The following is a 230,686-nucleotide window of genomic DNA, read 5'->3' on the forward strand; positions in this document are numbered from 1 at the left end:
AGAGGATGGAACCATAGAACTGGCTCATATCCAACGTATACTTTTTTGGAGCATCCCCGTCTTGGGAAAATCCAATGCATAGACACAGCAGAAATACGGGATAAAGTAGGTATCTCATGGAGGGCTAAAGTAGGAAATTAAAAAAGTTCCTTGGCAATGGCCTCCACATTATCTGATTTCCCCATGGAATAGTAGTGCAGTACGGGAACACCATACTCCCTTAGCTCACGTGATTGCTGAATGGCCCACTCCACACCGACTTTTCGCACATCTTGATTGGTCTTGCAGGCTTCCACGGCATCGATAAGGTCTTGCGGAATGTCCACCCGAAATACCTGTGGCAACAATTGCAAATGGTTTTTTACAGCAATCGGTTTTATGCCCGGAATGATCGGCACATTGATGCCCATGGCGCGTGCTGCCTCCACAAACGCGAAGAATTTTTGGTTGTCGAAGAACATCTGGGTCACCACATAATCCGCTCCCAAATCCACTTTTTCCTTCAATCGTTTCAAATCGGACTGGAGGGACGGTGCTTCCATATGCTTTTCTGGATAACCGGCCACACCGATACAGAAACTGCTCAGATCACTCGCTTCAATGGTGTCATGCAGGTAATTCCCTTCGTTGATATCCTGGATCTGTTTGACCAACTCGGTCGCATATTGGTGTCCACCTTTGGTGGGGGTAAAATATTTCTCCTCTTTACGGGCGTCGCCACGAAGTGCCATCACGTTCTCTATCTCCAAATATTGGCAGTCCACCAAAAGGTACTCGGTCTCTTCTTTGGTGAACCCGCCGCACAGCACGTGTGGCACGGTATCCACATTGTATTTATGTTTGAGGGATGCACAGATACCCAAAGTTCCGGGACGGGTACGGGTCAGTTTTTTGTCCAGCAATCCATCTTTTTCCTTGTAGATGTATTCTTCCCGGGAAGTGGTCACATCAATGAACGGAGGTTTGAACTCCATCAAGGGATCTATGTTTTTGTAGAGTTCTTGGATGCTTTTCCCCTTCACGGGCGGCACAATCTCAAAACTAAAAAGGGTCTGCCCGTTGGCCTTTTTTATGTGGTCGGTAATTTTCATCGGTCTTAATCAACTATGTTGGGGGCCAGCCATTTTTGGGCTTCCTCCAGTTTTATGCTTTTTCGTTCCGCAAAATCCTTGACTTGGTCCTGTTCTATTTTGCCCAATCCAAAATATTTGGCCTGCGGATGTGCAAAATAATAACCACTGACACTGGCTGCTGGCCACATCGCCAAACTATCGGTCAATTTTACGCCTATTTTTTCTTCCACGTCCAATACTTCCCAAATGGTCAGTTTTTCCAAGTGGTCGGGGCAGGCGGGATAGCCTGGTGCCGGACGGATTCCTTCATATTTTTCTTCGATAAGGGCATTGTTGTCCAAAGTTTCGGCGGCAGCGTAGCCCCAAAACTTGGTCCTGACCTCCTTGTGAAGGTATTCGGCCAGAGCTTCAGCAAACCTGTCCGCAAGGGCCTTGATCATGATGGAATTGTAATCATCATGCTTTTTCTCAAATGCTGTTGCCAACTCCTGTGTCCCAAACCCTGCACTGACACAGAAACAGCCTATATGATCCTGTATTCCCGTTTCCTTCGGGGCGATAAAGTCCGCTAAAGCAATGTTGGGAACCCCTTCCCTTTTTTTCAGTTGTTGACGGAGCGTCCTGAAAACAGCTGTTTTAGTATCTTCTGTCATTTCGTGCGTAGTCGAGAAATCTAAAGAAGACTCCTTCTGCCTACCACCTCTCGACTGCGCTCGAGGTGACAAGTGCACTTCAATATCATCGTCATCGATCTGATTGGCTGGAAACAGTCCAAAAATGGCCTTTGCCTTAAGCAGTTTTTCATCCAAAACCTTCTGCAAAAGTTCTTGGGCATCTTTAAAAAGTTCCGTGGCCTGATTGCCCACCACCTCATCCTTTAGGATGGCAGGATATTTTCCATGCAAATCCCAACTTCTGAAGAACGGGGTCCAATCGATGAAATCCACCAACAGTTTCAAATCCACATCCTCCATGATCTGTATGCCCAATTGTTCTGGCACTTTGATGTCGGATGGGTTCCATTCAATCCGCAGTTTGTTCTGCCGCGCTTCTTCCAAAGTCAAGTATTCCTTCTGTCTGGACCTGCTCAGAAATTTGTCCCTGAAACTTTCATAATCCAGTTTGATGGCCTTTTTGTACCCATCCGATGTACTATCCTGCAACAGGTCGCCCACCACGGTCACAGCTCTTGATGCATCGTTCACATGCACCACGGAATGACTGTACATGGGGTCTATCTTGACCGCCGTATGCGCCTTGCTCGTCGTTGCGCCACCGATCAAAAGGGGCACATTGAAATTCTGACGTTCCATCTCCTTGGCCAAGAACACCATTTCATCCAAGGACGGAGTGATCAGACCACTAAGGCCGATGATGTCCACCTGCTCCTCCTTGGCCTTGTTGATGATCTTTTCAGGGGGCACCATCACCCCTAGGTCCACAATCTTATAATTGTTGCAGGCGAGCACCACACTCACTATGTTTTTTCCAATATCATGGACATCGCCCTTCACCGTGGCCATCAAAATTTTTCCTGCCGGCTTGGCATTTTCGTCTTTGGATGCTTCAATAAAAGGCGTTAGGTAGGCCACTGCTTTTTTCATGACCCTTGCTGATTTCACCACTTGGGGCAGAAACATTTTTCCGCTCCCGAACAGGTCGCCCACCACATTCATTCCGGTCATCAAATTGCCCTCGATCACTTCCAAAGGTTTGGTGGCTTGTTGGCGGGCCTCTTCCACATCTTCAACGATATATTGGTCTATACCCTTCACCAAAGCTCTTGTGATTCGGTCTTGAAGGGGTTCTTGCCTCCATGACAGGTCCACTTTGCTCTCCTTTGCGGTACCTACAACGGTCTCAGCAAATTCCAGCAATCGCTCCGTGGCATCGTCCCTTCTGTCGAGCAATACATCTTCCACATGCTCCAACAAATCCTTGGGAATATCATCGTACACCTCCAACATGGTGGGGTTCACGATGCCTATGTTCATCCCTGCCTTGATGGCGTGGTACAAAAAGGCCGAATTGATGGCCTCCCGAACTGGGTCGTTCCCTCGAAAAGAAAAGGAAACATTGCTGACCCCGCCACTCACACTGCAATGGGGAAGGTTATTCTTCACCCAACGGGTCGCCTCAATGAAGTCAAGGGCATTGCGCCTATGTTCCTCCATTCCTGTGGCCACTGGAAAAATATTCAGGTCGAAGATGATGTCCTCTGGGGCAAATTTCACTTCGTTGACCAAAATATCATAGGACCGTTTGGCAATTTCCTTACGGCGTTCCAAGGTATCGGCCTGGCCCACTTCATCAAAGGCCATCACGATCACGGCAGCACCATATCGCTTGATGAGCTTTGCATGGTGCACAAACTCTTCTTTACCTTCTTTCAGGCTGATGGAATTCACCACGCATTTGCCCTGTACCACTTGCAGTCCCGCCTCGATGATCTCCCATTTGGAGCTATCGATCATGATGGGCACACGGGCAATATCGGGTTCGGAAACGATCAGGTTCAAGAACCTGACCATAGCTTCTTTTCCATCGATCAGTCCATCATCCATGTTCACGTCGATGATCTGGGCGCCTCCTTCCACTTGATCTCGTGCAACGTCAAGCGCCTCATCGAACTTTTCTTCTTTGATCAGCCTCAAAAACCGTTTGGAACCGGCCACATTGGTACGCTCCCCCACATTGATGAAATTGCTCTCGGGAGTGATCACCAAGGGTTCCAGACCAGATAGTTTCAAAGCTCTTGTTTCAGCCATGCCTTGGTTTTACTTGATTCTTATGTATTTCTCCACGATATGCCTTTTGATACCTGCCTCGGGCACATCCTCCACACCTGATTGGATGAGGGTATCCCCCTTGATCTCCACATCAAAAGTAAATTCATGTCCACGCAATTCCTTCACGCCGATGTAGTCCAGTTTTTCGGTGTACACACTCTCTTTCAGCGTATAGGTACCAGCACCTCCGTAAAAGCCCTCGGCGGTATCTTTCTTTTGGTTGAAAAAGGCAAAATGGTCCTCGTTCAATATCTTCATGAACTCAGTATTGGACAAGTCTTTCACTTCAACGGTATCCGCCGTCCTGGTTTCGCCATAGACCAAAAGCCAACTGCCCATGATTTCATTTTTGGTCTCAACGACTGCGGTTTCGTTCTCTTTGGGCTTTTCCTTCTCCCCACAGGAAATAAAAGAGACCATGGCAATGATCAAAGCGGATATACTAAATGGTTTTTTCATAGGTGGTTTCCAATTTTCTAGGTGTGTATTCTTTAACAACATCTGCAATGGCCCTGATATGCTCCGGTGTGGTTCCGCAGCAACCGCCCACAATGTTCACCAGCCCCTTTTCCACATATTCCTTGATCTGGGCGGCCATCTGTTCCGGGGTTTCATCATACTCTCCAAAAGCGTTGGGCAGTCCTGCATTGGGGTGGGCCGAGGTGGCAAATCCAGATTTGGCCGAAATCACTTCCAAATGGGGCACCAACTGTTTGGCACCAAGCGCACAGTTGAAACCAACGGACAAGATTGGAATGTGTGAAATTGAGATCAAGAAGGCTTCCGCCGTCTGTCCGGACAAGGTCCTTCCCGAAGCATCGGTGATGGTACCACTGACCATGACAGGCACTTCTATATTGCGCTCGTCCTTCACTTCCTCTATGGCAAAAAGGGCCGCTTTGGCATTCAACGTATCAAAAATGGTCTCTACCAATAAAATATCGGCTCCACCGTCCAAGAGTGCCTCTACTTGCTGCTTGTACGCTTTTCTAAGCTCATCAAAGGAAACGGCCCGGAACCCTGGGTCGTTCACATCGGGCGACATGCTTGCCGTTTTATTGGTGGGTCCGATGCTTCCTGCCACAAACCGTGGTTTGCTAGGGTCTTTTTTTGTAAATTCTTCTGCTACTTGCTTTGCAATCCTTGCGGATTCATAGTTTAGTTCATACACCAATTCTTCCATACCGTAATCAGCCATGGCGATGGTGGTCCCCGAAAATGTATTGGTTTCCAAAATATCCGCACCAGCTTCCAGATAGGCCCGGTGCACATCGGCAATGGCCTGCGGCTGGGTCAAGGATAGAAGGTCGTTGTTGCCCTGCAGGTCGGTTGGCCAATCTTTGAAACGCTCTCCCCTAAAATCTTCTTCCTTGAATTTGTAGCGCTGTAACATGGTGCCCATGGCCCCGTCCAACACCAAAATCCGTTTCTTTAAAATATCTTCAATTTTTTCCATAGTACAATTTCCTTTCAAAAAAAAGGGATATGTCGAAATCAAGAAATGCTCGGAAAATACTGCGAAGTATTCTTTACGTTATCCTTCCCCAGTGGCAGGATCATGCGCCGTACCTTCCCGATCACGGTTCAGGACAAGGGTAGAATGTAGCACCTTCTCGAAGTCGAGGGTTGCTAAGGCTTCGCAGGGTCCAATCCCTCCACCTTTCTTGATAACACTTTCAAATTATTAATGAACTGAACCGCAAAGAAACGGCACTCGGTAGTGAAAAGCAAAAAAAGCCCTTGAATTTTTAGAAAACCGGGCATAAAAAAACGGGTTGATCGCTCAACCCGTTTTAAACCATCCTTTTTCAGGTTTTAAATCATCATTCCGCCTGAAACCTCGATGCGCTGCGCATTGACCCATTTAGCATCTTCCGTACACAAAAAGGCCACTACACCTCCAATGTCACTGGGGATACCCACTCGGCCCAGAGCTGTAAAATTGGCAATTGCCGCTCTTTTGTCCTCGTCATTTTTGTTGGTGCCACCGCCAAAATCGGTTTCAATGGCCCCTGGTGCCACCACGTTCGACCGTATTTTTCGTACTCCCAATTCCTTGGCTTGATAACGGGTAAGTGCTTCCATTGCCGCTTTCAGGGAACCATAGACTGAATATCCCGGAAAGGAAAATCTGGCCAATCCGCTCGAAACATTGACGATCCCGCCTCCATCCGCCATGAGGGGCAACAATTTTTGGGTGAGAAAAAATGCTCCTTTGAAATGGATGTCCACCAAGGTATCGAACTGCTCTTCGGTGGTTTCCGTGATCGGGGCATTGATCCCGATTCCTGCATTATTGATCAAAAAATCGATGCTGTCCGCCCCGAAATGGGAGCCGACCACTTTTTTGACATCGTTCACAAAGGCATCAAAACTGTTTGTATCGGCCACATCCAATTGAAGTGCATAGGCTTTTTGCCCCAAGTTTTCAATTTCCTTCACCGTATTATCGCCCTCTTCCTTATTACTCCGGTAGGTCAATACCACGTCCAATCCTTTTTTGGCCAAGTTGATGGCCATATCTTCACCGAGGCCTCTACTGCCCCCGGTCACCAGTGCTATTTTACTTTTTGCCATTTTTATTTTGATTTTTGATTCGGGTACAAAGTTCCGAAACAAGGCACCCCAATGGATTGCGAGCATCAATCCATTTTTTGCAAAAATCAAATGGCGATACTGCCTCTGTATTTCAATGGGGAGGTATGTGCAAACTTTTTGAAGAAATTGGAAAAATGGGCCACTTCCTCAAATCCCAAACTGAACGCAATTTCGGAAATGTTCCAATCCGTGTTGTTGAGCAAGATCTTGGCCTCTTCAAAAATGCGTGCATGGATGATGGCCGTTGTAGTGCTTCCCGTAGTTTCCTTGAGCACTTTGTTCAGATGGTTGGCGTGCACGGCCAATCGCTCCGCAAAGTCGTTGGGCGTTCTCAGCAACAGTTGTTGTGATGGTGTATTGATGGGAAACTGACGTTCCAAGAGTTCCACAAAAAAGTCAGTAATTCGGGTCGCTGCATTTTTTCCATTGTCCACAGGTTGAACCGGTTGCAGCTTTTGCCCCATGTGCAAAAGTTCCAAAACATAGGCACGGATCAAATCAAATTTAAAGGGATATTCCGAGGACAGCTCCCTGTCTATCTTTTGGAAAAGTTGTTCCAGTTCGGCATATTCCTCATCGGCAATAGTGAAGATGGGAAAACCGCCGGGTTGAAAAAGGGGCAATTTTTCCAAGATGATCCCGCTTTTATCTTTAGATAAAAAGTTCTCGGTGAACACACAGAAATAGCCTGATTGGTTTTCATCCTGGGGCACGTAGTGATATGGGATGCGAGGGGATGCGAATAAAAGAGCCTTGTCCGCAATGTCGATGACCTTATCGGCATATTCGGCACGGTTCTTTCCGTTGATCAAACTGATCTTGAAATAGGAACGCCGATCGTACCGCATTTCCCCTTCATTGAGCTTGGTACGGTATTCATCGATCTTGAACACATTGAAATGACCAATGTCCTTCCCAATCGTGTCAGGAATGGGCAATCGCATTTTCCCGTAGAAATCCCGTAAGGTGAACAACTCTTCCATCAAATTGTAAAATTCAAATATAGTGCAAAAACAAAAACACCCTCCGAAATTGCTTTTGGAGGGTGTTTTCATATAAACTATACTCAAAAATGGATGCTCGATCCAATAAGTCTTTAGTTCAATGTCCAAATATCATTTAGGTACCCCATGTCCGTATTTAACCCCAGCATTACATATATCTTGTCTAAGAATACCACTATAGAATTATCCTGTCTGTTCGGGAACCCTGTTTCTTGGTATTCTTGTTCCCAATCCTTACCATTGGTACTACTCCAGACAACTGCAGAACTATCAGAAGTGGCTCCTTCAACCATTAAAATCATTTTCTCTTCAATCGATACCAAAGAATATTCCTTGTTATTTGATTGAAATGGTGCATTTTCCAATTCCAACGCCCAATCAATCCCATCTATGCTACTAAACACTTTGTCCTGGACAACCACCCACATTTTGTCATTAAACACAACTGCTTCCTGCTCTATCGACACGGAAAACCCAATATCATCAGTAACTAAACTCCAGTTAACTCCATCATCACTGCTCCAAACATTTTGATTGAAAAATTCATTCTGTCCTCCTGTAATCAACCAAAGTTTATCATTGTACAGCAAAATTTTATGACCCCAATCTGCTGGAAATTCAGCATTTTCTTTCTCCATGAGCCAATTTTTTCCATCTATACTGGACCAAATATCATTGGAAGGGGCTCCATTCCATTTAAAACCTCCTATCAAAAACATCTTGTTGTGAAAAACGACCGCTTGATGAAATGATCGCGGCATAAAACCTGGGGCATCTGTTTCCAAAGTCCAATTTTCACCATCGACACTACTCCAAACATCATCCAAATAATGTAATACCCCGTCAGAATTATAACCATAACCACCAATAGTGAAAAGTTTTCCATTAAATTCTACAACTGTGGCCAAATGACGTGCGCCAAAAGAAGGCGAGGATACAAAAGAACCTACGGGTCTGGTCTTGAAACTATATATTTTACTGGTCGTAGCATTACCATTCCCATCCTCTGCCACCACTTTCCAGAAATAGGTAGCGGCAAATTCCAAATCGTCATCCAAACTATAAGTCAAAGAATTCAGGTTCGTCGCAACCTGTGAAACTGGATTTTCTTCTTGACCAAGGAACAAGGTATAAGTAACCGCCTCATTTTCCGGGTCAATGGCTTCCGTCCATTCGAATGTAGGTTTTAATTCCACTTCATCTTCACCATCTTCTATCGCTAATAAATCGAAAGAGGCTGGGGCAGCATTCTCTGGTTCTTCATTTTCTTCAGGGGTGGTAGGGGTTTCGCCAGTAGGAGATTCTCCCATATCATTGTCACCACTACAAGAAACAGTACTTAAGGATACAAAAACCACTAGTAATAACAGAAAAGCCAAATTATTTCTCCTCATTCTTCCTCTATTTAATGAAGAGCAATATAATACAATTCTTACTGGTTAATAATGTACCTGTTTTAATTGATGCTCTGCACCACTTCTTTCTTGGCCTCTTTTTTGGAACCATCAAATCCTTCCACACCGCCCACTGTAGTGTATTTCATCACGTAGCGTTTGTCCGGATTGATAATCTGATAGGCAAACTGGCACATTACCGCGGCTTCGTGGAAACCGGACAAGATCAATTTCAATTTACCGGGATAAATGTTGACATCCCCTATGGCAAATACGCCTGGAATGTTGGTCTGGTAATCCTTGGCATTGTTCACCTTAATGGCGTTCTTCTCGATTTCCAAGCCCCAATTGCCGATAGGACCCAATTTTGGTGAAAGCCCGAACAACGGAATAAAGAAATCCGTCTCCACGTAGGAGTCTTCCTTGGCTTCATCATTGTACTTGATCACCACGGCCTGAAGTTCGTCCTTTCCATGGATTTCCTGGACTTCGGCTTCGGTGTAGAGTTGGATTTTGCCCAATTTGGCCAGTTCCCTAGCTTTTTCCACAGAATCCAATGCTCCACGGAACTCGTTTCTGCGGTGTACCAGAGAAACTTCGGAAGCCACATCGGCCAAGAAAATGGCCCAATCCAAAGCGGAATCACCTCCTCCGGAAATCACCACTTTTTTATCCCGGAACTGCTCAGGATCCTTGACCATATACTCCACGCCTTTGCTCTCAAAGAGTCCAATATTGGCGATCAACGGCTTTCTGGGTTCAAAAGAGCCCAGTCCACCGGCGATGACCACCACTGGCGCTTGGTGTTGGGTGCCTTTGTTGGTGGTGACGATAAAGGAACCGTCCTCTTGCTTGTCCAAGGTTTCTGCACGTTCGCCCAAGGTAAAACCTGGTTCAAAAGGCCTGATCTGTTCCATCAGGTTGCTCACCAAATCCCCGGCCAAGATTTCCGGAAAGGCCGGAATGTCATAAATCGGTTTTTTGGGATAGATCTCGGCACATTGCCCTCCGGGTTGGGCCAAGGCATCTATCAAATGGCACTTGAGCTTCAACAAGCCTGCCTCAAAAACGGTGAACAATCCTGTGGGTCCCGCTCCAATTATAATGATGTCTGTTTTGATCATAATGTTGACTTTACAATTACACCCCTAAAGTCCCCTCAAGGGGACACTAAAGGATCTATACTCTTTCTAACAATTCTTTTTCCTTGTTTTGATATTCCTTTTGAATGTCCAATATTCTTTGGCGATGGTTCACCACCTCTCCGATGATGATGATCGCTGGGTTGGACAACTGCTGCTCCCTTGCCTTGTTCTCAATGGAAGCAACAGTGCCAATTCCAATCTTTTCATGCTGCGTGGTACCATTTTGGATGATGGCCACCGGAGTTTTTTCTTTTCCTTCCTGTTTGAAGAGTTCCATGATCTCCCCCAACTTTGACATTCCCATCAGAATGATGACCGTTGCGCTCGACTTGGCGGCCAAGGCCACATCATTGGATAGTTTGTGTTCTTTGGTGGTACCGGTGATTACCCAAAAACTCTCGGCCGCACCTCTTTTGGTCACCGGGATGTTTTGGGATGCTGGAACGGATACAGAAGATGAAATCCCAGGAACCACGACCACTTCAAGGCCTAATTCCGCAGCATATTCCATTTCTTCGGCTCCACGGCCAAACACAAACGGGTCGCCCCCTTTCAATCGGACCACATGATGTCCTTGATGGCCTCGTTGCACGATCAGTTCGTTGATTTGTTCCTGTTGGTAGGTGTAGCAGCCTTTGCGTTTGCCCACAAATATCTTTTCGGCTTGGGGTGCATAGTCCAATAATTCTTCGGACACCAAGGCATCATACAACACCACATCTGCGGCCTGCAATGCCTTCACACCCTTTAGGGTGATCAAATCCACATCCCCGGGGCCGGCCCCTACCACTGTCAATTTTCCGTTACGCATGTTCCAACTCCAATTTTCTATACGCTTCCAATCGTTCCAATACGGTCTTCGCATCTTCCAAATAGCTTTTTGCAAATGCTTCGGAAGGCTCATTTTGGTTGAGCTGAAGAGCAATTTTTTCAAATCCTCCCTCAAACGCTATTTTTCCTGCGGCCACATATAGCTCATCAAAATCCTTGATGATGCTTGCATGGGTATTCACTTTTTGTTTTTCCGCAGTAAGCAGAGCTTTGGCAGAGTTCACCATCGACTGGTACGAATAGTAAATACTCGCCGCCCATTTTCCTTGTTGGATAGCCTCTTCAGCATTTTCTATCTTCTCTTGGCTTTCCAAGAAAAGGGTGGCCACCAAATCCACAATGACCCCGGCACATTCCCCAACTCCGATTTCCTGTACGTATTTTTCCTCATTGCCCCAATCGATAAAATCTTCTTGGGTCAGGTTGTCCACATCGGTCAATGGTTTCAAGAAATCGTAGAAATAATGCTGTCCTTTCTCTTCATAATACTCGGTGAAGTTGGCACCGTTTCCATTGGCCTCAAAATCATCCAAGATCAAACGAAGTGCCTCTGGCCCTCTTTTGCTTGGGATTTTGGCCACCTTATCGGCAAACTTTCCGTTACCGTTGCCCAAATTGCCACCGCCCAACAAGACCTGAAGGGCCGGGGCCACCAATTTGTCCTTGGTACGGATGGACATTCCCTGGAACCCAATGTGGGCCATGTTGTGCTGTCCACACGCGTTCATACACCCACTGATCTTGATCACCACATCTGCATTGTTGATGTATTGCGGGTATTCGACCTTGATCACTCTTTCCAATTCATCGGCAATACCAGTGCTACTGGCGATACCCAAATTACAGGTATCGGTACCGGGACAGGCGGTGATGTCCAAAGCCTTGTTGTAACCTGCTTCGGCAAAGCCCAATTTCTTTAATTCTTGGTAGAAGAAAGGAACCAATTCCTCCTTCACGAAGGGGATCAAAATATTCTGTCGCAAGGAGAGACGAAGCTCACCTGCTGCATAGTCCTGCACCAAACGGGCCAGTTCCCTTGCCTTATCGGTATAAAAATCGCCCAACAATACCTTGATGCCGATGGCCACATAGCCTTCTTGTTTTTGGGGTACCAAGTTGGTGGATTTCCATTGTTCAAATGCTTTTGTATCCTCAATTTCAACCTTGGGGGTTTCCACTACTGCCACTTCTAACTTCGGATAACTTTCAAAATCGATGGGATAGGATTGAATTGGAATGGCGGTCTGTTCTTCTTCCAACAATTGTTTGAAGCCATCCAAACCAATATCCTTCAACAAAAATTTCATACGTGCCTTGGCCCTGCTCTTGCGCTCGCCGTAGCGGTCGAACACGCGAACCACGCCTTCCATCATCGGGATGATCTTATCCGTGGGCAAAAAGCTGTAGAGTTCATCGGCATGGCGGGGTTGCGAACCCAATCCACCGGCCAACATCACCTTGAACCCTCTTACTCCATTCTCCATTTTGGCGATAAAACCCAAATCGTGCATATAGGACAACCCGGTATCGGCATCACTGGCAGAGAAGGAAACCTTGAACTTTCGTCCCATCTCCTGACCGATGGGATTTCTTAAAAAGTATTCGAACAAAGCTTGGGCGTAGGGCGATACATCGAATGGCTCATCCACATCGATACCTGCCGTTTCGCTGGCCGTTACGTTACGAACGGTATTCCCACATGCCTCGCGGATGGTCACTTCATCTTTTTCCAACTCGGCCCACAATTCCGGTGTCCGCTCAAGGTCCACATAGTGGATCTGGATGTCCTGACGGGTGGTGATGTGCAGACGACCTCGGGAATATTCGTCGGAAACGTCGGCAATGCGCAACAACTGCTTGGAGGTCACCTTGCCATAGGGGAGCTTGATTCGGATCATCTGTACCCCGGGCTGGCGTTGACCATAAATGCCACGTGCCAAGCGAAGGCTCCTGAATTTTTCCTCATCCATTTCACCTCCTCTGAACTGGTGGATTTTTTTCTCCAATTCGATGATGTCCTTTTCGACTACCGGGTTCTCTATTTCTGTTCTAAAACTTTGCATTATCCTATTTTTCCTATCTCTTTTATAGGTTATTAATAAAAATCACCCCTGCTTTTTCGCAATTCACAAAAATATTATTCTATGAAACCTACTCCTGCTGTATGATTGGTCCTACTGTCGATAATAATGAAGGACCCATTGGTACGGTGCTCCTTGAAACGATCATAAAAAATCGGCTTGTTCAACTTCAGGCGCACTTTGGCAATATCGTTCATATTGAGTGAGGACACATTTTCCTCAATACCCGAATAATCTGGGTGGATCTTGTGCTCAATGGCATCGACCTTGGCCAATGCTTTGTTTACACCATGTTGCAGCACATATTTCCCGCCGATGGTCAATTGATTGGAATCCATCCAAGAAACAGTTGCCGTCAATTGCTTGTCGATTATAGGAAGGTCCCCTACTTTCACCAACATATCGCCACGGCTCACATTCACCTCATCTTCCAACGTGATGGTCACTGAAGATCGACGTGGGGCCGTTTGATACTCTTTGTTGTAAAAATAAATGGCCTTGATCTTGGATCGGGTCATGGACGGCAAAACCACCACTTCATCGCCCACACTCAATTCACCTCCGTAGACTTTACCTGCAAATCCACGGAAATCGTGGAATTCCTCGGTTTTAGGCCTAATCACATATTGAACAGGAAAACGAGGTGTACCCACATTGTAGATATCCTGAAGATCCAATTCTTCCAAATGCTCCAACAGGGTCTGGCCTTTGTACCAATCCATGTTTTGGGAACGGTTCACCACGTTGTCGCCCTTCAGCGCACTCACTGGAATAAAGGTGATTTTTTGATCTTGGTAATCCCTTTTGCCCATCAATTCCTCAAAATCGGCCTTGATATCGTTATAGGCATCTTCGGAAAAACCGACAAGATCCATTTTATTGATGGCCACAATCACGTCTTTGACACGCAATAGGTTATTGATGAAAAAGTGCCTGTTGGTCTGCTCGATGACCCCTTTTCGGGCATCGATCAAAATGATGGCCGCCTGTGAGGTGGACGCACCGGTAACCATGTTACGGGTATATTCCACATGCCCAGGGGTGTCGGCAATGATGTAGCTTTTGGTTGCCGTGGAGAAATAGATGTGGGCCACATCGATGGTGATGCCCTGCTCTCTTTCCGCTACCAAACCATCGGTCGCCAGTGAAAAATCGAGATAATCGTACCCCTTTTGTTTGCTGGTCCGCTCGATGGCCTCCAATTTATCGTCGGTCAGGGATTTGGTGTCGTACAACAATCTTCCGATCAAGGTACTTTTGCCATCATCCACACTTCCTGCTGTTGCTATCTTTAAAACTTCCATTGTCTCTTCTTAAAAGTATCCTTGTTGTTTGCGTTTTTCCATGGCCGCCTCGGAACGTTTGTCATCGATTCGCGCACCTCTTTCCGAAATTTTTGATTCCCTGATCTCCGAAACCACTTTGTCGATGGTATCCGCATGGGATTCCACGGCTGCAGTGCAGCTCATATCACCCACGGTACGGAAACGCACGATTCTTTCCTCCACTTTCTCATCCTCAGCCCTGAAAACCACACCATCTTCTGCGGACCAGATCAGTCCGTCACGAAGGAACGTGTTTCTTTTGTGGGCAAAATAAATGGATGGAATTTCAATATTTTCCTTTTGGATATAGCTCCAGACATCCAATTCGGTCCAGTTGCTGATCGGGAACACCCGCACGTTCTGGCCCATTTCAATCTGTCCGTTCAACATATCGAACAATTCGGGACGTTGGTTCTTTTCATCCCATTGTCCAAAATCGTCACGAACGGAAAATATTCGCTCTTTAGCCCTTGCCTTTTCTTCATCACGTCTGGCACCACCGATACAGGCATCGAACTTGAACTCTTCAATGGCATCCAACAAAGTTGTGGTCTGCAACATGTTCCTACTGGCATATTTTCCAGTTTCTTCCACCACTTTTCCTTGGTCGATGGAATCCTGCACGTTCCGCACAATGAGTTCCACGCCCAATTCTTCCACCAGTTTATCCCTGAACTCTATGGTCTCCGGGAAGTTGTGGCCGGTATCGATATGCATCAATGGAAAGGGAATCTTTGCGGGCCAGAATGCCTTTTGGGCCAAACGGACCAACGTGATGGAATCCTTTCCTCCAGAAAACAACAGCACGGGTTTTTCAAACTGTGCGGCCACTTCCCTTATAATATATATGGCCTCATGCTCCAATGCATTGGCATTGGGCCTGTCGGCACTGTTGATTGTTTTCGGTTTTTTGATTTCTTCTGCGAGTGTACTCAAAGCTCTGTTTGTTTTTTAAGCGTTGGGGAATTAGGTATGCAAACCACATTCGCGGTTGGCCAATACTTTTGTGGGATCAAAATATTTGTGCTCGTTGGGCAGGCCGTGTTCCTTAAGGTAGGCATCCAATTGCACATCACTCCAATGATAGAAAGGGCTCACCTTCAGCACACCGTCCTTGCTCATGCTCAACACATCCAACGAATCCCTAAGGGCGGTCTGTCCTTTTCTAAGATTGGTGAACCAAACATCCGGTTTGTGCTCATCCATAGCTCTTCGGAACGGCTCCAATTTGACCTGCTCGGTAAATTCTTGGTGACGTGGATCATCTATTTGCGGAATCCCCATGACAGCATCACGGTGAGAGCTGGTCTGTTTGGGCACATACAATTTGATGTTCAGTCCCAAACGGGCAATCAATTCTTCGGCATGCTTGTAAGTCTGTGGCGTGTTGTAGCCTGTATCGCACCAAATGACCGGAGTGTTCCTGTCCACTTCGGTGACAGCATGCAGAATGGCCACTTCATAAGGTCGAAAATTGGTGGTCACAACCGATTTCTTTCCATGCTTAATGGCCCAAGAAATGATTTCTTCCGGCGGGATGCCTTTGAACTGGCGGTTCAGATTCTGTATTTCATCTTGCGTCAATGCCATATCCGTTCTATTTATTTACCCCATTTGATGGAGTTCCAAATTCTTTCGTGAAAAAAATAAAGCACCATTTTGGTGACCAATTCCACCAAACCAATTGAAAATGCCAAGCGAAGGGTTCCTGTAACGATCCATGATATGATGATGGTATCGATGGTTCCCACAATTCTCCAACTAACCGATTTTGCTATGCTCCGCTTCGGGCTTTCAGAGCTTTTATCCTTGGTATAGGTGCCTTGCTCTCCGTTACTTTTTACTATCAACTGGTCTGTGATCATCAGTATTATTATTTTCCTATCGACTTACTAGGAAATTCAAAAATAGAATTAAATTTCAAAACCACATGCAAAAGCCTTCTTAAATTTACTTTTATCCTATGGTTTTAGTAGATTATCGAAAATCAAAGTGGATTTTTAGAATATTCTCATCCTATCTTTTAAAAAAAGAAAAGAAATCTAGAGTATGTCGGCCAAGGTATTGTTCCTATAGACATCAAGGGCGCTGTCCCTGATCTGGAGCATCAGTTTGTGTACGGAACAGGTGGCCTCATCGGGACAATCGTCGCATTTTTCGTAGAAATTGAGGCTGACACAGGGCACCATGGCAATGGGTCCTTCCAATACACGCATCACGGTGGTCATCGGTATGTCCTCAGGATCTTTGATCAGATAGTACCCCCCGCCCTTTCCTTTTTTGGAGCCCAAAAAACCGTTCCTTCTCAAAGTGAGCAGGATACTTTCCAAAAATTTCTGGGAAATGTTCTCGTGCTTGGCAATCTCGGCAATCTGGACGGGCTCCTTACCTTTCGCCCTTGCGAGATAGGTAAGCGCCTTTAAACCGTATTTTGTCTTCTTGGAGAGCATCGCACGAATATAGCGAAAATTAGCAATCGCCTTTTAAAATATTCCCGGAATGCCCTATTCCAACGCTTGTTCTATATCCGCAATGATATCGTCTATGTGTTCCAACCCAACGGAGACCCGTACCATGCCATCTGAAATCCCGACCGATTCCCTATCTTCTTTGGAAAGTTTGCTGTGCGTAGTGGATGCCGGATGGGTGACGATGCTCCGTGAATCGCCCAAATTGGCAGAAAGGGAGAGCAATTCAATGCTATCAAAGAATTTTCTACCTGCATCCAACCCTCCTTTTACTTCAAAAGCCACTACACAACCACCCGCCTTCATCTGTTTTTTAGCAATTTCATACTGCGGATGCGACTTCAGAAAAGGATATTTCACCCAATCAATCTTCGGATGGTTTTCCAAAAAAGTGGCCAATTTCAAGGCATTTTCGCAATGTCTATCTACCCTGATCGCCAAGGTTTCCAGACTTCTAGAGAGCACCCAAGCATTGAAAGGGGACAACGCAGGACCTGTGATACGTGAAAAACGGTACACCTTGTCCATCAATTCTCCGCTACCCACTGTAATGCCTGCCAAAACCCTGCCCTGACCGTCCATCAACTTGGTCCCTGAATGAATTACCAGGTTAGCTCCGAACTTTATGGGCTGCTGCAGATAAGGCGTCGCAAAACAATTGTCAACAATAAAAATAAGTCCATATTTTTTGGCAATTTGACCCAACACTTCCAAATCCAGCACATCCACTCCCGGGTTGGTGGGCGATTCTGCATATAGAATCTTGGTATTGGGTTTGATCAACCCTTCAATGGACGAAAGATCGGTGGCATCAAAATAACTGGTGGTGATGTTCCATTTGGGAAAAAACTGGGTGAAGAGCGTGTGTGTGGAACCAAAAATACTCTTGGACGAGACCACGTGGTCACCTGAGTTCAACAAAGCAGCCAAGGTAGAGTACACGGCCGCCATGCCAGAGGCGAAGGCAAAACCGTTCTCCGCACCTTCCATTTTGCACACCTTGTCTATAAACTCCGAGGAATTGGGGTTGGAATATCTGGAATAGATGTTCCTGTCCTTCTCCTCGGCAAAGGAAGCGCGCATGTCCTCCGCATCCTCGAACACAAAACTGGAGGTCATGTAAATAGGACTGGAGTGTTCCAAATTCTGGCTACGCTCCATTTGTGTCCGTATCGCTTCTGTCTCGAATTTTTTACTGTTCTTTCTCATAATACACCCCTTAGGTCCCCTCAGGAGACAATTTAGTTTTTTAAATTTTCTCAGCTATTCTCAATATATCGCCAAAAACACCTCTGGCCGTGACCGCGGCACCTGCTCCGGCTCCTTGGATCACCAATGGGTTTTCGCCATAGGACTCCGTGTAAATCTCGATGATGGAATCGGAACCCTTCACCTGCCCCAACGCACTTTGCTTGGGCACGGAAACCAATTTCACCTCCAAAATTCCCTTGTCCTGTTGAAGGTCGCCATGCAAATCCCCCACATATCTGAGAACATGGCCTGCTTCTTGCTTGTTTTTTATTTCCTCGAACACCTTGTCCATCTCCCCGATCCGATCAACGAACCCATCAAAATCCAAGGTCTGCAATTCCTTTGGAATCAGGTTCTGCACTTCAATATCGGAAAATTCATTTTGAAGGTCCAACTCCCTTGCCAAGATCAAGAGCTTTCTACCCACATCGTTCCCGGAAAGGTCTTCCCTCGGATCAGGTTCTGTGTACCCACTTTTCATAGCCTCCTTCACGATGGCCGAAAACGAGGCCTCCTTTTCCGAAAAAGTGTTGAAAATATAGCTCAACGACCCAGAGAACACCCCTTTGATCCGGGTAATGTTCTCCCCCGAAAGGTGCAATAGCCTAATGGTGTCTATCAATGGGAGACCTGCCCCCACATTGGTCTCATACAGGTATTGCTTCTGGTTTTGGTCCAAGGATTTCCGGATGGACTTGTATTTCTCAAAACTCAGCGTATTGGCAATCTTGTTGGAAGAGACCAGGTCAAACCCTTTTCTGATGAACGGTTCGTAGTGCTCCACAAAAACACTGCTGGCCGTATTGTCCACCGCAATGAGGTTTTCCAAATGGTGTTGCTTGGCAAAGGCAGCAATATCCTCCACTTGGTAGGGCCTTCCTTCCTTCTCCAATCGCTTTTTCCAATCGGAACCAATTCCTGAAGCATCCAACAACACTTTTTTGGAATTGGCGACCGCAAACACACGAAGGCCAATTCCTTTCCTTGATTCTATGTTCTTTTCAGAGTCCAAGATCTGATCGATCAAGGTACCCCCGACATTACCATGTCCAAAAATGGCCAGGTTGATTCGCTTTGCGATGCCAAAAATCTGTCCGTGCACCACATTGACCGCCTTATGAAGGTCCGACTTTTTCACGACCAAGCTCACGTTCTTTCCCGTCACCGTGTTATTGAACAACAGGGGAATCACTTGGTTTTTGGCCAAGGCATTGAAAGGCCTGTGGAAACTGCTCAGGTCCATCCCCACAATGGAAATGACAGAAACATCTTTGACCACGGAAATTTGGTTGATGTCCTGTGATGAATAATCGGTTTCAAATTCCTGGTCCAGTACTTTTTTTGCCTTTTCCGCTTTGGATGCATCCACCACAAGGCCAATCCCCCTTTCGGACGATCCTTGCGAAATGATGCCCACACTGATGCCATTTTGGCCCAAGGCGCGGAAAATACGCATATCCACACCCACTTTGCCCAACAACCCCCTACCCTCTAGGTTGATGAGGGCCATGTGGTCCAGCACGGACAGGGATTTGATGCCTCCGTTCCCCGTCTTCGGTCCAATGAGCGTCCCTTCATTTTCATCATTGAAGGTATTGCAGATTCGAAGTGGGATGTTTTTTTCGATAAGAGGTATGATGGTCTTCGCATGCAGGATATTGGCCCCAAAATTGGCCAGCTCGTTGGCTTCCTCATAGGAAATCACATCGATCAAGCGGGCATCCTTTACCAAATCGGGATTGGCCGTAAAGATACCATCCACATGGGTGTAGTTGACCAGTTCCCCGGCATCCAGAAAGTTGGCCAGCAATGCCGCGGAATAATTGCTGCCGTTTCTACCCAAAGTCGTCGTGGATCCATCCCCGTTAGACCCAATAAATCCTGTGACCACGGCTATGGTATCGGTATCCAATTTGTGGAAATACCGTATCACATTTTCCTTGGAGGTCCGTTGGTCCACCTCTGCATTGCTAAAGGTGTCGTCGGTCTTGATCAATTTTCGGGAGTCCAACAGTTGTGCATTCAGCCCTTGGGCATTCAGCAAAGTGGTCACTACCTTGGCAGAGATCAGCTCGCCGTAGGACAACACCTCATCCTTGGTCTTGAGGCTATAATCCCCAGTCAGGGAAACCCCATTGAGTATTTTTTGGATGGTCTTTAGCTCTTCTTCGATATCGACCCCTGCAAAATCATTTTTTTGATAGGCCGCAAAATGGTCGAGGTCCTGTTGAAAATCCTTCCCTTTTGCCGCTTTGTCCAACAAGTCTTCCAACTCATCGGTGGCCTTACCACGGGCTGACACCACCACGGCAAAATGCTCTTTGTTCTCCGCCCTTTTGGCAATCACCTTCAGCACTCTTTCGATACCCTCGCCGTTGGCCAAGGACTTCCCACCGAACTTCAACACCTTGATGCGTTCTGTCTTTCCATTTTTCTGAAAAACGGTCTCCAACAGCTTTTCCAATTGTTCAAATTCCATCAAAAAGGCATCATGGCCGTGGAGCGACTGTACTTCACCATAGGTGACATTGGTGTTGGCCTGGGCCAATCGTTTAAAAGTCTCCCTATTTTCCTCTGCCGTAAAGAACAGATCGGAATTGACCCCAATGATGTGGATCTTCATGTCGCTTTCCTGCAATGCCTTGAAGGCATCATCCCCGCTACGGGTGATGTCGATGGTCTTCAGCAATTGGTTCATCAACTTGTAGGCGGACAACTGGAAACGTTCCTGCAACTTTTTCCCGTGGTGCATCAACCAGCTCTCCACATTGAAAACCTGAAGCTCTTCGTTCGTGCTCCGTTTGAACCGCTCCTTGAAGGATTCGGGCGTGCGGTAGCAGAGCATGGCATGCATACGGGCATCGTGCACCGGTTGTTTGGAATTCACGAGGAACTGCTCTTGAATCTGGCAATTGGCTATCAACCAATCCGTTGATTTCCAGTCAGATGCCACAGGAACCAAATGTTCTGTAATGTTGGGGTTGAATGCGGCCATTTCCCAGGCGATACCACCGCCCAAAGAACCTCCTATGATGGCGTACAGTTTTTCGATCTTCAATTGTTCCAGTCCCAAAAGAAACAGTCGGGCAATATCGCCCGCCACAAAATCCTTGTAGTTCTCGATGACAAAACCATCATACCCATTGCCCGGAATGTTGAAGGCCAAAATGGTATATTTTTCGGTATTGATGCATTTCCCTTCCCCGATCAGATCGGACCACCAGCCATTCTCCCCGGCAACATCGGAATTTCCCGTGAGGGCATGGTTCACCATCACCACCGGGGCCGAGTGCAGGGGCTGCCCGAACAATTGATAGGACAATTGTAGGTCCTGTACTTTGCCACTCTGGGTAGAAAATTGATCGATTTTCAAATACTGTAACATGAATGTGTACTGTGATTTATTCTTCTGTGTGTAAAAACAATTATTTTCCTATCCCAACAAATGCGTTTTCCAAATCGGCCTTCAGGTCGGATAGATCTTCCAAACCAACAGACAGTCGGATCAAGTCCTTGGTCACACCTGTTGATTCCTGTTGCGCATCGTCCAATTGTTGGTGCGTGGTACTTGCCGGATGTATGATGAGCGATTTGGTGTCCCCAATATTGGCCAAAAGAGAGAAAATCTTAGTTTCATCCGCTATTTTCTTGGCCGATTCAAATCCGCCCTTCACCCCAAAGGTAACAATACCACTTTGGCCATTTGGCAGGTACTCATCTGCCAGGGCCTTGTATTTGCTGGATTCCAGTCCAGGATAGTTCACCCAAGTGACCTCGTCCCTACTTTCCAACCATTTGGCCAGGGCCAAAGCATTTTCACTGTGCTTTTTCATCCGTATCTCCAAAGTTTCCAATCCTTGGATGATCTGGAATGCATTATAGGGACTCAAACAGGCCCCATGGTCACGTAATCCCTCGATCCGCACTTTGGCAATGAACGCCGCAGGGCCCAAGGCTTCGTGATAGACCAATCCATGGTAACCTTGCGAAGGTTCTGTAAATTCAGGGAATTTTCCATTGGCCCAGTCAAATGTCCCGGCATCAATGATCACCCCTCCCATGGTGGTCCCGTTCCCGTTGATGTACTTTGTCAAGGAATGCACTACAATATTGGCGCCGTGCGCAATGGGGTTCAACAGTGCCGGTGAGGCCACTGTATTGTCCACGATGAGCGGTACCTTGGCTGCTTTGGCTTCCTTGGAAATGGCTTTCAGGTCCAGTACGTCCAACTTGGGATTTCCCAAGGATTCCACAAAGAAGGCCTTGGTATTGCCTTGGACCGCTTTTCCAAAATTGGCAGGATCCGAAGGATCCACAAAGGTGGTAGTAATGCCCAGACGCGGCAAGGTGACATTGAAGAGGTTATAGGTTCCCCCATACAGGCTATTGGATGATACGATATGGTCCCCGGCCTTCAACAAGACCAACAAAGCGGTGTTAATGGCGGCCGTTCCCGAGGAGGTCACTACAGAGGCAATCCCTCCTTCCAATGTGGCCAACCGCTGTTCCAAGATATCGTTGGTCGGGTTGTTGAGCCTGGTATAGATGTAACCCGGCTCACTCAAGGAGAAAAGATTGGCGGCGTGGTCCGAATCCCTGAACACATAGGACGTGGTTTGGTAGATCGGCACAGCCTGCGTTCCTCCATTCGCGGCCACATCATGGCCAGCATGCAATGCATTTGTTGAAAATTTTTGATCACTCATGACTTTTGTTTTTTAAAAATTTTAAAATCGATAAAATAAAAAGTCAAACTCCCATGGTACATACTACATGGAAAAATCAAAAAGTTATAAGAAAGTGAAATCGAAAAGTCGATTGTCGTTATCTATTCCCATCGGGATAGAATGTAGCACCTTCTTGACATTGTGAGCCAAGGGTTGCTAAGGCTTCAAAGGGTCTATTCCCTCCACCTTTCTTGATAACTAATCAATACGTGTTTGAACTTCGTTGGGCAAATATACTGATGGAAAGATGGAATTTCCTAATCTTTCGGAAAAATTTCACCAAAACGTAGCCTGACTTCTATTTCAATACCGTGAACTCAATGTTCGAATCCGTGAAAACGGTATGGGTCTGTGTCTTGAAGTCCGATTCATCAGCCTTGAAGATATTCTCCACATAAGTTTGTGGGTTTAAATCGATGAGCGGGAACCAGGTACTTTGTACCTGTACCTGCAATTTGTGTCCCTTTTTGAAGGTGTGGAACACATCCTGCAACTTAATGTTCACATCCGTTTTTTGGTTGGGTGTAAACGGTTCGGGCTCGGAAAAACTGTTTCGGAACCGACCTCGCATCACCTCGCTCCTCACCATCAAATGGTAATTGCTCATCTTGAGATGGTTCTGCATTTCTTCATTGGTCTCGGCATCCGCTGGGTGCACGTCGATGATCTTTACGATCCAATCCGCGGCACTACCTGTTGTGGCCACTTTCAAATGGGCCAGGATATCCCCCGCCAAGGTGAGATCATCTTCCAGGACATCGGTTTCAAAAACGAGTACATCGGAACGTCTGGCCGCAAAGCGTTGGTCGTCCGTCATGTATTTTCGCGGAGTGAACACGGTCTTGATATCCTCGGAATAGGGCACTGGTTTTTTGATGTCACTGATGAACTGGATACCCGTTGTTCCATTTTGTGACTCGGTCAGCTCTTGGTCCTCGGAAAGGTACATGGTCTGCTTAGAGGCATTTTCTGGTGGCCAAGTATCATAGGTCTTCCATTCTTTTTTGCCCGTATCGAAAACATAAGCTTCGGGCAATCCTGAATTGGGACTTCCGTCTCCTTTTAAAAAGTGATTGAAGAATTTGGTTTCAATGTCTTTCTGGAAAAACAATGAAATGGAATCGCCAAAATAATAATTGCCCACTACGTTCCTGTCCACGCTTCGGGCCCAACCTCCGTGATCCCATGGACCAAAGACCATGGTATTGTAGTTGCCTTCATTGTATTTTTCAATGTTCTTGTAGGTCTCCAAGGGACCATACAGGTCTTCTGCATCGAACCAACCGCCCACAATCATGGTGGCCACACTGCTCTTCACATTTTTCAAATGTTGGATGAGGCCTTTGGACTGCCACATTTCATCATAATTGGGATGCTCCTTGAGCTCGTTCCAGAAATAATCATCGGTGACACCTTCGGGACGCATGGTGGGGGTGTCCGCTGTTTCGTATTCAAAAAAGTAGTCCAAGTTCTTCAATGGCCCTGCATCCAAGAAGAACTGGTATTGATCTTCCGTGGGAAGCTCGGGCAAGGTGTACCAAGCGGTATCAATGGGCTGGTCGCCATTGGGCCTGGGCGTCCCGAACAGGGAAGTGGCCCTGAAATAACTCAACAAATAGGCTCCATTATGGTGGAAATCATCAAAAAAGAAATCCCCGATACAGGCTTGGGGCGATGCTGCCTTCAGTGCGGGATGCGCATCCACTGTGGCATAGGTGGCGTAATACCCGGGATACGAAATACCCCATACACCGACATTACCATTGTTGTTCTCCACATTGTTGACCAACCATTCAATGGTGTCGTAGGTATCGGAGCTTTCGTCCACTTGGTCATTGGAGGTCTTGTTGGGAATATAGGCCCTCATGTTCTCATAGTGCCCTTCGCTGAGCCAACGCCCACGGACATCTTGGTACACGATGATGTTCCCTTCCTTCATCAAATGCTCATTGGGCCCGATCTTGGTCCTGAAATTTCCCTCCCCATAGGGCTGCGAACTGTATGGGGTCCGCTGCATGATAATGGGATACTTTTTGGAGGTGTCCTTTGGGGAATATATGGTGGTGTGCAGTTTTATCCCGTCCCGCATTTCAATGTCCACCTCTTTCTTGGTGTAATGGTCGGCCACATAGGTATCGACCGGTTTTTCTTCGGTCTTGACCGTCGTTTTTTTGCAGCTGACCGCCACAAATAGGAAACAGATACTCAGAAACAGGATTCTAACCGAACTTTTCATGCTTTTTAAATTTTGAATCCCTAAATCTACTAAAGTTCCCCAAAGTGTGCCAATAAAAAAGGAGCCCTTCCAAAAGAACTCCTTTCCATTTTTATGTGAATGAATATTGGGTTATAGGCCAAAAGCTGCTTTCACCTTGTCCACCATGTCCAGTTTTTCCCAAGTGAAGAGTTCCACTTCCTTTTCGATCCTTCCGTTGTAGGGAGACTCGAACACCTTGGTCAAGGTTTGGGGTTCTTTGCCCAAATGTCCGTACGCAGCGGTTTCCAGATAGATGGGATTGCGGAGTTTTAGGCGTTCCTCAATGGCAAAAGGCCTCATATCGAATAGCTCCGCGGCCTTCTTGGCAATCTCGCCATCACTTAGCTTTACGTTGGATGAACCATAGGTTTCCACAAAAATAGAGGTCGGTTCCACCACCCCGATAGCATAACTGACCTGTACCAAAATTTCATCGGCCACCCCGGCGGCGACCAAATTCTTTGCCATGTGGCGTGCGGCATAAGCGGCGCTTCGGTCCACTTTGCTCGGGTCTTTGCCACTAAAGGCGCCTCCCCCGTGGGCTCCCTTGCCGCCGTAGGTATCCACAATGATCTTCCTACCGGTCAATCCGGTATCGCCATGTGGTCCACCGATCACAAATTTTCCAGTTGGGTTGATGTGGTATTTGATCTTGTCATTGAAAAGTTTCTGGATATCCTCCGGCAACAACTTTTTCACTTCAGGGATAAGAATATTGATGATATCTTCCTTGATCTGGGCCAACATCATCTCATCCGAAGCAAACTCATCGTGCTGGGTAGAGACCACTATGGTATCGATGCGCTGTGGCACGTTGTCATCGGAATATTCAATGGTCACTTGGGACTTGGCGTCGGGACGCAGATAACTGATCCGTTGACCCTCCCTTCGCAAATCGGCAAGCACCTGCAAGATCTTATGTGAAATATCCAACGCCAAAGGCATGTAATTCGCCGTCTCCTTGGTGGCATAGCCGAACATCATCCCTTGGTCTCCCGCACCTTGCTCCTCTTTGCTGCCACGATCCACCCCTTGGTTGATGTCCTGTGACTGTTCGTGGATCAGAGAGATCACCCCACAGGAATCGCCACTGAACTTGTATTCGCCCTTGGTATAGCCAATATTGTTGATGACCTCCCTGGCAATGCTCTGCAGGTCCACATAGGTATGGCTCTTCACCTCGCCGGCCAAGACCACCTGACCCGTGGTCACCAAGGTCTCGCAGGCCACTTTGCTCTCGGGGTCAAAGGCCAAAAAATTATCCAATAGGGCATCACTGATCTGGTCCGCGATCTTATCCGGATGTCCTTCACTAACAGATTCTGATGTAAACAAATATGGCATTGTTCTTATTTAATGGAAGTATTCTGACAGATGCCCAGCAAAGAAGTTCGTAACCCTTGAAGAGTGGTGTCGGGCATTGCCCAACACGAACTGCTTTAGCATTTTTCTTGTGCCAAACCATTTTGGCCACGGAGGTTGCAATCAGTCAAATCTTTCCTCGTTCTGATGGGCAAAAGTACGTATTTGAATGATATTTCAAAACTTTGTTCCCTGAGGTTTGCCCGCTTTTCCATTTCGTCCAGTTTTTTTTCTTGAAGTGGATATACTTTGTATATTGCGCCGATTAGATTTCCCTAGTCCTCGAACACCAACATCATAAACACCAACATCTTATGCACATTGCTGTAGCAGGAAACATTGGCGCCGGAAAGACCACCCTGACCAACTTGCTTGCAAAACACTACAAGTGGGATGCCCATTTTGAGGATGTGGTGGACAATCCCTATCTGGATGATTTCTATACCCAGATGGAACGTTGGAGCTTCAACTTACAGATCTACTTCCTGAACAGCCGCTACCGACAGATCTTGAAGATCAGGGAAAGCGGGAAAGATGTGATCCAGGACCGGACCATTTATGAGGATGCCCATATTTTTGCACCCAACCTCCACGCCATGGGCCTGATGACCAACCGTGATTTTGAGAATTACAGGAGTCTTTTTGAGCTGATGGAAAGTTTGGTGGAGCCGCCGGACCTATTGATCTATCTCCGCAGCTCCATCCCCAATTTGGTGAACCAGATCCATAAACGGGGGCGGGACTATGAAAATTCCATTTCCATTGATTACCTCAGCCGGCTGAACGAACGCTACGAGGCCTGGGCCAATACCTATGCCAAAGGTAAATTGCTCATTTTTGATGTGGACGACCTGGATTTTGTATCCGATCCCGAAGACTTGGGCAAAGTCATCAACAGAATTGATGCGGAGATCCATGGGTTGTTCGACTCCAACAGCTAAGTCCAGTGTCAAGTTAAAAAAAGTTTGTCCATTCCCTCACCCAAACGACCAGTTCCCTCATTTCTTTTTTTAATAGGTTGATTTTCAAAGTAGTTTAGACCAACTGTTAACTACGCCCTTTGGGCCAAAAACTTGAAAATCATGGAACCGAAAAAGAACCGAAAACTGGACCCCAACCGAAACAGCCTGCTCTATTTTTTTGTGGGAATGACAATGATGCTGCTTATGGCCTTTTTGGCCTTAGAGTGGAAGACCTTTTATTCCAGTGACGAATGGGACAGAGCCACCCTGAAGATCCAAGACGATTTGATCGAGGAAGTACCCATCACCATGCAAAAATTGCCTGACCCGCCCAAACCGAAAATCATTACTCCTCCTAAAATTGAAATAGCGGATGATGATGAGAAAATCGAAGAAACTGTAATTGAGGCAGTAGACCCCAATCAAGATACCGAAATCGCTGAAATCGAAGACATTGAAGTAGCGGAAGAGGAAATTAATGAAGAAATTCCAATAGTTTTGGTCGAAAAAGCCCCTGTTTTTCCTGGATGCGAAAACGAAACGACCGAAGAAGACAAACGGCAGTGTTTTCAGGAAATGATGCAAAGACATATTCGGAAGAATTTTCATTATCCAGAAAATGCACTTGAGTTAGGATTAGAAGGCAAAATTGCAGTAATGTTTACCATAGAGAAAGACGGCAGTATCGGGAATGTTCGTTTACGTGGACCACATAAAAGTTTGGAAGCGGAAGCGGCCCGGATCATTTCCAAATTGCCAAGCATGACACCAGGTAAACAAAGGGGCACTGCCGTCAAAGTTTCTTATGCCATTCCCATCACTTTTAGATTGAATTAATCGTTGTGTATTTTGACCAGAGTTTGTCAGTTCGAGTGATTTTTCAAAAGAAAAATGTATCGAGAACCAGAATTTCACGTTCAAAACCTTCAAAATACACAACGGGTTAAGCTAATTACGTTCAAGGTCACATCCTTTAAACCGACCTCCATAAAAAAACCACGCCAAGGCGTGGTTTTTTCAGCTTTAAGGTAAAGCAAGCGCTAATTCTTTGCCTTAGCACTGTTTTTATAGGCTTCCACCAATTTTTCTACTTCTTCCTTGGTGTCGGCGACAAATTCTTTGGTCTCTTCCACCAACTCACCATCGACCTCAGTGCTTGAGGTAACAACAGCTTTGTAGGCTCCTTCGGCGGTATTGCTCATTTCGATACGAATCTGCTTTTCAATGGTTCTGGATTCTTTCATACCATCCTCAGTAATCGTAATGGTAGTTCCATCTTCCTTGGTCATGCTGACACCATCTGCAGGGGATAGGCTCACCAAACTTGGGGCGATTACCAGTGCCACAACGGACATCAATTTCAACAAGATGTTCAATGATGGTCCTGAGGTGTCCTTGAACGGATCTCCAACAGTATCGCCGACCACTGCTGCCTTGTGGGCATCAGTTCCTTTTCGTCCATCTGCTTCAATCATTTTCTTTGCGTTGTCCCAGGCTCCCCCTGCATTGGATTGGAATATCGCCATCAATACCCCGCAAGTGGTCACACCGGCCAAGAGGCCCCCAAGCATTTCGGCCCGTCCTATAAAACCAACGGCCACGGGTACGGCAATCGCCAATAATCCGGGCAACACCATCTCTTTGATAGAGGCTTTTGTGGAAATGGCCACACATTTCTGATAATCGGCATGTCCATCCGCCGCATCAAAAATAGCTCTGTCCTCGGTAGTCGCTTTGGACATATCAGAATCATACTTCCGCATTACGGCCAAAGCAGCGTTGAGCTGTGGGATATCCTTAAACTGGCGACGGACTTCTTCGATCATGGCCATCGCAGCCCGCCCTACTGCCTTCATGGAAAGGGCAGAAAATACGAAGGGTAGCATTCCCCCAATCAAAAGCCCGGCCATCACCTTCGGTTTTGAAACATCAATGGATGTAACATTCGCAACCTGCATAAATGCGGCAAACAGTGCCAAAGCGGTCAAAGCGGCCGATGCAATGGCGAAACCTTTACCAATAGCAGCCGTAGTGTTCCCAACAGCGTCCAATTTATCGGTCCGTTCACGGACTTCATGTGGCAGTTCTGCCATTTCAGCGATTCCCCCGGCATTATCGGATATCGGTCCGTATGCATCAACGGCCAATTGGATACCAGTGTTCGCCAACATACCCACGGCAGCGATTGCAATTCCATAAAGGCCCGCAAAATGGTGCGAAACCAAAATGGCGATCGCTATCAATACAATTGGTATCATCGTCGACATCATACCTACTCCAAGGCCTGCAATGATATTTGTTGCGGCACCCGTTTCAGATTGGCGCACGATCGAGCTCACTGGCTTGGTTCCAGTACCTGTATAATATTCTGTTATCTTGCCAACACCCAAACCGGCAATAAGTCCTGCTATGGTGGCCCAAAAAATTCCCATGGCCCCATATGGTAAACCTTCAACAGATTCCGGGATCATGGCATTTATTATAAAATAGGAGGCTATCACCATCAAAATGGCCGAACCAAACTCACCAATGTTCAACGCTGTCTGAGGATTTCCCCCATCTTTTACTTTCACAAAGAAGGTTCCAATGATCGACATCACTATACCCACGGCAGCCAATACCAATGGAAGGTAAACCGCACCCAATCCTTCAAAATCTGGAGTAATGATAAACGCTCCCAACACCATGGTACCAATGATAGACCCTACATACGATTCGAACAGATCCGCTCCCATCCCGGCAACATCACCTACGTTATCACCCACATTATCCGCAATGGTAGCAGGGTTCAAAGGATGGTCTTCGGGTATTCCTGCTTCCACTTTTCCGACGAGATCCGCCCCTACATCGGCAGCTTTGGTATAAATACCGCCTCCAACACGGGCAAACAAGGCTATCGAGGATGCTCCCATGGAAAATCCTGTAAGTACGTTCAAGACCATCGACAAGTTATCTGCGCCTGGCCATATTTCCTGATACATCCAGAATAAGGTACTCAATCCCAGAACACCAAGACCTACAACTCCAAGGCCCATAACGGCCCCTCCGGCAAAGGCGACTTCCAAGGCCTTGCCCAAAGATGTCCTTGCTGCATTTGTGGTCCTGACATTGGCCTTTGTGGCCACTCTCATCCCAATGAACCCTGCCAAGGCGGAACAGATGGCTCCTGCAATAAAGGAAACAGCCACCATACCATTGGAGCCGACCTCATTGCTCCCTTTGAAGAACAACAGGACAGCAACGGCCAAAACGAAAATGCTGAGTATTTTATATTCTGCCTTTAAGAACGACATTGCCCCATCCGCAATGTTCTTGGCAATCCGTGCCATTTTTTCGTTACCGACCTCTTGTTTGGAAATCCATACGTTCTTAATGAAAACGTACAACAGGCCCAGGATACCAAAAACGGGCAGAAATTTTACGATCAAATCCATAATTTGAGTTGTTTAAGAAATTTTTAACGGCTGCTAAAGTAGTAAAATACGAAGTAATAAAAAAAATACGCCATTGTTTATAAATGGCGTATTTTTTTATAGCTATTATTACCTATATGGTATAGGTGCGTTTCTTTTTGTGCTCACTGTCATCATAGCGTTTCACACATTCGTGGTAAATCTGGATGGCCTCTTCCACACCACCCCAACCTCCGGTGTCCACTTTCTTTTTTTCAAGGTCCTTGTACACTTGGAAAAAGTGCTCTATTTCCTTCAACCTGTGCGGGTTCAGTTCACTGATGTCGTCCCTCTTGCTCCAGATGGGATCGGACACGGGTACACATATCAATTTTTCATCGGGTCCTTTTTCATCGGTCATGTGAAAGACTCCAACAGGCTTCACCTCCATCACTACCATCGGATAGGTAGGCTCCGTTCCCAATACGAGTACGTCCAATGGATCTTGGTCCAAGGCCAAGGTCTCCGGCACAAAACCATAATCGCCAGGATACATCATAGAAGAAAAGAGGGTACGGTCGAACCGTATTTTATGTAACGTAAAGTCGTATTCGTATTTGTTTCGGCTACCCTTTGGAATTTCGATGAGTACATCAAAGGTGACTGTTTGCTTTTTGGACATTCTTGAAGTTTTAATTTGATGCAAAAATAACCAGTATGGCTGGAATAGGGCAAATAAATTGCTGTATTCACATCAATTAAAAGTTAAATCCGAAAGTTCCCGTGATTCCGAAGCGGCGGGCATCGGGATTGTCCAAATAATTGCCCCTGAAATTAAAGTCGATCCGCAATATCTTGAAAATGTTCCCCACCCCGACGGAGTATTCCCAATAGATCTGGTCTTCCGGGGCCATCAAGGGGATGTTGGCGGGTGCGCTCAGCGCAATGTTCTCATCGGACAATTGCCCCCAAGCTCCCCTCAGCCCTACTATTTCACGTAGGTTGAGTTTGCGCAACATGGGAATCCGAGAAAATAGGCGTCCATTGAAGTTGTGTTCCAAGTGCACGGTCGCATAGGTATCGGTCACAAACTCATAAAAATCGAGGTTGGGAAACACGTTGTACAGCGAGAAAAGGGTCTGGTTACCGGGAATGACGCTCAATAGACTCAAAGGCACCTCACCAAAGGTCTTGCCCAGTTCCACACTGCTCGTCAATCGGCCCAATCCCCCTATCTGCCAGGGCTGTCTGTACGAAAACTGCAATCGTTCGTAATCGAAATCACTTTCCAGAAAACCGCTTATACCTTTGGTATAGTTGAGTACCAGGGTGCTGTAATTATCGTTGATATTGGCCCTCTCCACCCCATAGCCAATGGTCCGTTTGCCCGGCGTATAGATCAGCGTGGTGGTCAGGTCCATCTGTTTCACTTCGGAAGATACGCCCGTGGGGGAACTGGGATCCACATAATCCAGATTGAAGGCTTCGGGCAATGCGGAACTCAGTGTACGGAACGAGCTGCCCACACTGATCCGAAAATTTTTCACAGGCTCCATCTCCACATTGAAGGTGGACAGGTTGATGTTGGTGAGCCTATTGTTGGAACCGACCGTGACCAAGGAAGACGAGGCAATGCTCCTCCCCAGGACGTCATTGGTACTGGTGAGACTGAGGCCCAACTGCTCTATGTCCCTTCGGTTTCCGCCGGAAATCATGAGCCTGCTCTTTCGGTCCAGCAGAAACTTGCCCGAAAAGCCGTGTTTGAACTTCTTATCGTCAAAACCGTAGGCCATGTAGCCTTCCAGACGCCAAGTGTCATTTTGGCCAAAATAGGTCCGTGCACCGCCCCGCAAACGGATTCCTTCGGCATCGTTATAGCCAAAAGTGCTGTAGATGTCCCCTATGTCGATGTTCCATTTATCGATTTCGACATAGCCCGAACCCAAGATGCTGACAATATCGTAATAGGTCCTGAACTTGGGCACGGTCTTCAGGGTGTCCAGCAACTTGAAAATCCCGGACTCGTCATCGTTCAGGTTTTCCAAGCGGGCATTTTTCCAGAACACACTGTCCTGCGAGAACACCCTTGGGTCATAGGGGTCGGAGACCGCCTTGTAAAATTCCTCTGGGCGGTTGGTGTTGAAATTATAATTGTCATAGACCGTGGTCCGTTTGCCATACACTCCTTTTGATGTTTCCTTTTTGGAAAAACTGAAATCGCTCAGCATATAGTCCCGCTTGAGCAAAAAGACCGAATCGCTCACCACATTGAATTCCTGTTCAATATAGATTTCCTTCACCCAATTGATGTTGGCACTTTTCGTGACCTGCATGTTGATCTTCTTGATGGCGAAGGTGGTGTCGTTCACCCAAAAATCCCCTTTGAAGGTAAGTTCGTTCTTCCGTCTGGGGTAATAGATGATGTTGTAGCACCACTTATTGTCGATAAAAGTACTGTCCGAAAGCACATAATTATAAGTGTCAATCCCTGTTTTGGAGAGGGGACTGGTGAAACTCTTATCGAAAAATTTCAGGTAGTTGTCATAAATGTCATAGTCCGAATACAGGTCCTCCACAAAAGCGGTGATGGCCTGGTTGCCACTGAACCCGGAACTCTTGTTGCCCAGAACGTCTTCTTTTTCCTTTTCGAGGGTGTTGTCGCCATACACTTTTGAGAAGGTTTCGTTCAAAAAGATGGGGAGGTAGGTTTTCCCCGTGATCCGGGACGTGTCCAAGTCCTCGAACATGAACTCCAATCCCTTGAAGAGTTTACTTTTTATCAGGGCACTGTCGATCGTATTGAGGTCAAACTCCACCTTTTCGTATTTGTCATACTGGTATTGCTTGAACTTCCGAACCCCGTTCACTCGCTTTTTCTCCCATATTTTTCTAAGGATATCTATGGCCGGATTGTTCTTTTTGGATTGTTTTCCGGTATAGACCACCACTTCCTTCAACTGTTCGGCGGATTCCGTCAGCACAATTTCCATCCCATAGTTCACTTTTTGTGTGAGTGGGATTTCCTTGGATTCATACCCTATAAAGGACACCTTGATGGTCTTATAGGTATTGTCCGATTCAAAATAAAAACGGCCATTGTCGTTCGTGATGGTGCCTTCGGATGAGCCCGTGAAGATGATATTGGCAAAGGCAATGGGCATTCCCGATTCATCCTTCACGATTCCCTCGATCTTGGTCTGGGAAAAGGCGGTTAAAAAACTAAGGCAGAAAAAAACAAGGAGATATCTTTTCATGTTCAGATATATGGGACAATTAGGGAGAACCACCAAAGGTTTCCCGTTTTTAATTTCGGTCAAATTTGGTTCAAAAGTAGTTTCCTATCAAAAATTGTTCCCTAAAAAAGCCCCGCCAACTCTGTTGACGGGGCTAATATACCTTACAAATAGGATACTATAGCTTATATAACACTTTCTTAACAGCCTTGATCACATCCTCGTGATTGGGCAACCATTCGGCCAAAAGTACGGGCGAATAAGGTGCTGGCGTGTCTGCAGTGTTTATTTTTACGATAGGTGCATCCATATAATCGAATGCCTTGTCCTGAACATGGTAGATGATTTCAGTGGCCACGTTACCAAATGGCCAGGCTTCTTCCAAGATCACCATCCTGTTGGTTTTCTTCACGGAAGTGATGATGGTATTGATATCCATTGGACGAACGGTACGCAAATCGATGATCTCGCAGCTGATGCCTTCCTTTTCCAATTCTTCGGCGGCCTTGTAGGCCTCCTTGATGATCTTTCCAAAGGAAACAATGGTCACATCCGTTCCTTCCCTTTTGATATCGGCCACACCCAAGGGAATGGTGTACTCTCCCTCTGGAACCTCACCTTTGTCTCCGTACATCTGCTCGGATTCCATAAAGATCACGGGGTCGTCATCACGAATGGCGGATTTCAACAAACCTTTGGCATCGGCTGGGTTGGATGGCACCACTACCTTAAGTCCGGGGCAGTTGGCAAACCAACTTTCAAAAGCCTGGGAGTGCGTAGCGGCCAATTGTCCCGCAGAAGCCGTTGGCCCCCTGAACACAATGGGACAGTTGAACTGACCAGCCGACATTTGGCGGATCTTGGCAGCGTTGTTGATGATCTGGTCAATCCCCACCAAGGAGAAGTTGAAGGTCATGAATTCTATGATGGGTCTGTTCCCGTTCATGGCAGAACCAACACCGATACCGGCAAAACCAAGCTCCGAAATGGGGGTATCCAGCACGCGCTCGGGGCCAAACTCGTCCAACATTCCTTTGGAAGCCTTGTATGCACCGTTATATTCGGCAACTTCCTCGCCCATCAAATAAATGGTGTCGTCCCTTCTCATTTCCTCGCTCATGGCCTCGGCTATGGCTTCCCTGAATTGAATTGTCTTCATTATATCGTACTAATATGATTCGTTGGTATGCTTAAAAATGCAAGCAAAAATAGGAAAAACTAAAAGAACAAAGCTTTGCATGAAACCAAAAAAAGAACAAAATTTATTATGCATGCATAATAAATTTTAGATTTATATGACTATATTTGAAACCATAAACCTTAAGCATATATGAAGATTCTAGTTTGCATCAGTAATGTACCGGATACCACGTCCAAGATAAACTTCACGGAAGGTGATACCAAGTTTGACACAAACGGGGTCCAATTTGTTATCAATCCGAATGATGAGTTTGGTTTGACACGGGCCATGTGGTTCAAGGAGAAGCAGGGTGCCGCTGTCCATGTGGTCACCGTGGGAGGCGCACAAACAGAGCCGACCATACGAAAAGCGTTGGCCATTGGTGCCGATGAGGCCATCCGTGTGAACGCCGAACCCACCGATGGTTTTTTTGTGGCCAAACAGTTGGCCGAAGTGGTCAAAAATGGCGGTTACGACCTGGTCATTGCAGGAAGGGAATCCATTGACTATAACGGGGGCATGGTGCCCGGAATGTTGGCCACCTTGTTGGACATGAACTTCGTGAACACCTGTATCGGGCTGGAAATTGATGGCAACAATGCCACCGCCATGCGCGAAATCGATGGGGGAAAGGAAAAAATAAGCACCACATTGCCCTTGGTCATCGGTGGACAGAAAGGACTTGTCCAAGAAAGTGACCTCCGCATCCCAAACATGCGTGGCATCATGATGGCCCGTCAAAAAGCATTGAATGTAGTGGAACCCGTGGACGCGCCACAACCTACCCAAGACCAAAAATTTGAAAAACCGGCACCAAAAGGTGCGGTCAAGTTGGTCGATGCGGACAATGTGGGCGAATTGGTCAACCTTTTGCACAACGAAGCGAAAGTCATCTAAACCAAAAACGTAAAGCACCAAATACCAAACATTTGGAATTTGGGATTTGAACATTGAAATTTTAGAAAATATGTCAGTTTTAGTATATACCGAATCCCTTAAGGGAAAATTCAAGAAAAACGCCTTTGAAGTGGCTTCCTATGCCCACAAAGTGGCACAAGATCTGGGCACAAGTGTCACAGCGGTCACCTTCAACGCCAATGACGATGCCTCCTTGGGCAATTATGGCGTATCCAAGGTCCTAAAAATAGCAAACGACAAATTGGAGACCTTCAATGCAAAGGCCTATGCCGATGCACTGGCACAAGCTGCCCAGGCCGAAGGTGCCAAGGTCATCATATTGAGTTCCAGTGCCGACAGTAAGTTCTTGGCCCCCATACTCACCACCAAATTGAATGCAGGCTATGTGCCCAACGTAGTCGCCGCACCGGACAGCACTTCCCCTTTCGTGGTCAAAAGGACCGCTTTCAGTAACAAGGGGTTTGCCCACACGGAAATCAGTGCGGATATCAAGGTCATCGGGCTGTCCAGCAATGCCTTTGGCGTTGTGGAAAATGGTGGTTCTGCCACTGTGGACAACTTCAGTCCTTCCTTGAGCGAAGGCGATTTTGCGGTGAAATCCGTGGAAGTGGACAGAGTGGTTGGAAAAGCCACCATTGCGGATGCCGACATCGTGGTATCGGGTGGACGAGGCCTCAAAGGCCCTGAAAATTGGGGAATGATCGAAGAACTCGCAGAAGTTTTGGGTGCCGCAACGGCCTGCTCCAAGCCCGTCTCCGATCTCGGTTGGCGGCCACATGGTGAACACGTGGGCCAGACCGGAAAACCCGTGGCCAGCAATCTTTACATCGCCATCGGCATCTCCGGGGCCATCCAGCACTTGGCCGGGGTAAGTGCCTCCAAGACCAAAGTGGTGATCAACAACGACCCTGAGGCCCCCTTCTTCAAGGCGGCCGATTACGGCATTGTCGGGGACGCCTTCGAGGTAGTGCCCAAGCTCATCGAAAAATTAAAGGAATTTAAAGCCCAAAACGCTTAAATTTTGTTAATTTGCCCATTGCAAGGGGCTGTTCAGATAACTGGCATTGCCGCTTATTTGAACGGCCCTTTGGGGTTTTTAGGAGGAGATTATGAGCTTAGTTCGATTAAAAATAAAGGGAATATCATACAGTCAAACACAAAATGGCGCTTATGCCCTTATTTTAAATGAGGTTGATGGAGATCGAAAACTTCCCATTGTGATAGGGGCATTCGAGGCACAATCCATCGCCATTGCCCTGGAAAAGGAAATCAAACCGCCCAGACCACTCACCCATGACCTGTTCAAAAATTTTGCGGATAGGTTCCAGATCGTGATCAAGCAGGTCATCATCCATAAATTGGTGGACGGTGTCTTCTACTCCAGCATCATATGTGAGCGCGATAATGTGGAAGAGATCATCGATGCAAGGACCAGTGACGCCATTGCCCTTGCCCTTCGTTTTGATGCACCTATCTTCACCTACAAGACCATCTTGGACAAGGCCGGCATCTTCCTAAAGTTCTCATCGAAGGAAGATGAGGAAAAGGATGAGGACGACAGCATCGTGGTGGACGAGATCCTTCAAGAAGGGGAAGCCGTGGAGATTGAATCCGGGGCCGCCTCGCACGGGTACCGCGAAATGTCCCTCGAAGAACTCCACAAAGAACTGGACCAGGCCGTGGCCAATGAGGACTACGAAAAGGCCGCCAAATTAAGGGACGAAATTTCCAAGCGCAAATAAACGTACATGGCGAAAAAGACCAACTGTTTTCTGATACTCCTGCTCCTCTGCTCGGTCACTTTCGGCCAAAATTCCCTCCCCACAGATTCCCTCAATGTCGCCATAGGCACCACCATCGTTGACGACATTTCGGCCCAAAACACTTTGGACATGGTCCCCAACCAGGGATTTTCCCTCAACAGCCTTTGGCGTGGTGCACTGGGCATGGCCGTGTTGATATTGATCTCATTTCTGTTCAGTTCCAATAGAAAAGCCATCAACTGGAAAACGGTGGGCATTGGTTTGGCACTCCAACTTTTGATTGCCATCGGGGTCTTGAAGGTGCCTTTTGTACAATATATTTTTGAAAAAATAGGTGAAGTCTTCGTCAGCATCCTTGAATTTACCAGGGCCGGAAGTCGGTTCCTTTTTGAAGGTCTCGTAGTGGACATGGACACCTTTGGCTACATTTTTGCCTTTCAGGTGCTCCCTACCATTGTGTTCTTCTCCGCCCTCACCTCCGTACTCTTTTATTTGGGTGTCATCCAAAAAGTGGTAAAGGGGATGGCCTGGTTGCTTTCCAAATCCCTTGGTATTTCAGGAGCGGAAAGCCTTTCCGTGGCCGGGAATATTTTCTTGGGACAGACCGAGGCCCCATTGCTGATCAAGGCCTATCTGGAAAAAATGAACAAGTCCGAGATCCTCCTGGTCATGGTCGGGGGAATGGCCACTGTGGCCGGTGCCGTATTGGCCGCCTACATCGGTTTTTTGGGTGGGGACGATCCCGAACTGCGATTGGTCTTTGCCAAGCACCTTTTGGCCGCATCCGTAATGGCCGCACCAGGTGCCATTGTGATCTCAAAAATATTGTATCCGCAGACCGAAACTGTCAACACCGATGTGAAGGTCTCTTCGGAAAAAATCGGCGCCAACATCTTGGACGCCATTGCCAACGGAACAACCGAAGGATTGAAACTGGCCCTGAATGTGGGTGCCATGCTCTTGGTCTTTGTGGCCTTTATCGCCATGATCAATGGTATTCTGGGCTGGGTCGGCGACCTCACCACATTCAACAATTGGATCGCGGCCAATTCCCCCTACGAGAGTTTTTCGCTCGAGGCCATACTCGGTACGGTGTTCGCTCCGCTCATGTGGCTCATCGGCGTGGCGAACGAAGATGTCATGCTCATGGGGCAACTGTTGGGCATCAAACTGGCGGCCAGTGAATTTGTGGGATATATCCAACTGGCGGAACTCAAGAATATGGCCAGTGGCATGCACTTTACCTACAACAAATCGGTCATCATGGCCACCTATATGCTCTGCGGCTTTGCCAACTTCGCTTCCATCGGCATCCAGATCGGCGGGATAGGCTCCTTGGCCCCGGGCCAGCGCAAGACCCTTTCCGAATTTGGGATGAAGGCCGTTCTGGGCGGTTCCTTGGCCTCTTTACTTTCCGCCACCATTGCGGGTATGATTTTGGGGTGATGGAGTGAAAGGTAAATGGTGATTGGGTAAAGGGTAAAAGGGCTTTTCACCAATCATAAAAGTTTAGTATTCAACCTCGGAATTTTTAAACATATCTAATTATGAGAAATTTTCGAGAGTTAAACGTCTGGAAAGATGGTCGAATTTTAGTGAAAGAAATTTACACACTCACTAAGCTCTTACCAGATTCCGAACGATTTGGATTGATATCCCAGGCAAATAGAAGTTCCATTTCCATTCCTGCCAATATTGCGGAAGGTTGCGGCAAATACTCTGAGAAGGATTTTGTTCGATTTCTTCAAATCAGTCTTGGATCAGCCTACGAATTGGAAACCCACTTGATTCTTTGTCAAGATCTGGGCTTTCTTTCCCCTGATGCAGCAGACTGCGTTATAGAAAAGATTCAAAGACTGCAACAGAAAATCGTATCGTTCATCAAACACATTGAATCAAACCAATGACCCTTTACCCTTTCACCATTTACCCTTTTGCCCTTCACCCTCCTCCTTCTTCGTTGATAAAATTTTCATAAGTCTACCCATTGTCTATTGTCCTGTTACCCATAACCATTTACCTTTAACCCACTATGAAACAGTACCACGACCTCCTCAAACACGTATTGGAACACGGCAACCAGAAAGGGGACCGCACAGGCACAGGAACCTTGAGCGTTTTTGGCTATCAGATGCGATTTGACCTTTCCGAAGGGTTTCCCATGGTGACCACGAAGAAACTGCACCTAAAATCCATTGTCCACGAACTGTTGTGGTTTTTGAAGGGCGATACGAACATCCAGTACCTTCAGGAGAACGGGGTGCGCATCTGGAACGAATGGGCCGATGACAACGGCGATCTTGGACCGGTCTATGGCCACCAATGGCGCAACTGGAACAGTGAGGAGATCGACCAGATCAAGGAAGTCATCGAGACCTTGAAGCACAACCCGAACAGCCGCCGTATGCTGGTCTCCGCTTGGAACCCCAGCGTATTGCCGGACACTTCGGTGTCGTTTGCGGAAAATGTGGCCAACGGAAAGGCCGCCCTTCCTCCCTGCCATGCCTTTTTCCAGTTTTATGTGGCCGATGGCAGACTCTCCTGCCAATTGTACCAGCGCAGTGCGGACATCTTTTTGGGCGTTCCCTTCAACATTGCCTCCTACGCCTTGTTCACCTTGATGATGGCCCAAGTATGCGGTTACCAGCCCGGGGAGTTCATCCACACCTTTGGTGATGCGCACATCTACAACAACCACATGGAGCAGGTGGAGCTGCAATTGAGCCGTGACCCCCGCCCCTTGCCCACCATAAAACTGAACCCCGAAGTAAAGGACATCTTTGCCTTTACCTTTGATGATTTTGAGCTCTTGAACTACGACCCACACCCGCATATTAAGGGGGTTGTGGCGGTGTGATTCGTTTTTCTGCTATTTTAGGAGCTATAGATGTGTCTATTTTACAGGACACATACACATGCCATTTGAAATAAGCTCTAATATGAAAAGATTTCCCACAATCATATTGATTTTAGCCTTTTGCAAAATCGGATATTGCCAAAGCAAACAGGTTGTAGGCGAAGTAAGGAACTTTGAAAGCAATGAACCTTTGCCCTATGTCAATGTCGGGATTGCCAATAAAACGGTCGGAACAGTTTCCAATGAAAATGGATTTTTCAAACTTGACTTAAATGAAAGGACCTCTCCAAGAGACACTGTCATTTTCTCATACATAGGTTTTAAAACTGAAAAATACTTGGTCTCGGATTTGAGCAATCAAAAGAGGGCAATTTTATTGCACCCACAGAATACAGCATTGGACGAAGTAATAGTGACTTCAAAAAAAATAGAACTGAAACACAGAAAGATAGGAAGAACATCCAAAGGCCTTGGATTGATGCATTCAAATTTCTACTCTTACCACGAAAAAGATATCGATGATCGTTTGAGCAAAGAAAGAGGAATGAAGTTTAAGATCAGAAAAAACTGCCACATCCAGGATTTGAATTTCAACATTACCTCGAATGACTTCAAATCCCTGAAATTCAGGGTAAATTTCTACAAGATTGAAAATGGGTTTCCAACAGAATTGGTAGTGGAAAAAAATATTGTTTTTGAAATCAAGGACAATTTCTTAGGATGGTTCAAAGTAGATTTGGAACCTTACAGTATCTATCTCAAAGAAGAAGTTGGAGAAATTGCTGTAACCATACAATGGGTCGAAAGTGAAAAAGCAGATACAAAAAGTAAGTACTTTGCCATTTCAACTGCCAGTTCGCCGACCCATACGGCTTATTTTAGGGAAAAAGCCATGGACAGTTGGACCAAAGGAGGGCAAAGTTTAAGTTTCTATCTAAATGCATTGTGTGAATAAAAGACTATTATAAAAACTATCCTTGCTACCACAAGCCTCATGGCCCGTCCCTAATACACCCCTTCAAAACCTTATTGATTCCCCGCAAGGCCACTGCCACATTTTGGATTTCCCTTTGGGAAAAGGCACCTTCTTCCACATAAAAGAGCATTTCCAAGCCCAAATCCAACACATCGGCCAGTTCCGCAGGAGAAGCGTAGGCATCTTCAAACAAGTCCAAAAATATTCTCTCGCTTTTGATCATGGTTCAAATGTAATCAACTGATTGGGGTTAAGCGTCATAACAGATCATGACCTTAAAATCAATTGAATTGTATTGGAAAATAATTTCCCCCGCTAGCACAAGCCTTTTACCTCCTGCAAATCCCAAGACTCCAGAATCTCTACCCCAAGACACCACCCTACTCAAAAAATCAGTACCTTCCCTTTTACAATCCCATCGCTACGAGACGGTTAGCTGTGATTGTATTCAAAAAACACCAACCTCCATTTTATGACACGAAAACATCTTTTGGCCTGCGCCTTTCTGATCAGCTCGTTTTCCCTGTTCGCACAAACCTACATCACCCATGTGACCGTGGCCGATGTGGAAAAACAACGATTGCTGCCCGATCAGACCGTGGTGATCACCGATGGCCTCATCTCCAACATCAAAAAAAGTAGCAGCATCAAAATCCCACAAAATGCGACCGTAATCGACGGACGGGGCAAGTTCCTTTTTCCCGGCCTTGTGGACGCCCATATCCATTTCTCCCAAAATGGGGGACTGTACACCCGCCCGGATGCCATCGACCTGAGAAAATATATGGACTACAACGACGAAATTGCGCTTGCAAAATCCGACATGGAAACCAAATTGAAGCGATACCTCCAAAACGGGATCACCACGGTGGTGGATGTGGGCTCTACGTTCAACCTGCTCGACGCAAGAAATGATTTCAAGGATAATCCCACTACGGCCCAAATTTTCATGACGGGGCCCCTATTGACCACCTATGAGCCGGCAGCTTTGGCTAACCTTGGAAACGATGGGGTTTTTACCTTGACAAAGACCATTGAAGAGGGCGTCAAGGGCGTCCAACAACAATTGCCCCACCAACCGGACTTTATCAAAATATGGTACATCGCCGGGGCGGACGGATTGGGCGTGGAGGAAAGTGCACGCAAAAACCTGCCCATTGTGAAAGCAATCATTGAGGAAGCCCACAAGCACCGTTTGAAGGTGGCAGTCCATGCCACGGAACGGATCACTGCACAATTGGCCGTGGAAAATGGCGCCGATTTCTTGGTCCATAGTGTGGATGACGAGGTGATAACGGACAATTTTGTGGCTTTGTTGAAGAAAAACAATGTGGCCCTCTGCCCTACACTGGTCGTGCCAAGTGGGTACATGGACACCTTTAGCCAAAAACTGGAGCTTGGCACCCACGACCTCCAAAAAGCCGACCCCTACCAATTGGGAACGCTGCTGGACCTGAAACACTTGCCCGAGCCCTCGCTTATCGAGAATTATAAAAAGTATGCAAACGACCCGAAGAACGTTGCCAAACTCAAAAAGAGCGATTCCATTTCCAGGGTCAATCTGAAAAAATTGTGTGATGCGGGCGTTTTGATCGTAACCGGAACGGATGCCGGAAATATTGGCACCCTGCATACTTCGTCCTACCTTCCCGAATTGAAGGCCATGCAGCAGAGCGGTATGAGCAACTGGGACATCATTCAGGCCTCCACTGTAAACGGAGCAAAGCTCTTCGGCAAGGAAAATGAGTTTGGAACAGTGACTACGGGAAAAAAGGCAAATCTTTTGCTCTTGGATGCGAACCCCATTGAAGACCTCGAAAATATCACCCAAATACATACGGTCTTCAACCAAGGAGAGGCTTTCAATCCCAACGAAGTTTTGCAAGATTCCCCGACCGATCTGGCGCAACGACAACTGAACGCCTATAACCTAAGAAACATTGAAGCCTTTTTGGAACCCTATGCCGAGGATGTGGAAGTATATGCCTTTCCAAACCAACTGCTCTATAAAGGAAAAGAAACGATGAGAGGACAGTATGCCCAAATGTTTGAAAACACGCCAGACCTGCATTGTGAACTCAGGGAGCGAATTGTTCAGGGCAATGTGGTGATCGATAAAGAGCGGGTTCAATTTGGCCCGGAAACCGTAGAGGCGGTCGCCATGTACCACGTTGAAAACGGTAAAATCAAAAAAGTGTATTTTATTCAATAAGAAAACAAAGCAAATGAAAACCATCTCCATCACACTTTTTGCCGCCCTATTATTTGCCAGTTGTGGCGAGCAACCCAAAAAAGAAACCGCCGAAAAACCGGAAGAGACCGTGAAAAAAACCGAAGAAACCGCCACCCGTAAGTTGCGCCATGTGGTGCTGTTCAAATTTAAGGAGACCTCCACCGCCGATGATATTGAGCAGGTAAAACAGGCCTTTGATGCCCTACCCTCAAAAATTCCGCTCATCAAGGGGTATGAATGGGGACTGAACAACAGTCCGGAAAACCTGAACAAGGGTTTTACCCATTGCTTTTTCCTCACGTTCCACAGTGAGGCCGACCGCGATGCCTATCTCCCCCATCCCGAGCATAAGGTTTTTGGGGAGATTGCTGGTCCGCACATCGATGATGTCCTTGTGGTGGATTACTGGACCGAATAAATTGTGGGGCAGATTTGATTTTGGGCAATTTTTCAAACTGTCAATGACCCAATGGCGGTTGTGCTTTGTGGCAAAAAGCCATATCTTTTCAAAAAAAGATACATGAGCAAGCCGCAAGCTTTTATTTGGGCAATTTTTGTTGTCCTCATCCTTGGAAATTGCAAGCGACAAGAGGAAAAATCAGAAACAACCAATACCCCAAAGTCGAACATCATTTACATTTTGGCAGATGACCTGGGCTATGGCGACCTTGGCGTGATGGGCCAAACCAGGTTTCCAACCCCGAACATTGACCAATTGGCGGCAGATGGCATGCTCTTTACCCAACACTATTCAGGTTCCACGGTCTGCGCACCGTCCCGTTCCGCACTGCTGACAGGCCAACATACCGGCCACACTTTTATCCGGGGCAACAGGGAGATCCAGCCAGAAGGCCAATACCCTATGGCCGCTTCCGTGACAACGATTGCCGAACTTTTAAAATCGGCAGGATATGTCACAGGGGCCTTTGGAAAATGGGGCTTGGGCTATCCGGCTTCCGAAGGCGACCCCAACAACCAAGGTTTTGATGAATTCTATGGCTACAATTGCCAACGGATGGGCCATAATTACTACCCCTACCACTTATGGGAAAACCAGACCAAAGTGACTTTGGACGGTAATGTCGGCACCCAGACCCAGACCTATGCACCCGATTTGATCCATGAAAAATCGTTGGAATTTATCGAAAAGCACAAGGACACTACTTTCTTTATGTACTATCCGTCCATCATTCCACATGCCGAACTTGCCGCCCCAGAGGAATACATATCAAAATTTAGGGGAAAACTGGAACCCGAAAAAAGTTATGAGGGAATAGATAAGGGAGCGGATTACAAAAAGGGTGGCTACGGTTCCCAAGAGGAGACCCATGCGGCTTTTGCGGCCATGGTGCATTTATTGGACCGGCAAGTGGGCGAGATCAGAAAAAAAGTGGAAGAACTGGGCATTACGGAGAACACCCTCATCATCTTTACTTCGGATAACGGACCCCACCAAGAAGGCGGCGCAGACCCTGATTATTTTAACAGCAATGCAGGGCTTCGAGGACATAAGCGCGACCTGTACGAGGGTGGCATACGCGTGCCCATGATTGCCTATTGGCCCCAAAAGATACGTGCAAATTCCACTTCCGACCATGTTTCGGTCTTTTGGGATTTCCTGCCCACAGCTTGCGACATTGCACAGATTGATATTCCGAAGGGCATCGACGGTATCTCCTACTTACCGGAACTATTGGGCGGAGACCAGAAAAAGCACGACCATCTGTATTGGGAGTTTTTGGAGCAGGGAGGAAAACAAGCGGTTCGGTTCGGGGATTGGAAAGGTGTACGCCTAAACATGGACAACGACCCAGAGGCCGCCATCGAGCTCTATGATCTGAACAATGATTTGGGGGAACAGTACAATGTTGCCTCTGAGCACCCAGAAATAGTGGCGCAAATAGCCACTATCATGGCACAGGAACATTCTCGTTCGCAGGAATTTAGCTTTGGGTACGAAAAGGACCAAGAAACGAACAATCCTTGATCTTTGACCTATCATTCTATTTAAATCTAGGCATGAACCGATTTGAACTGTACCAAAAGATCAAAGAAATACAATCGGCCCCCATTAGGGAAATGGCCTATTATCTGGCAGATGAAAAGCGGATTGCCATCACCTCATTCGGGCTGGCCTGGTCCAAAGCAACCGCGCCTTGGATCTATTTTGATACGGTCTTGGATCTGGAGGGGTTACGATCCCAATTTGGATTGGGCGAAAATATGGAAGTCCATGAGAACCTGGACCCCAAATCCGGACTTGAAAGAGGTTTTGTGGACCGAACGACCGGAGAAGGTCTGATGGGCAAAATTTGACAGCAGAAATTCCCTGATAAAAAAGACCGCCATCAGTCTTGGGGAATCCTGATGGCGGCTTTGATTTTATACTTCCAAAACGGCGTTTTCGGTGCCGGCATACTCGTTCCATTGGAAACGGTCAGCCTCCTCGTCGTTGGTAAAGTTGCCATCTATCAAATATCTGAACTCGTAGCTGTTCTCCATCGGAAGTTCAAAGGTCCCTTTAAAGGTCCCGTTCTTCAACTTCTTCAGTTCGCTCGCAGTGGGATTCCAATTGTTGAAATCGCCGACAACGGCAACGGTCTCTGCCTCATCTGCGGGAACGGTAAAGGTCACCTTGCAGATAGGCTTGCTTTTTAGGTATTGTTTTTTAATCGCCATGGTACCAAATAATTTAATTCCGGTACAAAGCAATACATAAAACTGCTTACTTACAATTAGTTAGCGCCGATTTATCAAATTGATAAAATGTACCTAACCCTAAGGTTACTTTTGGCAAATTAACTCCTGCTTTTTTACCAATTATCGCTTTGACATCCAACGCTTTAGAAGTGTTCCAATTACATCAATTTCCTCTTCCGTATTGTAAAAATGGAAACTGAGCCGTATGCCCCCACCCCGTGGGGAGGCCACGATATTCTCTTCGGTCAACCTGTTGAAGAGCTTTTCATCCCCTTTGATGTTGAAGATGGTGCTGTGCTGTTTTCTTTGGGCAATATGGGGCTCCAAGAGGTCCAGTTCCGAAAAGGTCTGCATTGCTTTTGTGGAAAGTTTTTGCAGTTGCGCCTGTACATTTTCCAGACCGATATCCTCCAAAAAATGGAGCGCAAATTCCAGGCTGCCAAAGTTGAGGGAATCCAAATGCCCCGGCTCCAAAAATTTGCAGAACGAAATGTTGTTACGCTGGGAAAGATCGTTGTTCACGGAACCATTGCCAATGCCTTTCAGGTCAAATTGGTCCTTCACCCCGTCCTTTACCAGGAAAAACCCGTTGCCATAGCCCGCCAAGAGCCATTTGTAGGCACTGGTCCCCAAAATGTCGATACCGGAAGCTTCAAAATCAAACTCTTCCACACCACAATATTGGGTACCATCGGCAATGATCATCACATTGGGAAAATCCTTTTTCAGCTCCTTTAAAAAATCAAGATCGATACGGACACCATTTACCCATTGCACCAAGCTCAGGGCCAGCACATCAATCTTTCCCGATTTGACCTTTTCGCGGATATTATCTTCCATGCCCGCATCGATATCCACATATACCCTTTTAAAATTCCGGGTCTCGAAGGGCCAGTTCACGGATGGATAATCACTTTGGAGCAACAGCACCGTTTTGTCCTTGGGCAGGCCCTCAAGTAAAAGGTTCAACCCCAGACTGAAGTTGGGCACGAGGGCCACATTTTCCGGACTGCAGTGAAAGAACTTACCGACCACTTTTTTGATCTCGGGCATATGGGCAAACCCCTTGTTCTTCATTTTACTCCCACCGATCAGGAAGTCCAGGTCGTGTCCTTGGCGCCATTCCATCAAATCTTCGCTCAACAGGCCTGCTGAGGCAGTATTGGCATAGATACATTGTTTGAGTACGGGGAATTTTTTTCTGAGGTTCTGCATTGCTACTGTTTTGGGTACAATTCCTTTATTCATTTATTTATTATATAAACTGTACCAGTTGTCATGGTAAGTCGCATCAATGTTGGTTTTTGTCCTCTTGAGCGCAGTCGAAAGGCGGACGAAACATCTCGACTGCGCTCGATGTGACATCCGAATAGACCACTGGCACAATTAGACGATACAATTTCCTTTATATTTGTTGTTAAAGATAGCCATTCCATGTTGTCATTCGGAAAAAAGAAGAAACCTGAAATAGATCTGGAACAGCACGAACTTTTGGAGAATGCCCACAAGCGCATCAAACAAAAGAAACGGCTGTTTTCCCACTTTGTGATCTTTGTGATCGGCAGCGTTTTTTTGGTGTTGATCAATAAAATCTTAAAGTATGGGGAGACCTATGATTGGTTCGTATGGGCCATTCTTGTTTGGGCATTCCTTTTCGTCATCCATGCCGTCAATGTATTTGTGACCCACAGGTTCATGGGCCAAGACTGGGAGCGCGCGCAACGGGAAAAACTGGTGGCATTGCAAAAGAAGCGTATCGCCGAGATCCAAAAGGAAATTGAGACTGATTTCCCCCTTTCCAGCATCAATAAAAAAAAAGATCAATGAAGCGATTGATCATCATTGCCGCTGCTGCGGAGAACAACGCTTTGGGCAAGGACAACGACTTGGTGTGGCACCTTCCGGACGATTTTAAGCGGTTCAAGGCCCTGACCACTGGACATCAAATCATCATGGGCAGGAAAACGGTGGAAAGTTTTCCTAAACCGCTTCCCAATCGTGAGCATATCGTAATCACCCGAGACCCTGATTATAGTCCTAAGTTCCCTTGTACGGTGGTACACTCCCTGGAAGAAGCCATTGGATTGGTCAATGAGGGGGAAACGGCGTTCATCATTGGTGGGGGCGAGATCTACAAACAGTCCATGCGGTTGGCCACGGACATGGAACTGACCCGGGTGCACGGTATTTTTGAGGCCGATACTTTTTTTCCAAAGATTGATGAAAGCCAATGGGAACTGGTGAACGAGGAACATCATCCAAAGGATGACAGGCACAAATATGCCTTTACCTATCTTACCTATCGAAGAAAAGGAACATAGGCAATAATATCAGGTTAGGAGTTAAGAGTTCTGAGTTAGGGGTTTCAAGTTTATGACCTTTTTGGCACACTCGCCTGCGTGGGCGGGAATTGCACGAATACACTTGGATTTGATGTTTGAACTTGAGCTTGATGTTTTTGTCAAGTCGGAATCCTGTTTATCAATTTCTTGCCTAACTTTTCAATAATCAAAAATCAAGATGGGAAACTTGGGCATCGGGACAATCAACCAGGCTTTTCAAAACCTCAATGTCCTTATTCGAATAAAAAACAGAGGTCTGGGTATTTCCATCGGTCCGAAGTAGGTCATTTTTTTCCAAGACGGCCTTGGTCTGCCGCGCCACCGCCTCACCCGAATCGATGATGGTGATATTTTCGGGCAACAGTTCCTTCAGTACGGGCAGCAAGTATGGATAATGTGTACAGCCCAACACAAGGCAGTCTATGCGCTGTGCCAACATGGGTTGTAGAATCTCTTCCAATACGGCCTGCATCTCTTTTGATTGGACCTTTCCTGCTTCAATGAGCTCCACCAGCCCCCTGCCCTCTTGTTCCAAAACGGTTATACCCTCGGCGAACAGCTTGGAGGTGTTGTGGAACAGACTGCTGGAAAGGGTTCCCTTGGTGGCAAGCACCCCCACTTTTTTGGTCTTGGTCTGCAGTGCAGCTGGTTTAATGGCGGGTTCTATGCCAATAAAGGGGACATCGTAATTCGCCCTTAAATAGTCTATCGCATTGGTAGTGGCGGTATTGCAGGCCACAACAATGATCTTGCTCCCCCTGCCCAATAAAAACTCGGTATTCTTGATACTGAGCCGAAGAATTTCCTCTTTGGATTTCTCGCCATAAGGAGCATTGGCACTGTCTGCAAGGTATAGGGTATCCTCAGCGGGCAGCATTTTGTGGATTTCCTTCCAAATGGAAGTGCCCCCTACGCCTGAATCGAAGATGCCAATCGGTTTGTCCATACCCAAAAATAAAGACTAAAAAGTTCATGGAACAAAAAAACCGCTCTTCAATATGGAGAGCGGTTTTTTGAATTGTATACGATATTGGCTTAGAAGCCCAATTCTTTCTTTACTTCGGGCAGAAGGTCTTTTCCTTTGGCCACGATAAGGCTCAATCCTGGGCTGGCATCGATCACATAATCGAATCCTTGTGCAGCGGCCACTTTTTCGATGGCTGCTTTGGCCTTGTCGGAAATCGGCGCGAACAGCTCCTGTTGTTTTTTCTGCATTTCCTGCATGGCAGCCTGCTCGGCTTCCTGAATGTTTCTTTCGAACCCTTGAAGCTCTACCGCTCTTTGCTCGTTTTCCTCATTGGTCTTGGAAGTGGCCTCATTTTGGTATTGGGTCAACTTGTTCTGAAGCTCTTTCATGGAGCTTTGTATGTCTGCCCTATAGGTTTCCTGCAATTTCTTCAACTCTGCCTGTGCGGCCTTCATCTCCGGCATATCAGACAATAGTTGCTGTACATTGATATGTGCAACCTTGCTCTGCGCGCTCACAAAACCCGTAGCCGCTACAAACAATACAAGGGCCACAGCAATCCTTTTTACATTTCTCATGGTTCTAGTTACTATTTTGATATTAAATTTAGTGTTTCAATATATGTTATTCTATTGAATCTTTTGGTTGTTCCTGCACTTTTTTCCGTTCGTCCAATTTGGCATCACGTTTGGCCTCGCGCTCTTCCAATAATTTCTTTCTTCGTTCCTCGTAGGCCCTTTTTCGTTCTTCCCTGAGCTTCAATTGTTCAGCTCTCCTATCCTCTATGGCCTTTGCATTGGCTTGCTGTATGGAGTCCGTCCTTTGCTGGCGATCCAACAGGGCCTCGCTTATTTCTTCCTCTTCTTCCGCATCCTCTTCAATGAACCTATCCAATCGGTTCTGTTGTTCTTGCTTTGTGTTGGATGCACTTACTTTTCTGGTACGTGCTATTTCCCTTAAAACCAAGTCGCTGACGTCGTGTCTTTTTTCGGAGTACAACATTACAACATCTGCCGATTTATCAAAAATAAAATCGTATCTTTTATTGGCGCCTATTTTTTGGACTTCGTTGAAAACCTGGTCCTGAATGGGCTGTATCAACAGTTGCTTCTGCATCACCAAATCCCCCTGCGGACCAAAGCGATCCTGTTGATAATCCAGCATCTCCTTTTCCAAGATCTGGATCTCCTCATCCCGTTCGGCGATAAGCTCATCCGTGAGGAGCACTTTTTCTGCCATCAGATCTTTCTTCATCTGCTCAATGGCGCTCTGCTTCAGCTCTATCTCCTGCTTCCATTTTTGCGCCTTGATCTCCAACTGTTGGGTGGCATCCCTATATTCCTCCACATTATCAAGGATATACTCCATATCCACGTATCCTATGCGCACCCCGCGTTGGGAAAACCCATAAAGGGACGTCATAAGGACAACCAATGACAAAAGAACTTTTGTATTCATCTTTACTTCCGCTTTTTACATAGAAAATATCGTGCCAAAATAAACAATCCATTTATAATGAGCCGTTTAATTAATATCAGGACACTATTTTCCCTTGATTAAAACTGCTGCCCGATGATGAAGTGCGTTTGCCAGCCGCTTGGTCCGACCGATCCAGGTCTGGCATCGCTATCGAAGCCATAACCAAAATCGATTCCCAAGAGTCCGAATGCCGGCATAAAAATACGCAGCCCCACTCCGGCAGATCTTTTTAACTCAAACGGATTATAGTCATTAAAATTGTTGAACGAGTTCCCTGCTTCCAAAAATGTAAGCCCATAAATGGATGCGGAGGGTTTCAACGTGAACGGATAACGGAGCTCCAAGGAGAATTTATTGTATATGGTGCCCCCCTCTTGTTCCAAGTTTCCAGTTATGGCATTGTTGATGTATGGGGTGAGGGATTGGTTCTCATAGCCACGCAACTGCACGATATCCCTACCATCCAGGGTGAAGTTTCCAAGACCGTCACCACCCACGTAGAACCGCTCAAAGGGCACATCCCCGATATCGTGGTTATAGGCTCCCAAAAATCCGAACTCGGCATTGGTACGAAGTACCAGTTTGTCCACCAAACGAGTGTACCAATCACCCTTGAACTTGATCTTGTAAAACTCCAACAATTTGAAACGTTCCTCTTCCAATCTTTCCAAATCTCCTCTGAGTTGAGTGTATTCCAATTGTTCTTCCGGTGTAGCATTGTTAGGATTACCAATTTCACTCAACCTAACTGTTGTAGCATCGATGTCCTCCTTGATTTGTTCAAAGTCCTTGGTGCCAAAAAGGGAATAAGGTGGTGTGAATTTGGCCGTAAGCTCAAAGTTGGATCCTGACATTGGGAAAATCCTATTCGGACCTTGAGAGCTCCTGGAAATCCCAATGGTATAGTTAATGGAGTTGGAACTACCATTTCCAAAGTTGAACAGACCACTGTTGTAATCGTTGAAATCGTATCGCTGGTAACTCACTGCATGGGATATGGTAAAGAAGTCATCGGGCCATTGAACCCTTTTGGCCAATCCTGCTGAAACTCCTGTAATGGCAAAACCGCGTGATTTATCCACATCTATCCTGCCCCTGCTGTCATATCCCGTGGCAAATTGCTGTGTCCTTGAGAGGGAAAGGTTGAACCTTACCGGCTTTTTTCCTCCCAACCAAGGTTCGGAGAAGTTCAAGCTATACACCCTAAAGGTCCTACTGGCCTGCAAACGCAGGGCAAAGGTCTGGCCATCCCCCATTGGCACAGGCTTGTATGCCTCGCCGTTGAAAATGTTCTTCAATGAAAAGTTACTGAAGGAAAGTCCAAGGGTACCGATGAAACCTCCGCCGCCAAAACCACCCTGGAGTTCTATTTGACTGGAACCTGCTTCCACGAGACTGTACTGAACGTCCACTGTACCGGCATTGGGGTCTGGATTGATGATGTCCGGTTTTATCTGTTCCGCATCGAAAAATCCAAGTTGGCCCAATTCGCGGATACTCCTTACGATATTGTCCTTACTGTATTTTTGACCTGGCCTTGTCCGCAGTTCCCTAAAGATCACGTGGTCGTTGGTCTTGTCGTTGCCCACAACGGTCACGTGGTCCAAAAAGGTTTCCTTGCCCTCAATGATCCTTATCTCAAAATCGATGGTGTCATTCACCGCGGAAACCTCTACGGGATTGATGCTGGAAAAGAGATATCCGTTGTTCTGGTACTGGTTGGTCAAATCTATGGCATCGGGCTTACTGTCATCGGCAATACGTTCCTTCAACAACACCCCATTATAGGTGTCGCCCTTTTTGATGCCCAAAATTTGGGCCAATTGCCTGTCGGTATAGACCGTGTTACCCACAAAGTCGATGTCCCCGAAATAATATTTATTGCCCTCTTCGAGCTTTATCTTCAGGTCGATGTTGTTCTCATCCACCTTGGTAAAGGTATCCATCAAGATACGGGCATCCCTGTAGCCTCTTTCGGCATAGGTGTCCATCAAATTGGATAGGTCTTCCCTATAATCTTCCTCAATGTATTTTGATTTTTTCCAGAACCTATAGAATTTCTTCTTTTTGGTCTTTTTCAAGGATTTGCGGAGTCTCTTGTCCGAAAGCTGGTCATTGCCCTCAAAAACGATCTTTCTGATCTTGACCTTGTCCCCTTTGTTCAGGTTGATCACCATGTTCTGGACATTGACCCCAGAGGTATCGGCAGCGGTGGCTATGTTCACCTTTGCATTCAGGTACCCTTGTTTTTTGTATTTGTTCTGGAGGTAGTTTTTGGTGTTGGCTATAAGGCTTTCCGTTATCTTTTTGCCCTTTTTGAGGTCGGTATCGTTGATGATGTCCTCGACCTTGCGTTTTTTGACACCATACACAGTGACATTGTTCAAGGTAGGGCGTTCTTGGATATAGAGTTCCAAGAAAATCTTTTCGCCTTCAATTTTGGTGTAGTACATCTCCACATTGCTGAAGAGATCTAGTCCCCACAATTTTTTGATGACCGCACTGATCTCATCCCCGGGCACCGTTATAGGCTGGCCCACACGCAATCCTGTATACGTCTTAACGGTCTGCTCGTTGTAGCTCTGGAGCCCTGTGACCGTCAAATCCCCCAAGATGTATTGTTTCCCGTCCTCAAACGAGGTTTCCTGGGCCAAGGCCTGACCGGAGAAAAATAATAGGGGGAGAAGTAATTTAAGGTATGAATGTATAGAGTTCCTAATACCCTTAATTGAGTTGTTCGCTAGTTTTTCCAAATCGTCGTTCTCTATTTTGGTAACTTAATATTGCCTCTACCAAATGATGCTCTCTAAAATCCGGCCAAAATACATCAATAAAATATAATTCGGCATACGCAATCTGCCAAAGCAGAAAATTGCTTATCCTGCACTCGCCACTGGTGCGGATTAGCAGGTCCACATCCGGCAGGAAGTGCGCGTAAAGATGTGTATTTATAACGGCTTCATCAATATTTTCAGGTGAAATTATATTATTTTTAACTTTGGCCGCAATCTGCTGTACGGCTGTTTTTATCTCTTCCCGAGAGCCATAGCTAAGGGCCAGGGTAACTGTCATCCCTGTATTTTTTGATGTTTTGGAAATGACCTCCTCCAATTCCTTGCGCACTTTCACGGGCAAAGTGTCCATTTTACCGATGGCCTTCAACCGTATATTGTTCTTGTGCAAGGTCTTGAGTTCTTTTTTCAATGCACTCACCAACAGTTTCATCAAGGTATCCACCTCAATCTTTGGCCGATTCCAGTTTTCAGTGGAAAAAGCGTATAGGGTCAGAAAGGGAATCTGGAGCTTGGCACAGCTTTCCACGGTTTGCCTCACGGACTCCACGCCATTCTCATGGCCAAAGACCCTGAGTTTGCCCCGCTGCTTGGCCCAACGACCGTTACCGTCCATGATGATGGCCACGTGTTGGGGAAGTCTGTCCTTGTTTACGTCCTCTAGTGTGTGCATTCTTATTGAAAACAATCCTGGCAGGGCTTGCGTCCAAAGGTATACGTGAGCGTAAAACCTGTAAAGACATACCAGTCATCGCTCAATATGTTCCCGAACCGGAACTGCTCAAAATTGGAACCTTCGGGATTGCTTGCGTCCAAATTGTCCGTAAACGTGTACCTGGCCCCAATTTCGGCGCCGAGGATCAGGAATTGATTTAACCGATACTTTGCCCCAACCGTCATTGGAATTGCAAAACTACCTTCTTTTTGGTTAATATCCTGCACTTGAAGGGCATCAATATAATTAAAATCGTATCTGAAGTAGGTGAGACCCGTGTAAAGGTAAGGTGTGAAGGCCGGTCCGAGCTTGTGCAGATTATATTCCACAAAGTTGATCTCCAGCCCCAAGGAGGCTTCTAGAACGGAATTGTCCACGATATAGGCCCGTTCCTGTCTGGATTCCATGCCGGATTTTGTATCGTCTGCCGTAAAGTCCCCATAGATGACACTGGCGCGCCATGCATACCTTTTACTTTTGTTCCATTTGAAGATACCGCCAAAGGCCGGACCTGAAGGCAATATATAGTTCGTCCTTCCCACATCGCCCACCATATTGGCACCACCGGCAAACACCCCCACCTCATAGGTCTGGGCACTGAGCTTGACCACACAGCATAGAAAAACCGCCAAAACTATCCGCATACTATCCAAAAAATTTCACGTGTTAAGAGTAAAGGAAGGTCAATAAGTACGATGTTTGCATTGTTCTCCTTTGTTAAACAGTTTTTCGCTCCTTTTATTGTTTTTGATGGGTTCAATTGCGCCTATCTTCCCCCCAAAGCAATTTGTTGCGCAATGTTTTCAAGAAGCTTTCCGATTTGTACTCTATCATTTTTATGACAACGTCCGATTTTCTGATCTTGATTTCCTTGCCGTTGGGAATGTCTGCTATTCTGGAATCCAGGGACACCAAATGGGTCTTTTCCCTTCCGGAAACCTTGAGCCTGATCTGGGTATCATCGGAAATGACCAAGGGGCGGGCATTCAGGTTGTGTGGCGCAATCGGTGTAAGCACCAAGGATTTTGCCGTTGGGGCTATCACAGGACCGCCACAGCTCAGGGAGTAGCCCGTAGATCCCGTAGGCGTGGAGACAATCAGTCCATCCGCCCAGTATGAAGTGAGGTATTCATCGTTCAGGTAGGTTTCCACGGTGATCATGGAAGTGGTGTCCTTTCGGCTGACGGTGACTTCGTTCAGTGCAAAGTTGAGTCCGTTGAACTCATCCAGATCGGAGTTCAGTTCCACCTCAACCAAAGCACGTTCCTCTATAGTATAATGCCCGGCCACAAATTCCGTGACAAGTTTACGTACGTTTTCCTTTTTGAAGGTGGACAAAAAGCCCAACCTGCCCGTGTTCACCCCCACAATGGGAATGCCCAGGTCCTTAATATAGGTAACGGCCCGCAACATGGTGCCGTCCCCTCCAAAACTCACGAACATGTCAAAAGTGGAATCCAATCCTTTGGATTGGGAAAAAGTACCTTGGATATGCCCATTGGTGGAACTGGAAATCAATCGGTTGAATTTTTCCTCCACAAATATGCTGGCATTCAACTTTAGGAGCTCATCCAGCAGTTCCTCCACACATCGTTTGTCTTCTTCCAGAAAAGTTTGACCATAGATGGCTACCTTCATGCTAAACGTTAAGATATTTTTCAAGATAGTCCGATCGCTGTTTGAGATCTTCCATAAATTGATCGTCGCTGTTGCCAAATACAATGGTATAGTTGTACCGCCTAAAGGTTTGGGTCACCTCATTGAGGCTCTGCGTTCCTATCTTAAGGGTAATCTGCACCACATCGTTCTCGGAATCCGTGATGAAGGCGCCCAACAACCGGGCATTGTTGCTCTCCACAATCTGGGCAATCTCACTGAAGGAATAGTCCTTGATGCCCGTGGAAACAACCAAAATGGCTCCGGGCTCCCTAAAAAACGGGGTGTCAATGAAAACACTGACAATATCCTCTAGCCGATAATAGCCCAGAATGACCTGGTTCTCGTCCAGAACGGGCAAAATGTTGGACTCGTTCCTGGAGAACATTTCCAGCACATCCAACCAAGCCGTTTCCTTGGTCACAAAGAATCCTTCCACTTCGTACCTGAAATCCTCAATTTTCTTTTCAGGTTCAAAACAGGCAAGGTCGTTTTCGGACAACAGCCCCAAATAAATCCCATTTTCAGTGACGGCCACATGCGAAAAAGTAGTCTCCTCAAAAAACTTGATGACATCCTTCAAGGTCTCCGAAACCTCAAAAACGGGAACATTGGTCACAATTTGGTCTTGTATGTACATGACAGTTCTATTAGGTGCAAAATACTAATTTAAAATGGCAAAAGGCGTGCCTAATCCTTATTTTTGCCTATCTAAAAAAGAACTTTATGACAAAGTTGAGCGTCAACATCAACAAACTGGCAACTTTACGGAATTCCCGCGGCGGCAATGTACCCGACCTGATCACTTCGGCCCAGGACATTGAGGCGTTCGGGGCAGAAGGAATTACCATCCACCCCAGACCGGATGAACGCCACATACGCTACCAAGATGCCAAGGACCTCAAGAAAATCGTCACCACCGAATTCAATATAGAAGGCAATCCTGTGCCCAAGTTCATCGACCTGGTCTTGGAGGTAAAGCCCACCCAGGTCACACTGGTTCCCGATGCGGAAGATGCCATCACTTCCAATGCCGGATGGGACACCCAAAAACACAAGGATTTCTTGGTGGACGTCATTAAAACATTCAAGGAAAATGGCATCCGGACCTCCATTTTTGTGGACCCTGATGTGGAGATGGTGAAGGGAGCCGCCAAAACGGGCACGGACAGAATAGAACTCTATACCGAAAGTTTCGCGCATCAATTCGCCGAAGGCCACAAAGAAAAGAGCATAGCCCCTTTTGCCGAGGCGGCCAAAATGGCACATCAACTCGGATTGGGCATCAATGCAGGACACGACCTCAATCTGGACAACATCAAATTTTTCAAGGAACACATCCCCCATCTTTTGGAAGTTTCCATTGGGCACGCCCTGATCTGCGAATCCATTTATTTGGGCCTTGAAAATGTGATCAATATGTATTTACACCGACTGAAATAATGGAACTTTTACATTCAAAAATATTGGGAGAAGGCAAACCATTTGTGATCCTACATGGTTTCTTGGGCATGTCCGATAACTGGAAGACCCTCGGCGCCCAATATGCCGAAAATGGATATGAGGTGCATTTGCTGGACCAGCGCAACCATGGCAAAAGTTTTCATTCCCCTGATTTTGAATACGAACTGCTTGCCAAGGACGTGCAGGATTATATGGCGCACCACAAAATTGCTCCAGCCATAGTACTAGGCCACTCCATGGGCGGCAAAACGGCAATGCAATTGGCCACCTCCCACCCCGAATTGGTCTCCAAGCTCATCATTGCGGACATTGCGCCCAAGTTCTATCCCCCACATCACCAAGATATTGTTGACGGATTGGCCACATTGGATTTTGACCAAATAACAAGCCGCAGCGAGGCCGATGAGATCCTTTCCAAAAGCATCAGGAATTTTGGAGTGAGGCAGTTCCTCTTGAAAAACCTGTATTGGGTGGAACAGGGAAAATTGGGGTTCCGCTTCAATTTTGGGGTGCTCAGGAACAAAATGGAAGAGATCGGGGACAATATCAGCCCCACGGCCCTCTACGAAGGCCCTACCCTTTTCCTACGGGGAGACCGTTCCGAATACATCCAACCTACTGATCTTCCCGAGATCAAAAAACATTTCCCCAACGCACATATTGAAACCGTGGACAATGCGGGACACTGGCTGCATGCGGAAAACCCCGAACAGTTTTTCGAGAAAAGCCTCCATTTCCTAAATTCCTAAAATTTCACCCTTTTTATTATGCATGCATAATTTTTTTATCCATTTAATTGTCTGTATAACAATTTTGATATAGCTTTGGTTAATTCTGGTTTTATCAGGAACTAACTCTAACAGATTATTCAATATGAAAAAGTTTTATGCCTTACTCCCCTTTTTAGGCCTATTCTTAATTGCATGTGAGGATGATACTACCCCGACCAACCCACCAGGCCCAGATCCTGTGGACTATACCGCAGGAGCAGCAAATTTTTCCAAGTATGTTGCCGTAGGGAATTCCCTGACCGCAGGGTTCTCGGACAACGCCTTATTTAGGGCTGGGCAAGAAGCCTCTTTCCCTAATATGCTGGCCTCCAATTTTGCCCTGGTCGGCGGAGGCGCCTTTGAAATACCCTATATGGCGGACAATTTGGGAGGTGCCACCATAAATGGTCAAACCGATGCAAACATGGACGGCTCTCCCGATATAGGCAACCGACTGATCTTGAGCTTTGCCGCCGGACCCGCTCCCGTCCCCGTAGCAGGCCAAGGAAGCACCGAAATCACTGATAAACTTTCAGGCCCTTTCAACAACATGGGCGTTCCCGGAGCAAAAAGTTATGAGCTGTTGGCACCGGGCTATGGCAGTTTGGCCGGTTTGGCCATAGGAGCAGCCAATCCCTATTTTGTGAGGTTCTCTTCCTCCGAATCGGCCACCGTTATAGGTGATGCAGCTGCACAGAATCCCACTTTCTTTACCTTATGGGTGGGAGCCAATGATATTTTGTTATATGCCACTGGCGGTGGAACCGGGGTCGACCAGACAGGAAATCTGGACCCGAGTACCTATGCAAGAAATGATATCACGGATCCCAATGTTTATGCCAATGTAATGAACGGAATCCTAACGACTATGACGGTCAACGGGGCCAAAGGTGCCATTGCCAATATCCCATATGTCACCGATATCCCTTATTTCACTACGGTACCGCACAATCCCATTCCGTTGGATGCAGCCACCGCAGCCTTTCTGAACAGTGCTTCGGCCTATGGAGCATACAATGCCGGTCTACAACAATTACAGGCAATGGATTTGATAACTGAAGATGAATTGGCAAAAAGAACCATCACCTTTACTGCTGGTGAGGGCAACGCCGTGGTCATCATTGATGAGGACCTTACCGATTTAACGGGTTTCAACCCAGCATTGATCAATATGAGACAAGCTACCGATGCCGATCTTATGGTGCTCACCTCAAGAACGTTCATCGGCACCCTGGCCGATCCCAACAACCCCACGTCCATTAATGGGGTGGCGGTTCCTTTGGCCGACAAATGGGTCTTGACCCCTGAAGAGCAAAAAATGGTCAAGGACGCCACAGATGCCTACAACCAGACCCTTTCCGCTTTGGCGACTTCATACGATTTGGCCTTTGTAGATGCGAACGCCTTGATGAACAACATCAAAACAAACGGTGTCCAATTGGCGGACGGCAGCACTGTAACTGCAGACTTTGCCACTGGTGGAGGGTTCTCATTGGATGGTGTCCACCCGGCCCCTAGAGGTTATGCCATTGTGGCCAATGCCTTCATTGCCGCCATCAACACCAAATATGGTTCTAATTTGCCCGGTGTAAATCCTTTGGATTATACTGGACTATATATTAACTAAGCAACATTTAATTTTACTATCTTAAAGGCACCGTTTTCATCGGTGCTTTTTTTATATCACAAAAACCTAAAACAACCTTATGAAACTCATTTTAAGACTTTTACTGAATGCCTTGGCCGTTGTGATTCTCTCATACATCCTGCCTGGTGTAGGCGTGGACTCCATGTTCACCGCCATCATTGTCGCTGTTGTACTGAGCATCCTGAACTTTTTGGTCAAGCCCATATTGGTCATCCTCACACTTCCAATTACCGTGCTCACGCTCGGACTTTTCCTTTTGGTCATCAATGCCATTATCATACTCCTTGCCGCAAAATTGATTGATGGCTTTCAGGTAGTGAGTTTTTGGTGGGCCATCATCTTCAGCTTGCTGTTGGCTTTTTTACAGGCCATTTTACATTCTATTTTAAAAGAGGACCAGTAGAATTCATTTTGTTTGACATTCAAGCGTTTAAAAAGTTGCTGCCAAACCAAAAATGCATTACTTTTGCCACCCATTTTTGAATAGCAAATTAGGTAGGAGATGAATATTACTAAAGAGCAGATTGACGATCTTAATGCAGTTGTAAAAGTCGCCATAAGCAAAGAAGACTATCAGGACAAGGTAGAAAAAATCCTGAAGGATTACAGAAAACAGGCCAATATCCCTGGTTTCCGAAAAGGTCAGGTTCCCATGGGACTGATCAAAAAACAATATGGCAAGGCCGTTTTGGTGGACGAGGTGAACAAACTGCTCCAAGACAACCTGAACAAATACCTTACCGAGGAAAAATTGGATGTACTGGGCAATCCCCTGCCCAAGCAACAGGAAAACTTCGATTGGGACAAGGACCACCTCGATTTTGAGTTCGAACTCGGATTGGCCCCCAGTTTTGATGTACAGCTCAAGACCAAAAAAGCGGTGACCCAATACAAAATTGTCGCCGACAAGAAAATGATCGAAGAGCAAGTGGAGCGCATCCAGAAACAATATGGAAAACTTGTCTCCAAGAGCGAAGTGGGCAAGAAGGACGAGGTTACCGGTATTTTTGCCAATGAGGCCGAGGACATTGACCACAAGACCACCATCGAGATAGACAAGGTCAAGAGCAAAAAAGCCTTGGATGCCCTTACCGGAAAGAAAGTCGGCGAAGCTGTGACCCTTCCCACCAAGGGACTTTTCAAAGAAGATTATCTTTTGTCCAGTGCCTTGGGCATCAACCGTGACAAAGCGGACAAATTGGACACCAACGTGACCTTCACCATTGAAGAGATCAACGAGCGCGAACCCGCTGCTTTGGACCAAGACCTGTTCGATAAATTGTTCGGAAAGGACAAAGTGACCTCTGAAAAGGAGTTGAAGGACCGCATCAAGGAAGATTCTGAAAAGCAATTTGAGCAACAGTCCGATCAGAAGTTGTTGAACGACATCACTGAAAAACTGATCGACGAGACCAAGTTTGAACTTCCTGCCGAGTTTTTGAAAAAGTGGATCCAGATCAGTGGCGAAAAACCACTTTCCGAAGATGAGGCCAAAGAAGAGTTTGAAAGATCCGAAAAAGGACTTCGGTACCAATTGATTGAAGGCAAGATCATCCAAGAGAACAACCTTCAGGTACAGTTTGACGAGCTCAAGGAATTTGCCAAAGGCTTCATCAAGTCACAAATGGCACAATATGGCCACTTGGATCCCAAGGACGAGGAACTGGAAGGCATTGCCGCCAGGGTATTGGGCAATCAAGACGAGGTCAGAAGGCTTTCAGAGCAGTTGATGAGCCAAAAACTATTGGACCTTTACAAAGAAAAGGCCAACCTCAAGGTAAAGGAAGTCTCTTACGACGACTTTATCAAGGAAGCATATAGCTAGGCTATCGCTAAAAGAAAAATAAGTATCTTTACGGTGCCGAAAAGCAACTTTTTCGGCACCTTTTTTTTAAGATAAATCGAAAGAAATCCTATGGATTACGGAAAAGAATTCAAAAAATACGCCACCCAGCACCATGGCATGAACAGCATGCACTATGACCAGATCATGAGCAGCATGTACCCCATGAACATGACCCCCAACATCATCGAGGAAAGGCAGTTGAACGCCATTGCCATGGACGTTTTCTCCCGTTTGATGATGGACCGCATCATCTTTTTGGGCACCGGGATCAACGATCAGGTAGCCAATATTGTACAGGCACAATTGCTGTTCTTGGAAAGCGCGGATGCTTCCAAGGACATTCAAATATATATCAACTCCCCGGGCGGAAGCGTCTATGCCGGATTGGGCATTTATGACACCATGCAGTTCATCAAGCCCGATGTGGCCACCATTTGTACCGGTATTGCCGCATCCATGGCCGCCGTGCTGCTATGTGCCGGACAGAAAGGCAAAAGGAGCGGACTCACCCACTCAAGGGTAATGATCCACCAGCCGCTTTCCGGGGCACAGGGACAGGCAAGCGACATCGAAATTGCAGCCAAGGAAGTGTTGAAGATCAAGGACGAGTTGTACCAGATCATTGCCAAGCATTCTGGCCAGCCTTTTGATAAGGTGTATGATGACAGCGACCGTGATTATTGGATGAAAGCCGACGAGGCCAAGGAGTACGGAATGATCGACGAAATCTTGGCAAGGGACAAATCCTAACAATTTAGTTTATTAAAAAACAACCACTTAGCGCAAACCAAAACCATTTTTTTTACGTTATTGTAGGTTGAATGCAGAATATTGATGAAGTATGGCAAAGGAAAATCTGGAATGTTCTTTTTGTGGTAGGAAAAAACCGGAAACCAATTTATTGATCGCCGGGCTTGATGCGCACATCTGTGATAGATGTATAGAACAGGCCCACAGCATAGTCGCTGAAGAATCCAAACAATCCAAGAACCAAGACCTCTCTTCCGAACTGGTCCTGAAAAAGCCCATGGAGATCCATGATTTCCTGGACACTTTTGTCATTGGCCAAGAAAGGACCAAGAGGGTAATGTCGGTTGCCGTGTACAACCACTACAAAAGGCTTTTGCAGCCCAAGGGCAAGGACAATGATGTAGAGATCCAAAAGAGCAACATCATCATGGTTGGGCAGACCGGGACCGGAAAGACCCTTATCGCCAAGACCATAGCCCGTATGCTAAATGTGCCTTTGGCCATTGTGGATGCCACCGTGCTCACAGAGGCCGGTTATGTGGGCGAGGATGTGGAAAGTATACTCACCCGTTTGCTACAAGCTGCGGATTATAACTTGGAGAAAGCGGAAAGAGGCATTGTCTTCATCGATGAGATCGACAAGATTGCCCGAAAGAGCGACAACCCTTCCATAACCCGTGATGTTTCAGGTGAAGGAGTGCAGCAAGGACTGTTGAAGCTTCTGGAAGGCACCGTAGTGAACGTTCCACCCAAAGGTGGGCGCAAGCACCCAGACCAAAAGTTCATCGAAGTGAACACAGAGAACATCCTTTTTGTGGCGGGCGGTGCATTTGACGGTATTGAACGCATCATCACCAAACGCCTGAACATGCAGGCCGTTGGTTACAGTGCCTCCAAAGCGGAGGACAAACTGGACAGTGAGAACATCCTACAATACATCATCCCGAAAGACCTGAAGGAATTTGGGCTCATTCCGGAAATCATTGGTAGACTGCCCGTGCTCACCCACATGAACCCTTTGGACGCGAAGACCCTAAGGGCCATTTTGACCGAGCCCAGAAATGCCATCATCAAACAATACGAAAAATTGTTTGCCATGGATGGGATTTCGTTCACCATCACGGAACAAGCACTCGAATATATTGTTGAAAAGGCGGTAGAGTACAAACTTGGGGCCCGTGGACTGCGATCGCTCTGCGAAGCTGTATTCACCGATGCCATGTTCACCCTGCCAAGCAGTGATGAAACCGAGTTCAAGGTCACCAAGGCCTACGCCGAGAAAATGCTCTCATACGAGACCATCAAAAAACTGAAAGTGGTGTCCTAGACCCTAAAGGGTCTAGACCGCTTTCTTGGTAGCCACCACTTGTGTCACTTGTTCCAAAAGGCCCAAGCACACTTCTGAGATGATTTTTTCATCGGTATAAAGACCATGGCCGAAATGGGGAACCACATTGAGTTCCACTCCTATTTCCTGCGCCCATTTCTGATTGGGAATGAACTCATCATATTCCCCATAGATCAAGTTCATCGGCACATTGGGCTTTTGATCTTCCAACCTGATCCGTGTAGCCGATATAGAAGTAAGGGATTTCATGGGCAGACCTCGAAGTGCAGCTTTATAGGCAATGGTACCCCCTGTGCTAAAGGCCAAGTAATGTGCAGGTATGGTTTCTTTTTTCAGCAATTGGGCAACTGCTGTATCAATTCCGCCATCGACAAAGGCCTTGTGGATGTTCTCTTCGGTGTTCAATGGCACATCGATGCCCCCTAGTTGTTGGCAATCGTGAAACACGATGTCGTAATACTGCTGAAGGTATCCAAAATAAGAAGCTATCCATAACCCTTTTTTGGCACCCCACATATCTGAGATGACTACCAGTTTTTCTGTCATTGTTCAATGGTTTAGTGTTTGACAAAATTTTACGGGGGGAATTTCACCATTAAATGCAAAAACTCCACTTTTATTTGTTCAAAAGAAACGTTTCCACGATAAAGGGTTCAAATCTACGAAAACGTTTTCGTTAATCCATCATAACCTTCCACATACTATAAATAATCACTCTATTTCATGTTCATTTGAAGTAGCTCATCAATGTAATTCCTTTCATTCGAGAGCCTTGGAATCTTGTGTTGCCCGCCCAATTTGTTCTTGGATTTCAACCAGTCGTGGAAAAGGTTCTTGCGTGCCACGTGTACTTTGGGCATTTTGAGGGTGATGTTATTGTATCGTTTCGCCTCATAGTCAGAGTTCAGCGATTTGAGTGCATTGTCAAGGGATTCGATAAAATGGGGTACATCCTTCGGTGGTTTTCTGAATTCAATGATCCACTCATGGGCGCCTTTTTCCTTATCGGTCATGAAAATGGGGGCGGCGGTGTAGTCCATGATCTCGGAATCCGTGGTTTGGCATATTTGCCGTAATGCCTCTTCTGCATTTTCGATGATCAGTTCTTCCCCAAAAACATTGATGTGGTGCTTGGTGCGCCCCGTGATCCTGATGCGGTAAGGGTTCTTGCTGGTGAAGCGAACCGTATCACCGATCTTATAGCGCCAAAGTCCCGCATTGGTGGTGATCACCAAAGCATAGTTTACCCCGAGCTGCACTTCCCACAGGGGAATGGCCTTTCCGTTCCCTTCTGCTCCCATCGGGATGAATTCATAAAAGATGCCATAGTCCAACATCAGCAACAGGTCTTCCGAATCATTTTGGTCCTGGATGCCAAAGAATCCTTCGGAGGCATTGTAGGTCTCATAGTAATTGAAGCTTTTGCGGGGCAACAATTTTTTATACTGGTTGCGATAGGGCGTGAAGCTCACCCCTCCATGAAAATAAACCTCCAGGTTTTCCCAGATCTCGAACAAATGGTTCTTACCGGTTTTCTCCAACACTTGGTTGAGCAATACCAACATCCACGAAGGGACGCCTGCCAAACTGGTGACATTTTCCCGAATACTCTCTTCGATAATGGCCTCCAACTTGGACTCCCATTCACTCATCAAAGAGACTTTGTTGCTGGGCGTACTGCTATATTCTGCCCAAAGGGGCATATTGTCTATCAAAATGGCGGAAAGATCTCCGAAAAAGGTCCCGTTGTCCTCGTACAGTTCCTTGCTCCCTCCCAACCTGAGGCTCTTTCCCGTGAACAGTTGGGAATTCTCATTGTTGTTCAAGTATAGGCACAGTAAATCTTTGCTGGACTTGTAATGGCAATCTTCCAAGGCCTCGTTGCTCACCGGGATGAACTTGCTCTTCGCATTGGTGGTGCCACTGCTCTTGGCGAACCATTTGATGGTGGTGGGCCAGAACAGGTTCTGTTCGCCTTTTCGCGTGCGTTCTATCAATGGGGCCACATCCTCATAGCTCACCAAGGGCACCCGGTTGCAAAATTCCTCATATTTGGGTAAATCCTTGAACCCATACTGTTTACCGATCATGGTGTCCTGGGAAAAGTCCACCAATTGCCGCAATACCTCATCTTGGACATCCAAGGGGTACTTCAAAAAAAGCTCTATCTGGTGATAACGCTTTCTCAATAACCAAGAAGCTATGGAATTGAATAATGGTATTGGCATTTTTAGGTATCTTTAACCGAGAATTTAGTAAGGTGTAACCGCTAAAATAGCTTTTCTGGCTTTCATTTTCAAATTAGAAACAAACATTCATTCCACATGCTATACGAAGGAGTTCTACGCAAAATGCAAACCGAAAACGGGAAGCCCATCCAGTACTTTTTGGTCTTCGAGAACGATTTTCTGAACATGAACCAAGCGTTGGGCAAACAGCTCCAAATCGATTTCATCAAGTTCCAATGTCTCAATTGCGGAGAGGACAGGCCCATTTACCGACAGGGGTTCTGCAAATCCTGCTTTTATGAGACCCCACGTGCCGGGGATTGGATCATGAAACCCGAACTGAGCACGGCCCATCTGGACAAGGAAGACCGTGACCTGGAATACGAAAAGAAGATGCAACTGCAGCCACACATTGTATATCTGGCCAATTCCAGTAGCATAAAGGTAGGCGTCACCCGAAAATCGCAGGTGCCCACCCGCTGGATCGATCAAGGGGCGCACGAGGCCATCGAAATTGTGGAAGTGCCCAACCGGTATTTGGCCGGAATCACCGAGGTGGCCCTAAAAGACCATGTGAGCGACAAGACCAGCTGGCAGAAAATGCTCAAAAATGATATTGAGGATGTGGACCTCTTGGAATGGCGCAATAAATTGAAACCCTTTATACCCGACGAAGCTGCCAAATATTTCATCGAGAACAATGGGGAAACCCACCTTGATTTTCCCGTACTGCAATATCCCGAGAAGGTCAAAAGCCTGAACCTGGACAAAACACCCAGTTACACCGGAGTGCTCAAGGGCATCAAAGGGCAGTACCTCATCTTTGAGGACAGCACGGTGTTCAATGTACGGGGCAGTGAGGGATATTATGTGGGAATAAATTTTTAACCAAAACCTAAAGTGGCTTTGATTGTTAGGCACTTATCCAACCTGATCGTAAGATGGCCAAAAAAATAGGACTCCGGGAAGCGATATCCATTGGCATTGGCGGCATGGTCGGCGGTGGTATTTTTGCCGTGTTGGGACTTGCCGTTTCCTTGGCGAAGGGGGGCACACCCTTGGCCTTTCTTTTTGCGGGCATCATCGCCTTGGTGACCTCCTACAGTTATGTGAAGCTCTCTTTGACCTATCCTGATAGAGGTGGGACCGTAAAGTTCATCAATCAAGGTTTTGGCAGAACAATTTTCAGTGGCGGTATCAACAATCTCCTTTGGGTCAGCTATATCATCATGCTTTCCCTATATGCTTCCGCTTTTGGCTCCTATGCACCAAACTTGGTTTCCATTACGGGCGAACCGATGGATTTTCACATTTTTGCCAGTGCGATCATCATATTGGCCTCTGCCATAAACTATTACAGCATCAAGGTGGTCGGTGCCATAGAATCCTACGCGGTGGTGATCAAACTGATCATCCTCATCTCTTTCATTGGAGTGGGCATATACGGGCTGATGGGCAATCCCAATCTAGGGCAATTATCCCCAGAAAATTGGGAAGCCCCCATCAAATTATTGACCGGAGGGATGGTCATTTTTGTGGCCTACGAAGGTTTTGAACTCATTGCCAATGCCGCTCCGGATATGGACGACCCTAAACGGAACATCCCAAGGGCCTATTACATTTCGATCCTATTCGTGATCTTACTGTACCTCATCATTGCAGTCGTGACCGTCGGTTCCCTCCCTTTCAAGGAAATTGCCACTGCGGAGGATTATGTGCTTGCCGAGGCGGCCAAACCCATGCTTGGCAAGGTGGGTTTCACCATCATTACGATTGCGGCACTCATATCCACCTTTTCGGCCATCAACGCATCACTTTATGGAGGAAGTAGGGTAAGCTATGAAATTGCAGAGGATGACGAACTGCCCCACCAACTCACCTATCAACTTTGGAACCAACCCATAGGTCTGTTCATCACCGCCATTCTTACCCTGACACTGACCAATACCCTCCAATTGGAGAGCATATCAACGGCAGGGAGTGTAGGGTTCCTTCTCATTTTTGCCATGGTGAACTATGCCGGCTTCAAGCTCGCCCCACAGACAGGCAGCAATAAAATGGTGCCCTTCTTGGGCTTTCTTTTATGCGGAATGGCCATGATAGTGCTCTTGCAACAGCAGTTCAGTTCAAATAAAATGGGGGTGATTGTGGCCGTATCCATCTTGGTATTTTGCTTTGCCATAGAAGCCGTTTACAAATGGGTCGAACGACAGAACAAATGAAACAGAAGCATGCTCAAATTTTTTAGAAAAATCCGAAGGGGACTGATCGCAGATAAAAAGGTAGGCAATTATATGCTCTATGCCATTGGTGAAATCGTGCTGGTAGTGATCGGCATTCTCATCGCCTTGGCCATCGACAATGCCAACGAGGACAGCATCAAACACAAGAAGCAACAGGTCTATCTCATCGGTCTGAAAAAGGAATTCGAAACGAGCCAAAACAAGCTCAAGACCCTTATTTCTGTCAACAAAAAGAGCTATGAGGATTCCAAGACCATCATCGGTTTCATGCAGGACCCGGACCGCTCTCCCAATGAAGAAGAACTGTCCAACCTGCTCTACAATGCCCTCGCTTTTGATATTTCCTATAACCCCAACAATTCGCTCTTGGAGGAAATGATCAATTCGGGCAGTTTGAAGGACCTGTCCAACCCAGAACTTCGGGTTTTGCTCACCAACTGGATTTCCAATTTGGATGATATTTCCAAACAAGAGGCCATGCTGGACCATGAGAGGGACCAGATCATCAATATGTTCCGAACGAATGAAAACAGCATCAAGACCATTTACGACCTCACTGGGGTTTCCGGCGATTTGGGACTTCCGGTTGCCACGGAACAACTGAGCAACCTCGCCCTATTGCAATCCACCGAATTTGAGAACAATCTGTTGATGTTCATCCTCACCAGCATCACCACGGAAACCATGCACTACGCCCCTTTGATGCAGAGCATGGATGAGATTCTGGCCACCATTGAGGGAGAAATCGAGGAATAAAAAAGGGCGATTCAATCGCCCTTTTCTTTTTTAGTTCACAGTATCCTTTTTCTTTTTGCCCAGCAATCCCCCCAGCACGGATTTTGCGGTATTCTTTACGTCTTCTTCCTTGGTTGTGGTCTTGGTCGTATCGGTAGTGGTGGCCTTTTTGTCACCTCCCAACAGGTTCCCCAAAGCTTCTTTCACCCCGGAGGATTTGGTGGAAGTGGTATCGCCCTCGTTCTTTTTGAACACATCGGACAACAGGTCCTTGGCCTTGTCCTTGCCTTGGTTCACCAATTTTTGTTTTTGGATCTCCACCAATTTTGTGGTCAAGGTCTTGACCCCAGAGGTCAGATCCGTGCTGACCGTTGGATTGGTGAAATTGCCCCCAATATTTGCAGTGACGGGAATGGTCACCTCCCCCAAGCTATTGTCGTTCATTTGGGCAATCAGTTTGTTGACCTCCGTACCCAAGTATTTCGCGGGAACGTCCAAAGTGGCCTTATATTCCAATTGCTTTTCAAAACTATGGCTACCCGCGACATTGATGGCGATGTCCTTATATTTTAAGGTGAACGGTTTTACCTTAACGGTCCCATTATCAAAACTCAGGGCCGTTTTGAGCCCATCCAGATTGATTTCCTTGGTGTTCAAAAAATTCAACTTGCTGTCCAAAGCAGAGACCAAGGGCGCTTTTTCGGTGTCCACCTTAGGTGACAACAGTTCGGCCAAAAGATTTCCGGATATGGTCGCCAAGTTTGGGGTAAAATCATCCTTCAGGTTCCCCGAGATCTTGATATCGGAATTGAGTTTTCCCTGAATGGCACTGGCCAGAGGTGTCAACACCTTGAACAGGTCCAATCCGGCAAAGGATTCCCCTATGTTGAAATTGTTCATGCCCAGATCCACATCAAAAGTGGAATTGGCCCCTTTAGTGGATACCGATCCCGTCAAGCCCAATGTGCCTCCAAAAAGATCAGAGGTAAGGTTTTGTACCGTTGCCGTTTCATCTTTGATCACCAAGGTTCCCTTCACGTTCTTCAACTTCAGGTCATCATACAGCACGGTATTCGCCGCCGCCTCCACGGTACAGTCCAAAAAGGAAGGTATTTTGATGCGTTCCTCGCCCGTCGGTGCGGGTGTACTTTCTTTCTCACCTGTACTGGTTTCCGCTTCGGCCGTTTCTTCCATCATAAAATCGTTCAGGGCAAACTGGTTGGAAGTCAGCTTAAAGTTCCCCTCCACTTTTTCATCATTGAACATAAAGCCCAACAAGTTGGTCAGGGTTCCCGAAGCATTGAAATCGGTGCTTCCCGTTTTACCCTCAAAGGAGTTCAGGGCTACCGTTTGGGGATTGAAGGTCATGGCCGCATTGTTGATGGCCACAGGGTTCTTCAGTTCCTCGGAAGCATATTCAAATCCTGTGAGCTGCATGTTACCACTCATCTTGGTGTTCTGGTACTGTTTTTTCTCCAAGGATTCCATGTCAAATCCAGCGGTCACATCGGCATTCAAAATCCCTTTCAGATTGTAGTCATCGGGAACGGGATAGGCCTGTGAAATATTGGCCAGATTGATTCGTCCGTCCATGTGGGCATCCACTTTGGTGTTGCCCATAAGCTCCCTGATCTTGGCGTTCATGTTGAACTTGTCCTCGTCAATGGTGAAGGACAGCCTGTTGATGTCCACATAAGTGTCTTCCGTGATTCCCGTTTCGTTGTTGATCTCCGTATCGATGAACACATTGCGCACGGCCTTGGGCAGATCGGGATATTTGAAGGACGCATTGTCCGAATTGATGGCAATTTTGAACGTAGGGATGTGCTCGTCATCCACAATGCCCTTGAACTGGCCGTTCACCTCAAAATTGCCCGTGGTCTGCACGGTCTCGATGTTTTTGGAATAGGCTTCGGGGATCACGGCAAGGAAATTCTTGAAATCGGACGACGGCGTCTTGAAAGTGATGTCCACCTCTTGGTTGTCCTCATTGACCTTTACAAAACCATCGAACACCAAGGGCAATTGGTTCACCAACGCCTTGTTCTCCAAAAAGGAATATTTGCTCTCCACCAGGTCGATATCGATCAAGGCATCCAGATTGATCTTGTTCTTGTTCAAATACAGGGTACTGTCCATCTCAAAGGAGACCAAGGCATCGGTCATGGTCTTCAATTGTGATTTTTCGAGGGACAAATCTCCGGTACCGGAGTGGTTCATTTCGGAAATGGCCAAACGCATACCGCTGGAAAGATCGTGGTACACAATCTCGGAATTGGTGATGCTATAGGAATCCATGTTCAGGGTGAAATTGTCACTGGAAGCTTCCTCGGTGGCTTCGGAAGGTGCGCTTTCGTCTTCCTTGGCAATGTCGTAGTTGGCATTTTCGTTTTCATCCACTTTGATGTTCAATTTGGCCTTGTCCACATTGAACTTCTGGATGACGATGGGCTCATCGGCAGATTTGAAGAGTTCCTTGATCGACATTGTAAGCTCTATCTTCCCCGAGGAAAACAGGGTGTCGCCCTCAAACGGGGCCTTGTTCACCAGTGAAATGTTGGTGAGCTCCACATTGGCATTGGGAAAGTTCTTGAGAAGGCTCAAACTGGCATCCTCAAAATCCAAAGTGGCATTGATGCTGTTGTTGACCTTGTCCTTGATGATCTGTTCGATCTTTCCTTGGAGGAACAAAGGAATGGCCACAACAATAGCGATGAGTACAAGTAGGGTTATAACGGTAATCTTTAGGACTTTTTTCTTCATAATAGAATGTTTTACAACAAATTAACGGAGAAGTCCTCAATCCAAGGAAATTTCTTCCCCTATTTTTAAGTTAAATCTTTTCCTCATCAGATATACGAAAAGATAGAGCAAAGGGGTGTCCAAAAGTGCTATAATTATCTTAAAAAGCACTCCGCTGATGACCAGACCATAGAATTTGTCCCAAGGCAAAACACCAAAGATGCACAAAAGTCCCACCACGGTGACCGTATCTATCAATTGGGAAGAGAAGGTGGAAAAATTGTTCCTGAGCCACAACATTCTGCCCTGTGTGACCTTTTTCCAGAAGTGATAGATGCTGATATCGATGTACTGCGCCGCCAGATAGGCCAACATGGAGGCCAGTACGCCCAAGGGAGACAGCCCGAAGACCTTGCTGAAGGTAACATCATCTATGGGAGAAGCTGGAATGGCCTTGGAATAGATGGCCAATAAAATGATGCCCATGGAAAAAAAGGAAGCAAAGATACCCGCCGTTACCACTTGGTTGGCTTTTTTCTTTCCGTAGATCTCAGAAATCAGATCGGTGATCAAAAAAGTGATCGGGTAGGGCAAGATCCCCACCGAAAGCTCGAAAAGTGGTGCCCCAAAAACAGTGACATCGCCAAACGGGGCCCAATGGAAAAACTTTTGGAAAATGAGGTTGGACACCACCAAGGAGGTAATGAACAGTGCCCCCAGATAGAGGTAAATGGAAAACGCAGCTCTTTTGTCCTTTTGGGTCATCCTTATTTAATGTTCAGACGGAACGGCATCTTGGCCTGAATCCCTTCCTGTTTGCCCAATTCCTTGAATTCCTTCAAGAGTTGGTAGGCCTCCGTACCGATCTCTTCCTGGATGATGGACTCCCCTATCTTGGTCTTTACGCCGCCCATATTTTCCATAAACTGTTCAAAGCCTGACTTATATTTTGGATATTTCCGTATGCCATAGGAATCCAATCCCGCCATCTCGGCCGCCGCCGCTATGGCATCGTCCAAATTGCCCAGTTCGTCCACCAAGCCATTCGCCTTGGCATCCACCCCACTCCAGACCCTTCCCTGGGCGAGTGAGTCCACTTGGGCAATGCTCATGTTGCGGCCTTGGGCCACACGCTCCAAAAAGATGCCATACGTTTCCTCGATGCTTTCTTGGATCACATTTCGGAACGAATCGTCCATGGGCTCGAACAGCGAATAATCCACCGAATTTTGGTTGGTGCCCACCTGCTCTGCATTGATGCCCACATTCTTGGCCAGTTCGTTGATGTTGGGAATGGTCCCGAACACCCCGATGGACCCGGTAATGGTCGTAGGTTCGGCAAAGATCTTGTCGCCGCCCACACCAATATAGTATCCCCCCGATGCCGCCACGTTTCCAAAGGAAACGACCAGAGGTTTCTCTTTTTTGGCCAGTTGCATCTCCCTCCAAATGATATCGGAGACCAGGGCACTGCCCCCAGGGGAATCCACACGGAACACGATGGCTTTCACACTTTCGTTCTCCACCGCTTTCTGCAGGGCCTCCACAATCAGTCCTTGACCAATGTAATCTTTTCCGCCCTCCCCGTAGAATATCTCCCCTTGGGCATAGATCACGGCTATTTTGTCCGTTCCTGTCACTATATTTTTCTTGCTTGCCGATTGGGCATAATCCATAAACTTGATGTAGTTGAGCTCTTCATCCTCGTTCACCCCCATTTTTTCCCGAAGGAGATCTTCGTACTCGTCAAAATGCAACACCCCATCCAGTAGTCCTGAGGCCACTGCCAAAGTGGGTGTTCTTCCTCCCAAGGTATCGGCCACGGTGTTAAGATCAGATGGGCTCATCTTTCTGGATACGGAAATGTCGTCCACAATAACGTCCCAAATGGAAGTGATCAATTCCTTGATCTGCGTGCGGTTCTCATCGCTCATGGTATTGGACAAAAAGGGTTCCACTGCGCTTTTGTACTTGCCATGGCGAATGACCTCCATTTTTATCCCTGATTTTTCCTGAAGGTCCTTGAAGTACAACACCTCTGTGGCAAGTCCCTTAAAATCGAGTACGCCTACGGGGTTCATGTACACCTCATCGGCCACACTGGCCAAATAGTAATCCTTCTGGGTATAAATGTCGGAATGGGCGAGCACGAACTTGCCCGACGCCTTAAAATCGAGCAAGGCCTCCCTAATCTCCCGGGTCTGCGCGATGCCCGCTTGCAAAAAACTGGTGGTGATGCTGATTCCCTCGATATGATCATCCGTTTTGGCCACTTCTATGGTGTGCAAAATTTCATCCATGCCCAACTCGGGGCCCCACAATGCCGCAAAGGGGTCTGTCTCGTCCTTGCCTGTATAATCCAGTACAGGGGCCATAAAGCCAAGCTCCAGAACCGAGTTCTTTTTCACTATTATCCCATCATCCGCACTGCCCACCAAGGCCAAAAAGATAAAGAACATGGCCACAATGATTCCAAATGCCACAAGGCTCCCCAAAATCGAGGCCAATAGGTTTCTCAAAAAGTTCATCCAATGAAAATTTAATCTGTTCCAAATATAACCATTGTTGTATTGTTTTGCTTACTTTGTTTCTTCGATTATGGTCAGAAAACAAAAGGCATATCTTTCGCTGGGAAGCAATTTGGGCAATCGCCGGGCAACTCTCCAAAAAGCTATTTTTCGTATCCAACAACGCGCAGGATCCATCTTGGACATTTCTTCGGTATATGAAAATCCGGCCGTAGGTTTTGAGGGGGACGATTTTTTGAACATCTGCATTTCCCTACTGACCCCACTTTCACCTGACGAACTGCTCGATACATTGATGCAGATTGAACGGGATTTCGGCCGTGTGCGCTCGGATACAAAGACTTATGGACCCCGGACCTTGGACATTGACATCATTTATTACGGTAACGAAATTGTCAAAACGGATCGTTTGGCGATCCCCCACCCTCAAATGCAGCATCGGAACTTTGTGTTGAAACCATTGGCCGACATTGCCCCCCAATTGTACCATCCCGTGTTCCAAAAGGACACCCGCAACCTGTTGCAGGAGTGCAAGGACCGTAGCAAGCTCACCAAAACAAAATATCAACTGTTCAAGGACCGTTCGGGGCTGTATTCCCAACTGCAGTTCATTGCCATCGAAGGGAATATCGGTGCGGGCAAGACCACGCTTTCCAAGATGATCGCTGAGGATTTCAATGCCAAATTGGTACTGGAACGCTTTGCGGACAACCCGTTTCTGCCCAAGTTCTATCAGGACAAACCCCGCTACGCATTTCCTTTGGAAATGTCCTTTTTGGCGGACCGCTATCAGCAGTTCATGGACGACACCTCCCAATTTGACCTGTTCAAGAACTTTATGGTCAGTGATTATGACATCTTCAAATCGCTCATCTTTGCCAAGGTGACCCTGCAGCAGGAAGAATTCAACCTGTACCGAAAGCTGTTCAACTTTATGTACAAGGAGGTGAAAAAGCCTGAAATCTACCTTTACCTCTACCAAAATACCGAACGGTTGTTGGCCAACATCAAAAAAAGGGGCAGGGACTATGAGCAGGACATGGACCCGGATTATTTGGAAAAAATCAATCGGGGGTATTTGGATTTCCTCAAGGACCATCCAGAGCAGAACAGCCTCATCATCGACATGGGCGAGCTGGATTTTGTCAACAACCCGACCGATTATCAGTCCATCTTGGAGATGCTCGATGATAACATCCTTTCATCCCAATTTTAGGAGAATTTTTAGAAAATGTTTGGATATAACGATTGGTTTTATTTTCTTAGAGCCCTCTTAATACGGAACTAACTAACTCAAACTTTATATCGGGCCCTGATTTTTCAGGGCTTTTTTCATTTTTGGGCATGCAGTTTGGACCAGAGATCCCACACCACTATCCCTGCACTTACCGAAATATTGAGGGAATGTTTGGTGCCCAACTGCGGAATTTCCAAAACGGCGTCACTGGCCGATACCACTTCTTGCGAAACCCCTTTGACCTCGTTTCCGAAAATCAATGCCACTGTTGTTTTGGGATCAGTTTGAAACGCATTCAACATGATGGCATTTTCCGCCTGCTCCACCGAAATGACTTTAATATGGTTTGATTTGAGTTCCTCCACCAATTCCAGGGTGTCCTTGCGGTATTCCCAATCCACACTCTCGGTGGCGCCAAGGGCCGTTTTGCGGATATCCTTGTGCGGAGGGGTGGCCGTAATGCCACAGAGATAGATCTTTTGCACCAAAAAGGCATCGGCCGTCCGAAACACTGAGCCGATGTTGTTCAAGCTACGTACATTGTCCAGGATGATGATCATGGGCGATTTTTCTGCTTCCTTAAAACCTTCCACATCCAGTCGCTCCAATTCGCTATTTTCTAGTTTTCGATTCATTTTTTTAACCATTGGGGGCAAAATATCAACAAAAATTTTGGGAAGCTGATGAAAACGATATATTCGTCCTCCACCCAATTTTGGGGCAAAAATAAAAGAATAAAATCGCTTTGGCAGCCAATAAGACAAAGAAGGTAACCCCGTTGATGCAACAGTACAACACCATCAAGACCAAACATCCTGATGCGTTGTTGCTCTTCCGTGTGGGCGACTTTTACGAAACTTTTGGTGATGATGCCGTCAAGGCCGCCAAAATCCTGGGCATCATCCTGACCCACAGGAACAATGGTGGCGATAAAACGGAATTGGCCGGGTTTCCCCACCATTCGCTCAACACTTATTTACCAAAGCTCGTAAAGGCCGGGCAACGGGTGGCCATCTGTGACCAGTTGGAAGACCCCAAGATGACCAAGAGCATCGTGAAACGTGGGGTAACGGAATTGGTGACCCCTGGCGTGGCCCTCAACGACGACATTTTGACGGCCAAAAGCAACAACTTTTTATGTGCCGTGCATTTTGGGCGAAACAAATTGGGCATCTCCTTTTTGGACATTTCCACTGGGGAGTTTTTGACTTCAGAAGGTTCCGTGGAGCAAGTGGACAAACTTCTTCAAAACTTTGCGCCCAACGAGGTCCTGGTCTCCAAAAATCATAAAAAGGAATTTGCGGAATACTTTGGCAACCAATACCACAGCTTCTTCACGGAAGATTGGATCTTTCAGGAAGATTACGCCAACGAAAGCCTGAACAACCATTTTGGCACCAAAACCCTAAAGGGTTTCGGCATAGAGCACCTCAACCATGGCATCATTGCCTCGGGGGCCGTGTTGCATTACCTATCGGAAACCCAACATAGCCGATTGCAGCATATCAACCAGATCCAACGCATTGCCGAAGAGGAATATGTGTGGATGGACCGGTTCACCATCAGAAATCTGGAACTCTACCATTCGCCCCATCAAAATGCGGTGACCTTATTGGATATCATCGACAAGACATTATCACCCATGGGTGGACGTTTGCTGAAACGTTGGTTGGCCCTTCCTTTGAAAAATCTGGAGAAAATTAAACAGCGCCATCACGTGGTGGCCCATTTGAAGGAACATGGCGGGCAATTGGAGAAGATGCAACATTGGATCAAACAAATGGGTGATCTGGAGCGTCTCATTTCCAAATTGGCGACCGGAAAAATCAATCCGAAGGAAGTCATCCAACTTAAAAATTCGCTGGAAGCCATTGTGCCCATAAAATTAGCGGCGCAGGACAGCAGCAATCCTTCGCTACAAAACATTGGGGAGCGATTGGATGCCTGCGAATCCCTTCGTGCCAAAATCAAAGAGGTCTTGAACGAGGAAGCTCCCGTGAACATTGCCAAAGGCAACACCATCGCCCAAGGCTATTCCGAGGAATTGGATGAGCTCCGCAACCTCGCTTTTTCTGGGAAAGACTATTTGGACAAAATGTTGGAGCGTGAAACCGAACTTACGGGAATCACCTCGCTCAAAATCGATTCCAACAACGTGTTCGGTTACTATATTGAGGTGCGGAACACCCACAAAGACAAGGTGCCCGAAAGTTGGATCCGCAAACAGACCTTGGTGAATGCGGAACGCTACATCACCGAGGAACTCAAGGAATACGAAGCGAAGATCTTGGGGGCCGAAGAGCGCATTTTGCACTTGGAACAACAATTGTTCGAACGGCTTTTGGTGTGGATGCAGGAATTCATCACCCCGGTGCAGCAAAATGCCCATTTGATCGCGCAGTTGGATTGCCTTTGCGGGTTTGCCCAACTGGCCAGCGAAAATCATTATGTACAGCCTATCATGGACGAGTCCACCCAATTGGACATCACCGAAGGCAGGCACCCCGTCATTGAAAAACAGTTGCCTTTGGGCGAATTGTATGTAACGAATGATGTGCTACTGAACCGTGACGACCAGCAGATCATCATGATCACAGGGCCGAACATGAGTGGTAAATCGGCCTTGTTGCGGCAAACGGCCTTGATAGTGCTCTTGGCGCAAATGGGAAGTTTTGTACCCGCTTCGGAGGCCAAAATTGGTGTCATCGACAAGATTTTTACCCGTGTGGGGGCCAGCGATAACATTTCGATGGGCGAATCGACCTTTATGGTGGAAATGAACGAAACGGCATCCATCCTCAACAACCTTTCCGAGCGAAGTTTGGTGTTATTGGATGAAATCGGTCGCGGTACCAGCACCTATGATGGTATTTCCATTGCTTGGGCCATTTCCGAGTACTTGCACGAGCACCCGGCCAAGGCCAAAACGCTTTTCGCTACGCACTACCACGAACTGAATGAAATGACCACCACCTTTACCCGGATCAAGAACTACAATGTTTCGGTAAAGGAATTGGAGGACAACGTGCTTTTCCTTAGGAAGTTGGTGCTCGGGGGCAGTGAGCACAGCTTTGGGATCCATGTGGCCAAAATGGCGGGCATGCCGCAGCAGGTCATCCAAAAAGCGAACAAAATCCTGAAAAAACTGGAAAAATCACATTCCAGTGAAGAGATGACGGACAAGCTCCAAGCCTCCCAAAATGAGATGCAACTGAGTTTTTTCAACTTGGACGACCCTTTGCTGGAAGAAATCAAGGAAGAGATCTTGCATTTGGACATCGATACCCTTACTCCTGTTGAGGCATTGATGAAATTGAACGAGATCAAAAGACTGTTGGGAAAAAAGAAAAAGGCGACTTCCTGAAAAAATTCTTTCATTTTAAAGGAAATGTTTTAAATTTGCATCCGCGCTTGATAAAAGTGCAGGGTTCTTTAAGATGCGAAAATAGCTCAGTTGGTAGAGCATCACCTTGCCAAGGTGGAGGTCGCGGGTTCGAATCCCGTTTTTCGCTCGATTTCGACTCCGCTCAGTCACCACGGGTGGAGTTTTTTTTTACGTACAAGTCCTGCTCGAGTGGTGGAACCTGCCTACCGGCAGGCAGGTTGGTAGACACAAGCAAGAAACCGGAATATGTTTTATACCTACGCTTTAAGTAGTTTAGAAAGAAACTATATTTATGTCGGAATTACTTCTGATATTGAAAGGAGGGTAAAGGAACACAATTCTGGAAAAAACAAGACCACTAGGCCTTATAGACCTTTTGAGTTGATTTTTGAAAAAGAGTTTCAGACAAGGACTGAGGCCAGAGCTGAAGAGAAAAAATTGAAATCTGGATTTGGGAAAGAGTTCTTAAAGAACTTAATTACAAAATAAAAACAGAAGAATTAAAATACTGCAAATTAAGTCCTGCTCGAGTGGTGGAATTGGTAGACACGCCGGACTTAAAATCCTGTGGGCATTTGCCCGTGCGGGTTCAAGTCCCGCCTCGAGTACAGAAAAACCCTATAAGCACAATGTTTATGGGGTTTTTACATTCCAAATATCCGCTTCCATATCCCCCCAACAACAGCATACCCCCCTTACACCCTGTATAACTGGCCATTAACAACAATAGTTGCCCTGTTTGGGCTTGGTGGCCTAAGTTCGTTGGGATATTAAAACCTCGAACAGCCTCAACGCATGTCCTATACGAAAATCGACCCAACCAAAAGGTTCTTTTCACGCCTGAAATTGTGGATCATCGTTCCCATATCCCTGTTCTTTTTCCTGAACGCGGCCATGGCACCAAAAAAGGAGCTGCCCCTCCCTATGGACAGTGCCCCTTTGCCCTATGTGGACACCGATGGTGATGGGATATCCGACGACATCGACGAGGATGATGACAATGACGGCATTCCGGATCTTTTTGAAGATGGATGCGAAATCAATACCGCCTTCGGGACGCCTCCCGCTACGGTTCCCACCACAAACTATGTGACCTCCATCTACACCAATTACAATGGTTTTTGGTCCTCGTCCGCAGGAAGCATCAACCCACAGTCCTATGACAATGTTTCCACGCTTTTGGCCTTTACGGTAGGAAGCAAGACCTATGCCACCGGCGTGAATTCCACTGCCATGATCGACAGTGACAGCAATGGCCTGTTCGATCTTATGGACACCGACGGTAACGGCACGGGCGATATCAGTGTGGAAGAGACCTCATGGACCGCCCTGAGGCCGGTGACCAAGATCAAATCGGGCATCCGCTTGGAGGGAAGGGCCATTGACGGCAACACAAGCAGTGCGGTGGGCCCCTTACTCACCACGGGCGGGATTCCGTTCAACCCCTACCTCTATGAAGGGGAACGTGGACTGGACATGTCCTACGCGATCGCCAATATTGGCAATGCCTGGTATTTTAGGCTTGGCGGTACCAACACCCCTGCCTATGGCGATGGCCAAGTGGATATCCTATTGACCCAGGGAGCACAGCTGGGAAGCGGTTCCAACTACAACAGACTGCACCTCTTGGACGAAGATGGCAACTATTTGGGAAATGGTGTGGAGATCAATTGGAACACCACGCCCATTGTGGGAAATTCCATAGTGGACCAGTACAATGTGAACGATTCGCCCAACGCGAGCAATTCCAAAAAGAACATCAGGCTGGCCGGGGTGGAACTGGCTGAGTTTGGCCTTACCCCTGCCGAAAGGGCCAGGGCAGTCATATTCAGGTTGGAGATCTCCGCCAATGCGGATCCTATCTTCTTTGTGGTGAACGACAATAGTTTTATCACCACTTGTACCCCGCTTGATACCGACGGGGACGGACTCGCCAACAGCATTGACCTGGACAGTGACAATGATGGAATTCTGGATGCCGTGGAAGCGGGCCACGGTCAAACCCTTGTGGCAGGAAGGGTCCCTGGAGCGGTCGGCACCGACGGTATTCCCAACGCGGTGCAGGCCCCGTCACAATATGACAACGGGACCATCAATTACGAGATCCTGGATTCCAACAACGACAATATTTTGGACTATGTTTCCACGGATAGCGATGCCGATGGCTGTAACGATGTTATGGAAGCCGGTTTCACTGACGGCGACAACGATGGCTTTTTAGGGACATCCCCGGTTTCCATTGATGCTTGGGGCGTGGTCACTGGCCAAGGTGGTTATACCGCTCCACATGACGGGGATGGTAACGGCATCTTTGATTATCGGGAAGCGGGGGATTCTCCGGGAATTCTGGCAGCCCCGTCCAATATGGTCATCTTTGACGGGCAGTCAGGAAACATCGCCATAACCGTGGACGATACGACCAGTTTCCAATGGCAATTGAGCACGGATAACGGCCTCACCTTTTCCGACCTCTCCGATTCCGCCACCTATTCCGGTACGGACACCGCCACTTTGACCATCAACAATGTGGGTATGGAGATGGAGGGATACCGCTATCGGTTGGTCCTGTTCAATGATGCCTACGTATGTGACCCTTCCGCCATTTCGGATGCCATCACCTTGGATGTACGGGTCGCTTCCATGATTACCAATAGAAAGATCACCTTCCGGGTGGACAAGGAAGGTTCTTGATCCCAAACACATAGAATTTTCCAATGCAATTCCGTCAACATTGATTCGATTTGCGTCAGCCTTCCTTTTGAAAAAAAAGTAGTATTGCCATACCCACTTTAGAGGGTGGGACAACTTGTCCGTAATCAAATGACCGTATTTTGGGAAAGCCCCATACATATTCAAAACGATTCAGGTACAGGGATTTTCCCTACCTCATCCTGGACACCTACAAGGCCTGGGGAAAGGTGCAGCCATGGCGACTGAGTGCCGTTGTGGCCTATTATGCCGTGCTGTCCCTGCCCGCTCTCTTGGTGATCATCATCAATTTGGTGGGGGCCATTTGGGGCGTTGACATTGTGCAGGGCAGGTTGACAGACGAATTCACCATTGCCCTAGGGCCCAATGCCGCGCAGACCATCGAGAAAATTGTACAGGACACCCAAAACAAGGACCAGAGTGTAATCTCCACGGTAATCGGTATTGCAACCCTGCTTTTTGGTGCTTCGGGTGTGCTGTACCAGTTAAAAATATCGCTGAACGAAATATGGCGGATAGACCGTCCCACCAATTTCAGCTTTTGGAAATTGGCCTCGGAAAGGGCCCGGAGCTTTGCCTTCATCTTGGTGATCGGTTTTTTGCTGTTGATCAGTTTTATGGTCACCGCGGCCATATCTGCCCTGAACGATTACCTGAGGAGTATCATCACCGATGCCGTGATCTATCTGGCCTATGCCGTGGACATTGTTTCTTCCATTGCCATCATTACGGTGATGTTCGCGTTGATGTTCAAGTTTTTACCGGATGCCCGAATAAAATGGAGAGCGGTGTGGTTCGGGGCATTCATCACCGCAGTAATGTTTGTGATCGGTAAATTTCTGTTGGGTCTCTATTTTGGTGAAGCAAAACCGGGTTCCACCTATGGTGCCGCGGGTACTATTGTGCTCATCCTGTTATGGGTCTCCTATTCCTGTCTCATTCTTTTCTTTGGGGCCCAGTTCACCTATGTCTATGCCAAGACCTATAATATTCTTTTTGTTCCCTACCATCGAATTCGAAAAAGGACAATAAGGTGATCCAAGCATAAAAAAAACCGGGACTTTCATCCCGGCTTGATTGATTGCTATTCCGTTGGCTGTAACCGTTTCAACCGATCGTTGATCAACCTTGTCCACTTTTCCATGGATTGTAGCTCTCCACGCAATTGAAAGCTATGGTCGTTGTTGTACAGTTCCAATTGGATCTCCGAAGTGTCTTTATCGGTCGGGACAAATTCCAGTCCCAAACGTTCCACCACCCTTTCACCGGCAATCTTTCTTCCGATGTTCATGGGTTTACAGGCTGCAACTTCCATTAGGTCCACGGTCCGTTCCTTCGTTTGTTCCTTGATGGCTTGGTGAAAGAACACAAACCGATCTGTCTTGTCCATACCCAGGACATAATTTCCGCAGAACTCGCGTTGTCCAATCTGACAATTGTGCTGTGCGGCCATCGTTTGAAGTGATTTCATCATCTGTTTTTCCCTCTTTTTTCTGCTGCCAATGGTCAGCACAAAGGGGATGGCACATATGGCCACGGTTATGGAACCTATCAAAAGGGTCCCAAAATCTATTTCCATTTTTTTTGATTTTGAATGCTATGTAAAGTGATGTTGGCCTTGCCAATGCAAAAGCCGTGGACCTGAATGGATCCATTTTTAAACCAGGATGTTCAGAAAAACATCACCAAAAATAATGGAAAGGGAAAATGAGGTCGGCCTTTCGGTGCCGTATCAGAAAATTGGCCGAAAAGCGGAGATACTGTCGCCCGGTCGCCCCGAACAGAATTTCATGGGGCCGTTGTACACTGGCATTGCCCGTAAAGAAAATATTGGGACTTGGAGCAGGATAGTCATTGACTTTGTCAAAAGAAGTTTCTGGCTGGGGAACATCGCAGAACAGGGTGGTCTTCGCCACGGAAAAATAGCTGCCCTGCCCGGAATGTCCAGCATCCGGACCAGTAACGATCCTACTGGAAATACCAATCCCAAAAATATAGATGGATGCCAAAAGCAGCATCCCCAATAACCTATACCCTCTTTTCACGAGACAAAGATACTTCAAGATTTGCATTTGCAGTTCGATTCTGTCCGAAAATCCATCCCGCCCAAAACCTCTATCAGGCTGATTGTATGGTAATTCATAAGGGTAAAAGTCGCATAGGTTGATTGAAACCCATCATCCGTCAACTCAAACAGGGCATCCGTCAATTGCGCCATCTTCCAATGCCTTGTACCGTTACCTTTAGTTTGTTGAACTCAAAACTATTAGGTATGAAACTGATCAAACTTTTTGGCATTGCCGTACTTGCACTAGGGGTGACCATGACCTCTTGTTCCATTGAGGATGGGAAAGATGGTATTGACGGTATTGACGGTCGGGATGGCCAAGATGGCCTAAACGGTGCGGACGGACAAGATGGTGCAGATGGTGCAGATGGTGTTAATGGATTGGACGGGGCTCCAGGACAGGATGGAATGGATGGGCTCGGGCTGGAAGAACTGGCCAAATATGGCTTCCTTACACTGCAACTTAGTGGAACAAGACCGGACAACCTCCCTTTTGAGGATTCAGCTAGCTATCGGTTTTCCCCTATCGACCCAGATGATTTTGATATCTATAATATTGTCACCATTACCCAAGTTGGGAACGACACTGAATATTTCTTCAATTTTCGCCGCTTTCTCAGCTCACCCGAGGGTACCTACACCATTAACTATATGGATTGGGAACTTACTGTGGTCAATCTAGGTCAAGAAACGGAAAGTGTAGGAGATGTAGTAATTGCCCTTAAACATGGAGTGATCGGTGATGACTATAAATATTTCATGATCAATGATGAATACGAATCCGGGGGGGCTGGGGTCTCTGAAATGACATTTACCGACTTGACCTTTGACCCCAATGCTGGCAACCACCTTACCTTTTCCTATGCCTTTACCGTGGACGGGGCCAACAACAGCTCCGGAAATGATCTCAGCATATCGGGAATGGTGGACGTCAACCTATTGGAGTTAATACCATAAGGCCTATTACTTCTAACCAACTATTTTAAAAAGGGATACATGATCTGTGTCCCTTTTTTATTGCTGTCATTTCAATATATGCTAAAATAATCTGTCGCAAAAACCATCAAAATATCCGATATTTGAAGGAATGACATTGACTAACTAAAACCTCAGATCCATTATGGGAAAATATGTACTTTCCATTGTTTTTTTATTCCTCACCTCCTTTGGATTGTTCGCCCAAAAAGGCAACATCTCCTCCTTACAAATCAAGGACATCATGCAAGGGGACGATTTTGTTGGCCACAGGCCCTCTAACGCCCATTGGTCCACCGACGGGAAGACCCTTTATTTTGATTGGAACCCCGATGGGGCCATGAGCGATTCCCTTTATGCCTATTCCACAGCATCAAAAAAGATCCAAAAAGTGGATTTTTTGACCGCGGCCGCACTACCCTCTTCCCGCATCACTTACAATGAATCAAAGACTAAAGGCATCTACTCCAAGAACGGTGATATTTTCCTGATGGACCTCGCCACCCATACATCTACCCCAATCACCAAGACCCAAGATCGTGAAGGCGATCCGCATTTCACCCATAAAGGCACCAAAATAGCCTACACCAAAGGTGATGACCTATACGTATGGGATATGGCCACCGGCACCACGGAGCAATTGACCAATTTCGTAAGTTCCAAGAAAAGTGAAACCAAAAGGGATTCCAAGGACGAATGGCTCTATCAGGACCAATTGGAGCTTTTTGATGTGCTCCGGGAGCGAAAGGCCAAAAAGGATGCCGGGGAAAAACTGGAAGAAAAATTAAAAGCATTGGAACCCTTGGAATTGGTGACCAATGGAAAAACGGTCATCGGTCAACAAATAGATCCCTCTGGACGCTACATCACTTATGTCCTTATGGACAGGCCCAAAACCAAGGGCACCATTGTTCCTCACTTTGTTACTGAATCTGGTTATACCGAAGACCAGAACACCCGTTCCAAGGTAGGTGACGAGCCCACCAAGTTCGAGATGTTCGTGTACAATATCGCCCAACGCAAGAGTTACCCTGTGACCTTGGACAACTTGGAAGGATTGGATTATGTGCCCGAGTACACCAAGGATTATCCAGACAAACCGTACAAAAATGAAAATCGCATCGGGTCCATAAGCGGTTCTACATGGAGCAAAGATGGTTCCAAGGCCATATTGGATATTCAGGCCAACGATTATAAGGACCGTTGGATCGTACTACTTGATCCCGAGAAAGGAACTGTGGAGCAAATGGACCGTCAGCACGATGAGGCCTGGATCGCTGGGCCCGGTATCAGTGGATGGGGGGGCGGTTCCCTAGGCTGGATGCCCAATGACAAAGAGTTTTGGTTCATGTCCGAAAAAACGGGATATGCCCATTTGTACACCATGGACATCAATTCCAAAAAAGCAAAGGCCTTGACCTCGGGTGAATTTGAAATCTATGACCCTTTCATCTCCAAGGACGAATCCAGATGGTATTTCACGGCGAACAAAAACCATCCTGGCGACCGCCAATTCTACACCATGCCCCTCAAAGGCGGTAAAATGGAACAGTTGACCAATGAGGTGGGCGGGAACGAAGTCATTCTTTCCCCTGATGAAAAAAACATGGCTATCCTTTATTCCTATTCCAACAAACCGACGGAACTTTTCCTTCAGGAGAATCCAGTAAACGCCAAGCAAAAAACCGAGGCCGTACAGCTTACCCGTTCCAATACCGAGGCCTTTGACGCCTATAATTGGAAAGACCCTGAAATCATCACCTTTGAAGCATCGGACGGTGCAGAGGTCTATGCCAGATTGTATCAGCCCGATCCATCTGTAAAAAACAAAGCGGCCGTGATCTTTGTGCACGGTGCTGGCTACCTACAGAACGCCCACAAGTGGTGGAGTTCCTACTTTAGGGAATACATGTTCCACAATCTTTTGGTGGACAATGGCTATACCGTATTGGACATCGACTATAGGGGAAGTGCCGGATATGGCAGGGATTGGCGTACCGGAATCTATCGCCACATGGGAGGAAAAGATTTGTCGGACCAAGTGGACGGGGCCAAAATGTTGATGGAAAAATATGGCATCGATTCGGACAAGGTCGGTATTTATGGAGGGTCCTACGGAGGTTTCATCACCTTGATGGGCATGTTCAACGCGCCCGAAACGTTCAGTGCCGGAGGGGCCATACGTTCTGTGGGCGACTGGGCCGCATACAACCATGGCTATACTGCCCGCATCCTGAACACGCCTGCCACGGACAGTCTGGCCTATAAACGAAGCTCTCCCATCTATTTTGCGGATGGTCTCCAAGGACAACTCCTCATATTGCATGGCATGGTGGACGACAATGTGCATTTTCAGGACATGGTTCGCCTGTCCCAAAGGCTTATCGAACTCGGTAAGGAAAATTGGGAAATGGCCGTTTATCCCGTGGAGCGCCACGGTTTTGTGGAACCCAGCAGTTGGACGGACGAATATACCCGGATCTTCAACCTGTTCCAAGAAGCCTTGTTGGACAAATAAAATATTGACAAACAACCCATTGTGCATTTTTGACCCAAGAAACCTTGGAAATTCATAATGGGTTGTGCATCACAATGAAAGCCTATAAAATTTCAACAAAAAAACATATCTTCCTGCCCTAAAATTAACAAACGAACAGGATGAGAGCATTGTTGAAAGCACTTGGCCCAGGGCTGCTGTTTGCCAGCATGGCCATAGGAACGTCACATCTGGTACTCTCCACCAAGGCCGGGGCACAATACGGATGGATCATGGTCATCCCCATACTGTTGGCCAATCTGCTCAAATATCCCTTTTTTGAATTTGGCATACGCTACACCACGGTCACGGAAAAAAGCTTGGTAGAGGGTTATCTGAACATGGGCAAGACCTATCTATGGATCTATGCCTTTGTGACCTTGATTTCTACCTTTACCATCCTCGCCGCTCTGTATGTGGTCACCGCAGGGCTTTTCATCAACCTGTTCCAGATCACAGCTTGGGGAGCGGGTACCATTTCCCTGTGCCTGTTTCTGTTCATCAGCCTTCTGCTAATCGTAGGGAAATATCGTTTTTTGGAAACTTCGTTGAAAGCTGTTATTTCCATCCTGTTCATTGCCCTTTTGATCACTACCATATTGGTATTGCAAAAAGGCCCTGTATCCATCGCCGAAGGTTTCCAGCGTCCCAAAATCTTCAATGAAGCGGGGATTCTGTTTCTCATCGGGCTGGTAGGATGGATGCCCACAGCGGTAGAAGCATCAGGATGGGTAAGCCTTTGGGGCATGGAAAACCTAAAGACCATGAAAGAGAAACCGACCTTGAAAATTGCATTGCAGGAATTCAACGTGGGGTATATCTTGACCGCCATCTTGGCCGTATTTTTTCTCATCATCGGTTGGATGACCCTTTACGGAACAGGAACGGAACTCAGTGGAAATGCTGTGACCTTTGCGGACCAATTGGTCAACCTTTTTACGGTGCACATTGGCAATTGGGCCTATTTCTTCATCGCCGTGGCCGCCTTTGCCACCATGTTCAGCACCTGTATGACCGCGCATGATGCCATTTCGAGGGTGAGTGTGGATGTGATGCAAAAACTGTTCCCGGAAAAACATGTTTTCAAGAACACGAATGCCTTTGCCTATACCGTCATCCTTATGATGTTGGTGAACTGGATGGTCATCATGCTGTTCAGTGCCAATATGGCCGATCTGGTCGGGTTGGCCACCTTTGTCTCCTTTGTCCTGGCACCGCTCTTAGGGTGGATGAACCTAAAGACCGTGATGGGCAAGGATGTTCCTTTGGAACATAGGCCCGGTACCGGACTGCGCATCCTCACCTATTGCGGGATGGTCTTCCTTTCGCTCTTTGCGCTATATTATTGCTGGATGTTGTTGGTCTAAGCCTAGTTGAAAAGGACATTGTCGTTGAGCACGACAATCAGCGAACGTTGGTTCTGCTTGTGCAACGCCTCTATGCAGAAGACCCCATTGGTACAATTGTTCATGATCTTGTCTTCCCCATACCCAATGGAATAAAGGATACTAGTGGAAGGCACTCCTTTTTTCACCAAGTATTTTTTTATGGCATCGGAACGATCTTGTGTAAGTCTAAAGTTGGTACTGCTCCCCCCCCTGCTGTCGGTATAGGTCTCTATTCTGAGCTGTGCCGTTGGGAATGCCTTGATGAAGGCCACCACATGGTCCAGTTCCGCTTCAATCTCAGGGGTCAGCTGTGTGGCCGAATTTCCAAAAAAGAACTTATCCATCTTTACGACGGTCTGTCCTTCTTTTTCAGCCACCAAATCATCATAGAGGGACATTCCCACATTATAGGATTTGTTTTCCAACCCATTCAATTCTTCCTCTGAAAACTGCTTTCTGAACTTGGAATAACGCTCTTTTACAGCTTCAAGGACCACCCCATCTTCCCACGGAACCTCCAATCGATAGTTGCCCTCCTCATCCGAATAGGTCTCGGCGAGCATCTCTCCTTCTTTGCTCAATAAACGTATTGCTGCTTTAGCTATGCTGTTCTCATTGTATGGTTTGATGACCTTTCCTTTAAAGACCAAGGTTTTTAGTCCCGGCTTTTCATCCACTTTGAAACCATAGAGGTCATCCTTTCCCTTTCCTCCCGGACGGTTGGACGCAAAATAGCCCAAAAGGCCCTCACCCTCGTTCCTCATCACCAGGCCAAAATCGTCATATTCCGTATTGATCTCCTTGCCCAAATTGATAGGGATGCCCAATTCGCTCCCTTCCCCGATGTTCGATTTATAGATGTCCATGCCGCCGAGACCGTAGAACACATCTGAAGCAAAGTAAAAGCTGTTCTCAAAAATAAAAGGGGCCACTTCATTGCCCGGGGAATTGATCCTGGGACCCAAATTGATGGGAGCGGACATCACCTGCCCACTGTTGGTGTGCACATAATAAATATCGGTGCCACCATATCCATCTTCAAAATCAGCGGCAAAATAGAGCTTACCACTTGTCTCATCGTAGAAGGGATAATAGAAGGACGTGCTCAAATCTTTCAGCAACAACTGGAACTGGCCGTCCATGGTCTGTTTGCCTATGGCAAGGGCATTTTTTCCGTTGGGATCGAAAGCCAATTCCCCATTTTGGGTATTGGAAAGCACATAGAACACACTGTTGAGCTTTTGGGCATAATAAGGCGTTGCCTTATGGTAACTGGACGTTGCGACACCTTTGAAGGGTTGCGCTGCACCGGCCTGTCCATCCAACTGCACGGTGGACTCATAAATATTGAAATACCCCTCATTGCCGGGTGCATACCTCAATCCCTTACCTTCGATACGGCCACTGGAGAACAGCAGTTTGTCCTTATAAAACGTAGGCGCAAAATCGGTCTGGGGACTGTTCACACTTAGGTTGAAAATCTCATAGTCCAGCTCCGTACCGTCCGAAGCCTTTGCCAGCATTTGTTCGTTGAACTCCATATTCTCCATGAGTTCCTTGGGAAACTTTGCTGCCATTGTGGTCAGAAAGGCCTGCTTTCGCTCTGGATCGGCGGTCTTGGAAAGGCTCTGCAACATTCGGTTGTACCGATGACCATCCAATAAGGTATCTTTTTTGAAGAGTTCCAGATAGGCATCAGAGGCCTTTTTGAAATTGTTTGTCTTGAAATAGGCATCGGCCAGGTTCAAGAATTGTTGCTCCGTCAAGCTTCCCTGAGCCAGATCCGCCTCATAGGCAGTCACGGCCTTTTGGTATTCGTATTGAAAAAAGAAAACATCTCCCTTGGATTTTTTCCCTTGGGCAAAACATAGGGCCATTCCCATTAGGGAAATCCACAATGCTGCTTGTATTTTCTTTGCCTTCATCATATCAAAAGAATCTAGGGGAATCTATCTGTTTGCCTTTGTTATTATTATTGTTCTTGTCCCTCGACTTGTTGCCTTTATTGCCTGAACCAAATCCTCCCCTGCCTATGTAAAACTTCAATATGGCCTCATGAGATCCCCCGCTATATTCACCCAGTCCGTTGGTGGCATAATCGTAGGAATAGCCAATGAACATGGCATTGGAAATCTGGAACCCGGCAAGACCACTCACCGCATTGTCAATACGGTACGAGGCCCCGATGGTCAGCGCATCGATAAACTGGAAATTGGCAGAAAGGTTCACCGTCACCGGTGATCCTTCGAGGTAATTCACCAAAAAGGCGGGTTTGAACTTGGTCCGGTCCCCCAATTGGAACACATAGCCCCCAATGGCGTTGAACTGCATATTGTCCTCCACAATGGTGGCCACTTCGTCATTATAAAGTCCATTGGTCAGAAAGTTGGGCACGGATACGCCCAAATACCAATCTTCTTCGTGATACATAAAAAGTCCGGCACCGATAGTGGGATAAAAACTGTTGTAATTCTCCCCCAAAATGGAAGGGTCGGATGGGTCCTCGAACGTTCCCCTGGAATAATCGATGTCCAGCATGGAGCCTCCCGCATTCAGACCAAAAGAAAGTCTGGTCTCGTCCGACAATTGGATCTGATAGGAATAGGCCACATCCAAAAAGGTCTGCCGGGATGGCCCCAGTTCGTCGTTCACAATGTTGATGCCCAGTCCAGTCCTTTCATTTTTGAAAGGGATATTGGCACCGGCACGGATGGTGGTCGGGGCCCCGGGAACATCTACCCATTGCGCCCTGTACAGACCAATGATTTCTGGGCTTTCCACCGTGCCCACATAGGCTGGGTTGAAACTGCCAATGTTGTACATATATTGGGTGTATTGTGGCTCTTTTTGGGCTTGGACAAGGCCAGCTCCAAGTAAAAGCATCCAACAAAGCATCCTATATGTTCGCAAACCTATCTTTTTTGGCATCTTAGTTTTTCCTTACAATTTGAATCCACCCTTTGACCACTTCGGAACCATCGCCTAAATCCAATATATAGAAATAGGTGCCCTTGGGCAAATCTCCATTCTTTCCTGTTCCGTCCCATGAGCTGTCATACCCCTTCATTTGGAAAACGCTGTTCCCGTACCGGTCGAACACTTCAAAGGTATTGTTTGGGTATGCTGTATGATTGACCAAGGTCAAAAGATCGTTCACACCATCGCCATTGGGTGAAAATATGTTGCAAATGGTACCCGGATCTTCACACTGGCTTCGGTTCACCTGCACCGATACCGTTGCCGTGTTGTTGGAAGCCACACCATCATTGGGGAAAGAAGAGACCAGCGTAGCCGTGTTCTGCAAGGTTCCGGCAGCCGTGACCGTCACGGTAATTTCCAGAACAACGATTTCTTCCGGATCCATTTCGTCAATGGTCCACTCCCCCGTAATTTCATCATAAGTCCCTTTGGAAGGTGCGTCTGACACATGGGTAAATCCACTGTCCAGTACATCACTGACCACAATATCCAATACCCTGTCCATAGTGGTATTCTCCACTGTGATGGTAAATGTCACATTCTGATTCAACAGCACCTCATCCCTATTCACTTCCTTGGTAATGGCCAAGTCAATATCCTCGGGGTTACAATCCGGTGTCAAGAATGGATCGCAGGCATCCAAAGGATCTGTAGCATTTTCAGGAACAGCAGTTGTAGTCGGGTCGTCCACAACAAGGACTTCTTCCCCATCGGTAAGGCCATCGCCATCGGTATCCGGGTCATTGGGATCGGTGCCCAAAGCTATTTCTTCACTATCCATCAAACCATCACCGTCGGTATCGACCATACAGTCGCTTACCGATACCGTTAACTGTACCGATTCATTGGTACAAGGAGCCTCGGCACCGCTGGTGGTGTATTCAAAAACATAGTTTCCTACAGGCAATCCGGCAAAATCAACATTATTTTCAGCTGTAATGACCAATGCCCCACTGGATGGATCGGTGATTATGGCCCAAGTTCCTGGATCTGCACCTGTCAAAGTGGTATCCAGGTCCAAAACATTTGGCCCACCATTTCCTTGCACATTACATGCTACGGTATCGGTCGGTGTACCCGCTGAAAGCGAATCGTTTACGGTCGCCACTACTTCCACCCTTTCCGAAACGCAGCCATTGGCCGAAGCGGACACATAAATGGAAGTGGTCTCCGTGATGGATGGGGTCACAAAACTGTTGCCCGTTCCCAAGGATGTACCCCCCGTTGGGGCCGCAAACCAATTATAGGTGATCGTACTGTCGTCCTCCACGGTTGCCGTGGCACTCAAAGTGGCGGTACCTGAAGCACAAACAGCATCTCCCACGGTTTCCTCAATCACCGGGGTGTAATTCCGCACCAAAGTAATCTGCAGAATGGGGCTTGCACAACCATTGGATTCATCATAGAAAAAGCCGTAATACGAACCGGGATCTACAACATTACTGCTGATCAGGTGGGCATCCGTTTCCAAGGGATCGGGGTCCACACTCCAGGTCAAAACAGTCCCGGCCGGTGCTGCCGTACTGGTCAAATAATCGTTTAGGTCCACATTGATGACATCGCAGAACACGGTAGGTTCCGAAGCATCCAAAGGTGGGGCGCTAGGTGCCGTGGGACAAACGTTGGAACAGTCCGTAATGGTGATCTGAAGTACGTTACTGGCGCAGTCGTTGACAGCATCATAGAAAAAGCCGTAGTAGGTCCCTGTTGCACTGACCGTACTGGAACCTAGATAATCTCCCGTTACGGTAGTGTTCGGGTTGGTGCTCCATTGCAGCACAGAGCCCGTTGGCGGTGTATTGGACACATAGTCATCCAAATCCTGGCTAAAACTGTTGCAAAAGGCCGTGGGCAATGAATTGTCCAACGTTGGTGCCATGGTTCCCGAAAAACAGGTCTCCTTGGTCACCGTGTCCGTGGCGGCACTTCCAGTTCCGTTGGTATTGGAAAGGGTAACGGAAAGGGTGATGGTCCCATTGCCCAAGCCACTTAGATTGATTCCCGTGAGTTGCTGATCAACAGAATTTATTGGTCCTGTACCCGATACAGGGACTCCGCCGCCATCACTACTAATGGTGTAATTATAGGTCGCATTGAGCTCAGCATTGGCAAACGTAAAACTGACCGTGTCTTCATTGGTCTGATCAATGGGATCTTGGTCTATTTGCGCCGTATATCCTGTGGGAACGGCTGTATTTTTAGTTGCAAAAGCAAAGGCTGGATTTCCTGTGTTGTTAAAAATATTCGTCAAGGTCACTGTAAGTCTGACCTGACCGTCTGGCAAGCTACTCAAATCTATTCCATTGACAGTTTGGTTAGGTATTATTACCCCACCATTACCAGTTACAGTAGTCGCATAACCATCACCATCACTAGCAAAAGTATAATTATAGGTTGTTAAGATTTGAGCCCCAGAAAATGTAAAACTTATAGCTGTTTGATTGGGAATATTAATAGGATTATCATCAATTGATACACCAAAGGCCGCTGGTATGGCATCATCGTCAGTAAAAGAACTATTCCCCACAGCCGTAGAGATGGCAGCGTTGGGACTGGTGTTACTCAAAGTGACACTAATGGTTTCGTCAGCCTCAACTACTGTATCCCCATTGGTGGTCACATCAACTGTTTGGCTCAGCACTAAAGTTCCGGCAGGAAAGGTCAAGGTGTTGCCAGTACCATCCTCGTTACCACCACTTATCAGATAATCCACCGTAATGTCCGAAGAAGGGTCCGATGCATCTATGCCCACCGTGAACTGTATCGTGCTCACTCCGGGGCCATCACCTTCAGCAACAGGGGCGGGACTGTCTATGCCGATATTGGCCACATCATCATCTACAAAGGAACTGTTGCCCACAGCAGTGGCGATGGTTGCGTTGGGGCTTGGATTACTCAAGGTGATACTGATCGGCTCGTCAGCTTCCAACAAGGTATCCCCGTTGGTGGTCACATCAACTGTTTGGCTCAGTACCGCAGTTCCGGCAGGAAAGGTCAAGGTGTTGCCCGTAGCATCCTCGTTGCCTCCGCTTATCACATAATCCACCGTAATGTCCGCAGAAGGGTCCGATGCATCTATGCTCACCGTGAACTGTATCGTGCTCACTCCGGGGCCATCACCCTCAGCAACAGGGGCGGGACTGTCTATGCCGATATTGGCCACATCATCATCTACAAAGGNGACACCGGGGCCATCACCTTCAGCAACAGGGGCGGGACTGTCTATGCCGATATTGGCCACATCATCATCTACAAAGGAACTGTTGCCCACAGCAGTGGCGACGAGTGCGTTGGGGCTTGGATTACTCAAGGTGACACTGATCGGCTCGTCAGCTTCCAACAAGGTGTCCCCATTGGTGGTAACGTCCACTGTTTGGCTCAGTACCGCCGTTCCGGCAGGAAAGGTCAAGGTGCTGCCCGTACCATCCTCGTTGCCGCCACTTATCAGGTAATCCACCGTAATGTCCGCAGAAGGGTCCGATGCGTCGATGCTCACCGTGAACTGTATCGTGCTGACACCGGGGCCATCACCTTCAGCAACAGGGGCGGGACTGTCTATGTTGATATTGGATTGCCCATACCCAATGCCCATACTACAAAATACTCCTAAAAAGAACAGGAATTTTCGTTGACCCATAAGGGTCAAACATACAGAAGCGGTTTTTTTCAATAAAGACAACATGGCCTATTCAATCCGTTTGGGGTTCGTTCAATTGGCCAAGCAAGTGTAGGTAATTTGGGAGGAGTCAATATTACAAAAAAGGCAAGGAATGCCCCAAGCAATCTGTTTAAATCAATGTTTAATCGGATAAACTGTTTGCTCGATGGATTAAATCACAGCGGAGCTGGTTTCGGCCTCTGGGCTTATCTTTTTCACCAAGCCCTGGAGCACCTTGCCCGGCCCCACTTCCACAAAGGAAGTTGCGCCGTCCTTCACCATTTGCTGTACGCTCTGGGTCCATTTTACGGGGGCTGTGAGTTGCAGGATCAGGTTCTTCTTGATCTCATCGGCATTGGAAACGGCCGTGGTGGTCACGTTCTGATAAATAGGGCAGCTGGGCACGTTGAACTGGGTGGCCTCAATGGCCGCAGCGAGCTCTTCGCGGGCCGGTTCCATCAACGGGGAATGGAACGCACCGCCAACAGGCAACAAAAGGGCCCTTTTTGCCCCGGCTTCCTTCAGTTTTTCACAGGCCACGTTCACGGCATCCACCTCTCCGGAAATGACCAACTGTCCGGGGCAGTTGTAATTGGCGGGAACCACGATACCTTCGACCTCTGCACATATTTTCTCCACAATTTCATCATCCAACCCCAAAACGGCCGCCATGGTACTGGGTTTGATCTCACAGGCCTTCTGCATGGCCAAGGCCCGCTGGGAGACTAATTTCAATCCGTCCTCAAAATTGAGGGTTCCATTGGCCACCAAAGCGGAAAACTCGCCCAAGGAATGTCCGGCCACCATATTCGGTCTGAAATTTTCCCCAAGCACCTTGCCCAAGATCACGGAGTGCAGAAAAATGGCCGGTTGGGTCACTTTGGTCTGCTTCAGGTCTTCGGCCGTGCCCTCGAACATGATATCGGTGATGGAAAAACCAAGGATATCATTGGCCTTTTCAAACAGTTCCTGTGCCAGGGAATGGTTTTCGTAGAGGTCCAGGCCCATACCTGTAAACTGTGCGCCTTGTCCGGGAAAAATATATGCGTTCATAGTGTTCGAGTTTTTTTGAGTGGGACAAAAATAGGGATAATTTGAAGGATTGGACAGTTGGGTTATGGGTTTGTTCGGTTATCGGCAGGAGACTTGGTTATTCTTCCTTAAACCAACTGGCATATTTCACATAGTTGTTGGCGATGCGGTCTATTTCCCCCGAACTGAGCTCGGGACTGATGTCCTTGATCTTTTTGGCGGGCATGCCGGCATAGATGCTGTTGGCCTCTACATGGGTGCCCTTGGTGACCACGGCCCCTGCGGCTATGATGGAATTGCTCTCCACCACACAATCGTCCATGATAATACTGCCCATACCCACCAACACGTTGTCCTTGATGGTACATCCGTGCACGATGGCATTGTGGCCTATGGAGACATTGTTCCCTATGGTCGTTGGGGATTTTTGATAGGTACAGTGGATCACGGCCCCATCCTGCACGTTCACCTTGTTGCCCATTTTGATGAAATGCACATCGCCACGCAGCACGGCATTGAACCAAACACTGCATTGGTCGCCCATGGTGACCTCGCCCACAATGGTGGCATTTTCAGCAATAAAACAATCGTTTCCCATTACCGGGGATATGCCCCTGACGGATTTCAAAATCATAGTTGCTCAGTTTGATCTTACAAAATTACATCACTACGAAGACATCTCGACTGCGCTCGATGTGACAACGACCAAATTTTTTGCTTTTTGCCTGCAATTACTGAAAATACGACAATAGTTCGGCTTTTTTGGAAGCGGAGACGGAGAGTTCCTTGCCATTGGAGAGGGTCACGCTCCCACCCTTTCCTTTTTTGTATTTCACCACTTCGGCCACGTTCACCAGATAGGATTTGTGTATGCGGGCGAAGGGATAGGACTGTAAAGCATCCTCAAAATATTTCAAGGTCTTGCTCACCACTATTTTTTTCCGTTCCAGGTATATTTCAGTATAGTTATCGTCCGCTTTGCAGAAAAAGATATCGCCCACATCCAAGATCTGGAAGCCATCCTGTTGGGGCAAGGTGATTTTCCCTTCCGCCTTTATGGGCTTTGTTTTCAGGACCTGCCCCTCCAATGCGTTTTCCTTTTCCTTGATGGCCCTGACATACTCCACGGCCTTGACCAACTCGTCGATATTGATGGGCTTCATCAAATAATAGGCCGCATGGTGGTTGAGCGCATCCATGGCATATTGGTTGTAAGCCGTTACAAAAATGGTCTCAAAACTGCGTTGGGGAAGTTGGTCCAACAGGTCGAAAGCGTTGCCAAAGGGCATTTCCACATCCAAAAAAACGATATCCGGTGCGTGTTTTTGGATAAGTGCCATGCCTTGCTCTATGTTTCCCGCCTCGCCCAAAAGTTGTACCCCTTCGCAATATTTGCCCAAATAGCTCCGAAGGATCTCACGACTGTTGGCCTCGTCCTCCACTATGATTGCACGCAATTCCATCATTGTTTTTTGAGTTTAAGGGACACTTTGGTCCCGGTTCTGTCCGCATTGAGGTCAGTAATGGAGACGTCCACGCGGTTTTTGTACATATCGTTCAGGATCTGGATGCGCTTTTTGATATTGCCCATCCCCTTCGATTTTTGCTTGCGTTGGTTGTTGGTCTTCAATGCTGCGGACTGGGTACGCCCGATGCCATTGTCCAAGATCACGATCTCCAACATGTTCTCGGTAACCTGGCCCACCTCTATCTTCAAAAAACCTTTCGTTTCCCTATAGCGCAGTCCGTGCCAAATGGCATTTTCTATGTAGGGCTGGAGCAACATGGGCGGAATCTGATAGGCATCGATATCAATTTTTTGGTCTACATTGATCTCATAATCGAACTTGTCCGCAAAGCGGGAGTGTTCCAGTTTCACATAAAGTTCCAACAATTCCAGTTCTTTGGCAAGCGGTATGAAATCTTCTTCCGAGTTTTCCAAGACGCTGCGCATGAGCACGGAAAATTCGCTCAAAAAACGGTTGGCACTGCGTTCGTCGCTCTTGGCGATGAAGTTGTTCACCGAGTTGAGCGCATTGAAAATAAAGTGCGGGTTCATCTGGGTCCGGAGCGATTTGAGTGCCAGCAGGTTGTTGGCCAATTTTTGCTGACGGTTGCTCCTGTAGTACAAAAAAGCGGTGAAAGCCATCAACAATACCCCAAAACCAAGGGAATAGATGATCCATTTCTGTCGTTTGCTGGTCTCCTCGTACAATTGTTGTTCGGTCACGGCCAAGCTGTACTTGCTCTGCGAAAGTTCCCGTTCCTGTTCCAAACTCGAAATACGGCTCTGTGTATTGGCGATTTCCCGGTTGAACCGGGCCGCCCTTGAAATTTCCTGCTCCTTTCTCACGTATAGGCTATCCACTACGGCCACATAATCTTGATAGGATTCCAACGCTTTGGTGAAATCGCCCTTGTTCCGGTACACTTCCGAAAGTTTGCGGGTGGCGTCCTTCTGGATGACCAGGTCATCGTCCTTATCGGCTTCCACGATACTTTTTTCGAGATAGGGAATGGCCTCGTCCAACTTGTCCTGGGCGATATAGGCACTGGCTATCTTATAGTTGATCTTTTGCGAGGTAATGGTATCGGTACCGGACAAACCCTTGTTTTCCCGAGATGCACTGGGGGGAGAAAGTTGTTTGAGTTCGTTCAGGCTTTTCTTCCGCTGCTGGATCTCGTCATTGTATCGGCTCTTTTGATTGTAATAATCAGCTACCCGTTCACTTTCCTGGATCAATCGTTCGGGTGCTACTTTTTTGGACAGGTCCAACGAGTTTCGGTAAAAACCTTCGGCCTCCACCTCTCTATCCTCAATGGCAAAGGCATCTGCCATCTTGGAATTCAGGTCGATGATCTTAGGGGAAATCTGGTTCTTTTCGGCAATCATCAAACCTTGGTTGTAATATCCCTGGGCCTCTTTTATTTTTCCCAGACCCTTACTGGCATCCCCAAGGGCCTCGAAGAGTTCCACACGTTGGTAGGGCACCATATTTTTTTCATCGATCAAGGAGACAAGGGTCTTGATGGCCAGATCGTGTTCCCCGCTCAAGGTGTACGCTTGCCCCAATACCAATTTGGTCCGGTTGGATTCCGTGGCCGAAAGGGCGTCCTTAAAATTGTCGATGGCCAGATCGTATTGCTTGTGGTAGAGGTAGATTTCACCCAAAGTCCTCAGGGATTGGGCGAGTTCCCGTTTGTTGCCCGAAGTACCCAAAGGCTCCATGGACTGGGCCACGAAATCGATACTTTTTTCCAGGCTGTTTTTTTTGTAAAAGTTGGCAGAGTCCAGTAGCCGTTGATGGTCCAGTGCCACATTCCGTGATCTGGCAGATGCACTTTCCTTTTTTCTGGAGCTTGCCCTTCCATAGCCTTCCACCAAAACATCCACATCTTCACCGGAAGTGATCCTATGGCGCACGGTTTCGATCTCCGGGCTTTCAAAAATGAGCATGTCCCCAATGGAAGCCCTGATCTTGAATTCCCCCAAACTATTGGTCCTGGTATATCTCCCCCTGTCCGTGGACACCTCCACCCCAGAAATGGGTGTATAGTTTTCCCTACCCTTGACAGAACCTTTGATCTCCACCTCACCACTGGGCTGCCCTACTTGGGACATGGCGGTCAGGCCGGTCATCAATAAGAGGATGAATATGTATAGCCTTTTGATCATAATTGAAGTAAACTTAGTTCATCCCAAGCGTATTAAAAAATGCATTTTCAGGGAAAAGGGTCCAAATACACCTCGATTTTACCACTTTACAAAGTCATTCGGCCTGTTGGCTCATTCTGAAGGTCAATTGGCTCATTCTCGGTTTTAATTGTAAAAAGATGCCGATACTTTTAGGCCATCATTTAAAAACATTGCATCATGAAACATTTGAATAAAGTATTGGGCACAGCATTCGCCCTTATGGCCACCGGCGCCAGCTATGGCTGCAACCTAAAAGCCCAAGAAAAGGAAAATACGGTATTGGTGACACAATCCATTGTGGAAAAACCAAACAAACATTTTGTAAAGATCGCCCTGTTGCTGGATACGAGTAACAGTATGGACGGACTCATCAACCAGGCGAAAGCACAGTTGTGGGACATCGTGAACGAGTTTACCCATGCCAAATGTGGCAACGATACCCGACCCATGCTCCAAATTGCGCTGTATGAATATGGAAACGACAATCTTTCTTCGCGCGAAGGGTACATCCGTCAGGTATTGGGGTTTTCGGACGATCTGGATGAAATTTCAGAAAAACTCTTCTCCCTGACCACCAATGGTGGTGAGGAATACTGCGGAGAGGTCATCCAAACTTCTCTGAAACAATTGGATTGGGGCAAGAACTCCGATGATCTTAAAATGATCTTTATCGCAGGGAACGAACCCTTCACCCAAGGCAAATTGAACTATAGGGAAGCAGCGGCCAACGCCAAGGAAAAGGATGTGATCGTGAACACCATCTTCTGTGGCAATTTTCAGCAAGGCATCAATACCGAATGGAAAAGCGGCGCCTCTTTGACCGGCGGGGAATATATGGCCATTGACCACAACCAACAGATCGTGCACATCAATACGCCTTATGACGATGTCATCATCAAATTGAATTCCAAATTGAACAACACCTACATCTCCTATGGTTCCCGCGGGTATGAGAAAAAGGCCCTACAGAGCGCACAGGACAGTAATGCGGCCGAACTGGAAGAAGTGGTCGTTGTAAAACGGGCCGTAAGCAAAAGTTCACGGTTGTACAAAAACACAGAGTGGGACCTAGTGGATGCCGTTGAGGACGATGAGGCCGTGCTTACCCGCCTAAAGGAACAGGATTTGCCCAAAGAACTCCAAGGGAAATCCAAAAGTGAGATCAGGGCCTATGTTGACGACAAAAAAGCGGAACGTGAAAAAATCCAAAAGGAAATCCAGGAGTTGAACGCAAAGCGTGAGGCTTACATCGCCCAAAGCCAAGAACAGGAAAAAGGGGAATTGGAAAATGCAATGTTATCGGCCATTAAAAGCCAAGCTTCCAAGAAAAATATGAAGTGGGATTAGATTGCTGAACCACAGAATGAAAATGGTCCATCCTATCGATGGGCCATTTTTAGTTATTGGCAGCGGGACAATAACAATCGTACCGCTTGCCCTGATCGCTCTGTCCAAAATCGTAGCCCAAGGTAATCTGGTGGAACCCGCCGTTATCAAAACGGATATCCCCGGATTGGTAGGAATAGTTATAGGAAAACAGGAACCGGTTCACATTAACGCCGATGATGGGGGTGAACAACTGTAACCGTTGCTCCCCAAAAGTTCCATTGGACTGGAACTGTGCGCCATCGAAGCTTCTGCGGTAGGACAGTCCTGCCCAGACCGTACCGAAGCTCACATCCCTGTACACCTTGGCGTTCAGGTCCACGGTTTTCTCCTTGGTATAATCGGTCATCTGGAATAGAATGGATGGTTCCACCCTTGTACTCCGTCCAAACACATATCCGGCGGAGAGCAGGTACCTTCTAATGTTATCTATTTCAACTGCACTATACAGGTCACGCCCACTGCCCAAAATATTTAAAATGGCGGCGTGCGCGTAAAACTCCAAGTAATTATAGGACGCTCCAAGGTCCACATTGAAATAACTTACCGTGTTCTTTACCCCAGTCACCACGGGATCGGGAATGATGGACCGGAATTCGGTCTCGTCCAAACTGCTCAAGATGACCCCTGCACTCAATCCAAAGGACAATTGGTTCAGGGTCCTGAAATCGCCACCCATCTGCAAATGATGGGCATAGGTTCCCTTAAAACCTGTTTGGGAATGGTATCCGTTGGAGTCGTTGAAAAGAATGGCGCCGATACCGCTGCGCTCCCCTACCCTGGAATTGATATTGAAGGTTTGGAGACTGGGCGCCTCATCCACATTGAACCATTGCTTTCGAGCAGTCAGGCGTATTTTGGTACCCTCCCCTATTCCTGCCATGGACGGATATACCAAGTAATAGTTATCCGCTAGGTAATCAAAATATACCGGGATTCCTTCTTGGGCCTTGGCCATACTGCCAAAAAGAAGGGCTATGATAATCGAGGTTAGGCTGCGTCTCATCTGACGATTGGGGCTAATAGGTGTGATTTATACGTAATCAAACATTTAGATAACGGTCGATAAGATACATTATTATATAATGTTGCAGCACATCCCAACTATTGGTATTTTTGCAGGAAATATTTGCCATGAAAGAATATAACATCACCATTGTTGCCACGAACAATCCAAAGATCATCAAATTGGAGGCCAACCATTTTCTGGTCAAGGGCAACTACGAATATAAAAACATCGACGATGCCAAGAACTCACCGTTGGCCCAACAGCTTTTCTACCTACCGTTCATCAAAACGGTCTATATCGCCAGTAATTTTATAGCCTTGGAACGATTTGACATCGTGGATTGGCAAGATGTAAAGGACGATGTGGCCCAGCAATTGGTGGAATATCTGAATGCCGGGGAACCCATTGTGCATGAAGAACAGGACCAAAAGAAACAACCCGTTTCTGTCTATGCGGAAGTCACGCCAAACCCAGCTGTGATGAAATTTGTGTGCAATAAGCGTATAGTCCCCGCTGTTTTCGAGTTCAAGAACATTGATGAGGCGAAGGACTCCCCATTGGCCAAGGCCCTTTTCCACTTCCCGTTCGTCAAAGAGGTTTTCTTTGATGAAAACTATGTTTCGGTGACGAAATATGAGGTGGCCGATTGGGAGGAGATCAACATGCAGTTGCGTGAGTTTATCAGGGACTTTTTGGGCGATGGAAAAGAGGTTGTGTCCGCAGAGGCCATACAAAAGACCAAGGAAGCTGTAACCGAAAACAACACGCAATCCCAATACGATGACACTTCACAACAAATCATCGACATTTTGGAAGAGTACGTGAAACCTGCAGTGGCCAGTGATGGCGGCAACATCATGTTCCAATCCTATGAGGAGGCCAGCGGCACCGTGAGCGTCATCCTACAGGGAGCGTGTAGTGGCTGTCCTTCATCCACCTTTACCCTGAAGAACGGCATCGAGACCATGCTCAAGAACATGATGGGCGACAAAGTACGGGAAGTAGTGGCGCTGAATGGCTAATTTTAAAGGATTTCCTTGCCCCATTGTGGTCAAAATTCATTAAATTGAAGGAAATTAAAAAACATTGACCATGGCAGTTTTAAAAGTTATTGAAGTATTGGCAAATTCAAATGTAAGTTGGGAAGACGCAACAAAAAATGCATTGGAACAAGCCTCAAAATCCGTAAAGAACATCCGTTCCATTTATGTAAACGAGCAGAGTGCAACTGTGAAAAATGGCAAAATCGATGATTACCGGGTAAATGTCAAAATCACCTTTGAGGTGCAATGATTCCCTTTAGAAAAATGAAATTGCGTCCTTTTAGGACGCTTTTTTTATGTCCAAAAGCCATTTATCACGAACACAGAAATTTTTAACCCTCAAAACGAACAGCGTGGCCAACGAACATACCAATGCCCTTATCCATGAGACCAGCCCCTATCTGTTGCAGCACGCCCACAACCCCGTAAACTGGGAAGCTTGGGGACCCAAAGTCTTGGAACGTGCGCAAAGGGAGGACAAGCTGCTCATAATCAGTATAGGATATGCCGCCTGCCATTGGTGCCATGTGATGGAAAAAGAATGTTTCGAAAATGAAGATGTGGCCCAAGTGATGAACGGGCATTTCATCAACATTAAAATCGATAGGGAGGAACGGCCCGATGTGGACCAGATCTATATGGATGCCATCCAAATGATCTCAGGGCAAGGGGGCTGGCCCCTGAATATCGTTGCCCTGCCCGACGGCAGACCGTTCTGGGGCGGCACCTATCTCCCCAAAGAGGGTTGGACCAATGTGCTGCAACAACTGGCGGGACTGTACAAAAACGATAAGGACAGGGTGGTGCAATACGCTGCCGACCTTGCCAATGGGCTGCACGCCATCAATTTGGTGGAGCCATCAAAAGACACGGAACTGTTCTCTTTGGAGCAATTGGAGGATGCCGTTCAAAACTGGTCGGGCCATTTTGACACTTTTTTGGGCGGACACAAGCGCGCACCCAAGTTCATGATGCCCAACCATTGGGATTTTTTGTTGCATTATGCCACTAACAACAATAAACCCGAACTACTCGAATTTGTGGACACGACCCTGACCCGAATGGCGTATGGCGGGATCTATGACCACGTGGGCGGTGGGTTTTCGCGGTATGCGGTGGACATCAAATGGCACGTGCCCCATTTTGAAAAAATGCTGTACGACAATGGGCAGCTGACCAGCCTCTACGCCAAGGCCTACGCAGCCACCAAAAATGAGACCTACAAAGCCGTGGTCGAGGGAACGATCGCCTTTGTAAAAGAGGAACTGATGGGCGAAAGTGGCGGTTTTTATTCCTCTTTGGATGCTGATAGCCTGGATGGGAACGGGGAACTGGAGGAAGGTGCTTTTTATGTGTGGACCAAAGAGGAACTCATTGGACTTTTGGGAACCGATTTTGACATTTTTCAAGATTACTATAATATCAATTCCTACGGTCTTTGGGAGGAAGAAAACTATGTACTGATCCGGGACAAGTCCGATGTGGAGATTGCCAAAAAGCATGGGATTTCCGTTTCTGACCTGAAAAAGCGAATGAAAAATGCCCTCTCCTTCCTAAAAAAGGAAAGGAACAAACGCCCCAAACCCCGATTGGACGACAAAATCCTAACTTCTTGGAACGGATTGATGCTGAAAGGTTTGGTGGATGCGTTCAGGTATATCGGCCACAAAGCGTATTTGGAACTGGCCCTCCAAAATGCCGAATTCCTTGAGCGGGAAATGATCAAGGAAGATTTTTCCCTGTATCGGAACCACAAGAACGGGAAAAGCACAATCAATGCCTTTTTGGAAGATTATGTGACGGTGATCGAAGCCTTTTTGGCCCTTTACGAGATCACCTTTGATGAGAAATGGCTCAACTTGGGCAAAAAACTACTAGATCATACCCGGTTACATTTTTTTGATGGGGACTCAGGAATGTTCTTTTATACTTCGGACAAGGACCAGTCGCTCATCCGAAGAAGTATCGAGACCAACGACAATGTGATTTCCTCCTCCAACTCCATCATGGCCATCAACCTGTTCAAAATGGACAAGATTTTTCCCGAAGAAGGTTATGGCCATTTGGCCAAACAGATGCTCAAAAACGTGCAGAAAGATTTTTTACGGAGCGCACATGGGTTTTCAAATTGGCTCCATCTGGTGCTCTTTTACCATTTGGATTTTTATGAGATTGCCATAGTGGGCGAAGACTACGAAGCAATGGGGATGGAAATAGGCAAAAGATATGTGCCGAACAGTTTTTTGGCCGGCTGCCCAAAAGAGGGCCGCATCGAGCTATTGAAAAATAGGTATGTGAAGGACAAGACATTGGCCTATGTGTGCATTGAGGGTGCCTGTAAGCTACCAGTCGAAACACTCGAGGATGTATGGAAGGAAGTGCTGCTGCCCCTCGAATAACATTTGTTTACATTTTAATTTTTTTATATCATTCGAACATTCATTTAGAGTAAAACAAAAACAAAAAACCATTATGAAAGAATTGGAAAATTACCAAGAATACGTTGATCAAGCCATGGAATGGGCCTTTGGCATGCTTCCCAATCTGGTACTGGCCATCATCATCTTCTTTGTCGGCCTATGGGTCATCAGGTTCATCAACAAGCTTGTAAAGCGCTTTTTTGACAAGAAAGAATATGATCAAACCTTGGAATCCTTTCTACAAAGTTTTATCAGTATTACCTTGAAGTTCCTTCTTTTTGTGTTGGTGGTGACCCAACTAGGTGTCAAGACCTCATCCCTTGTGGCCATAGTGGGTGCTGCTGGTTTGGCAATAGGCCTGGCTTTGCAGGGATCTCTGGCCAATTTTGCCGGCGGGGTGCTCATCTTGATCTTTAAGCCTTTCAAGGTAGGGGATTTCATATCCGCCCAAGGTATTGATGGGACCGTCAAGGAAATTTCCATTTTCAATACCAAGTTGAGCACTTTTGGCAACCAGATCGCCATCATCCCCAATGGCCAATTGTCCAATGGCAACATCGTGAACTTTAATATGGAAGATACCCGAAGGGACAAGATCGACATTGGTATTGGTTATGGATCCAACATCAAAGAGGCCAAAGATATTTTGCTCAAAATCTGCGCAGACAATCCCAGCATCAATACGGAACCCGCTCCTGAAGTATATGTGGGCGAACTGGCGGATAGTTCGGTGAACCTTACCCTGCGTTTTTGGGCCAACAATGATGTGTTCTGGCCGGCCCACTTTTATGTGATCGAACAGGCCAAGTTGCAGTTTGATGCCGCTGGAATAGAAATCCCTTTCCCACAAAGGGTAATGCACAAGGTAGATTAGGATTTCTTCTTGGTCTGCAGGACAAAGTCCTTTAGGTAGTATGGCTCAAAATAGGCCACATCTTCAAACTGTCCTGCCTGATATTTTTGGTATGCTATAGGTCCCATCTGCTTTGCGGATGGGACTATTTCCCCATCAAAATAAAAGTTGGGATGTTGTATGATCTCTTTGCATTTTTGGGCACCACTGCCTATAACGAACACTCTTCTGTCCGACACAAAATCCGCAAATGAACTCTCCGTGATGATCTCTGCGCGGGTCTCCCTGACTTCTTCAAACTTCTCATCGTACACACAGGAATAGACCTCCATTCGTCTCGCATCGAGAACGGGAATGGCCAATTCCCCTTTTTCCAGTTTCACCTGATGGGCCATGCCCTGCAAAGTAGGTACGGAAATCAGGGGCAGACCCAAGGAGAAACAAAGTCCCTTGGCGGACGACACCCCGATACGGAGTCCCGTGTATGAGCCCGGCCCCTTGCTGATGGCAACGGCATCAAGGTCTGAAAATGACAAAGAAGCCTCTTCCAAGGCTTCTTTGATATATACGTGTAATTGTTCCGAGTGCGAATAGTCCATCGCATTGTTCTCTTTCAGGGAAATGGTTTCATCCCCTTTGGAAATGCTCACGGAGCAATTGGTGGTTGCTGTTTCTAAATTTAGTATTACGGCCATAGCGGCCACAAAGATACTAGTTTAGGGTAATGGGCATACCAAAATAGAACTCCAAAATTTTCAATCGGAAGATGTAGTCGTACTTGGTACGGATCACATCGGCCTGTGCGTTGTCCACCCTGGCCTGTGCCTGACCGAAATCGAAAGCGTTCATCAACCCATTGTCATAACGCTCCTTGGCGTAATCCAGGGCCAAAGTACGGGCCTCCAATGTCTTCAGGGCCGCTTCGTAGGCCTTTTCAAAAGTGCTGACATCCACATAGGCTTGTTGGATGGTGTTTTCAAGGGCCAACTTGTCCTGCTCCAATTGCAACTTTGCCTTTTCCAAGCTGATTGTGGAACGTTTTACATTGTTCTTTGTGGTCCATCCATTAAAAATAGGGATGTTCAATTGGGCTCCATAGCTGATACCATCAAAGATCCACAACTGATCGGTGAAATTTGGGGTATATACCCCTCCGTTCCCATCCGGGATCTGGGTCACATCGGAATATCTTGTGCCATACTGGAAGAAAGCTCCCAGGGTGGGCAGGTAGGCCCCTTTGGCAATCTTGAGGTCTTCCTTCGCCAGTTCCACATTGGATTCCGAGAGTTTGATATCGTTCCTGAAGGTCAATGCCGTATTAAAAATAACCTTTGCGGAATTGTTCAAGATATCGGAAGGCGGAATATCAAACTCTTCCTCTGCGATGTCAAAATTTTCATAATCCGTAATCTGCAATAATTGGGCGAGGTTGACACGGGCAATCAAAACGGTTGCCTCACCATTGACGATCTGTTGCTGTTGGTTGGCGGCCGTGGCCTCGACCTCCAATAGGTCACCTCTCGGCAATACTCCCGATTCCACCAATTCCTTGGTACGTTTCAGATCCTGCTCGGTCACAGCATATTGTGCCCTGAAGGTCTTCAACTGCTCTTTTCCAGAGAGTACCTGCAGATAGGCATTGGCCACGTTCAACCGAATATCGTCCTTTAGATTGTCCAGACGGTACTGGTTGGCAATGGCGTTCATCTTTGCCCGGTTCATTTGGTACACATTTCGAAGTCCATCGAACAAGGTGACACTTGACGTCAAACTTGCATTTACGTTGAACGCCGTACTGTTCGTGGGCAAGTTGTTCGTGGGGTTGATGGAGAAACCGGTGTTACTGGACGCCGATGTAGATCCACTCAAACTTGGAAGAAAATTTCCCAAGGCATCGGACTTGTCGATCTTTGCATTTTCCAGGTCCAGTTCAAACTGTTCTATGGTCAAATTGTGTTCCACTGCATACTCCACGCATTCCTGAAGGGTCCATTTGCGCACTTGGGCACTGGACATAAGAACGGTGAACAACAACAGTAAGGTCGTTATACTTCTTTTCATTCGTTTTTTGATTTTCGTTTGTTCACTATTTTGATGGATGGTCATCAATTAACGTCGTCAGATTTTTTCTCCAACTTGTTCCATACCTTTATCTTGGCATCTTCTTCGATTCCGGACACCACTTCCACATCGATTCCATCACTTACGCCCAATTCAAGCTCTTTGCGTTCAAACTTGTTCTCACCAACCTCAACCTCCACATAGGGTTTTTCGGTATCCTTATCGAATTGCAAAAGGGCCTCTTTGATGGAAAGTACATCTTTTTTCTCTTCGAGGACGATAGAGGCATTGGCACTGTAGCCTGCACGGACATAGGCAGTACTGTCCGGTATTGAAAGATCACCCTCTATCTTGAACTGGACAGCTCCTTCTTCCTCTACGCCTTTTGGCGCGATGAACTTCAATTTGGCATCAAACTTTTGTGATTCCAAAGCTCCCAAACTGATTTCCAAGGGCATTCCCACGCTCAATTTGCCCACTTCGGCCTCGTCCACTTCCCCTTCAAAGATCATTCTGCTCATATCGGCAATGGTGGCAATGGTTGTACCTTCATTGAAATTGTTACTTTGTATCACCTGATCCCCTTCCTTCACCGGGATTTCAAGAATGGTCCCGGATACGGTAGCGGTGATATTGGTATTGGCACTCACAGAGCCTCCTGCAGATCCTTTTCGGATGATCTGGTAATCGGCCTGGGCATTTTTCAGTTCCTGCACGGCTTGATCATAGCTCAACTTCAAGGTGTTGAAATCTTGACTGGAAATCACGCCCTTGTCAAAAAGGGCTTTGTTCCTGTCAAACTCTATCTTGGTGTTGTTCAAAGACAGTTCTGCTGTGCGCACCCTTCCGGCTGCCTGGTTCAACGACTGTTCGTTGGGCACTACCTTGATCACTGCAATAAGATCCCCAGCCTTAACCTGCACCCCTTCTTCCAAAAGAATCCTGTCTATGATCCCTGATATTTGGGGCTTTATGTTGATTTCGTCCTCTGGAATCACCTTACCCGTAACAATCACCTTGTTGATAATGTCCTTACGTTCGGCAGTCTCCGTCTTATAGAGTTCCACAGGTGTACTGTTCTGTTTTAGAAAGTAAACAATGGCGGCCATTATTCCTACGACCACTGCTCCGATCAATGCGTACTTTACATACTTGTTCATTATTGCTTATTTGATTTCGTTATTTATTTGTGTTGATTGTTCTATTCTTCTCTCAATGCTTCTATAGGTCTTATCTTTACGGCCCTGTTGGCAGGCAGGAGCCCTATGAGCACACTAAGGCCGACCATCAGTAAAAATGATATGATGAACTGGGGAATACTGATCATGGGATTCACGAAGGGGAAATCGTCCCCACTGCCCCACATGGAATTCATGATGGACAATATCCCCACGGATATGGCAAATCCTACCAGGCCTGCAAATGCTGTCAATACGATGGCTTCCAATACAATCTGGCGCTTCACTATTTTTGGCGTGGCCCCCAATGCCCTTCTCACCCCTATTTCCTGTGTCCTTTCCTTTACGGTGATCAAAAGGATGTTACTGATGGCTATCACCCCCGCCAAGAGCGTAAAGATGCCCACGAAAAAGGAAAATCCTTGCAGTACCGTGGTAAAGGCACTGATATTGTTGAATATCTCCGACATGTCAAAACTGCCTATGGCACGTTCATCATTCGGATGGATATCGTATTTGGCCTTCAGGATGTCCTTGATCTGCCTTTCCACAACGGCCACTTGGGTGTTGGGTTCCACCGCTATGGCCATCCACCCCATACGATCTCCGGAATTGAATGCTTTCTGAAAGGTGGTAAAGGGTATGAAAACGGCATTTTCCCCATCTATGTTGATGTTGTTGTTGGGTTTGTACATGCCCACCACAGAAAAATAGACGCCGTTGATACGAATATCCTGGCCAATGGCCTTTTCCCCTTTTTCAAAGAGCAGTTTATAGGTCTCCTCCCCTATGACACATACTTTTTTGGAGTGATCGATATCGGTTTGGTTCAAGAACCTGCCCTCTACCAATTTCTTCTTGGTGATATCGTCTATTTCCGGGTAGTCGCCATAGACTGCGGAACCGCTTGTCCTTCCGTTGCGGTACACGGTCACAATATCACTATGGCCTGCCAGTTCAATCCTTGGAGCCAATACCTCGATTTCAGGAATCTGTCTTTTCAATATATCGGCATCCTCAATTTTATAGCGGATCCTCCTTCCCCTCTCAAAACCTTTATAGGGCTCTGAAGTGGATTGTCCCCAAACAAAAAGGCTGTTGGATGCAGTGCCCGCAAAAATCTTGTCAAACCCATTGCTCATTCCATTGGCAGAACCTAATAAAAGGACCAATATGATCATCGCAAAGATAACCCCAAGCATGGTCAAAAAGGTCCTGAACATGTTCTTGCCCAACGTATGAAAAATTTCTATCCACAAATCCCTATCAAATAACCACATAACTATTTATCACTTAGTGCAACAATGGGTTTAACATTTGCGGCCTTCATTGCAGGAATCAAGCCTGCCAATACACCGGCAACGATCAATATGATGGTGGCCGTTACCACTGTAGAAAGATTTACCGAAGGATTGCTGAATGCCGGCGTCTGGAACATGGGACCAACTCCCGCCAAGATTATCCACGCAAAGAACAGTCCCACAAAACCGGAAAGCGAGGTAATGAAGACTGATTCCAGCAAGACCAGATTGATGATTTGGCGAGGTCTGGCACCGAGCGCCTTTCGCACGCCGATTTCCTTGGTCCGCTCCTTGATAGTGAACACCATAATGTTCCCAATGCCCACAATGCCCGAGATGAGGATCAAAAAGCCCACACCGATACCAATACCTTTGAGCACGGCGGTAAAACTGCTGATGTTCTCAAAAGCCTCGGCATAGTTCCAGACATAGAGTCCGGCTTGGTCTTCTGGATCTATTTTGTGCCTTCTTTTCATCAGGTCTTCCAACCTTCTCGAAAATTCCAATGCTTTGGTGAGGTCATAGGTCGGATTATAGGTCAGGGCAATCATGTTGATGTCGTTCGTATTGCCATAAATCCGCTGATAGGTACTTATGGGGGCATAGATCCTACGCTCGGCATTGTCATCACCATCATCGGTGAAAATCCCTATCACCCTGAAGGGCAACCCATTGAATTCCACAAATTTCCCCAGAGGGTCTTCTGTCTTAAAAAGATCTTCGGCCACTTTTCTGCCGATCACGGCCACCTTTGCCTTGTTGACCACATCTGCTTCGTTGATATATCGTCCCGCAATCACCAAGGTCTTCTCTATGGCCTGATGGTCTGGATGGGTCGCCTGAACAAAGTAGGAACCGGTCTCACTTTTATATTTCGCTGTAGCATTGGCATTGTACCTGGCACTGATGTATTCGATATCGTCAGGAAAACTTTGTTTGATGTACTCGAGGTCATCATTTTTGAGCTGGATCCTTCGATTGGCCTCAAAACCTGCATAGGCCTTGGAAGTGGTACCGGGCCGGACAAAGATGGAGTTCGTGGCATCGTCATTGAACTGACCCACAAAACCGTTCTCCATGCCGTTCACCGAAGCGAGGAGCATTACCAAGATGAATATGGCCCACCCCACGGAAAACCCCGTCAAAAAGGTCCTTAGCTTATTGGTCTTAAGCGTGTTGAATATTTCCTGCCAAACATCGCGATCAAACATACTGCTCTGCCCTTACTTGTTCAATTTTTTTGTCCTCTACGATCACACCGTCCTTCAAGTGCACAATACGCTTGCACATGTGCGCGATGTCCTCCTCGTGGGTCACCACCAAAATGGTGTTGCCCTCATCGTTGATTTTCTGGATCAAATCCATGACCTCGTATGACGTTTTACTGTCCAAAGCCCCTGTTGGCTCATCCGCCAAAAGCACTTTGGGTTCAGCAGCCATGGCCCTAGCTATGGCCACCCGTTGTTTTTGTCCCCCGGATAGCTCGCTGGGCAAATGCGTGGCCCAAGGTTTCAGTCCCACCCTGTCCAAGTATTTCATCGCCTTCTCCTGACGCTCCTTTCTGGGGACTTTTTGATAATATAAGGGTAGTGCCACATTTTCAAGGGCACTTTTATAATTGATCAAGTTAAATGACTGGAAGATGAAACCCAAAAACTTGTTTCTGTATTGGGCCGCTTTGGTCTCACTCAGGTTTTTGATGGGCACGTTGTCCAAGGTATATTCCCCTGAATCGGCTCCGTCCAACATCCCTAAAATATTGAGCAAAGTGGATTTTCCCGATCCCGAGGACCCCATGATGGCAACCAGTTCGCCATCGTCCACTTTAAAATTTATCCCTTTCAGCACATGAAGGGAGTTGCTCCCCATGCGATAGGATTTATGAAGATCTTTGATTTCTATCATGATTGGTGATGTTAGCTATCTTTTTGTAACCTCTGACTGTAAGACAGGCAAGTTGATAATTTGTTACAAGAATTATTGAAATTTTTTGTTAAATGATTTTTAATTGGTTTGTTCTGTGGCGATTGCGTTCCATATTTTGACCTTGTCATTGGCCGCCACCCCAGATTTCACCTCAACATAAATGCCATCACTGACGCCCAGTTCCACATCCCTACGCTCAAATTTTTGTGCAGCGGTCTCCACTTCCACAAATGGTTTTTTGGTATCGTTGTCAAACTGTACCAAAGCCTCTTTCAGGGCCAAAACACTATCTGCCCGTGCCAAGATGATGGAAGCATTGGCACTCAGTCCCGCCCTTATGAAAGTGGTGTCCCCTTTTTTCAAGGAGCCCTTGATCTCGAATTGGATGGCCCCATTCTCTTCTTTTCCCTTGGGTGCGATATAGTCCAGTACCGCATCAAAGACACGGTTCTCTATGGCCCCAACAGTGATTTCCAAAGGCAGGTCTTCTTTTATTTTCCCCACTTCGGATTCATCCACCTTGCCCTCAAAGATCATTTTGTCCACATCGGCAATGGCCGCAATGGTGGTCCCTTCATTGAAATTATTGCTCTCGATGACCTGGTTCCCCACTTCAACGGGCACCTCAAGGACCATACCGCTCACCGTGGCACGGATCATGGTATTGGCCGCACTACTGAGACCGCTCGTAGTCCCGGTCTTCACGATATCGTATCGCTTGTTCGCCGCGCCATAGGCCTGTTTCGCCTGATCATAGGTCACCTGTGCCCTATCCATATCTGCCCGGGATATGACCCCCTTGGCAAAGAGTGTGGACTGGCGTTCGAAGTTTCTCTTTTGATCTTCCAGATTGATCTTGGCCTCGTCAATGGCATTTCTTGCATCGTTCAGGGCAGAAAGGTTGGGCACTACTTTGATCTTGGCCAACAGGTCTCCCGACTTTACAAAATCCCCTCCTTCCACAAAAATCTCTTCAATGACCCCGGATATATTGGGTTTGATCAACACTTCTTCCAAAGGAAGAATGCTTCCCGTGGCCACAGCTTTTTTGACTATGGTCTGCGTGGAGGGTGTCTCTGTTTGATAGACCACCGGATCCTCTGAGTTCTTCTGGTAGAGATAGTACATGGAGCCACCGAACACGATCACGATGAGCAACAAGATGGCAATGGTTACCGATTTTTTCATTGTATGCTATAATTTATTTGATTGATTTACTTTTATTCCGTTCGTAATGCCTCAATGGGCCGCACCCTAATAGCGCTCTGGGCGGGGATGAAACCTGCCAATAGGCCGGACACCATCAAAATGACCAGTGCCCCCGTTACCACCCCAACACTCACACTGGGACTCATGAACATATCCACGGGACCCACGCTATCCAACAGGGAATTGATCCCATAAATGACCAATGACCCAAAAATGATGCCCACCATTCCTGAAATCAAAGTAAGGAATATGGACTCCATCAATATCTGTTTTTTGATGGACCACGGCTGTTCGCCCAAAGCCCTTCGGATACCAATTTCCTTGGTCCGTTCCTTTACCACGATGAGCATGATGTTGCTCACCCCGATAATGCCCGAGAGCAGTACCATGATCCCCACAATATAGGCGACCGCCTTCAATGCCCCAAAGAGGCTCTCCACCCGGTTGTATTGTTCATAAAGGTCAAAATAGCCTATGGCACGGTTGTCTTCGGGATGGACCTTGTGCCGTTTTTTCATTTCGTCGATGATCTTGTCCTTGAGCTGGGAAATGGAGCTGCCATCGTTTGCGGTGATGGCCATCCATCCTACATTTTCCCCTTGGTTGAAGGCCTGCGAGAACGAGGTGAAAGGGACAAAAATTTCCTTCTGTCCTTCCTCTCCACCACCACTGTTGTTCTTTTTATAGGTGCCGATCACCATAAAGTTCACTCCTTGGATCTTGATGTAGCTCCCCAGCACTTCCTCGTCCTTTTCATAGAGGTCGTTCTTGACCCCCAGCCCGATCACGGCCACTTTCCTCTTTTCATCAATGTCATTATAGTTGATGAACCTACCAGAGGTCACTGCCATCGGATCCTGGTTGATGATTTCCGGATAATCCCCATACACATTGAAGGCCCCGGTCCGGATTCCCTTGACCACGTTGTTGTTCCCACCAAATCCACCCAATTGGTTCCTTGGGGAAATAAACCTGAGATTGGGCACATTGTCCCTGATGGCCTGCACATCGCTTATCTTAAAATTGAACCCCCTTCCTTGGGGCAATCCTTCGTAGGCCTTGGTCGTGGCCCTTGTCCACATGAACATGGTGTTCGTGGCCGTGTCGCCAAAGTCCTGCTTTATACCATTTTCAAGTCCCTTCCCGGCGGCAAGCAGCACAATCAGTATAAAAATACCCCAGCAGACCCCAAAAGCCGTGAAGATGGTGCGCCACACATTGCTGGTGAGCACTTCCAGGATTTCCCGCCATCTATCCCTGTTGAACATATTGCTTGTTTTTGTAAGATTCTTTATTCATCTCGCAAGGATTCGATTACCTGTACTTTGGCCGCCCTCCATGCAGGCACAAAACCGGCCAAGGTCCCTGCCAGTATGAGGACCAGCACCGTGGAAAAGGCTACTTTGAAGTTCACGGACGGGTTGAGAATATAGTCCACCTCAATGTTCGGGCCGACCAGTTCGAGCAGGGCCATACTGAAGATCAATCCCGTGAACCCCGAAATGGCGGTCACAAAAATGGCCTCGTGCAAGATCATGGCAATGATGGACCATGGCTTGGCCCCCAATGCCTTTCGTATGCCAATTTCCCGGGTGCGTTCCTTCACCACGATCATCATGATGTTGCTCACCCCCACTACCCCGGCGATGATGGTACAGATACCGACAAACCAGAAAAAGAGTTTTATGTTGTTGGTAAGGCCATAATAGCGTTTGGCCTCTTCCATGGCACTCCAGACTTCCATCGCCCCTGTATCGTCCGGGGCAACGGTATGTACCTGCTGTAGGTATTTCCGCATGTCATCCTTGAAGTTTATGGCCTGGGCCACTGCTTCGTCAAAATTTTCCACGGGAGGGAGTGTAAAGGACATGTTGTTGATCCTGTTGCCTCCATTGAATGCTTTTTGGGCCGTGGTTATGGGAATGTAGATACGCTCCTCTTCGCGATCTTCCATTTCCTTATAGACCCCGATGATCTTGAAGGGAATACCGGATATGTCCACAAACTCGCCAATGGGCGAATCCACTTTGTTGAAGACGTCCTTTTTGATCTTGTTGCCGATGACGGCCACTTTGCCAGCTGAAATTTCATCTTGATAATTTATGAAACGGCCTTCCAACATGGAGGCGTTCTCTATGAACTGGAAATCCGAAGCGACTCCCTGCACGCCATAGATGAGGGCTTCCTTTCCATAGTTCACACTGACTCCACGCACAAAGATCCGGGAAGATCCACGTTCGATGATATTCTTGAACATGGCACTCGATCTATCAAAATTCTCATTGACCAACTGGATGCGCCTCCCTGGATTAAGCCCCTTGTATTCCTTGGAGGTGACCCCAGGCCATACCCAGACACTTGTGGACGCATCTTGCTTGAACTCTTGTTCGATGCCATTGCGCATACCCTGTCCAAAACCCAGAAGAATCACAAGAATGAAAATTCCTGAGGCCACGGAAAGGCCTGTTAAAAAAGTGCGCAGTTTGTTCTTTCGTATGGTGTCAAATATTTCTTGCCACCTTTCCAAGTCAAACATAGGTCAGTGTTTTGATTGATGAAGTACATCTTCTGTACCCTTATAAGATGATCGAGAACACCAAATGTTACACTTCAGGGGGAAAAAATATCAAAATCGGGTTCAACCCCTCATCTTTCTGTATATAAAATAGAACAGTCCGGCCACCAAGAGATAGGGAAATGCCATAAGGTACACTATTCCATTATTGATGCCCTCCGCCGTCTTGCCATCGGCCCCACTCTCCACTACTGCGCGGCACATGGCACACTGGGCATCCACCAAGGAGGGAAACGCCAACAGCAACAACAGTAAAAGGAGATATTTTGCTTTCATGTGGATCAATAGGGGTAATAGGGGGAAATCATGACATAGACAATGACGCCTGTAATGGCCACGTACAACCAAATGGGAAAGGTATATTTGGCCCATAGCCTATGGCTCTCAAAATCGTCCAGATATACTTTTGAATAGGTGATCAGCACCAAGGGAATCACGGAGATGGAAAGCACAATGTGCGTCATCAAGATGAAGTAATACACGTACTTTATAGTTCCCTCGCCGCCGTACATGGTGGTCTCCGAGGTCATGTGGTAGGCCACGTACATGATCAGGAACAGTGCGGAGAATATAATGCAGGTGGTCATCAGCTTTTGGTGCAGCGAACGCTTTCCATTTTTAATGGCAATAACAGCAATGACCAGCATAATGGCCGTCAAACCGTTAATGGATGCATAGATGGGCGGAAGGAAACCCAATGGTTTGGCATTGGGGATCTTGTATCCGAAAAGTAACGCCACCACAATGGGAACGGCAATGGATATGACTGTGATCCATTGGTTGAACTTTTTTTCCCGCATAGAAATGTCCTCGGTCATTCTGCCAATAATTTTTTGATGTCCTCTTTTAATAGGGTGATCTGCTGGGCCTCTCCCTCAGCATTCACTCCTTCTTTTTCAGTGATGGTGCCCCTGTAATAGATCAAGGGGTTCCCAAACTTATCCTGACGGGAACGAATATAGCCATTTTTGTCCACCAAAGCGAACATTCCCGAATGCTCAAAACCACCAGGTGCGTCCTCTACTTCGTTGGCCACAATATAGAAACCTTCCTGGGCCAATGTGTATATCTCTTTCTGGTCTCCGGTGAGCAAATGCCAATCCTTGTCCACTATGCCATATTTCTCGGCATACTTTTTAAGCACTGATGGGGTGTCGTACCGTGGGTTGATGGTAAAGGATGCCACTCCAAAATCCGCATCGTCCTTGAAGGTTTTTTGCAGCTCCAGTAGATTTTTGGTCATTATGGGGCATATGGTGGGGCAGGTGGTAAAGAAAAACTCCACCACATATACTTTTCCCAGATAATCCTTGTTGGTGACCAGCACGCTGTCCTGGTTCATAAATGAGAATTCGGGGACTTGTCGTTTTTTGCCCTCGTTGATGACAAACCCGACCTGTTGCTCCACCGAAGCCACACTCATACGGTCGTTTTCCACAATAGTCCCCCCTTTTACCCTCTTGGTGATTTCATAAACGGCAAATGTGCCGAAAACGAGAATGATCGCCGAGACCCAAACGTAGGTATACTTTTTCTTGTTATTTGCTCCTGTCGGCATTGTTCTTTTTTAAAGCGAGTCTATATTCTGCCAAGATGATCTTGACATCATCTTCCATTTTGTTGTTCAATTCCGCTACCGAAGAGGTATCAAATCCATATTTCAGCCCTTCGTCCTCATCATCTTCCCTTCCCCTAAGATTGCGATCCTTGTCAATAATGAACGCATAGGGTGTGGAAAGGTCAGCGTCCAGATCGGTGTTTGTTTTCAGTTGCTTGAAAAAGGCCTTTATCTGTTCCTCTTCCCCAAAGGTAAAGTGCCATTTGTCCACATTGGATAGCTTTCCCAGTTCTTCTTTGAGGGCATCGGCCTGTGCTTCCTTCCCTTTGGGAACCACCATTACCACTTGAAAATCGGTGAACTCCCCAAACCTTTTGTAGATCTTTTGGTTCAGGTTGAAGGCATTTCCTTTCATACTGTCCACTTTGGCCCCCATAAACCCTAAAATGGTGATCTTGCCGTCCAAACTGACCTCTTGCCCCATTGCGGGCACATCAGGGATTTTTTCCGTTAGCACAGGCAGTTTTCCAAAGTTGTTGACCCCAGATGCAAAGAACAGATAGGCCACCAATGGAAACACGAACAGCACCACTAAGACAAATGTTTTTTTCATAGCCTTTCCCACTTTGCAAAAATAAAAAAAGACGGTTGGAAAACCGTCTTTTATAGCTGTTAATACTTTCTTAGAAATCCCATGTTATGAATCCATCCTTGTAAACATTGTACACATAATCGGCTTCGAACAGCAGTATGAATATCAAATAGCATATCAAGAAAATAGGGGTCCAGACAATGGCCCTACGCAAGGAGCTTTTCTCATCGCGCAAGTGCATGAAATCCCATGCAATGTAATAAGCCTTTACCAAGGTGAGGACGATGAAGATCCAGTTAAGAAGCTTCATCCCCAGAAAATGACTATGGGTAAGTGCCCTGGGCTTAATGATACCAAAGGCCACCTCGATTGCGGTAATTATGGTTAGAAAAACCAATACCCCCCATATCTTCTGGGTGTTCGATTTGAATTTTACAAGTCCTCTGAAAATCTCAAGTTTATGATCGTGTGCCATTTATATCGTCAATTTTTTATACCAAGTAAAAGAATGTAAATACGAATACCCATACCAAATCCACAAAGTGCCAGTACAGACCTACTTTTTCCACCATTTCGTAATGCCCCCTGCGCTCATAAGTACCCAAGATGACATTGAAGAAGATGATAATGTTGATCACCACTCCAGAGAATACGTGGAATCCGTGGAACCCTGTAATAAAGAAAAAGAAATCAGCAAACAATCGGTGTCCATATTCGTTGTGGACCAAGTTTGCACCTTCCACCACTTGTGTGGCCTCCATGATCTTTTCCAAAGATCTTTTTCGGTCCAAAACTGTCTTTTCCCCTTCTTCGTTCACATACTCGGTACGGATAAGGATATTTGGGGTGGCCTTGAAACCTTCCACCACTTCGTTCAACGAATAGGAAGTCTTGTAGCCTTCCCCTTGGAACCAGATTCCTTCGCTGCTCACGTGCTTCACACGCTCTTCGGGCAGGGTCTTGGCAAAATCGGCCAAAGCGGCCCTCTCCCCGGTCTCTGCATCCACAAATTGAAGGATCCTTCCTCCTTTGGTCTCTACTGCACCGTAATCCCCTTTGATAAAAGTGGCCCATTCCCATGCCTGTGACCCCACGAATATGGCACCACCGATGATGGTCAGGAACATATAGATCACGACCTTGCCCTGCTTCATCTTATGTCCTGCATCCACGGCAAGTACCATGGTCACGGAAGACATGATCAGAATAAAGGTCATGAAGGCAACATAGTACATGGGGTAATTCCCATGGAAAAAGGGTACGTGGGTGAACACCTCATCGGCAATCGGCCAAATGTCTATGAACTTGAACCTTGAAAAGCCATATGATACCAAAAAGCCAGAGAAGGTCAAGGCATCAGAGACAATGAAAAACCACATCATCATTTTTCCATAGCTAGCGCCGAGCGGTTTGTTTCCACCTCCCCAAACGCTTTCTTCTGTACCGGTAGTCACCGTTGCATCCATATAAAAGGTCGTTTTATTAAAACTTTCACAAATTTACACCTTTTGACATATTTGAAAAGATAAACTTGAACGAAAACTGTTTTGTCCAAGATTTATTTCACGAAATACATGAAGAGGATCAAATACACCCAAAGGAAGTCCAAAAAATGCCAAAATGTGGCACCGAGTTCCATCCCCAACATGTCCCCGGGCATGTATTTTCCCCTGAGCTGCTGCACCAACACCACCAAAAGGGAGATAAGTCCTGCCACAAGGTGCACTATGTGCACTGCCGCTATGAGGAACACATAGGACATCTTTATGTTGCTCGTTGGACCCGTAAAATAATATCCGTTCTCCAACATCTGGGAAAAACCCTTGAACTGGAAAATTATGAACGAAATACCAAGGGCCAAAGTGACCAATAAAAAGATGGTCCCCAACTTTTGATCATTTCTTCCCACTGCTTTTTTGGCCACGAAATAGGTAATGCTACTCAAAATAATGATGGCCGTACTGATGAAAAAAGCCTGGGGCAGTTCCAGGTCACTGATCCAATCTTCCCGCTTGCTGCTCACAATGTAGGCGCTGGTCCATCCCGCAAAGCCCATGATCAAACTTACAATACCGAACCAGAGCATCATTTTCTTCGCCCTTCTGTTCTTTTCTTCTGCCGTTCCTTGGGTCAAATCCATTTCTTAACTGATAAATTTATCCATTACATATACCACCTGGATCAATGATATGTAGGTAACGCTTGCCAACATGAGCTTTCGTGCCGATGCATTGTCCCTCTTCTCATACAGTCTGAAGGCAAAAAGCAACATGACCAGACCTGCCAAAAACACGATCACTGCCGCCGTGACCGACAATTGCAATCTCCCCGTGAATCCAAATACAGGGACAATGGAGATAACAATCATCCAAATGGTGTACAATATGATCTGCATAGCGGTTCCGGTATCCTTGTTTCCCGTGGGCAGCATTTTGAAGCCTGCTTGTTTATAATCTTCGTCCAGCATCCAGCCCAATGCCCAAAAATGGGGAAACTGCCAAAAAAATTGGATCATGAAGAGCGTTCCTGGTTCAATCCCAAAATCGTCCGTGGCAGCTACCCATCCCAACATGAATGGAATGGCCCCCGGAAAGGCACCCACAAATACCGAAAGGGGTGTCTTGGTCTTTAGAGGCGTATATACACTGGTGTACAAAAAGATGGAGATAGCGCCGAACATGGCTGTTTTGGGGCTCAGGGCCAAAAGCGACAACACCCCGAGTATGGTCAATGTGACCGCAATGGCAAGTGCAGTTTTTGGCGACATGCGCCCTGATGGAATGGGACGGTTCTTGGTCCGTTTCATCAAAGCATCGAGGTCTTTTTCAATGATTTGGTTGTATGCATTGGAAGCACCGACCATGCAATATCCGCCAAAAGTCAACAACAATAAGGAAGTTACACTTACCTCATAGGCACCCAAAAAATAACCCGCAATGGAAGAAAAGACCACACTGACGGCCAGTCTGGCCTTGGTGATTTCCTTAAAATCGGAAAAGACCAAGGAAAATGAGGTGCTTTTAACGGATCCTACTGCAGATTTCATCCACGAACTGAATTGACTGGCAAAGATAACGCCGGCATAGATCTTTTGCAACCAAAGGGAAGGTTTTATGATAGTTCCCCGAAATATGGTCGTTACTGCCATAAAAAAAGCCCCGACGTTTCCATCAGGGCTTTTTCCATTCCTGCCTCGACAGGAATCGTATACTTATTATTGTAACTTAAAGGTAATCGGAATACTGAACGGCACCTTTACCGCTCTTCCCCTTTGCTTTCCTGGGGTCATCTTGGGCAACTTTTGGATGATCCTCAAAGCCTCGGCCTCCAAATTTTTATCCGGTCCGCGCATTCTGATATCCCCGATGCTTCCATCTTTTTGGATCACGAAGATCACGCTCACCCTACCTTGGACACCCATTTCTTGGGCGATTTCAGGATAGCGGAAATTTTTACGGATGTGGTCCTGCATTTTCTCTTGGAAACAGTCCTTTTTGTTGGCCGCGTTTTCACAACCTGGAAAAACAGGTACATCCTCGATAACGGCAAATGGAACACTGATATCTTCTTCTACCTCTTCCACCTCAACTTCTTCGATTTCTATGACTTCTTCTTCTTGGCTGGTCTCTGTGGACTCGATCACGGTTTCCTCAACCTCTTCCTCATCTTCCACAACCTCGATGACCTCCGGTGCCGCAGGTGGCGGTGGTGGCGGTGGCGTCTTGATCTGTTCGGTCATTGGGACTTCTTCGTCCAACTGATCTTCGACGTTCATCGAAATGTCATAATCGTTAGCCTTGTCGTATTTTTTCCACTCCATGGCTCCATAAACCAACGCCAAGACAGCGGCCAACCCTATCACAAAATAGAGCGAGCTGTTTCTTCCTACGTCAGCTTTTGGATTCTTTTTTGGTTCCATCTTTCTAAATTTAGTGTTTGCTAATTTAATTATTAATTGGTTAAATAAACAATTAAAATTTCCATTTTAACGGCTTTCCTTGGAAAAAAACCACCGAATCAATCCAATTCCTACAAATGCCCCTAAGGTATTCGCGACAACGTCCCCAAATTCGGCCATACGGTCTTCCGTGAGCGTATATTGTAAAACCTCAATAACTATGCCATAGGATATGGCCAATACCACAATCACCCTTGTTGCCTTTCCCATGGACCAAAGTCCTTTGGTGCGCTCCCGGACCAATAGACAACCAAGGATGGAAAAGACCAAATAGAAGGTAAAATGCACTATCTTGTCCGCATACGGAACGTTCAGATTGCCCTCGTCGAGATCCATATCCGAGAAAGAAAATAAGCTGAGCATTGTGATGAACAATACCCAGCTTATGAACAATATGGTGTATCTGTAATGCCTAAGCACCAATCAATGCCTTGTAATCTTCGTCGCTCATCAAATCATCGACCTCGGAAGGATCGCTGATCTTGATCTTGATCATCCAGCCTTCGCCATAAGGATCGGTGTTCACTTTTTCGGGCTCGTCCTCCAAAACTTCATTGAACTCGATGATCTCACCGCTCAAGGGCAGGAAAAGATCGGAAACGGTCTTTACCGCTTCCACGGTACCAAAAACTTCTTCCTTATCCAGAGTTTCATCCAAAGTCTCCACCTCCACATATACAATGTCACCCAATTCGCCCTGGGCAAAATCGGTGATGCCCACAGTGGCAATGTCCCCATCTATCTTGACCCATTCATGGTCCTTGGTGTACTTCAATTCTGACGGTATGTTCATTATAACAGTGTTTGAATTTGTTGATGGGCAAATGTAACGGATTGCAGGTTGCTTTTCAAACAAACCGACGAACAAAATTCAAGAAATTCCCACTAAGGTCCTTAGTTCCCGAAATTGTACCGGAGGGTAAAGCCCGCATTGATGGTGGTCTGCGGAAATGCCGTGGAAACCGCAAATTCCGAGAAGGAGTGGTCGTAGAAGAAAAGGGCGTTCAAACTTTTGCTCAGGGCATAGTCTGCCGTGAACTTGACGGACATGAGCTTTTGACCCGAAGTGATCTGGTTGTTGTCGATGTCCAAATTGCGGATGATGGTGATGTTGTCCCGCAACGAAAGATCGGCCTTGAGGTTAAGATCTCCTTTCAAACGGGTCTTTTCCCCGCCAATGTTGGTAACGAATTTCACATCCTTGAACCTGTAACCCAAACCAAGGGTATATTCCTTTCCGTTGATTTCCGTGAGCAGATTGTTGTCGAAGCTGAGGGAAAGTGTCCTGTCCGTTCTTACCTCAGCCAAAAAGCTGAAGGAATTCTGCATTTCAAAGTCCATACGCATCAACGGATTGAACTGATCGGTGAGCACCACGTTGTTGATCAAGGTCTCAGGCAGCACATCGTTGGTCTCCGGATTGATGGAAGTGTTCTGTCGTTCCAAATTAGTCTGGAACTGGTTGATGCTATAGGCCGCACGGTAGCCATGGCTCAAAGAGAACCGTTTGAATTTCTTCTTGAACCAACGGTTTTTCATCAAACCGGTATATTTGATGTTCCAGTTCGGGATCGGAATGTCCCTAAAAGCATCCAGATTCACCCGGTTAGCGTCCTGCCCAGTGTAGGCCGCAAAGAAAGCAGGGAGCAATACCTCCTGCTGGGTCTTTCCATAAAGTTCAGGGAACCCATCCTCATCAAGTGTACCTGGATTCTGCCCACGATCGGCCACCAATCTGTTGGCGATGGTGATTCTGTTCTGTTTGAACTGCTCAAAAGTCTCGGAGTCGAACTGATCGCTCTTGTTGAAAATGGTTCCGATCATCACTGTGGAAATGCTGAAATTCCCCATTTCGTTGACCAAGCCATCTTCAAAATTGATCCATCGCTCAGGACTGTAATTTTCCTGTGAATTGCTTGTAAACTGTCTGTCCGCCGTCAAATCGATGGTCAGGTCCTGCGTCGGTTGCGCGGTAGCGGTAAGGTTCAACTGTTTGTTGGCACTCCTTATAAATTGTGAGTTGTACTCTGGATAGGTGGTCAACCACCCGTTTCGGGCAGCTTCGTAGCGCACATCGGACTGGCTTCCGAACACAAATCCAAAGGTTGGGCGTGTGGTGCCTATGAACCCAACGGACTGGGTATAGCCCGGAAGCACCGTTCCCCTGTTCTCACTATAGTTCACATTGACACGCTTGACCATCGTCACGATGTCCACCAAGGTATTGAAGCCTTTACTTGTCTTTTTCGGAGCATTTTCATCGGTGCCACTCACCGGATTGCCCGCTTTGTCCCTTCGTACGGGAGGTTGGTTGGCCAGTACCTTGCCGCCCTTTTTCTTCAACCCCAAAAAGTCATAGAATCGCTGCATGCTCAAATTGGCCGTCAGGTTGTGGGTGCTGGCGTTCTGTACAATGTTGATGTTCTCCCCTGCCACTTCGATCAAAGCATCCCCACCACGTTGCCAATCAAAATTGCTGGTGTAGGTATATTGTGCGTTGATGAAATTGAGGAACGGAAACTTACTGAAGGGCAGCTCGTAGTTCAATTGCATTTGCTGGGCATGCCTGTTGGGCTCCCCAATATCAAAGAAGCCATCCCAAAGGCCGAGTGTTTGGTCAATGCCCGAATCGGGATTTTCATCCACATTAAAATAGTTACGGACAATATTGTTGTTGGAGGCCGTCAGGTTCAACCTAAGGGATTTGGTGATACTGTAATTGAGGGCATATTGCCAGTTGAACATATAATTTCGTTGCTGCAACAAGGGAAGTTCCAACGCCTCCACCCCAGGCTCCAACACATCCCTGAACCGTTGTTGGTTGAACGCCCTGTTGTAGTTGGCGTTCACGGAAAGACTGGTGGGCAACACATTCAAGTTCAAATCCTTCAACCACTGCCAGTACTTGCTCATGAACAGGGAATCTTTTTTGGCAAAGGGAGCAACAGGAGCTGGTTTGAAATTATGGTTGTACACAAATCCGGTGGTCACATTCTGATCTTGAAGATCGGCCACTTCAAAATCCCTGTGACTGGTCTCGTTGTATGAATAATTAAAGGTAAAGTTCTCAATGTCGAAGAAATTCTCCTCAGCTTCTTCCCCTCTATTTTTTCTGACCCCAATAAGGTTGATGCTGGTCCGTTTGGTATAGTCCTCCGCTTGCTTTTTGATGGTCTCCGCTTCTTCGGCAGTAGTGGTGGCGGCAATGCGGTCGTCCAGTTTCAAATCGTCGTACACGGGATCGAATTCAGGTGTGATCAAGGTTTCCGAAATCCCATAGTTGAACGGCAACTGTATGTTCCATTTTTTGGGTAATAGTTGTCCCACGTTCACATTGGTGACCACATCGTAGGAAATGGCATCTTCCCTGGAACGCTCGTTCGGCATTTGATCAATGGAACCAAATCCTGATGTACTCTTGCTCCCCGTAGCGGAAACATTGGCAAAATCGGCCATGTTGGCGTCCATCGCCACAATCGCTGCCCAACCTCCGTTATTATCAAGGCCGGCCAACCGAAGTTCGTTGAACCAGACTTCGCCCCGCGCGGGAACGTCATCGATATTCTTGATACCGACCATCATCCCCCGGATGCTTCCCAACGAGGGGTTACCCCGTATCCCGATACGCACCACACCCAATGCCCTGGGCGCAAATTCTTCCACGGGAACGGCCTCCCCATCCACAATCTCATAATAATTGACATCGTTCAACGTCTGTTCTGCAATCCCCCTGGACTTTACCTTGTTCAAATCGCCCAGTGCAACATCCAACTCGTTAACCGAAGGCCAAATCTCTTCTGCAGATGTGGAACCAAATGGGGTGAACTGGAGCGGTATTTCCAATTGATAGAAGTTTTCCGAGAAATCCGTCCCTATCCGAAGGAAACCGACCAAGGGTGTATCGCTATCAGAATAGTCCCCGTTCATTATTTTTTCGGCGTGCATGAACATCTTGATGCGCTGGTATTGGCGCACATCGATGTTCACGTTCTTGAACACACCACGTGAATCCTCGGACTCCAGGTTTTCTACCACGAACGACAACGACTGCTCGTTTTGGCGGATGATGGTGTTGTTGTTGTTCAATTGTTCCCTGATGACTCCAGGGGGCAATACATAAGGAATGGGTTGCCTTCCATAATTTTCTTCAATGTTCACCGTGTTCACGTCGGTCACTGTGGCGTCATCCGTGGGATCGTTGTCCACATCGGGCTGCAAGGAATTGGTATAGGTCCTCCAATCGCCACGCACCAAATCCAAGGTCGCAAATCGCAATACCACATCATCCGAAAAACCGGTAAGATACATCCTCATGAAACTGATTGACCTAAAATCGGCGATGCCTCCCACGGCATCGGTAAAATCACTCAATGGAATCTTGTACTGGATCCACCTTCTGTTCAATTGGGTGCCATTGGGAAGTGTAGGCGTCATTCCCTCCCGGATATCCGTCACATATTTATCATCAATAGTGACATTAGGACCTATCGGAATCCTGTATTCGTAGTAGCTGTTCACCGTGTTCATGGTAAGGTCCCTGTCAATGTCCTCCACATCGGGCAAGGTAGTGGACCCCCTATTGGTGTTGGTCACGGCCACGGGCGAGTTTCCCTGTGTATTGTTAAAGTCCAGATAGCGTTCCAACACGCCACCTTCACGGTTCAAATAATATTGGTAGTTGTCCAAAGCGGGATCCTCGGCAGGGCCATTATAAATGGCGGCTTCGGCAGCATCGTTCAGACCGTCCAGACCCACATCCTGAAGAGCCCTGTTGGTCTCATCCGCATCAAAGGCATACACCAAGGACTGCGTGGAGGGCACTTGCCCCCATGGGGTTTCGCGAGGAATCTCGTTGTTGGTACTTGCCGGCAATCCATTCTCATACTGCTTGCGGCCGTCCCTCAATATATCTTCTGAAATGTTGCCCAGGTTGAGCACCAACTCCCCTGCATTCGTATTGGTTGTCTCACCGTCCACATAAGGATCGAGCACCCAAAACTGCACAAACTCCACATTGGACTGTTCAAAGTTTGTACTGCTCAATGGACGCATGATACCCGCCCATTTGTTGGCTGCGGTTTCGGTCTCAAAACTTGGGTTGGCATTGTAAGGCCCCTTTTGATTGGGATAGTACACAATGTCCAACGTGCTCTGCACCTGTGTCTGTCCTTGTGCAATGTCCGTTTCGGTGAACACCTCGTCAATGAACACCCTCCGGGTCGAGTTCAGGGAAATATCGTTATCGGACAGTCCTGATGGTCGTTGGTTGGTATAAAAAATAGGGTCGATGGTGTACCAAGCCATTTTGGCCCGCTCATGACCCACATCAATTCCAGTGCGGTCCTGTAAAAATTCAACCGGCGGGCTGGCCAAGGTCCACCCCAAGGAAGAACGGATATCTATCAAGGCCTGCGCACCCTCAAAATCGTCGAGATAGGTGGTGGTCTCCCCCCTGAAATCGGCATTTTTGGGCGAATTGGGCTTTAAAAAGGCCACCTCTCCTCGCAAGGACATATTGGAAGGCACATCGGTATCGATATTTGGTAACTTGTTCGCCAATCGGGTCAAAAATGGCAGCTCCGTACTGAAGTTTCCGTTCAATCCGAAAATGGTATTGTTGACGGGCTCCACCCCGTAATTCGATTTTTGGGTAAGGGGTCGCTCGTTCAAATTGAGCATGGTACCTCCCAAAACAAAGTTTTCATTGAACTTGTGTTCCACATTCACCCCTGCAAACCTTCGGGTCTGTTGGCCAAAAACGGCGTTGTTCTCCACCGAAATATTGATAGGGGTATCGGATGCCGCCAAACTGGGGTCCAAGATCTGTACCGTCCCCGCCTGATAGTTCACGGTGTAATCAATCCCTTCCTGAAGCTGGCGCCCCCCGGCAGTGACACGCACGGAACCCCTCGGCACGTTGAAAGCCCCGATCGGAATACCATTGTTCCCTTGGGACTTGTACCTTCCCTTCAGCTGGAAACGGTTCTTTTCCGCATCTTGGAGCGAAGCAGCCTTGGTCTTGGCATACATGTTCCTGAACACGTAACGCCTTTGGTTGGCGTTGTATCCTTGGTCGTTATTGACATCATAGACCCCACCGCCCAACTCGTTGAACAGGAATTCCCCAAAAGGCTCCACCTTGGTAAAAATGATCCGACCGGACTGGGAATCCACGGTTATTCCTTCATAATAATCGAAAAAGCCATCGCCCCCGGGCTGTACATCGTTATACACGTTCAATCGGTCCAAGTTAAAGACCCTCAATAATATCTGGTCCTCCAGTCCTGCTGGCCAACCTGCGTTCGGGTCCACCGGGGTAATGTAGTTCCTCGGTGTGGGATCGGAGTATAGGATGTTCAGTTTGAAGTCTTCCTGGCTCAACTGATAGGCTCCTGTGGAGTATATGTTTTTCATCATCAAGTCCCAAATGGGGTCTTCCACATTGGTGATGTTGCTCTTGAGCAGTTTCAAGATCAAGGTGTTGTTCTCGATAATGGGATTGACACCCCCCGATACCGTTGTGGCATCGACCCCTCCGTTGGCAAATTCCCCAACCTGGAATACCTGCCCGTTTATGGTGTATTGGAAAGCGACCCCAAGCACCTCGTCGTTGCTCAAGCTCTGGCTCAAAGAGATGTAGCCCAATTGGGTGTTGAACTGATAGTCCCTTCCCTGTTCCAGTTTCCGGGCATTTTCCAAAATGGCATAGTCATACCCTTGGTTTACCTGATATCCCGGAACATTGAACCCGGATTCCACGGTGGCTATGTCCCGAATGGACTGTGTCAACGCACCCCCGTTCCCAATGAGCCTTGGGTCATAGTCGTTGGCCCCGTTCTGTGGCAATACATCGGTGCCCATGATGTTGAAGAATCCTGCCGGGGCTCCATTGGCAATCCCGATCCTCGTTTTTTCGCGTCCATTCCTTCCCAGTTCCGATTCTCCCAGATCTTGGATGGCCACCACGTTCCTCACATTCTGTGTCTGTTGGTTTCGGTTGGTCACCCAGACCTCCAAACGGGTAATCTGCACTTGGCTCTGTATGAACGGATAGTTCTGGAGGGCACGGTCATAATTGTCCCTGAAATAATGGGCCAAGAAAAAGTGACGGTCCTCATCATAGTCCAAAGCGGTGAGGGAGAATTCGTTCAGCGTTCCCCCGCCTTGGGCCACTACGGTGTTGTTCTGCGAGCGTTGTTCGGAAAAAACGGCGGTCACCGTGGTCTTCCCGAACTGTAATTGTGTCTTGACCCCGAACAAACTCTGCGCCCCTGTGATGAGCGAACTGTTCAAGGGCATGTTCACGTTACCTATCTCAATTTTGCGGAGAATGTCATCTTCCGTAGGCGTATAGTCCAGTTTGACAAGGTTCTGGAAATCAAATGTGGCCTCGGTGTCATAATTGGCGGTCACCTGGAGGCGCTCTCCTACCTTTCCCAAGAGGCTCAGGCTGATGCGTTGGTCAAAATCGAAAGAGAGATTGGTCCGGTTTCTGGGCGAAAGGGCCGGATTGTCATTTTTTTGCCACAGCACCCCAAGATCCATCGCCACGGAACCCTGTGGAATCACTTCAATGGTGTTTCCCCCAAAAATGGATTCAAAGAAATTGTTGTTCACATAAAAATTGGGCAAGAGATTTTTTCGGGCTTCCTCACTGCCTTCCTTTCTGCCTGTGAAAGCATCTATTTTTTGTTTGAAATAGGATCTCATCTGCTCCTTGCGCACCAGTTCATAGTACTGTTCCGGAGTAAGGATGATGGGATGGTTGATATTGAAATCCCCAACGCTTTCGGTATAGATGTACCGATCGGTCTTGGGATCGTAGGTATATTTGGCAATGATGCTGTCCGGATTTTCCAAAATGAGGCGACCAAGCTCGACCCCCATCTGCAAGGAATCCTGAGCCTGTTCGTTGGTCTCCTGTCCGAAAATTGTGGTTATGGACAAGAAACAAACCACAAAGAAGAAGTACTTAAAGCTTGTTGGTTTAAGTATTGGTTTTGCCCCTTTTTTCAAACTAGTTACAAATTTTTCAGCGCCTGTTTAATAATGTTCTCAACGCTTAGCGAAGCGTCTTGGGAAAGCACCTTCTCGACGACCTTTTCAGATTGCCTTCTGGCGAAACCAAGAACCTCTAATGCTGATAACGCTTCTTCTTTATTTGTATTGTTTGATCCTGTTGAAACTTCACCCATGTCCAGGACTTTCAAAATCTTATCCTTGAGGTCCAGGATCACGCGCTGGGCCGTTTTCGCCCCAATCCCTTTGACAGCCTGTATGGAAGCTACGTCCCCACTGGCAATGGCGTCCCTTACATCGGTAGGCGAAAGGGAGGACAACATGGTCCTTGCGGTACTGGAACCGACCCCTGAGACGGAGATCAACAAACGGAAAATCTCACGCTCCGATTTTTCCACAAAACCAAAAAGGGTATGGGAATCTTCCTTGACCAATAAATGGGTATAAAGGTGGATGTTCTCTTCGTCTTTCAGCAAGGAGAAGGTATGCAGCGAAATGTTCAAAAAATAGCCCACACCGTTGCATTCCACCACCACATAGGTCGGGTTTTTCTCTACAAGTCTTCCTCTTAAATGGTTGATCATAGTTTTTCCGGATTCTTCGGCCTTCGGTCTGGAACCTTATTCCGCTTCCATTCTAGCCTTTTTCCTTTTTTCGCGTTCTTGGGCATCAATGACCGCAACGGCGGCCATGTTCACCATTTCATCCACACTGGCACCCAATTGCAGGATGTGTGCCGCTCTGGGCAGTCCCAACATAATGGGACCGATGGAATCCGCTTCGTTCAGTCCCTTGAGCAATTTGTAAGTGATGTTGGCCGATTCCAAATTCGGGAAAATCAGTGTGTTCACCTTTTTGCCGGATATTTTTGAAAACGGAAAATTATTGTTGCACAGCTCTTGGCTCAGGGCAAAATCGGTCTGGATCTCCCCATCCACGACCAGTTCGGGATCTGTTTCGTGCAATATCCGCACCGCCTCCTTCACTTTTTGTGCATGTGGGTGGCTGGACGATCCAAAGTTGGCATAGGACAGCATGGCCATCACCGGATTGAAACCAAAGGTTTTTGCAACATTGGCAGTCATTCGTGCGATTTCTGCCAAATCCTCCGCACTTGGATCAATGTTGATGGACGTGTCGGCCAAGAAAAGGGGACCTCTTTCAGTGATCATAATATTGACCGTGGAGGCATTTTTCACTCCTTTGGCCCTGCCCAATACTTCAAAAACGGGACGGAGCACCCTGGGATAAGATCTTGAATACCCCGAGATCATTCCATCGGCATCACCTTCTTGGAGCATCATGGCACCAAAATAGTTGCGCTTGCCCATGTTCACCCGGGCACTGTATTTGGTCTCGCCTTTTCGCTTTCTGGATTCCCAAAGCTTCAATGCGTATTTGGTTCTCAATTCCTTGTTCTCATCCGCCCTTGGATCGATGATGTGCACTTTGGCATCAAAATCGAGTTCTTTCTTAAGGTTCTCTATGGTCTCCCTGTGCCCCAAAAGTATAGGGATCGCAATGCCCTCATCGTGTACGATCTGTGCCGCTTTCAATACATCCAACAATTCCGCTTCGGCAAAAACGATGCGTTTGGGGTTTTGTTTGGCCCTATTGTGCATCAAACGGACCACTTTGTTGTCATTGCCCGATCTTTGGTAGAGTTCCTCCTCATATCCTTCCCAATCCTGAATGGGCATCTTGGCCACACCACTCTCCATGGCGGCCCTTGCCACTGCAGGGGGAATTTTTGTAATCAATCGGGGATCAAAAGGTTTTGGGATGATGTAGTCCCTCCCAAAAGCCAGTCGTGTGGTATCGTAGGCGATGTTCACCTGCTCCGGCACGGATTCCCGGGTCAAATCGGCCAAGGCACGGACGGCGGCCATTTTCATTTCTTCATTGATCTTGGTAGCCCGAACATCCAGCGCTCCCCTAAAAATAAAGGGGAATCCAAGTACATTGTTCACTTGGTTGGGATGGTCCGAACGGCCTGTTGCCATAATGATGTCCTTTCGGGTCTTGCAGGCAAGGTCATATTCGATTTCAGGGTCTGGATTGGCCATGGCAAAAACAATCGGGTCCTTCGCCATGGACTTGAGCATCTTTGGCGTAACAATATTGGCTATGGAAAGTCCGATGAACACATCGGAATCCACCATTGCCTCTTCGAGCGTGTCTATTTTTCTATCAGTGGCAAACTCTGCCTTTTCCGAGGAAAGGTTTTCCCTATCGCTCCGGATGACTCCTTTACTGTCCAACATCACGATGTTCTCGCTCCGGGCACCGAACGCTTTGTATAGCTTGGTACAGGAAACGGCCGCGGCACCCGCGCCACTGACCACGATCTTTACTTCCTCTATTTTTTTGTTGGCGATCTCCAAGGCATTGATCAAGGCGGCCGCTGAAATGATGGCGGTGCCGTGCTGGTCATCGTGCATGACCGGAATGTCCAGTTCCTCCTTCAGGCGTCTTTCTATCTCGAAGGCTTCGGGTGCCTTGATGTCTTCCAAATTGATGCCCCCAAAAGTGGGCGCAATGATCTTTACGGTCTCTATGAACTTGTCCACATCAGTGGTATCAAGTTCCACATCAATACCGTCGATATCGGCAAAGATCTTGAACAGAAGGCTTTTTCCTTCCATTACGGGCTTTGATGCTTCTGGTCCGATATTGCCCAGTCCCAGAACGGCCGTTCCATTGGATATCACGGCCACAATGTTTCCCTTGGCGGTATATTTGTAGACATCGTCCTTGTTCTTTGCGATCTCCAAACAAGGTTCCGCTACTCCAGGGGAGTAGGCCAATGCCAAGTCTCTTTGTGTTGAATACGGTTTGGTCGGTACTATCTTTATCTTTCCCGGTTGTGGTTTTGCGTGATAAAGTAACGCTTCCCTTCTTTGCTTTTCCTTACTCATATAGTAGTCAATGAAAGGGTAAAGGTAGGGCATTCCATGGTTTTTAGGTAATACCATAAACACCAATTTTGATATAAAATCAAACCTTAAACCACAAAAATGATTTTAATCATCTAACTATATCTCCGGGATTTCCACATCCAATTCAGTATCCCTCTTGCTTTTGGGAAGGGTGAGCCGCATGGCCAAAATAGCCGCAATGACAAAACAAGTTCCAGCAAAAAGGATGGCATTCACGGAATTTGCCCCCAATAGGTTTTTAAAAATCGGACCGAAAGAAATGGTTTGTATGAACATGGGGATCACGATCATCATGTTCAAAATTCCCATATATACCCCTCGCCGTTGTTGGGGCACAATTTTGGAGACCATGCTGTATGGAATCCCCATCATGGCCGCCCAACCGATACCGAACAACACCATGGGATACAGTACATGGACAGGGTCGGAAATCTGGGGGATGGCAAAAAGTGCCACGGCGGTACCAACCAAACTTAATGCATAGACCTTTTTACCCCCAAAGCGCACCGTCAATGGCACCAAAAGAAGGGCAACAATTGTAGTGACAATATTGTAAGTCAAACTCATCGTCGCTGCTTGGGCAGTCGCTTCGGAAGTATCCATTTCCATCGTCACTCGTAAAAGCGGTGTGATGAATTGCCAATAAACAAATAATGCATACCACTGGAAAAGATAGACCGCAGCTATTTTCCACATGAACTTGGGCATGTCCTTTACAGCATTCCCTACTTCCAAGAAAGGGGCCAGGACATCTGCAAACTTTTTGATCGAGGCATTTTCAGTGTTCTTTTTTATGAGTCGAAAGAGGTAAGAGAACCAAACGGTACATATCAATAACACAATAACCACCCATAAATTAATATCTTCAAATAGAGATGGATATTGTTTGCCAATTAAAAAGCCCAATACCAAGGGCAGGGAAAAAAGGATGAATACCACCCCCACTATCTGGACAAATGCCGAAGGCTTGCCTTTGTTAAATTCATGTATGCTTTTTATTTCTTCCTCGCTTGGGGGAATCTCTGGAGTTTTCAACACCGACCATAAAATGGTCACTATGGATAAAATGGAACCTATCAGAAAAGGATAAAATACCCATTTGGGAATTACCCCGATCACTTCTGGTTCTTCAGCTCCAAAAAATTTCTGAAAAAAAACAATGGCCCCGGTTGCCAGTAAAATTCCAGCTCCAACAAAAAGACTTTGCATTTGGTAGCCCAAACTCAACTGCTCATCGGGAAGTTTATCCCCCACAAACGCACGGTAGGGTTCCATGGCCATATTGTTGCCCACATCCAAAATCCAAAACAATCCGGCAGCAAACCACAGTGATGGGCTTTGGGGAAAGGCAAAAAGGCAAATACTTGCCATAATGGCCCCTATCAAAAAGAACGGTTTCCTACGGCCCCATTTGAATGACCAAGTTTTGTCTGAAATCGCCCCAACAATCGGCTGGACCACCAATCCAGTTACAGGGCCGGCTATATTGAGTATGGGCAACATTTCTTCTTTTGCACCAAGCCAAAGAAAAATAGAGTTTACGGCACTCTGTTGGAGGCCAAAACTATATTGGATCCCAAGGAATCCAACGTTCATATTGAAAATCTGCCAAAAACTCAGTTTGGGTTTGGTCATCTTGATCATGATCGGTGTTCAGTTAGTTTTGTGGTCTGGTTTTGAGCAAATATCAATTCCTCAAAAAAAACACCATCAATATAGCATTTTTTCCATCCATACTGCCAAACAAAGTTTTTTTGGTAATATTCTTCGGTAATTTTTAATCTTTGAGGAAATCAATGTTGCGCTTTAGGCCGGAAAGTTTGGTCCGTTTCACCGCTGATTTCTGGAATACCTTTTTAAAAACGTCCTCGGTGATCTCTTCCCAATCCTTCTTGGTAAAGGACAACAATTCTGGATTGGGATCGAACAAAGGTTCCCGATGCGGTTTGGAAAAACGGTTCCACGGGCACACATCCTGGCAGACATCGCACCCGAACATCCATTCGTCAAATTTTCCTTGGAACTCCCCAGGAATTTCATTTTTCAGCTCGATGGTGAAATAGGAAATGCACTTGCTCCCATCCACCACATAGGGTTCCACGATGGCCTGCGTAGGGCAGGCATCGATGCAGGCTGTGCAGGTACCACAATGATCAGTGACCGGCGTATCATATTCCAGTTCCAGGTCCACGATCAATTCGGCAATGAAATAAAAGGACCCCACTTGCTGGGTCAACAGGTTGCTGTGTTTGCCTATCCACCCCAGACCGCTTTTGGCTGCCCAGGCCTTGTCCAGCACAGGTGCGGAATCCACAAAGGCCCTTCCGTGCACTTCCCCAATTTTTTCTTGGATGAAATGCAACAGACTTTTGAGCTTGTCCTTTATCACAAAGTGATAATCCGTTCCATAGGCATACTTGGAGATTTTATAGGAATCCGGGTTTTGTTGTTCGGATGGAAAGTAATTCAACAACAGGGAAATGACCGATTTGGAACCTTCCACCAATTTTGTGGGGTCGAGACGCTTGTCAAAATGGTTTTCCATGTACTGCATCTCTCCATGTCTATTCTGGTTGAGCCATTTTTCCAGACGGGGCGCTTCCTCTTCCAGAAAACCTGCTTTGGAAACACCACAAGACAAAAAACCGAGGCGCTTAGCTTCGGCTTTAATAAGGGACGTGCGTTGGGAAATGGACTGCATCCTTAAAAATACAACCGATTAGCTGTTTTCCAAAACATATCGCACAAACGCACGACAGTCGTACACTGGAATCTCAGAAAAATAGAAGTCAGTCACATCTTCGGTCACAATAATCTGGCAACCTGCCAGCAATGCCGAATAGTACTCCAAACCATCCTCGAAATCGTTAATGGCAGGATTGGCCACCGTTTTTTTGACAACCGAAACATCAGCCGTCGCAATTTGCAGTTTATGGGAAAGAATGGAAATTTTTTCAGCGGCCTTCTGTGTACCGCTCTTTTTTTCGGCAAAATAAAATGCTATGGCCAAGCAAATAGGCGAAGTGAACACTTTATATTTTGAAGAATCGGCCAAACTCAAAATCCGGGCAGCATGGGCATACAACGGGTATTGCCTGTTCAGCACCGCTACCAGCACATTGGCGTCTACAAATACCTTCATTTACGGGATTCCATAAATTCGGATTTCAGCTTTTTGCGGGAAGTAGGTCTCACATATTCCGCTTCTCCCTCTGCCACGCTGTTTACCCAATCCGAGATGGGCAATTCATCCAAATTCTGATAGGGCTTTTCAGTGATTTGGGCAAGAATATACTCTGTGAGCCTGGAAAGGCTCATATTGTTCCTCTTGGCATACGCCTTTGCTTTTTCGATAACATCTTTATCAAAAGACAATGTGATTTTGGCATCCATGGCATCCATTTATACGACAAAAATAAATATTTTATACGTAATAATAAACAACCCGGCAAGCTTTAGGTTTTTTTTGATTAGAAATCTGGGCTAAAACAAGCCTCCTTGCACACCTCCCTTTATTCGACCCAAATGTTTATATGCCAATTCGGTCACTTCACGACCTCTTGGGGTTCGCATGATAAACCCTTGTTGGATCAAAAATGGCTCATAGACCTCTTCAATGGTCTCGGCACTTTCGGAAACCGCAGTGGCCAATGTGGTAATCCCCACCGGGCCTCCTTTGAACTTGTCGATGATGGTGGTCAGGATCTTGTTGTCCATCTCATCCAGTCCGTGGGCATCCACATTCAAAGCTTTCAACCCAAATTGGGAAATATCCAAATCGATGTTCCCATTTCCTTTGATCTGGGCAAAATCTCTGACCCTTCGCAAAAGGGCGTTACAAATCCGTGGGGTGCCCCTGCTCCGCCCTGCAATTTCTATGGCCGCTTCTTGGGTAATGGGCACTTTGAGGATTTCCGCGCTTCGTTCCACAATGGTGGAGAGCAGTTCAGTGTTATAGTATTCCAATCGGCTCTGGATGCCGAACCTCGCCCGCATGGGAGCTGTCAGCAATCCGGAACGGGTGGTGGCCCCTATCAAGGTGAACGGGCTCAGGTTGATCTGGACGGTCCTGGCATTCGGACCGGTCTCGATCATGATATCGATCTTATAATCTTCCATGGCTGAGTAGAGGTACTCCTCAACAATGGGGCTAAGCCTATGGATCTCGTCAATGAACAGCACATCCCGTTCGTCCAGATTGGTGAGCAAACCCGCCAAATCGCCCGGCTTGTCGAGAACAGGTCCCGAGGTCACTTTGATGCCCACGCCCAATTCGTTGGCCAAAATATGTGCCAGTGTGGTCTTTCCCAGACCCGGAGGTCCGTGAAAAAGGGTGTGATCCAATGCCTCTCCTCTCAGATTGGCGGCCTGCACAAAAACCTTTAGGTTTTCCAATACCTGGGCCTGCCCCGTAAAATCATCAAAAGTGACGGGACGGAGGGCCCTTTCAATATCGAGCTCCTCTTGGGAAAAATTACTGGCCGTTGGATCTAAGTTTTCGTTCATCGCTCAACAAATATAATTGAAAACCCCATCCGCCTGAAACCATTCTTCCTAAAATGAGTTTTGATTGCCATCTTCAAAATCTTAGCCTTACCTTAGTTATATAAAAAAGCATTCGATTATACAATTGCACCTATGGTCAATTCAAATGTCACATCGAGTGCAGTCGAGATGCCTTTGTCTACCTTTCGACTGCGCTCAAGAGGACAAAGACAAAATTATCAAGCCATTGGTACAATTACAGATATATAACCAAAACAACATTGTTCAGCCCCAATAAAAATTACCATGCACGACATCGATTATTCCCAAGGCATCCTACAATACATCCCTTTTTTCTACGTAATATGGTCCGATGACCTGCTGTCCGCTTCTGAGATTTCCGTGGTGATGAAGACCATCGAGCAGGACGATTCGTTGGAAGCCATGGAAAAAGAGCAATTGTTGCGTTGGCTGAATACCGAAAAACCTCCCAGCGACACAGAAATGAAAAATTGGAAGCAGACCATAGCCACTTCCGAAGTCAAGCTCATTGAGAGTGAAACCTATCCCCTGACCTCATTCAGCCAACGATTGACCCAGCAACAGAACGGGACCGGTTTCAATGACCACCTAAAGCATATCGAAATCAATCTGGGAATACAGCCCAACCACTACAACCATTTGTTCGATGTGGAAGTGGTGCATGAGAAAACCTCGGATCAGTATAGCGCAGCCATCCTTGATAACATACTGAAAGGGCCGCATGCCCAAACGGTGGATGGTTTCCGTGAATTTTTGGACCAACCCATCTTTAGATGGGAAACCCTCCGAAAGAAAGAGGATTTCAGGGCCAGAACATTGGAACAGGTGCAGACTTTGGCAAAAAAAGGCTATGGCGCCATGGCCTATCCTACCGAATATGGGGGCACGGGAAACATGCCTGCCTATGCCGCCATTTTTGAACATCTGATGTTCGTTGACGGAAGTTTGGCCGTGAAGTTCGGGGTGCAGTTTGGCCTATTTGGGGGAAGCATCCAAAAATTGGGCAGCAAGCGACATCATGACCAGTACCTGACCGATGCAGGTGCCACAAAATTGCTTGGCTGCTTTGCCATGACGGAAACAGGGCACGGTTCCAACGTACGGGGTATCAGGACCACCGCGACCTATGAACCGGCTTCGGATTCCATCGTGATCCAAACCCCTGGAAAAAATGATAATAAGGAATACATTGGGAACGCCCTGCACTCCAAAATGGCCACGGTCTTTGCCCAGCTGATCGTGGACGGAAAAAATGAGGGCGTGCATGCCATTTTGGTGCCGCTACGCAATGAAAATCATGAGGAACTTGAAGGCATCACCATTGAGGACAATGGGTACAAACTTGGCCTGAACGGGGTGGACAATGGCAAGATATGGTTCAACAATGTGAGGGTCCCCCGCGAAAACCTTCTAAACAAATATGGGGAGATACGTGAAGATGGCACATATTTTTCTTCCATAAAAAACCCCAACAAACGGTTCTTCACCATGTTGGGCACCTTGGTGGGCGGACGCATCTGTGTGGCCCGTGGCGCTCTCGGAGGGGCAAAGATGGCACTTTCCATTGCCGTGAAATATGCCTTGAACCGAAGACAGTTCAATGACAGCGTAAAAATCCAAGAGGACCTGATCATGGACTATCCCACCCATCAAATCCGATTGACACCCTCCATTGCCAGTGCGTATGTGTACCACGTGACCTTGGAAGAGATGATGAACCGTTACAGTGATGACTCCCAACCGGACAAACGCAAGATAGAGACGCAGGTGGCCGGGCTGAAATCGATCATCACTTGGTTCGCGAACGATACCATCCAAGAATGCAGGGAGGCCTGTGGTGGCAAAGGGTACCTGCTGGAGAACCGGATTGCCGACCTCAAGGGCGATGTGGATATTTTTACCACTTTTGAAGGTGACAACACCGTATTGCTGCAATTGGCCGCTAAAGGCGTTCTATCGGATTTTCAGGCGGAATTCAACAGTGCTGGGTTCACCTCGGTGCTCAAATTGTTGCAGAGCCAGCTTTCAGACACGTTGACGGCCATCAACCCCCTATATTCCAATAAAGTGGATGCCGAGCACCTGTACAATCCCAAGTTCCACAAGCATGCGTTCAGTTACCGCACTCGAAGGCTGACCTATACGTTGGCCATGCGTATCCGGAACTATATCAAAAAAGGGGTGCCATCCTATCAAGCCTTCCTTAAAGTACAGACGCATTTGTTGGCTTTGGGAAAGGCTTATAGTGTGGAATTGGCCTACGGGGTGTTCCATGATTTCTGCGAAACGGTTTCCGATGCGGAACACAAGGCGTTATTGGAAAAATTGGGAACGCTATACGCCCTTAACGAAATCCATTCGGATGCCCGATGGTTTTTGGAACAGGGATATATCGGGGGAACCAAGTCCAAAGCGATACGACAGCGGGTGGAACGGTTGTCCACCGAACTGCGCCCCCACATTGAGGTATTGGTGGACGGCTTTGGCATTCCGGGCCATTGCCTGACCGCGCCGATTGCCCAATAGCCTATTCCTGCCGCTTGATCAGTTGCGAGGTATCCAAAAAATCGACTATGGTGATCTTTGGGTTTCCGAAGAGATATATTTTGGAGTTGCCCTTGGCACTCAGTTCCAAATTTCTAAAGGCATAAATGTAGGCCGATGGGTCATTTTCCATGGTCAGTTTCAGGTCGCCCACTTCCATGGTCTCCCCCTTGTACCTCGAATTCCCTATCAAACGTACCTGGATGTTGTCCGAAGTGCCCTCCAGGGTCAGGGAAGCATTACCTTCCAAATCAATCAGACCGGTCTGCCCAACACTGTACACGTAGGCCTCGGCCTTATTCCCCAAAGATATGTTGAGGGAATCCACATCCACATTGAAATTGCCCCGACTGGTCTCTTCCAGATTGATATCCATCACTGCTGCCTTTGCTTTGATGTCCAAACGGGTATTGTTGAAACCATCCACGAAGAGTTCATCGCTTTCAATCACATCTTGCGTGACCACGCTGCCATCTTTTAGGGTTATTGCCCGCAAGTCAGTATAGTTTACCGTGATATCCAACTGCTTTTTCGCGGTTACATCATAATAGGAACTAATGATCAAAGTGCTGTCCTCCACATTGAACTTGAGGATGTCTATCAGGTTGTCGTCGGCCTCAATATCGTAACCTGTCCCAAAGGATTTTTTCAGCACAATGTCCAGATTATCGTTCAACACGATGGCATTGAACGGAGGTAGTTCCTCGTTTACGTGGGTCACGATCCGGCTTCCCTTTATCCTTGGTTTTCGCTGGGCAGTGGACAGAAGAGGAAACACGATCAAGAAAAGGACGAGTATATTTTTCACGGCTTTATTTTTAGGACAAATTGTTTTCTAAAGATATTACAATCAAAGCTAACCATTGTATTTCAGACCCTAAGAAACAAAAAACCCATCCAAATAGGGACGGGCTTTTTTATTTTTTGGAATACATCAACATCAGTGATTGAGTTCTTCCTCATTTTCCTGCAAGGGTACGTTCTGCGGAACAAAGTCCTGCCCTGCAATGATGTACTCTCCATTTTCGTAGGTCTTGCTATAATCGTAGGCCCAACGGTATACGTGTGGTATCTCTCCTGGCCAGTTTCCGTGGATATGCTCCTGCGGAGCGGTCCATTCCAAGGTATTGGATTTCCATGGGTTCATAGATCCTTTCTTACCGTAGAAAATACTGGAGATGAAGTTGTAAACAAACACCAATTGCGCCAATCCTGCAATGATGGCAAATACGGTCATCAATACCTGAACGTTGGTCAACTCATCGAACATAGGGAAAGCCGTGTTCTCATAGTAACGTCTTGGCACTCCCGCCATACCCACAAAGTGCATGGGGAAGAATACGCCATAAGCGCACACTGCCGTGATCCAGAAATGGACATAGCCCAAATTCTTGTTCATCATCCTACCTTGGAACATTTTGGGGAACCAGTGGTACACCCCTGCAAAAAGTCCGTACAAAGCCGAAATACCCATTACCAAGTGGAAGTGGGCCACAACGAAATACGTGTCGTGAACGTTGATGTCCAGGGTACTGTCACCCAAAATGATACCGGTTAGACCTCCCGTGATGAAGGTGGAGACCAAACCGATGGAGAAGAGCATCGCAGGGTTCAACTGCAGATTCCCTTTCCAGAGGGTGGTGATATAGTTGAATGCTTTTACCGCGGATGGTATGGCAATCAAAAGTGTTGTAAATGTAAATACGGAGCCCAAGAACGGGTTCATACCGGAGATGAACATGTGGTGACCCCATACAATTGTTGAAAGGAATGCTATGGCCAAAATGGAGGCCACCATCGCCCTATACCCAAAGATGGGCTTCCTTGCATTGGTGGACATTACTTCGGAAGTAATCCCCAATGCGGGCAACAATACGATATATACTTCGGGGTGTCCCAAGAACCAGAACAAGTGTTCGTACAGTACGGGAGATCCTCCTTGGTAGTGCAGCACTTCCCCTTGGATAAAGATATCCGAAAGGAAGAACGATGTACCAAAACTTCTGTCCATGATCAACAGCAAAGCTGCAGAAAGTAGAACAGGGAAAGAAATTACACCAATGATCGCAGTCACAAAAAACGCCCAAATGGTCAATGGCAAACGGGTCATCGACATTCCTTTGGTCCTGAGGTTGATCACCGTTACGATGTAGTTCAATGAACCCAAAAGGGAAGAAGCGATAAAGATGGCCATGGAGACCAACCAGAGGGTCATACCAGCACCTGAACCGGGCTGCGCCATGGGCAATGCACTCAAAGGTGGGTAAATGGTCCACCCTGCGGCGGCAGGTCCTGCTTCCACGAACAAGGATGTCACCATGATGATCGATGATAGGAAGAACAACCAGTACGACACCATGTTCAAGAAACCTGATGCCATATCCCTCGCCCCTATCTGCAACGGAATCAATAAGTTACTAAAAGTACCACTCAGACCGGCGGTCAATACAAAGAAAACCATGATGGTCCCGTGTATGGTGACCAATGCCAAATAAATATCGGCATCCATGACACCATCAGGCGCCCATTTTCCCAATACGGCCTCAAAAATGGGGAATGATTGCCCTGGCCATGCCAATTGCATCCTAAAGAGCAAAGACATTGCTATACCGATGAACCCCATGATAAGACCCGTGATGAGATATTGCTTGGATATCATCTTATGGTCCTGACTGAAGATATATTTGGTAATAAAAGTCTCCTTATGATGATGTCCGTGATCGTCGTGTCCGTGTTCGTGTCCAGTAGCTGACATAATCTCTTCTAAATTTTGTTATGGTTTTTCCTAGCCTTGTTTATTCCGCGGGAGTCATGTTCTCCTTAAAAGTCTTCTGCTCCGCCATCCATTTGTTGAATTCTTCCTCAGTCTCCACTATGATCTTCATCTGCATGTTGTAATGGGATTTTCCGCATATCTTGTTGCATAGCAATATATAGTCAAATTCCCATGGATCTGAGTTCGGCAATCCTTCTGCGGCACGTTCTGCCCTCAGTGCATTGGTCCTTTTCACCTTGTCCACTACATCGGGGTTGCGACGCATTTCCTCAGTGGTCACGGTAGGTGTGAAGGAGAATTGGGTGATCATACCGGGAACACAGTTCATCTGTGCCCTAAAGTGCGGCATGTAAGCGGAGTGCAATACATCTTGGGAACGCATTTTGAAGTTAACCTTCCTGCCCACGGGCAAGTGCAGTTCCTTTACGATGACATCGTCACCTCCATTGGGATCGGCCTCATCGATACCGAGCACGTTGGCCTTGTTGATATCGATCAAGCGCACATTGGCATCTCCCAATACATTGTCCTCACCGGCATAACGTGCCGTCCAGTTAAACTGCTGGGCATATAGTTCGATTACGATGGGGTCGTCCTCATCGTTCACATCCATGATAGTGGTCCAAGTATAGAGTCCCCAAAGAATCAATCCGGCCAATACGATTACAGGGATGATGGTCCAGATAAACTCCAAACGGTCGTTGTCCGCATAAAAAAGGGCCTTTTTGCCCTCTTGCCCTCTGTACTTATAGCCAAAGTAGTGCAACAGGGCCTGGGTAATGGTCTGCACAAAAAAGATGATGGCAAAGGAGACCCACATCAGTTGGTCATATTCCCCACCATGCTCCGAAGCGGCTTCGGGCAACAACATCTTTGAATATTTTGCAAAACTGAATATGGTGATCCCGTAGATAAAGATCAGGAATGCGAACAAGAGGTAACCGTTGGTCTTGTTATCGTTGTCGTTTGCTACCTCGGTGTGCTCTGTCTTGAGTTGCGACAATTGGAAAATCTTGGTCATTTGCCAGATTGCAATTGCCACCAGTGCCAAAACAGTGAATGTTAATAATGCAGTCATCGTGTATCTATCTAAGACTTAAATCGTATTAATAATGAAAATGTTTGCTTTCCTCAATGAACGGGTTCCTCTTGGGCTGCAATGGTGCCTTGGTCAACGCCGTGAACACCCAGAACACAAACAGACCTCCAAAGAACAACAGACCACCGATCTCAGGCAATCCAATGTACCACTGATCTCCTACCGTAGCTGGCATTACCATATTGAAAACATCCAAATAATGTCCCAATAGCACTACAATCCCGGCCATGACCACAAACCAGTTGACCCTTTTGTAATCACTGTTCATCAACACCAACAACGGGAACACAAAGTTCATCACCAACATGCCAAAGAAAGGCAGTTTGTAATCTTGGAACCTTGCCACGTAGTAGGTCACCTCTTCAGGAATGTCCGCATACCAGATCAGCATGAACTGGGCAAACCAAAGATAGGTCCAGAAAATACTGATACCGAACATGAACTTGGCCAAATCGTGAAGGTGGCTATCATTGACATTCTCCAAATATCCCCTTGATTTCAAGTAGATTACTACCAGTGCAATTACGGTAATCCCAGATACGAACATACTGGCAAACACATACCATCCGAAGAGGGTACTGAACCAGTGTGGATCCAAACTCATGATCCAATCCCATGACATCATGGATTCGGTGACCAGGTAGAATACCAAGAAACCTGCGGACCATCTAAAATTCTTCACAAAATTGCTATTGTCATCCGACTCATCTTGGGCCAATGACAATTTTCTTGAATGCTGGCGGTAAAAGATCCAACCGCCCAAAAAGATAGCGGCCCTGATCAGGAAGAAAGTCGGGTTCAAATATCCTGCTTTCCCTTGCAACAATTTATCGTGCGCAACGGTCTCTGGGTCCATCCAAACAAACATGTGGTTCATATGGAGCACGGAAAGTACCAAAATCACGAAAACAATGATGCCACCAGGCACCAAATAAGCGGTGATACCTTCCATCACCCTGAACAATATGGGCGACCATCCGGCCTGTGCAGCCCTTTGGATGGCATAGAAAGCCAAAACGCCCAATGCGATCATAAAGAAAAAGAAAGCTGCTACATAAAGTGCAGACCAAGGTCTGTTCTGCAACTGGTGCAACAAATGGGTATCGTGGGAAGCATCGTGTTCTTCTCCGTGGGCAGCAGCTGCGCCATGCCCTTGTTCTTCCCCATGGGCTGTCGCTTCTTCTGCATGACCGCCTCCGTGGCCATCACCGTGTGCCGATGCTACCATGGCCTTGGCCTCTTCCACTGTTGATGGTGCCGACACAAAACCGATTCCCAAAAAAAGCAGTCCCACTGCCATTGCAATGAAAGATCCTATTCTAAGTCTGTTTGAAAAGGTGTACATAGTTTACTCTTATCCAATTATTTTGTTAGATCTTCCTTTAACTTCATCACATATTCGGACACTTGCCACATCTCCTCTTCGTTGGCGAACTGGGATGCATAGGAGCCCATGGAGTTCAACCCATAGTAAATGGTGTGGTAGGTGGTGCCCACGGTGATGTTCCTTGCCGGATCGGCATAACTGGGAACACCCAATATCTTTTCACGCTTCACCAAATTGCCCTGTCCGTCTCCTTTGTCCCCGTGGCATATGGCGCAATAGATGGTATACAACTGCATCCCTTTGGCCAGGTTGTCCTCAGTCTTCAATGAATCCAACGGGCTGGTGTTCAGCCTAGCGAGTTCCTTGCCTTCCGGGGTATTTTCAAATTCGTAGGGCATGTATCCCCTGGAGATGGTCCCTTCAACCGGAAGCATGGCCTCCGTTCCTTCCGGGAACAGACCGTTGTCCACGCCTTGATAGGTTTCATACCCGACAGGTTCGTACATATTTGGCATATATTGATAGTTTGGTCTGTTCTTGTCTGCACAGGCAGCAACGAACAGTACCAAGACCAAAGCAACACTTATTTTACCTAAATGTTTCATATTCTTAAGAGTCCTTTTCTGTAACTTTTACTTCTACCGCACCTGTTTCCCACAACAGTTCGGCAAGTTCACTTTCATTGTCGTGCACTCCGATTTCCATCAAAAAATGGTCATCAGTGGTACGTTTGTCCGGGTTTTCCGCTTTCTTGAAGGGCCACATCTTACTTCTAAGATAAAAGGTGATCACCATCAAGTGGGCCGCAAAGAAAACCGTCATTTCGAACATGATCGGAACAAAGGCGGGCATGTTCTCCAAGTAACTGAAACTTGGCTTACCACCAATATCCTGGGGCCAATCCTCGATCATGATATAGTTCATCATCACGATGGCCACGGTAAGTCCCAAACATCCGTACATGAAGGAAGTGATCGCGATACGGGTACCTGCCAATCCCATGGCCTTGTCCAGACCGTGCACGGGGAACGGGGTATATACTTCCTCTATGTGGTGATGCGCTGCCCTAACTTTTTTTACGGCATGCATCAATACATCATCATCGTTGTAAAGTGCCTGAATAACTTTTGATGCCATACTTATTTTTTATCGTTTAACAACCTTGCTTGACCTGCCCAATCATCGCGTTGTGCACGACCTGGGAACCTTCCAGTTATCGAATCCAGCAAATCATACTCTCTTTCGGTCATTCTAGCAACCTGGGCATAGGTAAATATGCCTATCTCGTTCAGGGTCCGCTCCATTTCCGGGCCCACTCCTTTTATCAATTTCAAATCGTCTGGGGTCTGCGTAGTGGCATCGAATGTCCCGATGCTGCTGAGCAGTTCGGACACGCCGACCTTGTCTCCCACAGTAGGTTTCACCTCTCCCATCAACACATCATCCGTGATGGGTTCCTCATAGCTCACCACTTTGTTGACACCTTGTGGCATTTGGTACAAAGGCTTTCCGGCGTCACGCAATTTTTTGTACTTCTCACCGGATGCCTTCAAGATGGATTTCACCTCTGCCTGTGCAATCACGGGGAATGTCCTTGAGTACAATAGGAAGAGTACAAAGAAGAACCCTATTGTTCCGATGAAGATACCGATATCCACAAAGGTTGGGGAGAACATGGTCCATGAAGATGGCAGGTAATCCCTGTGCAATGAGGTTACGATGATCACAAAACGCTCGAACCACATCCCGATGTTCACCACAATGGAGATGAAGAAGGAGAACATGATGCTGGTACGCAATTTTTTGAACCACATGAACTGGGGCGAGAACACGTTACAGGTCATCATGGACCAATAGGCCCACCAGTAAGGTCCCGTGGCCCTGTTCAAGAAGGCGTATTGTTCGTATTCCACTCCTGAGTACCAAGCGATGAACAGTTCCGTGATGTAGGCACACCCCACGATGGAACCGGTGATCATGATCACGATGTTCATCAACTCAATATGCTGTACAGTGATATAAGCTTCAAGGTTACATACCTTTCTCATTATAATGAGAAGGGTGTTCACCATGGCAAATCCTGAGAAGATCGCACCTGCAACGAAGTACGGTGGGAAGATGGTGGTGTGCCATCCTGGAATCACCGATGTAGCAAAGTCAAAGGATACGATGGTGTGTACGGAAAGTACCAGTGGTGTCGCCAAACCGGCCAATACCAAGGAAACTTCCTCAAAACGCTGCCAGTCTTTGGCGCGACCTGTCCAACCAAAGCTCAACAGGCTGTAAATTTTCTTTTGGAAGGGCTTTACCGCCCTGTCACGGATCATGGCGAAATCGGGCAGAAGACCTGTCCACCAGAACACCAAGGATACCGAAAGATAGGTTGATATCGCAAACACGTCCCAAAGCAAGGGCGAGTTAAAGTTGACCCACAACGAACCGAATTGGTTGGGAATTGGAAGTACCCAATAGGCCAACCAAGGACGTCCCATGTGGATGATGGGGAACAATCCCGCTTGGATTACCGAGAAAATGGTCATCGCCTCAGCAGAACGGTTGATCGCCATTCTCCATTTTTGCCTGAACAGCAACAATACGGCCGAGATCAGGGTTCCCGCGTGACCGATACCCACCCACCAAACGAAGTTGGTGATGTCCCAGGCCCAGTTGACGGTTCGGTTAAGACCCCATACCCCGATACCCGTGGAAACGGTATAAATGATACATCCTAGACCCCAAAGGAATGCAACAAGTGCTATGGTGAACACTATCCACCATTGTTTGTTGGCCTTTCCCTCAACCGGACGGGCAATGTCCACGGTTACATCGTGGTATCCTTTGTCTCCAAGTACTAAGGGCTTTCGAATAGGTGCTTCGTAATGCGACGCCATAATTTATCTTCTAATTACTTCTTTTATTGATTAAGCCTCGTTGGTGTTCCTAACCTTGACATGATAGAACACATTGGGTTTTGTCCCGACATGCTCCAACAAGTGGTACATTCTATCGTCCTCTTTCAACTTGGCCACCTTGCTCTCCTTGTCGTTGATGTCACCAAACACCATGGCACCACTGCTACACGCTGCGGAACAGGCCGTCTGGAACTCACCATCCTTGATGACACGTCCATCACGCTTGGCATCCAAAATGGTCTTTTGGGTCATTTGGATACACATGGAGCATTTTTCCATGACACCTCTTGAACGTACATTCACATCTGGGTTGATGACCATCTTGCCCAAGTCGTTGTTCATGTTAAAGTCGAACTCATCGTTGTTGCTGTAGAGGAACCAGTTGAACCTACGTACTTTGTACGGACAGTTGTTGGCACAATACCTGGTACCCACACAACGGTTATAGGCCATATGGTTCTGTCCTTGCCTACTGTGCGAAGTTGCAGCCACCGGACACACCGTTTCGCAGGGTGCGTGGTTACAATGCTGACACATAACAGGCTGGAAAGCCACTTGAGGGTTGGCAGATGGGTCTTCCATCTCCCTGAAACCGCCCAAGGAACCTTTTTCTCCCCAAAGACCATCCATGCTGTCCTTCTTCTCGTTGTCCTGTTCAAAGGTCTCTTCTGAGGAGTAATATCTATCGATGCGCAACCAGTGCATATCGCGCGAACGGCGCATCTCCATTTTTCCGACCACGGGAACGTTGTTCTCCGCGTGGCAAGCGATCACACATGCCCCACATCCTGTACAGGCGTTCAGGTCGATGGACAAATTGAAGTGATGTCCAACAGAACGATCAAACTCGTCCCAAAGATCAGCATCGGGAGAGGTTACCGGAATTTCTTGGTGGTTCAGGGTAACGTGTGGCATCGGGTTCCACTCGGCATGATCTTTTGTATTGAAGATCTCCAAGGTGGTTTCCTTGATGATATCACCCCTACCCATCAATGTTTTTTGGGATTGGATGCATGCAAACTCATGCACTCCGGATACTTTTTCAACGGCCACGGTCTGCACATCTGAAAAATTGGTGTAGAGGGTATAGGCATTCACCCCGGTCGCCATTTCGGCTTGCATACCGGCCTTCTTTCCATAACCAAAGGAAAGCCCTATCGTACCTACTGCCTGACCAGGCTGGACGATCACGGGAACTTTTTCCAATACTTTTCCATCAACGGTCAATTTCACATAGTTGCCATTGACACCGCCATCGGCCACCATTTCATTTTCAACGCCCCATTTTTCGGCATCCGCTTTGGAAACGGTCACGTAGTTGTCCCAAGACACCCTTGAAATCGGGTCAGGGAACTCTTGCAACCAAGGATTATTGGCCTGACGACCATCCCCCATACCCACTTTGGAGTACAGGACTAGCTCGACAAACTCGGTCCCGCCACTAGTAGCATTGACCAAAGAGCGTATCGCGGAAGCAATGGGAACAACAGTGGATTCTTCCACCACAGTTTCTGTTTCTGCTGGAGCAGCAGCCGAAGCATCACCTTCCACTGGGGCAGGTGCAGCAGCCACGAACACCCCATCCTGAAGTGCCTTGTTCCACGAACTTCCTTGCAGGATGTCCGCATTCCAGGTTTCTTGGATGTAGTCGTAGTATGTTTTTTCAGTGCCCATCCATGTCAACAATGCCGTTTGGAACTGTCTTGTGTCGAACAATTCACGGATGGCAGGTTGCATGAGGCTATATTGTCCTTTTTTAAACTGGGCATCCCCCCAAGATTCGAGGTAATGCGATGCTGCAGCAACGTATTGTGAGGCTTGCGCCGTTTCATCATTATTGAAGGCAAAAGCGACCGAAAGGTCCACTTTTTCCAATCCTGATACAAATTCTTCGGAGTTCGGCAAGGTATAAACAGGGTTCACGCCGTCCATGATCAATGCCCCAACTCGGCCCGCGTTCATATCGGAAACCAACCTGGTCACTTTGGCCGTATTGCCCTGACGGACATACTTTGGATTCTTTGCATCGAATGCCTCACTGGCCAATAGTTTGTTGATGGCCAACACAACGGTCTGTGCATTGGCATCATTGAGTCCTGTGACCACCACAGCTTTGCTGCCCGCTTTCTTGATCTCGGCAGCAACTCTGTCCACAACCTCGTCCACATCGGACGTTCCACCACCCACATTGCTTCCGTTCAACTTGCCGTACAATTTGGCCAAAGCAATCTTCTGTTGGGTCGGGGTCATTGGGTAACGCTTGTCGGCATTGGCACCGGTCAAGGACATATTGGATTCCAACTGGATATGTCGGGACATTTTCCCGTTCTTGGGCACACGTCCCTTGGCATAGCCACTATCATATCCTCCTCCTTGCCAATCTCCCAAGAAATCGGCACCGAAAGAAACGATCAATCCAGCTTTTTCAAAATCATAATCGGCCAAAGCCCTTTCCCCATAAGCCGCCTCATAAGCATTTAGTGCAGCATCTTCGGAAATGGCGTCGTAAACCACATGGTTAGCATTCTCCCCGTAAGCCGCCTTGAACTCTGCGATCAATTTATCGGTGGATGGACTGGCATAGGTCTGGGTCAACAGCACAATCTGCTTGTTGGAACCTTTCAAACTGTTGAGCTTTGCCCGAACAGTGGCATCCAACACTTTCCACTCCACGGACTCGCCGTTGGCAGATGGACCTTGCAATCTTTTGCTATCGTACAGGGTCAAAACAGAGGCCTGCACCCTTGCATTGGCTCCTCCATTGACCTTGGCATCCGTATTGTTCTCTATTTTGATGGGCCTTCCTTCCCTGGTCTTCACCAAAATGCTGGCAAAGTCAAAACCATCGGCGATGGTAGTGGCATAGTAATTGGCCACACCGGGCACGATGCGATCGGGCTGCACCACGTAGGGAATGGACTTGCGAACCGGTCCTTCACAAGCAGCCATTGTCGCCGCAGCCGTGCTGAAACCAACATATTTTAGAAAATCCCTTCGGTTGGTGGTCGATGCGGACAGGTTTTCCTTGTCGCCCAAAAACTCATCAACGGGGATCTGCTCTGTGAATTCATTATGTTTTAGCGCCTCAACAATGGAATCGTTCGGATTGAGCTCCGCTGTACTTTTCCAATATTTTTTGTTTGATGCCATACGATATATCTGAGATTATCTTCTTTTACTTCTTAATAGTGACACTTACCACATTCCAAACCACCCATCATGGCCGCGGTCAACTTATCGACCCCGTACTTTTTGGACAGTTCCTCATGAATGGCCTCGTAATAGGCGTTGCCCTCCACTTTTACATTGGTTTCCCTGTGACAGTTGATACACCAGCCCATGGTCAATGGGGAGAATTGCTCCACTATCTCCATTTCTTCCACCGGACCGTGACAGGTCTGGCATTCTATCCCAGCAACGGAAACGTGCTGTGAGTGGTTGAAATAGGCAAAATCGGGAAGGTTGTGGATTCTGACCCACTCCACTGGGCGGCCCTCACCTGTATATTTTTGGTTTTCCTCATCCCATCCAACGGCCTTGTAGAGCTTTTTGATCTCTCCTGTGTAGAAATCGTTGGTATATCCATTGGCGATATCATCTGCCGACGGTCCTTCGGGATTGCCCGCATATTGGTAGATGGATTTGTGGCAGTTCATACACACGTTCAACGAAGGGATTCCAGAAGTTTTGGATACCCTAGCGGACGAGTGACAGTATTTACATTCAATCTTGTTGTCCCCAGCATGTATCTTATGCGAGAAATGAATGGGCTGCACCGGGGCATATCCTTGGTCCACACCCACTTGCATCATCCATCCGTAAGCGAAATAGGCACTGGCCAACAAAAGGAAAATAACACTCACCAACACCAAGAACTGGTTTTTGACGAAGGCTTTCCACAAAGGCATACGTTTTTGTTTTTCCTGCTCCAATACGATACCGTTCGCTTCGGCAATGCGGCGCAAGGTCTTGTTGACCAACACAAGCATGATCACCAAAAGCCCGAACACCAAAGCCAATGCACCCAGGATGAGTTCGTTGGAAATTCCTCCAGAAGAAGGCTGTCCACCATCGCCGCCTCCAGATGTAGTTGCCGCTTTAGCGGGAGTTGACGGAGGAGCAGCCGTATAGGCCAAAATATCATCAATGTCCTGATCGGACAAGGTTGGGAACGGCGTCATGGCCGCTTGGTTGTATTCAGCGTAGATTTTATTGGCGTAGGCATCACCTGAAGCTATGACCCCAGGACTGTTCTTGATCCATGCATACAACCACTCCCTATCCAAACCGGCATCATCGGCCAATCTGGTTTCCACATTCGCCAATGCCGGACCGGTCATCTTACGGTCCAAAGCGTGACAGGCCGCACAGTTTTGGTTAAATAGCTGTTTCCCTTTTGCAGCATCCCCACCCGTATCAGCGCCAGCATCGGCAGCAACCTCCTCTGTGGGGGCGGCAGCTTCTTCCTGTGCATAGAATGAAATAGGGGAAAATAGGAGGGATAAACCTAAAGCTTTGGAAAATAGATGGCGGTATAGAACCTTTTTCATATTAACGAAATTTCTATCGAAATCTTTGGTACGATTCTTTCTATTGAGTTTGAGAACTATAGCTTTTTATCCTACCAAAATTGGTCACAAAAGTACGACATACAGTCATTTTTTAAAATGTTAAGGTATTTATAAGAAGTAATTTATAAGGATTCTAAATAATGTCGATTAAGCCAGTTTAAGGCATAAAGATTTACTTTTGTACGTATATATTTGAAAATTGTACCCTAATCCCATGAAAACTCCTGTATTTACTGCTATTTTGATAGGTTTGACCTTACAGTTATCCGCTCAGGAAGGCAAGGTGAGCATCCAGCAGGATCCCAAAATAGATGAATTGGTGAAACTCTATACCGAGGTCAATTCAAAAGCCGGATATTACCAGATACAGGTCGGTTTCGGTAATTTTCAAAAGGCCCAGAACCTAAAATCACAAGTGGACATCGATTTTCCGGATTGGTACTCCAAAATAGAGTTTGAATCACCCACCTACCGTGTGCGTTTGGGCAGGTTCAAGACCAAATTGGAAGCGGAACGCAAGTATTTGGAAGTCCGCAAAAAATATCCGGATGCCATGCTCTTGAAACCTTCGGTGGAATCCAAATCGTAGCAAATCGCCCAAAATAGAACAATAAAAAATCCCGCTAAAAGCGGGATTTTTTATATCTATAGTTGATGTGTGGTTACAGTTTTTTCTTCACCGCAACTTCTTGGAAGGCTTCTACAATATCACCTTCCCTGATATCATTGTAATTTTTGATCTGCAGCCCACAATCGTATCCTTTGGACACTTCCTTCACATCGTCCTTGAAACGTTTCAAGGAAGACAGCTCCCCTGTGTAGATGACAACACCATCACGGATCAATCGAATCTGCGAATTTCTAAAAATCTTGCCACTGGTGACCATACATCCTGCAATGGTTCCAATCTTGGATATCTTGAAGGTTTCCCTGATTTCGGCATTTCCAGTGACTTCTTCCTTGATCTCTGGGGACAACATTCCTTCCATCGCATCTTTCAGGTCATTGATGGCATCATAGATGATGGAATACATCCGGATATCGATCTCTTCTTTGTCCGCCACGGCACGGGCATTGCCCATCGGTCTTACGTTAAATCCTATGATGACCGCATCGGACGCACTGGCCAGCAATACGTCGGACTCGGTAATGGCTCCAACACCCTTATGGATGATATTGACCTGGATCTCGTCGGTAGATAGTTTCTGGAACGAATCTGTAAGTGCTTCCACGGAACCGTCCACATCCCCTTTGAGGATAATGTTCAGCTCTTGGAAATCACCCAAGGCAATTCGTCTTCCAATTTCATCAAGGGTAATATGTCTTTGTGTTCTAACGGATTGCTCACGTTGCAACTGGGAACGTTTTGCGGCAATTTGTTTCGCCTCGCGCTCATCTTCCAATACATTGAACCTATCCCCGGCCTGTGGTGCCCCATCCAATCCCAAAATGGATATGGGCGTGGACGGACCGGCAGCCTTGACTGTCTTGCCACGCTCATCGTGCATGGCCTTGACCTTACCGCTGCAAGTACCGGCGAGTACGTAATCCCCTATTTTCAAGGTTCCGGACTGCACCAAAATGGTGGACACATATCCTCTTCCCTTGTCCAAAAAGGCTTCCACTACGGTTCCTGAAGCCAGTTTGTCCGGATTGGCCTGCAACTCCAACAACTCTGCTTCGAGCAATACTTTTTCCAAAAGCTCCTTCACTCCCTGACCTGTCTTTGCAGAAATGTCATGGGATTGGATCTTACCTCCCCAATCTTCCACCAAAAGGTTCATTTGGGCAAGACCTTCCTTGATCTTGTCAGGATTGGCCGTGGGTTTGTCCACCTTATTGATGGCAAACACTATGGGTACGCCAGCCGCTTGGGCATGGCTAATGGCTTCCTTGGTCTGAGGCATGATATCGTCATCCGCAGCGACCACAATAATTGCGATGTCGGTGACCTGGGCTCCACGTGCACGCATGGCGGTAAACGCCTCGTGACCCGGAGTATCCAAGAAAGTGATTCTTTGGCCTCCTTCAAGGGCAACTCCATAGGCACCGATGTGCTGGGTGATACCCCCACTTTCGCCTGCAATCACGTTTTCTTGCCTGATGTAGTCCAAAAGGGATGTTTTTCCGTGATCCACGTGTCCCATCACCGTAACAATGGGCGCCCTTGGTTTCAAATCTTCCGGTGCATCCTCCTGTTCCTCGATGGATTCCTCTATTTCGGCAGTGACAAATTCCACTTCGTAACCAAATTCATCGGCCACAATGGAAAGGGTCTCTGCGTCCAAACGCTGGTTCATGGTCACCATGATACCCAACGACATACAAGCTGATATGATCTTGGTGGAAGGAACATCCATCATGGTAGCTACCTCGTTCACCGTGACAAACTCGGTCACTTTCAAGGTCTTGCTTTCCAGTTCCTGTTGCTCCAGGTCCTTTTCGGTCTGTTGACGGTGCTGGTCCCTTTTCTCCCTTCTGTATTTGGCTCCTTTGCCCTTGGCGGATTTCCCTTGGAGTTTTTCCAGGGTCTCCCTCACTTGCTTTTGTACTTCTTCTTCCGTGGGCTCCACTTTGGAAATTGGGCCACGCTGTCCTTTTCTTCCTGCTCCAGGCCCGGTTCCCATACCACCCTTGTTGGTATTGGGTCGGTTATTACCGGATTGCGGACCACCGTTCTTGACAATACGCTTTCTGCGTTTCTTGCGATCCGAATCGGAAGACCCTGCAACCGGTTTCTGGTTGTCCTCCTTTTTCTTCTTTGGCTTGTTGAACTGGGAAAGGTCTATCTTGTCCCCAGTAATCTTGGGACCGGTAAGTTTTTGATATTGGGTCTTGATGGTTTCCGGCTCCTTGGGCTGTTCTTCCTTGACCTCTTCTTTGACCGGTTCGACCTTTTCTTCCGGTTTTTGCCTTACCTCTTCAACTACTGCTTCTTCTTTAGGCTGCTCTTCTTTTGGGGCGACTATGGGCTCTTCAACCTCTTTTACTTCTTCAGCTACCTGTTTTGGCTCTTCCTCCTTCGGCTGGCTCGGCTTTGGATCCAAGTCTATCTTGCCCACGGTCTTGGGGCCAGCGAGCTCGGCCTTGGCTTTGATCACCTGCTGTTCTGCGTTCCGTTTCTCCCTGGCCAACCTGCGCTCTTCCTGCTCTTGTTCCATTTGGACCCGAATAGCTTCCTTTTCCTTGCGCTTTTCCTCGCCTACTTCTTTGGAAGCTACCTTTTTGCTCTTATCCGTTTGGAATTCATCCAACAGTACCTGATACACCTCATCGGATATTTTTGTTGTGGGACGCGCCTCTATCTCATGCCCCATAGAGGTGAGATGATCCACTGCCCTATCCAATGAAATGTTCAGTTCCCTAAGAACTTTGTTGAGTCGTATTGTTGGGTTTCCTGCCATAAATTGTTTTACTTGCCCTAAAATTCGCTGCTAATATAAGTCTAATCTTCAAATTCTTCCTTGAGGATGCGTACGACCTCGCGGATTGTTTCTTCTTCCAGATCTGTTCTTTTGATCAAATCGTTGACATCTTGTTCCAAAACACTACGGGCGGTGTCCAGTCCAATCTTCTTGAACTCTTCGATCACCCAGCTTTCTATTTCGTCGGAGAACTCGGTCAATTCCACATCTTCTTCCACTCCTTCACGGAATACATCTATTTCATAACCAGTCAACTGACCTGCCAATCGTATGTTGTGCCCTCCCCTACCGATGGCCTTGGAAACCTCATCTGGCTTCAGGTATACTTGGGCAGTTTTTTTCTCGTCGTTCAGCTTAACGGACGACACCCTTGCAGGGCTAAGGGCACGGGTCACCATCAACTGTGCATTGTTGGTCCAATTGATCACATCGATGTTCTCATTGCCCAACTCCCTCACGATACCATGGATCCTAGATCCCTTCATGCCCACACAGGCCCCTACGGGATCGATCCTGTCATCATAGGAATCCACGGCCACTTTGGCTTTCTCTCCTGGGATACGGACCGCTTTTTTGATGGTTATCAGCCCGTCGAACACCTCTGGGATTTCTTGGAAGAACAATTGCTCCAAGAAAACAGGCGAGGTCCTGGACATGATGATGGTGGGCTTGTTTCCTTTCAGTTCCACGCTTTCGATGATACCTCTTACGTTGTCCCCTTTGCGGAAGAAATCTGATGGAATCTGTTTTTCCTTTGGAAGAATGATCTCATTCCCTTCATCGTCCAACAAAATTACGGCCTTATGTCGAATGTGGTGTACCTCTGCGGTATAAATCTCACCTTCAAGGTCCTTGAACTGTTTGTAGATGGTGGTATTGTCATGCTCGTGGATCTTGGAGATCAAGTTCTGGCGCAAGGCCAAAATGGCCCTTCTTCCCAAATCGATAAGCTTCACCTCTTCCGACACATCTTCGCCGACCTCAAAATCGGGCTCTATCTTTCTCGCTTCGGAAAGGGAAATCTCCTCATTGGGGTCTTCCACTTCCCCATCTTCAACGACCACACGGTTTCTCCATATCTCCAAATCCCCTTTGTCCGGGTTGATGATGATATCAAAATTGTCGTCAGAACCAAACTTCTTCTTTAGGGCACTTCGGAACACTTCTTCCAAAATGGCCATAAGGGTCACCCTGTCTATAAACTTATCGTCCTTAAACTCCGAAAAGGATTCGATGAGCGCTAGGTTTTCCATTAGCTACTACAATTAAAATTTTAATATGACTTTTGCTTCTTTGATATCAGAAAATGCAATGTCCTGCTTTTTCTGTACGGTAACTTTCCCTTTCCCTTCGGGCTTAGGCTCGCGGGCCTTCCACTCCAAGGTAATATTATTTTCCGAGGTTTGTACCAGCGTGCCCTCCAATTCTTCGGCACCTGTCCTCACCTTTAAAATCCTACCAATATTCTTGGTGTACTGTCGCGGATACATCAAAGGTGATGTGGCCCCTGCCGAGGTGACTTCCAGTGAAAAATCCTCTTCCTCACGATCCAGGTTGTGCTCAATGGCACGGCTTATGTCCATGCAATCCTTGAGGTTCACCCCATTGTCCCCGTCCAGGACCACCCTGATGGTGTTGTCGCCACCCATCGTAAAATCAATCAAAAACAAGGACGGACGCTCATCCAAAGCCTTGTTCAACAGTGATTCCACTTTTTCCTTCAGCATAACAATTCAGAATAAAAGAGGGGACTCGAAGTCCCCTCATGAATACTTGTATATCCGTTCAGTGGTGCAAATATACAACAAATATTACCTTTTGTGCAACCCCCTTTCCATCAAAGACTTTCTTTGCCCGATATTTAACAAGGGAGCCATAAAAAACACAAGGACCATCGACCCAACAAACCATTGAGACCCCCATCTTTTATATGTCAGACCCTGTCTCATCGACAAAATGCAACGTAGGAAACCATAGGTATCCACAGTTTACCATAGCTATTCTTCCATTTCACAACAAATATTTTCCACAGAGTGTGTGCCGACTAGTTTTGCACCCGTAAAAGTATATTTGGTCATGGGAATATTTTCTATTGGACGTCCGCTCCGTGGTTGTACCACCGGCAGGATTGTTTTTTTTATCTTTTTCCTTCAAGGGACCTTGTCCCTGTTTTCCCAGACCACACTTTGGAGCGAGAACTTCAACAGCTACTCCAACGGCACAGAGAATGGCACCGCAACCGGTCCTTCCGCAACCAGTTGGACCACCAATAGGCCTGGACGGCTTACCATACAGGACAGCAGGGTTCGAGGAAGGGATCTGGATGCTGAAAGTACCTGGCAAACCGGCCCAATAAACATTTATGGGTACACCTCGGTAAGTTTCAGTTTGGATGCATACGTAAACACTGCCAGCAATTTTGAGCAGGGTTCGGATTATTTTATCGGGGAATATCGGGTGGATGGTGGTTCTTGGACCCAGTTTGAGAATGCCTCCGGAGATTCAAGTCCCTCTGACCCCTTAGGTCCCTCTTATACCGTCAATCTTGCCTCAACAGGATCCACCCTTGAAATTAGGGCCCGGATGTTCAACAACTCTACCAATGAGCATTATTATATAGATAATGTGGAGGTTGAGGGTACTTTGGATCTCTGCAACGGGGAAGTTGACTTTGAGTTTTATGACAGTTCGCCTTCGGGAAGCACAGTGGACAACATTCCGACTTCTGGGGCATTGGCCACGGGTGCATTCACCAGTTTTGATGTCGATGCACTTCAAAACCAAGAGGATCCGGGAGATACCGACAACTTCAGCATTCGCTATATAGGTTACCTTCAGATAGACACAGCAGGCTCCTATACCTTTTATACCACATCGGATGACGGTTCCAAATTATACATCGATGGCACCCAAGTGGTGAACAATGATGGTGCCCATGGCTCCCAGGAAAGATCGGGAAGCATTACACTGACCACTGGTCTGCATGACATCACCGTACTTTTCTTCGAAAATGGAGGGAGTGAAAACCTGTCCGTGCAATATCAGGGACCATCCATTTCCAAACAGAACATTCCATTTTCCAAGCTCTATTCCAATTGCAGTGTTGCAGTGGCCGACTTGGACGGCGATGGCATTGGTGATGATGTGGACGTAGATGACGATAACGATGGTATTTTGGATACCGATGAATGTGGGGGTCTTGGCGGCAATTATGCACAGGTATCAACCAACCTAAGACATTTTAGCAACCCAGCCAGCGCACAGGGCAACCCCGGAACAACTTATGCATCCAATCCGCCCAGCGTATATCCCGGTGCGAGCTCCAGACTATTATTGGAATTTCCTGAAGCACTTCCCATCGGGACACTGGTACGTGTTTATGTAGGGGCGGACCCAGGCGTATCAAGCACCAATATGCAAATACAGCGTACCAATGCAACAGGAACTTCCAATAGTTGGTTGGCAGATGCCAATGGCACAACACCCGGCACCATTCGGGAAGTGACATTTACGGTATCGGGTAGCAGTTTACAATACATCCGTGTGGAAGCGTGGCAAGTTGGTGCGAGGGTCTATGGAGCCAGTTATGGCGGATCCGTGGATTGCACCACAGTGGATACCGATGGGGATGGCATTCCCAACTATCAGGATCTGGACAGTGACGGGGACGGCATCCCTGATAATGTGGAGGCACAGGCATCATTGAACTATATTGCCCCCTCTGGAATAGATGCAAATAACAATGGCTTGGACGATGCTTACGAAGCCGCAGGGATTTCCCCTGTTGACACCGACGGGGATGGAACTCCAGATTTTATGGACACCGACAGTGACAATGATGGCACCAATGATACCACTGAGGCCACTTTGACCCTCTCGGGCAACGATAGCGACGGTGATGGGCTCGACAATGCCATGGACACCTCTGCAGATTATAGTGATCCAGGAGGAAGAATAGACAATCCCTTGAACACCAATGGCGGCTCCTTGATGCTTCCCGATTCCGATGGCGATGTGGCCACAGGCGGGGACCTTGATTTCAGGGACGATACCAATGATGGCAACCAACCCCCATCCATAATAGCGACCGGGGACCAAATATTCTGCCCTGGTGATCCAATTGCCGTTGTTGAAAGTGTTTCCATTACCGATCCCGACAGCAGCACCTTGGAAGCTGTTTATGTACAGATCACCTCTAATTATGACAATACGGGCGACCTCTTGACCCTGACCGGTTCGCACCCCAATATCACAGCAAGTTGGAGCGCCTCCGAAGGAAGATTGACCTTGGAAGGCCCTGCCACACTTGCGGAATTTGAGGCCGCAATCAGCGCGGTCATGTTCCAGACCACGGCCACTGTCGCCAGCGGGGACGCCAGAGGGTTTTCCATAGTGATGAACGAAGCCAACTATCTGGCTTCCACAGGTCACTATTACGAATATGTACCCTCGCTGGGCATTACCTGGACCTCGGCCCGAGATGCCGCGGCATTGCGCAACTTCTATGGGCTGCAAGGCTATTTGGCCACCATTTCCATTCAGGATGAGTCCGACCTTTTGGGATCCCAGGCCCCTGGCGCAGGATGGATCGGCGCCAGCGATGCTGCCCTTGAAGGCGATTGGTACTGGGTGACAGGACCAGAGGCAGGGACCCTGTTCTGGAGAGGGGGCGCAGGCGGCACCGCCTTTGCCTACGAATTCTGGAACGGTGGGGAACCCAACAATTCAGGGGATGAAGACTATGCGCATATTACCGCACCGGGAGTTGGGGCACCAGGCTCTTGGAACGACCTTTCCAATACTGGAGCGGCGAGTGGTGATTATCAACCCAAAGGATATTTGGTGGAATATGGCGGTATGCCCGGTGACCCCGCTGGACCCAATATTGCCGCAACAACTTCCATAACCGTTGAGAACGTTGCGCCTACCGCAAGTAGCCCGACTCCTATAAACGTCTATTGTTCCGATGACATCCCCGCTCCTGATGTGACCGTCATCACGGACGAGGCGGACAATTGTGACACAGACCCCACTGTCACTTTCATAAGTGATGTGAGCGATGGTGGCAACCCAGAGACCATAACCCGCACCTACAGGGTCACTGATGATGCCAGCAACACTTTTGACGTACAACAGACCATTACAGTCACACCATTTTCAATAGCGACCCAACCTGTAAACCAAAGCATCATTGTTGGTGCCAATGGAGGTTTTTCGGTGACAGCAAGTGGTACGGACACCTATCAATGGGAAGTCAGTACGGATGGTGGAAGTAGCTTTGCCCCTATTTCCGATGGAGCTGAATATTCGGGAAGTCAAACGGCCAACCTTACTGTAGTTACACCCGATTTGGGCAAGAACGGATATGTATTCCGTGTCCTGGTCTCCAATTCAACAGCTTCCTGTGATGCCCTGACTTCCAATGGGGCCGTACTTACCCTTAGTGTGGGAACGGTGATCACCAACAGGAAAATCACATATAGGGTGAACAAGAACTAGCGGGCCTGCACAGAGGTCACTCTTTTCCCAATGTATCCATCAACGAAAAGCAGAGCTGATCTACGTTCCTGGATTTCTTGTGAAAGGCTGAAATATTGGACAGGATGATGACGCCATTTTTGGTGTTCACATCAAGCACCATGGATGTGGAGTACCCTCCGGTTCCTCCATTGTGCCAATACCATTTGGCCCCATTCTTTCTATGGATGATGAACCAACCCAACCCAACATCCCTGGAGTCGTTTTCCGTGAACGTTTTTCTTCTTGTAAGGACCAATTCCCTGTTGAGGGTATCAAACTGTGCCAATGCAAATTTTGAAAGGTCTTCCGTGGTCGAATAGATGCCGCCCGCACCGATCAGCGCACCCGAATCCCAATTTGGCGTTGGCCTTCCTTTGTCGTCCAGCCCCTTTACCAAAACATTGCCCACCTCTTCTTTTTTGGTTGTGGAGCTGGCCATGCCATACTTACTGAATATCCGTTCCTCCAACAATTGCCCAAAGGGCTTTTGGGAATACTTCGTGAGGGTATAGGAAAGCAACCCCATTCCCAAATTGGAATAGGAGCTCTTTGTCCCTTTTTCATATTCCAATGCCACTTTATCCTTCAGATATTCCTCCAACTTTTCCCCATCATAGTTCTTGTAGGGATTCTTTGGGGTCAAAAAAGCCAAAGCATGGATATTGGAGGGTAGACTGGGCAATCCCGACGTATGGTTGGCCAATTCAAGGAACGTAAAGTCCAACCCCTCATTAAAGTCAAAGTCAAAATAACCATTGATCCTGTCGTCCAAAGACAGACTACTATCGATAATATAATTGGCGAGAAGCGTCGTGGTGAACACTTTTGTGATGGAACCTAGCTCAAATGCCTTGTCGTGATTTTCAATGGTTTGGAGTGTATCGTTCAGACGTATTGCCCCATAATGGTCCACATTGCCGTTATGGATAAAAGCAAATGACACTTGTGTCCCATTTGAAAAATCCTTCAGCTTGGAGAAAATGGTGTCCGTTTGCCCCAAAAGTAGGTTTCCAGCCTCCAGTCCATTTTCTGCTGGCTTGGGAATTTCATCCTCACCACAAGCAAGCAAGGCCGCTATAATGATAATAATCACAAAAACCTTGGCCATCAATTCCTTTCGCTTCATTTGACAACTGTTTAAAACTAAATTACAACTTAAACCATTTCACCAAAGGTGAGAACACACTCCATGGTTCAAATTTGTTGACATGGGATGTTATATCGTCAATTGAGAGAGGGGGATATTGCAATGGCAACCAGAACAAATAAAAAAACCCCTACAAATCAATTGTTTATAGAGGTTTATTTTGTTGGCCTACTAGGACTCGAACCTAGAATGACTGAACCAAAATCAGTAGTGTTGCCAATTACACCATAGGCCAGTACCATATAAAAGCCAAACTTGATTCAGCTTTTGAGCGTGCAAATTTATAACAAACTTTGGTTTCAACAAATATTTTGGCAAGTTTAAAACCTATTTTTATCATAGCCTGCTGTTAAAGCTTTTCCAAAAATGGCCGACCTTCTATTCTATATTTACTAAATTCGCCACAATTCGGTTAACGACCAGTTCTATGTTCGAAAAAAACTTCAGAAAATGGGATACCATCCTAGGGTGGGCATCCTTTGCCATTGCCTTTATCGTTTATGCCCTGACCGTTGAACCCACAGGAAGTTTTTGGGATGCCGGGGAATACATTTCCACCGCTGCCAAGTTGCAGGTGGGACACCCTCCTGGGGCCCCTTTGCTTCAGATGATAGGTGCCTTTTTTTCCATTTTTGCCTTTGGCGACCCTTCCAAAATTGCCTTGATGGTGAATGCAGTATCCATTGTGTCCAGTGCCTTTACGATATTGTTCACTTTCTGGACCATAACCAACCTGACCCAAAAACTCATTACCAGTAACAGTCCCATGTCAAACAGCAAGGCCATTGCCATATTGGGAAGCGGTCTGGTGGGCGCATTGGCCTTTACTTTTTCCGATAGTTTTTGGTTCAATGCCGTGGAGACCGAGGTCTATGCCATGGCCAGTCTCATCATGGCACTTTTGCTATGGTTGGGACTGAAATGGACGGACAATCTGGAGGACCCAAGAGGACACCGATGGCTTTTGCTCATCTGCTTCGTGGTCGGTCTTACCTTTGGTATACAGTTCATGGGCTTTTTGGCCATTCCCTCGATTGGTCTGCTATATTATTTCAAAAAATACAAGACCACTACGGTCAAGTACTTCCTATTGGCCAACATCATTGTAGTGGCCGTTTTGATATTGGTCTATAAATTCTCCCTGACCTATGTGCTCGAGCTCTTTGGCTGGAGCGAGGTCTTCTTCATCAATGAGATCGGGCTTCCGTTCAATTCCGGTTCCATCATCATGGGGCTGTTGTTTGTCGCCGCCTTCTATTTTGGACTGCGCTATACGCGAAAGCACAACTTCTACAGTGGGCACTTGATCATCATGTGCCTCATGTTCCTCATCCTTGGTTTTTCCTCATGGTTGATGCTCCCCATCAGGGCCAATGCCAAAACCGTGGTCAACGAGAACAATCCCGCCGATGCGCGTGCCCTTCTGGCCTATTACAACAGGGAACAGTATCCTGGGGTGGACAGTCCAATTTATGGGGCCTACTATTCGGATTCCTTTGCCCCCTCCGGTGAGGATAGGGACGATAGCCCCAAATACGAAAAGGACCTACAATTGGGCAAATATGTCATCGTGAACAAGTACAAGGATGCAGTCCCGGGGCCCAACGAAAAGCATGTAGGACTGCTGCCCCGTATGTGGAGCGACCAACATGCCGAAAACTACATGCGCTATTTTGGCGTATTGAATTTCCGAATCAAATCCGAATACATCTCCAATAACGAACTAAGGGATGCCGTGGGCCAATTCAAGGCGGCCTATGCCCAAGGAGAGCTGGATGCCGAACAGTATATCCGTTTCCTTCGGGAATTTGGGGAGTATATCGAAGTGGAGCCTCCCACACTTGGACAGAACCTCCGTTACATGTTCGAGTTCCAGTTTGGCTATATGTATATGCGCTATTTCATGTGGAACTTTGTGGGCAAGCAGAACGATGTGCAGGGCCGCTACGATGACAATGGCGACTGGCTCAGCGGTATCGGTTTTGTGGACAGTCTCCGCTTGGGCAGTCAAGAGAACCTTCCAAGTGACTGGACGGACAACAAAGGGCGCAACACCTATTTCTTCTTGCCATTGCTATTGGGCATTCTGGGCATTGTTTTCCAGATTTCCAGAAACCCCAAACAGTTCTGGGTATTGTTCATCTTTTTTATGTTCACTGGGCTTGCCATACAATTTTATACCAACCCCTACATCTTCCAACCCCGTGAAAGGGACTATTCCTTGGTAGGATCTTTCTACATATTCTGTATATGGATCGGGATCGGGGTGTTTGGCCTTTACGAAGAGTTCAAAAAACTATTGACCCCAAAAATAGCGGCCCCTGCCATAACCACTATATGCCTTTTGGCCGTTCCCTTGCTCATGGCCTCCCAGAACTGGGACGACCATGACCGCTCCGACAGATATACCGCGCCTTCCACTGCAAAGGCCTATCTGGATTCCTGCAAGGAGGATGCTGGTGCTATCCTATTCACCATAGGTGACAACGATACCTTCCCGCTGTGGTACATCCAAGAGATCGAGAACTACCGGACCGATGTCCGTATTGTCAACACCAGTCTTTTTGCCACGGATTGGTACATTGACCAGATGAAGAGCAAAGCTTATGAGAGCGACCCCATTCCATCCCAATTGACACATGACAAATATCGGTATGGGACCCGGGACGCCATTTATTACCAAGGCATCACCGACAGCCGATGGGCCATCAAGGATTTCATGAACTGGGTAGGGAGCGACAAACCGCAGACCAAGTTCAGGCATATTTTGGAAAGCCGTGGCGCAGACCTCAGCGCATACCCGGAAAACAATCTGGACATTGTGTATTACCCCACCAATAAGATCAGGATCCCTGTGAACAAGCAGAACGTGCTGGAAAGTGGCTTGGTCAAGGAGAAAGATTCCGCATTGATCGTGGACTATATCGACATCGACCTTCCGCAGAGCGCATTGCCCAAAAACCGCATCATGATGCTGGATCTGATCGCCAACAACGATTGGAAACGTCCTATCTATTTCTCGGGGGGTAGTTTTGACAGTGCCGAGTACATCTGGATGAAGGATTACCTGCAAATGGACGGATTGGTCTATAAATTGGTGCCTATCAGGACCCCGAACAGGAATTCTTTTGAAATGGGCCGCATCGATGCTGAACTGACCTATGACATTGTAAAAAAATGGGAATGGGGCAATTCGGGCAGTGATGACATCTACCACGACCCCCAGACCCGCTCGCAGGGACTCTCCTTTAGGAGCAATATTGCCCGATTGATGGAGACCCTGATCGAGGAGAAGAAAATCGACAAGGCCAAAAATGTCATCGACATCGCCATGACCAACATGCCCGTGGAACATTTTGGCTTCTATGCCTTTGTGGAACCCTTTGTGGATGGGTACTACAAAGTGGGCGAGACCGAAAAAGCTCGGGGACTATATGCAAAGCTAAAGAAGATATACCAAGAACGCTTGGAATATTACGCAGGCATTCCCTTGGATGAGCAATATGAAAAAATGGACGACATCCTGGCCGATATGCAGGCCTACCGAAGGAACATTGATATATTGATAGAAAACCAGGATAGGGAACTGGCAGAATCCGAAACCTTGATCTTTAATGAGTACATTGACAAGTTCTCCCAATTTGTGGAAGGTGAGGATGAAGAAGATATGCTGGAGGGACCTTTGGGCATAGACCCCGACATGGAGGATTCCATTCCGCTGGACACCATCAGGCCAGTTGAGGAAGACTCAACAGTACAACAATAACAATAAATAAAAAAGCGAGGTAAAAACCTCGCTTTTCTTTTTAGATATATTCGTTCAAAATGCCTATCAGCGTATTGGCGTCCTGTTCGCCGCTCTGTCGCCAGACCATTTCACCTTTTTTGTAGATCATCAAGGTGGGCAATCCTTTTATCCGAAGGGCCTGTGAGAGCTCCTTGTTCTTGTCCACATCGATCTTTATCACTTTTCCCTTATCGCCAAGGGCAGCGGCCACATCACGCAGTACAGGGTGCATCGAAGTGGACTGTTCGTTCCATTCCGCATAAAAGTCCAGCAGTACGGGGACCTTTACATCTATGAGTTCACCAAATTTGGACATGAATTCTAAAGGTTTACGGTCAAAAATAAGAAAAAATGTTAACGTTTTATATCCTGACATTGCTTTCCCTTCAAGTCCTTAGTTAAATTCACGTTAAACGTTACTCCCACAAACCAATCCTAGGATTGCCTCTTCCTATCAAAACACCCAAAACCAAAATTCCTTCCCATTTATGTAACCTGTCCTTTTCAATGCCAGTCTATTTGAAAAAGCCGTAGTCAGGATAATCATGAAAAACAGACACCAAACCAAAATCCTTGTACTTTCCCTAATCCTTATCTGTATGTCCATTCAGCCCAAGGCCTTTGGGCAGTCACTGGAATCCAGTATTGATAGTGTATTGATGAAAAAATATGTGAGCAGTTCGCCCGGTGCGGTCGTCCTGGTCTCAAAAAAGGGCAAGCCAGTTTATCAAAAGGCCTTTGGCCTTTCCAATTTGGAATCCAAAACTCCAATGGTCACGAACAACGTGTTCCAACTAGGTTCCATTACAAAACAGTTTACCGCCATGGCCATATTGATGCTGGTCCAAGACAAAAAATTGGACCTCCATGACACGCTCAACAAGTTCCTCCCCGACTATCCTGACGGGAAGAGCATCACCATACACCACTTGCTCACACACACCTCAGGAATCAGGGATTTTACAAAGATCAAAGGACTGAACGATATTGCAACGGAAGAACTGAGTGCAAAGGAACTAGTGGATTTTTTTAAAGATGGGCCCAAAGACTTTCCTCCGGGAGAAAAATTTGAATATTGCAATGCTGGTTATATGCTGCTTGGATACATCATTGAACTGGTCAGTGGAAAAAGCTATGGGGATTTTGTGAAGGAAAACATCTTCGATAGATTGAAAATGGACAATTCGTATTATGCGAGCCATCAAAAAATCATACCAGACAGGGCGTGGGGCTACGACCAAAAGGACAGTACTTATGTGAACACCAGATATATAAGTTTTTCCATCCCCTATGCTGCGGGTTCGCTGATGTCAACCGTTGATGATATGCTGAAATGGCAAGAGGCCCTAAACAACAATGTCCTGATCAACGAGGAACTCACCAAAAAAGCATTCACGAACCACACTCTGAACAACGGGGAACAAATAGAATATGGTTACGGATGGCACATCAAATCCTTGGATGGGGCTCTTAGCCATGAACACGGAGGTTCCATCTTTGGGTTTAAATCGATGGGAGTCTACTTGCCCGGTCAAGATGTATATGTGCTTGCCTTGACCAACTGCGGATGCAATTCACCCACCGAAATCACAAGAGAAATTGCCACAATGGCACTGGAGTATTTCAGAAAATAAAAAATTACAGAACGATAGGGCAAAACAGTGTTATGCCAATCCTTTCTTCTTCAAGGTGATCACGGAAATTTCAGGCCAGATACCAAAACGCCCAGGATAACCAATAAACCCGAAGCCGCGGTTCACGTTGATGAACTGTCCGAGTTCCTTATAAATGCCCGCCCAATACTTGTAGCGCCATTTCACAGGGCTCCACTTGATCCATCCGGGAATCTCCACCCCAAACTGCATGCCGTGGGTGTGTCCGCTCAAGGTCAGGTGGAAATGGTAGTCGTCATGGATCACCACATCTTCCCAATGCGAGGGGTCGTGGCTCAACAATATCTTAAAATCGTCTTGGGAAATGGCTTCCTTCGCCTTTTGTAGGTCCCCAGCTTTTTTGAATCCGCCGCGGCCCCAATTTTCTACCCCAAGCAAGGCAATTTTCTGCCCGTTCTTCTCCAGGTATCGGCTGGAGTTCAAGATCAGGTCAAAGCCCATATCCTTCTGCAAATTCTTTAGGTTTTCCAGGTTTTTGGATTTGGCCTCTTCCGTGGGCCAGACGGCATAATCGCCATAATCGTGGTTGCCCAGAATGGAAAACTTGCCGTCCTTGGCCTCCAAGCGGGCAAAGACATCCTTCCAAGGTTCCATTTCGTTGGATCGGTTATTGACCATGTCTCCAGTGAAGAAAATCACATCGCTTTTTTGCTCATTAATTAAGTCAACGCCATAGGCCACTTTGTTATAATCGTCAAAACTGCCACTGTGCACATCGGAAATCTGCGTGATCTGGTAATTGTGAAAAGCATCGGGCAGGTCATCGAACTCCAATTCGTACTTGAGCACCTGATAGTTGTATTTTCCTCGGTACATGCCATAGAGCAGGGCGCCGAAGGGCAAGGCCGCCAAGCCCAGCGCCAAACCACTGATGAACTTTCTGCGTGAAGGAAAATAGCTGGCATCGGGGTCGGACATCCCGACCAATTTGTTGTACCCAAACCCGAACAAACGAACCACATCTTCCAACAAAAGGAAAAAACCTAAAACCAGTGCCAATAGAAAAAACGCCGCAAAGATGGTCCCGGCCACGGCCATGGTCCCTTTGAATCCATTACTGGGGTCGTAGCCCATGATCTTGATGGCCAAGAACAACAGTGCACCCAGAAACAAAATCCCATAGGCCCAATGCATCCAAGGACTCTTGAACAAAGTTCGAAAAGCCTGGAAACCGTATATGGTCAAAGCCACATAAATAAAGGCCAGAATGATAAATCGGGACATAGTCTATTTTTTGCAAAATTATGGGTAATCCACTAGAAAATAGGTCTTTTTAAATTTATTTAACGGCCTGCACAATGCTCCGTACCATTTCCACATGGGTGGTCGCCACCCTATCCTCCGCCAAATGTTTGGCCGAATTCATGGGAATTTTCCCCGCAACGTCGAGCTGATTTCCAAAGGAAGTCCCTGAACAGTGGACGGCCCTCAGCCCTATTTTTTTGAACCCAACGGCATTGGAAGGAGAGACCCCTCCCCCGGCCATAATGGTCATGGAAGTCCCTTTTTGCCATTTTTCAAGTTGCTCCAATCCCTTTTCTGCGGAAGGATGTCCACCCGACGTGAGGATGGTATCTACCCCCATTCGTTCCAACTCCGCCAAAGAGGCAATGGGGTCTTGGACCCAATCAAAGGCGCGGTGGAAGGTAAAATGCATCGGTTGGGCAAGTTCCACCAATTGCCGCGTCCGTTCCACATCCACAGAAAAATCCTTCAGCAGCACTCCCGAGACCACCCCATCCACCCCCAGTTCCATGCAGGCCACGATGTCCGCTTTCATCACTTCAAACTCGACATCGGAATAGGTAAAATGACCGCTTCGTGGGCGGATGAGCACATGCACGGGAATCGTCAACCGTTTCCTCACCAATTGAATCAGGCCCATGGATGGGGTAATGCCCCCTACCCCGAGTTCGGAACAGAGTTCGATTCGGTCCGCTCCTGCCTTTTGTGCATTTAGGGCCGATTCCAACGAATTGGCACAAACTTCTACAAGCATATTGCTATATTTATCCAGCTTAAAAATAAAGATCCCTTGCATGAAACGACGCAATTTCCTTAAAAATTCCAGCTTAACGGCAGCCGGATTGGTTTCTGCCTCTGCCATGGTCGCCTGTAAAACGGAGACCAAACCCGAAGAAACCGTTGTGGCCCCCGCCCCAGTCAAACCCATCAAACCCATTGTGGTCTGCACTTGGAACTTTCTGAATGCCACCGACAAGGCCTGGCAAGTACTGAAATCGGGCGGAAGTTCCCTGGATGCCGTGGAACAAGGGGTGATGGTGGAAGAGGCCGATGTGACCAACGAGACCGTGGGCAAGGGCGGCCGGCCAGATCGGGATGGGAACGTGACCTTGGATGCCTGCATCATGGACAAGGACGGTAATTGCGGCTCCGTGGTCTGCATGCAGAACATTGCACATCCTGTATCCGTAGCAAGAAAAGTGATGGAAGAGACACCACACATCATCTTGGCCGGAAAAGGCGCTGAAAAATTTGCCTACGAGCAAGGCTTCAAAAAAGAAAACCTGCTGACCGAAAGCACCCGAAAACAATACCAAGAATGGTTGAAAACCTCCAAATACGAGACCATCATCAACATAGAGAACCACGATACCATCGGCATGCTGGCCATTGACGAGAAAGGGGACATTGCCGGGGCCTGTACCACCAGTGGCATGGCCTACAAAATAGCAGGCCGTGTGGGCGATTCGCCCATCATCGGGGCAGGCCTTTTTGTGGACAACGAAGTGGGTGGGGCAACCGCTACGGGCGTCGGTGAAGAGGTCATCCGCACCGTGGGCAGCTTTTTGATCGTGGAACTGATGCGACAGGGCAAAAGTCCGCAAGAAGCCTGTGAGGAAGGCGTAAAGCGCATCATGCAAAAAAACAAGGACCGGAAGGATTTCCAGATTGGGTTTCTGGCCATCAACAAGAATGGGGAAACCGGAGGGTATTGTGTACATCCCGGTTTCACCTACCGCGAGTACAGCGAGAAGGGGCATGAGAACAAGGAGGTGACGAGTTTTTACAGTTAGATGTTAGACCGCTTCGCTTCTAGATGAAAGAATCAAGACGTCTCTATTCTTGGCTCTATATTCTAGGTTCTTTTGAGCAGCAATTCGTACTTTTAATCCCCACCATTTTTTTGATGATTATACATTACTGATTGTTTATTGAACATTGATATTTGAACAACATGCCTGAACAAAAAAGACTTTTCCTTCTCGACGCCTACGCACTCATTTTCCGTGGCTATTATGCCCTCATCAAAAATCCGAGGATCAATTCCAAGGGGATGGACACCTCCGCGATCATGGGTTTTATGAACTCCCTTTTTGATGTGATCAAGCGGGAACAGCCCGACCATTTGGCCGTGGCCTTCGACAAGGGCGGCAGTGTGGAGCGCACCGAGCTTTTTGAAGCCTACAAGGCGAATCGGGACGAGACTCCCGATGCCATCCGCATAGCCGTGCCCTTCATCCAACAAATCCTGAAAGCAATGAAGATTCCCGTCGTGGAACTGGAAGGCTACGAGGCGGACGACCTCATCGGTACCTTGGCCAAGCAGGCCGAAAAGGAAAACTATAAGGTGTTCATGGTGACCCCCGACAAGGATTTTGGGCAGTTGGTGAGCGAGAACATCTTTATGTACCGCCCGGCCCGATTGGGCAACGGCATCGAGATCTGGGGAATTCCCGAAGTCAAAAAACGCTTTGGGGTGGAACGCCCCGAACAGGTGATCGATTACTTGGGGATGATGGGCGATGCGAGTGACAACATTCCCGGACTGCCGGGGGTGGGCGACAAGACCGCCAAAAAGTTCCTTGCCGACTTCGGTTCCTTGGAAGGTTTGTTGAGCAATACGGACAAGCTTTCGGGCAAAATGAGGGAAAAAGTGGAAGAGAATGCCGAATTGGGCCGACTTTCACGAAAATTGGCCGAGATCAAGACCGATTGTGAGGTGACCTTCCACGCAGACGATTATGAAATGTGTCCGCCCGATTTCGAAGAAGTACAAAAAATCTTTGAAGAACTCGAATTCCGAAGGTTGAAGGAGCAATTCATCAAAATATTCTCTGGTGAGGCAGAGGCCGGAACACAGGTGACCAGTACGGAAACCGCAAAACAGGAAGCCAAGGTGGCGGGCAGCGGACAGTTTACCCTCTTTGGGGGCGACCCAACCGAGGCCCCAGCGACCATCAAGGATGTGAGCGGACGGAAGACCATTGCTGATGTTCCCCATTTTTATCAGACCGTTCAAACGGGTCTGGCCATGGAACTCTTCATGGAAACCTTGATGAAGCAACCTGCCGTGTGCTTCGACACGGAGACCACCTCCATCAACCCCTTGGAAGCGGAATTGGTGGGGATTGCTTTCAGTTGGTCGCCCGGCAAAGGGTTTTATGTGCCCTTTCCCGAAACCAGAAACGATGCCATGCCCTTGATCGAGAAGTTGCGTCCTTTCTTTGAATCGGAAAACGTTCAAAAAATCGGGCAAAACTTGAAATACGACATCAAGGTGATGCTCAATTATGGCGTGGATGTCAAAGGCACATTGTTCGATACCATGTTGGCCCATTATCTCATCAACCCCGATATGCGGCACAACATGGACGTGCTCTCGGAAACTTACCTCAACTATACCCCGGTGTCCATCACCGAACTGATCGGCAAAAAGGGCAAGAACCAGTTGAATATGCGGGATGTTCCTGTGGAAAAACAAACCGAATATGCCGTGGAGGATGCCGATGTGACCTATCAGTTGGCGCAGCATTTCGCGCCTGAACTGAAAGAGACGGGCACCGACAAATTGTTTGCGGACATCGAGGTTCCGTTGCTACGTGTTTTGGCAGATATGGAACGGGAGGGCATCAACCTGAATGAGGATTATTTGAAAGAACTCTCGACAGCGCTCGAAACGGACATTGCGGAGTTGGAAAAGAAAATTTACGAACAGGCCGGAGAGCAGTTCAACATTGCTTCCCCCAAACAATTGGGCGACATCCTTTTTGACAAACTCAAACTGGTGGACAAGCCCAAAAAGACCAAAACAGGGCAATATTCCACGGCGGAAGATGTGCTTTCCTACCTTGCCAAGGACCATGAGATCATCCAAAATGTGTTGGATTACCGTGGATTGACCAAACTGAAAAGCACCTATGTGGATGCCCTACCGAACGAGGTGCAAAAACACAGTGGCCGGGTACACACGGACTATATGCAAACGGTGGCCGCCACGGGCCGTTTGAGCAGCAACAATCCCAATTTGCAGAACATCCCCATCCGCACGGAACGGGGGCGACAGGTGCGCAAGGCGTTTATTCCACGGGATGAAAACTATGTTTTGCTCGCAGCGGATTATTCCCAGATAGAGCTGCGAATCATTGCGGCTTTGAGCGAGGAGGACACCATGATTTCCGCATTCAAACACGGGGAGGACATCCACGCTTCCACGGCATCGAAAGTGTTCAATGTACCGATAGAAGAAGTGACCCGTGAACAACGGAGCAATGCCAAAACGGTGAACTTTGGGATCATTTACGGGGTATCGGCCTTTGGATTGAGCAACCAAACCGATTTGAGCCGCACCGAGGCCAAGGACCTTATCGATACCTATTACAAGACTTATCCCAAATTACGCAACTATATTAGCGAGCAGATTGATTTTGCCCGGGAGCATGGCTATGTGCAGACCATTTTGGGCCGAAGGAGGTATTTAAAGGACATCAATGCGGGGAACCAAGTGGTGCGCGGGGCCGCGGAGCGCAACGCGGTGAATGCACCCATACAGGGAAGTGCGGCGGACATCATCAAGATTGCGATGATCAACATCCATAAAAAACTTTCCGAAGGAAAATACAAGACCAAAATGCTCTTGCAGGTGCACGATGAATTGGTGTTCGATTGCTACAAGCCCGAATTGGAGGACATGAAAAAACTCATCAAATCCGAAATGGAGAACGCTTACCAACTCTCTGTGCCCTTGGATGTGGAAGTTGGTGTGGGTGAGAATTGGTTGGAGGCGCATTAACTTCAATTCAATAATATAATGTAACCAACGAAATCCAAAATGACCAACATCTTCCTAAGAGCCAAACATTGGCAGTTATTCCTACTGATGATCGGGATTCCCCTCCTCTCTAAAATCTATATGTATGCCCGCATCTGGATGTTTGAATCTTACTCAACTCCAGAAATGGTAACCGATGATATGGGGTTTACACAAGTCTTGGATGAAAAATTCATTCAGTTTGGCTGGTTCCCGGCCATCATGCTTTTGTTCTCTCTATTGGTTTTTGGTTGGTTATGGTCCTTGGCCATTGGATTACAAAAATGGGTGCCGACCGATGTAAAAATGAAAACTTTAAGGTTCAAGGTATTTTTCTTCATCCCATTCATTGATATTTTGTTCATTATCAACTACATGACCGGAATTTTTATGTTTAATGGGACCGCTTTTTTGATGTACCTGGGGATTATTGACCCAGTTATGATACCCTTACACCTGTTTTCAATATTTTGTATTTTCCATACGCTCTATTTTGCTGCGAAAACCCTAAAAACTGTTGAATTCAAAAGAAAAGTCGGTCTTGGGGATTTTATAGGTGAATTTTTTCTTTTGTGGTTCTATTTTGTTGGAGTCTGGATCATTCAGCCAAGGGTGAACCAGTTATATGAAAAGAACAAAACTATAACCCATTAAGAAAACCATTAAATACCCTTTCCTTTTTTTAACAATCAAAACCATCTACTGACAGGCCTAAATTGACCTAACTTCCGAATAAAACATCGTCCCCATTTTCAAATTTCATTTTTCAATTAATTGAAATTCAAATCATTAACCTCTTTAAATTTTTCATCAACGGATTGAACAATTTTATACCTTCATTCGAAAATTCATTACGTATAAAATGATCCATCCCGATACAGAATTGCGCTTTATCAGCAACGAAATTGGCTACGGCGTCGTCGCCACCAAATTCATTCCCGCAGGGACCATTACCTGGGTGCTCGACGAACTGGACCGCGAGTTTACCCCTTTGGAACTGCAACGCATGGCCCCCATCTACCAAAACATTCTGGACACCTACACCTTTCGGAACAACAAGGGCAACTACATCCTCTGTTGGGACAACGGGCGCTACGTGAACCACAGTTTCAACTCCAATTGCCTCACCACGGCCTACGATTTTGAGATTGCCATCCGCGACATCCAGCCCGGGGAGCAGCTCACGGACGACTATGGCTACCTGAACATTCCCATGCCCTTTAGGGCAGCCGACGAGGGCACCCGCCGAAAAGTGGTGTACCCCGACGACCTTTTGAAATACTACAAGGTCTGGGACAGTAAGATCAAAAAGGTGTTCGGCAACATCACCCAACTGCAACAGCCCTTGCGCTCCATTCTTGACGAAGGGCTTTGGGGCAAGATAGAGGATATCATCGGCGGCAAGGAAGAGCTGGAATCCATCCTGGCCAATTTCTATAACGGAAACCACGTAGCACTTTCCAAATAACCCACCAAAACCAAAAAAGGCACCCAATTGGGTGCCTTTTCCATTCTTCTTCATTGCAATTTAATTGCCAAAACTATTGGCCAATCGTGGTCTTGGGCTTTTGCTCCGTATAAACAGATCCGTTAGCGGTTTAAAGTGTCGCTTCCACTCAAATGGAGCAAAGTCGAACCACAATTTTACTTCAGTGGCCTCACCACCTTCCATTTGGAAACCATCTTCAATGGTGAAATCCAATCGCTCAAAGGCGTTGGCAGATTCCTCCACCCCGTCCTGATACACAAACTGGTTGCCCCAGCCTGCCAGATAAAACCGAAGTTTGGTGTATTTCCCTTCGGGAAGGGTGAGTACGCTCTTGGAGCGTAGAAAGGTCCCAGAAGGGATTCCCTTTAGGGAAACCGGGTTCTGGCCTGGAAAATCCACGATGAAATGCTCCTTACCATGTTCATCAATGGCCGAGAACTTCGTGATGTTCAACAACATTTCCGAAACCTTCAGCGATGTGGCGGCCTCGTTTTTCAATATCAATTCCTTCACGGCCCGTTCCTCTGCATACCAATCACCAATGGCATTGGGGGCAAAAGGTACGGTGGACCATATCGTGGGATAAAAGTTCGTTTTTTTCATAGCGCGTATATTTTGGGTTATACGGGTACAAAGTTGCAGCAAACCAATAGGTTACGCGTCCAATAAATTGACCAGTTTATATGCTGCATTACCCTGGAATGCCAATTTTAAGATTTCGTTAGGTTAAAATGACATAAATATGAAAAAAGGGGCATTCCAATCGATTCGCCATATACCCTGCAACACCCCAAACTCCCATCAAAAACAAAGAGATGGTAGAATATCAGTTTTTGGCTCTGCTAAAAAGACTATCTTTTCTTTCCGTAAAATCATTGAATGAAAATCAACGTCCTATTCCTGATACTGGCCTTGGTGGCCGAGGTCATTGGCACCATTGGCGGTTTTGGGTCATCGGTCTTCTTTGTGCCCTTGGGAAATTTTTATTTTGATTTTTACTCCGTTCTGGGGATGACGGCCATTTTCCACCTCTCCAGCAACATCAGTAAAATATTCCTGTTCAAAAAAGGGCTGGACAAAAAACTGTTGCTCTACATCGGTGTACCTTCCGTGCTGTTCGTGGTGATCGGTGGTTTTTTGTCGAAAATGGTAGACAGCGGCGCCCTGGAAATAATCTTGGGAATTTTTTTGGTGATCTTCAGCTTGCTGTTCCTCATAAAAAGTGAAATTGTGGTGCTCCCCAGTAAGAAGAACGCCATGATCGGGGGCACACTTTCCGGGTTCTCCGCAGGGCTTCTGGGTACGGGCGGTGCCATCCGTGGCCTGACGATGGCCGCCTTCAATCTGGAGAAAAATGCGTTCATCGCCACTTCTGCGTTTATCGATTTCATGATCGATTTCTCACGCACCTTTGTGTACTACGACAACGGCTATATCGGAAAACAGGAATTAACCTACCTCCCTTTTTTATTGGTCATTGGTTTTGTGGGCACGTATTTGGGCAAGAAAATCTTGGCCTACATCCCGCAGGAAAAATTCAGAAGGTTGAGCCTTATTTTTATCTTGATCATCGGTCTGGCCACCCTAATCCAGTTGACGGTGGAACACTGGGGTCAGTTCCCCTCGTAATTATCCCCCATTTGGTCCAAGACCCTTAAAAAGGTCTCGAACTCCACGGGATCGATATTTTTTACGGCCAGTTTTCTTAAAGCTAGCGCGCTGGGCAAGGTCAGTTCAATGATTTTCCTCCCCTGCTCGGTCAGTTCCAGTTTATAACGTTTTTGGTCGCCCTCGAACCGGGTCTTGGCAATCCACCCCTTGCGCTCCAACCCGCCAATCACCCTGGAAATGGTGGCACGGTTACGGAAGTTGCCCTTTACGATCTCCCGCTGGCTCGCCCCGTCACCCAGTTCGTAGATCTGGTGCAGGATCACCCACTGCTCAATGGTCACTTCAACCCCCAATTCATCAAAGGCCCGCAAATAGGCTTTTTGAATCTTACGGAGCACCAAGTCCAAGTGCAGCCCTATCCCCTGTATTTCGTCAATCCGGTTGAGCATTCCAAAACTAATTGCCACAAAAATAGGGATTCCGTTTTTCATGCCCTTGTCCCAGTGCAGGGTAAAGACAGAAACTTTAACCTAAATTTTAATCCTGAAAACGTTATAGTGACTTAAAATTACTTATTTTTGTTGTTAATGCAACAATTTAATTAAACAACTAAATCATAACGAACATGGCGACATCAACACTTCCAAAGACGCAAAAGGATACCGAACAGGATTTCATGCCCATCAACGGCACGGACTATGTGGAATTGTATGTGGGCAACTCCAAACAGGCCGCCCATTTTTACAAGACCGCTTTTGGGTTCCAGTCCTTGGCACAGGCGGGGCTTGAAACCGGCTTGAAGGATCGGGAAAGTTACGTGGTAGTCCAGGACAAGATCCGCTTGGTGCTCACCTCTCCCCTAAAAAGTGGTACCGAGATTGGGAAGCATATCGACAAGCACGGTGATGGTGTGAAGGTCGTGGCCCTTTGGGTGGACGATGCCACCTATGCCTACAACGCAGCCATGGAAAGAGGGGCCAAATCCTATATGGAACCCAAAGTTGAGGAAGATGCCCACGGAAAAGTGGTGCGGTCAGGCATTTACACCTATGGTGAAACCGTCCACATTTTTGTGGAACGCAAGGATTATAACGGAACTTTCCTGCCCGGTTTCAAAAAATGGGAGACACCGGATTACAACCCCGCTCCCACTGGATTGAAGTTTGTGGACCATATGGTGGGCAACGTGGGTTGGAACCAAATGGACCATTGGGTAGGTTTTTATGAAGATGTATTGGGATTCAAAAATATTCTTTCGTTTGACGATAAGGACATTTCCACCGATTACACCGCCCTGATGAGCAAGGTGATGAGCAACGGGAACGGACGCATCAAATTCCCCATCAACGAACCTGCCGAAGGAAAGAAAAAATCACAGGTGGAAGAATACCTCGATTTTTATGAGGGTGAAGGTGTACAACACATTGCTGTTGCCACGGACAACATTATCCAAACCGTGCGTGACCTCAAGAGCCGTGGGGTGGAATTCCTTCGTGTGCCCAACACCTATTACGATGCCGTGACCGACCGTGTGGGTGAAATCGATGAGGACATTGCCCCATTGAAGGAACTGGGCATCTTGGTGGACCGTGATGACGAAGGCTATCTACTTCAGATTTTCACCAAACCAGTTGAACCCAGACCCACGATGTTCTTCGAAATTATCCAAAGAAAAGGCGCACAATCGTTTGGAAAAGGTAACTTTAAGGCACTGTTCGAGGCCATTGAGCGCGAGCAGGAGCTAAGAGGCACTTTGCATTAATATGTTATGAGTGATGAGTTAGGAGTTATGAATCTTATTAACTTTTAACTCTAAACTCCGAACTCTAAACTGATAAAAAATGCCCATATATCACAAACTCGGGAAAATTCCGCATAAACGGCATACCCAGTTCGAAAAACCGAACGGAGGGCTGTATTATGAGCAGCTTTTCGGCACCATTGGTTTCGATGGCATGTCGTCCCTGTCCTATCACGTCCATCGCCCCACGCAGGTGAAGGAAATTGGAAAGGCCATTGACGTATCGCCCAAAATTGCGGTGGAAAAGAACATCACCAGCAGAAAGCTTATCGGGTTCGATGTTCAGCCCAAGGATGATTTTTTGGAAGCCCATGAGCCTCTTTTGGTGAACAACGATGTGCACATTGGCTTGGCCGCGCCTAAAAAATCCATCACGGATTATTTTTACAAGAACGCCGATGCCGATGAGATGCTCTTCATCCACAAAGGATCGGGAACCTTGAAAACCTTTTTGGGCAACATCCCGTTTGAATATGGGGATTACCTCATCATTCCGCGCGGGATGATCTATCAAATCGAATTTGATACAGAGGACAACCGCATCCTGTATGCGGAATCCTTTCATCCCATTTACACCCCAAAGCGCTACCGAAACTGGTTTGGGCAGTTGTTGGAGCATTCCCCCTATTGCGAACGGGACTATAAATTGCCGCAAGACCTTCAGACCTTTGATGAGAAAGGGGAATTTTTGATGAAGATCAAAAAGCAGGGCATGCTGCACGAATTGGTGTATGCCAGTCATCCTTTTGACGTAATCGGTTGGGACGGATATAATTTCCCCTACGGGTTTTCCATCCACAATTTTGAACCCATCACGGGCCGTGTGCACCAACCGCCACCGGTACACCAAACGTTTGAAACGAGTGCCTTTGTCATCTGTTCGTTCTGCCCAAGGTTGTACGACTACCATCCCAAAGCCATTCCGGCCCCCTATAACCATTCGAATATAGACTCGGATGAGGTGTTGTATTATGTGGATGGCGATTTCATGAGCCGCACCGGGATTGGCCCAGGATACATTTCGTTGCATCCGGCAGGTATTCCACACGGGCCGCATCCTGGTACCTATGAGGCCAGTATCGGTAAAAAGAGTACGGAAGAATTGGCCGTGATGATCGATACCTTCAAACCGTTGAAAATCACCGAAAATGCCCTAAAAATTGACGATGGCAAGTATTACAAGTCGTGGTTGGAGTAATCATTAAAGACCAATGCCTTCTGTCTTTTCGAGCGCAGTCGAGAAATGAAGGCTTTTTATTGCTCTCGACTGCGCTCGAACTGACATAAAAACACATTCATGATCATAAACATCCCAGAAAACTCAGACTTTTCCATCCATAACATCCCCTTCGGGATTTTTTCCACCGAAGACAGAAGCCCACGTGTGGGCGTGGCCGTTGGCGAGCATATTCTCGACCTGGCTGCCGTGGCCGAACTCGATGTGTTCGAATTCAACACTGCCGTGTTGGAAAAAGACACCCTCAATGATTTTATTTCCCTCGGGAAGGAAATCACCAGTCGAGTGCGAAAAAAAATCCAACATTGGCTGAAGGATGAGAATTCCGTTTTGGCCGGAAAACCGGAACTTTTTGTAAAGCAATCCGAAGCCCAAATGCACATGCCCGTTTCAGTGGGCGACTATACCGATTTCTATTCCAGCATAGAACACGCCACCAATGTGGGAAAAATGTTCCGCGACCCTGAAAATGCCCTTTTGCCCAACTGGAAACATATTCCTGTGGGATATCATGGCAGGGCAAGTTCAATTATTGTGAGTGGGCAGCCCATCCATCGACCCAAGGGACAGACCTTGCCCAACAATGCGGATGCCCCGGTTTTCGGGCCCACGCAGCGGTTGGATTTTGAACTGGAAATGGGTTTTATCTGCGGCAAGGACACCCAGTTGGGGGAATCCGTCTCCACCGAAGATGCCGAGGATTACATTTTTGGCTTGGTATTGTTCAACGATTGGTCTGCCCGAGACATCCAAAAATGGGAATATGTACCGCTTGGACCCTTTTTGGCGAAGAACTTTGCCTCTTCCATCTCGCCATGGGTGGTGACCCTGGAGGCATTGAATCCTTTCAAAGTGGCAGGGCCCACACAAGAACCTAAAGTATTGCCGTATTTGGCTTATGAGGGTGAGAAAAATTACAACATCAACTTGGAAGTGGGCATTACGCCCGAAGGGAGCGAAGAAACCACGGTTTGCCGCAGTAATTTCAAGTACATGTACTGGAACATGGCCCAGCAATTGGCACACCACACCGTGAACGGCTGTAACATCCATGTGGGTGATATGATGGCTTCGGGAACCATTTCGGGCAAGGAGGATGATTCCTTTGGCTCCATGTTGGAGCTTGCCTGGATGGGGACCAAACCTGTGAAGATGAAAGACGGTTCGGAACGTAAATTCATCAACGATGGGGATACGGTGACCTTACGCGGTTTCGCCCAAAATGGCGATATTAGGGTCGGATTCGGGGAAGTTTCCACGAAAGTGCTTCCTGCGAAATAAATTTCACTTTAGATGAACATTGAGCTGTCATCCTGAGCGCAGTCGAAGGAACAGCTGAAATGTTACCTGAGAGTTATACCATATCTCGACTGCGCTCGATATGACAAGAAACAAACCATGATCAAAACCGTAGACCCAACCCAAGTAAGCCAGCCCGAACTGCATAGCATTTTGCTCACGGCGGTGGCCCCAAGGCCCATCTGCTTTGCCAGTACCATCGACAAGGATGGGAACGTGAACCTGAGCCCGTTCAGTTTTTTCAATGTGTTCAGTTCCAATCCACCCATCATGATTTTTTCGCCATCGCGAAGCGGCAGGGACAACTCCTTGAAGCATACCCATGAAAATGTATTGGAAGTCCCCGAAGTGGTCATCAATATTGTGAACCACAACATGGCAGAACAGATGTCGCTTTCCAGCACGGCCTATGCCAAAGGAGTAAACGAATTTCAAAAGGCGGGATTTACCGAAGTGCCCAGTGAAAAGGTAAGACCTCCCCGCGTGGCGGAATCCCCCGTTTCCTTTGAATGTTCTGTTATGGAAGTTATTGAATTGGCCCAAACTCCGGGAGCGGGCAACCTCATCATCGCCAAAGTGGAACTCATCCATGTGGACGATGCCTATTTTACCGATGGCATTCTGGATACCGAAAAATTGGACCTCGTGGGCCGTATGGGAGGCAATTGGTACATCCGGGCCATCAAGGATTCGTTGTTTGAAATTCCGAAACCACTCCGCACCCATGGTATTGGGGTGGATGCCTTGCCAAAGGGCATACGCGAAAGCGAGGTACTTACCGGAAACAATTTGGGACGATTGGGCAATGTGGAAAGCCTGCCCTCTGCATCCGAAGTCGAAAAAATCGTAAAAGCCGATGGCGTGGATACGCTTTCCCAAAGGGAACTCCATACCTTGGCCCAGCAGCTTTTGGAAGCCGGGGATACGGAAAAGGCGATGGCGTTGTTGTTGTTTGCTGAGGGTTTGTAAAAGTTAAAATAAAGGAATTGCATGAAAATTAGCTACTACCCTGTCTTTCTATTCATTCTATTTATTTCATTGAATAGTTTTTCTCAGATGAATGACACAGAGAAGAAAAAAAATATAACTCTTTTGTTTGGGCAATGGGAGGCTTTTAAGAAAACGGATTTGGATGGAGGCGATGGAAGTGATATAACTTTTAATGGTTTACCATATACCGTCAGATTAGAGTTGATTTTTTTAGACAGAGTCTATTCTTATTTTAATAATGGTGAGGGAAGAATAGAAACGAGTTATACTTTAAAACAAGATACACTGAAAATTTCCCGCTTTACTTATTCCATTGTTGAAATCACTGACTCAGAATTGGTATTAAAAGAAGAAGAATTTTTAGGAAAACTTATCTATCTGAAGAAAATAGAAGATAATTCTACAACAAAGAATTGAGCTAAGTCAAAGTTTAAATAAAAAATGAAAAAAAACATCGAATCCATCTTTAAGGCCCATTTAGAACCCAAAGAGGTCTATAAAGGAGGAAAGAACATTCCGCCTTCCGATAAAAAAATCCATAAACTGTCCTCCAACGAGAACCCGCTGGGCGCATCACCCAAAGCGGTTGCCGCTATGAAAGCCGCTTTGGAGCATATCGACATCTACCCCGACCAAACCGACATCCGCCTTCGGGAAGCCTTGGTGAAGGATTTTGATGGAAAACTAAGTGCTGACCAATTTTTGTGCGGCAATAGCGGTTCGGAAATCATCGATATTATTTTGAGGGCCTTTATCAACGAAGGAGACGAGGTGATCTATTCCAATCCCTGCTTTTTGCCGTATTCCGTTTTTTCCCGATGGTATGGAGCCAAGACCATTGACATTCCTTTGCTATCCCCCAACTACGATTTGGATGTGGAAGGGATTTTGAACGCCATCACGGAGCGTACCAAGGTCATTTTTCTCACCAGCCCGAACAACCCAACGGGCACCTATATTCCCAAACCCGTAATGGACGACTTTTTGGAACGGGTGCCCAAGAACATTCTCATCGTTTTTGATGAAGTCTATCGTCACTTTGCGGATGCGGAGGATTATGTCACCGCCCTACCCTATGTTTTGGCGGGACACAATGTGCTTGGTTTGAACAGTTTTTCCAAAACCTACGGTTTGGCAGGTCAGCGTATCGGGTATGCCTACACCACCGCTACCATTGCCAACTATATCCGGTTGATCCAAAAACCGTTCTTGCTCCCCTTGACGTCCATCGAAGCGGGCATCGGAGCCTTGAATGATTCGGAGTTTATCGAGAAAACAGTTCAGACGGTTCTCGATGGTAGAGCATATCTTGCCCAGGAGTTTGACCGCATCGGCATCAAATACTGGCCCAGTCAGGCCAACTTTTTTATCATTGACCCTCCATTGCCCGAAATGGAATTCACGGATAAACTAATGGAAGAGGGTATTATGGTTCGGCCCGTTTCGCAATTTGGTGCTCCGGGGAAAGTTCGTATCACCATAGGTGACGCTGAAGCGAATGAAGCTTGCATTAAAGCGATATGGAAAATAATGGGTGTATAATCGTCATGCTGCCCCCGATAGTTTTCGAGATGGTTCAGCATTGCATTGCCAGTGAGAACCTGAAACAAGTTCAGGTTGACGTGTTCCAACCGTGGATTCCACATGGTGCCACGACTGGGCTCAGCATCCGTTTGGAATGACAGTTGCATCAAAGCACAAACCGATAGGTTGCCTTCACCAAAAAGATATTCTGGGGCTTCTGTCCAAAAATATTGTCCCCCAAACTGGGCAACAGTCCATCGGTAGGGTCGCCACTTCGGGACACATCCTGCGACCAGACCAAGAATATCTCGGAACCGGGTATGTACTCCCATCGGACCACCAAATTGGAACGAAACTGCACAAAGGAAAAATCAGGGTTTCCAAAACTAAAGTCCGCAACGTTGTCCAAATCCTCGTCAATGGCATACACGCCATCACTCAAAGTGGTCTGATCGGCCCCATATTGTACAAATCTGTCCTCAAACCGCTTGGCCGTAGCATCGGCAATATGTTTAAAATTGGAATACCTCCCCCGTGAAATAAAAGGTTGCCCCCAATACTGGATGGTCAGGTTGGGATTGATGGTATAGTTCAACCGAACGGACATGCTCAGGGTGCGTTGGTCTATCTCACCGTTGAAGTACCTCGTGGAACCGTTCACATCATCCAAATTATCAATGAACTGGAGTTTATCATGATTGATGCCCAACGACGGGAAGGCAGACACCCTCAATGCATTGATGGGCTGATAGACAAATCCTCCTTCCATATAATACGATTTAAAGGAATTGTCCACGGCTTTTCTACCTTCATGGTAAAATGAGAATTGTATCTTCTTCCTACTATCGGTCTGGATATTGTTCCAAAAGCTCATCCAGGGGGATTGTCTCAACCTCGGCCCGCCCCTCAATGCAAAATTGGAATATTCGATGGGAGCATAGTTGAATCCAATATTGGTCTGGTAATTGTTCTTCCAGTTTTGCCAGCTATTGGTGTTGAACTGCAAATAATTATGGTTCCCCCCAAAGTCCCAGGCGGTCCAGTGGTTGTAATTGATGCCCACTCGCCTAAAGGTACTGTCCGGTTTCAGGGTCTGATAGCCTATCCAGGTATAGTGGCGGATGTCATCGGCCTGGCGTTGAAACCCGATATCGTTGAGTTCCAGTTCCGGGGAACGCCAGGTACCCCCCGACTCGAACCGCCAATGCCCATTACCGATCTTACCTATTTGCACATTGCCCCCTGTTCCCGACAAAGAGGTTCGCGTACTATCCACGGAGAGATAATCCGCATCCACCCTGTTGAACAAATGGGCTATGGATCTCTGCGTATTCTCGATGGCCTCCTCGCTGCCCTGCACATGGCTGAGGGTGACATTCCCGCCCACATACCAATCCCTGTTGTTCCACTGGTGCTTGAAATCCAAACCTCCGGTGTAAGCGGAACTATGCAAAAATTGTAGCGATTCGGGCAGGTTTTCCCGATTGGTGGCCGTAAAGATGCCACCGATATAGGAATTACGATCATTGAAATCTTTCTGCAGTCGGCCCACAAAATAGTTGGTCAGCGGTTCCACCACTTCTTTTCTCCTATTATCGCTTCCATCAATAATGGTGGCCTGTCGTTGGGAAGTCACACTTTCCAGAACGCCTATGGCCCAGCCGTTCTTGGTCTTTCCGCTGAACTTTGCCGCCCCAATGATCGGGGTATTGTCGGGCTGATCTACAAACTCGCCATCGACGGTGTTGGGATAGGCCTGTGGGCTCCTGCCTATGCGCCTGGAATAAAAAACATTGTCGGAACCAAAGGTATTGCCCGCCTCCGATTGCGAAACACTGAAATCGAAGATGTTCTTGTTCTCCACAAAAAATGGGCGTCTTTCCTGAAAAAATATTTGAAACCCATCCAAAGCAATGGCCGAGGGATCAGCATCCACTTGTCCAAAATCCGGATTCACGGTCAGGTCCAAGGTAAGGTCGTTGGTGATTCCAATTTTAGCATCGAGTCCGCCGGTTATGTCACTCTCACTGCCATCCTTGAAAGGGTTGCCCTCCTCAGCCTCATACGTTTCCATTTTGGCAACGGTGTAGGGTTGGATCTCCAATTGTTTCTGTGGCTCGATGTTCTTCAATCCGTGCAGTTCGCCAAATTCGCTCACCCAACCGGGTTGATCCACAGGTTTTCGTTGCCAGACCGAACGCTCTTCGTTCCTAAAATACCTTCTGGTGGATTGAAGCCCCCATACTTGGCTCTCGGCCTTTCCAAACTTCAACTGGCTCAGGGGAATCCGTATCTCTGCCGTCCAGCCCTCTTCATCAATATGGGTCTTTGCATACCAGATCGGGTTCCAACTGGGGTCCCAATTGTTGCCGTTATTGGAAACAAATTCATCGCCTTTCACGCCAGCAGCTGTTATGGTAAAGGAAAAAGCGGTCCGTTTGTCAAAATAACTATCGATATTGAACTCTACCCAATCGCCCTCAAAGCCATCCCTTCGGGACAATCTCCTTACGATCTTGTCCGGTTCCGTGTCCAGACAACGTACACCTATGTATAGATTTTTGGTATCATATATAATCTTGAATTTGGTCTGATGGCTCGGTGGAGTATTCTCATCGGGTTGCCATTCAATATAATCCCCGGCCCAATCCACAAGGTTCCATGCCGGGTCGTCCAAAAGGCCATTGATCGTTGGTGGGGTTTCACTGCCCAGACCCTTGGTCACATAAATTTTCTTGGGGACCACATTGGTGGTGTCTTGCGCTTCAAGTTGGAAAGTGAGAAGGATGAGTAAAATAAAAGGTATGTATTTCACTTGTTCGTTTATTGATTGGTCTGATTACCCTAAAGACCACGTTAAAATGGGTTAGTTACAGCACCTCCAATCTTTAAGTTTTTTTTAACGTTTAAAAAGTGATGTTTACGCTGATTTTATCGGGAAGATGAAAAAAAGAAAAAAGGCGAAAAAATATTCCCAATCAACCGTTTGTAATTCAATCTAATAATTGTACATTTGCAGCCCGTTTATCGGGATAGGTATTCAAATCAATAATATTCTAGAAGTGGACACATTAAGTTATAAGACTATTTCCGCCAATAAATCTACCGTTGACAAGCAATGGTTATTGGTTGATGCAGAGGGGCAGAACTTGGGAAGATTGGCATCAAAAGTGGCCAAATTGCTTAGGGGGAAATACAAGACCAACTTTACTCCCCATGTGGATTGTGGGGACAATGTAATAGTCATCAATGCCGAGAAGGTGAACTTGACCGGCAACAAATGGGATGACAAAGTGTATTTGAGATATACCGGGTATCCCGGTGGACAGCGTTCCGCTACCGCAAAAGAAGTATTGAAGAAACATCCTGAGCGCATTATCGAAAACTCCGTGAAGGGAATGTTGCCAAAGAACAAACTTGGTGCTGAAATCTACAGAAACCTAAAGGTTTATGTGGGTGCCGAGCACGGACAGGAAGCGCAAAAACCAAAGGCAATAAACTTAAACGACTACAAATAAATGGAAGTGGTTCATAAGATAGGAAGAAGAAAGACCGCGGTGGCCAGAGTATATGTCTCCGAAGGTTCTGGAAACATAACCGTAAATAAAAGGGACCTTGGCGATTACTTTAGCACTGCCACCTTGCAGTACAAGGTAAAACAACCTTTCACCCTTACCGAGACCGAAGGAAACTATGATGTGAAGGTCAATGTATATGGTGGTGGAATCACCGGACAGGCAGAAGCGGTTCGCTTGGCATTGTCCAGGGCCATGTGCGAGATCAATGCTGAGAACAGGGAAGTCCTGAAACCAGAAGGTCTTTTGACAAGGGACCCAAGAATGGTGGAAAGAAAGAAATTCGGTCAGAAGAAAGCCCGTAAGAAATTCCAATTCTCCAAACGTTAATATTGCGGTGCCTTGGCACCTCTATATAAGTTCATTGAAAACCCTGAAAACCATTTTCAGGGTTAAATTTTTAACCAAGTTGTCGTTGTTCCAAAAGGAAAAAATGAATCGACTTTTTGGAATTTAGTTTAGCATCTAAATGGATTGGGCAAACCTAAAAGTGACCACCAGTTCATTGCTACTACAACGGAACGTAAACTAAGTACAAAAAAATGGCAAGTAAAATTGAAGTAAAAGACTTACTGGAAGCAGGTGTGCATTTTGGACACCTAACACGAAAGTGGAATCCCAACATGGCTCCCTACATCTACATGGAGCGAAACGGTATCCACGTCATCAATCTCTACAAAACTGTAGCAAAACTTGAGGAAGCCAACGAGGCCCTTAAGAAAATTGCGGCCTCTGGACGAAAAATCCTTTTTGTGGCCACCAAAAAACAAGCCAAGGACATCGTTGCCGACAAGGTATCCAAAGTGAACATGCCCTACATCACAGAAAGATGGCCCGGTGGTATGTTGACCAACTTTGTCACCATCCGTAAAGCTGTCAAGAAAATGGCCGCTATCGACCGAATGAAAAAAGACGGGACCTTTGACACCCTTTCCAAAAAAGAAAGATTGCAAGTGGACCGTTTGCGTGCCAAACTGGACAAAAACTTGGGTTCCATTGCAGACATGACCCGTTTGCCAGGTGCACTTTTCATCGTTGACACCATGCGTGAGCACATTGCCGTCAAGGAAGCGTTGAAATTGAACATCCCTATTTTCGCGATGGTCGATACCAACTCCGACCCAAGACCCATCGACTTCGTAATCCCTGCCAACGATGACGCCGGAAAATCCATCGAGGCCATTTTGGAAGAAGTGACCAAAGCTGTGGCCGAAGGTTTGTCCGAGCGTAAAAATGACAAGGCCAACGACAAAGAAGATGAAGATGAAGATGACGTGACCACTAAAGCTGTTATGGTCGATGAGGATGAGGACGATGAAAAACCGTCCAAAAAATCAAAGCCCGTGGCCAAAGAAGTGAAGCCAGCACAAAAAGAAGTTAAAGCTGAAAAGGCAAAAACAGATGACTTGACCAAAGTGGAAGGCATTGGCCCAAAAGCAGCCGAAGCATTGGTTGAAGCTGGGGTATCCACCTTCGCCAAGCTTTCTGAAACGTCTGCTGATGACATCAAGGAAATCTTGACCGACGCCAGCTCCACCATGGCCCACTTGGATCCAACTTCTTGGCCCAAGCAAGCCAAAATGGCCGCTGAAGGAAAGTGGGACGAATTGAAAGAATGGCAAGACAGTGTTAAGGGAGGCGTTGAATAAACCAACCTTGATTTAACATTGTCCTAAAACAAAACACTTTAATAGTGTTTTACTTTACATAAATTTTTAAAAAAGCATAGAAAAATGGCACAGATTACCGCCGCAGAAGTAAATAAACTAAGACAGACCACCGGAGCTGGGATGATGGATTGCAAAAAAGCTTTGGTCGAGGCCGATGGCGATTTTGAAAAAGCAATCGAGATCCTGCGCAAAAAAGGACAGAAAGTAGCCGCCAACAGAGCTGACAGGGAATCCTCTGAAGGTGCTGCCATAGCAAAAGTGAATGCCGGCAGCACCCAAGGTGTGGTTATTTCATTGAACTGCGAAACCGACTTCGTTGCCAAAAACGAAAGCTTTGTGACCTTGGCCAACGATTTGGCCGATCTTGCACTAGGTTTCGACAACAAGGAAGCTTTTCTTGCCGCTCCTTTCAGTGGCATGACCGTTGCGGATAAATTGACAGAGCAGACCGGTGTGATCGGTGAAAAAATCGAGATCGGAAGCTTCGAGAAATTGAGCGCCCCTTTCGTAGGATCTTACATCCACGCCGGAAACAAGATCGCTACATTGGTAGGTTTGTCCGCCAATGTTGACGGTGCTGCCGAAGCTGCCAAAGATGTAGCCATGCAAGCTGCTGCAATGAACCCTGTTGCCCTTAACGAAGAAGGCGTAGATCAGTCCATCATCGATAAGGAAATCGAGATCGCAAAAGAGCAATTGCGCCAAGAAGGAAAGCCAGAAGCTATGTTGGACAACATCGCCAAAGGTAAATTGAACCGTTTCTTCAAGGACAACACCTTGGTCAACCAAGATTTCATCAAGGACAGCAAAGTTAGCGTTGCCCAGTATGTAAAATCTGTTGACAGCAACTTGACCGTTACCGGTTTCAAAAGAGTAGCATTGGGATAATCCCGTACCATTCAAATAAAAAAAGGCCCCATTAAAATGGGGCCTTTTTTATGCTTGGATTTTTCCTCATTACTTTGACTTGATCATGATGTCACCGTTAAAGGTCTTGAACAATAGTTCGGGACCGCCACCATTGATCTTGCCCCTGACCCATTGTTCCAATTTCACCTTATAACTGCCAGAAGTTTGCTTTTTGTCCATTTCAGGCTTGTTCTCTGAAAGGGCCATATCAAAATCGGTATAAACATCGCCCATATCCGATTTGGCCTTCACATTTGCCTTTATACTTCTCGGGAAGGTTACCTCCACATTTCCATTGAAACTGCTAAAAGCCATATCCGTCATATTGCCCATCTTTTTAAAATCGACCTTCACTGGCCCATTGGTGGTATAGGCAATGACCGCACCTTCCACATTTAGGAGTGAAATAGCCCCGTTCACATTATTGATCTCCAAATCACCCGTAACTCCTTGCACCAAAATATCGCCATCATTTACCGTACTTAATTTTAAGGCAAAATTATAAGGAACCTTGATCTCAAAATCAGCCTTTCTGCTCCACATCTCATTTTGGATCCTGACCTCGTTGCCTTTCTCCTCGGCACTGATGTTGAGCCCAGAATTGCCAATACGTTTCATGCCATTCTTCTCGTTGTTGGAAGACTTCTTATCCCCCGAAACCGAAACCTTTGCAATAACTTCCTTGCCCTCATACCCGGTTACGGTAATGGACCCACTGATCTGATCAAGAACCAATTTTCCGGATTGTCCGGGAGTGCTCAACGGAATGGTAAATAAATCGATTTCCTTGTCCTGTGCGGACAACACACCCGTAATCAATACAAGGGTGACAACAGCTATAGTTTTGATCTTCTTCATGACTTTATATTTTTTTGATGAATACATTCCCGTTCAAGGTTTCAAAATCAAATTCCACTTGACCGCTTCCAATCTGGACAACGGGCCTGGATTCAAACTTGAATTTGGGCTTGTCGCCATCACCTTCATTTTTACTGGTCTTCACAAATTGTTTGTTGATGTCAAAGTCCGTGAACATTTCCCCGTTCATACTTTTGAACGAGATGTTGGCCGAAAGTGATTGCTGGTATGAAATAATGATATCCCCGTTCAAAGCATAATAGCGAGAGGCCACCTTCGGATTGCGGGCATACGAAATATCCACATCCCCATTGATACAGCTTACCTTGGTCTTTCCTGAAATGTTGTTCAGGGAAATACCTCCGTTGATATTGTCAGCTTCCACGGACTCCCCGTTTGTGTTCTTGACCAAAATATCCCCATCATTGACCGTGCTTACATTGATCTTGACCGAGTTCGGCACCTTCAAGGTAAAATTCAACTTGTGTTCATAGGGAACATCCTCGTTGTTGTTGCACCAATTGTACCTCAACTTGTCTTTTTCAAATTCGATGTAGGGAGCATCGGGATGAAGAATGACCCGATTGCTTTCCGCAATGACTTGGAGTTGCAGTTCCTTTTTTCCCAATTCCAGGTCTTCCGAGTTTTTGGCAGAAATAATTCGTTCCACCTCCAGCACCACTTCGTTTCCGTTGTATCCTTCCACGTTCACGGAACCGAATACGTTTTTCACAACCAAAGTGTTGTTGACATCATTGGCAAGGGGGACACTTTTTCGGATGACCTCCTTGAACTCCTTTTTCTGTGCCGTGGCACCCAACATGCCCACTCCCAAGGACAGACATGACATAATAATTAACCGTTTCATCATTTTAAAAAATTAGACTGTTCGTAATTTGATTTGCGCCCAAAGGGCAGATTGATAAATAAACTATATGATGGATTCAATACTCCTTTCGATTCGTTTTTTGACCGTGGTATCCAACTGTTTTTGCTTCAATAACTGCTTGAAGGGTTCTATGGATGCCTTTTCCTGAAGGGCCACCATCAAATTGGCCAAGGTTATCTGTAAAATGGGTGACTCCTGGTTCGGGATGGATTGCACCAAACCTTGCCTAACCTCAGGCTTGTCCACATAATTGGTCAAGGATTCTATCGCGGCCAGCCTTACGTTTACGTTGGGATCACTATTGAGCGTTTTTAAAAGCGCCCTGATCACAATATCATCGGCATTCTCAAACTTATTGGCTTCGCTCACGCCTTGCAATCGTTGGTTTGCCGATGGTTGGTCCAACAGGGTCAGCACCAACTTTTGACGCACTTCCTCGGTCTCGTTGTTCGCTGCCATGATTTGCGTAGGAATCGGTTCCACTTCGGGCCTAAAAAAATACCCGACACCCAACCCGATCATGAGCAGAAAAATTCCAATGGCCCATTGTGGCCTTAAAATCCCGGAAAGCATGGATATAACACTTTGTTTGGGCGCCTTGTCTTCCTTCTTTTCCATTTCGGAGGATAGCATGGTAAAAAAGGCCTCGTCCATACTTTCCGAAGGCTCAGGGGTTTGGATAGCCTGCAATAGCTCCCAAGCTTTCAATAGGTCATCGTACTTTTCACGATACTCCCCATGCCCTTCCAAGAAAAATTCAAATTCCTTCGCTTCGCTTTCTGAAAGGTTTCCGGACATATAGTCCATGGCCCATATTTCAAACTTTTCGTCCATCATCTCGTTTCCAATTGTAAAAAAATCGTTTTCAAATCCTTTAATGCCCGGTGTACCCTGACCTTCGCCGCGCCTTCGGAACAGCCCAAGATCTCACCGATCTCTTGGAACTTCAGTTCCCTGTATTTGCTCAGCAGCAATATTTCTCTTTTTTCAGAAGGCAGAAGACCCAATGCCTTGGTAAGCATTTGCGCATTCCCTTCCTGGTCCATGGTCTCATTCAAATAATCCCCTGTTCCTTTATCCACCTGCTCCGGGGCTATCCCTCTCGAAACTCCTTCGCGAGAAATTTTCTTATAATGATCATTGCCCACGTTGCGGGCCATGCTGAACATCCATGCCGTGAAAGGGCCCTCTCCCGTGAAGGAGTGTCGGTACTTCAAGATCCTCACAAACACATTTTGCACCAAATCTTCACTGATGGATGGGTTGTTGCCCATATTATAGAAAAATCCAAAGAGCCTTTTCTTATGCCGTTCATAGAGCAGGCCCAACTTGTCCAAGTCGCCACTCTTCACTTTCAGCATCAAGACATTATCGGTCAGTGTTTGCAATGAATTGTTTTTTTGGTTGTTGTAGGATATACCGTTGTTTTTGAAAAAGGTTACAGAATGTATGGATTTTTATCCATTCGTATCTTGGGTCATCCCATTTTCACTGATTTGCCATAATTTTTTTTGATTATTTTTGTCCGAACTTCAAGAAACCTTTGATGCATTACAAGAGAATTTTATTAAAACTGAGTGGGGAGGCCTTGATGGGCAAAAAGCAATACGGAATCGACGGGGACCGTTTGTCCGAATATGCAGATGAGATCAAGGCTGTGGTGGACAAGGGTATTGAAGTGGCCATCGTTATTGGTGGGGGCAACATTTTCAGGGGCCTTGCCGGCGCCAGTCAAGGAATGGACCGGGTACAGGGCGACCACATGGGCATGTTGGCCACCGTGATCAACGGATTGGCCCTACAGAGTGCCCTGGAACTCAAAGGCATCCAGACCCGCTTGCAATCGGCCATCAAGATCAACGAAGTGGCCGAACCTTTTATCAGAAGAAGGGCCATCCGACATTTGGAAAAAGGTAGGGTCGTGATTTTTGGAGGAGGAACAGGAAACCCATATTTCACTACCGATTCCGCTGCTGTATTGAGAGCCATCGAAATCAATGCCGATGTGATCCTGAAGGGAACCCGTGTTGATGGCATCTACACTTCCGACCCTGAAAAAGATAAAAATGCCACCAAATTTGATTCCCTTTCATTCCAAGAGGTACTTTCAAAAGGTTTGAAGGTGATGGACACCACCGCCTTCACACTGAGCCAAGAAAACGAATTGCCCATCGTGGTCTTCGACATGAACACCAAGGGCAATTTGATGAAGATCGTATCGGGGGAGAACATTGGAACGGTGGTCAACGTTTAAAATGGTCACATTTTTGATATTGTTATAAAAATTTAAGAGCATGGACGAAGAAGTAAAATTTGTACTTGATAGCACTAAAGAGAGCATGGATGCCAGTATTTCCCACTTGGAAAAGGCCTTTATAAAGATCCGTGCCGGAAAGGCCAGTCCCATAATGCTGTCATCCGTAATGGTGGACTATTACGGCGCGCAGACTCCCTTATCCCAAGTATCGAACATCAACACGCCCGACGCCAGGACCATTTCAGTGCAGCCTTGGGAAAAGAACCTTATCGGGGAAATAGAAAATGCCATCATGAACGCCAATTTGGGGTTTAACCCCATGAACAACGGGGAAATGGTCATCATCAATGTGCCGCCATTGACCGAAGAGCGCAGGAAACAATTGGTGAAACAGGCAAAGGCGGAAGCGGAAGATGCCAAAGTGAGCATCCGAAGTGCCCGACAAGAGGCCAACAAGGAGCTCAAGGCATTGGAAATCTCGGAAGACCTTTTGAAGAATGCGGAAGTGGACGTGCAGGAACTCACCGACTCCTACAGCAAAAAAGTGGACTCCATCCTCTCCGTGAAAGAGGCGGAAATCATGAAAGTCTAAAACTTTCTCCTTGATCGGCTGCTTTCTTAGGAACACAGCCGATCATTTTTTACCTTTGCGCCCAACAAAACCGAAATGGCAGTAAAGCTCATGAAAGGATTTTGGCCCAAGGTCTCCCGAATCATTCTCCGCAACAGGATACTCATCCTTTTAGGAATTGTGGCTTTTACTGTTTTTTTGGCGCTGCAGTGGAAGAACATCCGGTTTTCCAACACGGAATCCAATATCCTTCCCGATGACCATCCGGCCACCATACAGTACCGATCTTTTACCAAAATATTTGGCGAAGAGGGCAATGCCATTGTCCTGGCCATAAGGGACACCGCCCTGTTCACCCCAAAAAACTTCAATCGGTGGAACAAACTGAGCAAGCAATTGGAGGCATTTCCCGAGATAGACTTTGTCGTTTCCCTGGAAAACCTTCGGGTGCTCGTAAAGGACAATGACGAGCAGGTCTTTGTGATGGAACCTTTCCTGAAGAAAAAACCCAGCAGCAAGACAGAGATCGATTCATTGAAGAACCATTTGTTCAATGAACTTCCTTTTTATGATAATCTGGTCTATAACCCCAAAAGCGGGACCATACAGACCATCGCCTATCTGGACAAGGACATTATGGATACTCCGGTCAGGAACGAATTTATCCTGAACGATCTGGACGATCTCGTCAAAAGTTTTGAGGAGGAGACCCAAATGGATGTCCACGTTTCGGGAATGCCCTACATCCGAACCTGGAACACCAAGTCCATCGTGGACGAAATCGGGATCTTTATCGTGGCCGCCCTCTTGGTCACTTCCATTATCTTTTTCTTTTTCTTCAGAAGTTTCAGGGCCACTTTCATATCCATGTTCGTGGTCATCATCGGGGTCATGTGGGCCTTCGGCATCCTTGGATTGCTGAAGTATGAGATGACGATTCTTACGGCACTGATCCCTCCACTCATCATTGTGATCGGCATCCCCAACTGTATTTTCCTCATCAACAAATACCAACAAGAGGTAAACAAACATGGGAATCAAGCCCTGTCCCTACAGCGGGTCATCTCCAAGATCGGGAACGCCACATTGATGACGAACATCACCACGGCATCGGGTTTTGCCACCTTTATCATTTTGGATAGCGACCTTCTTAGGGAATTTGGCATTGTGGCCTCCATCAATATTGTGGGGATTTTTATCCTTTCCCTATTGATCATACCGATCATCTATAGCTTTATGCCGCTTCCAAAGACCAAACACCTGAAGCACCTGAACAAGAAATGGATGGACTTCTTTGTGAACTGGATGGAGCGGATGGTCCGGGACCACAGAATTGCCGTCTACATGACCACAGTGGCCATCTTGGTTCTTAGCATTATCGGTATTTACCAAATGCGGATCACCGGGAGCCGGATTGAAGACCTTCCCAAAGACACCCATTTTTATAAGGACATCCAATTTTTTGAACAGGAATTTGATGGCATCATGCCCATGGAAATTGTGGTGGACACAGAGCGGAAAAACGGGGTCCTCAAGCCAGCTACCCTCAAGCGAATGGACGAATTGGGCTCGGTCATCCATGAAATTCCTGAACTGTCCCGGCCTATTTCAGTGGTGGACCTGATCAAATATTCCAAGCAGGCCTTTTATAATGGCATCCCCAAATATTACCAGCTGCCCACCAACCAAGAGAACACCTTCATCATGGATGTGGCTCGAAAATCATCTACTGATGGCAATCTTCTGAAAAGCTTCGTGGACAGTACAGGGCAAACCGCACGCCTTACCACCTATATGCAGGATGTCAAGATCGACCGCATGGAGGAAATCGAAAAAACAATACAGCAATCCATCACAAAGCTCTTCCCCGATGATCGGTATAATGTGTTCATGACCGGAAAAGCATTGTTGTTCCTAAAAGGAACCAAATACCTGGTCAAGAACCTGTTGCTTTCATTGGCACTCGCCATTGGCCTGATCTCCCTTTTTATGGCCTATCTCTTCCGGTCGTTCCGGATGGTCGTCATATCCCTGGTTCCCAACCTTTTGCCATTGGTCATCACCGCTGGCCTCATGGGATATTTGGGCGTCCCCATAAAACCGTCCACTATACTGGTGTTCAGCATCGCCTTTGGTATTTCTGTGGACGACACCATCCATTTTCTGGCAAAATACCGTCAGGAACTGGCTGCCAACCGTTGGCAGATCAAAAAATCGGTTTATGCCGCCCTTCGGGAGACCGGCGTGAGCATGTTCTACACCTCCATCGTCCTCTTTTTCGGGTTTTCGGTCTTCACCATATCCAGTTTTGGGGGCACCAAGGCCTTGGGTGCATTGGTATCCGCTACGCTATTGTTCGCCATGCTGTCCAATTTGATCCTGCTGCCCTCCCTGCTCCTTTCCTTGGAAAGAAGCATTGCCAACAAACAGGTGCTCAAAAAACCGCAGATCGATATTTTACCACAGGACGAGGACAACGGCAAAGAGAAATAGTAGTGGAAACGGCCATAAATTAAGCCGCTCCATGCCCTCATTTTTCATCAAAAACCTATCTTTACCGCCTAAATTACGATAGCCTTACAATGAAGTCTTATTCCATAAAAGAATTGCTGACAAAGCAGCCCGTAGGAGATTCCGTCGAAGTAAATGGATGGGTAAAAACATTTAGGAGCAACCGATTTATTGCCTTGAACGACGGCTCTACCATACACAACCTGCAGTGCGTAGTGGATTTTGAAAATGCCGACGAAGCATTGCTCAAACAAGTGACCACTGGCGCTGCCCTGAAAATTTCAGGCACATTGGTGGAAAGCCAAGGAAAGGGACAGACCGTGGAAATCCAGGCCACTGCCATTTTTGTGCATGGCACCGCAGACCCCGAGACCTATCCCATACAGCCCAAGAAACACTCGTTGGAGTTTTTGAGGGAGAAGGCCCACCTAAGGGTGCGCACCAATACCTTTTCGGCCGTGATGCGAGTGCGTTCCACTTTATCGTTTGCCATACATAGCTATTTCCAACAGAATGGCTTTTATTACATGCATGCCCCCATCATCACCGGATCTGATGCCGAAGGTGCCGGGGAAATGTTCCGGGTCTCCACTTTGGATGCCAAAAAACCACCTGTGGATGAAAACGGGGAAGTGGATTTTACCGAGGATTTCTTCGGAAAAGAGACCAACCTGACCGTTTCCGGGCAATTGGAGGCCGAAACCTATGCCATGGCACTCGGAAAAGTCTATACGTTCGGACCTACCTTCAGGGCCGAAAACTCCAACACCTCTAGGCACTTGGCCGAGTTTTGGATGATAGAGCCCGAGGTGGCCTTCAACGATCTTGCTGCCAACATGGACTTGGCCGAAGATTTCATCAAATGGATCATCCAATATGTTTTGGACCACTGCAAGGACGACCTCGAGTTTCTGGAAGGCCGACTTTCCGACGAGGAAAAGACCAAACCACAGAACGAGCGTTCGGAAATGACCTTGTTGGAAAAGCTGAAATTTGTGGTGGAAAACAACTTCAAACGGGTTTCCTATACCGAGGCCATCGATATTTTAAGGAACAGCAACCCCAATAAGAAGAAAAAATTCCAATACCTCATTGAGGAGTGGGGTGCCGACCTGCAAAGTGAGCACGAGCGCTATTTGGTGGAAAAACACTTTAAGTGCCCTGTGATCCTATTCGATTACCCGGCCAACATCAAGGCATTCTATATGCGTTTGAACGAGGACGGCAAGACTGTGCGTGCCATGGACGTGCTTTTCCCCGGCATTGGCGAAATTGTGGGAGGTTCCCAAAGGGAAGAACGTCTGGATGTGCTCCAGCAGAAGATAAAGGCCCTCGACATTGATGAAAAGGAACTTTGGTGGTATTTGGACCTTCGCCGTTTCGGTACGGCGGTACATAGCGGATTTGGCCTTGGCTTTGAGCGCATGGTGCAGTTTGTCACCGGAATGGGCAATATCAGGGACGTGATCCCCTACCCCAGAACGCCCCAGAACGCGGAGTTTTAAATTGAATTCATAACTTTATAAGGAAGGACGATTGTAAACCAATCCCTATGCTGAAACAACACCTACAGTTCAAGCTTTCCCAGAAACTGTCTCCACAGCAGATTCAGCTCATGAAGCTCATCCAATTGCCCACACAGGCATTTGAGCAACGGCTGAAACAAGAGCTGGAGGAGAACCCTGCCCTCGAAAGTGGGAAAGAGGAGAGTGACATTGTGGACGATGTTTATGAGGACACCTATGACGACAGTTCGGACAGTGAGACCATCGACACCGATGAGATCAACATTGATGACTATCTGAGCGATGACGAGATTCCCGATTATAGGACACAGGCCAACAATTACAGTGCGGACGATGAGGAAAAGAGCGTGCCCTATGCCGCAGGAATTTCCTTCAACCAATATTTGATCAACCAACTGAACACTTTCTATCTGGATGATGAGGAATGGGCCATTGCCGAGTTCTTGGTGGGCAGTGTGGATGAGAGCGGCTACATACGAAGGCCACTTCCAGATATTATGGACGATCTTGCCTTTACGCAGAACATCTATGTTGATGAGGACAAGATAGAATCCGTGCTGAAAATCGTGCAGGACTTGGACCCCCCAGGTGTAGGCGCACGATCTTTGGATGAATGCCTTATCCTTCAATTAAAACGAAAAGAGCGAAAACCTTCCGTGGAACTGGCCATCAATATCTTGGAAAAGTCGTTTGACCAGTTCACCAAGAAGCACTACGCCAAACTGGCCCAGAAGCACCACATCAGCGAGGATCAGCTCAAGGATGCCATTGCCGAGATAGAAAAATTGAATCCCAAACCGGGCGGTTCGTATTCCGGCAGTACCCGGATCATCGAACACATTGTCCCCGATTTTTCCATCAGGATCGTGGACGGGGAACTGGAACTTACGCTCAATGGCCGGAACGCTCCAGAACTCCATGTTTCCAAAGAGTACAGCAATATGCTCGAAGGCTACAAGAACGCAAAGGAAAAGAGTAAATCCCAGAAGGATACCGTACTGTTCATCAAACAGAAATTGGATGCGGCCAAATGGTTCATTGACGCCATCAAACAACGGCAACAAACGCTATACGTGACCATGAGTACCATCATGGACTACCAAGAGGAGTATTTCCTGACCGGTGACGAACGAAAGCTGCGCCCCATGATCCTTAAGGACATTGCGGACAAAATCGATATGGATGTGTCAACGGTATCGCGGGTGGCCAACAGCAAATATGTGGACACCCCTTATGGCACCAAGCTCATCAAGGACTTTTTCTCCGAAGCCATGAAGAACGAACAGGGAGAGGACGTATCCACCAAAGAAATCAAAAAGATATTGGAGACCGTGATCGGTGACGAACAGAAAAAGAAGCCGTTGACGGATGATAAATTGGCCAAGATCCTAAAGGAAAGGGGCTATCCCATCGCAAGGCGCACCGTTGCCAAATACCGGGAGCAACTGGGCATTCCGGTGGCCAGGCTAAGAAAGCAGATCTGATGCGCCATTTCTATAACATCATCTCGTACATCTTTCACCCGTTGTTCATTCCCATTGGAGGTACCATTCTTTATTTTTTTGTTGCTCCCTACAGCACTTTGGAGATGCAAAGCGGCAACATTGTCCCCATTTTTATCCTTACGGTCATCATCCCCATCATCTTCTTTTTGATCTTGAAAAATTTAGGGGTGATCAGTTCCATTTTCCTGCCCACCATCCAGGAACGGAAATACCCGCTCTATATCAGCTGTATCATATTTTTGATGATACTGTACAAAGTCATCCCGAATAATTACGTACACGAACTCTTTTACTTTTTCACAGGGCTTTTGACGGCCACTGGGACGGCACTCCTCTTGCTTTTCATCAAATTTAAGACCAGTATTCATCTTTTGGGCATGGGAAGCATCCTTATGTTCATGATTGGGCTGAGCATCCATTTTGAGACCAATATTACCCTGGCCATCAGTTTGTTCACTTTACTGACCGGACTCGTGGCCACCTCTAGGCTCTACCTTAAATCACATACACGGAACGAACTGTTGATAGGCTTCCTGATAGGGTGCTGTTCCCAATTGATCATTCTGAAGTATTGGCTATAGGATGTAGAAAATTACCCCTATCCGTAGTACCTTGAAATCTATGGATTCCCCAGATTGAAGATCGGTTCCATTTTTCAATATCGGATTGAGTCCATAATAGGCGTGAACGTTCCAGGTATTGTACCCAAAATTGAGGATAAGTCCATACTGCAGCTGCTCAATGTCCTTATTGTTGAACCCGTCGCTCCCTTCCTCCATGACCAAACGTGACCTGCCGGAAAAAACATAGCCCAACTTGGCCCCCGCATAGATGCGCCAGAACTTGTATTCCTCCGCCGTGGAGGTACGCCATCTCAGTTCCAATGGCACCTCAATGGCATGGGTCTCCAATTTGTTGCGCTTGAACTCAGATTCGTCCATGACCTCATACAGCACATCATTGCCCTGGTCGGTAGCAATCACATTGGAATAATAGGAATTGACGGCGTAGCCCAAACCAAGCCCCACACCAAAATTTCTTCTAGGGTTGAGGGGAATGTCCTTGATAAATCCTGCTTGAAGGTTATAGGAGAGGCTCCGTTGCACGACCCCCGAAGGCTTACCCAACAAAACGTTGTACCCGAGACCAATATAAAATTGGTCTTCAAGATAACGCGAATCCAATTGGACGGAATCTGTAGGTTGCTCCTGGGCAATACCCAAGGAGAAGACCATCAAAAATGAAATGAAAATCTGGTACCGGCTCATTATAAAAACACTCCTAAACTAAAAACAACCCAAATTAAGCATTTGGATTGTTTTTTAAGGCCAGGTTTATAACTTAAAACCCCGAATTGGGATCATTGCCTTGGTAGGTGGTGTAGTTCACTTTGAACAAATGGGCTTTTTGTAACTCCTTTTTGATATCGGAAACCACACCTACTTTGACGCTCTTGTCCACTTTCATGGAGACCGTCACAAAATTCCGAACAGCCTCAGGCTTTTTTGAAAGCTCTCCCAAAACATAGGGAACCACATCGTTTAAGTGCGCTATGCGATCATCCAATTGGATCTGTGCACTTGTTCCCAGCACCTTTTTCAGGTTTTTCTTGGGCGTGCCCACATAAATCTCAATAATTCTGTCCCTTTTATCCAGTTTATTGACCGCTGTGGCCTCGGGCAGCTCATTGTCCACCAAGAGTTCACTATTGTTTATCGTGGTCACCGTCATAAAAAAGAACAAGAGCATGAAGACGATATCGGGCAATGAGGCGGTCGAGATTGCAGGTTCCGCTCTTTGATGGTTTCTCCATGTGCTCATTGTGCCAGTTTTTGTGATTGAACGTTCAATTCAGCTTCGGTAATGTTCAGGGGAAACATTTCCCGTATGCGTTCTATGTTCGCCTTAAGAGTTGCCTTTTCAGTTTCTTTGGTCTCGGCTGCATAGAACTTCTCTTCCATTACCGTGAAATCCTGCCCAAAAAGACGTTGCGCTTCCCTATTCCGCAGTTCTCGATAAGCCAAAGCCAATCGGTCTTGAACCTGAACATACGTACCATAGGAGGCATCCCGGTCGCTGCTAAGCGAAATAATGGCCTTTTGGGGGTTGTCGGAAGATTTGGGGTCTCGTGCTCCTTTGCAGTAATCGCAGCGCAGTTGGTTTTCGGTTGCCCCGCCATTGTCCAAAAAGGCAACGGCCAGCCGCTTTAGCTCATCAATCTTCAGAACACGGTCCTCAACAAACAACTCATCGTTTTTGTTGAGGCTTATCCTAAGCACATTACGTTCATTTACATTGATGTGGTTGATGACATCATCGGAGGGTAGTTTTCGGTCAAGGCCCACATCGGTTTGGATGGTTGTGGTGACCAAGAAAAAGATCAATAACAAGAATGCAATGTCCGCCATGGAGCCTGCATGCACCTCTGGGTTTTCTCTGGTTCTTCCCATAATTAAAGAGTTTGATTGGATTAACAATTGGTGTTGATTCTCATTAGCAAAGAGTTACAACAACCGTTCCAAATAGATCCAGGGAAATCAAATGGGTGAAGAATGGGAATAAAAAAACGCTCCAAATATAATTTGGAGCGTTTCCCACTAAATCTAAGCTATTGCCTACTGTAGATTGTTAAATGCATCTCCTTCATAGGTGGTATAATTCACCTTAAGGGCATTTACCTTTCTCAATTCTTGTTTGATATCGGTGATAAGACCCATATTGGCATTCTTATCAACTTTCAATGCAGTAGTCAATACGTTTTGAAGCTCTTGAGGTTTCTTTGCACGCTCTGCCAATATATATGAACCTACTTCGTCCACATTGGCAAATTTATCGTTCAATTGGATTCTTGGCTCTGATCCGAAAACCTTTTGATATTCCTGTGTAGGCTTGCCTACAAAAATATAGATCACCCTATCCTTTTTTTCCAACTTTTTGATCTCGGTTGCATTCGGAAGGGTATTTTCAACCAATAGCGAACTGTCCTTCATTGTGGTCACCGTCATGAAAAAGAACAGCAACATGAATACGATATCTGGCAATGAAGCAGTTGATACCGCTGGCAGGTCACCTTCTTTCTTTTTTGCAAATTTTGCCATGTCAATCTAAGTTTTAGTTGGTTGATGTATCTGCCTCGGACAGCTTTTGCGGAAACATATCCTGGATCCGCTTCACTTTATCCTTGAGTTCGTCCCTAACACTGGAGGGCGTCTCCGGGTTCAAGTATTCCGACTCCATATCCGTAAAGTCCCTTTGATACAACCTTTGTGCCTCACGGTTACGCAAGTCGTTGTATGCACCTACCAATTCGTTCTGAACAGTGATATAGGTGCTGTATTTGGTCTCACGGTCATTCTTTAGTGAAATGATGGCCTTTGTTGGGTTGTCGGACGAAGCTGGATCTTTCTTTCCCTTGCAATAAGTACAAGATCCATCTGCATTGTTCTCTAGGAATCCGATGGCTGCTGTCCTCAGATTCTTAAGGTTCATCAGTTCGTCCTCGACCAAAAGTTGGCCATTTTTATTGATGTTCACCGTAAAGATGTTCTTCTGTCTGATTATGACGTCCTCTTCTGGCGGTTCAATGGGCGGCAACATACGGTCCAGACCTGCATCCGTTTCTATGGTGGTGGTCACCAAGAAAAAGATAAGCAAGAGGAACGCGATATCCGCCATGGAACCGGCATTTACTTCCGGTGCTCCTTTTCTTCTAGGCATAATTCAAACTTTTACTTTACAAACATTTTTTTCAAGCCTGGAAAAACCATCAGAACTACCGCTACAACGGTAAGGATGAAGAATACATTCAATCCCATTCCAATGTTCTTTACAGTTCCCTCAGTGGTCTCGATACCTCTTTTGGCCATTTCCTCAACCACAGGTGCGTTGTTGGAAGAAAGTCCATAGGACACTAAAACGACAATGGCCAATCCACCAATGCCGAACAGGGCCTTCTTAAGGCTTCCAGGTGTGGAAAGCAATTTTGTCAATCCAAAAAACAGGGATGCCACCACCGCTATTGCAAGCAAGATGTACATGATGATGAACATAAAGTTCATCGCCCCGCTGCTTATTGCGTTCGGATCTTCTGCCGATGGTAATGAGAACCAAAGAACGGCTGCGATCAACCCGATTACAATGAGTGCTATTTTTATTAATTTATTCATGATTCCCGATAGATTTTGATTCGTACTTATTTCTTGTGAGCAGCCAACATGTCAATCAAGGCGATGGAGGCGTCTTCCATGTCATTTACGATACTATCGATCTTTGCAATGATGTAGTTATAGAAAATTTGAAGGATAATCGCAACGATCAAACCAAATACCGTTGTCAACAACGCCACCTGGATGTCACCAGCGATCAAAGAGGCACTCAAGTTACCTACTGCAGCAATTTTCTGGAAGGCCTGGATCATACCGATTACCGTACCCATGAACCCAAGCATCGGGGCAATGGCGATGAACAGAGACAACCAAGAAACGTTTTTCTCCAACTGTCCCATCTGTACTCCTCCGTAGGCAACAACCGCTTTTTCAGCAGACTCCAATCCTTCGCTTGACCTATCCAATCCTTGGTAGAAAATGGAAGCAACAGGTCCTTTGGTGTTTCTGCAAACTTCTTTTGCAGCCTCAACACCACCGGAAGCCAAAGCATCCTCTACTTTTTGTTTCAATTTGGCGGTATTGGTAGTAGCCAAGTTCAAATAAATAATTCTTTCGATAGCAACTGCCAATCCCAATATCAAACAAAGAAGTACGATACCCATGAAGGCAGGACCTCCTTGGATGAACTGTTCTTTCAATACCTGGGTGAAACCTTTGCTGGCTTCAGCTTCTTCTTGCAACATTGCTGCAGATGCAGTTGTAGTTCCCATCACAAACATTCCGGCAGCAGCCAGAGTAAAGGATATTTTTTTCATTTTACTTAAAACTTAAATTTAGTTAGTTAATAATGTTAAAGATATAAAAATTTTATAATTGAAAAACTAAAATACCTTGCAGAGAGGAAGGGATTCGAACCCTCGATACACTTTTGGTGTATACACACTTTCCAGGCGTGCGCCTTCGACCACTCGGCCACCTCTCTATTCCTTCATTTAGGCCGACCAATAAACGAAAAAATAATCAGTTATAGAAATTTGACGCGTTAATTTTACACCATTTCACCACGGAGCGGTGTCTCGAAAATTGTCTTGAACAACTTGTCGGGAACCCCTGTGCCCAAAAGGTACATGGCCTTTGTTATGGCCGCTTCCGTTGTAATGTCCTTTCCATTAATCAGTTGCATTTCCTTTAACCTTTCGCTGGTCTCATAGTGCCCCATGGAGACACTGCCTCCGGAGCACTGGGTAACGTTAATTATATGTAATCCTTTTTTAACAGCTCTTTTTAATTCTTCCAAAAACCAATCGTCCATTGGAGCATTTCCCGCACCATAGGTTTCCATGACCAAGGCTTTCAGGTCGGGAATGTTCAAGATGGCGTGAAGCGTATTTTGGTTCAATCCGGGAAATAATTTGAGTACGGCCACCCTATTGTCCATCTCTTTGTGGACGGTCAACATCTTGTTCTTGATCGGCCGTTTGATCAAATGGGTATGGTGCACCTTCAGATGGACTCCCGATTCCACCAAAGGTGGATGGTTGAGCGATGCAAAGGCCTCAAAATGCTCCGCATTGATCTTGGTGGTGCGGTTGCCCCGATAGAGTTTGTACTCAAAATAGAGCCCCACCTCCTGCACCACTGACCTTCCCTTTTCCTGAAGGGCAGCGATCTCTATGGAGGTGATCAGGTTTTCCTTTGCATCTGTCCGCAGGTCCCCGATGGGCAATTGAGATCCCGTGAAAATGACCGGTTTGTCCAGATGCTCCAGCATAAAACTGAGTGCCGATGCCGAATAGCTCATCGTATCGCTCCCATGCAGCACCACAAAACCATCGTTTTCCGCATAATGCTCCTCTATGATCGAGGCGATCTGCGCCCAATAATCAGGGTTCATGTTGGAGGAATCGATAGGTTTTTCAAAGGAAACACCCTTTAGGGTGCAGTCCAATTGGTCCAATTCGGGAATGTTCTTGATGAGCTCGTCAAAATTGAAGGCTTTCAGCGCCCCGGTCTGGTAATCCTTCACCATTCCGATGGTGCCCCCGGTATAGATCAGCAGTATGTTGGTCTTCTTTTGCATAGGTCAGATGCCAAAAATGTCCTTGGAATTTGCTGTGGTAATCGCCGCGATCTCTTCCTCCGGCATGCCATATAACGAAGAAAGTTTCTCCAATACCTTTAATATATAAGAACTCTCGTTGCGCTTTCCTCGAAAGGGGGCCGGGGCCAAATAGGGCGAATCGGTCTCCAGTACAATATGTTTCAAATCGATTTGATCCAAAAACTGGTCAATCTTGCCATTTTTGAAGGTCGCCACTCCCCCAATACCCAATTTCATATTGTAAGATAAGGCTTTGTGCGCTTGCTCCAAGGTTCCTGTGAAACAATGGAAAATTCCGAAAAGATCATCACTTTTCTCCTGTTCCAAAATCTCAAAGATCTCGTCGAACGAATCCCGTCCATGGATCACGATGGGCAGTCGGTGCTTTTTGGCCAAGCGGATCTGGTACACAAAAGCTTCTTGTTGTTCTTTCAAAAAGGTCTTGTCCCAATATAGGTCGATGCCTATCTCCCCCACCGCATAGAACTTCCGTTTGGACAACCACTCTTCCACCAACGCCAGTTCTACCTTGTAATTCTCCTTGACATGGGTGGGGTGCAGTCCCATCATCAAAAAGACATTCTCGGGATAGTTGGCTTCAAGGTCCAACATGGATTGGGTGTAGGTGGAATCGATGGCGGGGATAAAAAAACGCTTCACCCCGGCATCCAGGGCTCGTTGCATCATTTCACCACGGTCCTCCACAAATGCTTCGCTATATAAATGGGTATGGGTGTCGGTAATGGTCATTGTTCAATCTCTTGTCGGACAGGTATCGAGTCTGTCCTATTTCTATAAAATGCCATGGCTTTTTGGTAATTCATCGCTCCCTGTTTGGTCTGATCGTGAATGAAACCATTTAAATCTGGATAATGGACTTCAATCCACGACACCAGATCTTCCCGTTTGGCTCCCCACAAAGAATCATTGAAATCAACGTACTCCACAATATCAATACTATGGATTTTACCTTCTTTTATGTTCATGATTTCGCTGGAAATAAAAGGACCCTCATGCAAAAAACGGATGCGTTCACATTCTTTTGAAATAGTCAAATGAAGATTTTCGCCCTTCTCCTTAATATCTAAAATCTCATATCTAGGGTTAAAAACAGAATCCCATTGGAACAATGAATGGTAACTTTCCTTGTCAAAGGTTCGTATGTATTCCATTTCGTTGAACCGAACACTATCTTGGAACAGTCCAACCAATTGCTCAAAATCTGATGCATTCAATGCTTTGATATAATTTTCAGCAATCGCCCTTTTATCCAATTTCTTTGGAGCATCCCCACAGGACACCAACATGGCAATAATTAAAAATGGAGCTACTACCTTCTTTAAGTTGAAATCAATCATAACACAAAAATAGGTTTATCTTAGTCGTCCCAAAACATTGTTCCCAATAATACACCCCTAAAGTCCCCTCAAGGGGACAGTTTACTTATGGCATCACTCAAAAAATTTCTCACATCCAAAAGCTATATCCGCATACCACTGGTATTCACGGAGACCAACCATTTTGAAATCATCGCTAAGATCAATGGCATTTCGGGCAAATTCATTTTGGACACCGGAGCTTCGAACACCTGTGTGGGGATGGATAAAATCGATTTTTTCCGGATGGCCTCCGAAGCTACCGATATCAAGGCGGCCGGAGCAGGTGCCACTGAAATGGAAACCCTCATTTCCTCGAAAAACAAGATCCAGATCGGGGACTGGAAGAAAGGGAAACTGAAAATCGTGCTCTTCGACCTTGTGCACGTGAACCAAGCGCTGGTCTCGCACAAGGCCCTTCCTGTGGATGGCATCATCGGGGCCGATGTACTGAAAAAGGGAAAGGCCGTCATCGACTACAATAAAAAATGCCTCTACTTAAAAAAGTAAAGACATTTAATTTTACATCCCCCGCACTCCCTTCAAAGGGGGAATTATACTCCATTTTTTTCAGATTGGACTGTCCCCTTGAGGGGACTTTAGGGGTGATTTTATATAAAAAAAACCAGTCCTACTATTATAGTTCCAACGCTTTTTTCACGTTTCCATCCATCAACAATTCCTCTGGACTTTCCAAAGCTTCCTTCACGGCCACTAAGAACCCAACAGATTCCTTACCATCGATAATCCGGTGGTCATATGAAAGGGCCACGTACATGATGGGCGCTATGGCAATGGCTCCATCCCTTACAATGGGGCGTTCCACAATGTTGTGCATGCCCAAAATACCACTTTGGGGTGGGTTGATGATCGGTGTGCTCAACATGGAACCAAAGACACCTCCATTGGAAATGGTAAAGGTGCCACCTGTCATTTCATCCACGGTGATCTGTCCGTCCCTGGCACGAAGTGCCAATCGTTTTACCTCGGCCTCAACACCTCTAAACGTAAGGTTTTCCGCGTTTCGGATCACGGGCACCATCAAGCCTTTGGGGCCTGATACGGCAATACTGATATCGCAGAAATCATACGAGATCATTTCCTTGCCATCGATCATGGAATTTACGGCAGGGTACATCTGCAATGCCCTGATCACCGCTTTGGTGAAGAAGGACATAAATCCCAGCCCTACACCGTGTTTGTCCTTGAATTCTTCTTTGTATTGATCGCGCAATTTAAAAATAGCCGACATATCCACCTCGTTGAACGTGGTGAGCATGGCGGTCTCATTCTTGGCGGCCACCAAACGTTCGGCCACTTTTCTGCGGAGCATGGACAATTTGGAACGGGTCTCACCACGGTTACCACCAGTTGGCGTTCCCATGGAAGGCACCGCTTTTGCAGCATCCTCCTTGGTGATACGTCCATCCCTTCCAGATCCGGAAACGGATGAAGGTTCTATGCCTTTTTCATCCAATATCTTTTTGGCGGCCGGAGAGGGTGTGCCAGAAGCATACGTCTCTTTTTTAGGCTCGGCCTTTTTGGGTTCCTCTTTGGGCTCTTCCTTTTTGGGCTCCTCTTTTTTCTCGGCCTTTGGCGCATCGCCCTCTGGTTTCTTGGCACTGGTGTCGATCAGACATACCACTTCGCCAACGGCCACGGCGTCGCCTACCTCTGCCTTAAGGGTGATGATCCCGCTTTCCTCTGCGGGAAGCTCCAATGTTGCCTTGTCCGAGTCCACCTCGGCTATGGCCTGATCCTTCTCCACATAGTCACCATCGGCAACCAACCATTCGGCGATTTCGACCTCTGTAATGGATTCCCCAGGTGAGGGAACTTTCATTTCTAAAACCATTCCTATTGTAGTTTATACTTGTTTTATCGAATTAACATATTGTCCTTACCCTTGTCGAAGACATACTCCAACACTTGGGCATGACGTCTCTTGGAACGCACCGCACTTCCTGCGGCAGGTGCCCCATAAAATCTTCGGGATGCCACCCTAAATTGCTTGGCCTCGTCCATATGCATCAACATATGGCCCCAAGCCCCCATGTTCCTTGGTTCTTCCTGGGCCCAAACAATATCGTCCGCATTTTTGTATTTCTTGATGATGCCGCGCATTTCGTCCGCTGGCAATGGGAACAATTGCTCCACTCGTACCAAAGCTACATCGTCCCTTTTCAGTTCCTCCCTTTTTTCCAAAAGATCGTAATAGAACTTTCCGGTACAGAACACCAAGCTCTTCACTTTTGAAGTTTTCGCCTCTTCGTCGTCAATTACCATTTGGAAGCTTCCCTGTGCCATTTCTTCTTTTGTGGATACCACTTTGGGATGCCTCAACAAACTTTTTGGCGTGAAGACCACCAATGGTTTCCTGAAACCAGCTTTCATTTGTCGTCTCAACAAATGGAACAGGTTGGCCGGAGTGGTCACATCGGCAACGTACATGTTATCCTTGGCACAAAGCTGTAGGTAACGTTCCATACGGGCAGAGGAGTGCTCCGCACCTTGGCCTTCATATCCGTGGGGCAACAACAGCACCAAACCGTTCTGTAATTTCCATTTATCCTCAGCGGCCGATAGGTATTGATCGATAATGATCTGCGCTCCATTACTGAAATCCCCAAACTGGGCCTCCCAGATGGTCAGCGTCTTGGGACTTGCCATGGCATAGCCATAATCAAAGCCCATTACGGCATATTCGGAAAGCAATGAGTTGTAGATATGGAACTCGCCGTTCTGATTTTCACCCAGTTCGTTGAGCAACACCACTTCCTCTTCGTGCATCTCCGTTTTGATGACGGCATGCCTGTGGGAAAACGTACCACGCTCCACATCCTGTCCGGTCATCCGCACATCGTACCCTTCCTCAATCAATGAACCGTAGGCCAAAAGTTCGCCCATGGCCCAATCGAGCTTGTTGTCCTCAAAATACATGGTTTGGCGGGCTTCCACCAAACGCTCCAATTTCCTGAGGAATTTTTTCCCTTTTGGAAGTGCCGTGATGCTCTTGGCTATCGCATCCAGCTTCTTGATGTCGTAAGTGGTGTCCATGGGAGACAGCATCACCTCTTCGGTCACCTGCTCAAAACCTTCCCACTCGTCCTGCATGAACGGGGTGATCCTGGTCTTCTCTATCTTTCGGGAATCCATCAGGTTTTCCTCCAGATTGCTTTTGTATTCCTCCTCAAGTTTACTCACATAGTCCTTGTCAATGACCCCTTCAGCCAACAACTTTGCCGCATAGATGTCCCTTGGATTGTCGTGCTTGGATATGGCCTTATACAGCAAGGGTTGGGTAAACTTGGGCTCGTCGCCTTCGTTGTGACCGTATTTACGGTAGCCCAATAGGTCGAGGAAAATATCCCTCTTGTATCGCATCCGATACTCCAACGCAAAGGTAGCTGCATGCACCACTGCCTCGGCATCATCTGCATTCACATGGAGTACGGGGGAAAGGGTGACCTTGCCCACATCGGTACAGTACGTGGACGATCTTGCGTCCAAATAGTTGGTGGTAAACCCAATTTGGTTGTTCACCACAATATGTATGGTACCGCCGGTGGTGTATCCGTCCAAGCGGGCCATCTGTATGACTTCGTAAACAACTCCTTGACCTGCAAATGCAGCATCGCCGTGCACCAATATGGGGAGCACTTCGGAGTTATTGTCCTTGTGGTCATGATCTTGTTTTGCCCGGGCAATCCCCTCCACTATGGAGTTCACGGTCTCCAAGTGTGAAGGATTCGGGGCGATGTTCATATTGACCATCTTTCCTGAATCGGTCTCGCGCATGGAGGTCCATCCCAAGTGATATTTTACGTCGCCATCAAAGATGGTCTCTTCGTAATCCTTTCCATCGAACTCGCTGAAAATATCCTTTGGCGATTTTCCAAAAATATTGGTCAGCACGTTCAAGCGACCCCTGTGGGCCATCCCCATCACAAATTGTTTCACCCCTTGATCCGCGGCCTTTTCGATGATCACATCCAAAGCGGGGATCAACGATTCGTTACCTTCCAATGAAAAGCGTTTCTGACCCACATATTTGGTGTGCAAAAAGCTCTCAAAGGAAACCGCTTCGTTCAGTTTTCGGAGAATGTTCTTCTTCTCGTCAGGCGTAAAATTGGGGTGGTTGTCATTGACGTTGAGCCAATCCTGTATCCATTGGATGCGTTCCGGGGTTCGGATATACATATATTCCACACCGATGGAGTCGCAGTAGATGCTCTCCAAATGCCGCACGATCTCTTTGAGGGAAGCTGGTCCGATGCCGAGTATCTTACCTGCATCGAAAACGGTCTCCAAATCGTCCTGCGACAGCCCAAAATTGGCAATATCCAAAGTAGGCTCATATTTTCTTCTATCCCTGACCGGATTGGTCTTGGTGAACAGGTGCCCCCTGGATCGGTAACCATCGATCAAACGGATGACCTGAAACTCCTTTTGAAGGGTCTCGGGCATCTCCACTTGTTTCCCGTTGGACAGGACGACCATTCCGTTTTTTTCGGGCTCCAACCCCAAATCTTCCAACGAGCTTTCCAGTCCAAAGTCAAAACCTTGAAAAAAAGCCCTCCAACTGGGCTCAATGCTATCGGGACTCGTTAGGTATTTATCGTACAACTCAGCAAAAAAAGAGGTGTGCGCTGCATTTAAAAATGAATATTTGTCCATTCTTCCTATTTCTCCAAAACTTTATGGAAAATTTTGTCAAAAATACGGGTTTTACGGTTCATATAAATGGGTTTTAACCAAATAATTCCCCAAAAATCACAACTCAGTCACAGAACCCACAGGAAAGCAACAATAATGAAATTTTTACCCTAAATGCCGCCGTCCAATTAAAAAAAATTTAACTTGGATGCTTCTAAAAAACTACCCGACCATGACCGAATTGAAAAACCGATACCTCTCCCTGGATGTGTTCAGGGGACTCGATGTTGCACTGATGATCATCGTCAACTCTCCCGGGAACGGTTCCACTACTTTTTCGCCCTTGCTCCATGCCGATTGGAACGGGTTTACGCTGACCGACCTCGTTTTCCCCACATTTCTTTTTGTGGTGGGAAATTCGATGAGTTTCAGCATGAAAAAGTATGAGGCCATGGGAAATGCGGCTTTTTTCAAAAAAATACTGAAGCGCACCGCCCTGATTTTCTTGCTCGGTTTTTTGATGTATTGGTTCCCATTTTTTGATGACGGCCAACTGAAACCGCTTTCCGAGACCCGAATTTTTGGGGTATTGCAGCGCATTGCCCTGTGCTATATGTTCGCTTCCATCATCCTTCACTTTGTGAAGACCCGAACGGTCATTTGGTTGAGTTTGGCCTTTTTGGTGGCCTACCATTTGATCTTGATCGGTTTTGGCGACCTTACCCTTACCGGGAATGCGGTCCTCAAATTGGATGAATGGCTCATCGGCCCAAATCATATGTACCACGGGGAGGGCATCGCCTTTGATCCTGAAGGATTGCTGAGCACTTTGCCTGCCATTGTGAATGTGATCATCGGTTTTCTTGCCGGAAGGTTCATTCAAAAGAACGGTCAAAATTTTGAGACCATCTCCAAGTTGATGATGGTTGGTTTCGCCCTTGTCTTTGCAGGTTTGGCCTGGGACCTATTGCTTCCCATCAACAAAAAGCTGTGGACAAGCTCCTTTGTGCTCCTTACGTGTGGGATTGACCTGTTTGCCATCGCCACTCTCATCTATATCCTCGATATGAAAAAAATGAAGGGTTGGAGCTACTTTTTTGAAGTATTTGGCAAGAACACCCTTTTCATCTACCTCTTATCGGAATTGTTCGTGATCAGCCTGTTTTCCATAGAGATGAATGGCTCTACACTCTACCGTTGGATTGCCGATAATGTTTTCATTTCATGGTCGGGCGGATATATGGGCTCGTTGTTGTTCGCCCTTTGGGTCATGCTCACCTGTTGGGTAGTGGGCTATATTATGGACAAAAAGAAAATTTATGTCAAGGTCTGACCAAAGGTCAGGTGCTGTATTTAGATCGGTACCATACCTTTTGCCATTCACGTTTCAACAATAAAAAGGACACCTCTGCCGAAATGTCCACGGCATCGGACGGGACGATTTTTTTTACTTGTTGTTCGGAAATGTCCACAACATACAACAGGTTGAGGTAATCATGGAACCGTTCCACGATGAGAAAATAAATTTTTTCGTGGAGCAGGCTCTTCAGTTCTGATGGGTTCACATCCATGGAAAGTTTAATCGGGACATTGGCCAGTTCAAAATCCTTTCTCAATTGGATAAGCAATTCATTGTAGAGCTGCTCTTTTTGAACCGTCTCCAGCAATTCCAGGCTATTGTTATAATTGGACAGCATATCTTATGTACGTCCAAACACCCTTTTTAGGATTTGGTATGGGACATTCTCACCTTTTGTTCCCAGTCCCAAGCTGATTTCAGGGATTCATCCAAGGTGGATTTGGACTTCCAGCCCAGCACCTCGTTGGCCTTTTTGGTGTCCGCATAAGCCTGTATCACATCGCCCTCCCTTCTATCGACTATTTTATAGTTGAGTTTTTTTCCAGAAACCCGCTCAAAGCTGTGTATCACCTCCAAGACAGAACTTCCTTTGCCCGTACCCAGATTGAATACTTCATAATTACTGCTGTTCTCGTTTTGTAGCAGACGCTGCAATGCCTTTACGTGCGCCTTTGCCAGATCCACCACGTGGATGTAGTCCCTGATGCAGGTGCCATCTTCGGTAGGGTAATCGTCCCCAAATACCGATAACCGTTCCCTCAAACCAATCCCAGTTTGGGTAATGAAGGGCACCAGATTTTGTGGAACACCAAGGGGCAATTCGCCTATTTTGACCGATGGATGGGCCCCAATCGGGTTAAAGTATCGCAGGGCTATGGCCTTGAGGTTCGGTGTGACCTTACAGGTATCCCGAATGATCTCCTCCCCCACCTGTTTGGTATTTCCGTAGGGTGATTCCGCTGGTTTTACAGGGGCGTTCTCGGTAATGGGCAGCTCATCTGCCTGGCCATACACCGTACAGGATGAACTGAATATGAAACTGGCTCCTTTCTTTTTCTCCAATTCCTGAAGGATGTAGACCAACACTCCCAAATTGTTCTCATAGTAAAGCAATGGTTTTTCCACGCTTTCTCCGACGGCCTTTGAAGCGGCAAAATGGATAACGCCACCAACATCCGAATGCCTGGCAAAGAAATCTTGGACCTTGGTCTTGTCCCTAAGATCGAACTCCTCAAAAATGGGGCGCTTTCCGGTTATTCCCACAATGCCATCCAAAACAGCAATGGAGGAATTGGACAGATTATCGATGATGACCACCTCAAAACCCTCATTTTGCAATTCCACCACCGTATGGGAACCAATGTAGCCCAGCCCCCCTGTTACCAATATTTTCATGCTTATTTGTTTACGAAGTCAATGACCAATTTTGTGATGAACTGGATCTGTTCATCGTCGAGTTCGGTATGCATGGGCAAGGAGATCACCTCTTCCACCAATTGATTGGTGACCGGGAAATCGGCCTCGTTGTACCTACTGTCCAGATACGCCTTTTGACGGTGCAAGGGCACTGGATAATACACTCCACAGGGCACACCGTTATCGTTCAAGTGCTGCACCAGCGCATCCCGCTTGCCATTTGTTATTTTCAAAGTGTACTGATGGAACACATGGCTGTCCCCTACAATCTTTGGCACCACAATATGTTCTTGCCCTTCAAAGGCCCTAGAGTATTTGGCTGCCGATTCGGCACGTTTCCGGTTATAGGTATCCAAGTGGGGAAGTTTCGCGCGGAGTACCGCGGCCTGAATGGAATCCAAACGGGAATTCACCCCGACCACATCGTGATAGTATCTTTTGTACATGCCATGGTTGACCATACCCCGGATGATATGCGCCAAATCATCATCATTGGTGAAAATGGCCCCGCCATCCCCGTAGCATCCCAAGTTTTTGGAAGGGAAGAAGGATGTGGATGCCACATGCCCCATGGTCCCGGCCTGTTGTTTTTTGCCGTTCTTGGACGAATACGTGGCCCCAATGGCCTGCGCATTGTCCTCAATAACATATAGATTATGCTTTCCCGCCAACTCCATGATCTCGTCCATATTGGCGCACTGCCCGAACAGGTGCACCGGCACAATGGCCTTCGTCTTGGGCGTTATCGCTTTTTCAATGGCTTTGATGTCTATGTTGAAGGTATCCGGTTCCACATCCACCAGCACTGGAACCAAGTTCAGGAGCGCAATCACTTCCACGGTGGCCGCGAAGGTAAAATCCGCAGTGATGACCTCATCACCGGGCTGCAAACCCAAGCCCATCATGCAAATCTGAAGGGCATCAGTGCCATTGGCACAGGGAATCACATGCTTTACCCCTAAATAGGCTTCCAGTTCCTTCTGGAAGGCATGGACGTGTGGCCCGTTGATGAACGCCGAAGAATCCAAGATTTCGGCTATGGAATCGTTGACCTCTTTTTTGATGTCCTCATACTGACCTTTTAGGTCAACCATCTGTATTTTTTTCATCCAAATAGATTATGCTCCAAAATTAAGAAATTAAGATGCCATAATGTGCTCTTCCCGAAAGAATGTATTTTAGCAAAAAATGATGCCTTTGCGCTTTTTCTATAACATTCTGATATCCTTGGCCTGGTTCGGTCTAAAAGTGATCGCACTGTTCCGGCCCAAGATCCATTTATTTGTCTCTGGAAGAAAAAACACTTTTCCCCTGCTTGAAGAAAAGCTTTCAGGGAGCAAAAAAACCATCTGGATGCACGTGGCCTCATTGGGGGAATACGAACAGGGCCTCCCCATTTTGGAAGGATTGAGACACAACTATCCCGAACACCAGATTGTACTCACCTTCTTTTCCCCTTCGGGATATGAGGTGAAAAAGAACACGACAGCAGCCGATGTAGTGGTCTATCTGCCCATGGACACCCTATCCAATGCCAAGCGTTTTCTGGAAAGGACCGATCCTGAACTTGCCATTTTCGTGAAATATGAAATCTGGCCCAACTATCTTTCAGAACTGAAAAAACGAAACGTCCCCACCTTTTTGGTATCGGCCCTATTCTCCAAAAGGCAGATTTATTTTAAAGTTTTCGGAGGTTTTATGCGGAAAAGCCTAAGAACATTTGCCCACTTTTTTGTCCAGGACATTAATTCGAGGGAATTGCTGGAATCCATCGGGTTTTCCAATGTGACCATCAGCGGTGACACCCGATTCGACAGGGTCTCCAAAATCCTGAAGCAGGACAATCGGTTGGATTTCATGGAGCGTTTCAAAGATGGTCGATTGTGTTTGGTGGCGGGCAGCACGTGGCCCGAGGACGAGGAAATTTTGATACGGCACATCAACCGTTCCGCCGATGGGGAAACAAAGTTTGTTTTTGCCCCGCATGAGATCAAACCTGCCCATGTCCAGAAAATTGAGGAGGGGCTGCAAAGAAAAGCGGTGCGTTTCAGCCAGATGGACGGAAAAAATCTTACTGATTTCAATGTGCTGATCGTGGACACCATCGGTCTTTTGACCAAGGTTTACAGCTATGCCGATGTGACCTATGTGGGTGGAGGCTTCGCCACGGGGCTGCACAATACGTTGGAACCTGCGGTATATGGCGTTCCCGTCATCATCGGGCCTGATTATCAAAAGTTCAAGGAAGCCAAGGACCTTGTGGAGAAGGGTGGGGTTCTCCCCATTTCGGACCAAATAGGTTTTGACACTTTGATGGACACTTTTTTGACCAATCCCTCCCTCCGTGAAAAAACGGGCAAGATCAATGCTGAATACATCAATGCCAATGTCGGGGCCACCGATTTGATCTTGAATCACCTATCATTAATGAAATTTGGTTAGCTTTAACCAAATTCACATGCATGGACAAACGTATTTTCAGGATTTCATTGACTGCGGCCCTTGCGGGCTTTTTGTTTGGATTTGATACCGTGGTCATTTCAGGGGCCAACCAGCCCATCAAGGAACTATGGGGCACCAATTGGTTCTTGGGCGATTCCATTTTCACCTTCCACGGCATCTTCATCATGTCCATGGCCCTTTGGGGCACCGTGTTGGGATCCCTTTTTGGGGGTATTCCCACCGACCGATTGGGGCGTAAAAAGACCTTGTTCTGGATCGGGGTGTTGTATTTTATCTCGGCAGTGGGTTCCGCGCTTGCTCCTGAAGCCTACAGTTTTTCCTTTTTCAGGTTCATCGGTGGAATCGGCGTAGGGGCATCCTCCGTGGCCGCTCCGGTCTATATTTCCGAAATTTCGACCGCTGCAACCCGGGGTAGGTTGACGGCCATGTACCAGTTCAACATTGTTTTTGGGATACTGGTGGCCTTCATTTCCAATTATTTCATCGGAATGTTTTTTGATGAGGGAGTGGCCTGGCGTTGGATGTTGGGCATTGAGGGCCTTCCCGCCTTGATCTACACCTTCATGGTCCTTAAAATACCGAACAGTCCCCGATGGCTACTTTTGAAAAATCGTGACGATGCTGTAATCATCCGATCCATAACCCTGCTCGGCATCGAAAAGGAGAAAGCCTCACTGCACCTTTCAGAAATCAAAGTGTCCCTTTACGAAACCGTCGAAAAGCATAAGGAGAGCCTGTTTTCGGGCAAGTACAACAAACCCTTGGCCCTTGCTTTTCTGATCGCTTTTTTCAACCAGCTTTCCGGGATCAATTTTGTGCTCTACTACGCTCCCGAGATCTTGGAACGGGCCGGACTGGCCTCGGGCGAATCCCTTTTCAGCTCCATTTCCATTGGGGTGATCAACTTGATCTTCACCTTCGTGGGCATCGCCCTCATCGATAAATTGGGCCGAAAGCAATTGATGTACATTGGTTCCATCGGCTACATTTTGAGTTTGGCCATGGTGGGCTGGTGCTTCTATTCCAATGCAAGTTCCCTGCTGCTCTTGATCTTCATCCTGGTCTTTATCGCTTCCCATGCCATTGGGCAGGGAGCGGTCATCTGGGTGTTCATTTCGGAAATTTTTCCCAACAAGGTGCGCTCTTACGGACAATCGTGGGGGACGGGTACCCATTGGGTGTTTGCCGCACTGATCACCCTGCTCACCCCTACCTTTTTGGATGCGGAAATCGGTATTTTCAAGGACAACCCATGGCCCATTTTCATCTTTTTTGCCTTTATGATGGTACTGCAACTGCTATGGGTCGCCTTCATGATGCCAGAGACCAAGGGAATCAGTTTGGAGGAACTGGGCAAACTGCTGAGTGGTAAAAATCAAAAAAAATAACACTGCTGCACGACATAGTCTGAAACCATCCGTTAATCGAATATGGCACAGGATGTTATGGCCATTGAACGGATAATTCCGTATATTGAATGAAATTACACTATTATGGCTGAAGAAATCTCTTTTGGAAATAGGCTGATGGTCGGTTTCCTGCGGATCATGGTCTTTGTGCTGATCGTTATCCTGATCGCTATCCCCGTTTGTATCCTACTCGACTTCCTTGGAGTCATGGACGCCATTGGTCTTTCCTAGAAAATCACCTCTTGCTCCCCCATGGCCTTGGTGATCAATTTGATGTAAGTGTCCATGGCCTTTTCGATGTTGACAGGCTCAGTGACATCGACATTACCCCTCCAGATGAGTTCCCTTTCCTTGCCGATACAGATGCAGTAGAGCGAAGTCTCTAGGTGGTATATATTGAAACTGTCGTAATAGGAAGGATCGTAGTAGATTTCTTGGTGCTCCAAGTAGTCGTTGCTGAAACGGACGAACAATTTATCTACGTTGTTCATTCGCTCCTTTAAGGTCTTTCTGTTCTCCGTGCCCACTACCTTGGTGAAGAGAATGGCATCAAAATCCTTGTCGAGCAATTGCTCTTCCACTTTGGCCAGCTCTTGCTCCGATCTTTCCGAAGATGTGAATTCCACATCAAAAACATCGATGCTGCGCACGCCATCCACGCCCTGCTTTTTCAATTCTTCCACAAAACGGGTCTCAAATTCCATCCGTACGTTGTCGTCCTGGGCCATCCCCACGACAAGCACTTGACTGGCATCGAAAAGAACGATGTCGGGGTTTTTCCATGTCCCTACCAATTTTGTAGTGGAACACCCCATGAGCAACAATAGACTTAAGGCCAGAAATTTTGGTTTCATTGGTATAGGTTTTAGGTCGTGCGCAGCAAAGGTCTTATTTTCCCTTAATGGGAAGCAAAGGTGGCTTGTCTTTTTTCAAGTTGCCTTCGGAGTTCCTCAACGGTCTCGGCCATGGATTTTTCAAAATCGTCCGTGCTTGACTTGGCAAATATCCTGGGGCCTGGGGCACTGAGCTCAATTTCACAGACTTTTCCTTCCCCGGCCTTATCGTTCTCCATTTTGAAGATGACATTGGCCTTGATCAACCAACTGTATTTTTTCTCCAGTCCTTCCAGTTTTTTGTTCAAAAGTGCTGTCAACGATTCACTGGTCTTCATTTTCTGATATTGAACATGTATTTCCATGGTAATTGTATTTGATTTGTTTCAAAACTATGTCCTAAAAGGACAACTTAATATGACAACCATCAGTTCTTGATCGTTTCACTTGTCACATGAAAAAAGGCTGGCCCGTGCTTTGCAGTACCGAGAACCAAAATTCCCCTTCCAGATCTATCTTTTTTCGCTGTTTGGTCACTTCCGATATGGGAATATAGACATAGGTGTTGTTCACCTTACAGGACACCAACCTGGTCTTTCCTGCCATCGCGGCATGGACGGCATGGTAGGCCAACCTGCTGCAATACACACTATCGCTGGAGTTGGCGGGCGCGCACCTGATGATATAGCTGGGGTCGATATATTTTATCGAGATTGGGGTATTCTTGAAATGTGCCGCAATTTTTTCCTTTAGGAAAACCCCGATATCCTCATGCTTAACATTGCCCGAAGCATCCTTGATGCCTTTCCTGTCCTTGAACAAATGCTGTCCCGCTCCTTCGGCCACAACGATCACGGCATGCTTTTTCTGTTGAAGGCGCTGTTCCAGTGCTGCGAGGAAGCCGTTTTCCCCTTCCAACTCAAAATCCATTTCGGGCACCAGCACAAAGTTCACCACGGGCATGGCCAAGGTTGCCGAAGCCGCTATGAAACCACTGTCGCGGCCCATCAATTTTATAATGGAAATACCATTGTAAGCCCCCGTGGCCTCGTTATGCGCATCCTTCAAAATGGAACTGGCCACATCAAATGCAGTCCCATAACCGAAAGATTCATCGATCAGGTCAATATCGTTATCGATGGTCTTGGGGATACCGATCACACTGATCTTGGCTTTTCTTTTTGCGATTTCTTCACCAATGGCATTCACGCCCTTGAGTGTTCCATCACCTCCTATGGCAAAGAGCATATCGACATGGTTTTCCTCCAAGGTGTCCACCATCAACGATACCTCTTGGGCACCTCGCGAGGAGCCGAGAAATGTTCCCCCAAACTGATGGACGTCCTTCACCTTATCGGGTGTGAGCTCCATAAACCCATGCCCTGCGGCAGGATTGAGCCCTTCATACCCATAGGGTATGCCTATGATTTTTTTCACCCCATAGAAATAATGGAGTGCCATGACGAGTCCTCGGATCACATTGTTGATTCCAGGGCAAAGACCACCACAGGTCACGATGGCCGCAGTGACCTTTTCGGGCTCGAAAAAAATATCCTGCCTTGGCCCCGCCTTTTCCATACAAAGGGGGCTGTCCCTTGTGGTAAAGCAATGATTGTAGTGCTCCAGGGAAGGATTGAACACCAGTCTTTCCGATTCCCCGATGAAATTGAAAATACGGTCCCCTTTGACCGTACTAAGTTGTAAAGGCGATTTGAATCTGGGCTCACCCAGGCTTTCTATTTTAAAGCTGTGCTTTTCGTCCACAATGGTTGTCGATTACAAAGGGTATTGCGCCGTTGTTTTATCAATCCAAGGCCAATACCGGGATTTCGGAATGCAGGGTCAAGAGTTTTGTCAATCGCCCTTCTGATGCAGTGCTCCTTTCGGTGTGGTTCCTCGGCAAAATGGTCAGCATATCAATGCCTTTCTCTTCGATGTACTCCAAAATACCTTCTTCCACATCCTGGTTCTTGCTAAAGTTATGTTCTGCATAGAAGTGCTCCAAATAGTATTCCAGTAAATTGTCCGTCTTGTCCCCTACCACTTCTTCTTCGTACACGGATTCTTTATAAATGGTCAACACATGGACTTTGGAATCGAAAGTTCGGGCAATTTCCAACAGAGTTTTCAGGACTTCCTTGTCCTCAATGGTCTCCCCTCCCATGACCAGGGCGATGTTCTTGGGCTCTTTGATAGGACAGCCATAGGGGATCGAGATTACGGGACAGTCGGCATCCAAAACCAATTTGGAGGTGTTGGTGATGGCCTCATCCGTCACCTTGTCCCCCATAGTGCCCATCATGATCAAATCCGCGCCACTGCTTTGCTGGGTGGACAAAATGGTGCGGGTAACATTTCCTGTGAGCGTTTTGAATTTTGGGACTTTCTTCAGCCTAACGCTTAGGGATTCCAGGACCTTTTCAAAATCCCTGTCCAATTTTTGTTCATCGACCTCTTCAATTTGCATGGTACTCACATAGAGTGCCAAAATTTCCACCGAACGCTCTGTTCCCACAAAGTTGGCCACATACTCCAAGGCATTCAATGATGCTTCTGAAAAATCAAAAGGTACCAATATTTTATCTAAACCGCCCATAGCTGATATATTTAATGTATTTGAAAGATTCTATTTCAAAAGTAGATTCCCAACATAACCTAAAACATGACAGCGGTCAGGTTTCCAATCTTTCTGTGATATTAGTAAAAATTCTCTCTTTTAAAAAATCTGGAAGGCCATTTTTTGGTTCCATATTGTTTATATTTAAGACCCTTATAAAACAACAAGACCAATAAACCATGGACATAGTGATCGGAGTGGACATAGGCGGGACCAAGACCAAGATCGGACTGGTGGACAAAAACGGTGTATGCCACGAAAAAACCTTCTTCAGGACCCAGGACTTTCCCAATTTGGAAGAATACCTCAACAAGATAAAGACCACTTCGGATGAGATGATCAGCAATTTTGGAAAGCCCGTCAACATCCTCGGGTGTGGAATCGGGGCACCAAATGCATCGAGCAAGAACGGCACCATTGAGAATGCCAGCAACCTGATCTGGAAGGGAAGTGTGCCCTTGGTGGAAAAACTGAAACAGCGGATGGACATGCCCATCCGCATCATGAACGATGCCAGTGCCGCCGCGTTGGGGGAAATGCTCTTCGGCGGGGCCAAGAACATGACCGACTTCATTGTCATCACCTTGGGCACAGGTTTTGGTGCGGGCATTGTGGCCAACGGTCGTCTCATCGACGGCTATGATGGCTTTGCGGGCGAACTGGGGCACGTTGACATGACCATGGGCGATGGCCGGTTGACCGGCCTCGGCGTAAGGGGTGGATTGGAAGCCTATGTCTCCGCAACCGGACTGAAGCGTACCGTTACCTATATGCAGAGCAAGTACATGGTGAAGAGCCGATTCAGGGATGTGGCCTACAACGACCTGCATGGGGAGGACATTACCAGGGCTGCCGAGGAGGGCGACGAAATCGCCCTAAAATCCTTTGACTATACCGCGAGGATCATGGCCCAGGCACTGGCCAATTTTACCGCTTTTACCCAGCCCGAAGCCTTCATCCTGATGGGTGGGCTCACCAATAGCGGCAAATGGATCATGACGCCCTTGGAGAAATATTTCAACGGCTTTTTACTGGATGTGTACAAGGGAAAGGTAAAACTGCTCCTATCCAGCATGGAGGACAAAACGGCCGCCATTTGCGGGGCCGCGGCGCTGATCTGGGAAAACCACAGAAGCTACCTTGGCCAATAAAATCCATCACAACCAATTGTAAACCTGATATTTATCATGTTTTTTGATTCGTGACGAGGCTATCTTTAACATAGTCAAATCGCAAAAGTCATGAAACCAAAAAAGAACCCAAATGCCGAGATAGGACGCAATAGCAGTCTTTATTTCATGATAGGCCTTACTTCGGTATTGTTTGTGACATGGCAATCCCTTGAAGTAAAATTCTACGAAAAAGAATCCAAAGCCATCGAAGTGGTCCAAGTGGTGGACGAACTCAAGGAAGATGTCCCCATGACCGAGACCATCCACACCACACCCCCTCCGCCCCCACCTACCGCACCTGACGTAATCGAGATTGTAGAGGACGTGGAAGATGTAGAGGAGACAGTGATCGAAAGTACAGAAAGTAGTCAGGACACCTATATTGAAGATGCCATGGTGAGGATAGAGGATGTGGAAGTGGAGGAAGTGGAAGAGGAAGTCGTGGTTCCCTTTGCCGTCATCGAATATGTGCCCGTGTTCCCTGGGTGTGAGATCTATGATACACAGGAACAACGAAAGGAGTGTTTCAACCAAAAAGTACAGGAGCATATCAGGGACAATTTCCAATATCCTCCTGATGCCTTGGAAATGCATATCACCGGAAGGGTCTATGTACAGTTCGTCATCGACTCCCAAGGAAGGATAAGCAATATTGAAAAAAGGGGACCCGACAGATTGCTCGAAAAAGAGGCCGTGCGCATCATGTCCCTATTGCCCAAAGTGAAGCCGGGGCAGCAACGCGGCAGGCCTGTCAGTGTAAAATATAGCATTCCTATCAATTTTATCATGCAGGAGTGATGAAATGGGCCATTCGAAAAAGTTGGTGAACCATTTCAAGGAACCACACTGGAAGGTTCATGACATTTATCATGTTTTATGCTGTTCCCCAAAACTACTTTTGACCCCACAACCTAAAGGAATACAGCCATGTGCCATCTAGTTCAAAAATACAACGTTCCCGGCCCCAGGTACACCAGTTACCCCACAGTACCTTATTGGGACTTGGACAGCTTTTCGGAAAAACAATGGAGATCCAGTATCCTTAGAGCTTTCCAGGAAAGTTCCGATGAAGGGATCAGCATTTACATCCATCTTCCTTTTTGCGAAAGCCTTTGCACCTTTTGCGGTTGCCACAAGCGCATCACCAAGAGACACGAACTGGAACTTCCTTATATATACAATGTATTGAGGGAATGGGAACTGTACTGCGATATATTGGGTTCCAGACCTCTGATAAAAGAATTGCATTTGGGAGGAGGCACCCCTACTTTTTTCTCCCCCGAAAATCTGAAGACATTGGTGGAAGGTGTCCTTCGATTGGGCAAAAAAGCCCAAGAAATGGAGTTCAGCTTTGAAGGACATCCCAACAATACGACCAAAGCACACCTACAGGCCCTCTATGACGTAGGGTTCAGAAGGGTCTGTTTTGGTGTGCAGGACTACAACCTGACCGTGCAGCGTGCCATAAACCGGATACAGCCCTTTGAAAATGTAAAAAATGTGACCGAATGGGCCAGACAGATCGGTTATACCTCGGTAGGGCACGACATCATTTATGGTCTACCCTTTCAGGATTGTGCCAATGTGGAGGAAACCATTATGAAGACCAACGCGCTGAAACCGGACCGCATCGCTTTTTACAGTTATGCCCATGTTCCTTGGATCAAAGGGAACGGGCAAAGGGGCTATCAGGAATCCGACCTGCCCTCCTCTGTGGAAAAAAGAGCGCAGTATGAAATGGGCAAGCGAATGTTGTCCCAATTTGGCTACAAGGATGTGGGGATGGACCATTTCGCTCTCCCAACCGACGACCTGTACAAAGCTTACCTAAACGGCACCCTGCACAGAAATTTTATGGGATACACCCCTTCCAAGACCAAACTAATGATCGGTCTGGGGGTTTCCAGCATCAGTGACAGCTGGTATGGATTTGCCCAGAACGTGAAGAGTGTCGAAGAATATGCAGATTTGGTTTCGCACGGGGTTATTCCTATCTTTAAAGGACACATCCTGAGCCCTGAAGACCAGATCTTGAGACAGCACATCCTGAACATCATGTGCCAGTTCAACACCCAATGGAATCCCGAAGAAATTGCGGTGGTCGATTTTGACGCCATCCTCGAAAACTTATCGGAACTAAAAGTCGATGGTTTGGTGGAACTGGGACAGGACCACATCAAAGTGACCGAAAAGGGAAGGCCGTACATCAGGAACATCAGCATGGCCTTCGACTTGAAATTGCAACGAAAACAACCAGATACCCGGATATTTTCCATGACCGTTTAACCTAAAAAAGCAAAAAAATGAAAAGTATAATCGTACCCGTCGATTTTTCGGACCAATCCGAAAAGGCCCTCAAGGTGGCCGCTTCCCTGGCCAAGCAGCACAATGCCGAACTATTGGTGCTCCACATGTTGGAACTTTCCCCTGCGATAATGGCAGAATCGGGCTATATTTCCCAAGAGCAGGTGGTGCATCTCATCAAAATCGGGGAAAAAAGATTCACCGAATTCTTGGAGAAACCCTATTTAAAAGGGCTTAATATAACCCCTGTCATCAAACATTACAAGGTGTTCAGTGAAGTGAACGAAGTGGCCCAAAAACACAAAGCCGACCTTATTGTCATGGGATCCCACGGCGCTGATGGACTCCAAGAGATCTTCATCGGCTCCAACACAGAGCGCGTGATCCGAACCTCGGATGTCCCCGTTTTGGTCATCAAAGGGGATGTAGAGGATTTCAAGGCCAAGAACTTTGTTTTTGCCTGCGATTTTGAGGAAGAGAGCATTACAGCCCTCAAAAAGGCCAAAGAGATGGCAGACCTCCTCAATGCAGAGTTCCATTTGGTCTATATCAATACTCCAGGCGATGAATTTCTGAGCACCGATGATGCATATGCCAAGATCTCAAAGTTCCTGAACGATGCCAAATTGGGTCTCGGCGTCGATATCCACAACGATTATACCGTGGAAAAAGGCGTGCTCAACTATAGCGAAAAAATACCTGCCGATCTCATCGGCATTCCGACCCATGGCAGAAGGGGGCTATCCCATTTTTTCATGGGCAGCATAGGCGAAGACATTGCCAATCATTCCAAAACCCCAGTGATAACCTTTAAGATTTAAAGGTTCCACGATTGATTGGTACTACGCAAGCGGATAAAAAAGGGGCAACTAAAGTTGCCCCTTTTTCATATATATTTTTTTGCTTTATCCATTGAACCTTTCATAGGCCATTTTTTGCAAGGCTTCCCTATGATCGGGGTGGGCAATGGAGATCAAGGCATTGGCCCGTTGCTGTAGGTTTTTTCCATACAGGTCCACCACCCCATGTTCCGTGGCCACATAGTGCACGTGGGCCCTGGTGGTGGTCACGCCAGCCCCTTTTTGCAGGTAAGGAACTATTTTTGAAACCCCTTTGTTGGTGATGGAAGGCATGGCGAAGATGGGTTTGCCCCCTTCGGAAAGGGAAGCTCCCCTTATAAAGTCCATTTGTCCACCAACACCCGAAAATTGCCTGCTTCCGATGGTATCGGCACAGACCTGTCCGGTAATATCTATCTCAATGGCACTGTTGATGGCCGTTACCTTCGGATTTTTCCGGATCACCGCCGTATCGTTCGTGTAGGCCGCTTCTTTAAAGTCACAAAGGGGATTGTCGTCGATAAAATCATAAAGTGCCCGGGAGCCCACAGCAAAGCAGCTCACCACCTTACCCTGTTTCACCCTTTTTTCCTCTCCGGTGATCACCCCGCTTTGGATGAGTGGCAATACCCCATCGGAGAACATTTCGGTGTGTATGCCCAATCGTTTATGGTTGCCCAGATTGGACAGCACGGCATTGGGAATGTTCCCGATACCCATTTGGAGGGTGGCCCCATCTTCGATCAAAGAGGCCACATGGCCCCCGATCTGTTGTTCCACTTCCGAGATTTCCGTGGGTTCGTGCTCATGGATGGGCTGGTCCACCTCAACCGCAAAATGTATCCTATCGATGTGGATGATCCCATCCCCATGGCTCCTTGGCACCTGTGGATTGATCTGCGCCACAACCGTCTTCGCCATTTCAATGGCTGGCAGGGTCACATCCACCGAAACCCCCAAAGAGCAAAATCCATGTTTGTCGGGCGGTGAAACCTGAATGAACGCAACGTCCAGGGGAAGGATCTTCCTTCGGAAGAGCAAGTGGATCTCACTCAAAAAAATAGGCACATAATCACCCCTGAACTCATTGACGAACTTGCGGACATTGCCGCCCACGAACAAACTGTTCAATTTAAAACTGGTATTGCACGGAGCTGTGGCATATCTGGCCTCCCCTTCGGTGTGTATGGACACAATCTCTACATTCCCGAGCTCCTGGTGCCTATCGCAAAGGGCATCAATAATGATGTTCGGGGTCATGGCCGCTCCTTGGAAAAAAACCCTGTCCCCAGATTTTACAATACGTACCGCTTCTTCAGCTGTTGTTATTTTCACTTTTGATGATTTTTAAGGTTGATGGCATTCGATGGCCGCAGTCACCGAATGGGCCGGTGCCGGTTTGGGGGACACATAGGGAATTCCCAGTCCCAGTCCACGCACAATAAACAAAACACCGATGATCACCACAAATACGGGGACCAATTTTTGCATTTTTGCCCGTATCGAATTTCGGAACAGTCCTTTGGAATAGACCACTGCGGACATCAGGGGAACCGTTCCCAGCCCGAAAAGCACCATATAAAGTCCTCCCTGCAACGGAGTCGCCAAGGCCGTGGCCCCCAACAGGGCCATATAGACCAATCCACAAGGTAGAAAACCATTCAGAAACCCGATGGTAAGAAAGGCATCCGGGGTCTTTTTCTTGAGCTCTGTCCCGAGTTTGGACTTGGCTTTTCCCAAAAGGGAATAAATGGGACGGAAAATCCGATGTCCGTTCAAAAAATTGCCCGGCACCAAAACCAATATGATCATAAGGATTCCAATGCCTATGGACAGTTTTTGCTGTATGCCGAACAGGGAAAGTCCTTTTCCCAAAAATCCGAAAATCAGCCCTATCGTTCCGTAGGCCAGCAACCTTCCGGTATGGTATATGGAAAGTTGTGCTGTTTTTTTGATGTTGTTCGTCTGGTCCAAGGGCAGCATAAAAGC

The 230,686-nt window shown here is 47.0% G+C and carries 196 protein-coding genes, 4 tRNA genes and 2 riboswitches (2 of these 202 only partly in view); of the genes, 74 read left to right on the plus strand and 126 right to left on the minus strand.

Annotation, left to right across the window (positions count from 1 at the left end; all coding sequences use genetic code 11):
- The 21 genes from FOT42_RS06510 to metK all read right to left on the minus strand — a co-directional run.
- Window positions 1-118, minus strand: partial view of an acyloxyacyl hydrolase gene (locus FOT42_RS06510; protein ID WP_151889772.1) — the 5' portion only. 983 nt of this gene lie to the left of the window's left edge; the window shows 118 of its 1,101 coding nt (coding positions 1-118); its start codon is at window positions 116-118; its stop codon lies off the left edge, out of view.
- Window positions 119-137: 19 nt separating this feature from the next.
- Window positions 138-1,091 carry a methylenetetrahydrofolate reductase [NAD(P)H] gene (gene metF, locus FOT42_RS06515; RefSeq protein ID WP_151889773.1) on the minus strand — a complete coding sequence of 318 codons (954 nt, stop codon included), beginning with the start codon at window positions 1,089-1,091 and terminating at the stop codon, window positions 138-140.
- Between the two features lie 5 nt (window positions 1,092-1,096).
- Window positions 1,097-3,841, minus strand: a complete 2,745-nt coding sequence (gene metH / locus FOT42_RS06520; RefSeq protein ID WP_151889774.1) for a methionine synthase — start codon at window positions 3,839-3,841, stop codon at window positions 1,097-1,099.
- 9 nt (window positions 3,842-3,850) lie between these two features.
- A complete protein-coding gene (locus FOT42_RS06525) occupies window positions 3,851-4,321 on the minus strand; it encodes a hypothetical protein (protein WP_151889775.1) in 471 nt (156 codons plus the stop codon).
- On the minus strand, window positions 4,305-5,318 hold the full coding sequence (locus FOT42_RS06530) for a homocysteine S-methyltransferase family protein (protein WP_151889776.1): 1,014 nt from the start codon (window positions 5,316-5,318) through the stop codon (window positions 4,305-4,307). Before FOT42_RS06530 ends, FOT42_RS06525 begins: the two co-directional genes overlap by 17 nt.
- A 106-nt stretch (window positions 5,319-5,424) precedes the next feature.
- Window positions 5,425-5,536: riboswitch (SAM riboswitch) on the minus strand.
- A gap of 141 nt (window positions 5,537-5,677) precedes the next feature.
- A complete protein-coding gene (locus tag FOT42_RS06535) occupies window positions 5,678-6,439 on the minus strand; it encodes an SDR family NAD(P)-dependent oxidoreductase (RefSeq protein ID WP_151889777.1) in 762 nt (253 codons plus the stop codon).
- 86 nt (window positions 6,440-6,525) lie between these two features.
- Window positions 6,526-7,443 (minus strand): helix-turn-helix domain-containing protein, encoded by a 918-nt coding sequence (locus tag FOT42_RS06540; protein ID WP_151889778.1) that lies wholly within the window; start codon window positions 7,441-7,443, stop codon window positions 6,526-6,528.
- A 113-nt stretch (window positions 7,444-7,556) separates the two neighbouring features.
- Window positions 7,557-8,858, minus strand: coding sequence for a DUF6242 domain-containing protein (locus tag FOT42_RS06545; protein WP_151889779.1), 1,302 nt, complete (start codon window positions 8,856-8,858; stop codon window positions 7,557-7,559).
- 62 nt (window positions 8,859-8,920) lie between these two features.
- Window positions 8,921-9,982, minus strand: a complete 1,062-nt coding sequence (locus FOT42_RS06550) for an NAD(P)/FAD-dependent oxidoreductase (protein WP_151889780.1) — start codon at window positions 9,980-9,982, stop codon at window positions 8,921-8,923.
- Window positions 9,983-10,037: 55 nt separating this feature from the next.
- Window positions 10,038-10,814 (minus strand): uroporphyrinogen-III C-methyltransferase, encoded by a 777-nt coding sequence (gene cobA, locus FOT42_RS06555; protein ID WP_192938342.1) that lies wholly within the window; start codon window positions 10,812-10,814, stop codon window positions 10,038-10,040.
- On the minus strand, window positions 10,807-12,897 hold the full coding sequence (locus FOT42_RS06560; RefSeq protein ID WP_151889781.1) for a HEPN domain-containing protein: 2,091 nt from the start codon (window positions 12,895-12,897) through the stop codon (window positions 10,807-10,809). Before FOT42_RS06560 ends, cobA begins: the two co-directional genes overlap by 8 nt.
- A 74-nt stretch (window positions 12,898-12,971) precedes the next feature.
- Complete coding sequence (locus FOT42_RS06565; RefSeq protein WP_151889782.1) at window positions 12,972-14,219, minus strand: sulfate adenylyltransferase subunit 1; 1,248 nt, start codon at window positions 14,217-14,219, stop codon at window positions 12,972-12,974.
- Between the two features lie 9 nt (window positions 14,220-14,228).
- On the minus strand, window positions 14,229-15,137 hold the full coding sequence (cysD, locus tag FOT42_RS06570; protein ID WP_151890013.1) for a sulfate adenylyltransferase subunit CysD: 909 nt from the start codon (window positions 15,135-15,137) through the stop codon (window positions 14,229-14,231).
- 69 nt (window positions 15,138-15,206) lie between these two features.
- Window positions 15,207-15,830, minus strand: coding sequence for a phosphoadenosine phosphosulfate reductase domain-containing protein (locus FOT42_RS06575; RefSeq protein WP_151889783.1), 624 nt, complete (start codon window positions 15,828-15,830; stop codon window positions 15,207-15,209).
- An 11-nt stretch (window positions 15,831-15,841) separates the two neighbouring features.
- The gene (locus FOT42_RS06580; protein ID WP_151889784.1) at window positions 15,842-16,105 is read right to left on the minus strand and encodes a DUF2061 domain-containing protein; all 264 of its coding nucleotides are present in this window, start codon (window positions 16,103-16,105) and stop codon (window positions 15,842-15,844) included.
- Between the two features lie 177 nt (window positions 16,106-16,282).
- On the minus strand, window positions 16,283-16,690 hold the full coding sequence (locus FOT42_RS06585) for an RrF2 family transcriptional regulator (RefSeq protein ID WP_119619723.1): 408 nt from the start codon (window positions 16,688-16,690) through the stop codon (window positions 16,283-16,285).
- Between the two features lie 54 nt (window positions 16,691-16,744).
- Window positions 16,745-17,917 carry a trans-sulfuration enzyme family protein gene (locus FOT42_RS06590; RefSeq protein ID WP_151889785.1) on the minus strand — a complete coding sequence of 391 codons (1,173 nt, stop codon included), beginning with the start codon at window positions 17,915-17,917 and terminating at the stop codon, window positions 16,745-16,747.
- A gap of 40 nt (window positions 17,918-17,957) precedes the next feature.
- Window positions 17,958-21,344, minus strand: coding sequence for a bifunctional aspartate kinase/homoserine dehydrogenase I (thrA, locus tag FOT42_RS06595; RefSeq protein WP_151889786.1), 3,387 nt, complete (start codon window positions 21,342-21,344; stop codon window positions 17,958-17,960).
- Between the two features lie 40 nt (window positions 21,345-21,384).
- Entirely contained in the window at window positions 21,385-22,665 is a 1,281-nt protein-coding gene (locus FOT42_RS06600; protein ID WP_151889787.1) for an O-acetylhomoserine aminocarboxypropyltransferase/cysteine synthase family protein, read from the minus strand.
- A 115-nt stretch (window positions 22,666-22,780) separates the two neighbouring features.
- A riboswitch (SAM riboswitch) is annotated at window positions 22,781-22,887 on the minus strand.
- Window positions 22,888-22,984: 97 nt separating this feature from the next.
- Complete coding sequence (locus FOT42_RS06605; protein ID WP_151889788.1) at window positions 22,985-24,922, minus strand: CocE/NonD family hydrolase; 1,938 nt, start codon at window positions 24,920-24,922, stop codon at window positions 22,985-22,987.
- A gap of 111 nt (window positions 24,923-25,033) precedes the next feature.
- Entirely contained in the window at window positions 25,034-26,287 is a 1,254-nt protein-coding gene (gene metK, locus FOT42_RS06610) for a methionine adenosyltransferase (RefSeq protein WP_151889789.1), read from the minus strand.
- Window positions 26,288-26,619: 332 nt separating this feature from the next.
- Between metK and FOT42_RS06615 the strand changes: the two genes are divergently transcribed.
- Window positions 26,620-27,246, plus strand: coding sequence for a deoxynucleoside kinase (locus FOT42_RS06615; RefSeq protein WP_151889790.1), 627 nt, complete (start codon window positions 26,620-26,622; stop codon window positions 27,244-27,246).
- Between the two features lie 141 nt (window positions 27,247-27,387).
- On the plus strand, window positions 27,388-28,104 hold the full coding sequence (locus tag FOT42_RS06620) for an energy transducer TonB (RefSeq protein WP_151889791.1): 717 nt from the start codon (window positions 27,388-27,390) through the stop codon (window positions 28,102-28,104).
- 203 nt (window positions 28,105-28,307) lie between these two features.
- Here the strand turns inward: FOT42_RS06620 and FOT42_RS06625 are convergent, their stop codons facing one another.
- From FOT42_RS06625 to FOT42_RS06640, 4 genes are all read right to left on the minus strand, one after another.
- Window positions 28,308-30,701, minus strand: coding sequence for a sodium-translocating pyrophosphatase (locus FOT42_RS06625; protein WP_151889792.1), 2,394 nt, complete (start codon window positions 30,699-30,701; stop codon window positions 28,308-28,310).
- 112 nt (window positions 30,702-30,813) lie between these two features.
- Entirely contained in the window at window positions 30,814-31,341 is a 528-nt protein-coding gene (locus tag FOT42_RS06630) for an inorganic diphosphatase (protein ID WP_151889793.1), read from the minus strand.
- Between the two features lie 76 nt (window positions 31,342-31,417).
- The gene (locus FOT42_RS06635) at window positions 31,418-33,913 is read right to left on the minus strand and encodes a DUF5686 and carboxypeptidase-like regulatory domain-containing protein (protein ID WP_151889794.1); all 2,496 of its coding nucleotides are present in this window, start codon (window positions 33,911-33,913) and stop codon (window positions 31,418-31,420) included.
- 157 nt (window positions 33,914-34,070) lie between these two features.
- A complete protein-coding gene (locus FOT42_RS06640; protein ID WP_151889795.1) occupies window positions 34,071-35,051 on the minus strand; it encodes a pyruvate dehydrogenase complex E1 component subunit beta in 981 nt (326 codons plus the stop codon).
- 171 nt (window positions 35,052-35,222) lie between these two features.
- On the opposite strand from FOT42_RS06640, the gene FOT42_RS06645 reads away from it, so the two are divergent.
- The 7 genes from FOT42_RS06645 (at window position 35,223) to FOT42_RS06675 (ending at window position 41,565) form a co-directional block, all read left to right on the plus strand.
- Window positions 35,223-35,969 carry an electron transfer flavoprotein subunit beta/FixA family protein gene (locus tag FOT42_RS06645; RefSeq protein ID WP_151889796.1) on the plus strand — a complete coding sequence of 249 codons (747 nt, stop codon included), beginning with the start codon at window positions 35,223-35,225 and terminating at the stop codon, window positions 35,967-35,969.
- 70 nt (window positions 35,970-36,039) lie between these two features.
- On the plus strand, window positions 36,040-37,008 hold the full coding sequence (locus tag FOT42_RS06650) for an electron transfer flavoprotein subunit alpha/FixB family protein (protein WP_151889797.1): 969 nt from the start codon (window positions 36,040-36,042) through the stop codon (window positions 37,006-37,008).
- Between the two features lie 91 nt (window positions 37,009-37,099).
- A complete protein-coding gene (locus tag FOT42_RS06655; protein ID WP_151889798.1) occupies window positions 37,100-37,732 on the plus strand; it encodes a bifunctional nuclease family protein in 633 nt (210 codons plus the stop codon).
- Window positions 37,733-37,738: 6 nt separating this feature from the next.
- The gene (locus FOT42_RS06660) at window positions 37,739-39,199 is read left to right on the plus strand and encodes a NupC/NupG family nucleoside CNT transporter (RefSeq protein WP_151889799.1); all 1,461 of its coding nucleotides are present in this window, start codon (window positions 37,739-37,741) and stop codon (window positions 39,197-39,199) included.
- Window positions 39,200-39,300: 101 nt separating this feature from the next.
- Complete coding sequence (locus FOT42_RS06665) at window positions 39,301-39,660, plus strand: four helix bundle protein (RefSeq protein ID WP_151889800.1); 360 nt, start codon at window positions 39,301-39,303, stop codon at window positions 39,658-39,660.
- 125 nt (window positions 39,661-39,785) lie between these two features.
- A complete protein-coding gene (locus FOT42_RS06670; RefSeq protein ID WP_151889801.1) occupies window positions 39,786-40,610 on the plus strand; it encodes a thymidylate synthase in 825 nt (274 codons plus the stop codon).
- Window positions 40,611-40,692: 82 nt separating this feature from the next.
- The gene (locus FOT42_RS06675; RefSeq protein WP_192938340.1) at window positions 40,693-41,565 is read left to right on the plus strand and encodes a carboxypeptidase-like regulatory domain-containing protein; all 873 of its coding nucleotides are present in this window, start codon (window positions 40,693-40,695) and stop codon (window positions 41,563-41,565) included.
- Window positions 41,566-41,602: 37 nt separating this feature from the next.
- Here FOT42_RS06675 and FOT42_RS06680 read toward each other — a convergent pair whose 3' ends face one another.
- A complete protein-coding gene (locus FOT42_RS06680) occupies window positions 41,603-41,809 on the minus strand; it encodes a hypothetical protein (protein ID WP_151889803.1) in 207 nt (68 codons plus the stop codon).
- A 249-nt stretch (window positions 41,810-42,058) separates the two neighbouring features.
- Here FOT42_RS06680 and FOT42_RS06685 point away from each other — a divergent pair, with 249 nt between their 5' ends.
- The 4 genes from FOT42_RS06685 to FOT42_RS06700 all read left to right on the plus strand — a co-directional run bounded on the left by FOT42_RS06685 (window position 42,059) and on the right by FOT42_RS06700 (window position 46,135).
- On the plus strand, window positions 42,059-43,798 hold the full coding sequence (locus FOT42_RS06685; protein WP_151889804.1) for an amidohydrolase family protein: 1,740 nt from the start codon (window positions 42,059-42,061) through the stop codon (window positions 43,796-43,798).
- Window positions 43,799-43,811: 13 nt separating this feature from the next.
- A complete protein-coding gene (locus tag FOT42_RS06690; RefSeq protein WP_151889805.1) occupies window positions 43,812-44,237 on the plus strand; it encodes a Dabb family protein in 426 nt (141 codons plus the stop codon).
- A gap of 102 nt (window positions 44,238-44,339) precedes the next feature.
- On the plus strand, window positions 44,340-45,806 hold the full coding sequence (locus tag FOT42_RS06695; protein ID WP_151889806.1) for an arylsulfatase: 1,467 nt from the start codon (window positions 44,340-44,342) through the stop codon (window positions 45,804-45,806).
- 32 nt (window positions 45,807-45,838) lie between these two features.
- On the plus strand, window positions 45,839-46,135 hold the full coding sequence (locus FOT42_RS06700) for a hypothetical protein (protein WP_151889807.1): 297 nt from the start codon (window positions 45,839-45,841) through the stop codon (window positions 46,133-46,135).
- A 66-nt stretch (window positions 46,136-46,201) separates the two neighbouring features.
- Here FOT42_RS06700 and FOT42_RS06705 read toward each other — a convergent pair whose 3' ends face one another.
- Together FOT42_RS06705 and FOT42_RS06710 are read right to left on the minus strand one after the other, a co-directional pair.
- Entirely contained in the window at window positions 46,202-46,498 is a 297-nt protein-coding gene (locus FOT42_RS06705) for an isoamylase early set domain-containing protein (protein ID WP_151889808.1), read from the minus strand.
- Between the two features lie 141 nt (window positions 46,499-46,639).
- Window positions 46,640-47,734, minus strand: a complete 1,095-nt coding sequence (locus FOT42_RS06710) for an aminotransferase class V-fold PLP-dependent enzyme (protein WP_151889809.1) — start codon at window positions 47,732-47,734, stop codon at window positions 46,640-46,642.
- A 219-nt stretch (window positions 47,735-47,953) separates the two neighbouring features.
- Here FOT42_RS06710 and FOT42_RS06715 point away from each other — a divergent pair, with 219 nt between their 5' ends.
- Entirely contained in the window at window positions 47,954-48,346 is a 393-nt protein-coding gene (locus tag FOT42_RS06715) for a 2TM domain-containing protein (RefSeq protein ID WP_151889810.1), read from the plus strand.
- Complete coding sequence (locus FOT42_RS06720) at window positions 48,343-48,840, plus strand: dihydrofolate reductase (RefSeq protein ID WP_151889811.1); 498 nt, start codon at window positions 48,343-48,345, stop codon at window positions 48,838-48,840. Before FOT42_RS06715 ends, FOT42_RS06720 begins: the two co-directional genes overlap by 4 nt.
- 187 nt (window positions 48,841-49,027) lie before the next feature.
- Here FOT42_RS06720 and murI read toward each other — a convergent pair whose 3' ends face one another.
- From murI to FOT42_RS06760, 8 genes are all read right to left on the minus strand, one after another.
- Window positions 49,028-49,807 (minus strand): glutamate racemase, encoded by a 780-nt coding sequence (gene murI / locus FOT42_RS06725; RefSeq protein ID WP_151889812.1) that lies wholly within the window; start codon window positions 49,805-49,807, stop codon window positions 49,028-49,030.
- 89 nt (window positions 49,808-49,896) lie between these two features.
- Window positions 49,897-50,406: an OmpH/Skp family outer membrane protein gene (locus FOT42_RS06730; protein ID WP_108424357.1), complete on the minus strand. Its 510-nt coding sequence runs from the start codon at window positions 50,404-50,406 to the stop codon at window positions 49,897-49,899.
- Between the two features lie 46 nt (window positions 50,407-50,452).
- The gene (locus FOT42_RS06735; protein WP_151889813.1) at window positions 50,453-51,286 is read right to left on the minus strand and encodes an OmpH/Skp family outer membrane protein; all 834 of its coding nucleotides are present in this window, start codon (window positions 51,284-51,286) and stop codon (window positions 50,453-50,455) included.
- Window positions 51,287-51,384: 98 nt separating this feature from the next.
- Window positions 51,385-54,060 carry a BamA/OMP85 family outer membrane protein gene (locus tag FOT42_RS06740; protein WP_151889814.1) on the minus strand — a complete coding sequence of 892 codons (2,676 nt, stop codon included), beginning with the start codon at window positions 54,058-54,060 and terminating at the stop codon, window positions 51,385-51,387.
- Window positions 54,032-54,772, minus strand: coding sequence for an isoprenyl transferase (locus FOT42_RS06745; RefSeq protein ID WP_151889815.1), 741 nt, complete (start codon window positions 54,770-54,772; stop codon window positions 54,032-54,034). The genes FOT42_RS06740 and FOT42_RS06745 overlap by 29 nt, the downstream gene beginning before the upstream one ends.
- Window positions 54,773-54,774: 2 nt before the next feature.
- On the minus strand, window positions 54,775-55,458 hold the full coding sequence (porG, locus tag FOT42_RS06750; RefSeq protein ID WP_151889816.1) for a type IX secretion system protein PorG: 684 nt from the start codon (window positions 55,456-55,458) through the stop codon (window positions 54,775-54,777).
- A gap of 112 nt (window positions 55,459-55,570) precedes the next feature.
- Window positions 55,571-56,452 (minus strand): NAD kinase, encoded by an 882-nt coding sequence (locus tag FOT42_RS06755; protein WP_151889817.1) that lies wholly within the window; start codon window positions 56,450-56,452, stop codon window positions 55,571-55,573.
- A 1-nt stretch (window position 56,453) separates the two neighbouring features.
- Window positions 56,454-57,110: a CBS domain-containing protein gene (locus tag FOT42_RS06760; protein ID WP_151889818.1), complete on the minus strand. Its 657-nt coding sequence runs from the start codon at window positions 57,108-57,110 to the stop codon at window positions 56,454-56,456.
- An 86-nt stretch (window positions 57,111-57,196) separates the two neighbouring features.
- On the opposite strand from FOT42_RS06760, the gene FOT42_RS06765 reads away from it, so the two are divergent.
- The 7 genes from FOT42_RS06765 to clpX all read left to right on the plus strand — a co-directional run bounded on the left by FOT42_RS06765 (window position 57,197) and on the right by clpX (window position 64,275).
- Complete coding sequence (locus FOT42_RS06765) at window positions 57,197-57,913, plus strand: pyridoxine 5'-phosphate synthase (protein ID WP_151889819.1); 717 nt, start codon at window positions 57,197-57,199, stop codon at window positions 57,911-57,913.
- Window positions 57,913-58,683: an alpha/beta fold hydrolase gene (locus tag FOT42_RS06770; protein WP_151889820.1), complete on the plus strand. Its 771-nt coding sequence runs from the start codon at window positions 57,913-57,915 to the stop codon at window positions 58,681-58,683. The genes FOT42_RS06765 and FOT42_RS06770 overlap by 1 nt, the downstream gene beginning before the upstream one ends.
- A 124-nt stretch (window positions 58,684-58,807) precedes the next feature.
- On the plus strand, window positions 58,808-60,331 hold the full coding sequence (locus FOT42_RS06775; RefSeq protein ID WP_151889821.1) for an SGNH/GDSL hydrolase family protein: 1,524 nt from the start codon (window positions 58,808-58,810) through the stop codon (window positions 60,329-60,331).
- A gap of 79 nt (window positions 60,332-60,410) precedes the next feature.
- A complete protein-coding gene (locus FOT42_RS06780) occupies window positions 60,411-60,755 on the plus strand; it encodes a phage holin family protein (protein WP_072878347.1) in 345 nt (114 codons plus the stop codon).
- A gap of 99 nt (window positions 60,756-60,854) precedes the next feature.
- Window positions 60,855-62,177 carry a trigger factor gene (gene tig, locus FOT42_RS06785; protein ID WP_151889822.1) on the plus strand — a complete coding sequence of 441 codons (1,323 nt, stop codon included), beginning with the start codon at window positions 60,855-60,857 and terminating at the stop codon, window positions 62,175-62,177.
- Between the two features lie 90 nt (window positions 62,178-62,267).
- Window positions 62,268-62,948: an ATP-dependent Clp endopeptidase proteolytic subunit ClpP gene (clpP, locus tag FOT42_RS06790; RefSeq protein WP_151889823.1), complete on the plus strand. Its 681-nt coding sequence runs from the start codon at window positions 62,268-62,270 to the stop codon at window positions 62,946-62,948.
- Between the two features lie 91 nt (window positions 62,949-63,039).
- The gene (gene clpX, locus FOT42_RS06795) at window positions 63,040-64,275 is read left to right on the plus strand and encodes an ATP-dependent Clp protease ATP-binding subunit ClpX (RefSeq protein WP_151889824.1); all 1,236 of its coding nucleotides are present in this window, start codon (window positions 63,040-63,042) and stop codon (window positions 64,273-64,275) included.
- A gap of 12 nt (window positions 64,276-64,287) precedes the next feature.
- Here clpX and FOT42_RS06800 read toward each other — a convergent pair whose 3' ends face one another.
- Window positions 64,288-64,842, minus strand: coding sequence for an alpha/beta fold hydrolase (locus FOT42_RS06800; protein ID WP_151889825.1), 555 nt, complete (start codon window positions 64,840-64,842; stop codon window positions 64,288-64,290).
- A gap of 170 nt (window positions 64,843-65,012) precedes the next feature.
- Window positions 65,013-66,524 (minus strand): GH3 auxin-responsive promoter family protein, encoded by a 1,512-nt coding sequence (locus FOT42_RS06805; protein ID WP_151889826.1) that lies wholly within the window; start codon window positions 66,522-66,524, stop codon window positions 65,013-65,015.
- A gap of 96 nt (window positions 66,525-66,620) precedes the next feature.
- Here FOT42_RS06805 and FOT42_RS06810 point away from each other — a divergent pair, with 96 nt between their 5' ends.
- From FOT42_RS06810 to FOT42_RS06820, 3 genes are read left to right on the plus strand one after another with little or no spacing between them, the layout of a single operon-like run.
- A complete protein-coding gene (locus FOT42_RS06810) occupies window positions 66,621-67,412 on the plus strand; it encodes a DUF2797 domain-containing protein (RefSeq protein ID WP_151889827.1) in 792 nt (263 codons plus the stop codon).
- Between the two features lie 53 nt (window positions 67,413-67,465).
- The gene (locus FOT42_RS06815; RefSeq protein WP_151889828.1) at window positions 67,466-68,746 is read left to right on the plus strand and encodes an APC family permease; all 1,281 of its coding nucleotides are present in this window, start codon (window positions 67,466-67,468) and stop codon (window positions 68,744-68,746) included.
- 9 nt (window positions 68,747-68,755) lie between these two features.
- Complete coding sequence (locus tag FOT42_RS06820; protein WP_151889829.1) at window positions 68,756-69,523, plus strand: DUF6090 family protein; 768 nt, start codon at window positions 68,756-68,758, stop codon at window positions 69,521-69,523.
- A gap of 30 nt (window positions 69,524-69,553) precedes the next feature.
- Here FOT42_RS06820 and FOT42_RS06825 read toward each other — a convergent pair whose 3' ends face one another.
- The 3 genes from FOT42_RS06825 to sppA are packed head-to-tail and all read right to left on the minus strand — an operon-like array spanning window position 69,554 to window position 74,772.
- A complete protein-coding gene (locus FOT42_RS06825) occupies window positions 69,554-72,265 on the minus strand; it encodes an AsmA-like C-terminal region-containing protein (protein ID WP_151889830.1) in 2,712 nt (903 codons plus the stop codon).
- A gap of 36 nt (window positions 72,266-72,301) precedes the next feature.
- Entirely contained in the window at window positions 72,302-73,009 is a 708-nt protein-coding gene (locus FOT42_RS06830; RefSeq protein ID WP_151889831.1) for a queuosine precursor transporter, read from the minus strand.
- Between the two features lie 2 nt (window positions 73,010-73,011).
- On the minus strand, window positions 73,012-74,772 hold the full coding sequence (sppA, locus tag FOT42_RS06835) for a signal peptide peptidase SppA (RefSeq protein WP_151889832.1): 1,761 nt from the start codon (window positions 74,770-74,772) through the stop codon (window positions 73,012-73,014).
- Window positions 74,773-74,842: 70 nt separating this feature from the next.
- Here sppA and folK point away from each other — a divergent pair, with 70 nt between their 5' ends.
- Window positions 74,843-75,988: a 2-amino-4-hydroxy-6-hydroxymethyldihydropteridine diphosphokinase gene (gene folK, locus FOT42_RS06840; RefSeq protein ID WP_151889833.1), complete on the plus strand. Its 1,146-nt coding sequence runs from the start codon at window positions 74,843-74,845 to the stop codon at window positions 75,986-75,988.
- Window positions 75,989-76,104: 116 nt separating this feature from the next.
- Here folK and FOT42_RS06845 read toward each other — a convergent pair whose 3' ends face one another.
- Window positions 76,105-76,644 carry an RNA methyltransferase gene (locus FOT42_RS06845; protein ID WP_151889834.1) on the minus strand — a complete coding sequence of 180 codons (540 nt, stop codon included), beginning with the start codon at window positions 76,642-76,644 and terminating at the stop codon, window positions 76,105-76,107.
- 146 nt (window positions 76,645-76,790) lie between these two features.
- Between FOT42_RS06845 and mutS the strand changes: the two genes are divergently transcribed.
- The 6 genes from mutS to FOT42_RS06875 all read left to right on the plus strand — a co-directional run bounded on the left by mutS (window position 76,791) and on the right by FOT42_RS06875 (window position 83,140).
- Complete coding sequence (mutS, locus tag FOT42_RS06850; protein ID WP_151890014.1) at window positions 76,791-79,373, plus strand: DNA mismatch repair protein MutS; 2,583 nt, start codon at window positions 76,791-76,793, stop codon at window positions 79,371-79,373.
- Window positions 79,374-79,448: 75 nt separating this feature from the next.
- Window positions 79,449-79,521: transfer RNA gene (locus tag FOT42_RS06855), tRNA-Gly, on the plus strand.
- Between the two features lie 119 nt (window positions 79,522-79,640).
- Entirely contained in the window at window positions 79,641-79,883 is a 243-nt protein-coding gene (locus FOT42_RS06860) for a GIY-YIG nuclease family protein (protein ID WP_151889835.1), read from the plus strand.
- Between the two features lie 35 nt (window positions 79,884-79,918).
- Window positions 79,919-80,002: transfer RNA gene (locus FOT42_RS06865), tRNA-Leu, on the plus strand.
- A gap of 187 nt (window positions 80,003-80,189) precedes the next feature.
- On the plus strand, window positions 80,190-82,085 hold the full coding sequence (locus FOT42_RS06870) for an autotransporter outer membrane beta-barrel domain-containing protein (protein WP_151889836.1): 1,896 nt from the start codon (window positions 80,190-80,192) through the stop codon (window positions 82,083-82,085).
- Window positions 82,086-82,225: 140 nt separating this feature from the next.
- Window positions 82,226-83,140 carry a YihY/virulence factor BrkB family protein gene (locus FOT42_RS06875; RefSeq protein ID WP_151889837.1) on the plus strand — a complete coding sequence of 305 codons (915 nt, stop codon included), beginning with the start codon at window positions 82,226-82,228 and terminating at the stop codon, window positions 83,138-83,140.
- A 47-nt stretch (window positions 83,141-83,187) separates the two neighbouring features.
- On the opposite strand, the gene FOT42_RS06880 is transcribed toward FOT42_RS06875, so the two are convergent.
- Both FOT42_RS06880 and FOT42_RS06885 read right to left on the minus strand, forming a co-directional pair.
- A complete protein-coding gene (locus FOT42_RS06880; protein ID WP_151889838.1) occupies window positions 83,188-83,682 on the minus strand; it encodes a hypothetical protein in 495 nt (164 codons plus the stop codon).
- Between the two features lie 103 nt (window positions 83,683-83,785).
- Window positions 83,786-84,166, minus strand: coding sequence for a hypothetical protein (locus tag FOT42_RS06885; protein ID WP_151889839.1), 381 nt, complete (start codon window positions 84,164-84,166; stop codon window positions 83,786-83,788).
- Between the two features lie 209 nt (window positions 84,167-84,375).
- On the opposite strand from FOT42_RS06885, the gene FOT42_RS06890 reads away from it, so the two are divergent.
- The 3 genes from FOT42_RS06890 to FOT42_RS06900 all read left to right on the plus strand — a co-directional run bounded on the left by FOT42_RS06890 (window position 84,376) and on the right by FOT42_RS06900 (window position 89,049).
- Window positions 84,376-85,128 (plus strand): collagen-like protein, encoded by a 753-nt coding sequence (locus tag FOT42_RS06890; protein WP_151889840.1) that lies wholly within the window; start codon window positions 84,376-84,378, stop codon window positions 85,126-85,128.
- A gap of 163 nt (window positions 85,129-85,291) precedes the next feature.
- Window positions 85,292-87,664 carry a prolyl oligopeptidase family serine peptidase gene (locus FOT42_RS06895; RefSeq protein ID WP_151889841.1) on the plus strand — a complete coding sequence of 791 codons (2,373 nt, stop codon included), beginning with the start codon at window positions 85,292-85,294 and terminating at the stop codon, window positions 87,662-87,664.
- 140 nt (window positions 87,665-87,804) lie between these two features.
- Complete coding sequence (locus FOT42_RS06900; RefSeq protein WP_151889842.1) at window positions 87,805-89,049, plus strand: NRAMP family divalent metal transporter; 1,245 nt, start codon at window positions 87,805-87,807, stop codon at window positions 89,047-89,049.
- A 2-nt stretch (window positions 89,050-89,051) separates the two neighbouring features.
- On the opposite strand, the gene FOT42_RS06905 is transcribed toward FOT42_RS06900, so the two are convergent.
- The 7 genes from FOT42_RS06905 to FOT42_RS06935 form a co-directional block, all read right to left on the minus strand.
- On the minus strand, window positions 89,052-90,998 hold the full coding sequence (locus FOT42_RS06905) for an OmpA family protein (protein ID WP_151889843.1): 1,947 nt from the start codon (window positions 90,996-90,998) through the stop codon (window positions 89,052-89,054).
- A 1-nt stretch (window position 90,999) separates the two neighbouring features.
- Complete coding sequence (locus FOT42_RS06910) at window positions 91,000-91,980, minus strand: PorP/SprF family type IX secretion system membrane protein (protein ID WP_313788418.1); 981 nt, start codon at window positions 91,978-91,980, stop codon at window positions 91,000-91,002.
- Window positions 91,981-91,999: 19 nt separating this feature from the next.
- Window positions 92,000-95,731, minus strand: a complete 3,732-nt coding sequence (locus FOT42_RS06915; protein ID WP_151889845.1) for a T9SS type B sorting domain-containing protein — start codon at window positions 95,729-95,731, stop codon at window positions 92,000-92,002.
- 147 nt (window positions 95,732-95,878) lie between these two features.
- A complete protein-coding gene (fabD, locus tag FOT42_RS06920) occupies window positions 95,879-96,760 on the minus strand; it encodes an ACP S-malonyltransferase (RefSeq protein ID WP_151889846.1) in 882 nt (293 codons plus the stop codon).
- Window positions 96,761-96,857: 97 nt separating this feature from the next.
- Window positions 96,858-97,373, minus strand: a complete 516-nt coding sequence (locus FOT42_RS06925) for a gamma carbonic anhydrase family protein (RefSeq protein ID WP_151889847.1) — start codon at window positions 97,371-97,373, stop codon at window positions 96,858-96,860.
- 97 nt (window positions 97,374-97,470) lie between these two features.
- Complete coding sequence (locus FOT42_RS06930; RefSeq protein WP_151890015.1) at window positions 97,471-98,202, minus strand: LytR/AlgR family response regulator transcription factor; 732 nt, start codon at window positions 98,200-98,202, stop codon at window positions 97,471-97,473.
- The gene (locus FOT42_RS06935; RefSeq protein ID WP_151889848.1) at window positions 98,202-100,415 is read right to left on the minus strand and encodes a tetratricopeptide repeat-containing sensor histidine kinase; all 2,214 of its coding nucleotides are present in this window, start codon (window positions 100,413-100,415) and stop codon (window positions 98,202-98,204) included. The genes FOT42_RS06930 and FOT42_RS06935 overlap by 1 nt, the downstream gene beginning before the upstream one ends.
- Window positions 100,416-100,613: 198 nt before the next feature.
- Between FOT42_RS06935 and FOT42_RS06940 the strand changes: the two genes are divergently transcribed.
- Window positions 100,614-101,783, plus strand: a complete 1,170-nt coding sequence (locus FOT42_RS06940) for a vWA domain-containing protein (RefSeq protein WP_151889849.1) — start codon at window positions 100,614-100,616, stop codon at window positions 101,781-101,783.
- 49 nt (window positions 101,784-101,832) lie between these two features.
- Here the strand turns inward: FOT42_RS06940 and FOT42_RS06945 are convergent, their stop codons facing one another.
- Window positions 101,833-102,828, minus strand: coding sequence for a PorP/SprF family type IX secretion system membrane protein (locus FOT42_RS06945; protein WP_151889850.1), 996 nt, complete (start codon window positions 102,826-102,828; stop codon window positions 101,833-101,835).
- Window positions 102,829-102,956: 128 nt separating this feature from the next.
- Here FOT42_RS06945 and FOT42_RS06950 point away from each other — a divergent pair, with 128 nt between their 5' ends.
- The 4 genes from FOT42_RS06950 to FOT42_RS06965 all read left to right on the plus strand — a co-directional run bounded on the left by FOT42_RS06950 (window position 102,957) and on the right by FOT42_RS06965 (window position 107,168).
- Window positions 102,957-103,853: a NifU family protein gene (locus FOT42_RS06950; RefSeq protein ID WP_151889851.1), complete on the plus strand. Its 897-nt coding sequence runs from the start codon at window positions 102,957-102,959 to the stop codon at window positions 103,851-103,853.
- A 70-nt stretch (window positions 103,854-103,923) separates the two neighbouring features.
- The gene (locus FOT42_RS06955; RefSeq protein ID WP_151889852.1) at window positions 103,924-104,124 is read left to right on the plus strand and encodes a dodecin family protein; all 201 of its coding nucleotides are present in this window, start codon (window positions 103,924-103,926) and stop codon (window positions 104,122-104,124) included.
- A gap of 103 nt (window positions 104,125-104,227) precedes the next feature.
- Window positions 104,228-106,273: a thioredoxin domain-containing protein gene (locus FOT42_RS06960; RefSeq protein WP_226789820.1), complete on the plus strand. Its 2,046-nt coding sequence runs from the start codon at window positions 104,228-104,230 to the stop codon at window positions 106,271-106,273.
- A 73-nt stretch (window positions 106,274-106,346) separates the two neighbouring features.
- Complete coding sequence (locus FOT42_RS06965) at window positions 106,347-107,168, plus strand: mechanosensitive ion channel family protein (RefSeq protein ID WP_151889854.1); 822 nt, start codon at window positions 106,347-106,349, stop codon at window positions 107,166-107,168.
- On the opposite strand, the gene tsaB is transcribed toward FOT42_RS06965, so the two are convergent.
- From tsaB to ruvB, 28 genes are all read right to left on the minus strand, one after another.
- Complete coding sequence (gene tsaB / locus FOT42_RS06970) at window positions 107,165-107,842, minus strand: tRNA (adenosine(37)-N6)-threonylcarbamoyltransferase complex dimerization subunit type 1 TsaB (protein ID WP_151889855.1); 678 nt, start codon at window positions 107,840-107,842, stop codon at window positions 107,165-107,167. The two genes, FOT42_RS06965 and tsaB, sit on opposite strands and share 4 nt — an antisense overlap.
- A gap of 16 nt (window positions 107,843-107,858) precedes the next feature.
- Entirely contained in the window at window positions 107,859-109,208 is a 1,350-nt protein-coding gene (locus tag FOT42_RS06975) for a TolC family protein (protein WP_151889856.1), read from the minus strand.
- Between the two features lie 44 nt (window positions 109,209-109,252).
- Window positions 109,253-110,368, minus strand: a complete 1,116-nt coding sequence (locus FOT42_RS06980; protein WP_151889857.1) for an efflux RND transporter periplasmic adaptor subunit — start codon at window positions 110,366-110,368, stop codon at window positions 109,253-109,255.
- Between the two features lie 41 nt (window positions 110,369-110,409).
- Window positions 110,410-111,621 carry an ABC transporter permease gene (locus FOT42_RS06985; RefSeq protein ID WP_226789821.1) on the minus strand — a complete coding sequence of 404 codons (1,212 nt, stop codon included), beginning with the start codon at window positions 111,619-111,621 and terminating at the stop codon, window positions 110,410-110,412.
- 47 nt (window positions 111,622-111,668) lie between these two features.
- A complete protein-coding gene (locus tag FOT42_RS06990) occupies window positions 111,669-112,898 on the minus strand; it encodes an ABC transporter permease (protein ID WP_151889859.1) in 1,230 nt (409 codons plus the stop codon).
- On the minus strand, window positions 112,891-113,592 hold the full coding sequence (locus FOT42_RS06995; protein ID WP_151889860.1) for an ABC transporter ATP-binding protein: 702 nt from the start codon (window positions 113,590-113,592) through the stop codon (window positions 112,891-112,893). The genes FOT42_RS06990 and FOT42_RS06995 overlap by 8 nt, the downstream gene beginning before the upstream one ends.
- A gap of 99 nt (window positions 113,593-113,691) precedes the next feature.
- Window positions 113,692-114,801, minus strand: coding sequence for an efflux RND transporter periplasmic adaptor subunit (locus FOT42_RS07000; protein ID WP_151889861.1), 1,110 nt, complete (start codon window positions 114,799-114,801; stop codon window positions 113,692-113,694).
- 32 nt (window positions 114,802-114,833) lie between these two features.
- Window positions 114,834-116,090: an ABC transporter permease gene (locus FOT42_RS07005; protein ID WP_151889862.1), complete on the minus strand. Its 1,257-nt coding sequence runs from the start codon at window positions 116,088-116,090 to the stop codon at window positions 114,834-114,836.
- Window positions 116,091-116,113: 23 nt separating this feature from the next.
- Window positions 116,114-117,358 (minus strand): ABC transporter permease, encoded by a 1,245-nt coding sequence (locus FOT42_RS07010; protein WP_151889863.1) that lies wholly within the window; start codon window positions 117,356-117,358, stop codon window positions 116,114-116,116.
- Window positions 117,359-117,460: 102 nt separating this feature from the next.
- Window positions 117,461-117,673, minus strand: coding sequence for a hypothetical protein (locus tag FOT42_RS07015; protein ID WP_151889864.1), 213 nt, complete (start codon window positions 117,671-117,673; stop codon window positions 117,461-117,463).
- A gap of 5 nt (window positions 117,674-117,678) precedes the next feature.
- Window positions 117,679-118,215, minus strand: coding sequence for a DUF420 domain-containing protein (locus tag FOT42_RS07020; protein ID WP_151889865.1), 537 nt, complete (start codon window positions 118,213-118,215; stop codon window positions 117,679-117,681).
- Window positions 118,212-118,955, minus strand: a complete 744-nt coding sequence (locus tag FOT42_RS07025) for an SCO family protein (protein WP_151889866.1) — start codon at window positions 118,953-118,955, stop codon at window positions 118,212-118,214. The genes FOT42_RS07020 and FOT42_RS07025 overlap by 4 nt, the downstream gene beginning before the upstream one ends.
- On the minus strand, window positions 118,936-119,568 hold the full coding sequence (locus FOT42_RS07030) for a hypothetical protein (protein ID WP_151889867.1): 633 nt from the start codon (window positions 119,566-119,568) through the stop codon (window positions 118,936-118,938). The genes FOT42_RS07025 and FOT42_RS07030 overlap by 20 nt, the downstream gene beginning before the upstream one ends.
- Window positions 119,569-119,638: 70 nt before the next feature.
- Window positions 119,639-120,022: a cytochrome C oxidase subunit IV family protein gene (locus tag FOT42_RS07035; protein WP_108424901.1), complete on the minus strand. Its 384-nt coding sequence runs from the start codon at window positions 120,020-120,022 to the stop codon at window positions 119,639-119,641.
- 16 nt (window positions 120,023-120,038) lie between these two features.
- Window positions 120,039-121,013 carry a cytochrome c oxidase subunit 3 gene (locus FOT42_RS07040; protein WP_151889868.1) on the minus strand — a complete coding sequence of 325 codons (975 nt, stop codon included), beginning with the start codon at window positions 121,011-121,013 and terminating at the stop codon, window positions 120,039-120,041.
- A 92-nt stretch (window positions 121,014-121,105) separates the two neighbouring features.
- Window positions 121,106-121,687, minus strand: coding sequence for a cytochrome c oxidase subunit 3 (locus FOT42_RS07045; protein WP_151889869.1), 582 nt, complete (start codon window positions 121,685-121,687; stop codon window positions 121,106-121,108).
- Window positions 121,688-121,690: 3 nt separating this feature from the next.
- On the minus strand, window positions 121,691-122,593 hold the full coding sequence (cyoE, locus tag FOT42_RS07050) for a heme o synthase (protein ID WP_151890016.1): 903 nt from the start codon (window positions 122,591-122,593) through the stop codon (window positions 121,691-121,693).
- Between the two features lie 168 nt (window positions 122,594-122,761).
- The gene (locus tag FOT42_RS07055) at window positions 122,762-123,466 is read right to left on the minus strand and encodes an energy transducer TonB (protein WP_151889870.1); all 705 of its coding nucleotides are present in this window, start codon (window positions 123,464-123,466) and stop codon (window positions 122,762-122,764) included.
- Window positions 123,467-123,532: 66 nt separating this feature from the next.
- The gene (locus FOT42_RS07060; RefSeq protein WP_151889871.1) at window positions 123,533-123,868 is read right to left on the minus strand and encodes a VanZ family protein; all 336 of its coding nucleotides are present in this window, start codon (window positions 123,866-123,868) and stop codon (window positions 123,533-123,535) included.
- Between the two features lie 49 nt (window positions 123,869-123,917).
- On the minus strand, window positions 123,918-124,298 hold the full coding sequence (gene gcvH, locus FOT42_RS07065; RefSeq protein ID WP_151889872.1) for a glycine cleavage system protein GcvH: 381 nt from the start codon (window positions 124,296-124,298) through the stop codon (window positions 123,918-123,920).
- Window positions 124,299-124,399: 101 nt separating this feature from the next.
- A complete protein-coding gene (gene sov / locus FOT42_RS07070; RefSeq protein WP_151889873.1) occupies window positions 124,400-131,521 on the minus strand; it encodes a T9SS outer membrane translocon Sov/SprA in 7,122 nt (2,373 codons plus the stop codon).
- A gap of 5 nt (window positions 131,522-131,526) precedes the next feature.
- Window positions 131,527-132,108 carry a Holliday junction branch migration protein RuvA gene (gene ruvA / locus FOT42_RS07075; protein WP_151889874.1) on the minus strand — a complete coding sequence of 194 codons (582 nt, stop codon included), beginning with the start codon at window positions 132,106-132,108 and terminating at the stop codon, window positions 131,527-131,529.
- Between the two features lie 36 nt (window positions 132,109-132,144).
- Window positions 132,145-134,442: an NADP-dependent malic enzyme gene (locus FOT42_RS07080; RefSeq protein WP_151890017.1), complete on the minus strand. Its 2,298-nt coding sequence runs from the start codon at window positions 134,440-134,442 to the stop codon at window positions 132,145-132,147.
- Between the two features lie 117 nt (window positions 134,443-134,559).
- Window positions 134,560-136,107 carry an MFS transporter gene (locus tag FOT42_RS07085; RefSeq protein WP_151889875.1) on the minus strand — a complete coding sequence of 516 codons (1,548 nt, stop codon included), beginning with the start codon at window positions 136,105-136,107 and terminating at the stop codon, window positions 134,560-134,562.
- A gap of 133 nt (window positions 136,108-136,240) precedes the next feature.
- A complete protein-coding gene (gene queG / locus FOT42_RS07090) occupies window positions 136,241-137,164 on the minus strand; it encodes a tRNA epoxyqueuosine(34) reductase QueG (RefSeq protein WP_151889876.1) in 924 nt (307 codons plus the stop codon).
- Between the two features lie 18 nt (window positions 137,165-137,182).
- Entirely contained in the window at window positions 137,183-137,605 is a 423-nt protein-coding gene (locus FOT42_RS07095) for a PIN domain-containing protein (protein WP_151889877.1), read from the minus strand.
- On the minus strand, window positions 137,602-137,856 hold the full coding sequence (locus FOT42_RS07100; RefSeq protein ID WP_151889878.1) for a DUF6364 family protein: 255 nt from the start codon (window positions 137,854-137,856) through the stop codon (window positions 137,602-137,604). Before FOT42_RS07100 ends, FOT42_RS07095 begins: the two co-directional genes overlap by 4 nt.
- A gap of 90 nt (window positions 137,857-137,946) precedes the next feature.
- Window positions 137,947-138,969 (minus strand): Holliday junction branch migration DNA helicase RuvB, encoded by a 1,023-nt coding sequence (gene ruvB / locus FOT42_RS07105; protein WP_151889879.1) that lies wholly within the window; start codon window positions 138,967-138,969, stop codon window positions 137,947-137,949.
- 285 nt (window positions 138,970-139,254) lie between these two features.
- On the opposite strand from ruvB, the gene FOT42_RS07110 reads away from it, so the two are divergent.
- A complete protein-coding gene (locus FOT42_RS07110; protein WP_151889880.1) occupies window positions 139,255-141,516 on the plus strand; it encodes an acyl-CoA dehydrogenase family protein in 2,262 nt (753 codons plus the stop codon).
- Between the two features lies 1 nt (window position 141,517).
- Here the strand turns inward: FOT42_RS07110 and FOT42_RS07115 are convergent, their stop codons facing one another.
- The 9 genes from FOT42_RS07115 to FOT42_RS07155 form a co-directional block, all read right to left on the minus strand.
- A complete protein-coding gene (locus FOT42_RS07115) occupies window positions 141,518-142,342 on the minus strand; it encodes a GIN domain-containing protein (RefSeq protein ID WP_192938341.1) in 825 nt (274 codons plus the stop codon).
- 132 nt (window positions 142,343-142,474) lie between these two features.
- On the minus strand, window positions 142,475-144,289 hold the full coding sequence (locus tag FOT42_RS07120; RefSeq protein ID WP_151889882.1) for a cytochrome c oxidase subunit I: 1,815 nt from the start codon (window positions 144,287-144,289) through the stop codon (window positions 142,475-142,477).
- Between the two features lie 40 nt (window positions 144,290-144,329).
- Window positions 144,330-145,388 carry a cytochrome c oxidase subunit II gene (locus FOT42_RS07125; protein WP_151889883.1) on the minus strand — a complete coding sequence of 353 codons (1,059 nt, stop codon included), beginning with the start codon at window positions 145,386-145,388 and terminating at the stop codon, window positions 144,330-144,332.
- A 28-nt stretch (window positions 145,389-145,416) separates the two neighbouring features.
- Window positions 145,417-146,754: a quinol:cytochrome C oxidoreductase gene (locus tag FOT42_RS07130; protein ID WP_151889884.1), complete on the minus strand. Its 1,338-nt coding sequence runs from the start codon at window positions 146,752-146,754 to the stop codon at window positions 145,417-145,419.
- A 17-nt stretch (window positions 146,755-146,771) separates the two neighbouring features.
- Window positions 146,772-147,341, minus strand: coding sequence for a c-type cytochrome (locus FOT42_RS07135; RefSeq protein ID WP_151889885.1), 570 nt, complete (start codon window positions 147,339-147,341; stop codon window positions 146,772-146,774).
- A 4-nt stretch (window positions 147,342-147,345) separates the two neighbouring features.
- The gene (locus FOT42_RS07140) at window positions 147,346-147,873 is read right to left on the minus strand and encodes a DUF3341 domain-containing protein (protein ID WP_151889886.1); all 528 of its coding nucleotides are present in this window, start codon (window positions 147,871-147,873) and stop codon (window positions 147,346-147,348) included.
- 2 nt (window positions 147,874-147,875) lie between these two features.
- The gene (nrfD, locus tag FOT42_RS07145; protein WP_151889887.1) at window positions 147,876-149,627 is read right to left on the minus strand and encodes an NrfD/PsrC family molybdoenzyme membrane anchor subunit; all 1,752 of its coding nucleotides are present in this window, start codon (window positions 149,625-149,627) and stop codon (window positions 147,876-147,878) included.
- 30 nt (window positions 149,628-149,657) lie between these two features.
- A complete protein-coding gene (locus FOT42_RS07150; RefSeq protein WP_151889888.1) occupies window positions 149,658-152,798 on the minus strand; it encodes a TAT-variant-translocated molybdopterin oxidoreductase in 3,141 nt (1,046 codons plus the stop codon).
- A 32-nt stretch (window positions 152,799-152,830) separates the two neighbouring features.
- Window positions 152,831-154,198, minus strand: coding sequence for a cytochrome c3 family protein (locus FOT42_RS07155; RefSeq protein WP_151889889.1), 1,368 nt, complete (start codon window positions 154,196-154,198; stop codon window positions 152,831-152,833).
- A gap of 235 nt (window positions 154,199-154,433) precedes the next feature.
- Between FOT42_RS07155 and FOT42_RS07160 the strand changes: the two genes are divergently transcribed.
- Window positions 154,434-154,808, plus strand: a complete 375-nt coding sequence (locus tag FOT42_RS07160) for an SPOR domain-containing protein (protein ID WP_151889890.1) — start codon at window positions 154,434-154,436, stop codon at window positions 154,806-154,808.
- 73 nt (window positions 154,809-154,881) lie between these two features.
- Here the strand turns inward: FOT42_RS07160 and infB are convergent, their stop codons facing one another.
- From infB to rimP, 3 genes are read right to left on the minus strand one after another with little or no spacing between them, the layout of a single operon-like run.
- Complete coding sequence (gene infB / locus FOT42_RS07165; protein WP_151889891.1) at window positions 154,882-157,623, minus strand: translation initiation factor IF-2; 2,742 nt, start codon at window positions 157,621-157,623, stop codon at window positions 154,882-154,884.
- A 41-nt stretch (window positions 157,624-157,664) separates the two neighbouring features.
- The gene (gene nusA / locus FOT42_RS07170; protein ID WP_151889892.1) at window positions 157,665-158,897 is read right to left on the minus strand and encodes a transcription termination factor NusA; all 1,233 of its coding nucleotides are present in this window, start codon (window positions 158,895-158,897) and stop codon (window positions 157,665-157,667) included.
- 12 nt (window positions 158,898-158,909) lie between these two features.
- The gene (rimP, locus tag FOT42_RS07175; protein WP_151889893.1) at window positions 158,910-159,371 is read right to left on the minus strand and encodes a ribosome assembly cofactor RimP; all 462 of its coding nucleotides are present in this window, start codon (window positions 159,369-159,371) and stop codon (window positions 158,910-158,912) included.
- A 349-nt stretch (window positions 159,372-159,720) separates the two neighbouring features.
- Here rimP and FOT42_RS18275 point away from each other — a divergent pair, with 349 nt between their 5' ends.
- Window positions 159,721-163,143: a PA14 domain-containing protein gene (locus tag FOT42_RS18275; protein ID WP_226789822.1), complete on the plus strand. Its 3,423-nt coding sequence runs from the start codon at window positions 159,721-159,723 to the stop codon at window positions 163,141-163,143.
- 16 nt (window positions 163,144-163,159) lie between these two features.
- Here FOT42_RS18275 and FOT42_RS07190 read toward each other — a convergent pair whose 3' ends face one another.
- Complete coding sequence (locus tag FOT42_RS07190; protein WP_151889894.1) at window positions 163,160-164,290, minus strand: serine hydrolase domain-containing protein; 1,131 nt, start codon at window positions 164,288-164,290, stop codon at window positions 163,160-163,162.
- A 184-nt stretch (window positions 164,291-164,474) separates the two neighbouring features.
- Window positions 164,475-164,546, minus strand: a tRNA-Gln gene (locus FOT42_RS07195).
- A gap of 192 nt (window positions 164,547-164,738) precedes the next feature.
- Here FOT42_RS07195 and FOT42_RS07200 point away from each other — a divergent pair.
- Window positions 164,739-168,077 (plus strand): glycosyltransferase family 117 protein, encoded by a 3,339-nt coding sequence (locus FOT42_RS07200; protein ID WP_151889895.1) that lies wholly within the window; start codon window positions 164,739-164,741, stop codon window positions 168,075-168,077.
- 40 nt (window positions 168,078-168,117) lie between these two features.
- Here FOT42_RS07200 and FOT42_RS07205 read toward each other — a convergent pair whose 3' ends face one another.
- On the minus strand, window positions 168,118-168,414 hold the full coding sequence (locus tag FOT42_RS07205) for a thioredoxin family protein (protein WP_072878191.1): 297 nt from the start codon (window positions 168,412-168,414) through the stop codon (window positions 168,118-168,120).
- 283 nt (window positions 168,415-168,697) lie between these two features.
- Between FOT42_RS07205 and FOT42_RS07210 the strand changes: the two genes are divergently transcribed.
- A complete protein-coding gene (locus FOT42_RS07210) occupies window positions 168,698-169,732 on the plus strand; it encodes a serine hydrolase domain-containing protein (protein WP_226789823.1) in 1,035 nt (344 codons plus the stop codon).
- A 30-nt stretch (window positions 169,733-169,762) separates the two neighbouring features.
- Here the strand turns inward: FOT42_RS07210 and FOT42_RS07215 are convergent, their stop codons facing one another.
- Window positions 169,763-170,995: a metallophosphoesterase gene (locus FOT42_RS07215; RefSeq protein WP_151889897.1), complete on the minus strand. Its 1,233-nt coding sequence runs from the start codon at window positions 170,993-170,995 to the stop codon at window positions 169,763-169,765.
- Window positions 170,996-171,050: 55 nt separating this feature from the next.
- Window positions 171,051-171,770: a copper homeostasis protein CutC gene (locus FOT42_RS07220; protein WP_151889898.1), complete on the minus strand. Its 720-nt coding sequence runs from the start codon at window positions 171,768-171,770 to the stop codon at window positions 171,051-171,053.
- Window positions 171,771-171,810: 40 nt separating this feature from the next.
- Here FOT42_RS07220 and FOT42_RS07225 point away from each other — a divergent pair, with 40 nt between their 5' ends.
- The 3 genes from FOT42_RS07225 (at window position 171,811) to FOT42_RS07235 (ending at window position 177,291) form a co-directional block, all read left to right on the plus strand.
- Complete coding sequence (locus tag FOT42_RS07225) at window positions 171,811-172,809, plus strand: isoaspartyl peptidase/L-asparaginase family protein (protein WP_151889899.1); 999 nt, start codon at window positions 171,811-171,813, stop codon at window positions 172,807-172,809.
- Between the two features lie 161 nt (window positions 172,810-172,970).
- Window positions 172,971-175,805, plus strand: coding sequence for a DNA polymerase I (gene polA, locus FOT42_RS07230; protein ID WP_151889900.1), 2,835 nt, complete (start codon window positions 172,971-172,973; stop codon window positions 175,803-175,805).
- Window positions 175,806-176,685: 880 nt separating this feature from the next.
- Complete coding sequence (locus FOT42_RS07235; RefSeq protein WP_151889901.1) at window positions 176,686-177,291, plus strand: SET domain-containing protein; 606 nt, start codon at window positions 176,686-176,688, stop codon at window positions 177,289-177,291.
- Window positions 177,292-177,351: 60 nt separating this feature from the next.
- On the opposite strand, the gene FOT42_RS07240 is transcribed toward FOT42_RS07235, so the two are convergent.
- Window positions 177,352-177,915, minus strand: a complete 564-nt coding sequence (locus tag FOT42_RS07240) for a hypothetical protein (protein WP_151889902.1) — start codon at window positions 177,913-177,915, stop codon at window positions 177,352-177,354.
- Window positions 177,916-178,191: 276 nt separating this feature from the next.
- On the opposite strand from FOT42_RS07240, the gene FOT42_RS07245 reads away from it, so the two are divergent.
- Window positions 178,192-178,941 carry a sulfite exporter TauE/SafE family protein gene (locus tag FOT42_RS07245; RefSeq protein WP_151889903.1) on the plus strand — a complete coding sequence of 250 codons (750 nt, stop codon included), beginning with the start codon at window positions 178,192-178,194 and terminating at the stop codon, window positions 178,939-178,941.
- On the opposite strand, the gene FOT42_RS07250 is transcribed toward FOT42_RS07245, so the two are convergent.
- Window positions 178,926-179,372 (minus strand): MarR family winged helix-turn-helix transcriptional regulator, encoded by a 447-nt coding sequence (locus FOT42_RS07250; protein ID WP_151889904.1) that lies wholly within the window; start codon window positions 179,370-179,372, stop codon window positions 178,926-178,928. The two genes, FOT42_RS07245 and FOT42_RS07250, sit on opposite strands and share 16 nt — an antisense overlap.
- A 176-nt stretch (window positions 179,373-179,548) precedes the next feature.
- On the opposite strand from FOT42_RS07250, the gene hppD reads away from it, so the two are divergent.
- From hppD to FOT42_RS07280, 6 genes are all read left to right on the plus strand, one after another.
- Complete coding sequence (hppD, locus tag FOT42_RS07255) at window positions 179,549-180,685, plus strand: 4-hydroxyphenylpyruvate dioxygenase (protein ID WP_151889905.1); 1,137 nt, start codon at window positions 179,549-179,551, stop codon at window positions 180,683-180,685.
- 79 nt (window positions 180,686-180,764) lie between these two features.
- On the plus strand, window positions 180,765-181,922 hold the full coding sequence (locus tag FOT42_RS07260; protein WP_151889906.1) for a homogentisate 1,2-dioxygenase: 1,158 nt from the start codon (window positions 180,765-180,767) through the stop codon (window positions 181,920-181,922).
- Window positions 181,923-182,021: 99 nt separating this feature from the next.
- A complete protein-coding gene (gene fahA / locus FOT42_RS07265; protein WP_151889907.1) occupies window positions 182,022-183,242 on the plus strand; it encodes a fumarylacetoacetase in 1,221 nt (406 codons plus the stop codon).
- Between the two features lie 117 nt (window positions 183,243-183,359).
- Complete coding sequence (locus FOT42_RS07270; RefSeq protein WP_151889908.1) at window positions 183,360-184,229, plus strand: flavin reductase family protein; 870 nt, start codon at window positions 183,360-183,362, stop codon at window positions 184,227-184,229.
- Window positions 184,230-184,250: 21 nt separating this feature from the next.
- Entirely contained in the window at window positions 184,251-184,667 is a 417-nt protein-coding gene (locus tag FOT42_RS07275) for a hypothetical protein (protein ID WP_151889909.1), read from the plus strand.
- 24 nt (window positions 184,668-184,691) lie between these two features.
- On the plus strand, window positions 184,692-185,792 hold the full coding sequence (locus FOT42_RS07280; protein WP_151889910.1) for a pyridoxal phosphate-dependent aminotransferase: 1,101 nt from the start codon (window positions 184,692-184,694) through the stop codon (window positions 185,790-185,792).
- A 148-nt stretch (window positions 185,793-185,940) separates the two neighbouring features.
- On the opposite strand, the gene FOT42_RS07285 is transcribed toward FOT42_RS07280, so the two are convergent.
- Window positions 185,941-188,589, minus strand: coding sequence for a DUF5916 domain-containing protein (locus FOT42_RS07285; protein ID WP_151889911.1), 2,649 nt, complete (start codon window positions 188,587-188,589; stop codon window positions 185,941-185,943).
- A gap of 247 nt (window positions 188,590-188,836) precedes the next feature.
- Here FOT42_RS07285 and rplM point away from each other — a divergent pair, with 247 nt between their 5' ends.
- The 4 genes from rplM (at window position 188,837) to tsf (ending at window position 191,907) form a co-directional block, all read left to right on the plus strand.
- Window positions 188,837-189,292 (plus strand): 50S ribosomal protein L13, encoded by a 456-nt coding sequence (gene rplM, locus FOT42_RS07290; protein WP_151889912.1) that lies wholly within the window; start codon window positions 188,837-188,839, stop codon window positions 189,290-189,292.
- Window positions 189,293-189,679 (plus strand): 30S ribosomal protein S9, encoded by a 387-nt coding sequence (gene rpsI / locus FOT42_RS07295; protein ID WP_108424948.1) that lies wholly within the window; start codon window positions 189,293-189,295, stop codon window positions 189,677-189,679.
- A 212-nt stretch (window positions 189,680-189,891) separates the two neighbouring features.
- Window positions 189,892-190,998, plus strand: coding sequence for a 30S ribosomal protein S2 (gene rpsB, locus FOT42_RS07300; protein WP_151889913.1), 1,107 nt, complete (start codon window positions 189,892-189,894; stop codon window positions 190,996-190,998).
- An 84-nt stretch (window positions 190,999-191,082) separates the two neighbouring features.
- Window positions 191,083-191,907 carry a translation elongation factor Ts gene (gene tsf, locus FOT42_RS07305; protein WP_151889914.1) on the plus strand — a complete coding sequence of 275 codons (825 nt, stop codon included), beginning with the start codon at window positions 191,083-191,085 and terminating at the stop codon, window positions 191,905-191,907.
- Window positions 191,908-191,976: 69 nt separating this feature from the next.
- On the opposite strand, the gene FOT42_RS07310 is transcribed toward tsf, so the two are convergent.
- From FOT42_RS07310 to FOT42_RS07325, 4 genes are read right to left on the minus strand one after another with little or no spacing between them, the layout of a single operon-like run.
- Window positions 191,977-192,786 (minus strand): DUF4097 family beta strand repeat-containing protein, encoded by an 810-nt coding sequence (locus FOT42_RS07310; RefSeq protein WP_151889915.1) that lies wholly within the window; start codon window positions 192,784-192,786, stop codon window positions 191,977-191,979.
- 4 nt (window positions 192,787-192,790) lie between these two features.
- Complete coding sequence (locus FOT42_RS07315) at window positions 192,791-193,657, minus strand: DUF4097 family beta strand repeat-containing protein (protein ID WP_151889916.1); 867 nt, start codon at window positions 193,655-193,657, stop codon at window positions 192,791-192,793.
- A gap of 60 nt (window positions 193,658-193,717) precedes the next feature.
- Window positions 193,718-194,512: a HEAT repeat domain-containing protein gene (locus FOT42_RS07320; protein ID WP_151889917.1), complete on the minus strand. Its 795-nt coding sequence runs from the start codon at window positions 194,510-194,512 to the stop codon at window positions 193,718-193,720.
- Window positions 194,509-195,063, minus strand: coding sequence for an RNA polymerase sigma factor (locus FOT42_RS07325; protein ID WP_226789824.1), 555 nt, complete (start codon window positions 195,061-195,063; stop codon window positions 194,509-194,511). Before FOT42_RS07325 ends, FOT42_RS07320 begins: the two co-directional genes overlap by 4 nt.
- A gap of 158 nt (window positions 195,064-195,221) precedes the next feature.
- Here FOT42_RS07325 and pyrH point away from each other — a divergent pair, with 158 nt between their 5' ends.
- From pyrH to FOT42_RS07355, 6 genes are all read left to right on the plus strand, one after another.
- Window positions 195,222-195,929, plus strand: a complete 708-nt coding sequence (pyrH, locus tag FOT42_RS07330; protein ID WP_151889918.1) for a UMP kinase — start codon at window positions 195,222-195,224, stop codon at window positions 195,927-195,929.
- A gap of 40 nt (window positions 195,930-195,969) precedes the next feature.
- The gene (gene frr, locus FOT42_RS07335) at window positions 195,970-196,524 is read left to right on the plus strand and encodes a ribosome recycling factor (protein ID WP_151889919.1); all 555 of its coding nucleotides are present in this window, start codon (window positions 195,970-195,972) and stop codon (window positions 196,522-196,524) included.
- A gap of 75 nt (window positions 196,525-196,599) precedes the next feature.
- Window positions 196,600-198,996: an efflux RND transporter permease subunit gene (locus tag FOT42_RS07340; protein WP_151889920.1), complete on the plus strand. Its 2,397-nt coding sequence runs from the start codon at window positions 196,600-196,602 to the stop codon at window positions 198,994-198,996.
- An 89-nt stretch (window positions 198,997-199,085) separates the two neighbouring features.
- Complete coding sequence (gene asnS, locus FOT42_RS07345; protein WP_151889921.1) at window positions 199,086-200,519, plus strand: asparagine--tRNA ligase; 1,434 nt, start codon at window positions 199,086-199,088, stop codon at window positions 200,517-200,519.
- A gap of 47 nt (window positions 200,520-200,566) precedes the next feature.
- Complete coding sequence (gene rpoN, locus FOT42_RS07350; protein ID WP_151889922.1) at window positions 200,567-202,024, plus strand: RNA polymerase factor sigma-54; 1,458 nt, start codon at window positions 200,567-200,569, stop codon at window positions 202,022-202,024.
- The gene (locus tag FOT42_RS07355) at window positions 202,024-202,626 is read left to right on the plus strand and encodes a hypothetical protein (RefSeq protein ID WP_151889923.1); all 603 of its coding nucleotides are present in this window, start codon (window positions 202,024-202,026) and stop codon (window positions 202,624-202,626) included. Before rpoN ends, FOT42_RS07355 begins: the two co-directional genes overlap by 1 nt.
- Here FOT42_RS07355 and FOT42_RS07360 read toward each other — a convergent pair.
- From FOT42_RS07360 to FOT42_RS07410, 11 genes are all read right to left on the minus strand, one after another.
- Entirely contained in the window at window positions 202,621-203,313 is a 693-nt protein-coding gene (locus FOT42_RS07360) for a porin family protein (protein ID WP_151889924.1), read from the minus strand. The genes FOT42_RS07355 and FOT42_RS07360 overlap by 6 nt on opposite strands.
- Before the next feature lie 73 nt (window positions 203,314-203,386).
- The gene (locus FOT42_RS07365) at window positions 203,387-203,866 is read right to left on the minus strand and encodes an ExbD/TolR family protein (RefSeq protein ID WP_151889925.1); all 480 of its coding nucleotides are present in this window, start codon (window positions 203,864-203,866) and stop codon (window positions 203,387-203,389) included.
- A complete protein-coding gene (locus FOT42_RS07370) occupies window positions 203,863-204,495 on the minus strand; it encodes an ExbD/TolR family protein (RefSeq protein ID WP_151889926.1) in 633 nt (210 codons plus the stop codon). Before FOT42_RS07370 ends, FOT42_RS07365 begins: the two co-directional genes overlap by 4 nt.
- 165 nt (window positions 204,496-204,660) lie before the next feature.
- The gene (locus FOT42_RS07375) at window positions 204,661-205,143 is read right to left on the minus strand and encodes an ExbD/TolR family protein (protein WP_151889927.1); all 483 of its coding nucleotides are present in this window, start codon (window positions 205,141-205,143) and stop codon (window positions 204,661-204,663) included.
- Window positions 205,144-205,156: 13 nt separating this feature from the next.
- Entirely contained in the window at window positions 205,157-205,762 is a 606-nt protein-coding gene (locus FOT42_RS07380; protein WP_151889928.1) for an ExbD/TolR family protein, read from the minus strand.
- An 11-nt stretch (window positions 205,763-205,773) separates the two neighbouring features.
- Window positions 205,774-206,211 (minus strand): hypothetical protein, encoded by a 438-nt coding sequence (locus FOT42_RS07385; protein WP_151889929.1) that lies wholly within the window; start codon window positions 206,209-206,211, stop codon window positions 205,774-205,776.
- 26 nt (window positions 206,212-206,237) lie between these two features.
- Complete coding sequence (locus tag FOT42_RS07390) at window positions 206,238-206,966, minus strand: MotA/TolQ/ExbB proton channel family protein (protein WP_108424961.1); 729 nt, start codon at window positions 206,964-206,966, stop codon at window positions 206,238-206,240.
- A gap of 79 nt (window positions 206,967-207,045) precedes the next feature.
- Window positions 207,046-207,133, minus strand: a tRNA-Ser gene (locus tag FOT42_RS07395).
- 66 nt (window positions 207,134-207,199) lie between these two features.
- Window positions 207,200-208,231 (minus strand): asparaginase, encoded by a 1,032-nt coding sequence (locus FOT42_RS07400; protein ID WP_151889930.1) that lies wholly within the window; start codon window positions 208,229-208,231, stop codon window positions 207,200-207,202.
- 3 nt (window positions 208,232-208,234) lie between these two features.
- On the minus strand, window positions 208,235-209,002 hold the full coding sequence (locus FOT42_RS07405; RefSeq protein ID WP_151889931.1) for a TatD family hydrolase: 768 nt from the start codon (window positions 209,000-209,002) through the stop codon (window positions 208,235-208,237).
- Window positions 208,999-209,610: a hypothetical protein gene (locus FOT42_RS07410; RefSeq protein ID WP_151889932.1), complete on the minus strand. Its 612-nt coding sequence runs from the start codon at window positions 209,608-209,610 to the stop codon at window positions 208,999-209,001. The genes FOT42_RS07405 and FOT42_RS07410 overlap by 4 nt, the downstream gene beginning before the upstream one ends.
- Before the next feature lie 87 nt (window positions 209,611-209,697).
- On the opposite strand from FOT42_RS07410, the gene FOT42_RS07415 reads away from it, so the two are divergent.
- Window positions 209,698-210,138 (plus strand): retropepsin-like aspartic protease family protein, encoded by a 441-nt coding sequence (locus FOT42_RS07415; RefSeq protein ID WP_151889933.1) that lies wholly within the window; start codon window positions 209,698-209,700, stop codon window positions 210,136-210,138.
- A gap of 127 nt (window positions 210,139-210,265) precedes the next feature.
- On the opposite strand, the gene odhB is transcribed toward FOT42_RS07415, so the two are convergent.
- Together odhB and FOT42_RS07425 are read right to left on the minus strand one after the other, a co-directional pair.
- Entirely contained in the window at window positions 210,266-211,483 is a 1,218-nt protein-coding gene (odhB, locus tag FOT42_RS07420; protein WP_151889934.1) for a 2-oxoglutarate dehydrogenase complex dihydrolipoyllysine-residue succinyltransferase, read from the minus strand.
- A gap of 23 nt (window positions 211,484-211,506) precedes the next feature.
- Window positions 211,507-214,305, minus strand: coding sequence for a 2-oxoglutarate dehydrogenase E1 component (locus tag FOT42_RS07425; protein ID WP_151889935.1), 2,799 nt, complete (start codon window positions 214,303-214,305; stop codon window positions 211,507-211,509).
- Window positions 214,306-214,516: 211 nt separating this feature from the next.
- Between FOT42_RS07425 and FOT42_RS07430 the strand changes: the two genes are divergently transcribed.
- Entirely contained in the window at window positions 214,517-215,617 is a 1,101-nt protein-coding gene (locus tag FOT42_RS07430; protein WP_151889936.1) for an acyltransferase family protein, read from the plus strand.
- Between the two features lie 7 nt (window positions 215,618-215,624).
- Here the strand turns inward: FOT42_RS07430 and FOT42_RS07435 are convergent, their stop codons facing one another.
- From FOT42_RS07435 to FOT42_RS07445, 3 genes are read right to left on the minus strand one after another with little or no spacing between them, the layout of a single operon-like run.
- Window positions 215,625-215,981 carry a hypothetical protein gene (locus FOT42_RS07435; protein ID WP_151889937.1) on the minus strand — a complete coding sequence of 119 codons (357 nt, stop codon included), beginning with the start codon at window positions 215,979-215,981 and terminating at the stop codon, window positions 215,625-215,627.
- A gap of 26 nt (window positions 215,982-216,007) precedes the next feature.
- Window positions 216,008-217,039: a UDP-glucose 4-epimerase GalE gene (gene galE / locus FOT42_RS07440; protein ID WP_151889938.1), complete on the minus strand. Its 1,032-nt coding sequence runs from the start codon at window positions 217,037-217,039 to the stop codon at window positions 216,008-216,010.
- A gap of 2 nt (window positions 217,040-217,041) precedes the next feature.
- Window positions 217,042-218,169, minus strand: coding sequence for a DegT/DnrJ/EryC1/StrS family aminotransferase (locus tag FOT42_RS07445; RefSeq protein ID WP_151889939.1), 1,128 nt, complete (start codon window positions 218,167-218,169; stop codon window positions 217,042-217,044).
- A gap of 79 nt (window positions 218,170-218,248) precedes the next feature.
- On the opposite strand from FOT42_RS07445, the gene FOT42_RS07450 reads away from it, so the two are divergent.
- From FOT42_RS07450 to FOT42_RS18055, 3 genes are all read left to right on the plus strand, one after another.
- Window positions 218,249-219,502, plus strand: coding sequence for a 3-deoxy-D-manno-octulosonic acid transferase (locus FOT42_RS07450; protein WP_313788421.1), 1,254 nt, complete (start codon window positions 218,249-218,251; stop codon window positions 219,500-219,502).
- Between the two features lie 20 nt (window positions 219,503-219,522).
- The gene (locus FOT42_RS07455; RefSeq protein ID WP_151889940.1) at window positions 219,523-220,911 is read left to right on the plus strand and encodes a sugar porter family MFS transporter; all 1,389 of its coding nucleotides are present in this window, start codon (window positions 219,523-219,525) and stop codon (window positions 220,909-220,911) included.
- Window positions 220,912-221,016: 105 nt separating this feature from the next.
- Window positions 221,017-221,163 (plus strand): hypothetical protein, encoded by a 147-nt coding sequence (locus FOT42_RS18055; protein ID WP_177190036.1) that lies wholly within the window; start codon window positions 221,017-221,019, stop codon window positions 221,161-221,163.
- Here the strand turns inward: FOT42_RS18055 and FOT42_RS07460 are convergent.
- From FOT42_RS07460 to FOT42_RS07475, 4 genes are all read right to left on the minus strand, one after another.
- Window positions 221,160-221,786, minus strand: a complete 627-nt coding sequence (locus FOT42_RS07460; RefSeq protein WP_151889941.1) for a hypothetical protein — start codon at window positions 221,784-221,786, stop codon at window positions 221,160-221,162. The two genes, FOT42_RS18055 and FOT42_RS07460, sit on opposite strands and share 4 nt — an antisense overlap.
- A 44-nt stretch (window positions 221,787-221,830) precedes the next feature.
- Complete coding sequence (locus tag FOT42_RS07465; RefSeq protein WP_151889942.1) at window positions 221,831-222,130, minus strand: HPF/RaiA family ribosome-associated protein; 300 nt, start codon at window positions 222,128-222,130, stop codon at window positions 221,831-221,833.
- Window positions 222,131-222,215: 85 nt separating this feature from the next.
- Entirely contained in the window at window positions 222,216-223,529 is a 1,314-nt protein-coding gene (locus FOT42_RS07470; RefSeq protein WP_151889943.1) for an ATP-dependent 6-phosphofructokinase, read from the minus strand.
- Between the two features lie 40 nt (window positions 223,530-223,569).
- The gene (locus FOT42_RS07475) at window positions 223,570-224,361 is read right to left on the minus strand and encodes a universal stress protein (RefSeq protein WP_151889944.1); all 792 of its coding nucleotides are present in this window, start codon (window positions 224,359-224,361) and stop codon (window positions 223,570-223,572) included.
- 200 nt (window positions 224,362-224,561) lie between these two features.
- Between FOT42_RS07475 and FOT42_RS07480 the strand changes: the two genes are divergently transcribed.
- From FOT42_RS07480 to FOT42_RS07495, 4 genes are all read left to right on the plus strand, one after another.
- Window positions 224,562-225,533 carry an ROK family protein gene (locus FOT42_RS07480; RefSeq protein ID WP_151889945.1) on the plus strand — a complete coding sequence of 324 codons (972 nt, stop codon included), beginning with the start codon at window positions 224,562-224,564 and terminating at the stop codon, window positions 225,531-225,533.
- A 90-nt stretch (window positions 225,534-225,623) separates the two neighbouring features.
- Window positions 225,624-226,352, plus strand: coding sequence for an energy transducer TonB (locus tag FOT42_RS07485; protein ID WP_151889946.1), 729 nt, complete (start codon window positions 225,624-225,626; stop codon window positions 226,350-226,352).
- Window positions 226,353-226,481: 129 nt separating this feature from the next.
- Window positions 226,482-227,840 (plus strand): oxygen-independent coproporphyrinogen III oxidase, encoded by a 1,359-nt coding sequence (gene hemN / locus FOT42_RS07490; RefSeq protein WP_151889947.1) that lies wholly within the window; start codon window positions 226,482-226,484, stop codon window positions 227,838-227,840.
- 17 nt (window positions 227,841-227,857) lie between these two features.
- Complete coding sequence (locus FOT42_RS07495; protein WP_151889948.1) at window positions 227,858-228,679, plus strand: universal stress protein; 822 nt, start codon at window positions 227,858-227,860, stop codon at window positions 228,677-228,679.
- Window positions 228,680-228,763: 84 nt separating this feature from the next.
- Here FOT42_RS07495 and FOT42_RS07500 read toward each other — a convergent pair whose 3' ends face one another.
- Window positions 228,764-230,032 (minus strand): acetyl-CoA hydrolase/transferase family protein, encoded by a 1,269-nt coding sequence (locus tag FOT42_RS07500; protein ID WP_151889949.1) that lies wholly within the window; start codon window positions 230,030-230,032, stop codon window positions 228,764-228,766.
- A 12-nt stretch (window positions 230,033-230,044) separates the two neighbouring features.
- Window positions 230,045-230,686: the 3' portion of a sulfite exporter TauE/SafE family protein gene (locus tag FOT42_RS07505; RefSeq protein WP_151889950.1), read on the minus strand. The gene runs 69 nt beyond the window's last position; only the last 642 of its 711 coding nucleotides appear in the window; the start codon falls outside the window, past its right edge; its stop codon occupies window positions 230,045-230,047.

The sequence above is a fragment of the Flagellimonas hadalis genome (assembly GCF_007785775.2).
GTDB classification, from domain to species: Bacteria; Bacteroidota; Bacteroidia; order Flavobacteriales; family Flavobacteriaceae; genus Flagellimonas; species Flagellimonas hadalis.

Coding starts and splice junctions, on each gene's coding strand:
- metF (WP_151889773.1), bottom strand. CDS start 1,091: ATGAAAATTACCGACCACATAAAAAAGGCCAACGGGCAGACCCTTTTT.
- metH (WP_151889774.1), bottom strand. CDS start 3,841: ATGGCTGAAACAAGAGCTTTGAAACTATCTGGTCTGGAACCCTTGGTG.
- FOT42_RS06525 (WP_151889775.1), bottom strand. CDS start 4,321: ATGAAAAAACCATTTAGTATATCCGCTTTGATCATTGCCATGGTCTCT.
- FOT42_RS06530 (WP_151889776.1), bottom strand. CDS start 5,318: ATGGAAAAAATTGAAGATATTTTAAAGAAACGGATTTTGGTGTTGGAC.
- FOT42_RS06535 (WP_151889777.1), bottom strand. CDS start 6,439: ATGGCAAAAAGTAAAATAGCACTGGTGACCGGGGGCAGTAGAGGCCTC.
- FOT42_RS06540 (WP_151889778.1), bottom strand. CDS start 7,443: ATGGAAGAGTTGTTCACCTTACGGGATTTCTACGGGAAAATGCGATTG.
- FOT42_RS06545 (WP_151889779.1), bottom strand. CDS start 8,858: ATGAGGAGAAATAATTTGGCTTTTCTGTTATTACTAGTGGTTTTTGTA.
- FOT42_RS06550 (WP_151889780.1), bottom strand. CDS start 9,982: ATGATCAAAACAGACATCATTATAATTGGAGCGGGACCCACAGGATTG.
- cobA (WP_192938342.1), bottom strand. CDS start 10,814: ATGCGTAACGGAAAATTGACAGTGGTAGGGGCCGGCCCCGGGGATGTG.
- FOT42_RS06560 (WP_151889781.1), bottom strand. CDS start 12,897: ATGCAAAGTTTTAGAACAGAAATAGAGAACCCGGTAGTCGAAAAGGAC.
- FOT42_RS06565 (WP_151889782.1), bottom strand. CDS start 14,219: ATGGAAGTTTTAAAGATAGCAACAGCAGGAAGTGTGGATGATGGCAAA.
- FOT42_RS06575 (WP_151889783.1), bottom strand. CDS start 15,830: ATGGCATTGACGCAAGATGAAATACAGAATCTGAACCGCCAGTTCAAA.
- FOT42_RS06580 (WP_151889784.1), bottom strand. CDS start 16,105: ATGATCACAGACCAGTTGATAGTAAAAAGTAACGGAGAGCAAGGCACC.
- FOT42_RS06585 (WP_119619723.1), bottom strand. CDS start 16,690: ATGCTCTCCAAGAAGACAAAATACGGTTTAAAGGCGCTTACCTATCTC.
- FOT42_RS06590 (WP_151889785.1), bottom strand. CDS start 17,917: ATGAGAAAGAACAGTAAAAAATTCGAGACAGAAGCGATACGGACACAA.
- thrA (WP_151889786.1), bottom strand. CDS start 21,344: ATGTTACAGTATTTGAAAATCGATCAATTTTCTACCCAGAGTGGCAAA.
- FOT42_RS06600 (WP_151889787.1), bottom strand. CDS start 22,665: ATGAGTGATCAAAAATTTTCAACAAATGCATTGCATGCTGGCCATGAT.
- FOT42_RS06605 (WP_151889788.1), bottom strand. CDS start 24,922: ATGAAAAGTTCGGTTAGAATCCTGTTTCTGAGTATCTGTTTCCTATTT.
- metK (WP_151889789.1), bottom strand. CDS start 26,287: ATGCCATATTTGTTTACATCAGAATCTGTTAGTGAAGGACATCCGGAT.
- FOT42_RS06615 (WP_151889790.1), top strand. CDS start 26,620: ATGCACATTGCTGTAGCAGGAAACATTGGCGCCGGAAAGACCACCCTG.
- FOT42_RS06620 (WP_151889791.1), top strand. CDS start 27,388: ATGGAACCGAAAAAGAACCGAAAACTGGACCCCAACCGAAACAGCCTG.
- FOT42_RS06625 (WP_151889792.1), bottom strand. CDS start 30,701: ATGGATTTGATCGTAAAATTTCTGCCCGTTTTTGGTATCCTGGGCCTG.
- FOT42_RS06630 (WP_151889793.1), bottom strand. CDS start 31,341: ATGTCCAAAAAGCAAACAGTCACCTTTGATGTACTCATCGAAATTCCA.
- FOT42_RS06635 (WP_151889794.1), bottom strand. CDS start 33,913: ATGAAAAGATATCTCCTTGTTTTTTTCTGCCTTAGTTTTTTAACCGCC.
- FOT42_RS06640 (WP_151889795.1), bottom strand. CDS start 35,051: ATGAAGACAATTCAATTCAGGGAAGCCATAGCCGAGGCCATGAGCGAG.
- FOT42_RS06645 (WP_151889796.1), top strand. CDS start 35,223: ATGAAGATTCTAGTTTGCATCAGTAATGTACCGGATACCACGTCCAAG.
- FOT42_RS06650 (WP_151889797.1), top strand. CDS start 36,040: ATGTCAGTTTTAGTATATACCGAATCCCTTAAGGGAAAATTCAAGAAA.
- FOT42_RS06655 (WP_151889798.1), top strand. CDS start 37,100: ATGAGCTTAGTTCGATTAAAAATAAAGGGAATATCATACAGTCAAACA.
- FOT42_RS06660 (WP_151889799.1), top strand. CDS start 37,739: ATGGCGAAAAAGACCAACTGTTTTCTGATACTCCTGCTCCTCTGCTCG.
- FOT42_RS06665 (WP_151889800.1), top strand. CDS start 39,301: ATGAGAAATTTTCGAGAGTTAAACGTCTGGAAAGATGGTCGAATTTTA.
- FOT42_RS06670 (WP_151889801.1), top strand. CDS start 39,786: ATGAAACAGTACCACGACCTCCTCAAACACGTATTGGAACACGGCAAC.
- FOT42_RS06675 (WP_192938340.1), top strand. CDS start 40,693: ATGAAAAGATTTCCCACAATCATATTGATTTTAGCCTTTTGCAAAATC.
- FOT42_RS06680 (WP_151889803.1), bottom strand. CDS start 41,809: ATGATCAAAAGCGAGAGAATATTTTTGGACTTGTTTGAAGATGCCTAC.
- FOT42_RS06685 (WP_151889804.1), top strand. CDS start 42,059: ATGACACGAAAACATCTTTTGGCCTGCGCCTTTCTGATCAGCTCGTTT.
- FOT42_RS06690 (WP_151889805.1), top strand. CDS start 43,812: ATGAAAACCATCTCCATCACACTTTTTGCCGCCCTATTATTTGCCAGT.
- FOT42_RS06695 (WP_151889806.1), top strand. CDS start 44,340: ATGAGCAAGCCGCAAGCTTTTATTTGGGCAATTTTTGTTGTCCTCATC.
- FOT42_RS06700 (WP_151889807.1), top strand. CDS start 45,839: ATGAACCGATTTGAACTGTACCAAAAGATCAAAGAAATACAATCGGCC.
- FOT42_RS06705 (WP_151889808.1), bottom strand. CDS start 46,498: ATGGCGATTAAAAAACAATACCTAAAAAGCAAGCCTATCTGCAAGGTG.
- FOT42_RS06710 (WP_151889809.1), bottom strand. CDS start 47,734: ATGCAGAACCTCAGAAAAAAATTCCCCGTACTCAAACAATGTATCTAT.
- FOT42_RS06715 (WP_151889810.1), top strand. CDS start 47,954: ATGTTGTCATTCGGAAAAAAGAAGAAACCTGAAATAGATCTGGAACAG.
- FOT42_RS06720 (WP_151889811.1), top strand. CDS start 48,343: ATGAAGCGATTGATCATCATTGCCGCTGCTGCGGAGAACAACGCTTTG.
- murI (WP_151889812.1), bottom strand. CDS start 49,807: ATGGACAAACCGATTGGCATCTTCGATTCAGGCGTAGGGGGCACTTCC.
- FOT42_RS06730 (WP_108424357.1), bottom strand. CDS start 50,406: ATGAGAAATGTAAAAAGGATTGCTGTGGCCCTTGTATTGTTTGTAGCG.
- FOT42_RS06735 (WP_151889813.1), bottom strand. CDS start 51,286: ATGAATACAAAAGTTCTTTTGTCATTGGTTGTCCTTATGACGTCCCTT.
- FOT42_RS06745 (WP_151889815.1), bottom strand. CDS start 54,772: ATGCACACACTAGAGGACGTAAACAAGGACAGACTTCCCCAACACGTG.
- porG (WP_151889816.1), bottom strand. CDS start 55,458: ATGCGGATAGTTTTGGCGGTTTTTCTATGCTGTGTGGTCAAGCTCAGT.
- FOT42_RS06755 (WP_151889817.1), bottom strand. CDS start 56,452: ATGAAGGTAGCCATCTATGGTCAAACTTTTCTGGAAGAAGACAAACGA.
- FOT42_RS06760 (WP_151889818.1), bottom strand. CDS start 57,110: ATGTACATACAAGACCAAATTGTGACCAATGTTCCCGTTTTTGAGGTT.
- FOT42_RS06765 (WP_151889819.1), top strand. CDS start 57,197: ATGACAAAGTTGAGCGTCAACATCAACAAACTGGCAACTTTACGGAAT.
- FOT42_RS06770 (WP_151889820.1), top strand. CDS start 57,913: ATGGAACTTTTACATTCAAAAATATTGGGAGAAGGCAAACCATTTGTG.
- FOT42_RS06775 (WP_151889821.1), top strand. CDS start 58,808: ATGAAAAAGTTTTATGCCTTACTCCCCTTTTTAGGCCTATTCTTAATT.
- FOT42_RS06780 (WP_072878347.1), top strand. CDS start 60,411: ATGAAACTCATTTTAAGACTTTTACTGAATGCCTTGGCCGTTGTGATT.
- tig (WP_151889822.1), top strand. CDS start 60,855: ATGAATATTACTAAAGAGCAGATTGACGATCTTAATGCAGTTGTAAAA.
- clpP (WP_151889823.1), top strand. CDS start 62,268: ATGGATTACGGAAAAGAATTCAAAAAATACGCCACCCAGCACCATGGC.
- clpX (WP_151889824.1), top strand. CDS start 63,040: ATGGCAAAGGAAAATCTGGAATGTTCTTTTTGTGGTAGGAAAAAACCG.
- FOT42_RS06800 (WP_151889825.1), bottom strand. CDS start 64,842: ATGACAGAAAAACTGGTAGTCATCTCAGATATGTGGGGTGCCAAAAAA.
- FOT42_RS06805 (WP_151889826.1), bottom strand. CDS start 66,524: ATGCCAATACCATTATTCAATTCCATAGCTTCTTGGTTATTGAGAAAG.
- FOT42_RS06810 (WP_151889827.1), top strand. CDS start 66,621: ATGCTATACGAAGGAGTTCTACGCAAAATGCAAACCGAAAACGGGAAG.
- FOT42_RS06815 (WP_151889828.1), top strand. CDS start 67,466: ATGGCCAAAAAAATAGGACTCCGGGAAGCGATATCCATTGGCATTGGC.
- FOT42_RS06820 (WP_151889829.1), top strand. CDS start 68,756: ATGCTCAAATTTTTTAGAAAAATCCGAAGGGGACTGATCGCAGATAAA.
- FOT42_RS06825 (WP_151889830.1), bottom strand. CDS start 72,265: ATGAAGAAAAAAGTCCTAAAGATTACCGTTATAACCCTACTTGTACTC.
- FOT42_RS06830 (WP_151889831.1), bottom strand. CDS start 73,009: ATGACCCAAAAGGACAAAAGAGCTGCGTTTTCCATTTACCTCTATCTG.
- sppA (WP_151889832.1), bottom strand. CDS start 74,772: ATGAACTTTTTGAGAAACCTATTGGCCTCGATTTTGGGGAGCCTTGTG.
- folK (WP_151889833.1), top strand. CDS start 74,843: ATGGTCAGAAAACAAAAGGCATATCTTTCGCTGGGAAGCAATTTGGGC.
- FOT42_RS06845 (WP_151889834.1), bottom strand. CDS start 76,644: ATGAATCGAAAACTAGAAAATAGCGAATTGGAGCGACTGGATGTGGAA.
- mutS (WP_151890014.1), top strand. CDS start 76,791: ATGCAACAGTACAACACCATCAAGACCAAACATCCTGATGCGTTGTTG.
- FOT42_RS06860 (WP_151889835.1), top strand. CDS start 79,641: ATGTTTTATACCTACGCTTTAAGTAGTTTAGAAAGAAACTATATTTAT.
- FOT42_RS06870 (WP_151889836.1), top strand. CDS start 80,190: ATGTCCTATACGAAAATCGACCCAACCAAAAGGTTCTTTTCACGCCTG.
- FOT42_RS06880 (WP_151889838.1), bottom strand. CDS start 83,682: ATGGAAATAGATTTTGGGACCCTTTTGATAGGTTCCATAACCGTGGCC.
- FOT42_RS06890 (WP_151889840.1), top strand. CDS start 84,376: ATGAAACTGATCAAACTTTTTGGCATTGCCGTACTTGCACTAGGGGTG.
- FOT42_RS06895 (WP_151889841.1), top strand. CDS start 85,292: ATGGGAAAATATGTACTTTCCATTGTTTTTTTATTCCTCACCTCCTTT.
- FOT42_RS06900 (WP_151889842.1), top strand. CDS start 87,805: ATGAGAGCATTGTTGAAAGCACTTGGCCCAGGGCTGCTGTTTGCCAGC.
- FOT42_RS06905 (WP_151889843.1), bottom strand. CDS start 90,998: ATGATGAAGGCAAAGAAAATACAAGCAGCATTGTGGATTTCCCTAATG.
- fabD (WP_151889846.1), bottom strand. CDS start 96,760: ATGAACGCATATATTTTTCCCGGACAAGGCGCACAGTTTACAGGTATG.
- FOT42_RS06925 (WP_151889847.1), bottom strand. CDS start 97,373: ATGATTTTGAAATCCGTCAGGGGCATATCCCCGGTAATGGGAAACGAT.
- FOT42_RS06930 (WP_151890015.1), bottom strand. CDS start 98,202: ATGGAATTGCGTGCAATCATAGTGGAGGACGAGGCCAACAGTCGTGAG.
- FOT42_RS06935 (WP_151889848.1), bottom strand. CDS start 100,415: ATGATCAAAAGGCTATACATATTCATCCTCTTATTGATGACCGGCCTG.
- FOT42_RS06940 (WP_151889849.1), top strand. CDS start 100,614: ATGAAACATTTGAATAAAGTATTGGGCACAGCATTCGCCCTTATGGCC.
- FOT42_RS06945 (WP_151889850.1), bottom strand. CDS start 102,828: ATGAGACGCAGCCTAACCTCGATTATCATAGCCCTTCTTTTTGGCAGT.
- FOT42_RS06950 (WP_151889851.1), top strand. CDS start 102,957: ATGAAAGAATATAACATCACCATTGTTGCCACGAACAATCCAAAGATC.
- FOT42_RS06955 (WP_151889852.1), top strand. CDS start 103,924: ATGGCAGTTTTAAAAGTTATTGAAGTATTGGCAAATTCAAATGTAAGT.
- FOT42_RS06965 (WP_151889854.1), top strand. CDS start 106,347: ATGAAAGAATTGGAAAATTACCAAGAATACGTTGATCAAGCCATGGAA.
- tsaB (WP_151889855.1), bottom strand. CDS start 107,842: ATGGCCGTAATACTAAATTTAGAAACAGCAACCACCAATTGCTCCGTG.
- FOT42_RS06975 (WP_151889856.1), bottom strand. CDS start 109,208: ATGAAAAGAAGTATAACGACCTTACTGTTGTTGTTCACCGTTCTTATG.
- FOT42_RS06980 (WP_151889857.1), bottom strand. CDS start 110,368: ATGAACAAGTATGTAAAGTACGCATTGATCGGAGCAGTGGTCGTAGGA.
- FOT42_RS06990 (WP_151889859.1), bottom strand. CDS start 112,898: ATGTTTGATCGCGATGTTTGGCAGGAAATATTCAACACGCTTAAGACC.
- FOT42_RS06995 (WP_151889860.1), bottom strand. CDS start 113,592: ATGATAGAAATCAAAGATCTTCATAAATCCTATCGCATGGGGAGCAAC.
- FOT42_RS07000 (WP_151889861.1), bottom strand. CDS start 114,801: ATGAAAAAATCGGTAACCATTGCCATCTTGTTGCTCATCGTGATCGTG.
- FOT42_RS07005 (WP_151889862.1), bottom strand. CDS start 116,090: ATGTTCAACAGGGATAGATGGCGGGAAATCCTGGAAGTGCTCACCAGC.
- FOT42_RS07010 (WP_151889863.1), bottom strand. CDS start 117,358: ATGTTTGACTTGGAAAGGTGGCAAGAAATATTTGACACCATACGAAAG.
- FOT42_RS07015 (WP_151889864.1), bottom strand. CDS start 117,673: ATGAAAGCAAAATATCTCCTTTTACTGTTGTTGCTGTTGGCGTTTCCC.
- FOT42_RS07020 (WP_151889865.1), bottom strand. CDS start 118,215: ATGACCGAGGACATTTCTATGCGGGAAAAAAAGTTCAACCAATGGATC.
- FOT42_RS07025 (WP_151889866.1), bottom strand. CDS start 118,955: ATGCCGACAGGAGCAAATAACAAGAAAAAGTATACCTACGTTTGGGTC.
- FOT42_RS07030 (WP_151889867.1), bottom strand. CDS start 119,568: ATGAAAAAAACATTTGTCTTAGTGGTGCTGTTCGTGTTTCCATTGGTG.
- FOT42_RS07035 (WP_108424901.1), bottom strand. CDS start 120,022: ATGGCACACGATCATAAACTTGAGATTTTCAGAGGACTTGTAAAATTC.
- FOT42_RS07040 (WP_151889868.1), bottom strand. CDS start 121,013: ATGGATGCAACGGTGACTACCGGTACAGAAGAAAGCGTTTGGGGAGGT.
- FOT42_RS07045 (WP_151889869.1), bottom strand. CDS start 121,687: ATGGATTTGACCCAAGGAACGGCAGAAGAAAAGAACAGAAGGGCGAAG.
- cyoE (WP_151890016.1), bottom strand. CDS start 122,593: ATGAAATCTGCAGTAGGATCCGTTAAAAGCACCTCATTTTCCTTGGTC.
- FOT42_RS07055 (WP_151889870.1), bottom strand. CDS start 123,466: ATGGAACCAAAAAAGAATCCAAAAGCTGACGTAGGAAGAAACAGCTCG.
- FOT42_RS07060 (WP_151889871.1), bottom strand. CDS start 123,868: ATGCTCAGCTTATTTTCTTTCTCGGATATGGATCTCGACGAGGGCAAT.
- gcvH (WP_151889872.1), bottom strand. CDS start 124,298: ATGAACATACCGTCAGAATTGAAGTACACCAAGGACCATGAATGGGTC.
- ruvA (WP_151889874.1), bottom strand. CDS start 132,108: ATGATCAACCATTTAAGAGGAAGACTTGTAGAGAAAAACCCGACCTAT.
- FOT42_RS07080 (WP_151890017.1), bottom strand. CDS start 134,442: ATGAGTAAGGAAAAGCAAAGAAGGGAAGCGTTACTTTATCACGCAAAA.
- FOT42_RS07085 (WP_151889875.1), bottom strand. CDS start 136,107: ATGATCAAGATGACCAAACCCAAACTGAGTTTTTGGCAGATTTTCAAT.
- queG (WP_151889876.1), bottom strand. CDS start 137,164: ATGCAGTCCATTTCCCAACGCACGTCCCTTATTAAAGCCGAAGCTAAG.
- FOT42_RS07095 (WP_151889877.1), bottom strand. CDS start 137,605: ATGAAGGTATTTGTAGACGCCAATGTGCTGGTAGCGGTGCTGAACAGG.
- FOT42_RS07100 (WP_151889878.1), bottom strand. CDS start 137,856: ATGGATGCCAAAATCACATTGTCTTTTGATAAAGATGTTATCGAAAAA.
- ruvB (WP_151889879.1), bottom strand. CDS start 138,969: ATGAACGAAAACTTAGATCCAACGGCCAGTAATTTTTCCCAAGAGGAG.
- FOT42_RS07110 (WP_151889880.1), top strand. CDS start 139,255: ATGCACGACATCGATTATTCCCAAGGCATCCTACAATACATCCCTTTT.
- FOT42_RS07120 (WP_151889882.1), bottom strand. CDS start 144,289: ATGTCAGCTACTGGACACGAACACGGACACGACGATCACGGACATCAT.
- FOT42_RS07125 (WP_151889883.1), bottom strand. CDS start 145,388: ATGACTGCATTATTAACATTCACTGTTTTGGCACTGGTGGCAATTGCA.
- FOT42_RS07130 (WP_151889884.1), bottom strand. CDS start 146,754: ATGTACACCTTTTCAAACAGACTTAGAATAGGATCTTTCATTGCAATG.
- FOT42_RS07135 (WP_151889885.1), bottom strand. CDS start 147,341: ATGAAACATTTAGGTAAAATAAGTGTTGCTTTGGTCTTGGTACTGTTC.
- FOT42_RS07140 (WP_151889886.1), bottom strand. CDS start 147,873: ATGGCATCAAAAGTTATTCAGGCACTTTACAACGATGATGATGTATTG.
- nrfD (WP_151889887.1), bottom strand. CDS start 149,627: ATGGCGTCGCATTACGAAGCACCTATTCGAAAGCCCTTAGTACTTGGA.
- FOT42_RS07150 (WP_151889888.1), bottom strand. CDS start 152,798: ATGGCATCAAACAAAAAATATTGGAAAAGTACAGCGGAGCTCAATCCG.
- FOT42_RS07155 (WP_151889889.1), bottom strand. CDS start 154,198: ATGAAAAAGGTTCTATACCGCCATCTATTTTCCAAAGCTTTAGGTTTA.
- FOT42_RS07160 (WP_151889890.1), top strand. CDS start 154,434: ATGAAAACTCCTGTATTTACTGCTATTTTGATAGGTTTGACCTTACAG.
- infB (WP_151889891.1), bottom strand. CDS start 157,623: ATGGCAGGAAACCCAACAATACGACTCAACAAAGTTCTTAGGGAACTG.
- nusA (WP_151889892.1), bottom strand. CDS start 158,897: ATGGAAAACCTAGCGCTCATCGAATCCTTTTCGGAGTTTAAGGACGAT.
- rimP (WP_151889893.1), bottom strand. CDS start 159,371: ATGCTGAAGGAAAAAGTGGAATCACTGTTGAACAAGGCTTTGGATGAG.
- FOT42_RS18275 (WP_226789822.1), top strand. CDS start 159,721: ATGGGAATATTTTCTATTGGACGTCCGCTCCGTGGTTGTACCACCGGC.
- FOT42_RS07190 (WP_151889894.1), bottom strand. CDS start 164,290: ATGAAGCGAAAGGAATTGATGGCCAAGGTTTTTGTGATTATTATCATT.
- FOT42_RS07200 (WP_151889895.1), top strand. CDS start 164,739: ATGTTCGAAAAAAACTTCAGAAAATGGGATACCATCCTAGGGTGGGCA.
- FOT42_RS07205 (WP_072878191.1), bottom strand. CDS start 168,414: ATGTCCAAATTTGGTGAACTCATAGATGTAAAGGTCCCCGTACTGCTG.
- FOT42_RS07210 (WP_226789823.1), top strand. CDS start 168,698: ATGTCCATTCAGCCCAAGGCCTTTGGGCAGTCACTGGAATCCAGTATT.
- FOT42_RS07215 (WP_151889897.1), bottom strand. CDS start 170,995: ATGTCCCGATTTATCATTCTGGCCTTTATTTATGTGGCTTTGACCATA.
- FOT42_RS07220 (WP_151889898.1), bottom strand. CDS start 171,770: ATGCTTGTAGAAGTTTGTGCCAATTCGTTGGAATCGGCCCTAAATGCA.
- FOT42_RS07225 (WP_151889899.1), top strand. CDS start 171,811: ATGAAACGACGCAATTTCCTTAAAAATTCCAGCTTAACGGCAGCCGGA.
- polA (WP_151889900.1), top strand. CDS start 172,971: ATGCCTGAACAAAAAAGACTTTTCCTTCTCGACGCCTACGCACTCATT.
- FOT42_RS07235 (WP_151889901.1), top strand. CDS start 176,686: ATGATCCATCCCGATACAGAATTGCGCTTTATCAGCAACGAAATTGGC.
- FOT42_RS07240 (WP_151889902.1), bottom strand. CDS start 177,915: ATGAAAAAAACGAACTTTTATCCCACGATATGGTCCACCGTACCTTTT.
- FOT42_RS07245 (WP_151889903.1), top strand. CDS start 178,192: ATGAAAATCAACGTCCTATTCCTGATACTGGCCTTGGTGGCCGAGGTC.
- FOT42_RS07250 (WP_151889904.1), bottom strand. CDS start 179,372: ATGCTCAACCGGATTGACGAAATACAGGGGATAGGGCTGCACTTGGAC.
- hppD (WP_151889905.1), top strand. CDS start 179,549: ATGGCGACATCAACACTTCCAAAGACGCAAAAGGATACCGAACAGGAT.
- FOT42_RS07260 (WP_151889906.1), top strand. CDS start 180,765: ATGCCCATATATCACAAACTCGGGAAAATTCCGCATAAACGGCATACC.
- fahA (WP_151889907.1), top strand. CDS start 182,022: ATGATCATAAACATCCCAGAAAACTCAGACTTTTCCATCCATAACATC.
- FOT42_RS07270 (WP_151889908.1), top strand. CDS start 183,360: ATGATCAAAACCGTAGACCCAACCCAAGTAAGCCAGCCCGAACTGCAT.
- FOT42_RS07275 (WP_151889909.1), top strand. CDS start 184,251: ATGAAAATTAGCTACTACCCTGTCTTTCTATTCATTCTATTTATTTCA.
- FOT42_RS07280 (WP_151889910.1), top strand. CDS start 184,692: ATGAAAAAAAACATCGAATCCATCTTTAAGGCCCATTTAGAACCCAAA.
- rpsI (WP_108424948.1), top strand. CDS start 189,293: ATGGAAGTGGTTCATAAGATAGGAAGAAGAAAGACCGCGGTGGCCAGA.
- rpsB (WP_151889913.1), top strand. CDS start 189,892: ATGGCAAGTAAAATTGAAGTAAAAGACTTACTGGAAGCAGGTGTGCAT.
- tsf (WP_151889914.1), top strand. CDS start 191,083: ATGGCACAGATTACCGCCGCAGAAGTAAATAAACTAAGACAGACCACC.
- FOT42_RS07310 (WP_151889915.1), bottom strand. CDS start 192,786: ATGAAGAAGATCAAAACTATAGCTGTTGTCACCCTTGTATTGATTACG.
- FOT42_RS07315 (WP_151889916.1), bottom strand. CDS start 193,657: ATGATGAAACGGTTAATTATTATGTCATGTCTGTCCTTGGGAGTGGGC.
- FOT42_RS07320 (WP_151889917.1), bottom strand. CDS start 194,512: ATGATGGACGAAAAGTTTGAAATATGGGCCATGGACTATATGTCCGGA.
- pyrH (WP_151889918.1), top strand. CDS start 195,222: ATGCATTACAAGAGAATTTTATTAAAACTGAGTGGGGAGGCCTTGATG.
- frr (WP_151889919.1), top strand. CDS start 195,970: ATGGACGAAGAAGTAAAATTTGTACTTGATAGCACTAAAGAGAGCATG.
- FOT42_RS07340 (WP_151889920.1), top strand. CDS start 196,600: ATGGCAGTAAAGCTCATGAAAGGATTTTGGCCCAAGGTCTCCCGAATC.
- asnS (WP_151889921.1), top strand. CDS start 199,086: ATGAAGTCTTATTCCATAAAAGAATTGCTGACAAAGCAGCCCGTAGGA.
- rpoN (WP_151889922.1), top strand. CDS start 200,567: ATGCTGAAACAACACCTACAGTTCAAGCTTTCCCAGAAACTGTCTCCA.
- FOT42_RS07355 (WP_151889923.1), top strand. CDS start 202,024: ATGCGCCATTTCTATAACATCATCTCGTACATCTTTCACCCGTTGTTC.
- FOT42_RS07360 (WP_151889924.1), bottom strand. CDS start 203,313: ATGAGCCGGTACCAGATTTTCATTTCATTTTTGATGGTCTTCTCCTTG.
- FOT42_RS07365 (WP_151889925.1), bottom strand. CDS start 203,866: ATGAGCACATGGAGAAACCATCAAAGAGCGGAACCTGCAATCTCGACC.
- FOT42_RS07370 (WP_151889926.1), bottom strand. CDS start 204,495: ATGGGAAGAACCAGAGAAAACCCAGAGGTGCATGCAGGCTCCATGGCG.
- FOT42_RS07375 (WP_151889927.1), bottom strand. CDS start 205,143: ATGGCAAAATTTGCAAAAAAGAAAGAAGGTGACCTGCCAGCGGTATCA.
- FOT42_RS07380 (WP_151889928.1), bottom strand. CDS start 205,762: ATGCCTAGAAGAAAAGGAGCACCGGAAGTAAATGCCGGTTCCATGGCG.
- FOT42_RS07385 (WP_151889929.1), bottom strand. CDS start 206,211: ATGAATAAATTAATAAAAATAGCACTCATTGTAATCGGGTTGATCGCA.
- FOT42_RS07390 (WP_108424961.1), bottom strand. CDS start 206,966: ATGAAAAAAATATCCTTTACTCTGGCTGCTGCCGGAATGTTTGTGATG.
- FOT42_RS07400 (WP_151889930.1), bottom strand. CDS start 208,231: ATGCAAAAGAAGACCAACATACTGCTGATCTATACCGGGGGCACCATC.
- FOT42_RS07405 (WP_151889931.1), bottom strand. CDS start 209,002: ATGACCATTACCGACACCCATACCCATTTATATAGCGAAGCATTTGTG.
- FOT42_RS07410 (WP_151889932.1), bottom strand. CDS start 209,610: ATGATTGATTTCAACTTAAAGAAGGTAGTAGCTCCATTTTTAATTATT.
- FOT42_RS07415 (WP_151889933.1), top strand. CDS start 209,698: ATGGCATCACTCAAAAAATTTCTCACATCCAAAAGCTATATCCGCATA.
- odhB (WP_151889934.1), bottom strand. CDS start 211,483: ATGGTTTTAGAAATGAAAGTTCCCTCACCTGGGGAATCCATTACAGAG.
- FOT42_RS07425 (WP_151889935.1), bottom strand. CDS start 214,305: ATGGACAAATATTCATTTTTAAATGCAGCGCACACCTCTTTTTTTGCT.
- FOT42_RS07430 (WP_151889936.1), top strand. CDS start 214,517: ATGACCGAATTGAAAAACCGATACCTCTCCCTGGATGTGTTCAGGGGA.
- FOT42_RS07435 (WP_151889937.1), bottom strand. CDS start 215,981: ATGCTGTCCAATTATAACAATAGCCTGGAATTGCTGGAGACGGTTCAA.
- galE (WP_151889938.1), bottom strand. CDS start 217,039: ATGAAAATATTGGTAACAGGGGGGCTGGGCTACATTGGTTCCCATACG.
- FOT42_RS07445 (WP_151889939.1), bottom strand. CDS start 218,169: ATGAAAAAAATACAGATGGTTGACCTAAAAGGTCAGTATGAGGACATC.
- FOT42_RS07450 (WP_313788421.1), top strand. CDS start 218,249: ATGATGCCTTTGCGCTTTTTCTATAACATTCTGATATCCTTGGCCTGG.
- FOT42_RS07455 (WP_151889940.1), top strand. CDS start 219,523: ATGGACAAACGTATTTTCAGGATTTCATTGACTGCGGCCCTTGCGGGC.
- FOT42_RS18055 (WP_177190036.1), top strand. CDS start 221,017: ATGGCTGAAGAAATCTCTTTTGGAAATAGGCTGATGGTCGGTTTCCTG.
- FOT42_RS07460 (WP_151889941.1), bottom strand. CDS start 221,786: ATGAAACCAAAATTTCTGGCCTTAAGTCTATTGTTGCTCATGGGGTGT.
- FOT42_RS07465 (WP_151889942.1), bottom strand. CDS start 222,130: ATGGAAATACATGTTCAATATCAGAAAATGAAGACCAGTGAATCGTTG.
- FOT42_RS07475 (WP_151889944.1), bottom strand. CDS start 224,361: ATGGGCGGTTTAGATAAAATATTGGTACCTTTTGATTTTTCAGAAGCA.
- FOT42_RS07480 (WP_151889945.1), top strand. CDS start 224,562: ATGGACATAGTGATCGGAGTGGACATAGGCGGGACCAAGACCAAGATC.
- FOT42_RS07485 (WP_151889946.1), top strand. CDS start 225,624: ATGAAACCAAAAAAGAACCCAAATGCCGAGATAGGACGCAATAGCAGT.
- hemN (WP_151889947.1), top strand. CDS start 226,482: ATGTGCCATCTAGTTCAAAAATACAACGTTCCCGGCCCCAGGTACACC.
- FOT42_RS07495 (WP_151889948.1), top strand. CDS start 227,858: ATGAAAAGTATAATCGTACCCGTCGATTTTTCGGACCAATCCGAAAAG.